This is a genomic window from Alkalihalobacillus sp. R86527, assembly GCF_042466185.1.
GTDB lineage: Bacteria > Bacillota > Bacilli > Bacillales > Guptibacillaceae > Guptibacillus.
Genome location: NZ_JAXHBW010000001.1, coordinates 2989959 through 3220644 on the forward strand (window position 1 = coordinate 2989959; position 230686 = coordinate 3220644).

At 41.4% G+C, this 230686-nt stretch carries 249 protein-coding genes, 5 pseudogenes, 2 riboswitches and 1 other annotated feature (2 of these 257 only partly in view); of the genes and pseudogenes, 63 read left to right on the forward strand and 191 right to left on the reverse strand.

The window, feature by feature from the left end:
• A protein-coding gene (locus tag SJY16_RS15535; RefSeq protein ID WP_377890570.1) for an ABC transporter permease subunit crosses the window boundary here: on the reverse strand, positions 1-461 show its 5' portion. The gene continues 397 nt to the left of window position 1, outside the view; 461 of the gene's 858 nt are visible here — the first part of the coding sequence; its start codon is at positions 459-461; its stop codon lies off the left edge, out of view.
• Positions 462-683: 222 nt separating this feature from the next.
• Between SJY16_RS15535 and SJY16_RS15540 the strand changes: the two genes are divergently transcribed.
• The 4 genes from SJY16_RS15540 to SJY16_RS15555 all read left to right on the forward strand — a co-directional run bounded on the left by SJY16_RS15540 (position 684) and on the right by SJY16_RS15555 (position 3974).
• Positions 684-866 carry a hypothetical protein gene (locus SJY16_RS15540; protein ID WP_377890571.1) on the forward strand — a complete coding sequence of 61 codons (183 nt, stop codon included), beginning with the start codon at positions 684-686 and terminating at the stop codon, positions 864-866.
• Positions 867-895: 29 nt separating this feature from the next.
• Positions 896-1345, forward strand: a complete 450-nt coding sequence (locus SJY16_RS15545) for a hypothetical protein (RefSeq protein ID WP_377890573.1) — start codon at positions 896-898, stop codon at positions 1343-1345.
• 96 nt (positions 1346-1441) lie between these two features.
• Entirely contained in the window at positions 1442-1867 is a 426-nt protein-coding gene (locus SJY16_RS15550; RefSeq protein WP_377890575.1) for a hypothetical protein, read from the forward strand.
• Positions 1868-2450: 583 nt separating this feature from the next.
• Complete coding sequence (locus SJY16_RS15555; RefSeq protein ID WP_377890576.1) at positions 2451-3974, forward strand: BCCT family transporter; 1524 nt, start codon at positions 2451-2453, stop codon at positions 3972-3974.
• A gap of 88 nt (positions 3975-4062) precedes the next feature.
• Here the strand turns inward: SJY16_RS15555 and SJY16_RS15560 are convergent, their stop codons facing one another.
• Together SJY16_RS15560 and SJY16_RS15565 are read right to left on the reverse strand one after the other, a co-directional pair.
• On the reverse strand, positions 4063-4557 hold the full coding sequence (locus tag SJY16_RS15560) for a hypothetical protein (protein ID WP_377890578.1): 495 nt from the start codon (positions 4555-4557) through the stop codon (positions 4063-4065).
• 91 nt (positions 4558-4648) lie between these two features.
• Complete coding sequence (locus SJY16_RS15565; protein WP_377892285.1) at positions 4649-6385, reverse strand: sulfatase-like hydrolase/transferase; 1737 nt, start codon at positions 6383-6385, stop codon at positions 4649-4651.
• A gap of 224 nt (positions 6386-6609) precedes the next feature.
• Between SJY16_RS15565 and SJY16_RS15570 the strand changes: the two genes are divergently transcribed.
• Both SJY16_RS15570 and SJY16_RS15575 read left to right on the forward strand, forming a co-directional pair.
• Complete coding sequence (locus tag SJY16_RS15570) at positions 6610-7392, forward strand: 3-hydroxybutyrate dehydrogenase (protein ID WP_377890579.1); 783 nt, start codon at positions 6610-6612, stop codon at positions 7390-7392.
• 273 nt (positions 7393-7665) lie between these two features.
• Positions 7666-7866: a hypothetical protein gene (locus SJY16_RS15575; protein WP_377890581.1), complete on the forward strand. Its 201-nt coding sequence runs from the start codon at positions 7666-7668 to the stop codon at positions 7864-7866.
• A 344-nt stretch (positions 7867-8210) separates the two neighbouring features.
• Here SJY16_RS15575 and SJY16_RS15580 read toward each other — a convergent pair whose 3' ends face one another.
• The 7 genes from SJY16_RS15580 to SJY16_RS15610 form a co-directional block, all read right to left on the reverse strand.
• On the reverse strand, positions 8211-8726 hold the full coding sequence (locus SJY16_RS15580; RefSeq protein ID WP_377890583.1) for a GNAT family N-acetyltransferase: 516 nt from the start codon (positions 8724-8726) through the stop codon (positions 8211-8213).
• Complete coding sequence (locus SJY16_RS15585; protein WP_377890585.1) at positions 8726-9079, reverse strand: glyoxalase superfamily protein; 354 nt, start codon at positions 9077-9079, stop codon at positions 8726-8728. The genes SJY16_RS15580 and SJY16_RS15585 overlap by 1 nt, the downstream gene beginning before the upstream one ends.
• Before the next feature lie 243 nt (positions 9080-9322).
• Positions 9323-11242 carry an endonuclease MutS2 gene (locus SJY16_RS15590; protein ID WP_377890587.1) on the reverse strand — a complete coding sequence of 640 codons (1920 nt, stop codon included), beginning with the start codon at positions 11240-11242 and terminating at the stop codon, positions 9323-9325.
• Between the two features lie 368 nt (positions 11243-11610).
• Entirely contained in the window at positions 11611-11823 is a 213-nt protein-coding gene (locus SJY16_RS15595; protein WP_377890588.1) for a hypothetical protein, read from the reverse strand.
• A gap of 129 nt (positions 11824-11952) precedes the next feature.
• On the reverse strand, positions 11953-13125 hold the full coding sequence (locus SJY16_RS15600; RefSeq protein WP_377890589.1) for a hypothetical protein: 1173 nt from the start codon (positions 13123-13125) through the stop codon (positions 11953-11955).
• Between the two features lie 29 nt (positions 13126-13154).
• A complete protein-coding gene (locus SJY16_RS15605) occupies positions 13155-13373 on the reverse strand; it encodes a hypothetical protein (protein WP_377890591.1) in 219 nt (72 codons plus the stop codon).
• A 28-nt stretch (positions 13374-13401) separates the two neighbouring features.
• Entirely contained in the window at positions 13402-13911 is a 510-nt protein-coding gene (locus tag SJY16_RS15610) for a GrpB family protein (protein ID WP_377890593.1), read from the reverse strand.
• Positions 13912-14048: 137 nt separating this feature from the next.
• Here SJY16_RS15610 and SJY16_RS15615 point away from each other — a divergent pair, with 137 nt between their 5' ends.
• From SJY16_RS15615 to SJY16_RS15630, 4 genes are all read left to right on the forward strand, one after another.
• A complete protein-coding gene (locus SJY16_RS15615; protein ID WP_377890595.1) occupies positions 14049-14453 on the forward strand; it encodes an ion channel in 405 nt (134 codons plus the stop codon).
• Positions 14454-14599: 146 nt separating this feature from the next.
• Positions 14600-15844, forward strand: coding sequence for a YeeE/YedE family protein (locus SJY16_RS15620; RefSeq protein WP_377890597.1), 1245 nt, complete (start codon positions 14600-14602; stop codon positions 15842-15844).
• 107 nt (positions 15845-15951) lie between these two features.
• Positions 15952-16095 (forward strand): hypothetical protein, encoded by a 144-nt coding sequence (locus SJY16_RS15625; RefSeq protein ID WP_377890598.1) that lies wholly within the window; start codon positions 15952-15954, stop codon positions 16093-16095.
• A gap of 156 nt (positions 16096-16251) precedes the next feature.
• Positions 16252-17166, forward strand: coding sequence for a DMT family transporter (locus tag SJY16_RS15630; protein WP_377890600.1), 915 nt, complete (start codon positions 16252-16254; stop codon positions 17164-17166).
• Positions 17167-17293: 127 nt separating this feature from the next.
• Here SJY16_RS15630 and SJY16_RS15635 read toward each other — a convergent pair whose 3' ends face one another.
• A complete protein-coding gene (locus tag SJY16_RS15635; RefSeq protein WP_377890601.1) occupies positions 17294-18166 on the reverse strand; it encodes a TetR/AcrR family transcriptional regulator in 873 nt (290 codons plus the stop codon).
• 250 nt (positions 18167-18416) lie between these two features.
• Here SJY16_RS15635 and SJY16_RS15640 point away from each other — a divergent pair, with 250 nt between their 5' ends.
• Positions 18417-21470, forward strand: a complete 3054-nt coding sequence (locus tag SJY16_RS15640) for an efflux RND transporter permease subunit (protein ID WP_377890602.1) — start codon at positions 18417-18419, stop codon at positions 21468-21470.
• A 130-nt stretch (positions 21471-21600) separates the two neighbouring features.
• On the opposite strand, the gene SJY16_RS15645 is transcribed toward SJY16_RS15640, so the two are convergent.
• Entirely contained in the window at positions 21601-21816 is a 216-nt protein-coding gene (locus SJY16_RS15645) for a hypothetical protein (protein WP_377890604.1), read from the reverse strand.
• Positions 21817-22294: 478 nt separating this feature from the next.
• Between SJY16_RS15645 and SJY16_RS15650 the strand changes: the two genes are divergently transcribed.
• Positions 22295-22927, forward strand: coding sequence for a class I SAM-dependent methyltransferase (locus tag SJY16_RS15650; protein WP_377890606.1), 633 nt, complete (start codon positions 22295-22297; stop codon positions 22925-22927).
• Positions 22928-22971: 44 nt separating this feature from the next.
• Here the strand turns inward: SJY16_RS15650 and SJY16_RS15655 are convergent, their stop codons facing one another.
• The 7 genes from SJY16_RS15655 to SJY16_RS15685 all read right to left on the reverse strand — a co-directional run bounded on the left by SJY16_RS15655 (position 22972) and on the right by SJY16_RS15685 (position 26699).
• Positions 22972-23553: a cell wall hydrolase gene (locus SJY16_RS15655; RefSeq protein ID WP_377890608.1), complete on the reverse strand. Its 582-nt coding sequence runs from the start codon at positions 23551-23553 to the stop codon at positions 22972-22974.
• 141 nt (positions 23554-23694) lie between these two features.
• Positions 23695-24189 carry a GNAT family N-acetyltransferase gene (locus SJY16_RS15660; protein WP_377890610.1) on the reverse strand — a complete coding sequence of 165 codons (495 nt, stop codon included), beginning with the start codon at positions 24187-24189 and terminating at the stop codon, positions 23695-23697.
• Positions 24190-24231: 42 nt separating this feature from the next.
• The gene (locus SJY16_RS15665) at positions 24232-24528 is read right to left on the reverse strand and encodes a DUF4306 domain-containing protein (RefSeq protein ID WP_377890612.1); all 297 of its coding nucleotides are present in this window, start codon (positions 24526-24528) and stop codon (positions 24232-24234) included.
• 33 nt (positions 24529-24561) lie between these two features.
• Positions 24562-24870 carry a hypothetical protein gene (locus SJY16_RS15670; RefSeq protein ID WP_377890614.1) on the reverse strand — a complete coding sequence of 103 codons (309 nt, stop codon included), beginning with the start codon at positions 24868-24870 and terminating at the stop codon, positions 24562-24564.
• A gap of 35 nt (positions 24871-24905) precedes the next feature.
• Positions 24906-25358: a helix-turn-helix domain-containing protein gene (locus tag SJY16_RS15675; RefSeq protein ID WP_377890616.1), complete on the reverse strand. Its 453-nt coding sequence runs from the start codon at positions 25356-25358 to the stop codon at positions 24906-24908.
• Between the two features lie 143 nt (positions 25359-25501).
• The gene (locus tag SJY16_RS15680; RefSeq protein WP_377890617.1) at positions 25502-26341 is read right to left on the reverse strand and encodes a nucleotidyltransferase; all 840 of its coding nucleotides are present in this window, start codon (positions 26339-26341) and stop codon (positions 25502-25504) included.
• 94 nt (positions 26342-26435) lie between these two features.
• The gene (locus tag SJY16_RS15685) at positions 26436-26699 is read right to left on the reverse strand and encodes a hypothetical protein (protein WP_377890619.1); all 264 of its coding nucleotides are present in this window, start codon (positions 26697-26699) and stop codon (positions 26436-26438) included.
• Positions 26700-26848: 149 nt separating this feature from the next.
• Here SJY16_RS15685 and SJY16_RS15690 point away from each other — a divergent pair, with 149 nt between their 5' ends.
• Entirely contained in the window at positions 26849-27448 is a 600-nt protein-coding gene (locus SJY16_RS15690; RefSeq protein ID WP_377890621.1) for a DUF6624 domain-containing protein, read from the forward strand.
• A 44-nt stretch (positions 27449-27492) separates the two neighbouring features.
• Here SJY16_RS15690 and SJY16_RS15695 read toward each other — a convergent pair whose 3' ends face one another.
• Positions 27493-27762 (reverse strand): hypothetical protein, encoded by a 270-nt coding sequence (locus SJY16_RS15695; RefSeq protein ID WP_377890623.1) that lies wholly within the window; start codon positions 27760-27762, stop codon positions 27493-27495.
• Between the two features lie 111 nt (positions 27763-27873).
• On the opposite strand from SJY16_RS15695, the gene SJY16_RS15700 reads away from it, so the two are divergent.
• Both SJY16_RS15700 and SJY16_RS15705 read left to right on the forward strand, forming a co-directional pair.
• Positions 27874-28245, forward strand: a complete 372-nt coding sequence (locus SJY16_RS15700) for a hypothetical protein (RefSeq protein ID WP_377890624.1) — start codon at positions 27874-27876, stop codon at positions 28243-28245.
• A gap of 182 nt (positions 28246-28427) precedes the next feature.
• Positions 28428-28553 (forward strand): hypothetical protein, encoded by a 126-nt coding sequence (locus SJY16_RS15705; protein ID WP_377890625.1) that lies wholly within the window; start codon positions 28428-28430, stop codon positions 28551-28553.
• 385 nt (positions 28554-28938) lie between these two features.
• Here the strand turns inward: SJY16_RS15705 and SJY16_RS15710 are convergent, their stop codons facing one another.
• Positions 28939-30687 (reverse strand): ABC transporter ATP-binding protein, encoded by a 1749-nt coding sequence (locus SJY16_RS15710; protein ID WP_377890627.1) that lies wholly within the window; start codon positions 30685-30687, stop codon positions 28939-28941.
• A gap of 86 nt (positions 30688-30773) precedes the next feature.
• Positions 30774-31640, reverse strand: a complete 867-nt coding sequence (locus SJY16_RS15715; protein ID WP_483860834.1) for a polysaccharide deacetylase family protein — start codon at positions 31638-31640, stop codon at positions 30774-30776.
• Positions 31641-31858: 218 nt separating this feature from the next.
• Between SJY16_RS15715 and SJY16_RS15720 the strand changes: the two genes are divergently transcribed.
• Positions 31859-32029: a hypothetical protein gene (locus tag SJY16_RS15720; RefSeq protein WP_377890628.1), complete on the forward strand. Its 171-nt coding sequence runs from the start codon at positions 31859-31861 to the stop codon at positions 32027-32029.
• Between the two features lie 77 nt (positions 32030-32106).
• Here the strand turns inward: SJY16_RS15720 and SJY16_RS15725 are convergent, their stop codons facing one another.
• The 3 genes from SJY16_RS15725 to SJY16_RS15735 all read right to left on the reverse strand — a co-directional run bounded on the left by SJY16_RS15725 (position 32107) and on the right by SJY16_RS15735 (position 34430).
• The gene (locus SJY16_RS15725) at positions 32107-33396 is read right to left on the reverse strand and encodes a GntP family permease (protein WP_377890630.1); all 1290 of its coding nucleotides are present in this window, start codon (positions 33394-33396) and stop codon (positions 32107-32109) included.
• A 140-nt stretch (positions 33397-33536) separates the two neighbouring features.
• On the reverse strand, positions 33537-34058 hold the full coding sequence (locus SJY16_RS15730) for a hypothetical protein (protein ID WP_377890631.1): 522 nt from the start codon (positions 34056-34058) through the stop codon (positions 33537-33539).
• 66 nt (positions 34059-34124) lie between these two features.
• Entirely contained in the window at positions 34125-34430 is a 306-nt protein-coding gene (locus SJY16_RS15735; protein WP_377890633.1) for a hypothetical protein, read from the reverse strand.
• Between the two features lie 134 nt (positions 34431-34564).
• Here SJY16_RS15735 and SJY16_RS15740 point away from each other — a divergent pair, with 134 nt between their 5' ends.
• Positions 34565-34966, forward strand: a complete 402-nt coding sequence (locus tag SJY16_RS15740) for a VOC family protein (protein ID WP_377890635.1) — start codon at positions 34565-34567, stop codon at positions 34964-34966.
• 52 nt (positions 34967-35018) lie between these two features.
• On the opposite strand, the gene SJY16_RS15745 is transcribed toward SJY16_RS15740, so the two are convergent.
• On the reverse strand, positions 35019-35654 hold the full coding sequence (locus SJY16_RS15745) for an FMN-dependent NADH-azoreductase (RefSeq protein WP_377890637.1): 636 nt from the start codon (positions 35652-35654) through the stop codon (positions 35019-35021).
• Between the two features lie 216 nt (positions 35655-35870).
• The gene (locus SJY16_RS15750; RefSeq protein WP_377890639.1) at positions 35871-36032 is read right to left on the reverse strand and encodes a hypothetical protein; all 162 of its coding nucleotides are present in this window, start codon (positions 36030-36032) and stop codon (positions 35871-35873) included.
• A 489-nt stretch (positions 36033-36521) separates the two neighbouring features.
• Between SJY16_RS15750 and asnB the strand changes: the two genes are divergently transcribed.
• Positions 36522-38342, forward strand: a complete 1821-nt coding sequence (gene asnB, locus SJY16_RS15755) for an asparagine synthase (glutamine-hydrolyzing) (RefSeq protein WP_377890640.1) — start codon at positions 36522-36524, stop codon at positions 38340-38342.
• 46 nt (positions 38343-38388) lie between these two features.
• Here asnB and SJY16_RS15760 read toward each other — a convergent pair whose 3' ends face one another.
• Entirely contained in the window at positions 38389-38940 is a 552-nt protein-coding gene (locus SJY16_RS15760; RefSeq protein ID WP_377890641.1) for an RNA polymerase subunit sigma, read from the reverse strand.
• 145 nt (positions 38941-39085) lie between these two features.
• Entirely contained in the window at positions 39086-42238 is a 3153-nt protein-coding gene (locus SJY16_RS15765; protein WP_377890643.1) for an efflux RND transporter permease subunit, read from the reverse strand.
• 114 nt (positions 42239-42352) lie between these two features.
• Between SJY16_RS15765 and SJY16_RS15770 the strand changes: the two genes are divergently transcribed.
• Genes SJY16_RS15770 through SJY16_RS15780 form a run of 3 tightly spaced genes read left to right on the forward strand, consistent with a single transcriptional unit; the run spans position 42353 to position 44913 of the window.
• Positions 42353-43198: a TetR/AcrR family transcriptional regulator gene (locus tag SJY16_RS15770; protein ID WP_377890645.1), complete on the forward strand. Its 846-nt coding sequence runs from the start codon at positions 42353-42355 to the stop codon at positions 43196-43198.
• A 21-nt stretch (positions 43199-43219) separates the two neighbouring features.
• Positions 43220-44107 (forward strand): ABC transporter ATP-binding protein, encoded by an 888-nt coding sequence (locus SJY16_RS15775; protein ID WP_377890646.1) that lies wholly within the window; start codon positions 43220-43222, stop codon positions 44105-44107.
• Positions 44104-44913, forward strand: coding sequence for an ABC transporter permease subunit (locus tag SJY16_RS15780; RefSeq protein ID WP_377890648.1), 810 nt, complete (start codon positions 44104-44106; stop codon positions 44911-44913). Before SJY16_RS15775 ends, SJY16_RS15780 begins: the two co-directional genes overlap by 4 nt.
• A 61-nt stretch (positions 44914-44974) precedes the next feature.
• On the opposite strand, the gene SJY16_RS15785 is transcribed toward SJY16_RS15780, so the two are convergent.
• A complete protein-coding gene (locus SJY16_RS15785) occupies positions 44975-45571 on the reverse strand; it encodes a class I SAM-dependent methyltransferase (protein WP_377890650.1) in 597 nt (198 codons plus the stop codon).
• Positions 45572-45999: 428 nt separating this feature from the next.
• Between SJY16_RS15785 and SJY16_RS15790 the strand changes: the two genes are divergently transcribed.
• Together SJY16_RS15790 and SJY16_RS15795 are read left to right on the forward strand one after the other, a co-directional pair.
• Positions 46000-46812: a glycerophosphodiester phosphodiesterase gene (locus SJY16_RS15790; protein WP_377890652.1), complete on the forward strand. Its 813-nt coding sequence runs from the start codon at positions 46000-46002 to the stop codon at positions 46810-46812.
• 108 nt (positions 46813-46920) lie between these two features.
• Positions 46921-47433 carry a hypothetical protein gene (locus SJY16_RS15795; protein WP_377890654.1) on the forward strand — a complete coding sequence of 171 codons (513 nt, stop codon included), beginning with the start codon at positions 46921-46923 and terminating at the stop codon, positions 47431-47433.
• A 220-nt stretch (positions 47434-47653) separates the two neighbouring features.
• On the opposite strand, the gene SJY16_RS15800 is transcribed toward SJY16_RS15795, so the two are convergent.
• The 3 genes from SJY16_RS15800 to SJY16_RS15810 form a co-directional block, all read right to left on the reverse strand.
• On the reverse strand, positions 47654-48004 hold the full coding sequence (locus SJY16_RS15800) for a VOC family protein (RefSeq protein ID WP_377890656.1): 351 nt from the start codon (positions 48002-48004) through the stop codon (positions 47654-47656).
• 137 nt (positions 48005-48141) lie between these two features.
• A complete protein-coding gene (locus SJY16_RS15805) occupies positions 48142-49521 on the reverse strand; it encodes a Glu/Leu/Phe/Val family dehydrogenase (RefSeq protein ID WP_377890658.1) in 1380 nt (459 codons plus the stop codon).
• 193 nt (positions 49522-49714) lie between these two features.
• Positions 49715-50614: an acetamidase/formamidase family protein gene (locus tag SJY16_RS15810; protein WP_377890660.1), complete on the reverse strand. Its 900-nt coding sequence runs from the start codon at positions 50612-50614 to the stop codon at positions 49715-49717.
• A gap of 230 nt (positions 50615-50844) precedes the next feature.
• Between SJY16_RS15810 and SJY16_RS15815 the strand changes: the two genes are divergently transcribed.
• Together SJY16_RS15815 and SJY16_RS15820 are read left to right on the forward strand one after the other, a co-directional pair.
• A complete protein-coding gene (locus tag SJY16_RS15815) occupies positions 50845-52311 on the forward strand; it encodes an alkaline phosphatase (RefSeq protein ID WP_377890661.1) in 1467 nt (488 codons plus the stop codon).
• A 78-nt stretch (positions 52312-52389) separates the two neighbouring features.
• Complete coding sequence (locus SJY16_RS15820; RefSeq protein WP_377890662.1) at positions 52390-53094, forward strand: DUF4352 domain-containing protein; 705 nt, start codon at positions 52390-52392, stop codon at positions 53092-53094.
• 222 nt (positions 53095-53316) lie between these two features.
• Here the strand turns inward: SJY16_RS15820 and SJY16_RS15825 are convergent, their stop codons facing one another.
• From SJY16_RS15825 to SJY16_RS15880, 12 genes and pseudogenes are all read right to left on the reverse strand, one after another.
• The gene (locus SJY16_RS15825) at positions 53317-53472 is read right to left on the reverse strand and encodes a hypothetical protein (RefSeq protein WP_224883166.1); all 156 of its coding nucleotides are present in this window, start codon (positions 53470-53472) and stop codon (positions 53317-53319) included.
• A 63-nt stretch (positions 53473-53535) separates the two neighbouring features.
• Positions 53536-53736, reverse strand: a complete 201-nt coding sequence (locus SJY16_RS15830; protein ID WP_377890664.1) for an IDEAL domain-containing protein — start codon at positions 53734-53736, stop codon at positions 53536-53538.
• A 159-nt stretch (positions 53737-53895) separates the two neighbouring features.
• Positions 53896-55074 (reverse strand): cystathionine gamma-synthase family protein, encoded by a 1179-nt coding sequence (locus tag SJY16_RS15835; RefSeq protein ID WP_377892289.1) that lies wholly within the window; start codon positions 55072-55074, stop codon positions 53896-53898.
• A gap of 34 nt (positions 55075-55108) precedes the next feature.
• Positions 55109-56308: a M24 family metallopeptidase gene (locus SJY16_RS15840; RefSeq protein WP_377892291.1), complete on the reverse strand. Its 1200-nt coding sequence runs from the start codon at positions 56306-56308 to the stop codon at positions 55109-55111.
• Positions 56309-56534: 226 nt separating this feature from the next.
• Positions 56535-57032 carry a GNAT family N-acetyltransferase gene (locus SJY16_RS15845; RefSeq protein WP_377890666.1) on the reverse strand — a complete coding sequence of 166 codons (498 nt, stop codon included), beginning with the start codon at positions 57030-57032 and terminating at the stop codon, positions 56535-56537.
• Positions 57033-57045: 13 nt separating this feature from the next.
• On the reverse strand, positions 57046-57774 hold the full coding sequence (locus SJY16_RS15850) for a DUF5694 domain-containing protein (protein ID WP_377890667.1): 729 nt from the start codon (positions 57772-57774) through the stop codon (positions 57046-57048).
• Between the two features lie 22 nt (positions 57775-57796).
• On the reverse strand, positions 57797-58333 hold the full coding sequence (locus SJY16_RS15855) for an AAA family ATPase (RefSeq protein WP_377890669.1): 537 nt from the start codon (positions 58331-58333) through the stop codon (positions 57797-57799).
• A gap of 2 nt (positions 58334-58335) precedes the next feature.
• Positions 58336-58671 carry an HIT domain-containing protein gene (locus tag SJY16_RS15860; protein WP_377890670.1) on the reverse strand — a complete coding sequence of 112 codons (336 nt, stop codon included), beginning with the start codon at positions 58669-58671 and terminating at the stop codon, positions 58336-58338.
• A complete protein-coding gene (locus tag SJY16_RS15865; RefSeq protein ID WP_377890672.1) occupies positions 58655-59155 on the reverse strand; it encodes a DUF4825 domain-containing protein in 501 nt (166 codons plus the stop codon). The genes SJY16_RS15860 and SJY16_RS15865 overlap by 17 nt, the downstream gene beginning before the upstream one ends.
• Positions 59139-59522 (reverse strand): cupin, encoded by a 384-nt coding sequence (locus SJY16_RS15870; protein WP_377890674.1) that lies wholly within the window; start codon positions 59520-59522, stop codon positions 59139-59141. Before SJY16_RS15870 ends, SJY16_RS15865 begins: the two co-directional genes overlap by 17 nt.
• A 171-nt stretch (positions 59523-59693) precedes the next feature.
• Positions 59694-60077: pseudogene (locus SJY16_RS15875) on the reverse strand (acyl-CoA thioesterase); the annotation flags it as partial.
• 375 nt (positions 60078-60452) lie between these two features.
• Positions 60453-61215, reverse strand: a pseudogene (locus SJY16_RS15880) (AAA family ATPase).
• 186 nt (positions 61216-61401) lie between these two features.
• Here SJY16_RS15880 and SJY16_RS15885 point away from each other — a divergent pair.
• The 4 genes from SJY16_RS15885 to SJY16_RS15900 all read left to right on the forward strand — a co-directional run bounded on the left by SJY16_RS15885 (position 61402) and on the right by SJY16_RS15900 (position 64797).
• Entirely contained in the window at positions 61402-61644 is a 243-nt protein-coding gene (locus tag SJY16_RS15885; protein WP_377890676.1) for a hypothetical protein, read from the forward strand.
• A gap of 592 nt (positions 61645-62236) precedes the next feature.
• Positions 62237-62926 carry an ABC transporter permease gene (locus tag SJY16_RS15890; RefSeq protein WP_377890678.1) on the forward strand — a complete coding sequence of 230 codons (690 nt, stop codon included), beginning with the start codon at positions 62237-62239 and terminating at the stop codon, positions 62924-62926.
• A complete protein-coding gene (locus tag SJY16_RS15895; protein ID WP_377890680.1) occupies positions 62926-63843 on the forward strand; it encodes an ABC transporter ATP-binding protein in 918 nt (305 codons plus the stop codon). Before SJY16_RS15890 ends, SJY16_RS15895 begins: the two co-directional genes overlap by 1 nt.
• Positions 63844-64050: 207 nt before the next feature.
• Positions 64051-64797: a Cof-type HAD-IIB family hydrolase gene (locus SJY16_RS15900; protein WP_377890682.1), complete on the forward strand. Its 747-nt coding sequence runs from the start codon at positions 64051-64053 to the stop codon at positions 64795-64797.
• A gap of 82 nt (positions 64798-64879) precedes the next feature.
• On the opposite strand, the gene SJY16_RS15905 is transcribed toward SJY16_RS15900, so the two are convergent.
• From SJY16_RS15905 to SJY16_RS15925, 5 genes are all read right to left on the reverse strand, one after another.
• Entirely contained in the window at positions 64880-65422 is a 543-nt protein-coding gene (locus SJY16_RS15905) for a FixH family protein (protein ID WP_377890684.1), read from the reverse strand.
• A 108-nt stretch (positions 65423-65530) separates the two neighbouring features.
• Positions 65531-66484 carry a ribose-phosphate diphosphokinase gene (locus SJY16_RS15910; protein ID WP_377890685.1) on the reverse strand — a complete coding sequence of 318 codons (954 nt, stop codon included), beginning with the start codon at positions 66482-66484 and terminating at the stop codon, positions 65531-65533.
• A gap of 141 nt (positions 66485-66625) precedes the next feature.
• On the reverse strand, positions 66626-67129 hold the full coding sequence (locus SJY16_RS15915) for a DUF1648 domain-containing protein (protein ID WP_377890686.1): 504 nt from the start codon (positions 67127-67129) through the stop codon (positions 66626-66628).
• Between the two features lie 58 nt (positions 67130-67187).
• Positions 67188-67610, reverse strand: coding sequence for a GNAT family N-acetyltransferase (locus tag SJY16_RS15920; protein WP_377890687.1), 423 nt, complete (start codon positions 67608-67610; stop codon positions 67188-67190).
• Complete coding sequence (locus SJY16_RS15925; RefSeq protein WP_377890688.1) at positions 67603-68382, reverse strand: GNAT family N-acetyltransferase; 780 nt, start codon at positions 68380-68382, stop codon at positions 67603-67605. The genes SJY16_RS15920 and SJY16_RS15925 overlap by 8 nt, the downstream gene beginning before the upstream one ends.
• A gap of 274 nt (positions 68383-68656) precedes the next feature.
• Between SJY16_RS15925 and glnA the strand changes: the two genes are divergently transcribed.
• On the forward strand, positions 68657-69979 hold the full coding sequence (gene glnA, locus SJY16_RS15930) for a type I glutamate--ammonia ligase (RefSeq protein WP_377890690.1): 1323 nt from the start codon (positions 68657-68659) through the stop codon (positions 69977-69979).
• Between the two features lie 39 nt (positions 69980-70018).
• On the opposite strand, the gene SJY16_RS15935 is transcribed toward glnA, so the two are convergent.
• The 3 genes from SJY16_RS15935 to SJY16_RS15945 all read right to left on the reverse strand — a co-directional run bounded on the left by SJY16_RS15935 (position 70019) and on the right by SJY16_RS15945 (position 71295).
• The gene (locus SJY16_RS15935; RefSeq protein ID WP_377890692.1) at positions 70019-70306 is read right to left on the reverse strand and encodes a hypothetical protein; all 288 of its coding nucleotides are present in this window, start codon (positions 70304-70306) and stop codon (positions 70019-70021) included.
• A gap of 24 nt (positions 70307-70330) precedes the next feature.
• Positions 70331-70489: an aspartyl-phosphate phosphatase Spo0E family protein gene (locus tag SJY16_RS15940; protein WP_377890694.1), complete on the reverse strand. Its 159-nt coding sequence runs from the start codon at positions 70487-70489 to the stop codon at positions 70331-70333.
• Between the two features lie 173 nt (positions 70490-70662).
• Positions 70663-71295 (reverse strand): LPXTG cell wall anchor domain-containing protein, encoded by a 633-nt coding sequence (locus SJY16_RS15945; RefSeq protein ID WP_377890695.1) that lies wholly within the window; start codon positions 71293-71295, stop codon positions 70663-70665.
• Positions 71296-71609: 314 nt separating this feature from the next.
• Positions 71610-71710, forward strand: a riboswitch (purine riboswitch).
• A 71-nt stretch (positions 71711-71781) separates the two neighbouring features.
• Here SJY16_RS15945 and SJY16_RS15950 point away from each other — a divergent pair.
• Positions 71782-73074 carry an NCS2 family permease gene (locus SJY16_RS15950; RefSeq protein ID WP_377892293.1) on the forward strand — a complete coding sequence of 431 codons (1293 nt, stop codon included), beginning with the start codon at positions 71782-71784 and terminating at the stop codon, positions 73072-73074.
• 213 nt (positions 73075-73287) lie between these two features.
• Complete coding sequence (locus SJY16_RS15955; protein WP_377890697.1) at positions 73288-73923, forward strand: LPXTG cell wall anchor domain-containing protein; 636 nt, start codon at positions 73288-73290, stop codon at positions 73921-73923.
• Positions 73924-73985: 62 nt separating this feature from the next.
• Here SJY16_RS15955 and SJY16_RS15960 read toward each other — a convergent pair whose 3' ends face one another.
• The gene (locus tag SJY16_RS15960) at positions 73986-75503 is read right to left on the reverse strand and encodes a BCCT family transporter (RefSeq protein ID WP_377890699.1); all 1518 of its coding nucleotides are present in this window, start codon (positions 75501-75503) and stop codon (positions 73986-73988) included.
• A 263-nt stretch (positions 75504-75766) separates the two neighbouring features.
• Between SJY16_RS15960 and SJY16_RS15965 the strand changes: the two genes are divergently transcribed.
• Together SJY16_RS15965 and SJY16_RS15970 are read left to right on the forward strand one after the other, a co-directional pair.
• Entirely contained in the window at positions 75767-76354 is a 588-nt protein-coding gene (locus tag SJY16_RS15965; protein ID WP_377890700.1) for an LPXTG cell wall anchor domain-containing protein, read from the forward strand.
• 71 nt (positions 76355-76425) lie between these two features.
• A complete protein-coding gene (locus tag SJY16_RS15970) occupies positions 76426-77016 on the forward strand; it encodes a hypothetical protein (protein WP_377890702.1) in 591 nt (196 codons plus the stop codon).
• Positions 77017-77057: 41 nt separating this feature from the next.
• On the opposite strand, the gene SJY16_RS15975 is transcribed toward SJY16_RS15970, so the two are convergent.
• From SJY16_RS15975 to SJY16_RS16030, 12 genes are all read right to left on the reverse strand, one after another.
• Positions 77058-77828, reverse strand: a complete 771-nt coding sequence (locus tag SJY16_RS15975) for an SDR family oxidoreductase (RefSeq protein WP_377890704.1) — start codon at positions 77826-77828, stop codon at positions 77058-77060.
• Between the two features lie 230 nt (positions 77829-78058).
• Positions 78059-78739 (reverse strand): HAD family hydrolase, encoded by a 681-nt coding sequence (locus SJY16_RS15980; protein WP_377890706.1) that lies wholly within the window; start codon positions 78737-78739, stop codon positions 78059-78061.
• 409 nt (positions 78740-79148) lie between these two features.
• Entirely contained in the window at positions 79149-79352 is a 204-nt protein-coding gene (locus SJY16_RS15985; protein ID WP_377890708.1) for a PspC domain-containing protein, read from the reverse strand.
• Positions 79353-79423: 71 nt separating this feature from the next.
• Positions 79424-80740, reverse strand: a complete 1317-nt coding sequence (locus SJY16_RS15990; protein WP_377890710.1) for an ATP-binding protein — start codon at positions 80738-80740, stop codon at positions 79424-79426.
• 168 nt (positions 80741-80908) lie between these two features.
• Complete coding sequence (locus SJY16_RS15995; protein ID WP_377890712.1) at positions 80909-81424, reverse strand: GNAT family N-acetyltransferase; 516 nt, start codon at positions 81422-81424, stop codon at positions 80909-80911.
• 151 nt (positions 81425-81575) lie between these two features.
• Positions 81576-81959: a VOC family protein gene (locus SJY16_RS16000; protein ID WP_377890714.1), complete on the reverse strand. Its 384-nt coding sequence runs from the start codon at positions 81957-81959 to the stop codon at positions 81576-81578.
• 57 nt (positions 81960-82016) lie between these two features.
• Positions 82017-82490 (reverse strand): divergent PAP2 family protein, encoded by a 474-nt coding sequence (locus SJY16_RS16005; protein ID WP_224883230.1) that lies wholly within the window; start codon positions 82488-82490, stop codon positions 82017-82019.
• 144 nt (positions 82491-82634) lie between these two features.
• A complete protein-coding gene (locus tag SJY16_RS16010) occupies positions 82635-83051 on the reverse strand; it encodes a DUF2306 domain-containing protein (RefSeq protein WP_377892296.1) in 417 nt (138 codons plus the stop codon).
• A gap of 65 nt (positions 83052-83116) precedes the next feature.
• Complete coding sequence (locus SJY16_RS16015) at positions 83117-83761, reverse strand: DUF3267 domain-containing protein (protein ID WP_377890715.1); 645 nt, start codon at positions 83759-83761, stop codon at positions 83117-83119.
• A 16-nt stretch (positions 83762-83777) separates the two neighbouring features.
• Positions 83778-84029, reverse strand: coding sequence for a hypothetical protein (locus SJY16_RS16020; protein WP_377890716.1), 252 nt, complete (start codon positions 84027-84029; stop codon positions 83778-83780).
• Between the two features lie 52 nt (positions 84030-84081).
• Entirely contained in the window at positions 84082-85662 is a 1581-nt protein-coding gene (locus tag SJY16_RS16025) for a long-chain-fatty-acid--CoA ligase (protein ID WP_377890717.1), read from the reverse strand.
• Positions 85663-85799: 137 nt separating this feature from the next.
• Positions 85800-86276, reverse strand: coding sequence for a hypothetical protein (locus tag SJY16_RS16030; protein ID WP_377890719.1), 477 nt, complete (start codon positions 86274-86276; stop codon positions 85800-85802).
• Between the two features lie 155 nt (positions 86277-86431).
• Between SJY16_RS16030 and SJY16_RS16035 the strand changes: the two genes are divergently transcribed.
• Together SJY16_RS16035 and SJY16_RS16040 are read left to right on the forward strand one after the other, a co-directional pair.
• Positions 86432-86875, forward strand: coding sequence for a GNAT family N-acetyltransferase (locus SJY16_RS16035; protein WP_377890721.1), 444 nt, complete (start codon positions 86432-86434; stop codon positions 86873-86875).
• Between the two features lie 51 nt (positions 86876-86926).
• Positions 86927-87652: a Bax inhibitor-1/YccA family protein gene (locus SJY16_RS16040; RefSeq protein ID WP_377890723.1), complete on the forward strand. Its 726-nt coding sequence runs from the start codon at positions 86927-86929 to the stop codon at positions 87650-87652.
• A 41-nt stretch (positions 87653-87693) separates the two neighbouring features.
• Here SJY16_RS16040 and SJY16_RS16045 read toward each other — a convergent pair whose 3' ends face one another.
• From SJY16_RS16045 to SJY16_RS16065, 5 genes are all read right to left on the reverse strand, one after another.
• On the reverse strand, positions 87694-88449 hold the full coding sequence (locus SJY16_RS16045; RefSeq protein ID WP_377890724.1) for a DUF1129 family protein: 756 nt from the start codon (positions 88447-88449) through the stop codon (positions 87694-87696).
• Positions 88449-88775, reverse strand: a complete 327-nt coding sequence (locus SJY16_RS16050) for a PadR family transcriptional regulator (protein WP_377890726.1) — start codon at positions 88773-88775, stop codon at positions 88449-88451. Before SJY16_RS16050 ends, SJY16_RS16045 begins: the two co-directional genes overlap by 1 nt.
• Positions 88776-88982: 207 nt before the next feature.
• Positions 88983-89588, reverse strand: coding sequence for an ABC-2 transporter permease (locus SJY16_RS16055; RefSeq protein ID WP_377890728.1), 606 nt, complete (start codon positions 89586-89588; stop codon positions 88983-88985).
• Positions 89589-90446 carry an ABC transporter ATP-binding protein gene (locus SJY16_RS16060; protein WP_377890730.1) on the reverse strand — a complete coding sequence of 286 codons (858 nt, stop codon included), beginning with the start codon at positions 90444-90446 and terminating at the stop codon, positions 89589-89591.
• Between the two features lie 4 nt (positions 90447-90450).
• A complete protein-coding gene (locus SJY16_RS16065; protein ID WP_377890732.1) occupies positions 90451-90822 on the reverse strand; it encodes a GntR family transcriptional regulator in 372 nt (123 codons plus the stop codon).
• Between the two features lie 323 nt (positions 90823-91145).
• Here SJY16_RS16065 and SJY16_RS16070 point away from each other — a divergent pair, with 323 nt between their 5' ends.
• Positions 91146-91619, forward strand: a complete 474-nt coding sequence (locus SJY16_RS16070) for a GyrI-like domain-containing protein (protein WP_377890733.1) — start codon at positions 91146-91148, stop codon at positions 91617-91619.
• 4 nt (positions 91620-91623) lie between these two features.
• Here the strand turns inward: SJY16_RS16070 and SJY16_RS16075 are convergent, their stop codons facing one another.
• The 14 genes from SJY16_RS16075 to SJY16_RS16140 form a co-directional block, all read right to left on the reverse strand.
• On the reverse strand, positions 91624-92448 hold the full coding sequence (locus SJY16_RS16075) for a DUF817 domain-containing protein (RefSeq protein WP_377892298.1): 825 nt from the start codon (positions 92446-92448) through the stop codon (positions 91624-91626).
• A gap of 6 nt (positions 92449-92454) precedes the next feature.
• Entirely contained in the window at positions 92455-92670 is a 216-nt protein-coding gene (locus SJY16_RS16080) for a helix-turn-helix domain-containing protein (protein WP_377890735.1), read from the reverse strand.
• 10 nt (positions 92671-92680) lie between these two features.
• Complete coding sequence (locus tag SJY16_RS16085) at positions 92681-93163, reverse strand: DUF2975 domain-containing protein (RefSeq protein ID WP_377890737.1); 483 nt, start codon at positions 93161-93163, stop codon at positions 92681-92683.
• A gap of 175 nt (positions 93164-93338) precedes the next feature.
• On the reverse strand, positions 93339-94466 hold the full coding sequence (locus tag SJY16_RS16090) for an alpha/beta hydrolase-fold protein (RefSeq protein WP_377890739.1): 1128 nt from the start codon (positions 94464-94466) through the stop codon (positions 93339-93341).
• A gap of 51 nt (positions 94467-94517) precedes the next feature.
• Complete coding sequence (locus tag SJY16_RS16095) at positions 94518-94919, reverse strand: HIT family protein (RefSeq protein WP_377890741.1); 402 nt, start codon at positions 94917-94919, stop codon at positions 94518-94520.
• Positions 94920-95087: 168 nt separating this feature from the next.
• Positions 95088-96317: a dicarboxylate/amino acid:cation symporter gene (locus SJY16_RS16100; RefSeq protein WP_377890743.1), complete on the reverse strand. Its 1230-nt coding sequence runs from the start codon at positions 96315-96317 to the stop codon at positions 95088-95090.
• 160 nt (positions 96318-96477) lie between these two features.
• Positions 96478-97590 (reverse strand): beta-propeller fold lactonase family protein, encoded by a 1113-nt coding sequence (locus SJY16_RS16105; RefSeq protein ID WP_377890745.1) that lies wholly within the window; start codon positions 97588-97590, stop codon positions 96478-96480.
• A gap of 242 nt (positions 97591-97832) precedes the next feature.
• Positions 97833-98159 (reverse strand): YnfA family protein, encoded by a 327-nt coding sequence (locus SJY16_RS16110; RefSeq protein ID WP_377892300.1) that lies wholly within the window; start codon positions 98157-98159, stop codon positions 97833-97835.
• A 505-nt stretch (positions 98160-98664) separates the two neighbouring features.
• Entirely contained in the window at positions 98665-100089 is a 1425-nt protein-coding gene (locus SJY16_RS16115; RefSeq protein WP_377890746.1) for a sodium/glutamate symporter, read from the reverse strand.
• A gap of 150 nt (positions 100090-100239) precedes the next feature.
• Positions 100240-100983 carry a phosphorylase family protein gene (locus tag SJY16_RS16120; protein ID WP_377890748.1) on the reverse strand — a complete coding sequence of 248 codons (744 nt, stop codon included), beginning with the start codon at positions 100981-100983 and terminating at the stop codon, positions 100240-100242.
• Positions 100984-101002: 19 nt separating this feature from the next.
• Entirely contained in the window at positions 101003-101905 is a 903-nt protein-coding gene (locus tag SJY16_RS16125) for a phosphotransferase (protein ID WP_377890750.1), read from the reverse strand.
• Positions 101906-101973: 68 nt separating this feature from the next.
• Entirely contained in the window at positions 101974-102438 is a 465-nt protein-coding gene (locus SJY16_RS16130; protein WP_377890752.1) for a GNAT family N-acetyltransferase, read from the reverse strand.
• A 155-nt stretch (positions 102439-102593) separates the two neighbouring features.
• Entirely contained in the window at positions 102594-103520 is a 927-nt protein-coding gene (locus tag SJY16_RS16135) for an alpha/beta hydrolase (RefSeq protein WP_377890754.1), read from the reverse strand.
• A gap of 22 nt (positions 103521-103542) precedes the next feature.
• Positions 103543-103989 carry a pyridoxamine 5'-phosphate oxidase family protein gene (locus SJY16_RS16140; protein WP_377890756.1) on the reverse strand — a complete coding sequence of 149 codons (447 nt, stop codon included), beginning with the start codon at positions 103987-103989 and terminating at the stop codon, positions 103543-103545.
• Between the two features lie 189 nt (positions 103990-104178).
• On the opposite strand from SJY16_RS16140, the gene SJY16_RS16145 reads away from it, so the two are divergent.
• From SJY16_RS16145 to SJY16_RS16165, 5 genes and pseudogenes are all read left to right on the forward strand, one after another.
• Complete coding sequence (locus SJY16_RS16145) at positions 104179-104559, forward strand: carbonic anhydrase (RefSeq protein ID WP_377890758.1); 381 nt, start codon at positions 104179-104181, stop codon at positions 104557-104559.
• A gap of 145 nt (positions 104560-104704) precedes the next feature.
• Positions 104705-104833, forward strand: a pseudogene (locus SJY16_RS16150) (IS1595 family transposase); the annotation flags it as partial.
• 497 nt (positions 104834-105330) lie between these two features.
• Complete coding sequence (locus tag SJY16_RS16155) at positions 105331-105846, forward strand: CBO0543 family protein (protein ID WP_377890760.1); 516 nt, start codon at positions 105331-105333, stop codon at positions 105844-105846.
• 15 nt (positions 105847-105861) lie between these two features.
• On the forward strand, positions 105862-106344 hold the full coding sequence (locus SJY16_RS16160) for a hypothetical protein (RefSeq protein ID WP_377890761.1): 483 nt from the start codon (positions 105862-105864) through the stop codon (positions 106342-106344).
• Positions 106331-106834, forward strand: coding sequence for a hypothetical protein (locus SJY16_RS16165; protein ID WP_377890763.1), 504 nt, complete (start codon positions 106331-106333; stop codon positions 106832-106834). Before SJY16_RS16160 ends, SJY16_RS16165 begins: the two co-directional genes overlap by 14 nt.
• Here the strand turns inward: SJY16_RS16165 and SJY16_RS16170 are convergent.
• A complete protein-coding gene (locus SJY16_RS16170; protein WP_377890765.1) occupies positions 106818-107675 on the reverse strand; it encodes a phosphotransferase family protein in 858 nt (285 codons plus the stop codon). The two genes, SJY16_RS16165 and SJY16_RS16170, sit on opposite strands and share 17 nt — an antisense overlap.
• A gap of 223 nt (positions 107676-107898) precedes the next feature.
• Here SJY16_RS16170 and SJY16_RS16175 point away from each other — a divergent pair, with 223 nt between their 5' ends.
• Positions 107899-108204 carry a DUF3243 domain-containing protein gene (locus tag SJY16_RS16175; protein WP_377890767.1) on the forward strand — a complete coding sequence of 102 codons (306 nt, stop codon included), beginning with the start codon at positions 107899-107901 and terminating at the stop codon, positions 108202-108204.
• Between the two features lie 107 nt (positions 108205-108311).
• On the opposite strand, the gene SJY16_RS16180 is transcribed toward SJY16_RS16175, so the two are convergent.
• The 10 genes from SJY16_RS16180 to SJY16_RS16225 all read right to left on the reverse strand — a co-directional run bounded on the left by SJY16_RS16180 (position 108312) and on the right by SJY16_RS16225 (position 116956).
• A complete protein-coding gene (locus tag SJY16_RS16180; protein WP_377890768.1) occupies positions 108312-109085 on the reverse strand; it encodes a hypothetical protein in 774 nt (257 codons plus the stop codon).
• Positions 109086-109217: 132 nt separating this feature from the next.
• A complete protein-coding gene (locus SJY16_RS16185) occupies positions 109218-109997 on the reverse strand; it encodes a PAS domain S-box protein (RefSeq protein ID WP_377890770.1) in 780 nt (259 codons plus the stop codon).
• 200 nt (positions 109998-110197) lie between these two features.
• On the reverse strand, positions 110198-111211 hold the full coding sequence (locus SJY16_RS16190; protein WP_377890772.1) for a S66 family peptidase: 1014 nt from the start codon (positions 111209-111211) through the stop codon (positions 110198-110200).
• Between the two features lie 152 nt (positions 111212-111363).
• Positions 111364-112245 (reverse strand): 5'-methylthioadenosine/S-adenosylhomocysteine nucleosidase, encoded by an 882-nt coding sequence (locus SJY16_RS16195; RefSeq protein WP_377890773.1) that lies wholly within the window; start codon positions 112243-112245, stop codon positions 111364-111366.
• Between the two features lie 205 nt (positions 112246-112450).
• Positions 112451-112554: riboswitch (purine riboswitch) on the reverse strand.
• Positions 112555-112658: 104 nt separating this feature from the next.
• Positions 112659-113435, reverse strand: coding sequence for a DUF2628 domain-containing protein (locus tag SJY16_RS16200; protein WP_377890775.1), 777 nt, complete (start codon positions 113433-113435; stop codon positions 112659-112661).
• Between the two features lie 88 nt (positions 113436-113523).
• A complete protein-coding gene (locus SJY16_RS16205; RefSeq protein WP_377890777.1) occupies positions 113524-114054 on the reverse strand; it encodes a GNAT family N-acetyltransferase in 531 nt (176 codons plus the stop codon).
• A gap of 102 nt (positions 114055-114156) precedes the next feature.
• Positions 114157-115137: an LCP family protein gene (locus tag SJY16_RS16210; protein ID WP_377890779.1), complete on the reverse strand. Its 981-nt coding sequence runs from the start codon at positions 115135-115137 to the stop codon at positions 114157-114159.
• The gene (locus tag SJY16_RS16215; protein WP_377890781.1) at positions 115130-115654 is read right to left on the reverse strand and encodes a sigma-70 family RNA polymerase sigma factor; all 525 of its coding nucleotides are present in this window, start codon (positions 115652-115654) and stop codon (positions 115130-115132) included. Before SJY16_RS16215 ends, SJY16_RS16210 begins: the two co-directional genes overlap by 8 nt.
• Before the next feature lie 216 nt (positions 115655-115870).
• On the reverse strand, positions 115871-116644 hold the full coding sequence (locus SJY16_RS16220; RefSeq protein ID WP_377890783.1) for a hypothetical protein: 774 nt from the start codon (positions 116642-116644) through the stop codon (positions 115871-115873).
• A gap of 51 nt (positions 116645-116695) precedes the next feature.
• The gene (locus SJY16_RS16225; protein WP_377890785.1) at positions 116696-116956 is read right to left on the reverse strand and encodes a hypothetical protein; all 261 of its coding nucleotides are present in this window, start codon (positions 116954-116956) and stop codon (positions 116696-116698) included.
• A gap of 132 nt (positions 116957-117088) precedes the next feature.
• Here SJY16_RS16225 and SJY16_RS16230 point away from each other — a divergent pair, with 132 nt between their 5' ends.
• A complete protein-coding gene (locus tag SJY16_RS16230) occupies positions 117089-117616 on the forward strand; it encodes a GNAT family N-acetyltransferase (protein WP_377890786.1) in 528 nt (175 codons plus the stop codon).
• A gap of 43 nt (positions 117617-117659) precedes the next feature.
• On the opposite strand, the gene SJY16_RS16235 is transcribed toward SJY16_RS16230, so the two are convergent.
• The 17 genes and pseudogenes from SJY16_RS16235 to SJY16_RS16315 all read right to left on the reverse strand — a co-directional run bounded on the left by SJY16_RS16235 (position 117660) and on the right by SJY16_RS16315 (position 132056).
• Positions 117660-118445 (reverse strand): sulfite exporter TauE/SafE family protein, encoded by a 786-nt coding sequence (locus SJY16_RS16235; protein WP_377892302.1) that lies wholly within the window; start codon positions 118443-118445, stop codon positions 117660-117662.
• Between the two features lie 58 nt (positions 118446-118503).
• Positions 118504-118731, reverse strand: a complete 228-nt coding sequence (locus SJY16_RS16240) for a sulfurtransferase TusA family protein (protein ID WP_224883312.1) — start codon at positions 118729-118731, stop codon at positions 118504-118506.
• Between the two features lie 42 nt (positions 118732-118773).
• A pseudogene (locus SJY16_RS16245) lies at positions 118774-119088 on the reverse strand (DsrE/DsrF/DrsH-like family protein); the annotation flags it as partial.
• Between the two features lie 101 nt (positions 119089-119189).
• On the reverse strand, positions 119190-119489 hold the full coding sequence (locus SJY16_RS16250) for a rhodanese-like domain-containing protein (RefSeq protein ID WP_377890789.1): 300 nt from the start codon (positions 119487-119489) through the stop codon (positions 119190-119192).
• A gap of 435 nt (positions 119490-119924) precedes the next feature.
• Positions 119925-120680 (reverse strand): putative hydro-lyase, encoded by a 756-nt coding sequence (locus SJY16_RS16255; RefSeq protein ID WP_377890791.1) that lies wholly within the window; start codon positions 120678-120680, stop codon positions 119925-119927.
• Between the two features lie 15 nt (positions 120681-120695).
• Complete coding sequence (gene accC, locus SJY16_RS16260) at positions 120696-122039, reverse strand: acetyl-CoA carboxylase biotin carboxylase subunit (RefSeq protein WP_377890793.1); 1344 nt, start codon at positions 122037-122039, stop codon at positions 120696-120698.
• Between the two features lie 11 nt (positions 122040-122050).
• Complete coding sequence (gene accB / locus SJY16_RS16265; RefSeq protein ID WP_377890795.1) at positions 122051-122536, reverse strand: acetyl-CoA carboxylase biotin carboxyl carrier protein; 486 nt, start codon at positions 122534-122536, stop codon at positions 122051-122053.
• 27 nt (positions 122537-122563) lie between these two features.
• Positions 122564-122818: a 5-oxoprolinase subunit C family protein gene (locus SJY16_RS16270; RefSeq protein ID WP_377892305.1), complete on the reverse strand. Its 255-nt coding sequence runs from the start codon at positions 122816-122818 to the stop codon at positions 122564-122566.
• On the reverse strand, positions 122766-123512 hold the full coding sequence (locus SJY16_RS16275) for a 5-oxoprolinase subunit C family protein (RefSeq protein WP_377890797.1): 747 nt from the start codon (positions 123510-123512) through the stop codon (positions 122766-122768). The genes SJY16_RS16270 and SJY16_RS16275 overlap by 53 nt, the downstream gene beginning before the upstream one ends.
• Entirely contained in the window at positions 123502-124278 is a 777-nt protein-coding gene (locus tag SJY16_RS16280; RefSeq protein WP_377890799.1) for a LamB/YcsF family protein, read from the reverse strand. Before SJY16_RS16280 ends, SJY16_RS16275 begins: the two co-directional genes overlap by 11 nt.
• Complete coding sequence (pxpB, locus tag SJY16_RS16285) at positions 124265-125014, reverse strand: 5-oxoprolinase subunit PxpB (protein WP_377890800.1); 750 nt, start codon at positions 125012-125014, stop codon at positions 124265-124267. Before pxpB ends, SJY16_RS16280 begins: the two co-directional genes overlap by 14 nt.
• An 18-nt stretch (positions 125015-125032) precedes the next feature.
• Positions 125033-126274, reverse strand: coding sequence for an NRAMP family divalent metal transporter (locus SJY16_RS16290; protein WP_377890802.1), 1242 nt, complete (start codon positions 126272-126274; stop codon positions 125033-125035).
• Between the two features lie 141 nt (positions 126275-126415).
• Positions 126416-127792, reverse strand: coding sequence for a sigma-54-dependent transcriptional regulator (locus tag SJY16_RS16295; RefSeq protein ID WP_377890804.1), 1377 nt, complete (start codon positions 127790-127792; stop codon positions 126416-126418).
• Positions 127793-129484, reverse strand: a complete 1692-nt coding sequence (locus tag SJY16_RS16300; protein ID WP_377890806.1) for a sensor histidine kinase — start codon at positions 129482-129484, stop codon at positions 127793-127795. It abuts the gene before it with no gap.
• Positions 129420-130883, reverse strand: coding sequence for a sodium:solute symporter family protein (locus SJY16_RS16305; protein ID WP_377890807.1), 1464 nt, complete (start codon positions 130881-130883; stop codon positions 129420-129422). The genes SJY16_RS16300 and SJY16_RS16305 overlap by 65 nt, the downstream gene beginning before the upstream one ends.
• 467 nt (positions 130884-131350) lie before the next feature.
• On the reverse strand, positions 131351-131542 hold the full coding sequence (locus SJY16_RS16310; protein ID WP_377890809.1) for an NUDIX hydrolase: 192 nt from the start codon (positions 131540-131542) through the stop codon (positions 131351-131353).
• The gene (locus SJY16_RS16315; RefSeq protein ID WP_377890810.1) at positions 131532-132056 is read right to left on the reverse strand and encodes a DNA topology modulation protein; all 525 of its coding nucleotides are present in this window, start codon (positions 132054-132056) and stop codon (positions 131532-131534) included. Before SJY16_RS16315 ends, SJY16_RS16310 begins: the two co-directional genes overlap by 11 nt.
• A gap of 137 nt (positions 132057-132193) precedes the next feature.
• On the opposite strand from SJY16_RS16315, the gene SJY16_RS16320 reads away from it, so the two are divergent.
• Positions 132194-132925: a phosphatase PAP2 family protein gene (locus SJY16_RS16320; RefSeq protein ID WP_377890812.1), complete on the forward strand. Its 732-nt coding sequence runs from the start codon at positions 132194-132196 to the stop codon at positions 132923-132925.
• Positions 132926-133331: 406 nt separating this feature from the next.
• On the opposite strand, the gene SJY16_RS16325 is transcribed toward SJY16_RS16320, so the two are convergent.
• The 4 genes from SJY16_RS16325 to SJY16_RS16340 are packed head-to-tail and all read right to left on the reverse strand — an operon-like array spanning position 133332 to position 139712.
• Positions 133332-134546, reverse strand: coding sequence for a type III PLP-dependent enzyme (locus tag SJY16_RS16325; RefSeq protein ID WP_377890813.1), 1215 nt, complete (start codon positions 134544-134546; stop codon positions 133332-133334).
• Between the two features lie 15 nt (positions 134547-134561).
• Positions 134562-135788, reverse strand: a complete 1227-nt coding sequence (locus tag SJY16_RS16330; protein WP_377890815.1) for an MFS transporter — start codon at positions 135786-135788, stop codon at positions 134562-134564.
• On the reverse strand, positions 135781-137778 hold the full coding sequence (locus SJY16_RS16335; RefSeq protein WP_377890817.1) for an IucA/IucC family protein: 1998 nt from the start codon (positions 137776-137778) through the stop codon (positions 135781-135783). Before SJY16_RS16335 ends, SJY16_RS16330 begins: the two co-directional genes overlap by 8 nt.
• Positions 137775-139712 carry an IucA/IucC family protein gene (locus tag SJY16_RS16340; RefSeq protein ID WP_377890818.1) on the reverse strand — a complete coding sequence of 646 codons (1938 nt, stop codon included), beginning with the start codon at positions 139710-139712 and terminating at the stop codon, positions 137775-137777. Before SJY16_RS16340 ends, SJY16_RS16335 begins: the two co-directional genes overlap by 4 nt.
• Before the next feature lie 351 nt (positions 139713-140063).
• Between SJY16_RS16340 and SJY16_RS16345 the strand changes: the two genes are divergently transcribed.
• Positions 140064-140381, forward strand: a complete 318-nt coding sequence (locus SJY16_RS16345) for a YciI family protein (protein ID WP_377890820.1) — start codon at positions 140064-140066, stop codon at positions 140379-140381.
• Between the two features lie 16 nt (positions 140382-140397).
• Here the strand turns inward: SJY16_RS16345 and SJY16_RS16350 are convergent, their stop codons facing one another.
• The 3 genes from SJY16_RS16350 to SJY16_RS16360 form a co-directional block, all read right to left on the reverse strand.
• Entirely contained in the window at positions 140398-140901 is a 504-nt protein-coding gene (locus SJY16_RS16350; protein ID WP_377890822.1) for a GNAT family N-acetyltransferase, read from the reverse strand.
• On the reverse strand, positions 140898-141452 hold the full coding sequence (locus tag SJY16_RS16355) for a GNAT family N-acetyltransferase (RefSeq protein WP_377890824.1): 555 nt from the start codon (positions 141450-141452) through the stop codon (positions 140898-140900). Before SJY16_RS16355 ends, SJY16_RS16350 begins: the two co-directional genes overlap by 4 nt.
• Positions 141453-141534: 82 nt before the next feature.
• A complete protein-coding gene (locus SJY16_RS16360) occupies positions 141535-142062 on the reverse strand; it encodes a DinB family protein (protein ID WP_377890825.1) in 528 nt (175 codons plus the stop codon).
• A 124-nt stretch (positions 142063-142186) separates the two neighbouring features.
• Here SJY16_RS16360 and SJY16_RS16365 point away from each other — a divergent pair, with 124 nt between their 5' ends.
• Positions 142187-142390, forward strand: a complete 204-nt coding sequence (locus SJY16_RS16365; RefSeq protein ID WP_377890827.1) for a PspC domain-containing protein — start codon at positions 142187-142189, stop codon at positions 142388-142390.
• Between the two features lie 53 nt (positions 142391-142443).
• Here the strand turns inward: SJY16_RS16365 and SJY16_RS16370 are convergent, their stop codons facing one another.
• Positions 142444-143898: a sodium:solute symporter family protein gene (locus SJY16_RS16370; RefSeq protein WP_377890829.1), complete on the reverse strand. Its 1455-nt coding sequence runs from the start codon at positions 143896-143898 to the stop codon at positions 142444-142446.
• Positions 143882-145530 (reverse strand): annotated as a pseudogene (locus SJY16_RS16375) (amidohydrolase). Before SJY16_RS16375 ends, SJY16_RS16370 begins: the two are co-directional and overlap by 17 nt.
• Positions 145531-145965: 435 nt before the next feature.
• On the opposite strand from SJY16_RS16375, the gene SJY16_RS16380 reads away from it, so the two are divergent.
• The 3 genes from SJY16_RS16380 to SJY16_RS16390 are packed head-to-tail and all read left to right on the forward strand — an operon-like array spanning position 145966 to position 149744.
• Positions 145966-148071, forward strand: a complete 2106-nt coding sequence (locus SJY16_RS16380; RefSeq protein ID WP_377890831.1) for a BglG family transcription antiterminator — start codon at positions 145966-145968, stop codon at positions 148069-148071.
• 15 nt (positions 148072-148086) lie between these two features.
• A complete protein-coding gene (locus SJY16_RS16385) occupies positions 148087-148362 on the forward strand; it encodes a PTS sugar transporter subunit IIB (RefSeq protein WP_377890833.1) in 276 nt (91 codons plus the stop codon).
• A 2-nt stretch (positions 148363-148364) separates the two neighbouring features.
• The gene (locus SJY16_RS16390) at positions 148365-149744 is read left to right on the forward strand and encodes a PTS ascorbate transporter subunit IIC (RefSeq protein WP_377890834.1); all 1380 of its coding nucleotides are present in this window, start codon (positions 148365-148367) and stop codon (positions 149742-149744) included.
• A gap of 90 nt (positions 149745-149834) precedes the next feature.
• Here the strand turns inward: SJY16_RS16390 and SJY16_RS16395 are convergent, their stop codons facing one another.
• The 23 genes from SJY16_RS16395 to SJY16_RS16505 all read right to left on the reverse strand — a co-directional run bounded on the left by SJY16_RS16395 (position 149835) and on the right by SJY16_RS16505 (position 166212).
• A complete protein-coding gene (locus tag SJY16_RS16395; protein WP_377890836.1) occupies positions 149835-150020 on the reverse strand; it encodes a DUF4177 domain-containing protein in 186 nt (61 codons plus the stop codon).
• A gap of 197 nt (positions 150021-150217) precedes the next feature.
• Entirely contained in the window at positions 150218-150673 is a 456-nt protein-coding gene (locus SJY16_RS16400; protein ID WP_377890837.1) for a GNAT family N-acetyltransferase, read from the reverse strand.
• A 1023-nt stretch (positions 150674-151696) separates the two neighbouring features.
• Positions 151697-151831 carry a hypothetical protein gene (locus SJY16_RS16405; protein ID WP_255435940.1) on the reverse strand — a complete coding sequence of 45 codons (135 nt, stop codon included), beginning with the start codon at positions 151829-151831 and terminating at the stop codon, positions 151697-151699.
• A gap of 1187 nt (positions 151832-153018) precedes the next feature.
• Positions 153019-153210 carry a hypothetical protein gene (locus tag SJY16_RS16410; protein ID WP_377890839.1) on the reverse strand — a complete coding sequence of 64 codons (192 nt, stop codon included), beginning with the start codon at positions 153208-153210 and terminating at the stop codon, positions 153019-153021.
• A 108-nt stretch (positions 153211-153318) separates the two neighbouring features.
• Positions 153319-153777 carry a hypothetical protein gene (locus tag SJY16_RS16415; protein ID WP_377890841.1) on the reverse strand — a complete coding sequence of 153 codons (459 nt, stop codon included), beginning with the start codon at positions 153775-153777 and terminating at the stop codon, positions 153319-153321.
• Between the two features lie 165 nt (positions 153778-153942).
• Positions 153943-154116, reverse strand: a complete 174-nt coding sequence (locus tag SJY16_RS16420) for a hypothetical protein (protein WP_270182337.1) — start codon at positions 154114-154116, stop codon at positions 153943-153945.
• A 198-nt stretch (positions 154117-154314) separates the two neighbouring features.
• A complete protein-coding gene (locus SJY16_RS16425; RefSeq protein ID WP_160920889.1) occupies positions 154315-154521 on the reverse strand; it encodes a hypothetical protein in 207 nt (68 codons plus the stop codon).
• Positions 154522-154674: 153 nt separating this feature from the next.
• Positions 154675-155490 carry a lipid II flippase Amj family protein gene (locus tag SJY16_RS16430; RefSeq protein WP_377890842.1) on the reverse strand — a complete coding sequence of 272 codons (816 nt, stop codon included), beginning with the start codon at positions 155488-155490 and terminating at the stop codon, positions 154675-154677.
• 242 nt (positions 155491-155732) lie between these two features.
• Complete coding sequence (locus SJY16_RS16435) at positions 155733-156473, reverse strand: class I SAM-dependent methyltransferase (protein ID WP_377892307.1); 741 nt, start codon at positions 156471-156473, stop codon at positions 155733-155735.
• A gap of 617 nt (positions 156474-157090) precedes the next feature.
• A complete protein-coding gene (locus tag SJY16_RS16440; RefSeq protein WP_377890843.1) occupies positions 157091-157270 on the reverse strand; it encodes a hypothetical protein in 180 nt (59 codons plus the stop codon).
• 72 nt (positions 157271-157342) lie between these two features.
• Positions 157343-157924, reverse strand: coding sequence for a histidine phosphatase family protein (locus SJY16_RS16445; protein ID WP_377890845.1), 582 nt, complete (start codon positions 157922-157924; stop codon positions 157343-157345).
• A gap of 92 nt (positions 157925-158016) precedes the next feature.
• Positions 158017-158412: a hypothetical protein gene (locus SJY16_RS16450; protein WP_377890847.1), complete on the reverse strand. Its 396-nt coding sequence runs from the start codon at positions 158410-158412 to the stop codon at positions 158017-158019.
• 123 nt (positions 158413-158535) lie between these two features.
• The gene (locus tag SJY16_RS16455; protein WP_377890849.1) at positions 158536-159345 is read right to left on the reverse strand and encodes a protein phosphatase 2C domain-containing protein; all 810 of its coding nucleotides are present in this window, start codon (positions 159343-159345) and stop codon (positions 158536-158538) included.
• A gap of 1 nt (position 159346) precedes the next feature.
• Entirely contained in the window at positions 159347-159793 is a 447-nt protein-coding gene (locus SJY16_RS16460; RefSeq protein WP_377890851.1) for an HIT family protein, read from the reverse strand.
• A 53-nt stretch (positions 159794-159846) separates the two neighbouring features.
• Positions 159847-160060: a binding site (T-box leader), on the reverse strand.
• A gap of 145 nt (positions 160061-160205) precedes the next feature.
• The gene (locus tag SJY16_RS16465; protein ID WP_377890853.1) at positions 160206-160322 is read right to left on the reverse strand and encodes a DUF4181 domain-containing protein; all 117 of its coding nucleotides are present in this window, start codon (positions 160320-160322) and stop codon (positions 160206-160208) included.
• Between the two features lie 16 nt (positions 160323-160338).
• Positions 160339-160548, reverse strand: a complete 210-nt coding sequence (locus SJY16_RS16470) for a DUF4181 domain-containing protein (RefSeq protein ID WP_377892309.1) — start codon at positions 160546-160548, stop codon at positions 160339-160341.
• 166 nt (positions 160549-160714) lie between these two features.
• On the reverse strand, positions 160715-161173 hold the full coding sequence (locus tag SJY16_RS16475) for a GNAT family N-acetyltransferase (RefSeq protein ID WP_377890855.1): 459 nt from the start codon (positions 161171-161173) through the stop codon (positions 160715-160717).
• A 102-nt stretch (positions 161174-161275) separates the two neighbouring features.
• Entirely contained in the window at positions 161276-161641 is a 366-nt protein-coding gene (locus tag SJY16_RS16480) for a hypothetical protein (RefSeq protein ID WP_377890857.1), read from the reverse strand.
• 250 nt (positions 161642-161891) lie between these two features.
• Positions 161892-162092, reverse strand: coding sequence for a hypothetical protein (locus SJY16_RS16485; protein WP_377890858.1), 201 nt, complete (start codon positions 162090-162092; stop codon positions 161892-161894).
• A gap of 628 nt (positions 162093-162720) precedes the next feature.
• Positions 162721-163455 carry a DUF5694 domain-containing protein gene (locus SJY16_RS16490; protein ID WP_377890860.1) on the reverse strand — a complete coding sequence of 245 codons (735 nt, stop codon included), beginning with the start codon at positions 163453-163455 and terminating at the stop codon, positions 162721-162723.
• Positions 163456-163703: 248 nt separating this feature from the next.
• On the reverse strand, positions 163704-164492 hold the full coding sequence (locus tag SJY16_RS16495) for a GNAT family N-acetyltransferase (RefSeq protein ID WP_377890862.1): 789 nt from the start codon (positions 164490-164492) through the stop codon (positions 163704-163706).
• A gap of 180 nt (positions 164493-164672) precedes the next feature.
• Positions 164673-164972 (reverse strand): hypothetical protein, encoded by a 300-nt coding sequence (locus SJY16_RS16500; RefSeq protein WP_377890864.1) that lies wholly within the window; start codon positions 164970-164972, stop codon positions 164673-164675.
• 64 nt (positions 164973-165036) lie between these two features.
• Positions 165037-166212, reverse strand: coding sequence for a serine hydrolase domain-containing protein (locus SJY16_RS16505; protein ID WP_377890865.1), 1176 nt, complete (start codon positions 166210-166212; stop codon positions 165037-165039).
• A 127-nt stretch (positions 166213-166339) separates the two neighbouring features.
• Here SJY16_RS16505 and SJY16_RS16510 point away from each other — a divergent pair, with 127 nt between their 5' ends.
• Positions 166340-167236 carry a LysR family transcriptional regulator gene (locus SJY16_RS16510; RefSeq protein WP_377890866.1) on the forward strand — a complete coding sequence of 299 codons (897 nt, stop codon included), beginning with the start codon at positions 166340-166342 and terminating at the stop codon, positions 167234-167236.
• A 212-nt stretch (positions 167237-167448) separates the two neighbouring features.
• Here SJY16_RS16510 and SJY16_RS16515 read toward each other — a convergent pair whose 3' ends face one another.
• Complete coding sequence (locus tag SJY16_RS16515) at positions 167449-168144, reverse strand: CPBP family intramembrane glutamic endopeptidase (RefSeq protein WP_377890868.1); 696 nt, start codon at positions 168142-168144, stop codon at positions 167449-167451.
• 94 nt (positions 168145-168238) lie between these two features.
• Here SJY16_RS16515 and SJY16_RS16520 point away from each other — a divergent pair, with 94 nt between their 5' ends.
• A complete protein-coding gene (locus tag SJY16_RS16520) occupies positions 168239-169003 on the forward strand; it encodes a MerR family transcriptional regulator (RefSeq protein ID WP_377890870.1) in 765 nt (254 codons plus the stop codon).
• A gap of 159 nt (positions 169004-169162) precedes the next feature.
• Here the strand turns inward: SJY16_RS16520 and SJY16_RS16525 are convergent, their stop codons facing one another.
• The 11 genes from SJY16_RS16525 to SJY16_RS16575 form a co-directional block, all read right to left on the reverse strand.
• Complete coding sequence (locus SJY16_RS16525; RefSeq protein ID WP_377890872.1) at positions 169163-169990, reverse strand: sugar nucleotide-binding protein; 828 nt, start codon at positions 169988-169990, stop codon at positions 169163-169165.
• A gap of 195 nt (positions 169991-170185) precedes the next feature.
• The gene (locus SJY16_RS16530) at positions 170186-170344 is read right to left on the reverse strand and encodes a hypothetical protein (RefSeq protein ID WP_377890874.1); all 159 of its coding nucleotides are present in this window, start codon (positions 170342-170344) and stop codon (positions 170186-170188) included.
• A 145-nt stretch (positions 170345-170489) separates the two neighbouring features.
• On the reverse strand, positions 170490-170942 hold the full coding sequence (locus SJY16_RS16535; RefSeq protein ID WP_377890876.1) for a YoqH family protein: 453 nt from the start codon (positions 170940-170942) through the stop codon (positions 170490-170492).
• A gap of 796 nt (positions 170943-171738) precedes the next feature.
• Positions 171739-172800 (reverse strand): CaiB/BaiF CoA transferase family protein, encoded by a 1062-nt coding sequence (locus SJY16_RS16540; RefSeq protein ID WP_377890878.1) that lies wholly within the window; start codon positions 172798-172800, stop codon positions 171739-171741.
• Positions 172800-173606 (reverse strand): SDR family NAD(P)-dependent oxidoreductase, encoded by an 807-nt coding sequence (locus SJY16_RS16545; RefSeq protein WP_377890880.1) that lies wholly within the window; start codon positions 173604-173606, stop codon positions 172800-172802. Before SJY16_RS16545 ends, SJY16_RS16540 begins: the two co-directional genes overlap by 1 nt.
• A 12-nt stretch (positions 173607-173618) precedes the next feature.
• A complete protein-coding gene (locus tag SJY16_RS16550; protein WP_377890882.1) occupies positions 173619-173993 on the reverse strand; it encodes a MaoC/PaaZ C-terminal domain-containing protein in 375 nt (124 codons plus the stop codon).
• 10 nt (positions 173994-174003) lie between these two features.
• On the reverse strand, positions 174004-174441 hold the full coding sequence (locus SJY16_RS16555) for a MaoC family dehydratase N-terminal domain-containing protein (protein ID WP_377890884.1): 438 nt from the start codon (positions 174439-174441) through the stop codon (positions 174004-174006).
• A gap of 14 nt (positions 174442-174455) precedes the next feature.
• Positions 174456-175601 (reverse strand): acyl-CoA dehydrogenase family protein, encoded by a 1146-nt coding sequence (locus SJY16_RS16560; protein ID WP_377890886.1) that lies wholly within the window; start codon positions 175599-175601, stop codon positions 174456-174458.
• Between the two features lie 15 nt (positions 175602-175616).
• Positions 175617-176801, reverse strand: coding sequence for an acetyl-CoA acetyltransferase (locus SJY16_RS16565; RefSeq protein ID WP_377890888.1), 1185 nt, complete (start codon positions 176799-176801; stop codon positions 175617-175619).
• Positions 176791-178221, reverse strand: a complete 1431-nt coding sequence (locus tag SJY16_RS16570; protein ID WP_377890890.1) for an OB-fold domain-containing protein — start codon at positions 178219-178221, stop codon at positions 176791-176793. The genes SJY16_RS16565 and SJY16_RS16570 overlap by 11 nt, the downstream gene beginning before the upstream one ends.
• A 222-nt stretch (positions 178222-178443) precedes the next feature.
• Positions 178444-180429 carry a hypothetical protein gene (locus SJY16_RS16575; protein WP_377890892.1) on the reverse strand — a complete coding sequence of 662 codons (1986 nt, stop codon included), beginning with the start codon at positions 180427-180429 and terminating at the stop codon, positions 178444-178446.
• 276 nt (positions 180430-180705) lie between these two features.
• Between SJY16_RS16575 and SJY16_RS16580 the strand changes: the two genes are divergently transcribed.
• Complete coding sequence (locus SJY16_RS16580) at positions 180706-182055, forward strand: dipeptidase (protein ID WP_377890893.1); 1350 nt, start codon at positions 180706-180708, stop codon at positions 182053-182055.
• Between the two features lie 336 nt (positions 182056-182391).
• On the opposite strand, the gene SJY16_RS16585 is transcribed toward SJY16_RS16580, so the two are convergent.
• Positions 182392-182748 (reverse strand): hypothetical protein, encoded by a 357-nt coding sequence (locus tag SJY16_RS16585; RefSeq protein WP_377890894.1) that lies wholly within the window; start codon positions 182746-182748, stop codon positions 182392-182394.
• Positions 182749-182804: 56 nt separating this feature from the next.
• A complete protein-coding gene (locus SJY16_RS16590) occupies positions 182805-183290 on the reverse strand; it encodes a tetratricopeptide repeat protein (protein ID WP_377890895.1) in 486 nt (161 codons plus the stop codon).
• Positions 183291-183463: 173 nt separating this feature from the next.
• Here SJY16_RS16590 and SJY16_RS16595 point away from each other — a divergent pair, with 173 nt between their 5' ends.
• Both SJY16_RS16595 and SJY16_RS16600 read left to right on the forward strand, forming a co-directional pair.
• On the forward strand, positions 183464-184039 hold the full coding sequence (locus SJY16_RS16595; RefSeq protein WP_377890896.1) for a DUF2087 domain-containing protein: 576 nt from the start codon (positions 183464-183466) through the stop codon (positions 184037-184039).
• 209 nt (positions 184040-184248) lie between these two features.
• Positions 184249-184440 (forward strand): hypothetical protein, encoded by a 192-nt coding sequence (locus SJY16_RS16600; RefSeq protein ID WP_377890898.1) that lies wholly within the window; start codon positions 184249-184251, stop codon positions 184438-184440.
• 141 nt (positions 184441-184581) lie between these two features.
• Here SJY16_RS16600 and SJY16_RS16605 read toward each other — a convergent pair whose 3' ends face one another.
• Entirely contained in the window at positions 184582-185223 is a 642-nt protein-coding gene (locus tag SJY16_RS16605; RefSeq protein WP_377890900.1) for a superoxide dismutase family protein, read from the reverse strand.
• A gap of 281 nt (positions 185224-185504) precedes the next feature.
• Here SJY16_RS16605 and SJY16_RS16610 point away from each other — a divergent pair, with 281 nt between their 5' ends.
• Together SJY16_RS16610 and SJY16_RS16615 are read left to right on the forward strand one after the other, a co-directional pair.
• Positions 185505-185828: an ArsR/SmtB family transcription factor gene (locus SJY16_RS16610; protein WP_377890902.1), complete on the forward strand. Its 324-nt coding sequence runs from the start codon at positions 185505-185507 to the stop codon at positions 185826-185828.
• A 47-nt stretch (positions 185829-185875) separates the two neighbouring features.
• Positions 185876-186277, forward strand: coding sequence for an ArsI/CadI family heavy metal resistance metalloenzyme (locus SJY16_RS16615; RefSeq protein WP_377890904.1), 402 nt, complete (start codon positions 185876-185878; stop codon positions 186275-186277).
• A 379-nt stretch (positions 186278-186656) separates the two neighbouring features.
• Here SJY16_RS16615 and SJY16_RS16620 read toward each other — a convergent pair whose 3' ends face one another.
• The 3 genes from SJY16_RS16620 to hutP all read right to left on the reverse strand — a co-directional run bounded on the left by SJY16_RS16620 (position 186657) and on the right by hutP (position 189502).
• Positions 186657-187349: an alpha/beta fold hydrolase gene (locus SJY16_RS16620; RefSeq protein ID WP_377890906.1), complete on the reverse strand. Its 693-nt coding sequence runs from the start codon at positions 187347-187349 to the stop codon at positions 186657-186659.
• 90 nt (positions 187350-187439) lie between these two features.
• Positions 187440-188957 carry a histidine ammonia-lyase gene (gene hutH, locus SJY16_RS16625; RefSeq protein WP_377890908.1) on the reverse strand — a complete coding sequence of 506 codons (1518 nt, stop codon included), beginning with the start codon at positions 188955-188957 and terminating at the stop codon, positions 187440-187442.
• A 104-nt stretch (positions 188958-189061) separates the two neighbouring features.
• Positions 189062-189502 (reverse strand): histidine utilization transcription antiterminator HutP, encoded by a 441-nt coding sequence (gene hutP / locus SJY16_RS16630; protein WP_377890910.1) that lies wholly within the window; start codon positions 189500-189502, stop codon positions 189062-189064.
• A gap of 307 nt (positions 189503-189809) precedes the next feature.
• On the opposite strand from hutP, the gene SJY16_RS16635 reads away from it, so the two are divergent.
• Positions 189810-191240 (forward strand): alanine/glycine:cation symporter family protein, encoded by a 1431-nt coding sequence (locus tag SJY16_RS16635; RefSeq protein ID WP_377890912.1) that lies wholly within the window; start codon positions 189810-189812, stop codon positions 191238-191240.
• A 145-nt stretch (positions 191241-191385) separates the two neighbouring features.
• Positions 191386-192276 carry a fructose bisphosphate aldolase gene (locus tag SJY16_RS16640; RefSeq protein WP_377890913.1) on the forward strand — a complete coding sequence of 297 codons (891 nt, stop codon included), beginning with the start codon at positions 191386-191388 and terminating at the stop codon, positions 192274-192276.
• A gap of 67 nt (positions 192277-192343) precedes the next feature.
• Here the strand turns inward: SJY16_RS16640 and SJY16_RS16645 are convergent, their stop codons facing one another.
• The 9 genes from SJY16_RS16645 to SJY16_RS16685 all read right to left on the reverse strand — a co-directional run bounded on the left by SJY16_RS16645 (position 192344) and on the right by SJY16_RS16685 (position 203078).
• Positions 192344-192652: a hypothetical protein gene (locus SJY16_RS16645; RefSeq protein WP_377890915.1), complete on the reverse strand. Its 309-nt coding sequence runs from the start codon at positions 192650-192652 to the stop codon at positions 192344-192346.
• 29 nt (positions 192653-192681) lie between these two features.
• The gene (locus tag SJY16_RS16650) at positions 192682-192870 is read right to left on the reverse strand and encodes a hypothetical protein (protein ID WP_377890917.1); all 189 of its coding nucleotides are present in this window, start codon (positions 192868-192870) and stop codon (positions 192682-192684) included.
• Positions 192871-193014: 144 nt separating this feature from the next.
• Complete coding sequence (locus SJY16_RS16655) at positions 193015-194556, reverse strand: BCCT family transporter (protein ID WP_377890918.1); 1542 nt, start codon at positions 194554-194556, stop codon at positions 193015-193017.
• 220 nt (positions 194557-194776) lie between these two features.
• A complete protein-coding gene (locus SJY16_RS16660; RefSeq protein WP_377890919.1) occupies positions 194777-196105 on the reverse strand; it encodes a YjiH family protein in 1329 nt (442 codons plus the stop codon).
• 64 nt (positions 196106-196169) lie between these two features.
• Positions 196170-197153, reverse strand: a complete 984-nt coding sequence (locus SJY16_RS16665; protein WP_377890921.1) for an agmatinase family protein — start codon at positions 197151-197153, stop codon at positions 196170-196172.
• On the reverse strand, positions 197150-198424 hold the full coding sequence (hutI, locus tag SJY16_RS16670; protein ID WP_377890923.1) for an imidazolonepropionase: 1275 nt from the start codon (positions 198422-198424) through the stop codon (positions 197150-197152). Before hutI ends, SJY16_RS16665 begins: the two co-directional genes overlap by 4 nt.
• A 13-nt stretch (positions 198425-198437) precedes the next feature.
• Positions 198438-200105, reverse strand: a complete 1668-nt coding sequence (hutU, locus tag SJY16_RS16675) for a urocanate hydratase (RefSeq protein ID WP_377890925.1) — start codon at positions 200103-200105, stop codon at positions 198438-198440.
• 201 nt (positions 200106-200306) lie between these two features.
• Entirely contained in the window at positions 200307-201752 is a 1446-nt protein-coding gene (locus SJY16_RS16680) for a helix-turn-helix domain-containing protein (RefSeq protein ID WP_377890927.1), read from the reverse strand.
• 84 nt (positions 201753-201836) lie between these two features.
• Complete coding sequence (locus tag SJY16_RS16685) at positions 201837-203078, reverse strand: MFS transporter (protein WP_377890929.1); 1242 nt, start codon at positions 203076-203078, stop codon at positions 201837-201839.
• A 187-nt stretch (positions 203079-203265) separates the two neighbouring features.
• On the opposite strand from SJY16_RS16685, the gene SJY16_RS16690 reads away from it, so the two are divergent.
• Positions 203266-203802 (forward strand): ArsR family transcriptional regulator, encoded by a 537-nt coding sequence (locus tag SJY16_RS16690; protein WP_377890931.1) that lies wholly within the window; start codon positions 203266-203268, stop codon positions 203800-203802.
• A 234-nt stretch (positions 203803-204036) separates the two neighbouring features.
• Here the strand turns inward: SJY16_RS16690 and SJY16_RS16695 are convergent, their stop codons facing one another.
• The 7 genes from SJY16_RS16695 to SJY16_RS16725 all read right to left on the reverse strand — a co-directional run bounded on the left by SJY16_RS16695 (position 204037) and on the right by SJY16_RS16725 (position 210592).
• Positions 204037-204477, reverse strand: coding sequence for an NUDIX hydrolase (locus tag SJY16_RS16695; protein WP_377890933.1), 441 nt, complete (start codon positions 204475-204477; stop codon positions 204037-204039).
• A 78-nt stretch (positions 204478-204555) separates the two neighbouring features.
• Positions 204556-205839: an MDR family MFS transporter gene (locus SJY16_RS16700; RefSeq protein WP_377890935.1), complete on the reverse strand. Its 1284-nt coding sequence runs from the start codon at positions 205837-205839 to the stop codon at positions 204556-204558.
• Between the two features lie 14 nt (positions 205840-205853).
• Complete coding sequence (locus SJY16_RS16705; protein WP_377890937.1) at positions 205854-206441, reverse strand: TetR/AcrR family transcriptional regulator; 588 nt, start codon at positions 206439-206441, stop codon at positions 205854-205856.
• 129 nt (positions 206442-206570) lie between these two features.
• On the reverse strand, positions 206571-207512 hold the full coding sequence (locus SJY16_RS16710) for a PDR/VanB family oxidoreductase (protein WP_377890939.1): 942 nt from the start codon (positions 207510-207512) through the stop codon (positions 206571-206573).
• The gene (locus SJY16_RS16715) at positions 207505-207957 is read right to left on the reverse strand and encodes a hypothetical protein (RefSeq protein ID WP_377890941.1); all 453 of its coding nucleotides are present in this window, start codon (positions 207955-207957) and stop codon (positions 207505-207507) included. The genes SJY16_RS16710 and SJY16_RS16715 overlap by 8 nt, the downstream gene beginning before the upstream one ends.
• On the reverse strand, positions 207954-208907 hold the full coding sequence (locus SJY16_RS16720; RefSeq protein ID WP_377890943.1) for a heme-dependent oxidative N-demethylase family protein: 954 nt from the start codon (positions 208905-208907) through the stop codon (positions 207954-207956). The genes SJY16_RS16715 and SJY16_RS16720 overlap by 4 nt, the downstream gene beginning before the upstream one ends.
• Before the next feature lie 260 nt (positions 208908-209167).
• The gene (locus SJY16_RS16725) at positions 209168-210592 is read right to left on the reverse strand and encodes an aldehyde dehydrogenase family protein (protein WP_377890945.1); all 1425 of its coding nucleotides are present in this window, start codon (positions 210590-210592) and stop codon (positions 209168-209170) included.
• A gap of 195 nt (positions 210593-210787) precedes the next feature.
• Between SJY16_RS16725 and SJY16_RS16730 the strand changes: the two genes are divergently transcribed.
• Together SJY16_RS16730 and SJY16_RS16735 are read left to right on the forward strand one after the other, a co-directional pair.
• Positions 210788-211510: a 3-ketoacyl-ACP reductase gene (locus tag SJY16_RS16730; RefSeq protein ID WP_377890947.1), complete on the forward strand. Its 723-nt coding sequence runs from the start codon at positions 210788-210790 to the stop codon at positions 211508-211510.
• A 167-nt stretch (positions 211511-211677) separates the two neighbouring features.
• Positions 211678-212712 (forward strand): phosphatidylglycerol lysyltransferase domain-containing protein, encoded by a 1035-nt coding sequence (locus SJY16_RS16735; protein WP_377890948.1) that lies wholly within the window; start codon positions 211678-211680, stop codon positions 212710-212712.
• A 103-nt stretch (positions 212713-212815) separates the two neighbouring features.
• Here SJY16_RS16735 and SJY16_RS16740 read toward each other — a convergent pair whose 3' ends face one another.
• From SJY16_RS16740 to SJY16_RS16785, 10 genes are all read right to left on the reverse strand, one after another.
• Positions 212816-213241: a DUF1801 domain-containing protein gene (locus tag SJY16_RS16740; RefSeq protein ID WP_377890950.1), complete on the reverse strand. Its 426-nt coding sequence runs from the start codon at positions 213239-213241 to the stop codon at positions 212816-212818.
• A 20-nt stretch (positions 213242-213261) separates the two neighbouring features.
• Positions 213262-214263: an NAD-dependent epimerase/dehydratase family protein gene (locus SJY16_RS16745; protein WP_377890952.1), complete on the reverse strand. Its 1002-nt coding sequence runs from the start codon at positions 214261-214263 to the stop codon at positions 213262-213264.
• A 163-nt stretch (positions 214264-214426) separates the two neighbouring features.
• Positions 214427-217303: an ATP-binding protein gene (locus SJY16_RS16750; protein WP_377890953.1), complete on the reverse strand. Its 2877-nt coding sequence runs from the start codon at positions 217301-217303 to the stop codon at positions 214427-214429.
• Positions 217296-217661 carry a response regulator gene (locus tag SJY16_RS16755; protein ID WP_377890955.1) on the reverse strand — a complete coding sequence of 122 codons (366 nt, stop codon included), beginning with the start codon at positions 217659-217661 and terminating at the stop codon, positions 217296-217298. Before SJY16_RS16755 ends, SJY16_RS16750 begins: the two co-directional genes overlap by 8 nt.
• 68 nt (positions 217662-217729) lie before the next feature.
• The gene (locus SJY16_RS16760) at positions 217730-221014 is read right to left on the reverse strand and encodes a hypothetical protein (protein ID WP_377890957.1); all 3285 of its coding nucleotides are present in this window, start codon (positions 221012-221014) and stop codon (positions 217730-217732) included.
• Positions 221015-222430 (reverse strand): glycosyltransferase family 2 protein, encoded by a 1416-nt coding sequence (locus SJY16_RS16765; protein WP_377890958.1) that lies wholly within the window; start codon positions 222428-222430, stop codon positions 221015-221017.
• The gene (locus tag SJY16_RS16770) at positions 222417-223463 is read right to left on the reverse strand and encodes a HEAT repeat domain-containing protein (RefSeq protein ID WP_377890960.1); all 1047 of its coding nucleotides are present in this window, start codon (positions 223461-223463) and stop codon (positions 222417-222419) included. The genes SJY16_RS16765 and SJY16_RS16770 overlap by 14 nt, the downstream gene beginning before the upstream one ends.
• Before the next feature lie 16 nt (positions 223464-223479).
• Entirely contained in the window at positions 223480-225069 is a 1590-nt protein-coding gene (locus tag SJY16_RS16775; RefSeq protein WP_377890962.1) for a diguanylate cyclase, read from the reverse strand.
• A gap of 187 nt (positions 225070-225256) precedes the next feature.
• Positions 225257-226090: an aldo/keto reductase gene (locus SJY16_RS16780; RefSeq protein ID WP_377890964.1), complete on the reverse strand. Its 834-nt coding sequence runs from the start codon at positions 226088-226090 to the stop codon at positions 225257-225259.
• Positions 226091-226290: 200 nt separating this feature from the next.
• Entirely contained in the window at positions 226291-226716 is a 426-nt protein-coding gene (locus SJY16_RS16785) for a flavoprotein (protein WP_377890966.1), read from the reverse strand.
• A gap of 128 nt (positions 226717-226844) precedes the next feature.
• Between SJY16_RS16785 and SJY16_RS16790 the strand changes: the two genes are divergently transcribed.
• Positions 226845-228419 carry a peptide chain release factor 3 gene (locus SJY16_RS16790; RefSeq protein WP_377890968.1) on the forward strand — a complete coding sequence of 525 codons (1575 nt, stop codon included), beginning with the start codon at positions 226845-226847 and terminating at the stop codon, positions 228417-228419.
• Positions 228420-228487: 68 nt separating this feature from the next.
• Here the strand turns inward: SJY16_RS16790 and SJY16_RS16795 are convergent, their stop codons facing one another.
• Both SJY16_RS16795 and bioD read right to left on the reverse strand, forming a co-directional pair.
• On the reverse strand, positions 228488-230473 hold the full coding sequence (locus SJY16_RS16795) for a penicillin-binding transpeptidase domain-containing protein (protein ID WP_377890970.1): 1986 nt from the start codon (positions 230471-230473) through the stop codon (positions 228488-228490).
• An 86-nt stretch (positions 230474-230559) separates the two neighbouring features.
• A protein-coding gene (gene bioD / locus SJY16_RS16800) for a dethiobiotin synthase (protein ID WP_377890972.1) crosses the window boundary here: on the reverse strand, positions 230560-230686 show its final stretch. 566 nt of this gene lie beyond the right edge of the window; the window shows 127 of its 693 coding nt (coding positions 567-693); its start codon lies beyond the right edge, outside the window — the gene reads right to left on this strand; it ends in the stop codon at positions 230560-230562.

Genomic DNA, 230686 nt, shown 5'->3' on the forward strand with positions numbered 1-230686 from the left:
GGTCGTTCCATTCCACCAACGACTTCAAAGATTAGAAGTCCCGTCTCTTTGTACAACGTAACGATTGCAAGCTGAATCACTACGATGATAAAAAGGTCAGGTATTGCTTCAAGGATTCCTGTTACTTTTATAAACAGCTTCCGCAATCGATAAGGAAGAAGAAACGTGATGTAGGTTAATCCTAAGCTTCCGATTAACGCGCATATAAATCCTGCAACCAGGATAAAAAGGGAATACCCATAGTATTCAAAAATAGTTGGGAAAACTGGGTAGCCAGTCCCGCCGCCAAACAACGGTTCATATGTTAGTTTCCCAGGGTTAGCGATCGCTCCTATTAATTGGATAAATTGATTCCAAAATTCCTTGAGACTCATTCCAATCCCATTTTGGAACATGCCAGCAAAGCTGCCGATCAGTAGAATACTCATTATGATCGAGACAAACTTCATTACCGTTTTCATTAGAACCCCTCCACAAAACTTCTATTAACCTAAAGACGAAGGAATTAGAAAAAGGTTCACATATTTTGTTAATAAATTCCGAAAACACCTTACATTTTCTGGTTTATCTTTCATAAATAAAAGGTAAGAAGATAGTATTAACAGATAGAATCGATTCGTTCTGTTTGGTGACCTGTTTCTCGGCTGTCTTATCTATTCAAAGGCTAGAGAGGAGTTACGATCATGAAAGAAATTATGCTGAATGTTGTTTTGTTTCTCTTCTTATTCCCTGCAGCCATCATCGTCTATGTGGATTCCCTTCAACATCCGGACGTACCGATGTCACCATTCGTTTCTGTTTCAATCGCGATCGCAGTTGGATACATGTTCGTAAATATGAGAAGACGTACTCCCAAAAAACGATAACCTTGACATGATTATCGGAGGCTTTGTACATGGCAAAGAAAAACAACTTATCTTTTCGTCAGCAGCTTCATCTTTTGATTGTACTTTTTATCTTATTAATTGGCAGTATCTCCGCTGCCTTTTATTTTTTTGGATTTTCAATCGGTCTTCCAACAACAATCCTGACGCTTGTTCTTTTCATGCTGATTACCAAGCGGTATATCGATACAAGCGATGAACACTATTTAGCACCGATCGATCGGAAGATGAATTTCAAGAAACTCCCTTGGCTACTCTATTTCCCTCTATTTATCTTCATTGTGATAACAGATATTCAATTGTTTAAAGAAAATATCCTTCTTGGTGTTATTCTTGGGCTCTTTCGGGCAACGCTTGTTGCCGTGATTCCATTGGTGATTTATTATCGAAAGATGAAAAAGTTAGGGTACCACCTTGAAGACGGGAAATGGGACAAAGAAGGCGTGGAAACAGAAGCATAAGGCTCCTCGTGAGCCTTATTTCTTTGCGTTTTCACATTTACATAATAGGGTGCTTTTATTAAAGTAGATAAGAGAACGTACTTACGGAGGTGTCTCATGCCACAGAAACGGGAGCTAAATGTATATCAGCATACTTTTCTAATAGCAATCATGATAGTTATCATGTTGGGACTCTATTGGATTGCCTTAACTTATTTTCAAGACTATGCTCGTTTATTAGGATTGTTTATCATTTTACTACCGCTCATCGCAAAAAAAATGTTCGTAAAAAGTACGGATAAGCATTACCTTGCACCTCTTGATCGTTCCTTCAATTTGAAAAAACGACCTTTTACAATCTGGCTACCCGCTTATATGCTCTTAAGCGGCGCGATTCTTTTTACTTCAGAAGGAATATCACCATTTCTCATCTTTACGTTGATTTATTTCTTTATGCTCGGTATCCATTTCTTAGCATACTACATTAAGATGACCGATTTCGGTTATGAGCTGAACCGTGGAAAATGGAGAAAGCGTGCATAATAAGAAAGAGGGGGTCGTCTGCTCCCTCTTTTCATGTTTGATCTCTCTTTCTTTTCTTAGATGACTCGTCCGGCAATACACAGTGTCTTTCACACGGATATCAGCGATATTTTAATTTTATCGGCTATTATCTGAATATATCGGCGAAATCCACCTATTTATCAGCGATTTTCCGTATATATCAGCGAAACCTTACTTTTATCAGCGCTTCCCCAATAGATCAGCGAAACCTCACTTGCATCAGCGCTTCCCCCAATAGATCAGCGAAACCTCACTTGCATCAGCGCTTCCCCCAATAGATCAGCGAAACGTCACTTGCATCAGCGATTCCTACTATAAATCAGCCTCCCCCAACTGGTATCAACAGCCACCCCCCCACAATAATCAGCCAACTCCAAAATAACTCACCTCAACCACGTTTCTCTCCCATTTCCTTTCATGATTTGGAAGGAGTTAGGGCAACATACATACTAAAAGCATTTTAAAACATTAAGAACGATGAATTCCTTGCATCATGTTTATTCAGGTGGTAGAGTATAGCTTTGTGCTTAAGGCACACATAGAAAAATTAAAGGAGTACGATATGGAAAATAAAGAATCAGGCCGAATTGACTGGCCGGTATTTGGTATAAGCGGAGGAATTTTGGTTCTCTTCGTGTTTCTTGCACTATTTGATATAAGTCTTGTTGAAATGATCGTTAGCAATAGTTTCGCATGGTCAGCTAAATACTTTGGTGCATTCTGGCAAGTATTGATGTTGGCGACATTCTTCGTTGGAATTGGGCTAGCTTTCTCTCGATACGGTAAAATAAAAATGGGTAATTTAGACAAACCGGAATTAAGCTTGTACAAGTGGCTCTCCATCATCATGGCGACGCTTCTTGCAGGTGGCGGGGTTTTCTGGGCAGCGGCTGAGCCGATGTACCACTTCCTAACTGTTCCACCTTCTCAATCAGGAATCGAAGCAGGCACACAAGCTGCGATCGACCCTGCACTCGCACAGAGCTTCATGCACTGGGGCTTTCTAGCGTGGGCAATCCTTGGAACAATCAGTGCTGTCGTGATGATGTACGGTCACTATCATAAAGGCATGCCGATGAAGCCTCGTACGCTTCTTTATCCGATCTTCGGTGAACGTCTTCGCCACAGCTGGATCGGAACGGTTATCGATGCGTTCTCTGTTATTGCAGTTGCAGCAGGAACGATTGGACCGATCGGATTCTTAGGCCTTCAAGCAAGCTATGGCTTGCAGGAGATTTTCGGAATCCCGAATCAGTTCAGCACACAGTTCTCCATCATCTTAGCTGTTGTCGTAATCGCTACGATTTCAGCGGTAACTGGACTATACAAAGGAATTCAGTTCCTAAGTAGCTTCAATGTTCAACTTGCGATCATCCTGATGGTCTTCATCGTTATTTTCGGACCAGGTGGCTTTATCTTTGATCACTTCATCTCTGGCTTCGGCTATTATGTTGATCAATTCGTTACAATGTCCACCTTCCGTGCCGACACAGGTTGGCTTTCATTCTGGACAGTGTTCTTCTGGGGCTGGTTCATTGGATACGGTCCAATGATGGCGATTCTCGTTTCTCGTATTTCTCGAGGACGTACCATTCGAGACATCATCATTGCAGTATCGATTTTCGCACCAGTTATTTCAACGTTCTGGTTTACGGTTCTCGGTGGATCAGGCATTCACTTTGAACTTACAAACCCAGGGTCCATTTCTGAAGCGTTGAACGCTGCAGGTAATCCTGCTGCAATGTTTGCGATCACGGAGCAATTCCCGCTCGCAACCATCATTTCACCATTGTTCTTGCTCTTAACGATTCTATTCGTTGTCACTACAACGGATTCGATGTCGTACACGATCGCGATGGCGGTAACAGGTGAAGGTAATCCGAAGAGCTGGTTACGCGTATTCTGGGCTATTCTTCTAGGCGCTGTTGCAGTTATCCTATTGATTACTGGCGACAGTGGTATCACACAGCTGCAAAACTTTATCGTTGTAACAGCTGTTCCCGTTTCACTCCTCCTTCTACCGATGGTCTGGCTCGCTCCAAGAGTAGCGCGTCAGCTTGCAAAGGAACAAGGAATCAATAAGTAAACGTACAATGCCCCGCAAATCATGGGATTTGCGGGGCATTTTTTATTAGCCCATCATAATAGGAGCCCTCTCTGAGAGCTCCCTCTTATTACTCAACCTCGCAAGCGCTATCCCTACCACTGATTCCCCGCATTCTTTCATATAAATACTGCACACCATACAACAAGTACGCCTTATAGTGGATATAGAAAAAGAATTGAACATACGTTAATCGGTGCAACCGCACAATTTTTATCTTTTTTAGAAAAGGGAGGAACAGAAATGCGAATAGTCCATTCGCAAAAACATTCAGCGCGACAAACTTTTTGAAATTCCCGTACGAATAGGTCAGAATCCACATCGACATCGGCATATACGGTCCAATATCAAAGGGAAATTCATCCCTCACAAACGATTTTGGTTTATCGTAGAACTTCCACCATTTTCGTTTCCGTCCATACCAATGATTGATTACTTCAAAAACAAAGATGATAAAGCTCGCAAAGAAAAACCGTTTCATATGACGCTTACTGATAAATCGTAAAGATAACCATGGTATGAGGATCATAGCCAGATTAAACAACGTGTGCCGTTTTGATGTCATAAGGAAATCTACCTCAACTTAAATTATTTCATTCACTCTTACTATCTCCCGATGAATGAAAATGATTCACTTATTGACTGAGCACCTAACTCTAATCCTCTTCGCACGAAGGCATGCCAGGAACGGTCCCACTTGATGGGACGAGCCTCTTCTGTTTACACTGTTCATCCAAAGCGACCATTAAGATGTCCATAACCTCCATTGACTCAGGTGTTTGGAACGCTGGATCAGCTAAGTTTGTTTCTTCAAGTGGGTCCGTTGTTATATTATATAGCTCATATTCATCTGGTAAAGGATTCACTTTCGTTGTCGTAATACAAAGAGAGACTTCCACATCATCTGAAGTTGGTACAGATTTTTGTTCATGGACAACAACATCGGAAACACCTGGATTACTCCAGAATTGAGGGTTGTCATAGTACCGCGAAAACTTCCACAGCTCGCTCGCTCTGTTTTCTCCTGTCGGAAGCGTCGTGATAATCGATTCGATATGACTCGGTTGGATGACCGCTTCATAAGGTTCACCAGTAACAGTCACCTGATTTAAGCCTTGCGTCACATTATCGTCGGTCATGAAATAGAGTGGTTCGTCCGCTCTGAAAAAGGTCTCTTTCCCTTCTAATAAAGGAGTGAGATCACGTCCAACAAGTCGATGCACCTCGTTATGGCTCTTCTTGAGTTTCTCTTCGCTCTCCTTCACGTTAATGCCAGCGAGTCCTAACATTGTTGGCAGCACATCCACATGACTCGTCAGCATTTCCGTGCCTTCTCGTCCGGAAAAGAGCTTCGGACTATGAATGATAAACGGAACGTGAATCGATTCCTCATAGGCGTTGAACCATTTTTGAAACAAGCCCCCATGCGCGCCTAACATATCCCCATGATCCGAGAAGAATAAGACGATCGTATCTTCATAGAAAGAGGAATGACGGAGAGCATCGAAAACCTTAAACATCTCATTATCTGCTTGCTTTTGTAGAGAATAATACAATTGGCGATAAAAAAGCGTATCATGCAACGGTTGGATCGCTTTTGGATAAGTGAGTCGGTAGCTTTCTTGCACTCTTGGTTTCGTTGATAAAGATTCATTTGCAGTTGGCGCGGGCGGAATATACGGCAAGGATGGATCGATTTCAAAGTTAAACATCGGATTATTTCTCGTGAGCGCACCATATAGAGCGATGTCGTGTGGATTAATAAATGAAGTCATGAGCATCCACGGCGATGTGTCGCACGAATCGTTATCGAGTGATTGAATCAGGGACACAGCTTCTTCAGCATAAATCACATCTCGACCGCTAATGCCGATTCCAGCTGAAGATCCTGAATTTCGTGGAGCTGTTCCATGTGGCTCAGGTCCAACCCACCCACTAAAGCCAAACTCATTCAACCGATTCGCGTTAAGGTATTCTTTCACATTTTCTTCATCCGGCAGACCCGTATTCGTATAGCTTGTGAGGGCATTCTTCGTACCAGGAATAAGAATATCCTCATCCGACGCATGCCACTTCCCTTTCCAGAATGTTCGATATCCTGCCGTTCTAAGATAATCGCCCATCGTTGGGACCGTGCTCCGATCGAGCCAAAACATATCTGGGTCGAATGCTCCCTTCGCTGCGCCACTCGTCTGTGACACACCATGAAGAGAAGGATACTGTCCGGTGTATAAGGTTGTTCGACTTGGACTACACGCGGTACTACCAACATAGTGTTTGTTAAATTCAAAGCCATTTTCTTTCAAGAGCTCTTGCGTGATTAAGTTCTTCCTCCGCCACTCTCTCAGCTCAGCGTTCTCATAAACCGAAGGATAGCGCTCCTCATCCACCATCAATATGAGGAAGTTAGGCTTCTTACCGTTATTAATCAGTGAGGAATAGCGTTTCTCTTCACTTCCCACGATACTTAACCCCTTTCCTGGTGCCTTCGCCTTCTTAGTGCCTGTCACTCCCCGAATATGCTCGAATCGTGTAGAAAATAAAAAAACCAATATGTTCTAGTGAAATAGATGTGTTTGGGTAATATAAGAAAGTATATAAGAAACCAAGGAGGTTCATGACAATGTTAGACGGTAAAGTAGCATTGATTACGGGGTCAGGTCAGGGAATTGGACTCGAAATCGCAACAGAATTCGCAAAAGCTGGCGCGAAAGTCATGTTGAACGATATTAACGAAGATACATTAAACGAATCGATCAAAGTGCTAACGGATGAAGGTCACACAGTCGATGGTGTGGTTGCAAACGTTGCGAAGGAAGAAGATGTGAAGAATGCGATCGACAAGACTGTAGAGAAGTTCGGTCGAATCGACATCCTCGTTAACAACGCTGGAATTCAGCACGTAGCACCTATCGAAGAGTTCCCGAGTGAGAAGTTCGAGCTCATTCTCGACATTATGCTAAAAGGACCATTCTACGGAATCAAGTATGTTTTCCCAATAATGAAGAAACAGGGATACGGTCGCATCTTGAACATGGCATCGATCAATGGACTGATCGGTTTCGCTGGTAAAGCAGGCTATAATAGCGCGAAGCATGGCGTGATTGGTTTAACGAAGGTTGCTGCACTAGAAGGAGCAGACTCAGGAATCAACGTGAACGCAATTTGTCCCGGGTATGTCGACACACCACTTGTACAAAATCAGCTTGAAGACATTGCGAAAACACGAAATATCGAAAAAGAAAAGGCGTTAGACGAAGCGATTTTATCTAATGTACCACAAAAGCGTCTTATCCAAGTACAAGAAGTGGCAGACTACTCGATCTTCCTATGTAGCGAAAAAGCAAAGAGCATCACAGGGCAAGCAGCTGTAATCGACGGCGGATATACGGCTCAATAAAGAGGACGAGCGAAGTGTTTTTATTCTCTAACACACGATCAATAAAATCGCACAAAAAAAGTCAGTGGCTGATGCCTCTGACCTTTTTTATGTAGAAACGTTTTTTTAATCCCCTTAACAGATAAACATGGTACTCTAACATCAAATGTATTTATTCTAAAATAGAAAGAATGGTGTTACTTTGGAAAGGTAAGTTCGGATTTTGAAACACTATTCTATTTCAATCGTATGAAGTGTAGAGAGATTTTCAAGACTACCTAAGGAGGTTCTTACATGAAGCAGCATATCAGTAAGAAATTCAAAGTAATAAGTATCATCTCAGACCTCATCTTCTTCTCAAGCATACTAGCACTACTTTATTACAGTACAGTAGCTGCGGAATCAATCAGATGGGAAATGAGTTTGCCGATCGTGCTATTGATTTTTAGTTATTTTCTTATACTTAAAGCGCCTAGAATCAAAAATAATGTATGAAAAGCGATCCTCCAATCATGAAAACGAGTTAGCAGATTGATCTCTTTTCTGTTGATAAGCCCCACTTACGCCTTGTTTCCATAGCACTTTTTGAAAAAGAATACCTAACAAACCAATCACACTCAATCCCGTGCCAATAAGCTTAAAGGCTACTAAAACACCAACCTGTTCAATCAGCACACCGCCAAGTAATGGCCCTGCAATAAACAGGATACTTAACGTCGAATCGACAATTCCTGAAACTCCTTAGGTAATAAAGCAATCTCTTCAGACCGATACCTCACCTTACGATCGCCTTTCAGCAACTGTATGTTTTCCATCATCTCACCTACATGTACTAGATTTCATCCATTCGTCCAGGAATAATACACAAAGTTCACCTTTTCACCATTCATGCTGAAACGATTCTCATCGTGACCAACACAAGTGAATCCATTCTTTTCCAACACTTTCTGTGAAGCGATGTTGTTTGACGTGGTTTTGGCACTCACTTGTTCGATCTCTGTTAGCCTCACCTTATCCATCAGAAGCTTCAATGCTTGTTTCGCGATCCCCATGCCAGTAAAATCACGCCCAATGCGATAACCAAGATCGCCTCGCTCTGTATCATCACACATTAAGTTAATCCGCCCTACAATCTGACGCTCTCGATTCCGTATTAAATAGAAAGACGTACGTCCTCTCTGCTCCTCTACTAAAGCTTTATGCCTAGCTTGAAACACATCACGGTTATAATACTCTTCCCCTCGAGTTGGTACCATCTCTTCAAAAAACGTTCGATTCACACTCTCAAATACATACAAGTCATCCTCATCCGCAGCGTTGAGGCGTTCTATCGTGATCTCCCGTTCATCCACCATCACTCAACCTCTTCATAGAAAATAATCCGATTCGAAAATGGATCAGTAACCGTCACTTCGATCGTCCCCCACGGTTTCTTTTCAATGCCAGGGTTAGCGAAAGGATAGTCCTTGTCTTGAATGCTTGCATGATACCCTCTGAGGTCGCTCATCTTAATTCGAACCGCACCTCCTGGAGAAGCATCACCATGATGTTCAGATAAATGAAGCACCGCTTCTTTCATAGAGACTTGAACATACAAAGGCATGTTTTCCGCAAACCGATGCTCCCAATCAACTTGAAAACCTAGAAAATCCACATAAAAGCCATGCGCTTTTTCAGTATCAAAGATTCGAAAGATTGGTGTTACCATGTTCGATCATCCTTTCTCAAAATTTTTTCACTACATTAAATAATACTATTTGAATACTACTATTGTAACAAAATTCCTTTTAAATTTGATATCAAAAACGAGCCTGACAATTGCCAGGCTCGAGTTGCAGTCGATTGTTCAAATCCATGTGAAAAAGCTCGATTACTATACCTCTTTCACATATCATCCATTACATTTCCAGGTTGAGCATGAGCCCTTTTTCTCTGATTCCATTCGTTCGTTCTACTCCTCTCCCTCCAGCGATAAGCCTTCAACAAACTTCCGATCCATCACTTTCTTCGTTTTTCGATAGTCCTTCGATTTGAAGATAATATCGAAATCGTAATCCGCTGGATAGAGATCACTTGCAGAGATGTGTAGCCTTAGGCGTTTATGGTTATATGACTTTTTCTCACCCTGAACCTGTACGATGTAGTTACCAAGATCATCAGGCCCTTTATACACGATCCCCATCTCTTCTGTTGCCTGGATGATTACATTATCACCTTGATGGAAGATCGTCACTTCTGCTTTCTCTTCCTTCTTCGCAGCTTTCCTTCCATAGCGATTCACCGTTACCTGCTGCTGATAATCAGTAGAAGAAAGATCATCTTCTTTATCAACTTCAAATTCCTGCTCTTCGTTATACGTGATCTTGCTCGCATGCTTAAGGATATCAGGATGTAGTCCGAGCTTATGCGCAATGGCAAAAGCCTGACTTTTCCCAGTGGTATCTAACAGCAATTGATACGTCGGCTTCAGTGTTTCGAGATTGAATTCCATCGCTCCATTGATAAAGCCCTTCTTCTCTTTCGCATACTGCTTCATTTCACTATAATGCGTCGTCGCAAAGATCGTTGCCCCTTTGGCTGCAAGCTGATCGAGAATAGCCGTTGCGAGTCCCATCCCTTCACCAGGATCCGTACCAGAACCGATTTCATCTAAAAGGAGTAACGAATGATCGTTTGCTTTTCGTAAAATATCGATGAGGTTAACCATTCGAGAACTGAACGTGCTCAAATTCTCTTCAAGACTCTGACCATCACCAATATCAACGAAAATTTGTTTATAGATCGGCAGTGTCGACGTTTCTTTTGTCGGAATCGGTATGCCACACTGCGCCATCATACAGAGAAGTCCGACCGTTTTTAACGTTACCGTCTTTCCTCCTGTATTTGGTCCCGTGATAAGAAGCGCTTGCTCGCCTTCCGTCATTTTTAACGATAGCGGAACGGCTTTTTCACCTAATAGCGGGTGTTTTGCCGCTTTGATATCGATTCTAAAATCGCTTGAGAACGCTGGCGTCTTGCCATCGATTCTTCTGCTATATTTTGCTTTCGCGAAGATGATATCGTACTGATGCATCGTTTCTAACGCAATGTTAATCTCGCGTTCACAAGCGAGCACTTCTCCAGTCAACCCATACAAGATTTGCTCCACTTCTTGCTCTTCCTGTAAAGCGAGAAGCTGAAGGTCATCATGAATAGCCGATAGCTCACTTGGTTCAATGAAAAGCGTTGCGCCTGATGACGATTGATCGACAACGCTCCCTGTAACCTTCTTACGATACTCACGTTTAATCGGAAGCGTCTGCCGTCCATTCTTCTCGACCGGGCGAGCTTCCTGCATCCATTTCGAGTATTTCTTTGCGAGCGTTTCGAGACGTTCTTTTAACTTCTCTTTTTTCACGCTGTATTGTTTTCTGACCTTTAACAAATTCTTCGATGCATAATCATCAACTTGACCATGCTTGATCACAGCATGAATCTGTTCTTCAAGGGAGCTTAAGTCCTCGATCGAATCAGCATACAAACTGATCGTTGGCGCGACCGTTCCTTTATCTTTCATAAACCTCTTAAGCTTCGTACAATGCTCTAGAAACGAAACAACTTCAGTAAATTGAATCGCTCGAATAAAGAGTCCCTTTTTCCCCTGATCGATTAAGAGACCAATGTCGTTTAAACTGTGGAGCGGAACGCTTCCACTTACGTTCAAGATCGCGACCCCCTCTTCGACTTCTTCTAACCACCTCTCGATTAAGGTTTGGTTTGTGGAAGGCTTCAGGTGACGGATCGATTCTTTCCCTCTATTCGTTAAGGCGAATGCGCTGATCGCTTCAATGATTTCGTTAAACTCCAATGTTTCAATTGTTTGCGTATTCATTCATGTTCTCCTCCTATAAAAAAAGCCACGACAAGCTTGTTAGCTCATCGTGGCTCATGATAAACAGATGGATTCTAGACGAATCCCCTTTTTACCGCCCGATACACCAAAAAAGCTATGACTGAATAAGCTCAGTCATAGCGTTCTATGATGAAAAATCAGCTATGCTTATGCTTGTTCTTAACTGCCCTGTTGATCCATAACAAAGTAAACGTCCCACTGGCACGTTTTTTCTTCATTACAACAGGTGCTATCCAATTAGTGGATTAGTTAAGAACAACCACACTCATACATCATTCTCCTCTTTTTGTTTAGGCGGTAAAAAGTTCTGTTATTGCTTATTATCTTATTCCACCTTTCCTCTCTTGTCAATTGAATGAGAGAAAAGAAACTTCAATCCAATACCACATGAATTCAATCCCTAGCATCAAAAAAAGAATGACGCCCCCAAACAAGAAGATGTTGAAAGGTTTCTTTCCCTTCTCTCGTTTCAATGCATGTTCTATTCCAAACAGGATAAACAAGGTCGCTAATAACAAGATTTTAATGTTCATAGTGATAGCGATTCTTTCAATAAACAAATCATACATCCCAACACTAAATGCAAGAATCGCGATGATGAAATTCACTATTTTTAATACGGTGTTCGCTATCCCTCCTTCCTACACGAGTTTCGTCGAGGCTTCTCCTCACTCGGAATTCAGATTGTTCTAACGTGTATGTACACTTGCCACTTCTCTCGTCTCGACATTCATCATAAATTCCAACGTATGAGGCGCTTCTCCATAAGGATGCTCGACCGTTACTTGCCACATGTGTTCATCCTTCTTGATAGTGACGAACGGCGTCTCATTCAACGCTTTCGCATATTCTTTCTCCGTCACCTCCGTTGATCCCCCGTCTTTCTTCAAGACATGCTTCCCGTCCGTTTCGTGAGCGATCGCGTACCCAGCGTGCGCATTCAACCATTCATTGACATCAGAAGAGTTTTCTCTCGCCACACCAAGAATTGTTTCCTCTGTCATGTTACGATACCTTTCTAACACGTCGAAAAGGTAATGTTTATATACGCCACAGCCAGGCTCGCACACATCAACGACGATCGCTTCGTATGGCAGATTATCGTTCTCTGCCTTATGTTTTCCAGCCGTATCGATGATGTACTTCTCTGTATTCGTCGCGGCATATCCTTGTCGCATACCGGTTGATCGTAACGTCTGAAAATCAGAGCCGTCACCTAACATCGACTTCTCAAGAAGATCAATCTGTGCAAGAAAGAACTTCGCTTCCGTATATGAATGCGTGCCACTATTGTGTTCTCGTTCAAACCTTTTCCGTTTCACAATAAACTCTTGATTATCCTCCGAGAGCGTAATGCGGTATTGTGCCTCTCGTGGTCCATGATGTTCCGTAATTCTCATTCGGAAATCCTCGATCTTCCCTTCGTTGCTTATGACCATCATAAAATTGTCGATTGCTCCATCACTGTATTCATCACTAACTTCTTTATGGATATTCTCCAATTCATCAACCAAGCTGCCACTGTAGAAGTTCGTATTCTGCACTTCTACTTTTCGAGGCCATTCATAGATCGTGTTTTCGATAAATGGTAAAAGGAGCGATAAACAAAAAACAAGGAGCCCCAAATACGCTGCTCCTTTTTTCACTCTACCGTTGGTCGTTAACGTTCTAGCAAACAATAAGAAAATCAGAAAGCCGATTGGCAATATTACGATGCCTATTTCCAACCTGAATACACCTAGTATTACGAGACCGATAATTTTAAGCATGAGATATGGCTCGGGCTCCTCTGATTTCCCATATAACAAGATGATTCCAACTACAGCAATGAAAACTAAAAACATATCAATCATACTACTCAAAACTTCCCCCTTGAACAATTGCTAGTAAGCTATACTCTAGTTGTTTCTTGAGACTTCTTACGAAAGTGGATATAAAGCTGGTTTCCCAACATCATTGTAAAGCCGTAGACGATGGCGAGAATCGTAAACGGTAGAAGAAAATCGTTCGCAATAAGAATACTCCCTACGATTACAAAAAGAAAAAGTGCTGATAGATTGATAACCCAATACGACTTAGAGAACGTTCGTTTATTACTTTTACTAGTCATCAGATTCAACTCCTCTATTTTTACAGCTTCATCTTTTTACATTGGCAAGCTCTAGCACCCTCTTGATGAATGGTTCCTTTTCACGTGTGTATGTAGGGCGATCGTCTTTGTAACGAGATGCGAGAGTTTGCTTCAACGCTTCATATTCCTTTGCAACAGCTGGATGGGCACGCAAGTAATCTCGAAATGCTAGCTTTTCCTTCCATTGAGCTCCTTCATAGTCACATATGTGAACGTGCGTCGTTCCCTCCCCCCATGCTCCTTTTCTGAAGAAACGTCTGTCTTCTAGCTCGGGTTTATGGACATACTTGTAACCAGCTTGCGCTAAAGGATCTTTCATCGACTCGACCTCCGCTAGATCGCGAATGCCAACGGCAATGTCGATAATCGGTTTTGCAGAAAGACCTTCAATTGAAGTGCTTCCGACATGTTCAATTCCGACAACGTCTGTCGCCTTTTGGATACATTCCTTTTCCTTTTCAAATTGCTCTGGCCAATTTGCATCATAATCAACAAGATGAACAGTAGGTTTTTTCATAGCGAACCTCCTAACTTGTCATGACTTCTATACAAGATGTTCAATGAATTGAAAACACAATTAATTTCCACTTATTTACCATACCACAAATGGAAGTTTACGTTGCCACGAAAAAGTTAATAAAAAGGGGGATGGAGGTGAAACTAGTGTCGACATTTTTAATTGGAGCTACAATTGTATTTATCGCAATCAATCTATACTTATTCTTCACGAACAAAACCTATCGCAAGAGCACATTCAGTTCCGCTCTTTTTCTAAAGCTCGTCCTCGTCATGTTCAGCATGTTAGTAGGATTTGCTGTGATTTATTATCTTCTTTCATTACAAGACCTCATCTTAGTGCAAAGCTTATCTTCAATGAAGCCAATTGAGATCACGTTCCTTACCTTACTGTACTTCAGTGGTGAAACGCTCGTGTCTGTCGGTTACGGAGACATGCTTCCCGTCGGACCCGCAAGATTCTTTGCAATTCTCGAATCACTGCTAGGAATCCTGCTACCAACCGCATACTTCATGAAATCACTGGATTTATCAAAGAAGTAAATGGTACCTGTCACCACCCGAATACGCTCGAATATTGTCGAACACTTCACGTTATAAGCGAATGGATTTACAAATCTTATAAATCGTATTATGATACGTAAAGATTAATTCATACTAAACTTATAAGGATTGAGGTGTTTTACTCAATGGAAGCAGCTACAAACGTAAAGAAACGTTTATCAACAACGGTAGTAAAACCGTTGAACCCTATACAGAAGCCGCTTGTTTCTCTAGGAATACTTGTTTCGCTCATCCTATTCGCAGTGATCGTCATGACCGTTTCCTGGACGCAAGGAGCGCTCTTTATCATCGGGTTAGCACTTGGGTTAACGTTATTACACGCAAGGTTTGGTTTCACATCAGCCTTCAGAAGGTTAACATCAGTTGGAAATGTTCAAGGTCTTCAGGCTCATTTATCGATGCTAGCTGTTGCAACGATTTTATTCGGTATCATCCTTGCAACAGGCTTTAGCTTCTCAGGCATTGCACCAACAGGCTATGTTTTCCCTGTCGGCGTCAGTGTCGTATTCGGCTCGTTCTTATTCGGAATTGGCATGCAGCTCGGAAATGGCTGTGCATCAGGAACACTTTATAATGTTGGCGGAGGGAACGCACCACTCTTTCTAACATTACTTGGTTTCATTGTCGGTTCTACAATCGGCGCCCTTCACTTCCCATGGTGGACGAGTGAAGCCATGCCTAGCCTTGGGGCGATCTCACTAGCTGAAACGACTGGATTCGGCTACGTTGGTGGTGTGCTACTACAACTTGCTGTCTTCGCAGGAATCTACGGTATCACCGTTCAGATTGCACGGAAAAAGAATCCTCCAAGTATGAAACCACTCCCAACGACAACGGGATTGAAGAAACTCTTCCGTGGCTCATGGCCACTCCTTGTTGCCGCGATCGTGTTAGCCGTCTTAAACGCACTAACGCTCGCAGTTCGAGGAAATCCATGGGGCATCACCTCTGCTTTCGCACTATGGGGATCAAAGGTACTTATGTTCTTTGGTGTTGACGTAAGTAGCTGGGGATATTGGGCTGGACGTACGCAGCAGCTAACAGACTCTGTTCTGCTTGATTCCACTAGCGTGATGAACTTCGGAATTATCCTAGGCGCATTTATCGCTGCGACGTCACAAGGAACGTTCAAATTAAAAGCGTTCACTCCAGGTGTTACGATGGCAGCATTGATCGGCGGCGTCATGATGGGCTACGGTGCTCGTCTTGCATTTGGTTGTAACATCGGAGCTTACTTCGGAGGCATTGCTTCATTAAGCTTACACGGATGGGTATGGATGATCATGGCACTCGCAGGAACGTACCTCGCCCTCTTCATCAGACCATTGTTCGGACTATCCAACCCAAGTCCAAAGGATTCGATTTGTTAGCGGCTTTAGCGGTGCCTGTCACCACCCGCTTTTTGTCACAATTTGTCTCTACCGATTGCGTATGAACCCTTCACCTTCGGTCATCCTAATCGGTAGAGGTGATTCAGTTGAAACTGAATAAGAAGAAATACGAGCATCAGCCAGGTTCTATGAAAAAGTCTTACACGAACGAAGTGGACTTAGTAGACAACTTGAATGAACAACAAGCTCAACAAAAGGATCGACTTACGAAGTCAAAAAAGAATCTTTAAAAGAAAAGCATAGCCATCGAGGGCTATGCTTTTCTTGTGCATTTGACCGCTTGGTTGAGACACTTGAACTTTCGTTTATACTTGAAATCAGAATTGTTTAAGCTTAGGGACTGACCCTATGTTAGAATGAATGAACCAAAGATTGGAGGGATGAAGATGGCTAACAAAACAGCACCACTACTTATCGCGATCGGAGCTTCACTATGGGGCATTATTGGCGTATTTGTCACGTATCTTTATGAAATGGGCTTCACCCCGATTCAGGTCGTCGCGATCCGGGTGTTGACTGCAGCCATCTTTATGTCTACATATTTACTCTTCAAAAATCGTCATCTCTTCAAAATAAAACCGAGAGACAGTCGGTACTTCATCGGTACCGGGATCATCAGTATCGTCCTCTTCAACTGGTGCTTGTTCAGTTCTATGGAAGAATCATCGATCTCGATCGCATTCATCTTACTTTATACGGCACCAGCGTTTGTGACGATTCTATCGCGTATTCTATTCAAAGAATCACTCACTTTTCGAAAGGTCACGGCACTGCTGATCACGTTAGTAGGCTGCTCTCTTGTCATTGGAATTTTCTCTAATTCCGCTGAATCTCTATCGCTCTATGGATTAATCATTGGACTAGGTTCAGGATTTTTCTATGCTCTTTACAGCATATTCGGTAAAGCAGCCCTTTCAAAATATGACTCCTTAACCGTAACGGTGTACACATTTCTTTTCGCTTCAGTAGCGATCGTCCCTTTCAGTGGATTAGGTTCCATGGTTGCTACCTTCACCAATCTCAAAGTGTGGGGACTCGTCATTGGGCTAGGCTTTCTTTCAACGATGCTTCCTTTCATTTTCTATACGAAAGGTCTACATCATGTGGAATCAAGCCGCGCCTCCATCATCGCAACAATTGAGCCCGTCGTCGCTTCTTTCATCGGCTTCTTTATTTTCAACGAAACATTGTCTCTCTGGCAATATATCGGCATGATCTTGGTGATTAGCTCTGTGATCATCGTCCAGGAATCTAAGAAACGTAAGGGTGCCCAGCCGCTCTATCATAAAGCTGAAGCATAAAACGGGTGGTGCCTGTCACCACCCGTTTTATGTCACTAATTGTCATCTTCTGTCCATGTTACTAGCGTACAAAAAAAGCCACCGGGGTGGCTTCTTTTATTCCCGTGGCAATGTGAACCACCTCACCCTACTGAAGTAGTTGTTCCTCTAATGCCTCGGCCGCTGCTTTTAATTGTTTTTCTTCTTTCAATAGTTGAAACAACCCTCTCATCACAAGCTCATCCGGATTTGATTTTCTCGACTCTTCTGAGATGCGATTTGTCACTTCAAGGTAGTGTTGCTTTTCCCCATCAAGGCTATTAACCCGACCGTATACCGCTTTCCAAGCTTCCTCTCTCTTCTCAAACGACGTGAACGCTCCTTCACGATCCATCCCTACAGAGAAGGGACGCATCATGTCGTCATCAAGTAAAGGATGGCTGTTTCCAGAAAGAAAATCGTTCGCAAGAATTTCGATTTGTCGAACGATATGATTCCCAAGTTCCTTTGGACTAAGGTTGCTTTCTGAAGAAATCATCAACCCTGTATACGATGTATAGATCGATTGCGTCATCCACATTAAATCCCACTTATAAGGGGAAATCTTCTCCCCATATAGATCGATCAAATTCCGCTCTAGCCAGCTGAACAGCCTTCCCCTCATGCGGTGCCCCATACTTTCTAACTTTTCGCTACTTTGGGCGGTTTCTCCTCGCATGTGCATTTTCATATATGATTTATATTCAAGGATCCCTTCGAACTGGACTTGAAACTGCTTAGCGAATCGTTCATAAGGAGGTAGATTCCCGTCGAGACCGATTACAAATGCACGTTCAAAAACGAGCTGCTGATAATGCTCATAGATCGATATGATCAAATCTTCCTTTGATGGAAAAAATGAATAAAGTGAGCCCTTTGAAATCCCAACGCTATCCGCAATTTGTTGCATCGATGTATGTGTGTAGCCTTTGGCCCCAATGAGCTCAACGGCAGCTTCTAGAATTGTTTTCCTTTTATCCATCTTGTTCACCTCGGAGTTCTCTTTCGTGAAACGCTATAACACTGAACTAAATTATAACGCCTCTCTCACGAAAGCGCGAATACAAAACGGTTTTCGTTATTTTCAGTAGCACACTCATATCTTGACATCTTCTATTATCAAGGTAAAATGACTATTGAGTCAGAAGTTGAAAAGTTTATTTTTAGGTGTCTAACGGGTATAAAAAAATTACATTGACCAATCAGTCGGAACTAATTAGAGGAGGTCCATAATGCTCAAGTGGATTCTACAACGATCAAAGCTATTTATCATATTCATCCTATTATTCGTTATCGTTGGCGTGTTTACATTTATCCAACTCCCACAGCGCGAAATTCCAGAAACGACCATTAACATAGGCACGGTGAATACAGTCTATCCAGGTGCCACAGTGGATACCGTGGAACGCTCGATTACAAATCCTATTGAATCATCGCTCGGTTCGATCGATGGGATTGCTGAAATCACCTCTTCATCTGCAGCCGGTTTTTCAACCATTGTTGTGGAAGTAGCAGATGGTGAAAGCAAGAAAGATGTATTTAGCGACGTCCGTCAGGCTGTTTCGGATGCTTCAACATCTTTTCCAGAGGATGCTTTTGAACCAGAAGTAAACGAATCAACAGCCAAAATGCCAATTGTTTCGTATCATCTAACCAGTGATAACAGAGAGAACCTCCTTTCCATGCAAGAGGAATTGAATCGCTGGAAAGAGGAAGTAAACGAACTATCAGGTGTTTCAGGTGTGACGATCAAAGGTCTACCTGAAGAACAAATCGAAATCGAATTGAAACAAGACGAATTGAAAGAATCGGGACTGACTGTCATCGATGTTCAAAACGCCATCAATAATGAGTATTACCCAACCCCTCTTGGCAAACAGAAGATGGATGATGAGCTTGTCCAGCTTTCTGTGGAAAACTACGATTCTCTTGACCAGATGGAAGAACTTTTCATCGGCAAGAATCCAGCTGGTGATTCTATTTTTCTAAAAGACATCGCAAGCGTCGAGGTAAACTCGAAAGAACAAAAGGACATCATCACATTTGAAGGAAAGCCTTCTATCTCATTTACAGCGTATGTCGAGCCTGGTGAAGACATCCCAACCGTCGATGAACGAGTGAGCAACAAAGTTGATGAGCTTGCTGAAGGGTTACCTTCTGATGTTGAACTAGAATCCTATTACTCTCAAGCATCGATCGTGACGGATATTTTCGATGGGCTCTTCCTATCACTCGCAATCTCAGTTCTTGCTGTTATCGTTGCGACGTCATTAGGCCTATCGGGATCAGGTGCACTTGTCGTCGCACTTGCTGTTCCGATTTCTGTCTTGATGGGCTTCATTCCGTTGCCATTCGCAGACGTTGACCTTAACCAGATCTCAGTTATCGGCCTGATCATTGCACTCGGAATTATTGTAGATGACTCGATCGTAATCAATGACAACATCCAGCGTAGATACAAGCTTGGTGATAAAGGGTTGATGGGTGCAGTAAACGGCGTGAAAGAGATTTGGGTATCGATCGTGACGTCCTCTCTTGCCATCGTCTTTACGTTTCTACCACTCATTTTCTTATCAGGTGGGAACGGTGCGTTTATTCGCGCATTGCCGACTGTGCTCATTACCACGATCATTGCATCAACACTCGTCGCGCTCGTTTTCGTACCGATCTTACGATACTTCTTGAGCCAGAGATCTAAGAAGCCAATGTCAGATGCACCTGGCCTTCTCGGAAAGCCGTTGAACAAGCTTGCTGACGTGTATGCAGATAAATTGCTTAAGAAATTTTCCAAAAAACCTATCCTCGTCTCCATCCTTGGCTTAGTTTTCACAACTGCGATCTTCGGGTTAGTTGTCCTAACACCGTTCGAATTCTTCCCTGCAGCTGATAAGGAAGAAGTGACGGTCGACATCACACTGCCAATCGGAACACCGATTGAAGAAACGCACGAAACGCTTCAGGAGATGGAAGAAAGACTTCAAACAGACGATGGTGTTTATGAAACGAGCGTCTTCACAGGCACAGGGACACCTGGTCTATTTAATAGCTCACTAAAGAATACCGGAGAAAACACTGGTCAGATCGTCGCCAGGGTCGATCGTGAAAACCAAACCACCCAGGGACTAATCAATGACTGGACAGATAAACTACGTCAGGAATATCCTGAAGCGGAAATTTTCATGGAAACGATCCAACAAGGGCCACCAGTTGGTGCACCAGTGACGGTAACCGTTTCAGGGCCTGAAATCGATAAACTTATCGAGCTTAGAGATAACTTATCGATGAAAATCGAAGACCTCGAAACCGATCTCGTTGTGGATAATGTTGGTGATTTTGAGCCTTCACTCGAGTATGTTCCAGATCGGGAAGCTCTTGAAGAAAATGGCATAACCGTTAACCAAATTAGCCAACAAATCCGACTTGCAACAGCAGGTATTCCGTTAAAAGCATTCGACAACGGAATTGTAAAACGAGATATGACGATTGTGCTTGAAGGTAACGAGGAGAAAGTAGATCTAACTAATTTAGAGCTTCCAGCTGCTTCCGCAGGTGGACCTCCTACACTCATCGCACTCGATGAGCTTGTTACAACAGAACGAAACGAAAAGCTTCAAACCATTCCTCACATTGATGGAGAACGAGCAATCACACTTCGCGCTTTTCCAAAAAATGAGGAGAATTACAAAGAAAATGTAAAAGAAATCGTTGAGAAAGAGCGTGATCAGCTAGGAGCTGATTATAGCATCACACTCGGTGGGGAAAATGAAGCACAAAGTGATTTCTTCGCAGAAATTACCGTTCTCTTCATTATCGTTCTTTTCCTTGTGTATCTGTTAATCGCTCTTCAATTCAACTCACTATCCCTACCGTTCCTTGTGCTTGTTGCTGTGTATCTTGCAATAGCAGGTGCGATACTCGGACTGTTTGTCACTCAAACTCCGATCAGTTTCCTTGGTGTAATGGGCATGGTATCCCTCACCGGAATCGTAGTACGGAACTCTGTGGTATTAATTGAATTCATCGAGCAAGCACTGAAAAAAGGAATGGATGTAAAAGACGCTGTCATCGAATCTGGTCGTGTACGCTTACGCCCAATTCTATTAACTGCGATCACATCGATCGTTGCCTTAATTCCAGTTGCCGTTTCAGGTGACGCACTGTTTACACCGCTCGCTGTTACGATCATTTCCGGTATCCTATTCTCAGCAATCCTGACGCTTATTATGGTGCCGATGCTCTATCTTGTTTTCTATCGTTTGAGAAGAAGAAAAACAGTCCAAGACTAACCTACTTTTACAATAAGGAAAGAGCCTGAAGGATTTAGTCCTCAGGCTCTTCTTCTTTGTCTGTTTTCTTAAAAGCAGTGGTAATTTCCGCTCCAGTCAGCAAAAGAGAGATTATCCACTCTTTTCTTAACTAGCTTGAACGTTGTTCAACCCGAGATTCTAGATTGCTCTTATGGTTGGATTGGATCACAAGATCTCCAACACCCATGGCAATCAGCCCGTTTAATATCCCAAAAGAGGAGGTGACTGACGCGCCGCTTCCGCTAAAAAAGCCAAGAAGGAAAACCCCTCCACTTCCAACGACAACCCCAATCCCTATTATGTATAAAAGACGTCCAACGAACATATTGCATCCTCCCTAAATCAGTTCCTACTATTTCCATAAATTTATTGTTGCAAATTATCAATACGAACTCAATAGCAGTAATTTATGATAACCTAGGAGATAAAGAATGTCAGACGAGGAGGTATTTTTCTGTCCCGACATGATCAAGAAGACCATCAAAACAAAGAGCCATTCAACGATGCAATCGATCACTTAACCAATGTGGAAGGCTATCCAATTAGTCAAACGACGTTTCGTCAATTACCGAAAGGCATCCGCTATTTAGGCTACTTCTTCATAGGGTGTATGGTCCTATTATTCATGGTTGTGTTCGTTAGTAACCTTATAGACTAAGGTGGGAGATATCAGTTCTTTCCCTATCATTTCCCTTTTACCACTTATTTTTCATAGTGATAATCAATCCCCGTTCATTTTGTAAAATCAATTGATCAAATAGAGGACGTTAGCCATAGTTATCACAAGGAAAAGGAGACTTCCAATGAAATTAATAAAACCGGTACAAGCGTTTATTGATAGGCAGTACAGTCGGCCAACTGGCATTATTGGAATGGTTATCGGGGAGAAAATGGTTCGTCAACATAAACTAGAAACAACGTGGACGATAGAAAAACTGAACGTTCGGGAAGATGAACTGATCCTCGAACTTGGATGCGGAGCAGGCTTAGCAATCAACATGCTCCAATCCGATCCTGCTGTTCAGCATGTCACAGGATATGATTTTTCTCCAACAGTACTAAAGCGAGCAAAATTACGAAATCAACAAGCCATTAATAAAGGGAAAGTAACTTTAAATCTCGGAAACGTTAACGCACTACCTCATAGAAATCATACGTTTACAAAAGTGTTTAGTATTCACTCCATCTATTTCTGGGAAGACCTTACTCAAACGATCGATGAAATATACCGAGTCTTAAAGCCTGCGGGAACCGTCGTACTTACGTTATGTAATGGTAAGAACGATATTTTGTGGGATGGAATTAAGAAAAAAATCGAGGAGGAAGTGATTCCTTCTATGGAAACGGCCGGCTTTGATGATATCGAACTTTTAGAGGGGCCACGATCTAGGGGCTATCATACGATTGCAGTAAGAGGAATAAAACATTCTTCATAACCCAAAAAAAGCAAGCCCTCTTCTTGAGGACTTGCTTTTCATATTTATCTCAAGAACACATGATTACCAATAACTGTTGTAACCTCTTTGCCTTCTAAATAGCTGCTCTGTGCTTTATCTGGGTTGTAGAAAAAGACTGATTCGTTATCGTACCCTTGATAAGCGAGCGCCTCTTTCACTGCACGCTTCGATTCATCACCTGCTGGTTTCTTGATTGTACCATTCAATACAGGTGAGAATTGGATACCATCATGGATGACACCGTGAAGCGAATCTGGGAAATCATCGCTTTGCACGCGATTCAACACAACAGTCGCAACCGCTACTTTCCCTGCATAGCTCTCCCCTTCAGCCTCGGCTTCAACAAGACGAGCAAGCAGATCTTCTTCATAGTCACTAGGTACTACTGGAAGCTCAAGCTCTTCTCCTGGCTGAATTTCGTGATGTGATTTATTGTTCATTGCCTGCAGTTGCTTAGCAGGGACACCATAATTTGTTGCAATTTCATATATTGAGTCGCCCTTTTGGACGGTGTGCGTATCTGTTTTGGCAGAACTTTGCGTTGGTAATGAGAAAGCTAGAACACAAGTTACTGCAATTCCTGAAATCCACATTTTCTTAAACACTTGTAATCTACCTCCTAAAATCTGTCTAGTAACAAAGTAACATAGGAGGTCACCGCGTTTCATTATTAATTCTTTCCAGTGTTTCCAACGAATCGAACAACAACTTGAAAGGTGCAGAGTATCCACATTCTTCCATCTGAGTTAAAATTCCAATCGATAAACCTGCGCTCGTTGCCCTCCATGCTTCTCATCTGAATCGATCACAAAGTCACGTATGTAGCGAAAACCGTTCTTTTCCAACACCTTCCCAGATCCTGGATTCTCCTTAAGACAACATGTTTCAATCGCATGGAGTCCTACTTGTTTTTCTCCGTAAGCTATAACGGACTCTACAGCTTTCGTTCCGATTCCTTTATTCCAAAATGGTGGAGCGATCCAATAATCAATAGCCCCCTGCCCATCTTTTTCTAATCTGAGCGATATACTTCCAGCAAATTCATCCTTGTATAGAATAGCAAATGGAAAGTGCGTCTCTCGCTCTTTTTCCTCCATTACGATCTGAAACCACTCCTTTGCCCCATCTTCTGGATAAGGCTCCGGCACATTCGTTGTCCGAGCAACCTCTTTCTTTGAAACATAGCGTTGAACATAAGGAATATCTTTTTCTTCTATAAATCGAATCGCAACCGCTTCCATACAATCCCTCCAATTTTAAAACGATCAGCTACCCTTACTCCTTTACGCCTTCCCCATCATAAGGACGCCTTTGACTAAGAAAAACAGAACAATCAGTATCGCAAGAAAGGATAGGGTACAAACAATCGTTAAGAACGGTGAATACTGTAGCGCATAGAGATAATAATCAATCACATAAATATCTGCGGGCTCCACGACAGTTTGTGGCGTAAACACGACTGATTCCCGCCAGTTCTCCAGATGAGGCAAGTAACTCGCCGTCCATGAGGATAGCCAGAGGGTATATCCGAAAATCGGCAACAACAGAAGTAAGAGTACTCCTTTAAGAATGACATTCATATTGGATACTTCCTCCTTCATACGTTTTGCTTATTAAACGAACCGCCACGCCCTCACATATAAAATCCACCAGAAAACGAGATAACTGTAGATCGCAACTAGAGCATAAGCCCAAAGAGCACCACCATGTAATGAGGAAACCACATAATCGAGTTCTGTCCCTTCCATACGTCCAATCAAGTTGATCGAAAGGAGTTGAGAAAGAACTATCAATACAACCCCTATCACTGAAAGGGCCACTATCTTCCCTTGAAAAATAGCTCTCACTGACATAGCCATCGTCCCGATCAACACGAGATAGTAAATCACCCAAAACCATGCAGGTAACGTTTCGCTACTCATCGTTAACCTCCTGTTCTGTATTACGTTGCACTCAGCTATTCGCCATTAAGCTCATCTAACCTTTTCAATCCTTCATCACGATCAAACGAGCTAAACCATCGAAATTGATCGTCATCAAGAATACGATAATGCTTGCTGATTAGATTTTGCTGCAACACATACCTTCCTTTCTGTTCAACATCCTTCCACCAGACCTTACCACCCATCGTTTTATCAACTGAATGCTCCATTTTTTTATGCGCGATCAGTTTGATAACTTCAAGAGGCTCATTTCCTAGAACGTGCTGCAGTACTTCACTTTCACTAAAGAGAGAACATGTGGCGACAGTAACTGTCCAGCTTGCGAGCACCCTATTCTTCTCGATTTGAACGAGCGTTTTCTTTGAAGTGCCTAGAACCTCCGCCATGACATCTTGTGAGTATCCTTGCTCTTGCCTGATCAAACGAAGCCTGTCTGAAACCAACTTCATTACTTCTTCTTTAGTCATCCTTACCACCTGTTCCTTTTTTCACCTTTGGTGTAATTTTACACTATTCGAGCGGTAACTGTCACCACCCAGGTTTGCTCGATTATTGTCGAAAGCAACAAAAAGGCTGTTCCACAAAGGAAACAGCCTTTCACAAGATTTTGTTATAGGTTAAGGTTCTTTTGATTCGTTGCGTTATGTTCCGCTAACCATTTCTCTGACTCATGAATCATCCAGTCCCCAAAGGTATTAAGAAAAGTAAGTAGTTCTTCAATATCTTCGGAAGGGTTCACTGCGTAATGTAAGGCCTTCCTCATCTCTCCTTCTTTTCCTTGGTAATGCTTCGCGAACAGTTCATACGCTGGGTACAAGTCTCTCGTATAAGTATGCTCACGTTCAATCACATAAGCTAACCCGCACCGAATGATGATTTTCATTATCCACACGCAACAATCTTTCACATCTTCGGGGTCATCGTTTCCGACCAGTTCATCCTTCGCTTGAAGAAGCTGCGCTTTCAGAGGGTAGATATGAGCATTTGCGAGCGCTTTATCCGCTCTGTATTGCGGTAACTTCTTTTGTACGTTATCTCCGTAAATACAGATGCTATGTGTTTTGATCATGAAGGGTATGATCGCAAACCGACTCGTTTCTAGCACTTCCTCTAAGGAAAAGATACTCATCTCAACACCGTTCACAAACGGAAAACGCTCAACAACTTGCTTTTCAATGTTATCAAGATCGCTTGCGCTTAGCTTCTCTTGTGACGAACCGGTAATGATGATCGTATCAAGATCAGACACGCCTTCGATCCCGAATCCTCTTGGGACAGAACCTCTTACATATACGCTATGTATCTCATTGGGAAAGCACGACAGTATTGCCTGTTTATAAAAGGAAATGGCTTCCTTAAATTCAACGCTTACGTTGTTCATTGATGAACAGTTCACGATCACGCCATCTTCTACTTTGCACACATCCCCTATTCGTCTAACTTCTTTCATTTCATCACTTCTTCCTTTTATTCGAATTCACTTACAGCGTCATAAAAAAGAACCTTATTGAACGAAATCCTAGTGCACACAGGAGGTTTGCAATTCAAAATACACCTGCCCAGTTGTTTTTCATTACTGATACAACCCATGCGATGAGCATCACAACGAATGCTATCGTAAAGGTGCCTTCCATGATGAGGCGTCTTTTATTCTTCTCTCGATAGCTAATGATTGCACGCTCAGCACACATGAACAAGAAAAACACAATCACCGTTCCGTTAAATGCAACATCTTTTCCGTTTGAGACGAAGATGATCATCAAGATGATGAATACTGCTCCGATAACTTTTCTTATTTTGTTAAACACAAAAAAACTCCAATCAATTCGAATCTATACTATAGTGATAGTTAAGACTAGTTTATATAGTATAATGAATACTCTTTTATTACTAGTACGAATCAGTAACTGGTATCGTTTCATCGCACGTATTTTTTTCTACTCACAGGAGGCACCGTATGCGCCAGAATAAAGAGCTAGCAAATGAACTTATACAGATGAAAAAACGTGATCTCGAACTTAGAGAACAGCTTTTGAAGGAAGGAACTCTATTCGAGGGCTATCCTATCGAAATGGAGAAAGTACATATAGAAAACGGTCTTCGATTGACGAATATCATGGAAGAATTCGGTTGGCCGAACGAGAATAAGGTAGGAAAAGAAGGCGCTGATGCTGCATGGCTCATCCTACAGCACGCAATCAGCCTACCTCAGCTACAGCGGAACGCACTCTCAATTCTTGAAGTGGAGATGAAAGAGGGAAAGATCGAACCGTATCAGTGGGCTCACCTTTTCGATCGCATCTCATTTTTCGAAAGAAAGCCGCAGCGTTATGGCACACAGTTCGACTGGGACGATGAGGAAAAGATGAACCCTTGGAAGATTGAAGATGAGGAAAACGTCGATCAACGGCGTGCTGAGATCGGACTTCCACCGCTGCAAGAGGAGATGAAGCGTATACAAAAAGAGATCGAAGAGAACGACGTATCGCCACCTTCATCTATGAAAAAGCGGATGGCAGAAGTCCACGAATGGCGTGAACGAGTCGGCTGGCTATAGGGAAAAAGTGTCCAGGCGAGATCGAGCGAAATGCACCCATGAACTTATCCCATCATATTGGCAAGATATTGAAAGAATGTGAAACAGCCAAAAGAAGCAAGACTAAAAGACAGGACAGCTATCGAGAGAAAAGGATGCTGATCGTGTCTTTTTGATTGTAGTAAGTAGGTTATGGAAAGTACGATGCCAATGAGGAACGATAGGACAAAGAGAGCTTCGGTCACGACCGAAAACTGAAGAACTGATCCAACCATGAAATTCACTAAATAAATCACATTCACAAGGAATAACAAGATCAACACCGTTATTTTCATGCGTACCTCCTTAAGCATGCCTTTCTAGTAATGACGAATAGCTGACGAGAAAGTTTCATCTTTTGCGAGTTATGGTACCATTATGGAAGATTGAAATTAAGGTGGGGCACTATGAAGCATCCAAAAGTAAAAACGTTACTACGAAAATTAATGGTTGGGTTCGTCACGGCTATAATCGTACCTATGGTCTTGGTTGGGCTATCCATAGACTCATCCGGAGAGTTTATCGCTGAATTCATGTATATGTTCCCATATTTCTTTTATGGCGTTTTCCTATATGGTATATGGGCTTCACTCCTTAGCGATTCGCTTGCAAGATCGATGGCTTACACGATGAAAAAACCGGAACCGATCATTTCATTGATTCTTCACGTTCTCGCTGGGGCTATATTTGGAATGGTTAGCTTTATTCCAGCTATAACGTTTTTCGTGCTTGATCGCCTTTTCCAGAAGAGGTCCAAAGTTCATAATCAGGTGGCGTAAAACAAACAGAAGGAACCTCCCTAGAGTGGAGGTTCCTTCTGTTTGTTTTATCTTCCATCAATCCCTAAGCGCGTTAAGCCCCCATTACTTTCCACAACAAACTTTCTTACTACAACCATTTATCATAAAACCGTAACGAAAGATTGTGATGGACCACGAAAACACTTCTAGAGGAGTTCATCATGACAATCCTAATCCTAACTCTATTCCTACTACTGGCTGTACCAGTAATGGTAGTATCCAAGAAAATAAACGAACACGATATGATTTTGAAACACAGACAACACGATCGTACTGGTATCAAATAGGCATAAAACAAAGACGAAAGTTTCCATCACTGTGTAGAAAAATCATGGTTATCGTGCTTCTGATACCGTAGGCGTTGCAATCAGCCTCAGCAAACTTTCCGAACTATCATGATTTAAGTAGGCATCTGCATTCATTCTCTATCCATTTTTAGTAGATTTTTATGTAATCATACACGAAAATGTAGATTGGAGCGGAAGGATGCTCCTGCGGGATGTGCGGGACAGGTGAGACCCCGGAGGCGCAACGGTTTTATGCGCTGAGAAGGCTCACCGCCCGCCCCGCGGAAAGCGAGCATCCTGAAGCGGAAATCACCACTATACCATGGCAGATGGTCTATAAGACTTTCACCACACTCTTACGGACGCTTCCGTCTTTTTATGCATACTATGACGTTTCTAACTGAAACTGCTGTTGCGCAAGCTTGAAGTATAACGAATCATTCTTCATTAGCTCGTCATGCGTCCCCGTCTCAATAACTTTCCCATCTTCCATCACGAGGATTTGATCCGCATGCACAACGGTGGAAAGCCTGTGAGCAATAACGATCGTCGTTCGGTCTTTCATCAAATTATTGAGCGCCTTCTGAACTTGAACTTCAGATGTACTATCGAGACTGGATGTAGCTTCATCCAGTAAAAGAATCGAAGGATCTCTGACAATGGCTCGAGCGATTGCGATGCGCTGTCGCTGACCACCTGATAACTTGATCCCCCGCTCCCCGATTTCTGTATCGAATCCATTAGGAAGCTCCATGATAAACGGTAGCGCATAGGCCTGCTCAGCTGCTTGCTTCAACACCTCGTCTGAAATCGAACTCTCCAATCCATAAAGAATATTTTCACGAATCGTTCCCGCTATAAGTGGACTTTCTTGTGAAACATACCCGATTTGATTTCGCCATGATTGAAGAGAGAATTCTGTAATCGTAGTTTCTCCGAGCGAAATGGCTCCTTTTTGGGGAACGTAGAAACGTTCAATCAGTGAAAACGTCGTCGTTTTCCCGCTTCCACTCGGTCCTACGATCGCGGTTATTTTACCCGGTGGGACACTGAACGTCGCCCCTTTCAAGATAACCTCTTTTCCGTAAGAAAACTCGACATCGTTGAAAGCTAGTGTCTGTGAAGGGTTCATGACTTCCTTTCCTTCCAGACGTTCCTCCCCTTCATGATCGATGAGAAATTGCAGACGTTCCGTCGCTCCCATCGCCTTCTGAATCGCTGTTAAAAACCTTGCCATCGAGCTGAATGGAATGATGATTTGAAACAGGTACAGCAAAAAGGCAACAAGTTCTCCCGCACTAAGTTCACCAGTCGACACGCGAACGCCGCCATACCCGACGATGATCACCAAGACACCCATCAGCAATAGGGTCATAATCGGCATGAGGAGTGCGTAGATTTTCGCTTCCTTCATACTGTAAGAAAAAACATTCTTGATGCCATCTTCCCCATTTTTCTCTTCAACATTTTCAGCAAGAGAAAATTTCACGAGACGGATTTCAGAAAGAACTTGCGTGATCGTCGCCGTGAATTTAGCCGTTTCTTCTTGAAGTCCTTTCGATACTTTATACATCCTTTTACCGATATAACGAATCCCAAGCATCATGATCGGCACGACCGTAAGCAGAATTGCCGTCAAGCGCCAATCAAGATATAAGAGTATCGCAATCGATCCTACAATCGAAAGCGTGCTCGTTAATAGGCTGATCAGATGATTCGAAACGAGATCTTTAATCACACCAGTATCATTGACGATTCGGCTCGTCGTATCGCCAACACGGTTACTATCAAAGAACGTTACTTTCATGGAAAGGACTTTCTTCATAAGCCTTTCTCGCAAGCGCGCAACTACCGTTTCCCCTATGTATAGTAGCAAGTACATCGATAATCCTGAGAATATCGCCTGAAGCACGAACGCTGCGATCAACAAGCCAATGAGGCCGTTCGATAAAGAACCTGAAGATAGTTGATCAACTAAATTCTTCGTGAAGAATGGAACAATCAATCCCGCGACCGTTCCAACCAGACTCATCACGATCGCAATCGTAACAAGGAGCTTCGAAGGCTTCGTTTCTTTTATTAAAGTGGCGAGACCACTCCAGTTCATTCGCTTGTTTTCTATATGTTCACTCATTCCTTCATCCCCCTTGCATCTAGTATATCTTGAAAATGAGAAATGTCATAAAAAAAGACTCTGCCTGTCACAGAGTCTTTCATTACCTATTGAAGTAGCTCCAAAATGTTTTGATTCCTCCAGAACTCAGAAGGTACATCATCATAGTTTATTTCAAACGCTGCATGCCCACCTGCAGCATGGCTCACTGGTATGCTGATTCCTAAACGATCTTCCGTGAAGTACGTGAACGTTTCAGAGTGTTGCTCCGTTCCGATACTATCGAGGTTATCTGCATTCTGTAAGCTAGCTACCGTGATTTCGCCTTTCATATCCGTTGCGAATTCTGCTACATCAGGATTCACCGCTTCAAAAGCATCTGATTTAACAAGTTCCACAAACGCATCATTCACATTTACCACATCGACTAAACGAATATGTGTTCCATTTTCAACATTGATGTTGGTCGTATAAAACATGTGATTTGGATGGGCGGCTCCTTCTACATAGCCATCTCCCGCATATTGCACACTCAAGAAAGAAGGACTTTTAAACGCAATCGTATAACCAATTTCAAGCTCTAATCCTTCTGTATCTGAATAGAAATTCATCACTTTATACGCTTCGTTACTTAACATGTTATTGATCTCATCTTGCTTCGTTTCATCTGCAAGATTTTTGATCTGTGGATATTCGATCGTAACGCCTTCTTCCGAGTACAAGTCTTCTGTAAGCTCAAAACTTCCGTCATCTGCTACAGCTTCATCATTAGCAGAACCTTCTCCCCCTGCACTTGCCTCTTCATTAGAATCTTCTTCAACATTCGTAGATTCTTCTTCAGGCTGAACCGTATCGTCTTTTTCCTCTGCTACGACAGCTTTTTCTTCGCCTTCATCGCTCGTTTTATCCGTTTGCCCGCAAGCAGATAAAACAAGACCGAACATAATCGTACCCATAAGCATCACTTTCTTCAAACCATTCATTCCCCTTTTTTTTACATATACACCCATCATACTCTACTTATGGATCAAACAGAATCCCTATTTTTAGAAGATTCTCATTTCATGATGTTCTGTAATCGTTAATGTTGGATTACCGAAGACTTATCGGATACAAGCATTCATGATACGGTTAGGATATCTAACAACACAGAATAATGACAGAATGAAATAACGATCAGGGAGGGATGTTCGTGGAAATAATTTTTATGTTTATAGTAGGATTGCTTGTTTCTATTATAGCTGTAATCGCGATTGTTAAAGGAATAACGTATCGAATACAAAAACCTACTGAGGATGTAAAAGAAGAGAATTCAAACCTGAATAAGAGGATCGATGACCTTGAAAATGAAAGGGAAAAGTAACATTCTATCACCATTGAAAACAAACAGCGCCTTCCATAAATGTAAGCTCAGTCCGTGGACTGAGCTTATTCGTTCGATTAGATGATACCCATCATGGCAAGGAGGATAATTCCGATCGTTGCGATCATCGGTATGATGAGTCCGACGACGAAGACGTCTTTGTACGAATCTTTATGCGTAAGACCTGTAACCGTGAAGAGCGTTAGAAGTGCACCGTTATGTGGGAGAATCGAGGCCCCCGAAGCAACGGATGTGATTCTGTGAAACGCTTCAAGACTCAGGCCGTTTTCTACGGCGATGTTGTAGTACTCTTCTCCAAGCGCTTCAAGCGCAATTCCCATACCACCTGATGCTGATCCTGTGATCATCGCTAGTAGCTGAACGGCGAACGCCTCTGAGAAGTATGGACTCAGTGGAATGGAAAAGATCATGTCTTTTACCGCTTCGAATCCAGGTGATGCGGTTACAACTGAACCAAATCCAACAGCGGCACTCGTATTGATCGTAGCCATAACAGATCCAGATGCACCTTTGTTGATTGAACCGATGAAATTCTTGAATTCCTTCCAGTTGAACGCCATGATCAGAAGAATACCGATCAATAGCGCTACGAGGATACTTAAATCTTTGAAAGCATTCAGCGTTACAACTACCGCGATCAACGGAATAATCGAAAGGATCCAATTCGGTAGGTTTTCCTCTTCAATCGTATTCACTTCGTTCGCGCCCTCAGGCTCTGTAAAGGTTTCATCCTTTTTCAACAACTGCTTCTCACGGAATTTTAGATAAAAGTAGCCACCAACTGCCATGATTAATCCCGCAACGATCCCCATTATTGGCGCAGCCAGTGTAGACGTTTTGAACGTGTTGATGGGAATGATATTCTGAATCTGCGGTGTTCCTGGAATCGCCGTCATCGTGAACGTAAATGCACCTAGTACAAATGTTGAAGGGATGAGCTTACGAGACACATTCGCGCGCCGGAACATCGCAACGGCTAGTGGATAAACCGCAAACACTACAACGAATAAGCTCACTCCGCCATAAGTTAGAACAGCTGCTGATAACAGCATTCCTAGAATGGCGCGCTTTTCACCGATAAGGTTTGAGATTTTATAAGCAACAGACTGAGCGGCACCTGTATCTTCCATTAACTTACCGAAAATCGCTCCAAATAAGAAAATCGGAAAATAGGATTTCGCAAATCCAACGAACCCTTCCATATACGTGGATGTGTATGTATCTAATATGTCCATCCCACTTAACAAGGCAACAATTCCGGACACAAGTGGCGCGATCCAGATGATGGACCAGCCCAGATAAGCCAGAAGCATCAACAGTGCAAGACCAATAATAATACTTATCATGATGTCAAATCCTCCTAAAGATCTACTGTTTGCTCTTACTATGTCCAGCGGTGCCTGTCACTACCCGTTTTTTATCAATAATTGTCAACTGCACAAAAAAAGCGCAAAACTGGGAACCAGTTTTGCGCGTTATCTGTTTACTAACGCTGTTCAATGATCGAATTTGCAACGTTGACCAACTCATCCTTCGTCATCGGTTCATCGTTACCATCTGTCGGAACGACGGAACGAAGACCAAACATGACGTTACCATTCTCACTCATCCAGGTTAATTCACTCATACTTTCCGATTCGTTAAAGGAAGCACCGATGTCGTTCTCAAGATCCACATTCGTTTCTCCGAAGCTAACATCTTTTCCATTTTCGTCTCGTTGCATCAAAGAAAGCTGCTCACCTTCTTTGGAATAATACACTGTTACATCGTTCGGTTCTAACTTTGTTTGTGCATTGGCAGTAACTTCTTCAGCCTCGAACGGAATGCTTTCCATGTCCGGTGCTGTTAATTCATTTCGAAACTCTTCTGATAGCTTTTCAACTTCACTCTTCACTTCTGGGTTTGATTCCATAAGTGAATTCATATGATCTTCTGAGCTCGAGCCTCCTGAATTACACGCAGCAAGTAGGAGTAGTGCGGATAGTAGCACGACTAATTTCATTTTCATTCTTAAAACCTCCCTCCCATATAGACGAAGGAAAGAAAATTAATGTTTCACTATGTAACGAATCCCTTAAAAGAAGTTCTCTCGTGACGTTTCTTCGAACACCTTCCAATGACCGTTCATCATTGAAATGTACTCTTTCATCACGATGAAGTTGATCTGTTTCCCTTCATCATTCTCCGTCTTAACGAAATAGGTGTCAGAACCTCGGTAATCGATCGTAATCACATCGTTTCCTTTAAACGAACCATCTTTCGAGATCAATTCTGTTAGCGCGTTCTTTTCGTTTAGCTCAAGAAATACGTTACACGGTCCTAGTAAATGAATAACCAACAATACAATAACAACACTCGAAGTGATGAGCAATTTCTTCATTAGAATCCTCCAGTTACTTGTTATGACCCCACATAACTTTAACATAATATTCCATCGTGAATTAAATCTCATGTTAAAGAAGGACTTTACTTGAAAAAATTGAATAACTTGTACAATAAGAAAGGAGTATTACTATGTCTACCTTCATCTCCCATGTTGCAACGGTTGAAATCCCAGTCAAAAACCTTCAAACGTCCATCGCATTCTACCAGGAGGTTCTAGGCGTCGAGCTTCATTTTCAAGGTGATCGAAACGCGATGCTTACGTTCAATAAAAAGGGCGTTCCGACGATCTTTTTAGTCGAAACCGCATCAACGGAAAGCATCTCTTTTCACAACTCTCATACAGAAGTCATACATAGCATCATCGATTTTTATACACACGATTTAGAAGGATTCTACCATTGGTTAAAGGAGAAACAGATTGAGGTTGGCTCTTACAACGCAAACCCAGATAACGGGTTTGGTGGCTTTGGTTTTAAGGATCCAGACGGCAACTTACTTAGCGCTACGAACATTCTCCATCCCGGTCAATAGCAACGAAAAAAAAGACACCCCTTCGCCAGGGGGTGTCTTTGTCTACCATTGATTAAAATGTTTGTGCAGCATCCTTCGCACGCGCAATACCGTTTTCTTTAATTTCTTCAGCTTTCTCAGGCATTAAAGCATGTCCCTCAACGTAAACGTGTTCGAGTGTAGGCACACCGTAGAATTGCATCATGACACCTAGATAGCGATGTCCCATTTCCATCTCTGCAGCCGGACCTTCTGAATAAACACCACCACGAGCCTGGATATGCATAGCCTTCTTATCAGTTAATAAGCCAACAGGACCTTCAGCCGTGTATTTAAATGACTTCCCTGCAACGGATACCGCATCGATATATGCTTTTAGTACAGGTGGGAAGAAGAAGTTCCAGAACGGCGTTACGAATACGTATTTATCTGCATCGATAAACTGTTCGCAAAGCTCAGACAGACGGTTGACCTTCGTCTTTTCCTCTTCTGAAAGCTCTTCAAATCCACTACCTTTTTGAAGCTTACCCCATCCGCTGAAAACGTCAGCGTCGATTTGAGGAATATGCTCTTTATATAAATCCATATGGATAACTTCATGATCAGGATTAACCTCTTTGTATTGATCGATGAATGCCTTCCCAGCAGCCATGCTGTAAGAATACGTCTCATCATGCGGATGCGCAGTAATATACATTACTTTTGTCATGTTTATCTCCCTTTCTGTTTTTCTTTGAAGCTCGATATAGTATGTGTTAAATAAAATGGGTTCTTACACCCTTTCGAGCCAAAGAGTTCTGAATTAAAATATCTTGAAACAAAGATAATAATAATAGAAGTGAAAGCACTAATCAACTTATCTGCTTATGACAAAAAAAAGAAAGAACTTCCCATCTAAATAAGAAGTTCCCTCTTTATCAAAAACTTATGCTTTTCGGTATGCTCGCCGCTCTGCATAGGACACACATTTATAACAAACGGGCTTTCGAACATTCTCTTCATCTAAATAATACTGAGGACGAATAGGCTTTTGTTTACAGATAAGACATTTATTTTTACCAAAAAACCGACTGATTAGTGTTTTCATTGTAGTCTCTCTCCTGATCATTCGTTATAGACTTACTTTAGTATACTTTAAACTTCTAAACCAAGTGATTAATTTATGAGAGAGAGTGATCTTCTTAAAATACAGAACAAACCTTTCCAGACGGAAAAAGCCTGCTTGTTCATTCTTTGTTTATTATCATTCTACCTTATGTAGTTCATTGAAAATAATGACGGTAAGTCCGTACATGACCGAAAAGGTTTTTTCGCTCGAGAAGAGATACATGAACCTCTCGATTAAACCCAGTAACGCTGGTGATTTTCAACAACTTTTTTACTACGCTCCTTATTTTTATCATCGCTTTACCAGCTCCATTTCCAAGCATAAAACATACTACTTTTTAAGTTATTGTTTTCCCAATATAGTAATAACCTTCCATTTTTCTGGTGATTTCCACATGTTGACTGTTTGAGTTGCGAGGAATACGATTGAAAATGTGCTTTTCAAATTACTCAGAAAGAAGGAATTGTTATGTGTGGCATTACAGGTTGGATTAATTGGTCTGGTGATCTCTCAAATGAAAGAGAAACGTTGAAAACTATGGCAGATTCTATTGCACACCGCGGTCCTGATGCTGAAGGGTTTTGGCTTTCAGAACACGCAGCTCTTGCTCATCGACGTTTGATCGTCATTGATCCTAGAGGTGGTAAACAGCCGATGGCTTCACCTGATCAACAACTTGTTCTTACGTATAACGGGGAACTCTATAACTATCGTGAAATAAAATCAGAACTTCAACAGAAAGGACATGTATTCACGTCCAATTCTGATACAGAGGTTGTCCTCCATGCTTACATGGAATGGAAAGAAGAGTGTGTAACTAGATTCAATGGGATATTCGCCTTTGCAATCTGGGATGAAAAGGAGCAGCAGCTCTTTCTAGGGCGTGACCACCTAGGGGTAAAACCACTTTTCTATTCAAAACAGGACGCCTCTTTTTTATATGGATCGGAAATGAAAGCAATTCTCGCTCATCCATCCGTCCAGCCCAAAGTAGATCGCACTGGTCTTGCTGAAATCTTTGGAATGGGGCCGATGAGAACGCCTGGACAGGCAGTTTTTCAAGGAATAGAAGAAGTTCGTCCTGGTCATTATCTTATCGCAACTGCAGATTCCGTCGAGGAACATCGCTATTGGCAATTAGAATCAGAGCATCATACGGATAATGTCGACGAAACAGCAGAAAAGATTCGTGAGCTACTGACTGACACCGTAAATAGACAGTTGATCTCAGACATGCCTGTTGTGTCTATGCTTTCAGGAGGACTTGATTCTAGTGGCCTTACGAGTCTTGCTGCTCAAGAATTCCAACAATCTGATCAAACACTTGAAACGTACTCCATCGATTTTGATCAAAACGAAGAGCATTTCCAAAAAGATTTCTTGCGACATGACATGGATGAGCCGTGGGTACGGCGAGTATCTGAAGAGGTCGGAACGAAACATCAGTCGATCACGTTTGGAGCCGAGCAGCTTCTCACCAATCTGCTTGAACCGATGAGAGGAAGAGATTTACCTGGAGTTGGAGAAATTGAAACGTCGCTCTACCTTCTTTTCACTGAAATGAAAAAAGATGCGACGGTTGCACTATCTGGTGAATCGGCAGACGAAGTGTTCTCAGGGTACCCGTGGTTCCATCAAGAAGAATTTCTGGATGCACAAGTCTATCCGTGGCTTGTTAACTTGCAGGGTATTTCTTCCATTCTGTCAGATCGAGCAAAAAAAATGATTAAACCAAAGGAATACCAGAAACAGCGTTTTAAAGAAGCATACGAAGAAATTCCGTTCCTCCAGGGAGAGAGCGAGTATGAAGCGAAGCAACGCCAGATGAGTTACTTCTTTATCACAAGGTTCCTTCCATTCATGCTTGACCGCAAAGATCGCGCGAGTATGAAAACTGGCTTTGAAGTTCGTGTACCGTTCTGCGACTACAGAATCGTAGAATACCTTTGGAACGTTCCGATCGATTTCAAGAACGTTGACGACATTGAAAAAGGCATTCTCCGTCGCGCTTTACAAGGAACGCTTTCTGAAGACGTGCTTTACAGAAAGAAAAGTGCTTATCCAAGTGACAAAGACCCTGCTTATCTAGAAGGGGTTCGCAAGTGGATGCTTGAGATTCTCGATAACCCGAATTCACCAATTCTTTCTCTTATCGACACGAAAAAAGTTCGTGCCATCGCATTGAACGAAGCAGATGAACTAAGTACAGATCAAGCAAAAGGTCTACTCGACTATTTGATACAAGTCAACGCATGGCTCGATGAATACGATATTGAACTCGTAAGCTAACCCTTTCAAAAAGGAGAACGGACGACCGTTCTCCTTTTATTTTCTACTACTGTATCGGCATAAATGCTACTTTCCAACTCCCCTTATTATCTCTCACCATCTGATAGCCACTTGTCCCTCCGTCATTTTCAAACGAAATATACCCCGACTCGTCATCAGATTGAATAAATTCACCATCCTGTATGCCTGCAACATTTTCAAGAATACTTTCTTTCGTACCTCGGTGTGATTTAGGAATCGCGTTATCTTCTTCCTTCGACCATGCTATGTATGCTTCTTTATCCGTGTAGAGTGCATAATGAACGTCATAATTTTTTTCTAATGAAGCGTAAATATGTAGCTTGGCGATACTTAGTGGCTCTAGCCCTTTCAAATGCTCGTCATTCAAATCCTCTGCAAAATTTTCGTACGCTTCTTTTTCCGCTGTGTTTAGAGTAAGTTTCCTTACTTCAGATTCGACTGGCTCGTTGTTCCCTTGCACTTCACTTGTTGTTTGATCATGATCTTCCACGTTCTTTTGGCTCGTAACCTCATCTTCTGCACAACCAACCAATACAATCGCTCCAAGAAAAGTCAGTAGCAGAACATTTATCCTCATCCAAATCCCCCCATATTTTGTAGTCACTTAGTTAACTTCTAACAACGACAGTACTTCCCTACCAATTTCTTAAAACAAATAAAAAAACCATGATGTGCGAACTTCCACACATCATGGTTACCTTTACTCTTATACTACCTTGTCTTTATGCCTTCTTAGGCTTTTGAAACTTACTCAACATTTCGTACACAAGAGGTACAATCAGTAGCGTGAGGAGCGTCGAGCTCGCTAGACCACCGATTACTGTAAGACCAAGACCTTTACTGATGATCGAGCCACCTTCGAAACCGAGTGCGAGTGGTAATAGCGCACCGATTGTAGCGAGGGCTGTCATCAAGATCGGACGTAAGCGTGTCATACCAGCATCGAGCAATGCTTCACGCGTTGAGTATCCTTCTTTTTCTTTCTGAATAACGCGGTCAATCAATACGATACCGTTCGTAACCACGATTCCGATCAGCATTAGTGCACCGATCATTGCGGAAATACTTAATGTTTCTCCACCGACCAATAGACCGAGTACCGCTCCGATAATCGTGAATGGAAGGGAGAACAAGATTGCGAATGGTGCAAGTGCTCCTCCAAAGAAGATAACGAGCACAACATATACGATTGCAATCGCTGCAAGCATCGCAAGACCTAGCTGGCTAAAGGATTCATTGATGTCTTCGGTTACCCCGCCGATTGAGATCTCAATCGAATCAGGATGGTCGATTTTGTTCAATTCTTCCTTCACATCAGCAGAGACAGATCCGATATCATCTGTTTTCGCTTTTGCTGTTACGCTTCCGTAAACTTTACCATTTCGACGCGTAATCGTGTCTTCAGTCGTTCCTTCTTCAACCGTAAACAATTCGTTGATTGGAACGGATACACCGGTTGGAGACTGAATTTCTTTGTCTGTTAAATCTTCAAACGTTTCGTAGTCATCTTTCTCAACTTCGATGAACACCTGAAGCTCTTCTCCATCTTCTTTTACAGTCGTAATTTCTGAACGTTGGCCATTCTGACCAAGTTCCATGCCGACTTGACCTGCGGTTAGCCCTAACTTACTGAGCTTCTCTTGATCAGCGACGAGCGTATATTCTTCATATGACTCTGAAAGGCTTGATTCGGCTTCGTTCAAATCTTTCTCGTCATTAAGGACACCTTCGACTTCTTCGACATAAGGTTTGATTTCATCCATCGTATCACCAAATACTTGAACCTGGATGTCACTGCTTGAACCTGTTGAAGAGAAGTCCTGGTTGTTCCATTCACCTTTATCAGTCATGTTTTTCAAATCTTTGATGACTTGTTCTTTTTCTTCGGTGAAGTTCTCAGTGTCATCTTCGTACATCACGAAGAATGCTGCCTGGTTCGATGCACCAGGATTCATCGGATTTTCTCCACCTACAGAGTATTGAATGATGTCGACATTGTCGCGTCCTTCAAAGTACTTTTCTGCTTCAAGAGCGATCGACTCAACATCTTCAAGCGTTTGACCTGGTGCCGGACTGAATGTCGGCATCACCATCTTCTCTTCTTCCCCTGGTAAGAAACTAACGCCTACGAGTGGAATCATTGCGATACTACCTACAAGTACACCGATCGCAACAAGAGATGAAATGATTTTATGGCTTAGTACACTGTTTAGAGCTGAACGATACCAAGTAGCAAGTTTCCCTGGACCATTCTTATGGCTCTTGATCGCCTGTTCTTTATTTAATAGTGAATGTGACATCATCGGTACGATCGTAACCGCCACAATTAATGATGCAAGTAATGCAAAGACAACTGTTAATGCGAATGGTAGGAACACCTGCCCTACAACACCTTCAACGAGTCCTAGCGGTAGGAAAACTGCGATTGTAACGATCGTTGACGAAAGAATTGGCATGAACATTTCCTTCGTTGCGGATCGAATCAAATCTTTCCCTGCTAACTTCTCATCTTTTAGCGACATTCGCCTGTATATGTTCTCAACAACAACAATCGAGTCATCAACAACCCGTCCGATCGCAACGGTCATTGCACCGAGGGTCATAATATTAAGCGTGATACCCATCTGATTTAATACGAGTAACGCGATAAAGAGTGATAGCGGAATCGATACGACCGAAATCAACGTTGTTCGAATATTACGTAGGAACAACAGGATGACGATGACAGCAAACAATCCGCCGAACAACGCTTTGTTCAACATCGTACTCACTGACTCTTCGATCGGCTCACCTTGGTCGAACGTGAAGATGAAATCAATGCCGTCGAGTTCTTTTTCAAACTCGGCTGCTTGTTCTTTCACCTGATCAACAACATCGACCGTATTTGCTTCTTGTGATTTGATCACCTGTACCGTAATTGATTCTTCACCGTTCGTACGTGAGATTGACTCAGCATCTGCAACGATTTCGAATTCTGCGATTTCACCTAAAGCAACTGTTGGAATTCCTTGTTGTGCTTCAGCAGCTGCACCCTGATTTGGCGCTGTTCCAGGCTGCCCCTGGGGAGCAGTTCCGGCTGCATCTTGCCCTGGTGGCGCACTTCCTTCTGGCCCTTGTGCGCTACCTTGAGAAGGAATCATCGGAATCTTTAATTCCTTCAAATCGTCGATCGACGTAATGTTTCCATCGATCACAACAGATTTTTGTGTATCATCAAACGTATATAACCCTAATGGGAACGTTACTTTTGAACCTTTTATTAAGTTCGTTACCGTTTCTTGGTTCATGCCACGTTCGGCAAGCGCTTCGTCATCAAACTGAAGCTGAACCTCTCTTACTTGTTGACCAGCGACTTGAACATCGCCTACACCATCAAGACCTTCTAATGCTGGTGCAATCTTTTCTTCAACAGTAGACGTTAACTCTGCAAGATTGCCATCCTCATTCGTTACACTCATACTGATAACAGGAAACGCATTGAAGTTAACTCTCGACACATCTGGCGTCTGTGCACCATCTGGTAACGTCACTTCGTTTACCGCTTCTTGTAATTCATCCTCTGCTTCATCTAAATCTTTACTGAAATTATATTCAAGCTGTAAGTTCGAAGCATTCTGGAAAGAGCTTGAACTTACCGTCTTCATTCCACTTAAGTTCTGCACTTTCTGTTCGATCGGTTCTGATATTTCATCAGCCACCTCTGCAGGTGTCGCACCTGGATACACCGTCGTAACTGTGATAATCGGTGGATCAATGTTCGGAATCGTTTCTAACTTCATATTCAACCCTGAATAAAGACCTGCAGCTGTAATGATGATTGTCATCAGCCAGACAGCAAATTTATTATTCATCGAAAAATTTATTATCTTATTCATGCCTTCTCCCCTTCCCTTTTGACCAAGCAGTCATTCTGTTATACAATATACATGACCACTTGGTCAGAGGTCAAGGAATAAATGTTCATTAACATGATAAAAGGTGGTCACAATATGGATCAAAAAAAAGTAATGATAATAGAGAATGCCATTAAACTTTTTGCAAAGAAAGGCTTTAATGCAACTTCCGTGCAAGAAATCGCGAAGGAATGTGATATCTCCAAAGGAGCATTCTATCTTCACTTCAAATCCAAAGACGAACTGCTATTTTCAGTACTCATGTACTATTGGAAAAGAATGCAGCGTAAAGTGAATGAAGTAGCTACTGAGCCGATGACACCAAAGGAAAAATTCACTTATCAAGTAAAAGTCTTTATAGAAGAACTCGCGAATCATCGGGAATTTATCATCATGCAATTTCGTGAACAAGCAATTCCATTCAATGAGCACATCGAAAAACTAATGAGAAATATGCGCTTTAACTCGTATCTTTTCTACAAAAACCACCTGCTTGCGATTTATGGTGAAGAAAGCAAGCCATACGTTTGGGAAGCGAGCCTCGCTGTGCAGAGTTTAATAAAAAACTACGTCGATCTCATCATTTTAGACGATATCGAATTTGATTATTACAAAGTTGCTTCTGCTGTTACGAAGAAAACCGACTACTTGATGACCGGTTTTCTAGAGAATAATGACCCACCGGTCATAACAGAAGAAATCATCGAACAAATCATGCCTGAAGGATTTAATTCGCATGACCTCGAAGAAATTAAGAATGTACTCTCTCTCATTATAGAAAAAGAAAGTGATGAAAACCTGCTTGATACAGCAACGATCCTTTTAGATGAACTATCAAGAACAAATCCAAGACAAGCAGTCATCAAAGGCATGGCTTCCAATCTCGATAAATACGATCGCTACTTGGATTTTGCTTCTCGTTTGAGAAATTACTTTCTATAACATTACTAGGGGGATTTGGTCATGATAACGATCGACATGCTTACACGGCAGTTTTCAAACGGGAAAGGAATCTTCGAGGTGTCGTTCGATGTCAAAGAAGGTGAAGTATTTGGCTTCCTAGGACCAAACGGTTCCGGGAAATCGACAACGATTCGACACTTGATGGGTTATATGAAGCCGCAGAAAGGAAGCGCGTCCGTGTATGGCTACGATGCGTGGAGTGAACAATCAAAAGCACGGGAACATGTCGGCTATTTGCCAGGAGAAATCGCCTTCTTAGATGGAATGAATGGAACAGCATTCCTAGATATGATCGCAGGAATGCAAGGGAAAAAAGGAAAAGAAAAGCGCGAGGAACTGATTCACCGCCTCCAATTCGACCCACACACACCGATTCGAAAGATGTCAAAAGGAATGAAGCAAAAGGTTGGAATCGTAGCGACTTTCATGCATTCCCCAGATATCTACATTCTCGATGAACCAACATCAGGACTTGATCCGTTGATGCAAAGAGTGTTCATCGACCTTGTACTTGAGGAAAAAGAAAAAGGGAAAACGTTTCTCATGTCATCGCACAGCTTTTCAGAAATCGAAAGAACATGCGACAGAGCCGCCATCATCAAAGATGGACGAATCGTGACCGTGAAGGATATCCATGAACTACAGTCGATGCAGCGTAAGATTTTCGATATTACCCTTCATAACCCTGAAGATGTAGAAGCATTGAAAGCTTCTAGTCTATCCATTGAGAAAGCAGATGGGAACATGGTGCGTATTGAGGTTCAAGGAAACTATGACGAGTTCTTTCAAGAGCTAGCAAACTATCACATCAAGAACGTGAGCGCCACTAACCAGAGTTTAGAGCAAATCTTCATGGACTATTACAACGCTCAGGAGGTGTCCGAATGAGCACTTCCTTGTACAAACAAATGATGAAATCCAACTTGAAAGGGATCATGAGCTTCGGTATGGCTTCAGCAGTCTATGTCATCTTGATGACGTCCCTCTTCCCGATGATTTCTGATAACATCGATAAGCTTCAGGAACTGACAGACATCTATCCTGAAAGTTTAAAGAATGCATTCGGACTTGAATCGTTCGGCACGTACGGCGAGTTCATCTCTGCCGAATACTACGGTCTGTTCTTCCTCTTCATTCTCGGTATCTTCAGCGTCATGACCGCGATTCAACTGATCGCAAAGCTCGTTGACCGAGGTTCAATGGCATACTTACTTTCAACTAAAGTTTCACGAGAACAGGTCGCCATCACACAAATAGCAGTCCTTATTACGGGGCTTGTCATCATCATTTTCCTTAACTTCGCTGGCGGTTATATGGCCGGAGAAATCCTGATCGATGAGCAATACACGATCGGTATGTGGGATTTCTTTCAGATTAACTTTGTTGGGTTCCTCCTTTTCTTCGCAGTCGGAGGCTACTCCATCCTCATCTCTTCCCTTTTTAACGATGAGAAAAAGGCCTTTGCGGCCGCAGGTGCCGTCACCTTTCTGTTCTACGCATTAGATATGGCTGGAAAAATCGTCTCAGACCTAGACTGGCTACGCAATCTATCGCTGTTCTCACTCTTTGAACCAGCAAAGATTGCAAATGGAGATGTGAACGTTGCGCTTGTTTCACTCATTCTCTTCGGTATTGGATTGGTTATGTATGTTGGAACTGTATTAGTGTTTAGACGAAGAAATCTACCGTTGTAGATGACTTGCACATAAAGAAATGAGCTTGGGGGGCTGATCGCCTTTCCCAAGCTCTGTTCATTTATTTTATACTAGTGGAAATAAACATAGCCGCATCTTGCTTCATGAAAATACCTTTTCCATGATGAAACGTCTTAATCTCATTCGATTGAAACCCAACTTCCTCTAACTTCTCCTGCAACTCTTCATGGGAAAAGCCATTATGAACCTTCGGATGACTGATTTTCTCGTTTTTATCAAAATCGATGATCATGAGCTTACCACCATCATTTAAGATGGTGAACAACTCTTGTAAGATTTTTGTTGTATCCGGAATGTGAAGGAGGACGAGTGACATGATGATAATATCTGACTTCAGTTCAGGAGTTTCTTGTGTGAAATCCGAATACAGTACGCTAGAGTTAAGGATTCCTTTACGAGAGATTTTTGCTTCCGCGACCTCTAGCATTTGTTTTGATGAATCAACCAACAAGATAGAATCCACTAATTCCGCTAACTCCAAACTAATTAAACCAGTACCACTCCCATAATCTAGTAACGATTTTGTTGTACTATGTTGTAATTCTGCCTTTACTTCCTTGACGATTATGTTAGCTAATTCAATTCTTTCTTCAGTATCATATCGATTGGCCATCTGTTCAAAAACGTTATGCTCCATAGTTCACTCCCCCTATTGTAAAGCTATTCGTGATTGTCATTATATCAAACCCCAAACGACTAGAGCTTCCCAAACGTTCTCAGGACTTCTATCCTGCATCAACATTGTTGCTATATGAGAGGGGTGATCTCCGCTCCAATCAACTAAGTGTAGTTCTTTATACAAAAATCCTTTCAAAACAAGAATCTTTGAGAATAGAGCTTTAAATAATAAGCAACATGCTGTATGAGCACGTTTTTGTTCACATCGTTCGCCTCAGACGATTCTTCTAGGTCAAATGCCCTCCCATATAAAAGTTGTAAACATCCCTGGGTCCTTTCTCATCAAATTCTTCATACCCCGTCATCAGATGCTAATCTCTCCTTTATTCTCACTTAATAATCTTTCGGTAGATTGATAGTGAACTACATTAAAAGGAGCTGATTCATTTGAAGAAAATCATTACAGGGGCATTAACTACAATGCTTGCTTTCAGCCTCATCGTTCAACCTTCTGGAAACGCATTTGCAAAGAATTACAATGATACTCTTACGATCGCACACCGCGGAGCATCGGGGTACGCTCCTGAAAATACGATGGCTGCTTTCGAAAAAGCAGTAGACATGAAATCTGATGTATTTGAGCTTGATGTTCAGCTTAGTCAAGATGGTGAACTTGTAGTAATCCATGATACCTCAGTCGATCGCACAACAAATGGCTCTGGGAAGGTGAAGGACCATACACTAGCAGAGCTTCGCGACCTTGATGCCGGCAGTTGGTTTGGCGAAGCGTTCACAGGCGAACGAATCCCTACTTTAGGAGAAGTGCTCGATGAGTATCGTGGGAAGTCAGGAATTCTAATCGAAATTAAATCACCATCTCTTTACCCAGAGATCGAACAAAAAGTCGCCGACGAGCTTAAAGAAAGAAACATGCATAAACCAAACAACAACAAGATTATCGTACAGTCCTTTGATCATGACTCTGTCCAAACGTTCCATAACATCCTACCTTCTGTTCCAGTTGGGGTACTTGTCTACAATCCTGCTGATCTGACTGATCAGAGTTTAGAAGATTTCTCTCGCTATGCAGAATACGTTAATCCAAGTAAAGGATTAGTTGATAAGGATCTTGTTAAGAGCATTCATGACTATGACATGGACATCCACCCATGGACAGCACGTGATCACGAATCTGTAGAAGCGCTAGAAGAAGCTGGAGTAGATGGCATCATAACCGATTATCCTGATTATGTAGAATAACTGAAGTACCTGGTACCACCCGGTATTTGTCGAATGATATGTTTCCCGCTCTGTTTAGTTTCTTATGGAAATGGGAACCAATAGAGGAAAAGGAAGGAGTTGTTGAATGTGGGTAAGAATACTTCTTTACTACTTGCAATTGGCCTTGCTGCCAGTACACTATTGGCGGGCTGTGGAGATAATTCTACAGGAGAAGAAGACGCTCAAAATAATTCATCAGAAGAATCTACTATGAATGATGATGCTGTAACAGAAGATAGTTCTGGTGGAAGTGGCGCTGGAGACAGCAACACTGCAGGAGAAGGCAGCGAAGTTAATCTCGATACAGGTGTTGCTAAAGTTCTGACAGACCTTGATTCTCTTAGCAAAGTCCTAGAAGAATCACCTGATGATGTTACGAAAATCAACGAACTCGGAAATCAAATCGACTCACACTGGGAGCTTTTTGAACAAAAGCTTGAGAAGGAATATCCTGATGAGTACGCTGATATCGAAAAAGACCTTTATCCATTGATCGACGAAGCAAAGAAGGACGAACCTGATGTTGAAAAACTTACCGAGCTACTAGATGCAACAAAAACGAAAGTCACTTCATTTAAAGATAGTATGTCGATGGAATAATTCCCCTCATATAAAAAGCTGTTCTCCGAAACAAGGAGAACAGCTTTTTTATATGTTTTGCCTCGTTTTCATTTACGACTACGCACCTTCTCTGCACAATCAAAACAATATAATTCCTTTCTTTCACCTACCACACCATCCAAAAAACCATCTCTACAAAAAAGTTCTTTCCCACATACGTTGCATGATCCTACGCTTTCAGTCATTGAATCCTCCTCACCTACTTCTCCCAAAGCTCAATACGTCTACCTTCAGGATCTTCAATCCAAATGAAAGAACCATATTCACTCTTTTCAAGCTCCTTCACTAAAGGAACACCGATTTTATCAAGGTGGTCCATACACCCTTCGATGCTTTCAACCTGAAAGTTCAGCATCACTTGTTGATTCTCCGGAAAATAACGATCGTCTTCTGTAAAGAAGGAAAAGATCGTCTCATTCCCTTCTTGGGGTGTGATAACGGTCCCATTCCAGGACTCCATTTCAATTCCTAATACTTCTTTGTACCACTTCGAAAGTGTAGCCACATCTTGCGATCGCCAAAACACACCACCAAATCCTTTGATCTTCATCTCATCACCTCAACTGTTGAATGAATTCATCTCACTAATGATTTCGCTTTTTTCACCATGTTTTCCTTTTATAAAAAGTCCTCCTCTACACAAAACAAACTCCCCAGTCAGTAGACTGAGGAGTTTGAATGCGATTCTTAATACAATTTCCCATGACGATAAAGCGTATTCGAAAGTCTCGTCACCGCATGCATGTAGCAGTTTTGGCGAAGTGGGAACGGATCATTGAAGAATTGAGGTAATACTTGATCCATCGTTTCCTTCATTTTCTTAAGAAGCATTGTGTTCACTTCTTCTTCACTATAGAACTGCGTTTCTCTTCCTTGTAACCATTCGAAATACGAAACGATCACACCACCTGCGTTCGCAAGAATATCAGGAACAATCAATACGCCATTCTGACTCAAATAATCGTCTGCTTTCATCGTGATCGGACCGTTTGCACCTTCAACGATTAAGCGCGCTTTCACCTGCTCCATGTTATCTTCATGAATTTGATCTTCAAGCGCCGCAAGAATCAACACGTCTGTATCAAGATAAAGCACATCTTCTCGGTCTTGAATATCTGCCTTGATACCATGATGCTCAAGTGCTTCATTCGTCGTCGGCAAGTCCCCTTCATGTTCAGCTGTATAAGCAACGAGTGCATTGATGTCCAGACCTTCTGAATTATGAAGCGTTACGTTTCGATCACTTACTGCTACGACCTTGGTTTTGATGTAATTACAGTTATACGCTTCGAGAGCAGCAACGGAACCAACATTACCAAACCCTTGTATCCCAACGGTTAAATCACGATCCACATGCTCCATCGCTGTTTTGGCAAATAAGTTCTCATTTTTCTCGAACCAGTCTTTGTTGTCGTTGATAAAATCATGCATCAAATAACGGAAGGTGTAATAGACACCTTTACCAGTTGCCTCTCTTCGACCGAGAGAACCACCGTTCAAATGACTTTTCCCTGTAAAGCTTCCTCGATACGCTTGTCCTGGATGGATACTTTTAAACTCACCCATCATCCAGTCCATTTCGCGCTCTCCTGTACCTACGTCAGGCGCAGGGATATCTTTATCAGGGCCAAGGATATCACTGAAATAGTGAACGTATTTCTTTGAAATCGTATGTAGTTCCTTTTCAGAGTACTCTCTTGGATTGATTACAACGCCGCCTTTTCCTCCACCAAACGGCACTTCATGAAGCGCATTCTTAAGCGTCATCAGTGTAGCAAGGTTCACAACCTCACTCTCATCGACCGATTCATGGAATCGCACACCGCCTTTATACGGTCCAAGCGCATTGTTGTGTTGTACTCTAAATGCCGGAATCCTTAAAATCTTCCCATTCTCCATCGGTACTCGTAGAAATGATTTCTGAATTTGGTTTGGTGTGGAAAGAATTGCTTCAAGAGAATCAAATGCCGTTTCTCTCTCTTCCCCTTTAAAGTTCGGCATAAAAGTATCATCTTCCAATAGTGCATCTAACGATTCTTGTACAACTGCTCCATATTTACTAGCCAATTTTCATCACCCCTCCAATTTACCTATTCACTATTTAGTTACCCGACTGAATATAGTTCAAACGGGGGATAGTGCCTGTCACTCCACGAATTTTGTCGTATTTTGGCGAAAGAAGCCTCCACCCTGGTATTCCAGCTGTGGAGGCTAATTGTAGTTTCACCTTAAATGACTGAAAGTAATCACTCGCCTTCACTCATCCAATCAACCTTACCCCAAACTTCTCCTCTAACCATTTCGGCACGACAAACCTCACCGTCATCAGTGGATCCACAACCTGACAAACTTCCACTTGCCCTACTGCGCTCATGAGCATCGTGACCTCACTCACCGACATTCCTGTTTTTCCGCAAATTCGATCGACCATTAGCTCTGTCGCAACCTTAACCGCTTCATCTAGCGTCTCGGCAGAAGCAATCTGTGTGACGACTTCATCGTTTTCTAACATGGGCTGAGTTACGGACTCCCCTTTAACAACCTCGAAAGTTACCGTTGCTTTTCCTTCAACTTCAATTCCAGATACGCTCACTTCACCGTCACCCATCGCTGCGTGGAAATCTCCAAGACCAAATAATGCGCCTTCGACTGCAACGTGGAAATAGAGCGTTGCTCCTTCAGTAACCATCTTATTATCCATGTTCCCTCCATGCGCGCCAGGGGTTCCACATGATACGCCTTCTCCTCCAGGTGCCACACCGATCACGCCAATCATCGGGTTTAGCGCAAGTTCGATGTTGTTAAAAAGCGCTTTTCCTTTCGTTATCGGAATGATCTTTGCTTCCATCTCTTCTATTCGATGGCCCATAACACCGAGCTTTGGTCCTACGACCATCACACCTTGCTCGCCTATTTCAAGTTTCTCGATTGTCACCTTCAGCACGTCCCACGGCATCGCACCTTCTACAAAGACCGGTCCCGTAGCAGGGTTGACTCGATTCCAATCGATTCCTCCTACTTCCTCGTCCTCTGACTGAATCTGATTTTGAAAGCAATCGTATGTATGAATCTCAAGGGTCTCGCCTGATTCAATTTTGTGTACCGGTTCATGACATTTATTAAAATCATAAATAATAGAGTCTCGCGCTAGTTTTTGCATGATAAATCAACCTCCTTGAAAGTGACTATGTTAACTAGTTCCTTTTACGCATGAGAAAATCCTGTTTTAGCAAAACAAAATGAGCATATTCGATCTTCACTTCTTATTTTCGACTGTAACCTTTGCACCAAAAACCTTAACATTTTACTAACAATCTATTAATAGATCCTTAATTCTGATCTAGTAGAGTACATAGTGTGAGAAAAAATGATACACAGGAGGCACTCAACATGAACTTAAATAACGTTAGAAAAAAAGTGATTCCATTCGCAGTTGTTTCCACACTAGCATTCAGCAGCTTTGCAGGTGGCGCAACTGATACTGAAGCTAAATGGAACAAACATAAAGATAAGAATGAAATTAACAACGTCATCTTCCTCATCGGTGACGGAATGGGTCCTGTGTATAACACTGCTTATCGTTCTTTCATGGATGATAAATCCACTCCATATATGGAAGAAACAGCTTTTGATGAGTATCTCGTTGGGCAACAACAAACATACTCCTGGGATAAAGAAGAGAGCGTAACGGATTCAGCTGCAGCAGGTACATCTATGGCAGCTGGAATCAAGACTTACAACGGCGCGATCTCTGTTGATACGGAAAAAGAAGAAGTAGAAACGGTACTTGAGAAAGCTAAGAAAGACAGCAAAGCAACTGGGCTTGTCTCAACATCTCAAGTAAACCACGCGACACCAGCTGCTTTCGGTGCTCACGATGAGTCTCGTCATAACTACAACGACATTGCAGATGACTACTACGATGAAATGATCAACGGCGAGCATAAGGTTGACGTGATTCTAGGCGGTGGAACGCAATATTTCGAACGCGAAGACCGTGACCTAGCAGGTGACTTCCAGAAAGATGGCTATAGCTATGTAACAAATAAAGAAGATCTTATGAATGATAAAAACGATCAGATCGTTGGGCTTTTCGCACCAAAAGGAATGGACAAGATGATCGACCGAGACGAGAACACGCCTTCTCTATCTGACATGACAACGACAGCTCTTGATCGTCTGAGCCAAGACGAAGACGGTTTCTTCCTCATGGTTGAAGGAAGCCAAATCGACTGGGCTGGTCATGACAATGATGCTGTTGCAGCGATGAGCGAAATGCAAGACTTTGAACAAGCATACAAAGAAGCAATCGAATTCGCAAAAAAAGACAAGCACACGCTCGTCGTTACGACTGCTGACCACTCTACTGGTGGAATCACAATGGGCCGTGACGGTGAGTACAAGTGGAATCCAGCACCACTAAAAGCGGCGAAACGCACTCCTGACTTCATGGCAGCACAAATTGCTGAAGGTGCTGACGTTGAAGAAACACTAAACAACTATATCGATCTTGATCTAACGGAAGAAGAAATCAATTCAGTTAAAGAAGCAACTAAAGCTGAGAAAGACAAAACAACTGAAATCGACAACGCGATTGAAAAAATCTTCGACCTACGCTCTGGTACTGGCTGGACAACTGGTGGACACACTGGTGTTGATGTAAACGTATATGCATATGGTCCTAAATCTGAAAACTTCATCGGGCTCCACGACAACACGGAAACGGGTCAAATGGTCATTGACCTTCTTTCAGAACAGAAACATGATAAGCATGACGAGAACGATCGTCATGAGCACAAGCACAATGACCGTGATGACCACAAACGTAAACATAACGATGAGCGCGACGAAGACTAAGTACAGTTCTACAAAAAAAGCTTCCCGCTGCTAAACAGGCAGCGGGAATTTTCATCATGAGGAAGGAGGTCTTTATCAATGAAATCTCTCTACATGATCATCCTGGCGACCTCTCTCTTGCTCACTGGCTGTGCAAACAACGCTGAGCAAGCGTCCAGTAGTGAAAACAGCACCTCACAATCGGAAAACCAGCCAAAAGACACGAATGGAAACAAGACGGTAAAAAACGATGAAGAACGAAAAGAAAAACCTTCGAACAACCCTCAAGCACCAGACGACAGCACTTTAATGGAAGTCGGGGACTACCATGAAGATGGTGATGGTTCGCTTACGTTAAAAGCGATTTCCGATTATTACGACACAACAAAAATCGGTAATGTTAAGGTTACCTTTTCTGGCGTTAAAGTGATGAATTATTCACCTTCGATGGACTTGATCGATTTCTTTCATCCGTATTCAGAAGATGAAACGAACTTCAATTATGTAAACCTAAACGTGACGGTTAAGAACACATCTGATCAACCAGTGAACTTTGCACCCGTCTCGGTGCTCGAAACAAATGATGGCGAGAAAAAAGGATATGAAGAAGACTTCTATCTCGAGGAATTGTACGGTAACCTTGAAGCAAATGAAGAACGATCGGGTGAGATGGGGTTTGTGCTTAATGAAGCAAACATCGAAAACCTCTCGAGGATAACAGTGAAAACGAGCGATGTGTTTGATGAGAATAAAGAATCTCAAGCTAAAGCAAAGACGATCGAAATACCGATCGAAGGCTCCTGATACCAGGGAGTCTTTTCTTCTAACTATTGCTAGCCATTCGGTTACTAGCGCTTTCCACGTTTCGCGGATAACTTTCTTTTTTCGCGGTTATCTACTCATTTATAGCGGATATAAGAAAATTTCCGCGGAAATAATGAGAATTTCGCAGATAAACGCCACTAATTCGCGGATAAACAGCAAGCACGGTCACGCTACTCTCCAAAAAACCACTCAAACCAGTGTTCAAACCGCGCGATATCCCTTCGTCACATACCAGATCATATAGCTAAAGAACGATACTCCAAGTGTTCCAAACAGAATCACGGATTGTAGCTTATATCCTTTGTTTGCGACCATCCAATCTGTAGCCATATGAAAAACCGCTGCCAAATCTAGCATCTCTATCTCCTCCTGAGTTAGGTGATACTAGATTATAAGCAAGCGGTTTAACAAATATGCCTATCAATTATATAACGTTTTCAACCGATCTGTTAATTCCATGAATGCTTCGCGGTTTCGCTCGTCTAATGCTTTATCTATTTCTTTCATTAGTAGTTCTTGTCTTTGTTTGAGTGCGTTAGTATGGACGTGGTCTAGTAGCTCTGCGATTACTTCCTGACTTTGCTCCGACACTTGGTTTGAATAGATTTTTCGATGATCCATTGTTTCATCCTCCATTCTATTATTAGAAACGCAGCTACAATTGTTATCGCTGTTACTATAACTCTAACCGATTTTATAGAAATTTAAACAACATAAATGCAGATTCTTTTTATTTTTCTGACATTAAGTAAATATTACTAGAGTATTTCCTAACTCTCCCTACACCTTCACTTCTTTGACAACGGCTTGAAACGCCTGTTCCAAATCTGCAATCAAATCCTCTACATCCTCTATACCCGCTGAGTAACGAATTAATCCTTCTGGTATGCCCATAGCGGCTCGCTCTTCTGGGGTGCACTCTACGTGACTCGTTGTACGAGATGGTCCTACCGTTGTTTCCACTGCTCCAAGATTTGCGGCTCGGTTCGCATACTTTAGTTTCGGCAGAAGGTGTTTCACTGTTTCCACCCCGCCTTTTACCGAAAAGCTAAACATACCGCCAAAACCTTTCATCTGCTGCTTCGCGATGGTATGACCTGGGTGATTTTCGAGTCCCGGATAGAAGACGTCATCGACAAGCGCCTGTGACTGTAAGAACGTCGCTACCTTCATCGCGTTATCGCACTGCTTCTCTACACGAAGTTTGAGTGTTTTCATCCCTCTCAAAAGCAAATATGCACTCATCGGATCCATCGTTGCTCCATTAATTTCCCGGTAGTGGTAAATCTTTTCAACCAGATTTGAATTGCCACAAACCACACCGCCCAAGGCATCTGCATGTCCGCCAAGAAATTTCGTTGCACTATGGATAACAAGGTCTACTCCGAGGGCAAGAGGGTTCTGATTGATTGGAGTAGCAAACGTGTTGTCGACCACCACAAGAGCCCCTACTCGATGCGCCGTCTTTACCATTCGCTCGATATCCGTTATTTTCACCGTAGGATTCGTTGGCGTCTCGAGGTAAAGAATACGACATCCCTTTTCGACTTCTTCTTCTATAAAATCATGATTTCCTGTTTCACAAAGCATCACGTCGATGTTTAACCTAGGAAGAAATTCTGTGAAAATTTTATTCGTTCCTCCGTACGTATCTTTGATCGAAACGATCCGATCACCTGGAAAGAGAAACGTTGCGAGCGTATTGCTGATCGCTGCCATACCTGTCGAGAAACTCGTAGCCGCCTCTGCTCCTTCGAGCGCCTTCACCTTATCTTCAAACGCCTGAACAGTAGGATTCGTATTTCTTCCATAGATGTGGCCCTTCTTATTTCCGACCGCAACCTCATACCACTCATCCATATCATCGTACCCATATGCGACGCTGTGAACGACCGGAACTTGCGTTGCTCCGTGTGCAAGATACTCTTTTTCCCCGGCCCAGACGGACGCTGTACCCATTCCTGGTTTACTCAAAATCAATCTCCTCCTCTTATCAAACTGCATCGTTCCCCATCATCGAAACGCCTTTTGCATTGATTAACTTTCTAGGAAAATCCGCCAGAACTTCGCTACCGCTCTCCGTGACTTTAATCGACTCACTAATTTCAATGCCGAAATCGTGATACCAGATACCAGGAATCAAATGAAATGCCATATTCGGTTGTAGAATCGTCGCATCACCTTGTCGAATACTCGCCGTATGCTCGCCCCAATCTGGTGGATAGTTCAATCCGACCGAATAGCCAAGCCTCGAATCTTTTATGATGCCATGACGCGCGATCGACTTCCGCCAAACCTCTCCGACCTCTTCACATGTGACGCCAGGCTTTACAAAAGCAAGCGTTTCGTTAAGTCCTTCCACCACCACTTTACCGACGTCTCGCACTCTCTCACTTTGCGTTCCTACCGAGACCGTACGCGCCATCGGACAGTGGTAGCGTTTGTAACAACCTGCAATTTCGATGATGACGAGATCATTGTGACGATACCGCTTGTCTGACCACGTTAAATGCGGTGTACACGTATGCTCACCGGAAGGTAACATCGGCACGATCGCAGGATAGTCTCCACCAAATTCAGGTGTCCCACCTATGAGACTGCTATAAATATCAGCCACCACATCACATTCCCGCACGCCTTCAGAAATCGTTTCGACAGCTTTTCCCATGCCAAGTTCAACAAGACGCGCTGCCCTTTTCATATAGGTGATTTCTTGATTGGATTTAATCATCCGAACGCGATTAACAAGGAGGGTCGCATCTTTCCACTTCGCATTAGGAAGTGATTTCTTTAACCTCTCAAATGCTAGAGCTGTGAAGTAGTACGCCCCCATCTCTACGCCGATGTGGCGATCAGCCTGATCGATTTCCTCAAGCGATTTCGCAACAAAATCCATCGGATGTTTGACGTTCGAGTGCACATAGTCATCGGTATACGTTACAAGATTCTCGTGGCGAAGCCATGTTGTCGCCTTCGCGCCATTGCCGTCCATTTTTCTCCCGATCCAGAGGGGCTGATCTTCATCGATGATGACAACGACCATCTGATCGACATAAAATGACCAGCCGTCATAACCAGTTAAATAATTCATGTTGGCAGGGTCAGTAATGAGCAGAACCTCTAGGCCTTCATCGAGCATCCTTCGCTTTGTCTTCTGAATTCGTTCCTGGTACTCTCGCAACTCGAATGGCATCATCGGGACGTCGCCACCTTCCGAAAAACTATTATTTAAATTTTCAGTTAACTCATACTACCATCATCTGACGCTACCAGACAACTACCAATTTATATAAATTTTAGCGATTATGAGAAGGAGTTGGAAATCAAGCGATTATCTAGAAAAAGCAGACCCATTCGTAATGGATCTGCTTCTAAAAAACCGATTGTTTTCGGATCATGTCTCTCCACATTCAATGGATTCATGAGCAAGTATCTAGCATATAAAATCTTTTATCCACTGCTAATACAGGGAAATTGTTCGGCAGATCTCTCGACTCGACACGAACAAAATTGTTTTTCTCATAAAATCGATGCGCCGCTACAAATTGCGGGGTCGTTCCGAGATAGATCGCATGAACACCGTTCTCCATTGCCCACCTTATTGCTTCATGCAGTAAGCAGCTTGCTATATGAAGTGGTGCCCCTCGATAATCTTTATCTACAAACATCTTACGGAGTGCAAGCTCACTACTTCCGATGTCGAGAAGACAGATCGTCCCAACTACTCTCTCACCATAAATTGCCAACCAAAAGTTCCCATTACCTGTTTGATAGAATTCCTCGATCGAAAACAAATCAGGCTGCTCATCTACCGTTATTGGTATTTGAAATTCTTTTTGTTGAATCGTTGAAATTAACTCTACAACTTGTTCTTGATACTCTTTGGAATATGGTTGAATGACTAGACTTTGTTTCATAAGGTCACCTTTTTCACTTTAAATACTCTTCCACACGTTCTATTTCAAACAAGCCGCTTTCTTCTAAAAACTGTGACACTAAGTGAACATGTGCTGCCCCTATGATAAGTAACGTGCGATCACCTAGTTCGTTCGTAAGTCTTGCAATATTGTTATAGATAATCAAGTTCCTCTGATACCACCAATGAACCCAATCGATCCCAACGTATTGCTCGTTTTTTCCAATACGAGCGATATTCATATACATTTCATGATTTTTTAACACGAACTCTGTAGCGTTCAATTCTCGTAAAAGCTCGATAATCGTTTTGTTCTCCAGGGTCTTATGGATATCTGACAAGTATGTTTTGTTTATGTAGTCATAGAGCTCCGGCTGTTCTTCTTGTGCCCATTCGAACACCTCACCAATCCCTCTATTCGCGCTTTCCATCCAATCGATCGCATACACGTTCTTGTGCTCTACTCTTTTCGCAAGTCGAAAACCGATTTGATGGACTTCATCCATCTCAAGCTCTCCGTCACCATTCAGATACCTTTCATACTCACGATTCAGACACTGCTCTTTCTCTGTTATAACTTCGAATGCTAGTTTCGTTGGCTTGAAACGCTCTAGCTTTTCTACCACGGTATGAATTTCTTTTTGTCTCTCATCCGTTTCGAGTTCATCGACATCCATTTTAAATAAATCTGCCGTATGCTTCATATGAAACATTCCAAGCACCATTACCTTTGACTTACCCAACTGACAAACTCCTTCCTAATCATTAAAGAATCGGCATCACTAATCTCCTCATAATGATTTCAACCACGTCTTCTACATAACGATTCTCAGTCGAAATGTACTCACCAAACCCTCCTGATGAGAAAGCATCCAAACACGCCTCAGTTTGTTGAAAAGCCCAACTTCCGTAAATTTCTCCTCTATATAATAATCTTTGCGTGATCGTTGCTTTACTTGCTGTTAAGCAAAAGTGATACGTCTCATGATCGAGTTGTTTAAAACCGTCAAAGATCGCGTGAAAATAGTCTGGTTTTCGAATTGTCATCGGAACAATAAGGTTTTTTTGATACTTTTCAATGGTGCGTTTTGCTATGGAGACAGTGAGCTCTCTCCACAACTCCAAGTCCTGGAAATCACCTGTAGGTGCTTCATCTTCCTTTATGTATGACGGAAGCAACTCTCTCAGCATACCTCCGATCTCCTCAGGATCAAAAAGCATACTGTTATCGATTTGCTTAAGGAGTTCATTTGATACTGTCGTTTTCCCTACGCCAAATGCTCCGTTGATCATAATAATCATAATTAGCCCAGAGCCTTTCCTGACACAACATGCCAATGAAGATGCTTTGACTCCTGATTGTTTCCTAGATTCGTAATAACCTTGCACGAGTCATGGTCTTCCGTAACCTTCTGAGCTACCTCCTTGATGACAAGCATCAACTCAAGTAGAAGGTCATGATCTGTATCATCTAGCGTGATTAAGGAGGAGATGTGTTTCTTCGGAATCGCAACAATATGTATCGGATAAAAAGGTTTTGTATGATAATAAGCTAAAACATTCTCTGTTTCTTTTACAATTTGAACTTCTGTCTTCCCGCTTAACACTTCTTGGCAATAAAAATCATTTATCACGTTCATTCACTCCTGTTTGATTTTCGAAAAACTCGTTCACTTGCTCACGATCCTCAAGTTTCGGAAGAATAAGGTCAAGAAGCTCTTCCTCTGAAGAGGCTCTGAATATGTCCTCCCCATACCATGCGGCTAGCTCATCTCTCGTAACAGAAATCACCTTACCACTATAATCAGCAGAGACGGTCTCAGCATTATGAATGAGCGTGAAGAGAAATGTAGCATTATAGAGTAACGCTTCCCTTTGCTCTTCTTTAGAATGACGACCAGAATATTGAGCGGTTAAGCCATATGGTTCACTTTTTGTCTGTAAAGAAAAGCCATCTAACTCTTCACTTCCAGGCAACAATCGCAACATTCCTCCTACTGCACTGTTGTCTCCTATGTATGAATCGTTGTATTGAAAGATGTCACCAGAACTTTCAACTGAACCACATCCACTGATCAAAAAAATGAGCATGGCGATGAGAACTAGTTTAATTCTCTTCATCATCAACCTCCTGTAAGTCCTTAAATGGCTTCAGCTCATCCGATTCGACTACAATCGCAGTCAGTCCATCTTGCGAAGATGTCTCGTGCCATTCCCCTGCTTCCCACATCGCAAGCTGCCCGCGCTGAATTCGGTGTGGTATTCGGTCTTCCCCTTTCACGACGCCTTCTCCCTCTAGCACGATGAACATTTGTGGCACAACCGCTTCATGGCCGCCGAGTAATCCATCTTGCTCCACATGCATACACGCAATTTGAATCACATCAACGCTTTCTTCGATCAACCTCATTATTGGTGAAATAACAACGTTCTTACTATCAAATTTCGTAATGTCTTTTCCAACACGTTTATCAAACCGGTAACGTCTCATCGGATCCCTCCTGAATCATGCACCATACATACTTCTATTCTAATAGCGATCTCCCTTTTATTTTTGTCAAAATGACCCAAATAGAAAGCCCCCCACTGTTCAAAAACACGTGGGGGACTACTATCATTCAATGGCACTTGACTATTTAATCGAATCACTGTAAATCCACATTCATCGTAAAGCGGAGCGATTCTGCCGGTGCTCCTTCCTCGAAGCTGCCGTTTCGTACAACCTCTTCTCTTCGATCGTTTCAGGAATAATACCTGGAACCGCTTTTGGATTCCCTTCTGCATCGACCGCTACCATCGTTAAGAACGACTCCGTCGTCATCACTTTCCTCCCATGAAGCAAATCATCCGCATATACTTTTACGTACACTTCCATCGATGTTCGTCCCGATCTTGTCACACATGCTTCTAACGTTAACGCATCACCAACCTTGGCTGACGATAAAAAGTCGACAGAATCGATCGAAGCTGTCACAACGACACAGTTCGAGTGTTTCATAGCTGTAAGTGCTGCAATTTCATCGATATAAGCAAGAACCTTGCCTCCCTAACGAAACGTCAGCTTCCATAATTGAATGATGAACAATGGTAAAAACATGCTTGCTACATATATTGTAATTGGTCCAAAAGCGAACCAGCGATGAACACCTTCTAATCCTTCAAACCAAAAAGGTAAAATGAATCATGCAACAATCAAATAGATAGAATGGCTTTTGCTTACGAACTCCTTTCCCCTTCGCAGCATAAAAACCCCTAGGCTCGTTCCCAACACCCAAATAAAACTATTTTGAACAAAGATTGTTGGAGATACACCATGCCTGGCCATTGCCGCTGTCCCTATCAAAAGAGCTGGCAACATATACAAATAGGTAGCCAAATCCTTTATCTTTACTCATTCATGTCGTTCTCCTCAAGCCTGATTTTATTGAAACAAATGATGCAACAACCGCTCTTTCTCATCAAAGAATTCTTTCATCACCTTATAATGCTCCGTATTCTCTAATTCTCTAATTCTGTCTCAGCCATTCCTTCGTCACTAAGCTGAATCATTTTCGAGTGTGGATATGCCATGATGATTGGGGAATGAGTGGAGATAATGAATTGAGAGCCTTGTTCAACAAGTTCATGGATACGAGCTAGCATAGACAATTGCCTTATTGGAGATAGTGCCGCCTCAGGTTCATCTAGAATATACAAGCCTTGTCCACGAAACCTATTCGTAAATGTCGCGAAAAAGGATTCACCGTGAGACTGTTGATGGAGCGATTCCCCCCAAAACCATCTACAACCTTTGCACCAGCCAGTGGATCGGCGTCCAATTCTTCTATGTTTGTCGCTAAATTATAATACGTTTCGGCTCGAAAGAAGAAATGATCTTTCGCTCGAAAAACGCCTTTCGCCAAACGTAAATAGCGATCTACATTCGAGTGAGAATCATAACTAGTAAAATTAAAGTTAAGCGTCCCTCCCTCTGGATTAAATCCTTACTTGATCGCAATGCCTTCAAGCAATGTCGACTTCCCCATCCCGTTCTCCCCGACGATATACGTAACATTTGGATGAAAGAATATCTCCTCGAACTTCCTTATGACTGGAAGATCAAATGGAAACGAATCATATGAAGGGATCGTATCTGACTGTAAATTGAGACGTTTTATATACTGCGTATCTGAAGTTAGTTTCATAGCTTCCCCTCGATTCTACAGAAGATTTTAAAGACCAACCGTACACCCATTCTACACCTAAATCCGGTCACCACACCTTAATCTCACTCATACATCTTCATTCCAGTTTACGCATAGGTATAGGAATGACTTTCATAAGAAGGAGGAGATCCTATCTCTGAGCATAAAAATCAAGATGAAAACCTGGTGAAGAAAACCTCCAAGCAGGCAAACGATCTTGTGAATAAATCTGCAGATACTGTTAACAACATGGTAAAGTCCGTTAGTGGAAAAGGCGGCCTTATTGGTAAAGTATCTGATACGTCCACTGATTTTGTTAAAAATGTGAGTAAGGCTGGGACGGACGCTGTGGGAAAAACAGCTGAAAAGGCGGAGAAAATGATCAAAGGAGTTTCCAAGAAAGTGTTCGGAAAGCAGAAAGATGATTAATACTATTGGATAAATGAGAGAACCTAATCGGGTTCTCTTCAGTTTAGAGGGAAACCCCGGTTATTAAGTCCCTTATACCGTAGGAGAACACTGCTTGCTTTCCTGAGGAGGTCCGCCCGAGCCTTCTCGGGAGTCAATCAGTATTCACTCCTACTGGATTGCAATCAAACCTTCCGACCTCTAATGATTAAGCAGGCATCTGCTTTCATTATTTATCCGTTGTTTTAGTAACTTTGTTTTTTCTCGTAATCATACACGAAAATGTAGATTGGAGCGGAAGGATGCTCGACTCCAGCGGGATGTGCGGGACAGGTGAGACCCCGGAGGCGCAACGGTTTTGTGCGCTGAGAAGGCTCACCGCCCGCCCCGCGGAAAGCGAGCATCAGGGAGCGGAAATCACCACCTTAACGTAGCAGATGGTCCTTAAGACTTTCTCGACAATCTGGAGAGAACCTAATCGGGTTCTCTTTTTTGATTAAAAATAGGCTCATTTTCACCCTACTAATCTTTGTGAATTCCAACCTACCATCTGTAAAAATATGTTAAGGTTTTAGAGTATGGAAAAATTAAGAGACAAGGAGATACAGTTAACATGGCAGCTATTTGTATGAGAGAATTCATAAGTTTGTTTAAGAGTATCAGATCCATCATCATCATCGCGGTACTGCTTGGTGTAACGTTAGGTACGGCGAAACTCATGAGCAATTTCAGTGGTGAGCTAAGCGAGATGGGATTAGACAGCCCCTATATCGCTGGTCTTACAGGGCTGTTAATGCTCGCAGGTCCTTTGTTTGTGATGAGCTTGTCTCATGACACCGTCAACAGAGAAGCGCACTCAAGAACAATGAGGTTTTTGGTGACAAAGATTTCGATCAACAGAATTGTGTTAGGAAAGTTTCTTGGTATTATGCTGTTTTGGAGCGTTTGTCTCTTCATTTCTATCATTCTTTTAATTCCATTCGCAAAAGCATTTTATGCAAAGGAATTGATTGAGACTATGTGCTACATGTCTTACTTTGTAACGCTCGCTCTCTTCTTATCCAGTGTGATTCGCAAGCCTGGATTGAGTCTGTTTATCGGTATGGTCGTTTCCATAGCCTTACCCTTGCTAGGATTCTGGGGGGCTTTTACAGAAACAAAGGTTGTCCTTATTGCGTTTAGTTACATAACGCCTTATTTCTATATCTCACAAGAAAGTACAAATTTTGTTTATTTTATACCACTTCTATCATCCGTCCTTTTAGGATTAAGTCTATTGCTAAGTAAAAAGAGGGATTACTAATGACGATCATCGAAACGAGTAAACTAACTAAAACATATGGTAACTATACCGCTGTCGATCATGTGGATCTATCCGTTAATAGCGGTGAGATCTTCGGGTTTCTTGGAAAAAACGGCGCAGGGAAATCGACGTTCATCAATATGATGACAGGCATTATCCGCCCAACATCCGGAACGATTAAGCTCTTCGGAAATGAGGCACATGCTGCACATCAAAGAAAGCTTGGAGTATTGCCTGATTACTCAACACTTTACGATGATATGACAGCACTACAGCACCTGCAGTTCTTTGGCAAGATTCTTGGCGTGAAGAAAAGCAAGGAAGAATACGCTTCGATTCTTGAACGCGTTGCGCTTCAAGATGCAATCGATACAAAAGCGAAGAAATTTTCGTTTGGTATGAAGAAGAAACTAGGAATTGCTCAGGCACTTGTGAATGACCCAAAGCTTTTGATCCTAGATGAACCAACATCCGGTATCGATGCGAACGCCGTTCTAACGATTCACGATCTCATTCGTGAAGAAGCAGCACGAGGAACAACCGTCTTCTTAACATCTCACAACCTTGATGAAGTAGAAAAGCTATGTGACCAAATCGCCATCATGAACAAAGGCACGATTCAGGCAAAAGGAAATATGGCGTCACTCCGACACAATTATCAACAAGACACTTCGATTACAATCAAGCATAGTGAAATCAACGAACAAGATCGTAAAGCGATTGAGCATATTCTACAACCTATTGCGAACAAAATCGAATGGTCTGAGAAATCCACCTCGATCTTATTGGATACGGAGGCACATATCCCTGAAGTGCACCGTACATTCGCTACGAAAAACGTCGACATTTATCGGTTTGATGTGTTCGAAGCATCACTAGAGGATATTTTTAAAGATTTCGGTAGAGAAGCTTCGTAAATATAATGAGCAGACATCTAGCTTAAATCGTGTTCCCACCCTTTGTGTTCAAAGTAGAACCAACTATATTGGTCTACTTTCACAGAGGGTTTATTTATGAAGTCATCATTAGTAGATATAAACTTCTTAGGACTTCAAAACCATTCGACTACAGATTTTGAACCATTTGTATTAGAATAGAGTGAGCGAAAGATAGGAGTGAATGATATGAAGAAAGATATAAAACTTATCGCGCTAGATATGGATGGCACACTAGTCAATCATGATGGCGAAGTATCAAAAGAAAATGAGGACGCTGTTCGTCGCGCGAAGGAAGCTGGGTATCACGTTGTGATCAGTACTGGTCGCTCTCTTCCTTTCTGCCGTGAGATCGCAGAACAGTTAGGTGAATCAGCATACTTGATCACAGTGAACGGTGGTCAAATTTTCGACCAACATTTCAACCTTGTGGATAGTACGCACCTCGATAGCGAAATCGTTGAAAACCTTTGGAACCTTAAGAAAAAGCATGATGTTTGGTTCTGGTCTTCTACAACAGAAGGTGTATTTAATTCAAACACACCATTCGAACGTGACCTACACGAATATGACTGGTTGAAATTCGGCTTCGATGTGAAGGACGATAATGTACGTCAGGTCATTTTAGATGAAGTGATGAGTAATGAGGCACTTGAAGTGACGAACTCTAGCCTGACAAACATGGAAATCAACCCCGCAGGTGTGAACAAGGCAGCAGCTCTTCGCAAAGTATGTAAGTGGCTTGATCTTTCTATGGATGAAGTGATGGCTGTTGGCGACAGCATGAACGATATCGCGATGATTCACGAAGCAGGCTTCGGTGTAGCGATGGACAATGCCCAGGAACGCGTCAAAGAAGAAGCTGACTGGATTACGAAATCATACACAGAACATGGTGTCGCTCACGCAATCGACTACATCATGAACGACGAGTGACAGGTACCACCCGGTTTAACTCGAAACATGTCGAAAGGCAGGGCGAATGGATTCCATTCGCCCTGCCTTTTTTAATGCTATTTTATGATGATTGCTCCGTCTTCACTTCAAGTGTATACGGCTTATGCGTATGAAGATCTTCCCCTTTTTCAACGTGAACCTTCATAGTATAAGTACCCTCGTCCATGATTTCTGTTTTCGCCTGGTATTCTCCAGCTTTCATCTCTACAGCATCCGTGTAAATATGCTTCTCTTCTCCCTCTTTCCAGTATTCAAATCGAACACTCGCACCTTCGACTGTGCTGTCTTCCATTTGTACCATCGCTGTGAGTTCAGTTGGATGATCAGATGCCTTTTCGAGCATGATCATTAGTTCTGAATCATGATGACCTTCCTCGTCTTGTTCTTTCTCCATGATCTCAACACTAAGTGAGTCTGCAGCTTCGCTGTCTGCGTCTCCCACTGAGCTATTCTTCTCTTCAGAACCTTTCATCTCACTCTCTTCCTTCATCGTTCCACTATCCTTCTCATTCATTTCTGATGAATTGGTTTCTTTAGCACCGTCTTCACTTGTGCCACATGATACTAAAAATAACGAAAGGCCAACAACGGCTAGTATCTTCATCTCGATCTCCCCTTGATTTCATTTAACTAGCTAACGTCTTCCTTCACCATTTAGATCATTGAAAGCAAAAAAAAGAAGCTGATCGCTCAGCTTCTTTGTTAACCAATCCTATTTTCTAATCTTACTAATCGACAGCTTCTCCTGCACGATTCGAATCGCTTCAGCAAGCAAAGGCGCAATGGAAAGCACGGTAATCTTATCGATGTTTTCATCCTTAGGTAGAGGAAGCGTGTTTGTTACCACGATCTCTTTAAGGTTCGATTGGGCGATTTCTTGTGTTGCTGTTCCTGAAAGAACAGGGTGTGTAAACGTTGCGTACACTTCTTTCGCACCGTTTTCTTCAAGGATTTGAGAAGTGAACGTCACGTTTTTCGCTGTATCGATCATATCATCGATAATGATCGCTGTTTTTCCAGCAACATCGCCGATCACATTGATCGTGGAAGGTTCGCCTGTATCATATGAACGTCGATCGATCAGTGCGATTGGAGCATCGAGCAGTGACCCAAGCTTACGCGCACGTAGCGCGCTGCTGTTATCAGGAGCTACGATTACGATATCTTCAAGCTCTTTTTTCTCAAAGTACTCCGCCAAAACTGGAATTCCAGAAACTTGATCAACAGGAATGTTAAAGAATCCTTCGATCTGATTCGCATGAAGATCTACCGTTAACACTCTTGTAGCACCTGATCGTTCTAGCATGTTAGCGATCAATTTTGCCGTGATTGGCTGTCTGGGACCTGTTTTGCGATCCTGACGAGCATAGCCGTAATAAGGAAGCACCACATTAATCGTTTTCGCTGAAGCTCGCTTCAATGCATCGATCATAATGAGAAGCTCCATTAAATAGTCGTTTCCTGATCCAGATCCACCGATGGACTGAACAAGATATGTATCACATCCGCGAATACTTTCTTCCACATTCATATTGATCTCTCCGTCGGCAAAGCGCTTAACGGAAGACTTCCCTGACTCAATTCCGAGCAGTTTGACTACTTCTTCAGTAAGTTCAGGATTTGAATTCAAACCAAATACTTTTACGTCTTTTTCTTGGCGTAGCATAGCGTAGCTCCTTTATGGTTCGTTTTCGATAGGAAGTTTCCAATCAATAAACGTAATTTAAGGGAAACATTTTCTCTTCAACTATAACACAGCGCCCTTCTAACTTTCTTCAAAAAATTAAAGGAAATCATGCTCGTTTTCTTATCTCCATTGAATGGATTTCACGATATAAATAATGAGTGTCCCAAATAGGATGACCAGAAATACGGGAATCACCCAAAACTGAAGTCCATCTTGCTGTCCATTCCACATCTGAACAATCATTTGGGTCAATAGTGCAAAGAAGATACTGATTTCATTTTTGATGAGGCGAATCAATGTAACGGCAAAGTAATACTGCCTTTCTGCATTTCCTTCTTTAATCTTGACCACATAGTTAAATGATTGCGGTATTCGCTCTAGGAAAGACAGTCCAATCCATAAGATCACTCCAATGGATGGAAGAAGAAAAATCGTCCACTTGTCCCCCCACCGATCAGGCTCTCCTGTTGCATTGAAATGCTGTGGCACTGTTTCAGGTATGCTAGACCAATTGATCACAATAGAAGCGAGGACAAGCAGCAATGCTGTAATCCCAATGATATCTAGAACCTTATGAAGAAATGGCTTTTCTATATCGATATCGGGTCTTGAGCTATTTCCCATCCTAACCCCTCCTTTTCTTTTCTATCATACTATACGATTTGAGGGCTTCGAAGTTTCCTTATAGCTCCTTCTTAAACACATAGCTCACTTTATTGTACGACATCTTCTCTTCATAAAAGCGATGCGCATCATAGCGCTGCATGCCTGAAGAAAGCGCGATGGTCGTATAGTTATCGTCCACCGCCCACTGCTCTACAAAGGAAAGGAGCGCCTTTCCATACCCTTTCGAGCGATCTTCCTTTCGTGTGACGAGATCGTACACCCAGATACTTCTTCCATAATAGAGAGTAATCATCGGGGAGAATCCGATCACTGCTACGATCTCTCCTTCTTCATAAAGCGCATAAAGATGATACGAACCTTTCTCACGAGCTTCATTTACATACTCTAAATACGTCTCTTCATCTAAATTCGGTCGCAATTCTCTCATCACAACGAAAGCTTCTTTTAATTCTTCTGTTGACTTCATTTCCTTAATCATTTGTAACTCCTCCAGGAAACAGCATGCCATACGAATACCCTAATCGTTCAAAGCCGGATTTTTGCAGAATTGGTTCACTCATCGTACTGGCATCTACAGTTAAGATCGGGTGCCCCAATTCCATTGCTTTCTTTGCACGCGCTGCTAAAAGCGCTGTGTAATGTCCTTTTTTCCGATGCGCAGGTAGCGTTGAGCCACCCCACATACTAGAGAAGTTCTCGCCCTCAAGGTACATCCATGCAGCACTAACCAGCTCGTCGTCTTCATAAATACCATAAAGACGGAGAGCATTTGTTTCGGTAAAATCTCTCCACAATCGTTCACCTAAATCTGCAAAGGATTCATTCCAAATCGTTTCCTCAAGCTTCATGATCGCGTTGATTCCTTCTACATCGCTTATTTCTTTCACGATTGACGTGTCGTGTGATAATAGAAAATGATCTTCAGTTAGCGCGATGACCATCAGCGCTTCCTTCTCACCTTTTTCGAACCCTTCCTCTTGAAGAAGATCTACCAAGTTCGATGGCTCATCGTAGCTATATACTTTCCATTCGAAACCCTGATTTAATTCTCCAAAACGGCTTTGTTCTCCCTTTATAACCTTTATTGCATTTTCACTCGTCACTTCCGCATAAATGATGAATCCACTTTCACTACTATGTAACGAAACATGACGAATAACATGATCGGTCTCTTCCCTTCGAAAACCAGGAGGCGTAACGTTTTGTCTCATTTCGTTATCAAACAACGTTCTCAATTCATTTTTGTCCATATGACACCTCAATTATTTTGTATTTCAATACAAATTTAGAGTCCTTTTACACATACTATCATTGTCCGAAAGAAGTTGGGAAAGCATTTGGAAACCATTTCTATAAAAAAATGAAAATTGAGCGGTTTACGACTCCCAAATAAGGGTAATTATTTCTATAGCTGATAGACAAGGTGAAATTTTATGTCAGGATACCTTACATAAATCCACACTTGTTCGTGGTTATCGGTAAAATAAAGAATAGTTAAAAAACTTTTTAAAGGTGAGGTAATGTATGACGATTACAAAAGAAAGCATTAAACAAGTGATTTTGGATGAAGTTCAAGAAAAAAACGTAGAATTCATTCGACTAGAGTTTACTGACATGCTTGGCGAAACGAAGAATGTTGAGTTACCTGTTGAAGAAATTGAAAGTGTTATGAACAATGAAGCAATGTTCGATAGCTCTTCCATCGCCGGCTTTTCTGATATTCAAGAAAGTGACATGTACTTATTCCCTGATCTTGAAACATTCAAGGTACTTCCTGAAGCGGTTGATACTGACTGCATCGCTCGCTTTATTTGTGACATTCACACTCCCGATGGTGAGCCATTCGAAGGTGACCCTCGCTATATTTTAAAAAGAGCTATGAAAGAAGCAGATGATCTAGGATATACAGTAAATGTTGGACCTGAACCAGAATTCTTCTTGTTCCAATTGGATAAAGATGGCTATCCTATCCGTAAAATGAATGACCGTGGTGGATATTTCGATGCATCACCAAAAGACAAAGGTGACCAAGTACGACGCGATATCGTTCGCACGCTGAAGAAATATGGCTTTGAGATGGAAGCATCTCACCATGAAGTTGCAAAAGGACAGCATGAAATCAACTTCCGTTTTGACAGCGTGCTAAAAGCAGCTGACAACATTCAAACGTTCAAGAGCGTTGTAAAAGACGTTGCGACTGGACATGATTATCACGCGACATTTATGCCAAAGCCATTTGCTGGCGAAAACGGTTCTGGTATGCACTGCCACCTTTCCCTCTTCACAGAAGGAGAAAGTGCATTCTTTGATGAAAACAAAGAAGACGGTATTTCTGACACAATGAAACACTTCATGGCTGGTATTCTTCAACATGCGAACGGTCTTGCGGCAATCACGAACCCTAACGTGAACTCTTACAAGCGTCTCGTTCCAGGATATGAAGCTCCTGTAAGTGTAGCGTGGTCTCACTCTAACCGTAGCTGTATGATCCGCGTTCCTACAACTCGTGGCATGGGTACACGTTTCGAAATTCGTAACCCAGATCCAACTGCGAACCCATACCTAACGCTAGCTGCAGTTCTACATGCAGGTCTTGAAGGTATTCGTGATGAGCTTGATCCAGGTGAACCAGAGTCTCGTAACCTTTACGAAGTGTCTACAGATGACGTTCCTACGCTTCCTACAAACCTTAAAGAAGCAATCAAAGCTCTTAGAGAAGACAAAGTTGTCATTGAAGCACTAGGTGAGCACACATCTAAATCTTATATTGAAGACAAAGAAAAGGAATGGCTCGACTACTCCCTTAACGTAAGTTCATGGGAAGTTGAACGGTATATGAATAAGTAAAAGCAAAAAAATCCGCTCAAAGCTTTGAGCGGATTTTTTTTATCCTCCGAAAGACCATATAAACATGAAAAAGAACGTCGCAAATAATGAGAAAAAACTTATGATCGATGAAAGTACAGGAATAAGCTTGTTATAAGACGTTTCTTTTCTAACTGCAAAGATAGAAATAATAAAAATCGGTAAGCCCGCAAACAACCCAACCTTCATCACTAAAGTGATTGCTTCAAGTGGAGCTACTTGATAGAGGCCTACGATAAAAGCAATAAACACACCCAAATAAAACAAAAGAGACACTGCACAAATCCTACCTAGCACTGAAGTCGGCAATCAATCGCTCCTTTCATCGAACTTTTATGTTTCATTATTTATCTCGATTTGGAGCTTCACAAGCTTCTCATCGAGCTTCTGACTTAGTTCAATAACTTCACCACTTGAAAATGCTTCTGCTTCATATGCAACTTCATAAAGCGCCATCCGTAGTTCATAGATTTCTTCCTCTAACTTCTTCACCTACCGAACTCCTTACCTAGTATCATTAGTATTACTTTAACATAAAATATCCATTATTTGTTAATGTGTAGTGATAAAGGGGGCCAGGATGGGGCCAGGTACGTACCTGACCCCATCAAAAAAAGAGAAGCTGATAAATCAGCTTCTCTCACACTATGAATCTTTTAACTTTATTAAGCGTTTGAGCGTTTTCTAGCAAGTAGTAAAAGTGCGCCAACAAGCATTACACCAACACCAACCATGATATAAGTCGGGAAAAAGGTTGCTGTGTCAGGTAATTGATCGCCTTCTGTCTCGTCAGTAGTGCCTTCATCAGTATCTCCATCTACGTGCACTTCTGGAAGGATGTCATTACGGTTACCAAAGATCCATTCACCAGATTCATAGATATAATCGATTTTTAACGTACGACCCTCATACAGGTCGCCTGTGGCAGCCTGAGAGAGTTTGTAATGATTTTCATTCACTTTTGTAAAATCATACTCCCGATTAAAATCGATTTTGAGGCGACCATCTTGTGGTAGGACCATGACCTTTCCATCTACTTCTTTGAATTTGCTATCTACATAAATTTCTGCAAGTTCAGGGACCATGATTTGGCCAAAAACCTGCTCCAACTCCTCCATCGTATCATGGCCTTTTGAAATAAGTACGCTTTCTTCATTCTCTACTTTTAAGAACTCATTAAATTGCGCTTCTAGCTCCTTTACTGGGGGCTCTCCGTGATCCTGAGCTAAAGCTGTGTTTTGGAAACCCATAAATAATACACCAGTGATAATGACGAGCGCGGAAAGAAGTCTTCCCATTGTAAAACCTCCTGAATAGATTTTTCGGCGCGTTTATGTATTAAATTTAATATTTGTAATATTACTGTAATCTTACGCCTGTCTTGTATACTATCATAGTCTTTTATGAATGCAAGTAATTACCATTAAAATGTAAAATATAGTATTCTCTCTGATCCCTTCATCTAAAATAAAAAGAGAATCTGGCAATTCAGCTTTTCTCCCAATCCCCATACAAGGGACGTCCTTTTCCGATGTTCGAAAATATCGAATTCCGCAACATCTCTATATGTCATTGACCCATATTTTTTTAGTTGGTATGATTCTCCCTATAAATTTATAAGCAACAGATACTCTGTATAAGTTCAGGAATACGGCCTGAGCGTTTCTACTAGCTACCATAAATAGCTTGTCTACAGGGAATAGTGAACTTTATCATATTCCTTGTGCTCAGGCTTCGGTAGCGTACCGAAGTCTTTTTTTTATTTAATTTCAGGAGGGTGCATGATGAGAAACTTCTTCCAGTTGACGGAACGAGATACAACTTTTAAGAAAGAAACACTAGCAGGTGTTACGACGTTTCTTTCAATGGCATATATTTTAGTCGTTAATCCGATTATTTTGAGTGAAGCAGGGATGGATAAAGGCGCGTTATTTACAGCAACGGCTCTTTCTGCAATCTTTGGTTCACTGCTTATCGGACTGCTTGCAAACTTTCCAGTCGGCATTGCGCCTAGTATGGGACTCAATTCGTTCTTTACCTTTTCAGTCGTAATCGGCATGGGTATAGAATGGCAGGTTGCACTCACAGGTGTTTTCATCGCTAGTGTTATCTTTGTCATTCTAAGTTTATTGAAGATACGCGAAAAAATTATTAATGTTATTCCAAAAGATTTGAAATATGCGATTGCAGCTGGTATCGGGTTCTTCATCGCATTTATAGGACTTAAAAATGCAGGTATCGTTGTCAGCAACGATGATACGTTCGTTACGATCGGTAACCTCACATCACCGACCACTGCTCTTGCTGGATTTGGATTTATTATTACGTTGATGATGCTTGTCCGTGGTATTCGTGGTGGGATATTCTATGGTATTGTGATTTCCACGATTATAGGAATGATCTTTGGTCTTGTTGATGTTCCTACGAAAGTTGTTGGAAACGTCCCAAGTCTTGAACCTACATTCGGTGTCGTTTTTCAGCACCTTGGCGATATCTTTTCATTAGAGGTCCTAGCTGTTATCTTCACCTTCCTATTCGTTGCCTTCTTTGATACGGCCGGTGCTTTGATCGCAGTAGCAAGTCAAGCTGGCATGATGAAAAACAATCAGATTCCTAACGCGGGACGTGCTTTGTTAGCGGATTCTTCTTCAGGTGTAATCGGTGCAATCTTTGGTACCTCAACGACAGCTTCATTCGTTGAATCATCGGCAGGTGTCGCCGTTGGAGGAAGAACGGGTTTCACTTCTGTCATCATTTCGATCTGTTTCTTTATTGCCCTCTTCTTCTCACCAATTCTAGGCGTCATCACCCCAGAAGTAACGGCACCAGCTCTCATCATCGTAGGTGGGTTGATGGCAACAGAAGTGAGACACATCGACTGGAGTCGATTAGAAGTCGTCATTCCAGCTTTCGTTACCATCATCATGATGCCTCTCACATTCAGTGTCGCAACAGGAATCGCACTCGGTTTTATCCTCTACCCCTTCGCTATGATCGCGCAAAAGGAATGGAAGCAAGTCCATCCGATTATGTATACCCTCGGTTCATTATTCGTACTCTACTTTATATTTCTTTAATGGGGTCAGGCACACGCCTGACCCTTTTCTATTTATAGTACTATTATACCGCTACCAAACTCCCGATTATCTAATTACTGGAAAAATTGATGGAAGATACTTGCTATAAAATTAGAGTATGCTAGTATATTGGGCAGGTGCTAGATTACAGAAATGTTACAAAGATTAATATTATTACATAACCGGCACCAAAAAAATTTGGGAGGTTTTATTATGGTAAGAATGCTAGCCGCACTACTCGTAACTGCACTATTTTTCACTGGTTTCCAGAACCCTGCACTCGCTGAGGATCATGGAAAGCCACCTGTAGAGGAGCTTGAAGAGCAGTTTTCCAATCTTTTTAACGTCGAGACTGAAGAAAATAACTATGTAAAAGACTACGATACACTAGCAGAAATGAGGAAGGTCTTCGAAAATATCATGACTCCAGACCTTGCAAAAAAGACAGTTGAGACGTTCTTTAAAGAAGTTGATGGCAGACTAATGTTTTTACCCCAAGATTCCGAGGCGAAACTTCTTAGTGATGTAGACTATGAACTAAGAAAAATTGACGATAACCACTACAAACTTTTACAAACAGCTGAATTAGAGATATATGGCGGGACTTACAGACTAGAAATTGACTATATCTACGAATCGGGAAAGTGGATTTTTGCAGACAGATCTCGTTTCGATAATGTAGAAGAGGAAACTACGGGCGATGACTCAACAAACACTACTAACGAAGACACAACTGGCGACAAACTACCAAACACAGCAACTTCCCTTCCAACATCTATGATGATCGGCGGCGGAATCATGCTTGCAGGTGCATTTCTACTCTTAGCTAGAAGACGCTCAAAAGCATAATATACTATAAGACTACTATTAAAAAAGCAGCTGGAAAATTCCAGCTGCTTTTCTTTATGTGCTCATCCCGCCTTTGATTGGTAGGATACTTCTTGTTTATTACCTTTCACTTCAGCCTTAGCTGCCTTAAAGAACGAATACCCCATCATCAAGATAACGAGCGAGAACGGAAACGCTGCAATGATGAGCATGTTCTGTAACCCCTGCGTGCCTCCAAAGTAAATAATGATGGCTGCCATCGCAGATAGACTGAGCCCCCATAATATTTTCACTGGCGCAGCTGGATTCAATGACCCTGTTGTGCTGAGCATGCCTAGCACGAACGTTGCAGAATCCGCTGATGTAATGAAGAAAATCGCAATGACAAAAAGCGTTATATACGTCATAAGCGTACCGAGTGAATACTGCTCCAAGACCGCAAACGTGGCGGTTTCAAGAGAATAATCCGAGATCATCGCGATTCCCTGTTGCTGAAGGTCAAGTGCTGACACACCGAACACAGCGAAAAAGATGAAACAAACGATGGAAGGTACAAACAGAACGCCTAGCATGAATTCTTTTATTGTACGACCTCGTGATATTCTCGCGATGAAGATCCCTACAAACGGTGACCATGAAATCCACCATGCCCAGTAAAATACTGTCCAACTCTTTACCCAAGACTGGCTGTCTTCATCATTTGGATTCATGTTAAAACTCATATCGAAGAAGTTTGTAAAGTATCCTCCGATTGTATTCGTGAACATGTTCATGATGTAGAGCGTTGGTCCAACGATAAGCAACATGATCAGTAATACAAATCCTAGACCCATGTTGATATTACTTAAATATTTAATCCCCTTACTGATCCCTGACCATGCCGATGCAATAAATAGAATCGTCGAAACGACCAGGATAAGGAGCTGCATACCAAAGTTACTTGGTGTTCCGAAAAGAAAAGCTAATCCTTCATTAATCTGAGCTGTTCCAAATCCCAATGTTGCAGCTACCCCAACGACTGTAGCGACAACCGCAAGCGTATCGATCAGTGTTCCTGCCATTCCTTCCATTCTTTTCTTACCAAAGAGGGGGATAAGTGTCGCACTGATTAACCCTGGATATCCTTTGTGGAATTTGAAATAAGCTAGAACGAGCGCAACTAGCGCGTAAACGGCCCAGGCGTGAACGCCCCAATGGAAGAAAGCATACTCAAGAGACTTCTGAATTGCTTCAGGTGTCCCCTCTTTCCCAGTCGGACTGCTTTTAAATGCGTGCGAGATCGGCTCAGCAGTCGTCCAGAATACCATCCCCATTCCCATACCAGCACTAAAGAGCATCGCGAACCATGTCGCAAGCCTAAACTCCGGCTTCTCATTCTTCCCACCAAGCTTAATGTTTTTGAATGGAGAAAAAATTAAATAGATACAGAACCCTAAAATAACCATAACAATCAATAAATAATACCAGCCAAACTGAGTTGATAAGTAGCCTGTCACGGTTGATGTGACACTTTCTAGATTAGTTGGAGCCACCGCTCCCCATAGGACGACGAGTCCACAAATCAATAATCCATACCAAAAAACCGACGTAACGTTCTTCAATAAATTCACCTCATAATTAGTATCTTTTAAACCTTTGTAAGACAAAAAGCATCATTTCGAATTAGCTCCCTCACCTTTATTACCCCAAAAACCTACTATGTAAGACAAAAATTTCAAAAAACCTTACGTAAGAAAAATTTACCACATGCATCCCCTTCTATTACAAAAACATCACAAAAATTAATTTTTTTACAAAATTTACGTTTAACTCCCCAGTAATCCCGGAACATAAATTATGGAACAAATTTTAAGGAGGTTTTACATTGTTTCGATTCATTTCTGCACTTGTAGTAGTTGGTCTACTCTTCTTAGGCATCAACAATCCTGTTCATGCTGAGGACCACGGAAAACCGCCGGTGGAAGAACTGGAGAAACAATTCGATCAGTTGATCGAGCTTGAAACAAACAAGGAGAACGAAGTAAAGAAGTACGACTCGATTGATCGACTTGAGCAAGAATTCAAAAGCATAATGGTTTGGCCGCTAGCTGATCATTATGTTGATACGTTCTTCGAAGAGCGAAATGGTAAACTCATCAAAATCGCACGTGACGGCCCCGTAAGACTCCTTGACAACAAAGATTACACCCTCGAGAAAATCAATGAAAATCACTATAAACTCACTCAACCAAACGAAAACAATATGCGCGGTGAATATACGTTAACGATTCACTATAAATATGAAGCTGGGAAATGGGTATTTGCTGATCGAATGAATCATGTTGCAAATGACTCATCTGGTGGCGAAATGCCAGACACTGCAACGAACTTGCCACTTACGATGGCTTTAGGTAGTACAGTCATGTTAGCAGGCGGACTGTTGCTCATTGCAAGAAAACGTGTAAACGCTTAATTATACATCCAATGTGATAAGCGGTTTGATACAACCGTGAAAGAATATAAAATGATTAAGGAGGTTCTAAATTGTATCGCTTTCTTTCTGCACTCGTAGTTGCTGGTCTTGTCTTTATGGGAATGAACACGCCTGTGTTTGCTGACAATCACGGTGAGCCGCCTATAAAGGAAATGGAGCAGAAGTTTCATGAGCTCATTCATCAAGAAACCAATGAAGACGGCATTGTGAAAAACTATGACTCGAAAGATCGTCTTGAACAGGAATTTAATCAACTTATGCTTCCGGAAGCTGCACGCTATTACGTAGACACGTATTTTAAAGAAGAAGATGGAAAGCTTTATCTTAAGTCGATGGATGCACCAGTTGAAGTAATGTGGGACAAAGACTATACCTTAGAGCAGATCGATGATCAAAACTATAAGCTAACACAAACTGGTGAAAATGAACTGCGCGGAGAATACACGCTAACGATCCATTACACGTATGAAGTAGAAAAGTGGGAATTCGCTGATCGCACTGTAGAAAAAGGTGCGACGGAGGACACTGGCGGAGAAATGCCAGACACTGCTACAAATCTTCCGACAATGATGGTGATCGGTAGTGGTGCAGTGCTAGCTGGTGCAGTTGTGCTAGTAGCAAGAAGACGCGTAGGGGCATAATAACAAAAGGGGTCAGGCACGTGCCTGACCCCTTTTCTTTATTAATCACGAAACCCACCATCCGAATGAATAATCTGCCCAGTGACCCACTTAGCTTCTAAGCTTGTTAGAAACCCGATCAAACGCGCTGCATCCTCTGGCGTACCGATTCGGCCTGTCGGGAACTTCCTCTTGAGGAAATCTTGCGTTTCTTGATCCATGCTACCTGAGTTCGTTGGACCAGGATCGATTGCATTTACAGTGATCTCTTCAGGCGCAAGCTCAGTCGCAAGGGATCTAGTAAATGCAGAGATCGCGCCCTTTGACGTGATGTAAGCAAGGTTCCCGCCAACTGGACTTTTATCCTGACCAGATACTAGATTCACAATTCGCCCGCCAATACGTGTCCCTTCTAACCTCTTCGCAAATTCCACTGTTAGCATACAAGTTCCCTGCACGTTAACAGCACAGTGTTTACCGAGAATATCTGCTGTGAGTTCTTTATAGCTCACCTCTTCACAGTGCGTAGCATTGTTAACGAGAATCGTAGGTTTCCCAAGCTCACTTTCAACTTTGTCTAGTAGAGTCTGAGGGGCGTAGTGGTCGGTTAAATCAAGATTCATATGACCAACGTTTACACCTTTTTCACGTAACTCACTCGCAAAACGCTCTGCCCACTTATGATCAGCATCTTCATATCCTGTCGCATGATCATAAGGAGTGAGATGAGTGAAAAATACATGATTTCCTTTCAGTGCAAGCTCACGACAAATCGCCGCACCAATTCCTTTCGGTCGGCTCGCTCCTGTTACGATTGCAATTCCTTTATTCACAAAAACCGCTCCTTTTTATGCTTAAATCAAGCTAGTTAAGAGATGTTTGATGTTCTCTCGTCCACCCTATCCCCCAGTATTTATTCAACTCTTGCTATATGACCTAACTCTCCGTAATGCTGAATTCTTAGGTATTCTCCCCAAACTCGTTTTCTTCCTTCTTCTGAATCCATCCAATTATCTCGTCCACTTTTGTATGACAGGTTTCATTTTCGTCGCTCCCTAGTTATTCATGTAATAGATTGGTCGTTATTCAAGTGATCAAGTAGAGTTGGCAAATCCATCAAGTCATCGACAACCCCATCTGCATCTACCGTTTCAGAGTGGTCATCTCTTTTCCAAACTGCCTTCATTCCTAGATTGCTAGCTGCACGAACATCGTTGTCAGGATGATCACCGATAAACATGCTTTCTTGTTTAGACGCATTAAGCTTTGTTAACGCTCGATGAAACAATTTCGGATCAGGCTTCCTCAACCCTTCCCATTCTGAAATGAAAATAGCATCGAAGTACGCTTTAATTCCTAATGCATCTATATTGTTCATCTGAAACTGCCCGTATCCATTCGTAATCATGCCAAGCGAGATATGACGTTTTTTCAATTCCTCTAACATAGGGATGAGATTAGGGAAAGCTACACAGTGATGTTGAAACTCAGTTATGTAATCGTGAAGCAAGTCATCCCATGTCACACTCTTCAACTCTAATTCTGAAACCATTTGTTGAGAAACTTTATCCTTCCAGACGTAGCCTCGTTGCTCAAGGTCAATAAATCGATCAACATACTCCTGCTTCGGAATGTGACTCACTACGTCTGATAACCTGTCATACTGATCGTCAATAAATGCCTTCACTGACGCATCACGATTCAGCAATGTTCCATCTAGATCAAATAGAACTGTCTTAATCATGTCTTTCCTCCTTTCCAAAGAAAAAGGTGAAGACCACTGACTTCACCTCAGATTGTTGAGAAAGTCTTAAAGACCAGCTGCACGGATAGTGAGGCGATTTCCGCTCCAGGATGCTCGCTTTCCGCGGGGCGGGCGGTGAGTCTCCTCGTCGCTTTCAAAACGCTCCTGTGGGGTCTCACCTGTCCCGCACGTCCCGCTGGAGTCGAGCATCCTTCCGCTCCAATCAGCATTAATATGTGGTTTTGAAAACAAGAAAAGCCATTAAAACACAAATTACTTTTAGGAAAATAAAACAGAGGGCTACTTAATCAGAATGAGTAGGAAAGTTTGCTTTGATTGATTGCTACGGCATAGGGAACATATTAATCAAGTTTCTCTACAAAAAAAAGTGAAGACCACTGTCTTCACCTTACTCCCAAACATCCTTATCATCTGGCAAGATGAGTGCTGCTGCCACATAAACGATAATCATCGGGACACCAACCATGAGAAGGGTCAGTACGATAAAAATGATTCGTAACAAACTTGCATCGATGTTCCAAACCTCGCTTAGTCCACCTAGCACACCAGATAGCTTCCGGTCTTGTGTCGACTTATATAACTTCTTTTTCATACGAACATCCACCTTTCTTTTAGGTACTTGTCTCTCTTTACGTTTCCCATTAGGAAAAGGTTTCATAATGGCTACGAGATATCTGCCTTCGTCTCCTCTTCACGAACCAAATGATTTGAAGAAGCTTCTTTAACATGAAGGGAGATCGTAACGGTAGTGCCTTTTCCTACTTTACTTTCGAACCTAAGATGACCTTCCATCGCACTAATGATACTATGGGTGACCATCATGCCGAGGCCTGTCCCTTTTTCTTTCGTTGTAAAAAATGGTTCGCCGATACGTGAGAGCTGTTCTTTAGTCATCCCGATACCTGTATCAGAAATCGAAATGATCACTTCACGTCCTTTTTTACTCGCGATGACCGTTAACGTCCCACCACCTGGCATTGCCTCGATCGAGTTTTTCAAGATATTCATAATGCATTGCTGGAATTTCTTTTTCTCATATTCAATAATCGTTGAAGGGAGATCAACATGCGTATTGATAGTGACATCATTCATCGTTGCTAAGGGATGGATAACGTTAAGACTTGATTCTAACTCTCTTTCGATCTCGATCACATCGAACTTTTCTGGGTAAGGTTTGGCAAAGGTCAGGTAGTCGTTTATTATATCTGTCGCCCTGTCGATTTCTTTAATAGCGAGATCCATGTACCCTTTTGTTTTCTTATCGTCCACATCACTATCGATCAGTTGGAGGAACCCTCTGCTTACGGTCAATGGATTTCTCACCTCATGAGAAATACTCGCAGCAAGATGGCTCGCGACCTTTAACTTCTGTCCTTCCATAACTGAATTCAATAAGTTGAACTGCTTGATGAACACTTCATAGACGAGAATGGCTATAACGATTCCAAGAACAGACGCAATGTTGAACATGAACCATACCTCTGTAGATATTCCAGTATCAAAGAATGCAAGGGAAAACCCAGTTGAAGCCCACCCTACAACACTATCGATCAAAGCAGCTAATAGAAGTTTATGTTTTAAGCTAAGTTTCTTGAATTTAGGAGATAAGAAAGAAATGATGATTGCGATGCCGCCAAAAAAGATAAGTGTCGGAATAAAACCAGATCCACCCAGCGAATAGCGAAACCCGAGTGTAACGATCAAATATCCGAACGCAACCCAATGCCCACCATATAACCCTCCCAAGATAAACGGAATCCTCCGTAAATCCAAAATAAATTCATCATTGAATATAATAGGATACATCATACAAAAGATGATCGATATGCCTGGAAATATCGTGAGGATCCATTTCGAAGATCGTTTCAAAAAGTTTGTATGTTGCAGGAGATAGAATATCTGTATAATGCTCAACGGGGCAAAAACCACCAAAAGATTTAATAGCACGCTCTTAGCCGTCAATAGCAATGGTTTCACCACACAATTAGATTTATTAGGTTTCCACTACTATAGATTCTGCCCCTAAAGTCCCATTCCTCTTTTACTAATACATCGTTTATAAAAGTTTTCAAAAGAGTATAATAGTCCCCTTTTCATCTTTAGTGCAAAAGAATCTCCTTTCAGACAGCACTTACCATTTCACCCAATTTAAGCATATTTCCGATAACACGCGTAAACATCCAATTCCTTCTCCCATTTCGTTACTCTTTTTTCATAATTCATCCCGAGACCCTTTGCAACTTTCACTGAACGGTCGTTGAGTGGATCAATAAGGGAGATTAGCCGATCGCCTTTCATCTTCTGAAACCAGTATGTTTTACAAGCTTGTGCAGCTTCTACAGCAAAGCCTTTTCCCCAATACCTTTTCATAAATAAATAGCCAATTTCAACTTCCATATTACCTTCGACTTTTTGTAGAACAAGACCACATTGTCCTAGGCAAACACCCGTACTCTTTTCTTCAACGATCCAAAGCCCAACACCATACTTACCATAATTCTCTCTTGTCCATTCAATCCACTTTATGGTTTCTTCACGATTTTTCAAGCCTGAATAATACCTCATCACGTCAGGATCCTGAAACATTTCCAAGAGAGATTCGACATCATCACGGTACATTTCTCTCAGCACGAGTCGATCTGTTGTAAGAATGATATTCTTCATACCATCACTCTCCTTTTGAGAGGAAAAGTCTTTCTTTATACTATGCCTCGTTTGACTAAATTCATGTTTGCATGGAGAGAAATGCAATAGCGCACTAAAAAAGGAACTCCATGAGCTGAAGTTCCCTTGTCTTATTCAATTATCTAATCCTTCACCCCGTACAAACCATCACAACGTTTCCATCTGGATCTTCAACTGTGAAAAAGGAAAGATCATCGAAATGGATAGGCTCGGATACAATTTTATATCCGAGTTTTTTTACGTACGTATACGCCTGATGAATATCATCAGTATGGAAATTAAAGATAGGATGCTTAGAAGGATCGACCTGTTTCCGTTCTCCTTCAGGTCCAGCATCGAGTACAACCCCAGTATGATGGTCGATCTTTAGGTTATAAACGGGCTCACAAACATCTTCTAAGTCGACCTCTTGCCCCAATAGCTTCGTATACCACAACACAGAGCGCTCTAAATCAGTGACATGAACAAAAATCGTATGTACTTTGTTTGCGATTGGACTGATCATATCATTCATCCTCCTTGTGTCGATGTGAAAGCGGGGACGCCTACCCTCGGTAAGCGTCTTTCTCACCTATTTATTCTCTAACTTTGCAGAAAAGAAACCTAGGGCTGCACCAAGGATGGCACCGCCAAGAACCTCAACAGGCTGATGGCCTAGAAGTTCTTTCAATTCCTTTTCTCTTTCAACAAATTCAAAGCTAGCAAATTGACCTGAACTTGATATTTCTGCAATATTATCTTCGAGATCATTCACAAGTTGAGCGATCTCACCGGTATGCCTGCGGATTCCTTGAGCATCATACATGACGATTACGCCAAAAATGGCTGCTAGAGCGGTTTCTGTATGACGTGACCCTTTGTTCGAAGCGATATACGTCGCGAGCGCCGACACCCCTGCTGAGTGAGAGCTTGGCATTCCACCAGTAGTTGCAACTTGTTTCACATCCCATTCTCCCGTTAACCGTTTGTACGTAAGGATCTTCAATCCTTGTGCAATCGCAATTGAGGATACCGCTGTTAATATTCCTCGATTCATTTTCTGCATCTTTTCAACCTCCACTTAAGCTATCATTCTTTTATTCCCAATACCCTAAGTAGAATGGTTTTATTCGGTAGATTCTAGATTCCCTAACATTAACTCGTGATGTTTACAGGTATTTTCATACAAAATGAATCATCACACATACCACTACCCTGCTTTCACAACTTTCTTTGAAGGTTTCTTCCTTCTATATTTCTGTCCAACTACTCGGATGATAGGCGTACCGATGATGGTTGGTAGAAACCAGTAGTAGATGGTCGGAAGCTCGTTCAGAACTGGAATCTTGGACACATTGACGACTAGAGTCGCCGTTACGATACCAATATAGGAACCTAGCATTCCGCCGATGTGGAGCGTTAACCATTTCTTTGACTTTTTCTTTTTCACAGATAGGAACCCTAGTAAAGCAAGTCCATATGAAAACAATGCGATATAGAAAAGATACTGACTTTCTTGCCAGTGAATGATCGCCATGAGAACGGCTGTAAGAAACACCGCCACGTATGACGCATGATAGAGTTGACCAACATTCGTGTGCTTCCCCTTTCGTTTCTTGAACGCCATCGCAAACACACCGCTGATCAAACAAATTGATCCCGCTAAAATATGTATACCTAACAAAACGCCCACTAAAAACCCTCTCCACTCTTTTCGATTTCACTCCTCACGTTTTTCAGCCAATAGGTTCTCATTCCGTTATTTACGATCGTCGATTGGTTTGGGACTTGTTTCACAAGGAGTATGAAACTTAATAGATCCACTGAAGATGCGGCAGCATTCAGTAGAATCAAGACTTTCATCGTTGTCGTCAACAAGCCAAACCCACTGAGGACAAGTGGCAGGAGAATGGATAGAAGGATAAAAGGTGCCACTGTGATCAGGATGTACCGGCCTTTTGATATACGTTCTTCACTTACAACAAAACCTCCAAAAGCTGTTACCCCAACAACGGTTTTATCTGATTTCATAACGTTTGGGATGAACACTAAATGAAAGAGCTCATGAATGATCAGAAGCAGCACGATACCGATTAGAAAACCTGTGTGAAGCGTAAAAGTGATGGAGCTTGCAGTGATCCCGAACTCTCGTAACGAGAGCGAAGAAACCGTCATGATGACTAGCGCACTCAACAATGCCGTCATGATCATCATGGGTATCGAGAACAGAATCGCTTGCGTAGGATTCCGCGGTTCTTTTAACGGAGTCCATCCGGACGTTACTAATTCGTTATGAACATGATCATCGCCCTTAGGAACCTTACTTTGAAATTTCATCGTATCCTCCCATTGCCTACTCCTTTTCTAAAAACGCCGATGATAGAATTAGAGCGATTCCAAGTGCGATAAAGGCAATCATAATCGACGATGTTGCGCGATCCAAGAAGACTAACGTAAGACCAGCAAGAAGAAACACTAGTCCAAGAAATACGTTTATTTTTCCTAGTAAAGACACTCTTTTCATATTGCTTACGCTTCCTTTCTCTTTAAAGTCTGTCACCTCTTCAAAAGACGCCACTACACCCATTCGCTTTTTACTACTCATTTCCTTTTTTTGGTGAAAAAAAGACATTTCCCAATAGGAAATGCCTCGATCTCTAGTTTACTAATCTATTCTTATCCTTCCAAAACGATTTTCGAATCACGACCTTCTGGATTTTTCCCGATGCCGTTTTCGGAAGTTCGTCGATGAACGACACACTTTTCGGTGCTTTAAAATGAGCAAGCTTTTCACGGCAAAATGCGATCAGTTCATCTTCCGTTAAAAGCTCACCTTCACGAAGTACAACAACCGCATGCGGACTCTCTCCCCATTTCTCATCCGGTTTTGATACGACTGCAGCTTCTAGAATAGAAGGATGTTCATACAGCGTCGCTTCAACCTCGATAGAAGAAATGTTTTCTCCACCGCTAATGATCACGTCCTTCTTTCGATCAACAATTTCGATATTTCCACCTTCATCAACCACCGCCATATCTCCTGTATAGAGCCACCCCTCACGGATTGCCGCATTGGTTGCTTCTGGATTCTTATAGTATCCTTCCATTACTCCGTTCGTACGGGTCACAATCTCACCGATTGCTTTTCCGTCATGTGGAACTTCATCGCCTAGTTCATCAAAGACTTTCACTTTGCTTCCGATCATCGCATACCCTGCTTTTGCTTTTAGGCGATACCGTTCTTCTGACGGTAGATCTAAGTCCATCGAACGCAGTTCAGATGTCGTGATCAGCGGTGAGATTTCAGTCATGCCATAAACCTGAATGAACTTCCATCCAATGCCTTCTTCTACTTTTCTCACAAAAGCAGGAGGTGGCGCTGACCCTGCGATTACCACGCGGACGTCTTGTTCGATTTCAGGCTTTTCTTCTTCGAAAGCCTCGATCACCATATTCAATACCGTCGGCGCCATATGTAGAATCGAAACACCATGCTTTTTGATTTTATCTAAAATAAGGGAAGGATCTGTTTTCCTGAGCATCACCTGCGTAGCTCCGTTTGCTGTGTAGTAAAATGGCGACCCCCAGCCGTTCACATGAAACATCGGAAGAACATGGAGAAGTGTATCTTGATCACTTACTCGAAGGTGGTGCATGGAGGACATGGCATGCAGATAGTTTGAACGGTGACTTAAGAGGACTCCCTTTGGATCTCCCGTTGTTCCACTCGTGTATAACAACGATGCGATATCATCTTCCTCTAGTTCTGTCCGTTCGAAAGCTTCATCTGAAAACGTCTTAAGCCAGGGCTCATAGGCACGCCCACCATCCTGCTCATTTCCGTGAACAAACACATGCTTAAGATTCGGAAGAAGCGGCAACACATTTTCAACAAGTGGAAACAACTCTTCATCTACAAAGAGTGCTTTACTTTCACTATGTTCCAAAATAAATTGATAATCAGTCGGTTTGAGACGTGTGTTCAATGGCGTCATGATCGCCCCTACTTGGAACACACCATAAAACCCTTCTAACATTTCGGTCGTATTTGGAGCGAGATAGGCTACTTTATCGCCTTTTTCAATCCCAAGTGCTTGGAGTCCACGTGACAGCTGGTTCACACGGCTGTTCAACTCGTTATACGTTAAAACACGCTCATCATCAATAATGGCAGGCTTTTCTCCATATAGGTCGACAGCTCGATCAAGAAAGTCAGTTAACACTAACGGTACGTTCATCACATCTACTCTCCCTTATGAGAATTTAAAGCGTTTACATACTATTCTAATAATTCAACTGTTATATATCAACCATAAATAGTAAAACAGAAACTATAACAACAAAAAAAGCGACTCATAGTGAGCCGCTCTCCCTACTATTCATCAATCTCATAAACAAGCGTATCGAACAATTTCTCATCCAAGTATAACAACATTGCCCATTCACCCTTTTTCGGGACTTTAACAGAAGACGGTGCATGCGAATCCGCTCCGTTGTTTTCTCCCATCACTGGAATCGTCCAAGCTTCATCTAAAATCTGATGAACAGTTCCGCTCTCACGGTGGTAACCGACAACAGTTAACTCAGCCTCCTCCACTCCCCATAGGTGCCACATCCATTTCTGACCTTCTAAACTCGGTTGGTCCATCCCGATGACACCAGATTTATTTTCATTCCCTATTATATTCCTACTTCCAAACGGCTCGGCTTTCTTTTCCCAGTCGATCTCCTCAAAATCTTCTTCCTGTACATATTCCGGAGCCTCGTCTGGTATCGTCACGGCTTGTTTATTCGACGTACACCCTGCTAAGACAACGAAGAGTAACCCAAGAACTAAACTCCAACTTCTCATCTCTTTTCACACCTTTCGAAACCATTCGTCTTTACCCCCATCTTTCATCTTCTACTGCATATCATCCAAAACCTTCCATGCCCATCCATTTTGTTTTCATCTTCAGCTGATTTTCATTATACTTTTGATAGGAAGGTTGGAAAGGGGACAAATGAATGAAAGCTATTCGTATTGAATCAGAAGAGCAGTTAAAGCAAGCTTTTGAGATAAGAAAAACCGTATTTATCGACGAACAGGGGACTCCGGAAGAAGAAGAATACGATGCCTTCGACAGTCTACAAGCTGACGCGGAGCATATTCTTATCTTAGACGGAGAACGCGCAGTCGGAACGGGTAGGTGGCGCCTTCACGATGGCTACGGGAAACTTGAACGCATTTGCATACTTCCTTCCTATCGCAAACGAGGAATCGGGAATAAGATCGTTCACACGCTTGAAGAGTTTGCCACAAAACAAGGAATCACAAAAGTTAAGCTACATGGTCAAGTACAAGCCGAAACGTTTTATCACAAGCTTGGGTATAAGACGGTTTCTGACATGTTCATGGAAGACGGCATCCCTCATATCCTTATGAAAAAAGCACTTTCTGAAACATTTTGATTCACATTTACGTAATAAAAGAAAACTTCGTCAATAGAAAGGAAGGCTAGAATGAGAAGCGGAAATCCTGTTTTAAAGAACGACATCTTTCGGAACACCGGTGAACAAGGAGACACCATGACACTCGGTGGTACTGTTGGAAAGACCTTCGTACTCTTTCTCTTCTTACTTGGTACTGCTCTTTATACCTGGTATCGCTACTCACAAGGAGAAGACATTTATACGATGATGGTGATCGGAGGAATCGGGGCACTCGTAATGGCTCTCATTACGGTGTTTGTTAAGAAAGCCGCACCGATCACCGGTCCAATATACGCAGCTCTAGAAGGATTCGCGGTAGGTGGGCTATCAGCCATCCTTGAAAACAAGTTTCCTGGTATCGTCATCCAGGCAGCAGCATTAACGTTTTCAGTCATGGGCGTGCTGTTATTCCTCTATGCAGCAAGAATTATTAAAGTAACGAAGAACTTCAGGTTGATGGTCGTCTCTGCGACACTTGCCATCTTTGTTGTTTATATCATCGATCTTGTACTGAACATGTTTACAAGCGCGACAGTGCCGTACTTGCATTCAAGCGGTGTGATCGGAATCGGCATCAGCGTTTTCATCGTTGCTGTCGCAGCTCTTAATCTCGTATTAGACTTTGACTTTATCGAAAGAGGCGTCGACGCCCGCGCACCTAAATACCTCGAATGGTACGGAGCGTTTGGTCTTATGGTCACACTAGTATGGCTTTACATCGAGATTCTTAGACTTTTACAGAAAATAAGAAGATAGAAAAAGAACGCCCTGCATGTCACTGCAGGGCGTTTTCTCTATCACATAGCCTCATGTTTTTTCTCTTTCTTCCATATAAAAAGAAAATAAATACCCATCCCGATGAAAATGAGAAGGCTTGACGCGATTATTTCTGTACTTTCCTTAAAATCCGCTACCTTTAAAAACAAATCAGGAAGAAAAACGATGCTCGCAATGATGATCATCACCCATGTTTTCGTCCAAATGGATAATCCAATGATAAGAAGCACTGCAACTACTGCTGAAATTATGTTCCATGTCGGATTAAACGTGACCGTAGGTGTCATAACAACATCATCTAACAAAAGCATGCCTAGTATGAGAACAGTCGGAACTGCGCCGACCAAGCCTAATAGTGTCCACATCAGCGTCTTATTTCCGCTAGACGTAGCAAGGCGCCGAAACGTTAGTGAAATCAATCCTATATAACTGATTATAATGACCGGATAACTAATGAGTTGAAGCAGCGAAGCTTCGATGCCTCCTCGAATAACATCGCCTAACATGAGAAATGCAATTGCTCCCATCATAACCATCAAACTATACTTCAGCATGTCTTTTCGATCAAACGGCATTTCCTTTGAAAGCTGTTTCATGTATTCCTTTGGTGATTTTCCTATGATGTCACTTACATCTTTCCCAGCTTTTTCTGCTTGAAGCAAATGATCGTTTAGTTCACTTATAATGCTTTCGATCTCCTCTTCGTTCTTACCACTCGACATTAAATAGAGTCTTAGATTAGCTAGGAATTCTTGACTATGACTAGATAACCCCATTACCCTTCCTCCTCTAACAAGCGATCAACGCTTTTTGATAGTGACTCCCACTTTTCTTTGAAGGCCGCTAGCTCCTCTTCCCCCTCGCTCGTCAACGCATAATACTTTCGCTTTGGACCTCCAGATGGTAATTGCTTTTGTGACGTAACGACTAATCCCTCTTTCTTCATGCGTAGCAAAAGAGGATAAATACTTCCTTCTCTCACCATGTTAAATCCATACTCATTCAGCTTTTCAATCATTTCATACCCGTACGTTTCACCTTTTCCAATAATGGATAACAGGCATCCTTCTAATATTCCTTTTAGAATTTGACTCGAAGACATCTTCCATCTCTCCGTTTCTTGTTCCATCTATATTGTTATACAAGGTAGATGGATAAAAAATAACTACATTGCATTGCAATGTAGTTATAGTATACCTAAGTTTTCCAGTTATGCAAATGGTTTTTCAATATATTTCCTTAATACTATGGTTATCAATAGATTAAAAAAAACGATTCTTGTACTTCCTTTTACAGTATGCAACCCCCGTTAGAAAGCTTTTTTCTGATAAATAACCTGGGAGACAATCCAAGATATCACATAACCGGTCAACACACTTAGTGCTGCTCCAGTATATAAAGCCTGTAACGGCAGATTCAAAGAAAAATCTATTAAAGGCGTTAAATTATCCTTCAAATATAAAACGATTGAAGGTCCAATACCTGCCAAAACAAGAAATGATATCAGTACAATTGTAAATATATAACCTTGCTTAAAAATATAGAACATCGGAAAGGTCAACGCAGAAAATGATAAGAACAAGCCGATCCCAAATGCGATATCCTTAATCGTAAACGGTTTATCTAATAACCATAACGCAAGACTCGATAATGCAATCGCTAGAATCATATAAACAATTGCACCGAGATAACGTGAAGCAATGATTTCCTTTCGCGTATATGGCAAGGAATTCAATAAAACGTTTGCCTCAGCTTTTTCATCATAAGCATAAGCATTGAAAGGGATAAAGATACTTGCTACGAGAAAAGTTAAAACTGGGTGTGAATTCATAACGATAAAAAATAATATAAAAGGAATAAAGAACAGTAACTGTCGTTTCTGTAAAATAACATCACGTCTAATAAGATTGAACATTCACCTAGCTCCTTTCATATGATACATGATCTCTTCCAGAGATGCTCGCTCAATGATAACACCTTCACCAAAAGTATTTTTAACAGCATTAACGTTATCTGTTAGGGCTTCAAACCCTGTTGATGTACGATAAATATTTACAAAGTCCTGTTCTGTGTCTCTATCTAAAAGCTGTAATCCGCCTTTTACTATCGCATATTGTTCAGAAATATCTTCAGAAGTTTCATGAAATACTAGTTTTCCGTTCTGGATAAATGCTATGTAATCTGCAATGCGATCAAGATCTGAAGTAATATGCGTGGAGAAGAAAATAGTTCTTTTAGCATCCATCATAATCTCTTGCAAAAGTTGCAATAGCTCTCGTCTAAAGTTGGGATCTAACCCAGCTGTTGGTTCATCCATAATAATTAACTCTGCATCATGAGATAATGCAATAGCCAAGGAAGCTTTCATCTGCATTCCTTTTGAGAAGGTTTTTATCGCTTTATTAAGAGGTAGGTCAAACTGTTCAACATAGTTATAAAATAAAGAATCATCCCATTTTTTGTAAGCTGGTCCTACAATTCGTTTTATATCTTTTAAGTTCAATCCTTCAAAGAAAACATTTCCATCGTACACAAATCCAATCCGTTCCTTTATCTCCTTTTCATGCGTTTTGAAGTCCATTCCAAACACTTTAACTTCTCCATTATCAGGCTTTAATAGATTCATCATCATTTTTATCGTCGTCGACTTACCTGCTCCATTTTCTCCAATAAAGCCCGTAATGAAGCCTTGCTTCACTTGTAAATCAATGTTTTCAACAGAGAAACTCTTAAATTTCTTTGTTGCATTTTTTAATTCAACCACATTCTTCATCCGTTCACTCCTCATATAACGTAATCAATAATTCTTGTAGTTCATCCAGCGAAAGCCCCATTTCACGACCATTTATTATTACGGTAGATAACTGGTCTTCAATGGCTTTAAGCTTTTTCTCTCTAATGACCTCCAAGTTCTGTTCCGCAACGAATGATCCTTTTCCTACAATGGAGTAGATAAATCCCGCTTTCTCAAGCTCATCATAGGCACGTTTCGTAGTTATTACACTAATATGTAAGTCTTTTGCTAACTGACGTATTGAAGGTAACGCAGTTCCCTCATTCAGTTCACCTGCTAATATAGAAGTTTTAATTTGATTCGTAATTTGTTCATATATCGGCTCCTTAGATTTATTGGAGATAATTATTTGCATGCAAATCCCTCTTTTTTATATTCTCGCTCTCGCGACATAATGTATATATACTCTATATACATTATATACACAGCTTTTACCCTCTTGCAATATTTAATTGGATATTTTTACATATAAAAAGAACATGTTTTGAATACTCTCAAAGCATGTTCTTTTATAATAAGGTTATTGTTGATTACGATTTCATATCAGTTTCATCTGTTTAGATTGCTTTACTGAAGTTTCTATACGGTACTTTTGTTAGTACATATACATCTCACAAACCCCACATCAAAAAATGATATGATTGAGAAGAAACATACTTTTGATAAGGAGGCGTTCCAATGGATTACAAAAAGATCGATTTTAAAGCAGATCGTTATTATGTGGGGCTAACCTATCCTGGTTCCTTATCCCCTCAACGTTTAGAGGAAGTCGATCTCCCGTCCTTCTGGATGACATTCTCAGAACAATTCATGAATCGTCATGTTAGTCACCTTGTTCAGAAGGAAGAAGCAATTGGATATATGGAGCGTACGCAACATTCTAATTATGCGTACACGGCAGCATGTGAAGTAACAGAATTCGGTGAAACGAGCGATTTTGATAAAATCGTCATTCCAAAAGGAACATACTTGTCGTTCGAAATCAGCTTTCAGGACAAAGATCGAGAAATTCAGTTTGTCTATGATTTTGTACGAAACAATTCAGATAGTATTGCTGACCTTTCGTATTGCTTCGAATATTATCCGGAATCTTTTAATCACGAGGACGAACATACGTCACTCTATTTCATGGTCCCTCTTAAAGAAAAGTAAATCATCAACGAGTTTTTGCCACTGAGGAATTCACCCGGACCTTAGCGGGAGCGACTGTTGGCTTAGTGGAACTTCTCCCTTTAACAAGCTTCAACGTTGCCACGATCAGAAAACTCACGATTACTAATAACAACCATGAACTGACTTTCCCAAGATGAACGAGACTCCAGGCCTCTCTCTGATTCGGATATTCCCATGCACTAAAAAAAGTAGCGATGTTTTCGGCGATCCAAATAAAGAAACCGATAAGTACAAAAGAAAGCGCAATCGGCATTCGATATTTCTTCCCTCCAACTTCGTATCTGACCCATGATTGAAAAAAGACAATGATGACAAGCGCTGACAACCACCAGCGTATATCGATCCAAAAGTGATGAGTGAAGAAATTCAAATAGATTGCTGCGGCTAGCGGAACGACTACCCAAAATGATGGCCACTCTACTAGTTCTACGCTAAGCCTTCTCCACGCCTGACAAAGATAACTCGCGACACTTGCATACATAAACCCGCTATACAAAGGCACTCCAAAGATTTTAGAATACCCTTCCGCTGGATACGACCATGACCCCATGTGAACCTTGAAGAGCTCTAAAGCAAGACCGATAAGGTGAAACAACGTAATAACTTTCAATTCATCGCGTGTTTCAAGACCTGAGCGAATCATCCACCACTGCATCAGGAGACAGATGAGAAGAAGCCAGTCATATATTGGTAAAAGTGGAAGAGGTACGAATTTCGTTATCGCTAAGGAAGCGAAGATGACAACAGGAAACAGGCAAGATAGAGCTTGCGCCCACCCGAAACGAACGAGTTGTTTAAGTGGTTCCATCATCTCCTATTTGTCCTTTTCATTTTTATATTCCAAAATATCACCAGGCTGGCATTCTAACGCTTCACAAATCGCCTCAAGTGTAGAAAACCGAACTGCCTTCGCTTTTCCATTCTTCAAAATCGATAGATTCGCCATCGTGATCCCTACCCTCTCCGAAAGTTCAGTTACACTCATTTTCCTTTTCGCTAACATCACATCGATGTTGATAATAATCGCCATGTTATTCACCTCAAACCGTTAATTCATTTTCAGATTTGATTTCGATCGCACTCTTTAATAATTTTTGGAGAACTGCTGCAAACACTGCGATTACAAGAGAAGCAAAGATAATGATCATCCCGATTACGATAACACCAGGTGCATCCTCCATTTGTCCGACAAAATAAAAGAATGGCATAACGAATACATACACCACGCTAATCGTAGCTGCGCAAAACTTAATCGTTCGCAATGCCTTTACAGATAAGTCTGAGAAAGCATGATCTTTATCGATATAGCTTAGAAGTTTTAGAGCCTGATAAAGTGCGATAAAGAACGGAATCGCGGCCACGTACATCCCTATGAATAATGGATAGAGAAAAGAAACCATATCTGTTTGACTTCGTTTTGCTTCAGTAATGATCGATGGAATAGCAAAAATACAAAGTGCCAGTACACCTACTCCAATAAAGTAAACAACCACCCTCAAGAAATTCGTTGAACCCAGTTTCATTCGATACACCTCGCTTGTTTGTTATGTTGAATATAACCTATCATTTATCGTTTTTCAATAAATACTTATCATTTTATAATATGATTTTATTGTTAAGGTATTCAAACCCACCTCATTTCTCGACCATTTCATAAAAAAAAGCTCATTCCATATTGGAATGAGCCTCCATTATCTCTCACTTATCGCTGAATATGGATTCGAGTCCCCTTAGAAACGTTTCACGCCACCAAAGCACATCATGTCCACCATTAAACACTTCGTACGTAACGTCATAGTCTTTTCTCATAAGCGCCTGATGAGTTTGTTTATTCGCATCTTGCAATGCGTCCATTTCTAATCTTCCTGCATTCATATAAATCCGCACAGGGTGCTTTGCCTCGGTCTCTATGTAATGTACTGCCCAATATTCATCCTCTATTTTCTTGTGATTGAATGAACCTGATTGAGAGATCACATTACCAAAAAGGTCTGAACGCGTTAATACACTATAAAATGCCGCCAATCCACCTAAGCTCGCTCCACATAACGCGATATCTTTTGGATTTCGACTCACTTTAAACCGACGATGTACCCAGGGTAATAATTCATCTGAGATAAACTGTGTGAACCGCTCATTCCCATTAAATTCAGCAAAACGATCAGGACTATCCACTCCGATCATGACGGTTGGAGGCAATTTTCCTTCTTCATATAAATGGTCGATCATCGTAGGTACTGGGATAGCCTCTGTATATTGAAAACCATCGAATACAATCACTACATTCTTTGGAATCTCATTGGTTTCAATCGGATCATAGATCCATATGTCCCGTTCGTTATGCAACAACTCACTTTTGAACACTTCTTTATATAGTTTATGATTCTCAGTGGGTAACGACATTGAAGAAAGGTACTCATTCGCCTCTACATAAGATAACTCTGTAGATATACCATCAGGCGATTCAGAAAACACCATCTTCTTACGGTTTAACGGGTCCGTCATCAAGTGTTTAAACCTTTCTCCCCAGTTGTCTCCATATTCATCATTCACCGAAAAATAGTATGTGCTTGCGAAGGAAGTGCGTGTGAGAAAAGATTTCACCCAGATCTCACTACCTTCGATTCTCGTCATTTCACCTTTCTGTAACTCCCAACCTGGGAAACTACCTAATACGTGCACTGATGAAGTCTTATCGTTACCAATGTATATAAAATGAACTTCAATTCCGTCATCAACGCTATTCACAATTGGGGTATCCAGTGACTTTAGGTAATCGATATTGATTTCCTTGATATAAGGACTTTGTATTTCTTTTATATTCATAACATCCCCCCACACTCGTCACCCGCATCCTTGAGGGTGCGGGTGAATTTGTTACTTTCTCTTCCGTTTATTATCATCCTGCTTCAACCAATAACGGATTCCTTTCCCCGCAAGTGGTTCATCCATATGTCTCGGAATCACATGAAGGTGACTATGTGGGATGAACTGACCAGAAACCTCTCCCACATTCCAGCCAACAGAATAGCCATCAGGTGAAAAACGTTCATCGAGGTAGGCCTTCGCTCGGTTTAAGAGCGCATATGTATCAAGCCATTCCTCTTCTGTTAAATCAAAAGGATCGCTTCTATGCTTTTTGGGGACAATTACACCAGAACCCTTCAACACTCTTTGTTCATTGTCGTGCTGAAGAAAATAACAGGTTTCCGTTTCGAACACGATCGTTTGGCTCACATCACGATATGGATTGCAAAATGGACAATCTTTTTTGTACATCAGCATCCCCCTCCACTTAAAAAAATTCGATAGCTCATAACTAAAACCCTCTAAATAAAACAGATATCTAGCTTGATTGTAGGTATCGTACTAGTATCTGTCCACTCTAATTTCTGAGCACGAAAAAAGACCAGGATTATCCTACGATACTCCTGGTCTTTCTATTAATCAAGCAGTGTTTGCTTCATTCTTTTTTTCAGTACGATCGATTACCTTTGAACCAACAAGATCTCCTGTCACGTTAAGGGCAGTTGCACCCATTCCGACAAGCGCATCAACAGCCGTTAGTAACGCCACGGTTTCCATCGGCAAACCAACTTGTGAGAAGACCGTTGCGATCATGATGATCCCTGCTCCAGGAACACCAGCTGTTCCGATTGAAGCGAGCGTTCCAACAAGGACGATCGCGACCATGTCAGGAAAGCTGAGCGGTGTACCAACAACATTAGCAGCAAACACAGCGGAAACCGCAATTCGAATTGCTGCGCCATCCATATTAATCGTTGCGCCTAGCGGTAAACTGAAGCTATAGAGACTCTTTGAAATGCCAAGCCCTCTTGCCGCGTTTAACGTAATTGGAAGCGTCCCTGAGCTACTTTGTGTTACAAAAGCTGTAATCATTGGTGTACGAGCCTTCGAGAAAAACTCGCCCGGCTTCACTTTGAAAAACAGCATCGCGATCAGGTAGATTCCTACCTGAACACCAAGTGCAATGTATAAGACCACAATCATGTTTCCTAGTGAAAGAATCGTATCGAGGCCCTGGTTACCAATCGTCTTTGCAATAATCGCGAAGATTCCGATCGGTACGTATTGAAGAACAACATTCATGATTTTGAAGGTCGCTTCATTTAATCCATCAACAACTTTATAAAGGTGTTCACCTAGCTCAGCCGTTTCCTTCGCACTTCTTAGCGCAGAGATCGCAATCCCGAATGCGAGAGCTGTAAAGATGATACCAAGAAGGTTCATCTCACTGAACGCATTGACGATATTCGTTGGAACGATGTTCAATAGCACGCTCACAACACCAGGATTTTCTGGCACCTCAACGCTTTCGTTCGGATTGATGCTTAACCCTTCGCCAGGATTAAACAGGCTCGCGACAGTGATTCCGACGATCATTGCAACCGCACTAGAAATCACATAATAACTAAATACCTTTCCACCCTTACGACCTAGATCACCGAGTTTCGTTTGGTTAACACCAACGATCAATGTGAAGAGGACGAGTGGTATGATGAGGAACTTCAGAAGATTAAGTAACAAATCGCCAAACGGCGCAAGAACAGCAGCATCTTCACCAAATACAAAACCTACGATTATTCCTAATATAAGTGCAAGTGTTATCTTCACTATTAATGAGGCATCAAGATAGCCTCGAAATAAATTCGTCATTCCCTTTCTCCCCTTGTAAACAAACTAATATTAGTCCTATGAATTTACTAGGAAATAAAGATACCTTACATTCTATTGAAAGTCAATGGGTTGGGCTTGAACAAAAAAAGAGCGTGGATGAGTACTTCTGCATCCAGCTCTTCAACATATCATTTTTTCACTATCGCAAACAGGTTGCTACTCCACCATTAGCTAGCACACCCGGAATAGTTCCGAGAGATGTACCATCCGTTCCGAAAGCTGCAAGAACCTGACTAGCAGATGCAGAAACAAGGAGTTTCTTTTGCGTCACATCCAAAGCCATTTGATCTACTCCAAAATAGGCGCTGGTCCCTAGACCAGTCGAAAAAGATTGAACAGGAGTTAGGAACGGAGCGCTAGGTGTAAAAGCATACTCAGTTACCACAGCTCCACCGGAAGCCGTCAAAACAAATACGTTCTTTCCGTTTTTAGAAACAACGATCGTTTGAGGATTAGTACTCGTCGGAATATTAGTGAGCAATACTGGTAGAGTCGGATTAGTTGTATCAAATACTGCAATATCGTTACTACGTAAGTTAGCAACAAATGCAAATTTTCCACTTGGGTGGAAAGTAATGTTGATTGGTCCATTTCCTCCTGTATTTACGGTTGTGCCCGTATCTACTATGATTCCGGCACTATCAATCGATAATACTCTGATTTGATTACCAAAAAAATCCGCTCCTAGAACAAGCCCGTTCCCCGTCTGCGATACGGCTACAGCTTGAAGACTAAGACCCGGTATCGCATTTACGATCGCTTGATCGGCCAAACCATAAGATACGATTCCTTGTACACCTCCACCATCAACGATTGCAGCAAACCGATTATCCGGTGTCATATCTACGTCTTCTGCATTTAAAGGAGTTGCCACAACATCAACGACCTGTGGAGGATCTTGAGTTAAATCTAGTTGTACGACGCTTTGGCTATTAAATGCGGTTAGAGCAGCACTCTTGCAGTCCCTCGTAATAGCAACGTCAATATAGTCTAGAGCAGGATTATCGATTTGTTCAAGTATAGTTAAGGTGTCGGTATCAAAAATTGTGAATCTGTTACTATTAAATTCAGTCACAATCCCAATAGGTAATCGTGGAGGTGGGACCGGGAAATTAAAGCCTACTGCATCTCTACAGCAAAACAAAAATGTGTTGCCGTCTCTTAAAGACGTAACCATTCCCGTCCTAGGATCAAACGAAAGAAATGTAATTTCAATAGCAGTAGTTGTCCCATCGAAAACTACTGTAACCACTTCTCCTGACTGGAGTCGACTAAATATGTGACAAAGACAGGAAGAAGAACCGTTAGAAGAACACGTCATTTTATTTCACCTTCTTTCTTATTTAAAATTTCTTCTTATCTATAATTTATGCTCGAAATCTCTTAACGGTTTGGGTCTCTATTCGTTCGATATCCGAAATAGATTCATAACTAAAAAAATAGAGCCATGAATCTATAACCGATTCGTGACTCATTTTCGTTCATATCAACTTATTACCCTCTCGGACCGAACAGCATGACGGACACTCCGATCATACAAATCCCAGCCCCTATCCAATCATACAAATCTGGCGTCTTTTGATCTACACCCCACCCCCAAAGGACGGAGAGAATAATAAACACTCCCCCATACGCTGCATAGACACGTCCAAATGACGGAAAGGCTTGAAATGTTGCAATCACGCCATAAAGGGCAAGGGTTATCCCACCGATCACGCCGTAATAGGAAGGGTACCCTTCTCGTAACCACAGCCAGATGAGATACCCTCCACCAATTTCAGCAATGCCTGCAAGGATGAATAATAGTAGTGCACTGAACACATCAATCACTTCCTTATACAATCCTATTCCTTACGTTGAATGCCTAACATGCAATCTAATTTCCTTTTACTATACTCTACCATTCTTCTAATAATCATTCTCGCTATCCAAAAGGAAGCTACCTAAAGGCAGCTTCCTTTTGGATAGTCAACTGGTATTCACTCCTACTAAGTTGGGGTTAATGCCAGCAAACTTTCCGACCGATAATGATTACGTAGACATCTGCTCTCATTCTCGAGCAGTTGTTTTAATAGCTTTGTTTTTTCTCGTAATCATACACGAAAATGGAAATTGGAGCGGAAGGATGCTCGACTCCAGCGGGATGTGCGGGACAGGTGAGACCCCGGAGGCGCAACGGTTTTGTGCGCTGAGAAGGCTCACCGCCCTCCCCGCGGAAAGCGAGCATCCTGAAGCGGAAATCACCACCTTACCATGGCAGATGGTCCTTAAGACTTTCTCGACACAATAAGGAAGCTACCTAAAGGCAGCTTCCTTATTGTTTGTTCTATTCCTTCTTATGCTTCCCTCTTCCGAAATAAAAGATTCCAGAAAAGATACCGAGCGCCGTCATACATAGCGCGAGGATGAGTCCTGCCCACGGCCCTACTCCTGCGATGAATGGAACCGAGAGTGCGGTAACGAGACCACCACCAAGGAACGGCTCATACACGAGTTGCTTATAACCAAACGCTTCAAACGCAGGTGATTCATTATCAGGGTCCACGATACGCATCAAAAGAAGACCCGTTGCCGTTACACCCATCGATTGACCAAAGTCACCGATTCCTCGTTCAAACCAATAGTTCGGAATGATTTTCGGTGCAAGGAATAGGAATCCGAATAAGTTCCAGGAGATTCCTGCTACAGCTAGAATCAAGAATGGCACGAGATAATCACCGATTACTTCCAGAGATACTGTTGCAATCGCTGAAATAATCAAGAGGTCTAACGCAAGCCCCTGAATACGATTGATCATACGACGATCAACCAGGTTGTACTTATCGTTTTTATTAAAGAAGATCTGTAGAATAATCCCGCCGAACATTGCGATCGGGAATAGTGGGATATACTTCATGAAGCTTGAACCTGTCCACTGTGTAATCGTGATAGTTTCAAGTCCAATTAATCCTTGTAGAATCAACCAACCTATCAAAATCGAAACCATGATGATCGCTAAATGGAAAGATAGTGGCTCGATCGATTCAGGTCGAAGCGTCATTCTCCCAGCTGGTTCTCTGTTTTGATATTCCATGATTCCACTTTTACGTAGTTCAGAGAAACCATCTACATCTTTGATCACTTCTGTTTTCTTATTTCTTACTGCCCAGTTGATCAGGATAATTCCGAAAATGACACCTGACAATACCCCGACTGTCGCGAGTCCAATCGCAAGGTCGAATGCCTCAGAGAAGCCAAGCTCTTCGAACGTACTCGCCATTCCGGCTGCTGTACCATGTCCACCCTCGAAGGCTACTTCAATGAGCGCACCTGCCATCGCTGGAATATCGAAGAATGGTGTGAGGATTAATAAGACGACTAATAAGCCGATTACATATTGTCCCCAGCCGATCGCCCAACCGAAGGCTAACTGAGGTCCACCGTATGTCCACACATCTTTAAGCTTTGGCATCGCTGCTCCAAGGAATAAAGAAGCGAACACGACGTTGATCATCAGACCTGGGAGTGCTGCCCACACTTCAATAATTGTTTGAGTCATGATTCCATTGTTTAAGAAGTGTCCTTCAGAAACGAATGGACCGACTAATTTACCAAGAACCTGTGGCCCTAGTAGTAGAGCGATAAAGCCACCGATAATGGATGCTGGTAAAAAGAGATCTTGCAAAATTTTCACTTTAACACGTATGAGTTTTCCGATAAGAAGAAAGACACCTATATATAATAGCGCAAACCCTATTTGCTCCGGACTCAAAATAAACCACCTCGTTACATCAAGATTCTAGCTGCATCGAAAATACTTCTCGTAATAACAACCTGTATTTTTACTTCCTCGTAAAAAAAGCCGTTAAACGTATTTCCAAAAAAAAAGACTTTTCAATTTTCTCCAACTGAAAAGTCTACTCTAGAATTTTGAAAGGTGAAGGGCTAATTCTTTTATTCTTTCATCCGTTTGCTCTTCTAACGTATCTCTCTCTTCGTTATTCGTATAAAGAGTATCTCCCTTAATAATATGGTCAGATAGATTAAGAAGACTAATTGCTTTCCTATTAAATTTCTTCGCGACCGCATACGTTGTCGCGGTCTCCATATCCACACCGATGTGACCCTCTTCTGCCCAAGCCTGAACGAGTGCGCTCGTTTCAGCGTGGATGGCTCCCGTTGTGAAGATCCTTCCGGTTACATAAGAGTAGTTCTTTTCTTCACAGTACCGAATCGCTTCTTGTACGAGTTCTTCATCAGCTTCAACCGTTTGCTGATTTGGCAAGTACCAGTGTGACACCCCATCTTCCATCACGGCTGACGTCGCAATAAAGATATCTCCGTAGCTGACACTGTGAGACAATCCACCAAAGTAACCCGTTTGAATGAAGACTTGTGTTCCTAGAACAGCAAAGCGATGTGCGACAGAAGCCGCAATCGGTCCACCAAACACATTCGCGAATCCAATCCGTCGATCACGATAAGTACCCACAATTGAATTCCAATCTGGTAGCCACTGCTCGTGTTGAAGAAGCGCTTTCCAACTTGATAGATTCCATTCATGTTCCCATTCACCGTGAAGGATAAAGGCACAGGGCACGTCTTTCGCTTTTATATCCATCGCTTCCAACCAATCCGCTTTTTCAAAGTCTCCGTATAACTTCATAAATACCTCCAAGCCATGACTATAATGAATGCAGTAATCGATCAAGTTCCGTTACCATATCTGGTATCCATTCCTTCGCTTCCGGAATGGCTTCGGCACCATGATCGATCAACCACCGAACCATGTAGATCGTCCAGCAAATTCCGCCCATCGTAATTTGCCATTCTAAATCAACCGAGAGCTCTTCTTCGACTTCGTTGCGATACGCATCTGTCAGCTCTTTCGCGCTCACACCATAGTCCTCTGCGGAAGATAGGAGACAATATAAATCTCCAAGATGTGGACTCAGATTCGCATTCGCCCAGTCGATGATCGTTACCTGCTTATTGACTCTCACCATGTTTTTTGGATAAAAGTCATTGTGAGTAATCGTAACGGGGAAGCGTTTGTACAGCTCTTCCAACTGCTTCGGAAGAACGTCTAGGGCATGTTGAAGAATGACGTCCTGATTAATTTCTAATACGTGATGTTGCTTCTTGATATAGAATAAATCGTTGATCAGCTTATCCTTTTTCAAATAAAAGACGTCTTTGATTGTAGAATTATTCGAAAGTTTTGATCGAACCTCGGTTCTCATCCTAGCTAACTTTCTGGCAGCTTCAATAAAATAAAGCTCTTCAGGATGCTCCTCAACACTTTTTCCTTTTACATCTTCCATCAATAAGATCCCTACGGAACCTTCTGATATCGCGTTGTAGATGATAGGTGACTCGATTTTTAATGGACGAAGGAGATGTTGATAAACGGCTGCCTCACGCGAATTTTCACCCATTCCTTTCTTCGCGATCATCGTGTTTCCACCTGGCATTGTTACTCTCCAAACTTCTGAAAGTGACCACTGTCGTATCGACTTCCAAACAACGGCATTCTTCAGAGCTGGAACAAGATGAATATATTCCGTCCAAGCATTTGGCGTGTTCATCGCTTCACCCCTTTTGATGTTCAAGATTAAAGGAAAATGAAGCTGCTCAAGCAGCTTCATCCTAATCCTTATAACTTCTTCTTCATTGAAATCGAAGAAGGTTGATAGTCATTCTTCTGATAAAGCTGAATCGCTCGATCATTATTTCCAAAAACACTTAAAGCGAGAAAAGACATTCCCATCTCTCTCACAACTTCTTCACATTTCATAAGTGTCTTCGATCCATACCCCTTACCTCTAAATTGTTCATCAATGTAAATATGATAAAGGTACGCAAGCTTTGTTTCCTCATTCACATTGAACCACAACAATCCTAGCTTCGATTCAGTATTCGCATCATGAACAAGGTACAAGTAGTGATCTTTTGTCGCAACACCATCTGGAAATGTTTCTTCAAAGAACGTTTGAGACTCTTCTAACGCTTTCTCATGTGGAACATTAAAGTTCGTTGAAATGTCTTTTGAATAGTCAGGTACCATGAACCTAAGGTAATCCTCAAAGTCTTTTTCAGTCATTTTTTTCAACGTGATCATATGCTAATCTCCTCATTTGCCGTGTTTTACTTATAACCGTCTATTCTCAAAAAGTAAACCTGTACGCAAATGAAGAAAATCGTCTCACTGCAGAGGTTTACTTAAGCAAACCACGGGACGCACATGAAGGTAGTAGAAATCATTTTGTTTCCTCCTTAGCCGATGTAATCCAGCGCTTCCTTCAACATTTCTTGAAAGTTCACTGGATACTCGTGATCTAAATCTGATACGATCTTAATCTTATGCTGTATGTTTCGTTTCACTAAAAGCTCTCCAAACCTGTTTGCACTTTCAAAGCAATCCGCGTCTTGGTCTCCGCAGATGATATAGCCTTTTACGTCCTTATCAAGGTTATCGAGCAACTCATCCCACTCATCTACTTCTGGTAACCACGGAGCGACAAAGATAAACCCATTAACTGGTAATTCTTTTTCCACCATAGCATGAAGTGCTACGCGACATCCAGCAGAAAAGCCTCCAACCGTAATGTCATCATACTGCTCGCGCAATTGTTTACTATGAGTTACAAGCTCATCAGAGCCTTTTTCAAGATCGTCCCATTCATATGCATCAGAAAATTGAATTTGAGACGACTGTGGAAGTGCGAGTGTGAGTCCATCTGACACAGCGGACTTCCAATACTCTTCCGTTAGCGCGATGTTCTCCTGATCGCCGTGCAATGCGATTAGCAATCGTTTTTCAATACCTTCTCGAGAACCCTCTAGAACCTTTAATTCAGGCTTTGCCGAGGCTTTTGCTTCTTCTTCTCTCTTCTTACAAATCTGAGCTAATTCTTGAAACTCACTTGTATCTTTAATCGAATCAAGGTCCTCATCTGCCATCAAATAGTCATACGAATACCAGTATCCATGAACGATAATAGCTTCCCTCATCAATCGTAATGCTTCTTCTTTTAAATCAGAAGCTGCTGCGAGCGCGTATTGAAAATTGTAGATCTGCGTTCGATTTCCATCGACCTCGTCAGCATGCTGATCAATATAGCGAAAGGCTTCTAAACTTCCATCGTTCTCATATCTTTCGATCGTTTTATTCAGTAGTTGTGTATATGTCATCTCTTTCATGCGTTCCTCCAATTGTTCATCATCACTCTCCACTCGGAGCATATGATTGGTCTCGTACGACTACGGTTTCTGGTACAAATTTAATCAGAACATTGCTGTCTCCTAATCCCTGAAAGTTTGGTGACCATTCTTCTTGATTCGGTCCCAAATACCTTGTGAGAAGTCGTGTCGCAATTCCTTTATCAAATTTCTCCACAGTTGCTGTTCCTCTAAATCCCGCATGGTTTACTTTACCAGAACGAGGATCAAAATCCACAATACCGATCGCACATTTTGGATTTTTTTCAATCCTTGTCGGGAAGGTATCAGAAGATGGCGTACCAATGATCCAAATACACTCATCTTCCCAATAAAACCAAACAGGAGATTCTCTCGGGCCTTCTTGCGCCATCGTGGAAAGGTGTGCAAACAGGGGCTTTTTCATAAATTCATCTAGATCAAAACTTCGATTACCTCTGATTACTTTCATTATGTATCATCCTTCTATTAGAAAAATAGTATATTCTTATCCTCAGCATTCACTTCTAGTTATGTAGGAGTAATACCTTTACGGAGATTAATTTCTGTATATTCAGTCATTTTACCAATAAACGTTAGGACATCTCACGCATACACGAAACCTCTCATAAAGTAGCAAAAACGATTCGAAGGTGGAAAAATGAACAACAGGTATGCAACAGCACTAAACTGTATCGATGGCCGAACACAAATCCCCGTCACCGCTTGGATCATTGATCATTTCGGCGTGGACTTTGTAGACTTAATTACAGAACCTGGTATGGACCGAGTCCTCTCTCATGGATCTTGGCATGAGATTGACCGAATTAGAAGAAATGCAATTGTCTCAATCGATGCCCATAATTCCCACGTCATTGCAGTCGTTGGTCACTATGATTGTGCAGCAAATCCAGTGAGTGACTCCCAGCATTTCAATGATATTCTGAAATCCGTCCAAACTGTTAAGTCATGGTGTCTACCTGTAGAAGTCATTGGTCTTTTTGTTGACTCTCACTGGCGCGTGCATGTTATTAGCTGTTGAAGTCGTATTCACTGAAACGAAAACAAAAGTAGGTCAGCTCCCATGGTTTTGTTAATAACCTGAAGCCGACTTTTTTTATTGTCTATGTTATAGTTTGTTGTTAATTTGATTGAAGGGAACTAAAGTTCTGCAATTAGGTTATCTATTCAAGGCTTGGTTTCAAGTTTTAGAAAGCATTCAACACCAAAGAAATGTGGTTTCTATGAATGAATTGACTATAATACAGTATGTGGAAACTTATGATACACTTAAATTAGCTAAGTTCAATATCTAACATTTCTTTTTTTTCCACGAACGGAAGGATTAGGGGAGTTTGACTGGGAAATTCTTAAATAAGGGAGAAATTTTATGCTTTGGCTTATGTTAATAGTAATATTTCTGCCTTTTATAGCAAGACGAATAGAAAGGCATTTTCAACGATTAAAAAAAGAAAAAAATGAAATGAAGGATATCTTCAATGATTGATAGAAAATGATATCCCCACTTAATTAACCTATTTGTTTTAATTAACAAGAAAAATATACCACATAGGAACTTCCACAAAACTGGAAGTTCCTATTTTTTTGTGGAGTATCCATTCTCCTCAGTCATTCCTCGTCCTTGTGGAAACTCCTGTAGAAAAACTACATACTGAATCGTTTACTTAAGGAAACCGACGCTCTTGTACCTCACACCCATCATTTCTCCACATAATAAACAACAAAACGAACGAATAATCCTTGTGCCTTTGAAAATGCTAACAGATGTCCAGGTGAAAAGGGGAATCGAACGATGTACATAATTGGAACTATTTGTTGGCTGATTGCAGCCAGACTATTCGGAGACTATCGTCACTGGGAAAAATACCATCATACCATTCTTTATTTTATCGTTTGTGATCTTCTTTATAACTTTCTAACCTCCCATTATCCGCTTTGGGAGTATTCTCCAAGTAATCTTTTGCCGAACCATACCACAATAAACTTAATCATTATGTTCATCATCTATCCTTGTACAGTATTGATTTATCTCCCTTATATGAATAAATTCAATAGGACCTTCTCAAAGTTCCTCTTTCTAACCTCATGGGTAGTGCTCTATGGTTTCTTTGAGTGGCTGTTCACAGCGATCGATCTGTTTCACTATCACAACGGCTGGACGCTATTTAGCTCGATTGTTTTTGACTACATCATGTTCATGATGCTCTATTTGCATTTCAAAAAACCTTTGCTCGCTTATGTAATATCTGTTCCAATCATCATCATTCTTCTCTTAATTTACAACGTTCCAGTAAGCGATTGGAGATAGCCAAGGAGGATGACAGTGGCCTTACCGATAACGATCACCATTTCAATAACCCTTATCCACTTAGTCATTTACCATAAAAACAAACGGTCACTTCTTGAAAATTCGATCGTGTTCTTTGTCGTCTCGATCTTCATTATGAATTATTTAACCATCATCACCTGGAACATGGATTTCATATCCACTTCTAACGATGACACTCAGTTCATTTCCTTTCTCCTTCACAGAAACCTGATCACACCACTCATTGTGATCCTTTTCACCAATACGTATCACAACCTTACGAGTCGAAAAGCAATGGCTGGACTTTTGGCTGCAACCTTGCTTAGTATGGGTATCTTAAACGTGGGATCCGTCTATTTCCAAGTTGAGAAATACATTGAATGGAATTTACGCCTTGCATTGATGATGGATGTCATTATTCTTGCGATTGGCTTAGTGACGCTAAAATTCGTTATGTTTCTGAAAACGAAGGAGACAAAGAACTATGAAGGTCTATGATCATTCATTCAACCTAAACGAATGGTTCATTATTCTGAGCGTGCTGGTGTTATTTTCTTTGCTTTTTATAGTACCCAAAATCTTTTCTACGTTAGAAACGATCGGATATAGTCTGTTCGGGTTGTTCATCGGGATGTTTAGCGATCAAACCCTTAGTATAAGTCCGTGGGATTTCTATGATGTGAATGATTCGGCCGCATACCAGGGGATCGATTTCTTAAGCTATGTGATGTACTGTCCTTATAGCTTCTTCTTTCTATACATCTATGTGAAATGGAAGATCAAAGGCTTTCACACTATCCTTTATATTGTGATCTGGACAGTCGTTTCTCTTCTGATGGAATGGTTCGGAACAAAAATAGGCTTGTATCATTTCGGTAAAGGCTACTCCATGTACTGGTCTGTGCCCATCTACTTATTGTTTCAATCTATGCTACTAGTTTACTATCAGTTAACAAAGCCGAAGCCGATGGTTATCGATAATCCTTGATTCCGTTCTCAAAAGCTTCTTCATCGTTATGCTCAATTCCATGAAGAGCTTCCTGCAATGCGAACGTTTCTCTATAAAACATGACACGCTCTAGAATGTCTTCTCCGTCAGGATATAAGGTGAGACACTGCCGAAAGAAATCCTCTCCATAACTAGCGAGCAGTCCTGCAAAATCATAGGCCGGATCCCCAATCTCGGTTTCCCCGAAATCAATAACCCCTGTAATCTCACATCTCTCATGATTCCACAAAATATTAGACGCTCCGAAATCCCCGTGAATACGCTTCTTACTTATGCATGCGTGTTTTTCATTCTCTAAAAACGTTTCGAACAGATTAGTAACTTTCTTCCTAGCATCCTTCCTCATATAAGAAAAGAGCTTCTTCTGTATTCTTACAAACAGTTCCTCAACTTCACGATGGCTATCTTCGCTAGTTTGATCACTTGGTGAAGTAGTGTGTAATTCAGTTAAAAATGTGACGAGCTGTCGCGCGATCTGTTCAACATCCTCACCCCTTGTCATCCTTTTAAACGTATCCCTCCATAAAGGCTCACCTTCGATTAATTCGTATCCAGCGAAAACTTTCCCAGTCTCACACGGCTCAAACGATTTATATGTAGGAAAAGGAATGGGCAACGATACGTGCTTTCTAACGTCACTTAGTAATGCCGTTTCTTTTTTTAACGCGTCGATTCCTTTTTCATACTTCGGAAACCTGAATACGAGCGAATCATTAACAATGACAACATCATTGTTTTGTCCGATTGTATTTTGCACAATGCTGGCTATTGTCAATTCTGGATACACAGCATTGATTCGGTCTTTATAGTACAATTCCATAAGCTTCTTACCCTCTTTTCTTTTTTCGTTGCCAATGGGACAAACCATAGTACAATCATACTCTTTCCTTTGCGTTAGGTTTACAGATGAACCCATTTGGTTATAGTTTCTGTGTGGTTAACATTACTTTTTCTTCATTAGCACATCAAAACACATTCTCATGTTTCTATCACTTCCAGAAGTGGAAGAGTGAACATGAAGACACGTTGAAGGAGAGGATATTATGAGTAAAGATCCAAAAAGCGCAGCAGCAGAAATGAATCAAGATAAGAAAGATGATATTCTAGAAAACTTTCAGCAATTCAAGGATTATCTAGGAGATCAAGTTCATAAAGGTGAGAAGCTTGGACTTGGTGAAGAAGGATTAACAAAAGGCGCTAAGCGTGTAGGCGACTACTTAGCGAAACATGAAGATCCACGCAACCGTGAGCAAAAGGTATTAAACGAGCTCTGGAACGTAGCGAATGAAGAAGAACGTAAGAGCATCGCTCATGTACTCGTGAAACTTACTGACGAAACAAACAAGTAAGTTGAAACCTTAACGGATCGCACGTTACAGTAAGAAATAGAGTGTTACCATCTAAGGATGGTTCAACTAGCCTGGGCTCTCACTGGAGATGTGAGCCCGGGCTTTTTCTATAGGAGCCATAGCTTCTTTGCTTCACCTGTAGACAACTTCAGGACATTGGTGAAATAGACATGAAGTGGAATAGACTGATCCCACTCTTTATAGCACGTTATCAGGCTTAAGAGATTGTTTTCGAAATAGTCCTCGATCAATACGTTCACAACCTTTTTGCTTCGCCAGTAGTCATAGAAAGCACCTGAGAAACCACTCTCTTCCCCATATCGATAGCCCGCTCGACCAAACTCGCTCAAACAATAGTCTCCGAACTGTTCTTTATAATGCTCGATTAACGCATCTTCAACTTCAACCGTTTCCTTAAATTTCTGTTCAGAATACAGTAGCTTTCTTGGAATGTATTCGCATAGCCCCTCTTCAAACCACATATTCACTTCATCGCCCTCAAAATCATCATGAAAGAAATCAGCATGATGGGTTAATTCGTGCGCAGCAATTGATGCTACATCAAGTAAGTCTGTTGATGAATAATACGTTTCAACCTGATCCATTTGCCCTTGTACTGTAGACAGAAGGATGTCCCTCCACACTGAAGGCTCCGGATTCATATGGATTAAATCCCTAGATGTATAGGCGGGAATGGGGATATCAGAATACAGTTCAGTCGCTGACTGCAAATCGTGAAACACGATCCCTCTAGGCGCTTCAAAAGATGTGATGTCTTCAAGTAATTTCGAATAATCCTTTAATGCTTCAATGATTTTTACACCATGTTTCTCAATATCACTTACTTTCGACGTATCTGTCACGGATATGGCATACTGCAAAACACTTCTCCCCTAACAAGAATATTTTTCTATTTTTATTAATTTATGGTTTAAACGTAACATATTCGGGTATAAGATAAGAACAAAAAAATGCACACATCTCCATTAGCGATGTGTACAAAGGGGGTTTTGTTAAGTAGAATTCAAACGCCTAAGCGCTTGTTGAACACTTGCCCCTGTCTTAAGATTACTAATATCTAATCCGGTACGTGCTGCTTCCATCACTAGCTCTGGGCGAAAACCGGTATATATGATTGAAACGCCAAGCAGCTCAATTACAGTCTTCATCTTGAATAAAAAATGCGCCACACTTTCATTAATCGTATAAATTCCAGATACATCGATGATCAGATGTTGTAATTTTTTCTGATGAACCTTTGCTGGAATGTTTTCTAATATGTGTGCAATGCGCTCTTCATCGATCATGCCGATAAGGGGGAGTACGGCGATTCCATCGAATACAGGAACAATTGGCAAGCCTATTTCGTCAAATACATCTCTCAGTTTTCGTTCAACTTCTTTTCGAGATGTGATGTCTTTTATAATCGATTGAATTGCAGGAGCATCACCATAAACAACGGGATGGCAGTATAACTCTACTTCAATCACCGAACCATCTAACTTAAAGATTTCTGTCTCGAGGACGTCACCGATCTGCTTATCGATCGTTACTTTCCGAGCCCGTTCCCTGATATGATTCCTTTGCGTGCTCTTAAACAGATCCAGTACATTGAAACCAATAATCGTTTCCTTCGTGCCATTAAGAAAGTGTGCACCAGATTGATTGATATACAGAACTTTATGATTTGAATGAATGACTGTCGCCTCGTTCGAATACTCTAAGATTTGATTATAAACGAGCTCTTTCTGATTACTAGGCATGTTTTGTATAGCTGGTTGTTGCTCCATCATTCCCCCTCCTTCTCAAAGATGTCACGAACGACAAGGCTTCGCCTTCATCCACTAACCCCTATCGCTCAAATTAGATCCCGAGCTCACGATACTTATATCAAAACTTTCTTCTTCGGTCGTTAAAATCCTTTATTTCTACAAAAAACTCGGTATCTTTCTGAAAAGTATCTCATTTTTACCAGAATAATGAAGATTCGCGATCACTTGAACGTTTGAAGCACCTTTCCTTTTCCATGCTCAACCACAACTTTCGCATGTGCGCCGTTGATGAATGTGAGTTGTGGTGGCACATGCCCACAATCGATATCAAATACGACGGGTACGCCAAGCTCCTGCGCCAGCTGCTGATACACGTCTTCGATCAGATAACCATCGACTGGTTGATTTGCTTGACTTCTTCCAAACAGAACACCAGAACAATGATCGAACCAACCTGCTAGCTTCATTTGTACGAGAGATCGCCTGACACTTGTTGTGGTAAGATCGCAGTTTTCGAAGTACCAGATTATTGGTTCATTTGAAATAAAATTCTTCCTAAACAGAGACACGTCCCCAAAAGGTGTACCTACTAAATGGGTGATAATATCGATGCAACCACCAAGTAAGCGTCCTTCCATAGAGATGTCTCCTTCTGTCGTCGTTTTCCATTCTGTTTGTTCCGTCAAATGAAAAACACAAGGCGAAGGATTTTCATGGTCCCATTCCTTTTGGTAGAATTCCGAGGAATATTGCAAAACAGATTCACCTTTTTTCGTTTTTAATACTGACTCCCACATGGCAGTTGTAGCGTCTTGATAGTCACCTCTCAAATCGACTAAGTTCGTCCCATGAGCTGTTGCCACCCCAGTCTTCAATGTTACCGAAAGCAATAATGCACTCACATCGGAATAACCAAGAAGCCACTTTGGTTTGATGTTATCAAAATCAATATGTTCTAGGATTTCGATCAACAACTCACCTCCCCACGGTGGAATGATGAGAGCGATCTCCTCGTCTTGCATGAACGTATTCAACTCTTCTGCTCGCGTTTTAGCAGTAGCTGACTTTGCCTTTTCTTGCGTCCAGACTGTTTCCCCACAAGTAAGTTCATATCCATTTGCTTTTACATGGTTACACGAATCTCGAAACATGCTATGTAAACTCTCTGGAATTCCAGAAGATGGGGCAGTTACACCGATCTTTGCGCCATCCCCTACGATTGGATAGTGAATCATGATCCATCTCCCTCACCAACGAAAATTTGTTACTCAACTCTTTCTATAAATAGCTCATTTTTCCTTCCACCCCTTTCTTTTTCTACAACTTGGTAACAAATAATTAAAAACACACAAAAATAAAGAGCGTGGACCTCGTCCACGCTCAGTTATTATTTTTCTGTTTTCATCGAGATATATTCTTGCACCACTTCATATACATACTCCTGGTTTGCTTCAGCAGTATCAGGATTGTACGTTCCATTGTTCACTTTGTTGTTGGAAAGAACACGAATGCCAAGGAATGGAACATCATAAGATTTAGCGATTTGTGCGCCTGCCGCACCTTCCATCTCCTCTACAGAAGACCCGAAGTTCTCATGGAACCAATTGATGCGATCGACTTCATTGTTCCAAACATCGGCAGAACCGATTGTCCCATCGACAACTTTCCCTTTAGTGTAGGTGTCTTTAACAGCGTGAGCTGCTTCAAGTAACGTCTCATCGCCTTCGAAATAACGGATTTTCTCAGCATCTGGATCTTCTCCGGCACTGCCTTCTGAAGCCATCAAGTCCATTGGAATCCATTCCTTCGGATGAATGCCTTCACCCTCATTCATATTCTGGGTTTTTAATGAGCCAAGATTTACTGTTCTCTCACCTAATACAACATCGAAAACGTGAAGCTCTGGATCATGCCCGCCAGAAGTACCCTGATTGATAATTGCGATTGGATCATATTTTTCAATCGCTACAGCTGTTGCAGCAGCGGTATTCTCCATCCCTTTCCCAGTCTTAGTAACGATGACTGGATAACCGTCTACTGTCCCTTTATAAAAAACAAACGCCCCTGACTTTTCTTCTTCTACATCAGTTAGCTTGCTTGCAAATTTCTCTGCTTCAATCGGCATAGGCCCTTGAACAATAATAGGCTGCAAATCATTTTCTTTAGCAGCTTCAGCTTCGCTTTTCTCTGAAGAACTACATCCTGCAATGGCGGATATTACTAATAATGCTATCAATGCGATCGTGAATTTTTTAAATGTGGTTTTCATTCGGAACTCCCCTTTATTCTTGTGATGGTATCTTTCTTTTGCCCCTCTAACACTCCGACTATGCTCCCCTCTAAGATGTGTGCCCGATGCATAATCCATAGAAAAAGGTCTAGAACTGTAGAGTGAATCTACCTTCTAGACCATGGAAGTCAAAGTATTACTAAATAAGCAAAATACGCCTTATCACAAAAAAGGCAGAGCCTGACTAAGAAATACTTCAACCCGTAGTCTAGTTCTTTCAATGGGAACCAGGTAGAGACACTCAGACCATATTTCTGAGGATATACGAGCGATGCTTTTCAGTTGTTTACTGTGTAAATATATCAAAGAGCTGAGATGTAATCAACCTAAAAACGAACATTAAATAAAATTAATCATTCAATGTTCGTTAATATGGAAATGATAGACAAATGTTATTCTTTTTCTTCCAGCTTATTGAGAATTAATTCTTTTATCTCAATCATCTCTTTATCCTCTGGTCTGATTTCTAAGTAATCATTAACTTCTTCTAACGCTTTTTCATCTTCGCCTTTTTCGGCATAAATGTTCATTTTGTTTAAATGAATACCAGCTACAGGGATATTATCATTTTCAATCGACTGATAAATCTCCAATGCCTCATCAAGCTGACCCGCTTCTTGCAACTCATATGCTTCAGCGAACTTTGGCTCTATGTAGGAATAGTACACTTCTTCTTCGACAAATAAGATTGAGAAAGAATAGATGAAGACAATTAGTACAAAAAGAATAGCTCGTAACCAACTGACGCCTCCCTGCTTCCTTATGACCAAAAGTCGTTCTTCACGATCCGGATATTTTGCTTTTAATTTCTTAACTTTTCTAAGGACAAAGTCAAAATACAATTTGTTTGAGATGAGAGCGAATCCAATGAAGACAGGCCCCATACTAGTACTTGAAATTGTCTTCTTTAAGTAAATAATCGATAAAATATCGACCAGAACGATAACACCTAGTAACGAATAGGCGTATATGTTCATCTTACGGAATGCAAACCAAAACAGATTAAACAGGAACGACGCCCAATTCCATGAGATCTGTGATTTCCTGTGTGATAATGTGCTCCACTTCTTTTCGTAAACGGAAGCATTCTTCCCAGTATACTCAAGCACTTCTTCCCGAAGTTCTTCATCAAGATTGTCAAACTTTACATTTTTATCATCTTTCTTCAATACACTATTCCTCCCGTTCCAACTAGTTAACTTATTAAGAATACGTTATCAATTGGTATGGGACAACCATTTTTAGAAAGAGAATACATTAATAGTAGAATTCACTCTTTAACATACTCATTCGAATCCGATCAACAAACTGACCATCTCTTAATCGATCTTCTCTTAAGATTCCTTCTTCTCTATAACCAAACCGTTTATAAGAGGCGATTGCTCTCTCATTATCGATTTCTACTCGAAGCCAGATTTTATTTAAATCTAACTCATTAAAAGCAAATGTTATCATTTCCTTCATTGCACTTACCCCGTAGCCTTTGCCCCAGTATTGCTTATCACCAATCGCGATGCCTAACTCAGCATGTTTGTTCAAGTAATCGATATTCTTTACATCGATCCAACCGATGTGAGTATCATCGTCTGTTGTAATTGCTTTTTGCACGTAGCCATTCGTTCTTTCAATACACATCTCGATCCATCTCTTCGTTTCTTCACGACTAAAAGGGGGAACCTTCTGTGGCATGTTTAGATGTTTCGTAACCTCTTTATCCAAACACCATCGATAACGATCTTCAACATCATCTAGCGTTAATTCTCGTAACGTAACTTTTGGTAGTCTCATCACTAAACTCATCCTTTAACTCGTTTTACCTAGTTATCGGTTCGTGTCCTTATTTTCTTCATCATTTAACACAAGAAAAAAAGTGACGCCTAAGCGCCACCTTTACCATTGAAACTCGTTCATCTTCTTCTTTAACTCTTCTAGATCCTTCTGTTCAAACTCAATATAAAATTTTCCGTTAACCTTAGTCTGTTTCATATCGTCTGCAACTGGTATGGTTCGAACATCATAGTGATAGGATGCATCCTTTACTTCCGAAAAATCTACTGAACGAAGATTTGATTGCGTTTCTTTCGCAAGGTATTCTAGTTTTTCTTGCGTTAACCCATTTACAAAACGTTCTACGATATGATCGATTAAGGTCTCCACCTGTTCATTACGTACATCAGAAGCAAGAAGCGTTACGATTTCTTCTGGTCCAAAGCGGTTCATTCCCTTTATCAGGTTAAGTTCTTCTCCGTCTAATGAGGGAACCGTAGTGGCTTTCTCTACGTCTGCGAGAATAACATCCCGTGACCCGAGGAGTTCCTTAATATCATTTCGATCAAGAGCAACATGATAATCAATTTCTGTTCCAATATAGTTACCAAGCGTTTTGCTCGTTGCTTCTGGACCGTATCCATACGCATAAGCATGAGTGAGTTTGTCTTCACCAACTAGTTCTCCCCCTTGCTTTAGGATAGGAACTTTTAAGCTACGTGGAATGGCGATGACATTGATATTATTAGAAGCTTTGTCAAACGAAACTAGCAGATTTGCATCCGTTCGATCATTCGCGTTTTTTACCATAACAACGATCGTGGTGATATCACTTTTTTCATTACTGCTCGTGACAACATCATCTGTTGAGAGAAGGGGTGTCCCTTGATTACTGAGTAGAGAAGGTAAGAGCAAAATAAAACATAACATCGCAACAAGTGCCGTCGCCGTAATAGGAAATAATCGACCTTTAAAAAATGTTCCTCGATTTTTCTCTCCACCACTGGCTTCAATTTTCCTAAACACGTCTTGCCGATCACGTTTTGTAAATTGAAGGTCATCATCATTTTCACGGAGGGCATCTTTTATTTGGTTATCATCCATACATCTCTGCCTCCTCCATCATTGATTTCAATTTCTGCTTCCCTCTTCTTAACCTAGTTTTAACCGTATTAGAGGTAAGCGACGTAACTTCTGCGATTTCCTCTATCTTCAATGACTGATAGAAATATAGAAATATGATTTCTTTATACTTTATAGGTAGATTTAACACGACCTCCCTAATTTCTTCGTTTGATGATTGCTGGATTACCTTGCTTTCAGCAGAACCTTCACTGCCAATGGAAATATCTTGTACAAAACTGAACACCTGCATCTTTCGGTGTCCCCAGCTTTTCAAATAATCTTTGCATTCGTTGATGGTGATTCGATAAAGCCATGTTTTTAAAGTGGCTTCTTCTCGAAAGCTATCAATTTTTTCATAGCATTTGATAAACGCATTCTGTACAAGATCTTTCGCCGTATACGAATCCTTCACATATGTATAAGCTAACCGCACCAGCTCATCTCCGTAATCGATCATAGCTTTCTCTAATTGTGCACATTTTTCAGCGGCTTCCATTTTAGCTCCTTTCTATCAACTTGTTGGTTCCTGGGTGTTTGACGAATCTCACGAAGAGATTGTTTCATTTTCCTTATAAAAGAAAATGACTCCCTTACATCAGGAAGTCACCTCTGTTTCTTAACGTATCTTATTAATAGAATACCTAGCACAGCGAGTCCTAATAAAGGAAGTAAGCCGATCAGTACGATACTTGTAGCACCCATTCCCACATCATCATCCCCTTTCAGCTAACCTTCGTTTCTTGTAGATCTCAAGCGCTTCTATTAAAAATTCTCTATCATACCCTGAAACTTCATGAATTTTAGTAGCCCATTCCTCTACTCCATCGACTTTGGATTGAAGGTGTAATCCTTCAGTCGTGCTCACAACGCTCTCCCAATTGTAAAACTCCCAATGAGCGATTTCCTTTTTATAAGGGATTCTGCACTCTAGTAACGGTGCTTTATTCATCATGTTCTGCGAATGTTCAGCAGCAGTAAGGAACTCCTCCATCCCAACCGCTCGGGTGTCGTATACCTGCTCTGACCATTTCCCATTTGGCAGATGGTAAATGACTTTCAAAAAATGATGCTTGGGAAGTACCTGGACACGAGCAGCAGGGAAAAAGCCTTCAAGCAACTCATTTGAATAACCCTCACATTCTGAATCGATTAAAACCGGATTCAACCACTGATCCCCAAGATCACAAAGGTACCGTTTGCCTCGATCATCAAGAGCCACCACCGCAACATGAGCATCTTCCGTATGTAAATCGTGTGCGATCGGATAGGATTCGATTCCAGCTCTTTTAAGCTCATCAAGCAACCAAAGAGCAAGATCAAAACAATTGCCTGTGATTCCAAATTGCTCACGATGTTCGTTCATCAGCGAAACATCCCTTTGTTTGTTACCCTCTGTTTTATTGTAATACCAAGCTTTCGTAAGCGTCTCCATCGGAAAATCATCAAACCTTCTCCAAACGTCGATAATCGGTTTTGAAGCTATCATTCGTTTCCCCCCTTATTAGGTACACCCTACATTTACTTCAAATCACCTTAGTCATCTACCTCTTTTTTCATCTCGTTCATATGTTTCAGCTTCATCTAATAGGTCATCCGAACTCCCGTATCCATACTCATCACTATAACGGTCAGGATGACCTAAACGATAAGAATATCTATGTAATCGGATTTGACGTAAAACAAGTGCGACAAAGCAACCACTCAATCCGAAAATGATTCCTGGTTCGTAGCTTATGAGCATCGATATCAACAGCAGGAGACCTGAGGGTATGCCAATAATTACTTGAGATTTCTTCATAGAATCATCCCTTATCCATTTTGTTTCCTACGACTCTTACCTGTATTCTACGAAACTGATTCATGATAGTTTCAATTAAGGCAAACAATAGTAAAATGAAAGAATACTAGGTATCGATTGGAGGGAATAGCAATGAACCTTACATATGAAGTTATACATGATGATCAGATAGAATGCTGCAGAGTGATATGCAATGAACTTATGACCTACCAAAAGTCGAAAGCAACCATCACGCCAGAGCTATTCGACGACATGAACTTTGAAACACGTTTACTTCCTTCAGTAAAAAACGCAACACACAACTACACCATCATCGTAAAAGATGGAGATGAGGTCATCGCTTACGTGTATTCCAATATTTCGCCTAAAGAAGCCTATTCTAATGATTTTGCCACGTTCTTCGACCTATCTACTGTTCGAGGAGATCATGTTGGATGCTTATCTCAATTTTATATAAGGGATGGGTATAGACAATATGGGATTGGCTCTAAGCTTTTCAACATGTCTATGGAGTGGTTGAAAACATTTCCGGATGTTGAGGATGATTTTATCTTCGTTTCCAATGGCAATGACAACGCGCTAGAATTTTATCAACGAAAAGGCTTTATCATCAGCCATGACATATTGGATGGTTTTATTACGGTTTTACGGAATAAATAAAAAAGATGACCCCGCTTTTTACTGCTGAGTCATCTTGTACGAATTACCCTAGTAGCTCCACCCAAATCTTAATAGCTGTACCTAGTATCAATAGCGCTAAAATGATTTGAAGAATTTTCGTATTTACTTTCTTCCCGAAGTTCGCTCCTAGTGGCGATGCGATTAGACTTGCTACGATCATCACAACTGCAGGGATAAACAATACTTGCCCTGTAAATACCTTCCCTGCTGTCGAACCTATGGAAGAAATAAATGTAATCGCAAGGGAAGATGCGATGGTCATACGAGTTGGGATCTTCAATACCAACAACATGATTGGCACAAGAATAAATGCGCCGGCTGCACCCACGATCCCAGCTCCGATACCGACTAGAAACGCAAAGAATGCGGCTAACCATTTGTTAAAGGTTACCTGATCCATCGGCATATCATCAATATCTTTCTTAGGAATGAACATCATGATAGCAGCAATCGTTGCCAGTATCCCATATACAAGATTAACGCCACCATCAGTCATGAATTTCGAGCCAAATCCACCGATGAAGCTACCGATTAAGATGCTAATACCCATGTAGATGATTAAGGTTTTATTTAAATAACCGCCTTTTCGATATGCCCATACACCACCAATTGTAGCGAATAGAACTTGAACCGCACTAATACCTGCCACTTCATGGGCAGTAAACGCTGATAGTCCTAACAACGCTGGAATGTAGAGTAGCATCGGGTATTTGATGATCGAGCCACCAATCCCCACCATTCCTGAAACGAAGGAACCAACGAAACCGATTAGAAAGATGACGGTTAAGAAATATATACTATAGTCCATTTCCATGTTTTCACCTTCTTATCATTTAAATAAGGACCCCGTGGGCCCTTATTTTTAATTATGCTTTTTTAATCCAGAATTTTAGTACGCCATCTTCTTCCGTATCTTGAAGAAGTTCATGACCACCAGATTTAACCCAAGCTGCGATATCACTTTTTGCACCTTTATCTGTTGCATGTACTTCAAGTACTTCGCCTGAGTTCAAATCCTGAATTGATTTCTTTGTTTTCACGATTGGCATCGGACATGCAAGACCTTTTGCATCTAATACTTTAGTTGATTCCATGATAGAATCCTCCTTAATGCTTTTGATTAACTCCAATTTATTTTAGAATGATAGCGTAATGTTAGCATCCTTCGCATAATCGATATATGTGGCTGCACCGCCCACTTCGATTCCATCCACGAAGTCTTCCTTCTCAAGATTCATAACGTCCATTGTCATCTGACAAGCGATTAACTTAATACCTAAGTCTTGCGCTACCTCAATCAGTTCTTCAACCGATGGTACGTTTGTTTTTTCAAAACCTTCCTGGAAGTGCTCTTTCCCTTCAGGAATCGGTAGGTTCTTGTGACCTTCTTTATGAATTAGGTTGAGACCTTGAAATGTAAAGAAGATACCTACTTCTGCTTCAGAAGCAGCTTATAATTCCTCCGCTTACTAAAGAGTTTGGATGTGTTTGTCATTCTTTAGGTCTTCTTTTAAAGGAAGTCAGAGTCCCAAAGACTCCCAACAACCAACCTTTATTTCTCTACATCATCTTTCCATTCAAGCATACCGCCTGTCATGTTACGTACGTTGTAGCCCTTCTCATCTAACAATTGATATGCTTTTCCACTTCGGCCACCTGAGCGGCATACCATGATGTGTTCTCTTGATTGATCGATTTCATCTAACCTCTCTGGCAATTCTCCTAAAGGAATATGCGTTGCACCTGAAATTTTACCCTGTGCTACCTCTTCGTCTTCACGCACATCAATAATACTTACATCTTCATTATTCTTTACTTTCTTTGCTACTTCTTCTGGTTTAATTTCCTTCATCTTCATTACCTCCTTGAGTATTACTTATTCCCCTATTTTCTTCAGTCAATAAGTACCCATGTGGGTATAAGGGAGAATAAAAAAATATGATTTGTTTTGTTATCTACAGTGTTATGGTATACCCCGTTAGGTATTTTGTCAAACGGATTGATAAAGAAAAAATGTACTCTCCTCAAACAATCCTTTTTTAATCATTTTCATAAATACTATTACCAGTTAACGTGAAAAGTTAAACATTTTACATAAATAAATTTATAACTTTGAGTTCCTTCAGCTCTTGTCAACTGCCTCTACATGCGTAAGAGAAATTCTTTATTACAGTTGAAATGTTCCCTCCTATCAGCTCATCGAGTTAATTAAAGACACAAAAAAACGGGACTACTTGAGATAGAGTCCCGTTTTTGGAAAATATTCTTGTGTGAAACGCCAAACTGCTCATCCCTTTTCATCTGTAATCAGCATATGCCCCGGGGCATGCGTGATCATGATCTCAGGTTTGACGTTCAATCCTACAAACTGTGGCGTAACCCCACATGCCCAGAAAACCGGGATTCTGTCTTCTGACTCAAAAGGCGTGTACTCTCCGTAATCAGGTTTCTCTAAGTCATGAATGCCGATTTCTGAAGGATTTCCGATATGGACCGGAGCACCGTGCGCATTAGGAAATTCAGCTGTAATACGAACCGCTTCGTCGAGCTCTTCTTTCTTTATCGCCCTCATACTGACGACCATTCCTCCTGAAAAACGCCCTGCCTCTTTACAATCGATCGAGGTTTGATACATCGGAACAACTTTGTTCATTTCCTGATGCAAAAGACTGATCCCCGCATCTGCAAGAGCTTTCTCAAAGGTAAAACTACAACCTAGTAAAAAGGTTACGAAATCATCACGCCAGTACGCTTTTAAATCGAGCGTTTCTTCTTTCAATGTACCATTTTGATAAATACGATATTTAGGGATGTCTGTCCTGATATCGGCATCTGCCACATTCGGCTTAACCTCACCTGCTTCTAGGACATCCACTAATGGACATGGCTTTGGATTTCGTTCACAAAACAATAGGAAATCCGATGCGTACTCTTTTGGAAGTGTAATCATATTTGCTTGCAGATACCCATCACACATGCCTGAAGTCGTTCCCGTGTCGGTTTGATCTCTGAATCGTAGACGCTGCTCGCTAGGTTGCAACATCACACTCGCCTCCTTTTAAAGCTCGTAAATCTCAAGAAACTTTGTATTAAAGTCACCTTCCGCAAACTTTTCATGCTTTAAAAGCTTTTGATGAAATGGAATCGTTGTCTTGATTCCTTTGATCTTAAACTCACTTAGTGCGCGCTTCATCCTTTGCATCGCTTCTTCACGCGTTGCGCCATATGTGATGAGTTTTGCTACCATGGAATCATAAAAAGGTGGAATCACATAGCCTTGATAAACCGCTGAATCGACACGGATTCCAAAGCCGCCTGGCGGTAGATACGTTTCCACTTTTCCTGCAGATGGCATGAAGTTCTGATCAGGATCTTCTGCATTAATGCGACATTCCATGGACCAGCCAGTAAGGGCAATGTCTTCCTGCGTGACAGACAAAACATCATTGTCCGCAACCTTAATCTGCTCTTTGATAAGATCAACGCCCGTTACCATTTCCGTAACTGGATGCTCCACTTGAATACGCGTGTTCATCTCCATAAAGTAAAAATGGTCGTTCTCATCGTAGATGAATTCTACCGTTCCAGCGCCAGAATAGTTCACGGCCTTTGCAGCTCGCACTGCCGCTTCTCCCATTTCATTACGGATGGACTGATCGAGCGCAGGTGACGGCGTTTCCTCAACAAGTTTCTGCATTCGTCTTTGGATCGAGCAATCCCGTTCCCCGAGATGAACGACGTTCCCATGGTTATCAGCTAGAATTTGAATTTCAATATGTCGAAAGTTCTCAATGAACTTCTCTATGTAAACACCTGGGTTTCCAAACGCTTTTGACGCTTCTTGCTGTGTAACGTTGATAGCTTTTACTAATTCTTGTTCTTCCTTTACAACACGAATTCCTTTTCCGCCACCGCCAGCTGTTGCTTTGATGATAACCGGATAGCCGATTTCTGAAGCAAGTTCTACTGCCTGCTCCTTCGTTTCGATAATGCCGTTCGACCCAGGAACAACAGGAACTCCAGCTTCTCTCATCGTTTCTCTAGCCACATCTTTAATACCCATCTGATCGATCGATGCTTTACTTGGTCCGATGAATGTAATGTTGTTATCTTCACAGATTTCGGCGAAGCTTGCATTTTCTGCTAGAAAACCGTAGCCTGGGTGAATCGCATCAACCCCTCCATTAATCGCCACCGTCATGATGTTCGCAACGTTCAAATAGCTATCCGTAGAAGAAGTTGGTCCAATACAATAGCTTTCATCGGCTAGTTCCACATGAAGAGCTTCACGATCAGCTTCCGAATAGACCGCAACCGCTTCAAGGTCGAGTTCGTGACACGCTCGAATGATGCGAACGGCAATTTCTCCACGATTTGCGACTAAAACTTTTTTAATCTCCATATGACCCTCTCCTATTCTGGTTTCACTTTGAATAGTGGTTGTCCGAATTCCACAAGATCGCCATTGTTTGCAAGAATCTCAACGATTTCTCCATTAACATCAGCATGAACATCGTTGAACATCTTCATTGCTTCTAAGACGCATACAACCGTATCTTCCTCTACTGCATCTCCTTCATGAACGAACACATCCTCATCAGGCGAAGGGGACGTATAGAACATGCCGACCATCGGAGCCTTCACCGTATGCACGTCACTCTCTACCTTACTTCCTGTAGCAAGATCTTCTTGCTTTCCACCAGCTTCTGAAGTATTTACTGCTTTACTCGTCTGTACTTCTGACTCTTCGTTCTTCTCGCTCAAACCGCTTTCCTGCGTACCATATGGATTTTGGTTTTTCACTTTTATAACGAGACCATCCTGCTCATAGTGCACTTCATCCACCGTTGTTCCGTCCATGTTCTTGATGATATCGATTATTTCTTTTGACTGTAACATCTAGCATTCTCCTTTTCGATCGATGCGCTATCCTGACACCTTTTCTAATGTTCGAATAAACCTGTCGTTACGTTCATAGATTTCATGTGCTTCTTCTACTGAGACTTTTTGAAAACGAATCTTACACCCTGGCATCGCCTGAGCGAGGGATGAAATATCGTTAGAAATAACAGTTGCGATTCTCGCATAGCCTCCCGTTGTCTGACGATCGGACATAAGGATAATGGGTTCACCGTTTGCTGGTACTTGAATACCTCCTAGCGGAATTGCCTCTGAGATAATGTCCGCAGACGTTGCATGCTCGAAGCTGCGGCCCCGTTACACGGAAGCCCATTCGATCTGACTTCGGTGTGACCTCATACGTCGATGATAAGAAAGTTTCGACTGCTTCGTCAGTAAAAGCATGCAGATGCGGCCCCATCACGACTCGAATCTCCATTTCTTTTTCATAGGAAGGAATCTCATCATAATGCAAGGCGCGACCGCTTTTTCCATCGACCTTACCAGCACCTTTCAGAACATCACCTTTCTCAAGTGCTCGCCCTTCAAAGCCACCGAGACCCGCTTTCAGGTAAGTAGATTTACTTCCCATCACGACAGGAATATCAAATCCACCCGCGACACTTATATACGCTCGCGCTCCTTCTACAGGCTGTCCAAATTCAAGCTTATCTCCTGCATTCACTTCAAAGCTCTTCCACATCGATACCTTCTCTCCGTTAACCATTGGAGAAAGGTTTCCTCCACAGATTGCGATCACAGCGTCTCCAAGCACTTCAAGTTTCGGTCCCATAACGGTCACTTCTAGAACAGCTTCATCGCCCTTGTTCCCAACAAGAAAATTAGAAATGTTCATCGAAAAAGTGTCCATCGCACCAGCCACAACGATGCCGTACTGCTGGTAACCGACGCGGCCGCGATCTTGAATCGTCGTTAAAAGACCCGACTTTTTCACTTTAAAAATGTCATTTGACATTCGCACTCACTCCAACAGGTTGTATCGTAATCCCTTCGCTTTCTAATCGTTCTCTCAATGTCTGCACAAACCGAAGGGCTTCAGGCTCATCACCGTGGACACAGATCGTATCTGCCTCGATCGAAATGTCTTCCCCGTTAACCGCCTCTACTTTTTGTTCCTTCACCATACGAATCACACGTTGAACAGCTAGATCTGCGTCGTGAATCATGGCGTTCGGTTCTGATCGTGGTGTTAAAGAACCATCAGGCTGATACGTGCGATCAGCAAATACTTCTTCGGCAACTGCCAAACCAGCTTCTTTTCCTGCTCGTGCTAACTCGCTGCCTGCTAAACCAAACAGTATGAGTTCTGGGTTTACAGATTTGACAGCGCTTGCAATCGCTTTAGCAATGGAAGCGTCTTTGCCTGCTTTATTGTAGAGCGCACCGTGGGGTTTTACGTGCTGAACGCGTGCACCATGTACATTCGCGATCCCCTGAATCGCACCCACCTGATAAGCAACAAGATTGAACACCTCATCCGGAGACATGTTCATGTCGCGGCGACCAAAGCCTCCGAGATCTGGGAAACCTGGATGTGCCCCAATTCCGACTTCAAGGATATGAGCTAATTCAACAGTTCTCATCATAACGTTATGATCTCCAGCGTGATACCCACATGCGATGTTCGCTGAAGAAATAAACTTCAATACGTTTTCATCGTTTCCGATCGTATAAGCTCCAAAGCTTTCTCCTAAATCACTATTTAAATCAACCGACTTCATGATATGATCCCACCTTTTTTTCCTCTGTTTCTACCACATATTCTCCACGCTTGATCGCTTCTTCTATTTCCTCGTATTCCTCTTTACTAATCGAAACAAAGCGCAAGTAATGACCTGATTCTAGCAAAATCGGCGACTCGCTCTCAGGATCATAGAGTTTCACAGGCGTTCGTCCGATAATTTGCCACCCTCCTGGAGATTCGAGCGGATAGACACCTGTCTGTGCTCCTGCAATCCCAACGGATCCTGGTGCAATTTCAGCACGAGGGTTTTCTCGTCTCGGCGTTGCGATTTTCTCAGGCATTCCCCCTAAATAAGGAAAGCCTGGAACAAATCCCATCATGTAGATAAGATAGTCTTTTCCAGAATGAATATCGATTACATCTTCCTCATTCAATCCATTGTGCTCAGCAACAAATGAGAGATCTGATCCAGCATCATCTCCGTAATAGGTTGGGATGATATAAACAAGAGAAGCAGACGCTGCTTCTCTTCCTTGCTGTTTTTCGTTAACCTCTTCTAGCTTTTTCCGTAATGAAACAAATGAGAGTTTACGAGGAAGATAATAAATCGTTAATGTCGTGTAGGCTGGTACCCATTCCACAACACCGTCGATCGGATGATTGGTTAGATAATCCGCAAACATTCTTATCTTCTGATTCGTTTCTTCTGTAATCTCAGTTCCGAATACAAGCTGAATTCCTGTATCCCCGAGAGGATGATAGTCAAGTTTCACACATGTTCCTCCTAACGTTTAAGCAAATAGCATTGGGATTTTGTCGATCAGTGTCACAATTGCTAAATACGCTGTGATCATAAAGACAAATCCGCCAAAGATCGTTAACCATAGTGGATGCTTATAGTCACCAACGATTGATTTCTTGTATGCTGCAATGAGTAGTGTTCCTAGTGCTACTGGTAAAATCAAACCATTGAATGCACCTGCAAGAATAAGCAGTAGAACTGGCTTTCCGATAAATGAAAAGATGATGGTGGATACGGCGATAAATCCAATCGTTACGCCAGAATGATGCTTATCAACTTTTTTCGAAAGCGTTCTTAAGAATGAAACAGACGTGTATGCTGCACCGACGACTGAAGTGATTCCCGCAGCCCAAAGGACGATCCCAAACATCTTATATCCGATTGCGCCTGCTGCTTGTTGGAAGACAGAAGCAGGTGGGTTCGCAGGATCAAGTGCAAATCCTGTTGTGACAACGCCAAGCACCGCTAGGAATAGAAAGACACGCATGATCGATGCAATCAAAATACCAGATACAGAACTTTTCGTTACTTGATGAAGGTTTTCTTTACCTGAAATCCCTGCATCTAGAAGTCTGTGACCACCAGCAAACGTGATATAACCACCGACAGTTCCACCTACCAATGTAATGATGGCAAACACGTCGATCGTTGACGGAGCAAACGTATGAACGACTGCATCTGCGACCGGTGGATTACTTTGAAATGCAACATAGAGCGTAAGCAAAATCATAACCCCACCGAGAAGACGTGCAATCTTATCCATCGCCACGCCCGCTTCTTTCGATAAGAAGATTCCGATCGTGATGACACCTGTAATGGCAGCACCGATACGAGGGTCGATTCCGAACAAGACGTTCATCCCGAGTCCTGCTCCACCAACGTTACCGATATTAAAAGCTAGTCCACCTAGCGCGACTGCGAATGCTAGAAAGTACCCTAGTCCTGGGAATACCATGTTCGCAATATCCTGCCCTTTCTTCTTCGAAACGGCAATGATTCTCCAGATGTTTGCCTGTACACCGATATCAAGTACGATCGACATCAAGATAACGAACCCAAAGCTTGCGAGTAGCTGTTCAGTAAAGACTGCTGTCTGGGTTAAGAATCCAGGCCCGATCGCTGATGAACCCATCAGGAATGCCGCGCCTAGGATGACACCCCACTTGCTTTTCGTTGGACGATTTTGTTCTAAATCAACTGTTTCAACCGGCTTTTCCTTTCTACTTCCCATCGAATAACCTCCTAAAAAAATGACGAATCATCTATCGAGTGAATCGCAACTTTTTATCTCTTACCTCTACTTTATCACGTAATTTTCAGATAATTTTATTAGATTCCGCACAAAAAAACCGCCCGATGTGGGCGGTTTCGCTCATTTAATATCATACTTTTCAATACGACGTTGCAACGCGTAACGGCTGATCCCAAGCAGTTTCGCTGATTGCGTGATGTTCCATTTTGAATCCTGAATGGCTTTTTCGATATATTTCTTTTCGATGCTCTCGATATGATCCTCAAGTGAAAAGGAGTCTTCGAACACAACATCATCGATCGCTTTCGATCCTTCTACCTGACCTTCAACAGGATTTAAGAAATCGAAGTGTGTTGCAGCAAGCTCTTTCTCCTGATGTAGGATCGCAATTCGTTCGATCGTATTCTTTAGCTCCCTCACATTGCCCGGCCAATCGTAGTTGAGCAGGCGTTTCTTTGCATCCGCTCGTAACGTTGGGGTATCTTTCCTCATTTGCTGACAAAACTCATTCAAGAAATGCTCTGTTAACATGATAATGTCTTCATCGCGGTCACGGAGCGGAGATAATTTGATTGGGACTACGTTCAACCGATAATAAAGATCAGATCGAAATTCTTTTTCTTGAATCATATCTTCAAGTGAACGGTTCGTAGCTGCAATAATCCGCACGTCTACCTCAAGATCATGCACGCTACCTACGCGCTTAATTCGTTTATCTTCAAGAAACCGTAGAAGCTTCACTTGGATATCGAGCGATAAGTCGCCGATTTCATCAAGAAATAGTGTGCCGCCGTCAGCCCATTCTACTAATCCGACCTTCCCATTCGATTGGTCTTTTACAGAGTTTTCTTCACGGCCGAAAAGCTCGATTTCAATAAGGTCTGCAGGAATACTCGCGCAGTTCACTGCTACGAAAGGACCCGCATGGCGTTTACTTTGCTGATGGATACTTCGGGCAACGAGTTCTTTTCCCGTTCCCGTCTCACCTCGAATTAAAACAGTCGTATCGTTGCTCTCTGAAATCAACGAGATCTTCCCTTTCAGCTCTTTCATCTGATCGCTCTCACCGATCATTTGAACGAGCTTTGTACGCCGTTCTTCTTCACGATATCGCTCGACTTCTTTCTCGAGATGCTGCTGTTTATTCCACTTCTCTAGCGTGATTTTTAATTCTTCTAATTCAAACGGCTTCGTTAAGTAATCGAACGCGCCTTCTTTTATCGCTCTTACAGCCGTTTTCGCATCACCATATGCAGTGAGCATCATGACCGCCATAAGAGGATACCGTTCTTTGAATTCATTCAGGGCATCTAGTCCGTTTCCATCTGGCAAGCGAATATCTAACAGCAGCACCTGTGGGTTGAACGCTTCAATCAAATTCCAGCCCTCTTCAAGTGAGGAAGCTGATCGAACTTCATATCCTTCATCCTCAAGAAACATTTGTAGAGTCAGCCTCAGCGTTGTTTCGTCATCAACGATTCCAATCTTAACTGCCATTTACTCTTCCTCCTTCCTTGTAGGGAATGTAATAGAAAATGTTGTCCCTTTACCAGGTGTACTTCTTACATCTATTTCGCCATTGTTTTGCACAACAAGCTGGTGTACGATCGATAACCCAAGTCCAGTTCCTTCAGCGCGAGTTGTATAAAATGGATCGAAAATCTTATCCAACAAGCTATCCTCCATGCCAACTCCTGTATCTGACACATAAATCGTTCGCTTCTCTCCAGTTTTCCCACTAGAAAGTGATAATTCTCCTCCCTGTGGCATCGCGTTTATTCCGTTGATAATTAAGTTAAGAAGGATTTGACGAAGATGATCGCGATCAACAAGAATCTCATATTCATTTTCGATATGATGCAATGTAACGTTTTTCTCACTTGCGATTCCCTCCATCAACAACACGAGTGAGCGCATGGTCTCATCGACCTTGATGACGGATGGTTTGGAATCGAGTGGTCTTGAAAACTGAAGAATATTCGTTATGATCTTGTTCACGCGGTCAATGTCGATCAGCATGTTTTCTGTTAAAGCGAGCTCGTCTTCGCCAAGATCCAATCTTCGGATGAGAAGCTGCGTCGTTGTTCTGATCCCTGCGAGTGGATTACGAATCTCGTGTGCGATTCCTGATGCCATCTCACCCAAAGAAGCTAAACGAGACATGCGCTCTACACGTTGCTCGAGCTTTCTACGGTGCGTTATATCTTCAAACGTAATGATCGATCGATTTCGCTCAGTTCCTTTTATCACTCTATAGTTTACCGCATAAAACACCTTTTCTTCATTATGTTTATGATTCCATATTTCTTCTTTTCTCTTCGTCGTCTCATGAACAGTTAATCGTCTCACTCGTTCTTTGAGCGAAGGATCCTCGTCCATCATGCGCTCTGCAGCCTCGTTATAAACTGAATCTGAACCTTCAACGAGAAGAACCATCCCCACATGGACACTGTTCAATATTGTTTCATTCAGCTTTTTGATCTTCTCAATCTGTCCATTTCGTTTATCCAGAGTTTGGACCATATCTTTTAATGAATGAGAAAGGACACCAATTTCATCTTTCCGATTTGTTTTAATATCCGGCTCTTTCCCTCTCTCTCCCATTGCGATGCGCTTGCAATAAGCAGCAAGGTTTTTAATGGGCTTTGAAAGATGATAAGAAAAGATGATTGTGAACTGCACTGCAATCACACCCATGAAAATGATGATGAGCAGCGTATATTTTTGGATATCAGGTAGGGATCCAGAATAAAATGAGAACTCGATTGGATAATAGAGCTTCCATCCCCATTGTTCAAGCTCTTCAGTTATCACCATTTTTTCAAGAACAAAGCTTGATGGTTCACTGTTTCCATCTAACCACTCTAATTGTTCTGCTTGATATTCCTTTCCACCTGAGTAGAAACTCCCTTCATCACCCTCGACATACAAACCAACTTTTTCATTAATCATAATTTTGATCAATGATTTTGCATCACGTTCACTCATTTCACCATTTTGTACACGATCATCAAAGATGCCCACGTAGCGATCGATGCTCGTTAAGGTTTCACTAACCGTTGCCTGTTTCAGCTGTTTCTCTGACTGATAACTCGCCCACATCGATACAGCACCGATAATAAAACTAGGTAGTAGTACGATGATCAGAAAAGGAACTAAAATTTTGCGTTCGATCGAATTTCTCATCATGCCTACCTCCCTTCCAGAAATAAAGAATACCCGCGATCAAAATAGAGGGTAAGACAGGATGATAAACCGTATGTGCATGATCTGGAATAAGGAAAAATGCAATTAAATACGTAAGGATTCCACCAAACGTTGAGAGAACAGCATTCTTTTTTGACCGATTCGTATAAAGACCTCCGTACAATGGAAAGAACATAGAGACCGCTATGATTCCCCAGACGTGTCCACTAAAGGGTACAATACCTTCAGGCGGTTGAAACGCAATCAATAATGAAAACGTGGCAAACATGAAGATCACCCAACGCGTCCATGAAATCACTTGTTGATCCACACTCTTCTTTTTGCGTAACGGGAGCGTGATATCATATACAAAGCTACTCGCCATAATTAGTAGCTGAGAGTTAGCTGTTGAGATCGCAGCAGCCACGACGCTGATCAACAATATTCCCTTCCATGGTGTTTGAAGCAAGTATGTAATCACGTATGGATAGATTTCATCTGTACTATCAAAGATCACCTCAGGATCGATCATGCGTGACCCGACACCGATGACAAAGATTGCAAAATAGATCATGACAAGAAAGATCGTACTCGTTGCAATCATCTTCCAAGCTATTGCTTTCGAACGAGCAGATAATATTCGAACGGCATACTGTGGATTCGCCGCAACACCAATACCTAATGCAAAAAATGCGCTAAGCAGCGTCCAAAACGGTAATCCTTCTTCAGGAAACAATGCTAAATAAGATTCCCCTCTATTTACCCTCACTACTAGATCATTCGCAAAAACCTCAAACCCACCGATCTCATTCACCACAAAAAGCGAGCCTAGTATCGTTCCGATGATGATTAAAGAAAAGTGAAAGATATCCGTCCGAGCAACTGAATGTAGTCCACCAAACGTGGTGTAGAGTACAAATAGATAGATAAGAAACACGCTTACAATGTAGGGGATTTCAAGCATTTCACTAACGACGATCCCGAACCCTCGAATCTGAATGACAACGTACAATAAATAGCTCACGCTCAAGATGAGGCCGACCCAAACTTGAAGAAGCTTAGAATGATACCGAACGAGGAAAAACTCCGGCACTGTCACAACGTTATATGTATAAAGTTTTGATGAAATAAATAAGAGCCCAATGATTCCGAGTAGCCACGCAACTGCTGTCGTCCAAATAACGGATACGCCGCCTTCATAGATCAATCCTGGTAAACCAAGGAGTGACGCTGCACTGAACCAAGTCGCACAAAAGGAGGCGACACTTGGAAATAACGAAAGGTTCCTCCCTGCAAGAAAGTACCCTCGTAGCTCATCCGTTTTATCAAATCCGTGTTTTCCTAGAATTAAGATTGCAATTGTATAAATTAAAAATACACCTAAATAAAGGAGCTCATCCATCAGAACCCTCCTTTCCTTTCTCTTTAGAACCGACAATCATGTCCAGGCTTCATTATATACAAAATAACGAGCATGAACCATGACCTCCTTATTTTCCCATGAATATCCAACAGTATGTGCTTCATGAGGGCTGGGAGTTCATCTTTTCAAAAATAGGCTTTTTTCATAAACATTGTTGCTATAAGAGTGGGGGTGATTTCCGCTCCAGGATGCTCGCTTTCCGCGGGGCGGTGAGCCTCCTTCCGCTCCAATCAGCTAAGTGTGGTTCTTTATACAAAAATTCTTTCTAAAGCAAGAATCTTTGAGAAAAAAGCCCCAAAAAAGAACTACCAATTCGGCAGCTCCTTACGACGTTAAGTTGTTCATCCTCTTTAATTCTACTAGCACAGCATTCTCTCTATGTATCCAGCTGTTCCGACTGTTTCTCTCCAACGCAACGTTGTTCTGACCGATTGCTTCATCTAAGGTCACCCATTTTGCAATATGGCATCAGCATGCGTCTCACTCTCTTCAACCCCGCCCCCTGGAAACTTATAATCTCCTAAATTAGAATGAACGAGAAGGATACGATCACCCCTTATCATAACCGCTCGAACCGCTTCTCGATCGTTCAATGTAACCCCCTCAGGCTTCTCTATCCCAAATACTTTATTGAACACGTTCGTCTCCTCCTATGTTAGACAAGAAAGTGTCGATCTCTTTCTTAGAAGATAAGTGGTAAACCTTTTTATCCTCAGAAAGACGATCTAGCTTTCGAAAAATGCCAGGTCGCTTCTTTCTCGGATACTCCCACACCCACTTTAAGAACCCAAAGGAAACCCTTTCCTCACACCCTTCGCCCATATCAGGTCTGGTGCGATTATGGTATTGAACCGCTCGTTTTAAGACACGATACGTACAAAGGGTTCTTGGTAGGTTCAAAAAGATGATCGTATCAGCAGACTGCAGACGAATATCCATCGTGCCACCGTAGTTCCCATCGCAAATCCATTCGTCTTCTATAACCAGTCGCTTCTGAATCTCTATTTGTTCTTCTGTTGGCACAGCCTCCCAGTTCGGCTTCCAAAACAACGCATCAAGGTGATAGACTCCAATGTTTAATCGTTTTCCTAACTGTCTTGCGAGCGTCGATTTACCCGATCCACCTGATCCGATAATAACAATTCGTTTCATACGCATTCCTCCAAGCCTCACCGTTCCTTTTTTCTTTCCAATTATTTCAAACGAACCTTAGAAGCACAATCTATTTTTGAGATCAATGAAGCGTTTATCCACACTTTAACTGTTTGAATGGTTCTAAGAGTAGGGTAATGATACTTACCAACATATTAATTAAAGGAGCAATCATCGTGATTTTTAAGAACATTCATCCATCAAACTACTCAAAAGTATCGATCGCACTCATATTAGGTGGTTTTATCACGATCGGCGCAGCGTTCTTCTTTTTCTTCTCTTTAGCAGAAGATGTTGTTGAGAACGAACAGTTTATGATCGACAAAATCGCAACGCGAATCATCAGTGCGATCGATAACCCGACTCTTAGCACGATCATGGGCAACATAACCGAGGCAGGATCCGTTCCGTGGATTGCGACCGGAACAGGATTAATCCTCGTCTATTTACTCTTTATCTCAGATAAAAGCAAATGGTTTTCCTTTTTCCTTCTGGTCAATATGCTCGGAATCAGCGGACTCACAAAAGGATTAAAGGTATTATTCGAACGAGAAAGACCAGACGTACTTGAACAGTTTGACGGAACCGGCTTCAGCTTCCCGAGCGGTCACTCAACAGGTGCGATTACCTTTTATGGTTTCATCTTTTACTTGATCGTGATTAGTAATCTCAATAGAAGATGGAAGATTGCAATCAATACTATTCTTGGCGTTTTGACCTTTACAATCGCCCTCAGCCGAATCTTCATCGGTGTTCATTACCTCACTGACATATTGGCAGGTCTCACGCTCGGCTTAGCCTGGCTACTGATTTGTATCATGGCACTTGAACTCATGCTGTGGCGTCAACGAAAAAACAAAAAAGAATAACAGTCGGAAATGAACGTCATCATCAACTACATGCACACATAAAGGTAGCCACACTAAACTTCTTAGTGTGGCTTACCTTTATTCTAGAGATGGTAAAGGCTTCTTCATCATCTAACAATCATCCGATTTATATTAATCATCCAAAGCATTTTAGAATGAGTCCACTCTGACGATCATAATGATCACTACCGTGCTTAGTAAAATGTACACTACAATTCCTGAAAATGCAGAAAATAGAGCTGACAGTAGCTTCGTCTTAACCCCCATTTTCTCTCCCTCCTCAAACACACATCTTTGTGAATAATTTACATTAATTGCATCAATAATGTGTGCATGTATCCACCATAAAAAAAAAGCCTGGTTCGTAACCAGACTTTTCTTATGGTGTTAAACACCACACCTTTCATTACACTTTATGCACAACGTTATTAGCCACAAACACTTGCTCAGGATGTGGATGACTGAGGAAATCATGATGTGAAATCGTCCATCCATATGCGCCAGCATATTCGAAAACCATGATGTCACCCGCTCGAAGCTGATCAACAAATTCCTTCCGTACAAGAACATCGTTTGGCGTACAGAGTTCACCTGCGACCGTCACTTCTGAGTTAAGAATCCCTGGACGCTCAAACGGGTAGTGCCAGTCTTCAACTGAATGAATTCTGAACGGATGGCTCATCTTCCAGGCGGCAGGTAAGCGCAAGTGATGCGATCCCCCTCGGAGGACGGCAAAGTGTTCACCGTGATTGGTTTTCACATCAAGGACTTCTGACACGTAAGAGCCACATCCAGCCGTCATGTATCGTCCGATTTCCAAAAACAACGTGATGGTTTCATCGATATACTTGGCTTCAAAAGCTGAAAGTCCTTCAGCAAGCGCATCCCAATCGAATGGATCACTCGTATCCCAGTAGTTGATTCCAATCCCGCCACCGATATCGATGATCGGTGCTTCGAGATCATAATGCTTTCGCCAAGTTAATGCCTTTTCGATCGCCATCTCAACAAATCGAAGATGAGCGTCCACATCTAAGTTATTGGACATCGCATGAAAATGAAATCCTTTGATCTCAATTTGCTCGTACTTGAGTGCTTTATCGATTACGTCTCGGATATCCCGTTCATCAATTCCAAACTGAGTTGGGACACCAGACATACGAATATGACTATCTGATACATTCGTACTCAAATTCACGCGAAGCAAGATGGGAATCTTCACCTGTGCCTGGTCTGCTAAATAAGCCATCCGATTCAATTCATGAACACTTTCAACGTTTATATAGTCAACGTTTCGCTGCATCGCTTCGATCATTTCATGATCTTTTTTACCAGGACCGCCAAACAACATTGGCTTTTCCGATAACTCGTCCACCTTATTGATTTCACCGATCGAAGCCACTTCAAAGCCGTCCACAATCGGTTCCAAAGTTTCTAGTAGTTGTACCGCTGGATTTGCTTTTACTGCATAATAAAGTTCACAAAAATTCGGAAGGCTTTCTTTAAGATGTTGAGCATGGTCCTTTAAGTGATCCAAGTCATACACATATGCACAAACTGGATCACTTTCATTATTCTGCTCAAGATATGATTCTACTGCGCTTTTATTAATTGTAATCATGGTGTTCCCTCCAACTTATGTATGCCATAGATCCGGGCGCTTCCATACAATGAGAAGCGTTGTAAAGAAACAGCCGAAACCCATGAACAACCCTGCTGCAAGGGCGCCATAGTGGGCAGCTATTGCGCCGATCAGCAATGCTCCTAGCGGAATGTACGCTCGATCCATCAATGCAATGCCGAGCACTCTTCCACGTAACGCGTGCGCTACCTGCATCTGCAAGGTGATTCTGCTTGTTGTTCGATACAATTGACTTGTGAAACCAACGCTCAACATAAGTAAGAGCGACACGAGATAATTTCCGTTAAACAGAATAAAGAATCCGAGAAACAATCCAAAACCCAGCGCTGATAGTACCAGCACTTTTCCTTGATGTCGTGGTTGCTTCATCGATAATACGAGCGTTGCCAGAATCGCACCTATGGAAGAGACCGATAGCAACAATCCGAATCCATCTGGCCCCATTCCCATCAAATCTTCTGCGAATAAAGGTAACATCGTCGTATACGGAAATCCAAAAATCATCGGTGCGATCGCGATCAGCAAGATCGATACGATCATATGGTTTTCTTTTATATACTGAAACGTTTCTTTCAAATCTTCTTTATTATTACTCCCCTTCGTCTGCGCGCTAACGTTCAATTGAGGCATAAGCTGAATGCTCGGCAGAGTGAATAGGATGACGGCAGTACCGCCTGCAATGATAAGAAATAGCATCGCGGGACTCACTTTGAGAAGCAGGACACCTGCGAGTGCCGGACCAACCATTCTTGCAAGGTTGATAACCATCGTTTGAATCGAAATCGCGCTTGGTAAGCGTATATGATCCACAAGCGAAGATAGAAACGCATTTCTTACCGGCACTTCAATCGTCATAAAGAGCGATCGTATAAATACAGCTACATAAATCCAATACACGGCATACTGTTGAAACACAATGTAGGCGAGCACGACTGTTCCGACTAACATCCCCGTATAGCTCCATGCTAGAACTTTCTTACGATCATAACGATCGGCAAGCACCCCTGCATGAAGGCTAAAAAAGAGGATTGGTAGTAGTCTGCATGCGTTCAATATTCCAAGCGCCATCGGTGATCCAGTCAATTCATACACGAGCCAGTTCAATAACGTCAAATCCATCCAATCCGACGTTCGAACGACAAAGCTGCTAAATAGAAAGGTTCTAAATGAACGCGACGTTAGTGCAGATTGCTCGTTTACCACCCTTTTTAGCTTACCCATTATCCTCATCCAGATGAGCTAGTGGGTTTGAAACCTCACAGTACGAATCGCCTTTTTTGCTCGATAATCTCATTTTCGTGAGGGATTTGTGCATAACCGTTGATTGGTACACAAAGCTTCTGTCTAACGATACGTTCTCTCCGTTGTCTGCTGACAATACGTCAAACGTATGGTCACATACCCTTTTCACACGCTTCCAGAATGCCTCTTCACTTATTCCGGAATACTGAACAAGCTGCTTGATCACTTCACCGAGATGGTTTTGAAATACCGTGTAATACAATTTGTTATGCATGTCAGAGACGTTATCTGTTACAGAAACGGATCCAGGTGTGAATGAAACCGGAATCCCTTGTTGCTCAAGACGCGTTTGATAAATACGTGATCCTCCCCAGTCTCTGAAGAAGAAACGTGACAGTCTGCCATCTTTAAAAACAGGAACGCTGTTTTGCAAGTGACCCTCAAGGGCGATGCCGTATTTCACCATGAGCGTCAGATATCCTGGAATAACCTTCCCAATATACTCATCGAAAAACGGGAAAGCGGCATGACTTTTCGTTAAATTATTTGCCTTCGCGAATTGATTGACAAGTTCAGCGAGAATCGTTTGATCACTTAGCGGCGAACGAGCATAAAGAGCTGGCCCCGCAATCGCCACTTCACCTTCCGTAAGCTTCTCGTCGATGCTCTCACGTAACAGCATCGTTAAATTACGGCTTTTTAATTCTTCTTCTGATTTGAACGCCATCCCCGCTATTTCATTCAACGGAACAAAGTCTTTCAAATGCTTTTCTTGAGCCATAATCTGAGTCATCATGTTTGTGAAAAGCGTTGAATTCAGCGCCGTTTGCGTTGAAATCGAACGGACGGTAGACGTCATCTGACTGTTGACCGCAAGCTTTAACGAAGGTGCCGTTTTGTTCTTCGCATAGACGGTTCGGAATGAGGAAGTCGCCTGTGCCTCAAGCGTCACATTCTTGATCAAGATGACCGTCCCTTCGCTACATTCTTTCTCATACACAACAGGAATCGCGTGTTCATATTGCCATTCATGAACCGGAATAATATCGTACTGCTCAGGGTTTATACCTCTTTCCTTAAGCTCAGCACAACACTGCTCCCATTCCTCATAATAATGTTCTTCTAGCATTCTTTTCACTTTTGCTGTTGTTACAACAAGCGCACGATCAACCGCTACAAAGCGAACAGCAAACGATTGGTGAAACTCTGGAGAGAAGCGAAACACTTCACTCTGCGACAAACCGATTTTTGTTTTCGCGCCTGGGTGAAGATGATGACCTTCAAGGATGAGTTGTTCGAAGAATAAGGAAGGCGAAACTTCCCTCTTCTTTTTATCGAGGTATTCAAGCGTCGAAGTTGCTTGTAGTGCCTTCGCATCTTCTTGAATGTCTTTCCTCCAAAGATCGTCGTACATATAGGCTAACGTGAGATTTGCTGTACCGTTATCAAGTTCTGTGATGAACAATTCAACTTGCTCACCGGGTTCGAACAGGAGTTGAATGAGCTCTGAGGCCACCTTAATTTCAGAAACTCCGCTATCATCGATGAAAAGAATGGTATCCGTTGTTTCAATTCGCTGAAACGCGTATTGATGCTTAATCGGAAAGATCAGCACACCTTTTTTTACTTGAACGACTTTATACGTTCGATCCTCACGGATCAACGTCTTTTGAAGGTGAGAATAAAATGCTTTTGATAACTCGTTTTTCTTTTCACTTTTCACGACAAAGACCGAACCGACTTTCTTTAAGTCAATCGCATCCTTATAAAGATCATTGATATTCTCCCTTAAGATCGACGAAGCTAATTTATGAAGAATTCCTTTACGACCTTTTTCTAGATTCGCGATAAAATAGTTCAGATAGGACGGCATCTGTTTCATAATAAATCGCATGCAGTCCACTTCAGCTTCAAGCATGAATCCTTTACTAACATCATGATTTGGTCTCTTGATCATTTGTATTGTCATTTCTCAAACACCTCATTGTGTAAAGGATTAACGATATCTACATACATATTCTCTGTGTACTTGTCTGTCAGTCGCATTTTCACGAGTGCTTTCATACTCGATTGCTTTGTTTTCAAAAGTACTTGATCGTCTACTGAAACCTCAGGATCCTTTTGTAGGTGATCATAGACGTTCTCAACGACTTCCCGCACAGGGTTCCAAAGCCGTCCTTCATCAAGTTCAAGCCTCCGCGAAAGTGCGACGTTCATTTCACCGAGGTGATTATGGATGAGTGCATGGAAAAAGATATCGTGCAGCTCTTCAGGCTTCGTCGTCAGTAAGTTCGTACTGTTATCAAGCTCTTCTAATTCCACAAACTTCGTGAGACGTTCTGTGATGATACGGATTCCTCCATTATCACGAAGGATCACGCGCTCAGGTAAACCATTCTTAAACACACAAACACTGTTCTGCAAGTGTGCCTCAAGGCTGATGCCGTATTTTGTGATCAAACTCATGATGCCTGGGAGCAACACTTCAGAATATCGCTTCATGAATTCTTCAGCAGCAACTTGAATGGATTCAATCTCCATCTTCTCTTTGTAATTTTGCACGAGTTCTTCAAGAATCAACTTTTGCGATACTGGCGAATCGGCGATCAGAGCAGCTGCCGGTATCGCAATTTCATCCTTACCGAGAGCTGCTTCAGGATTTTCTCGCAAAATCGCAGCAAAGTTCTTCTGAAGGAAATGGCGTTCTTCCGCGTTCACATCCCCAGGTTCAAAATGAATCCCAGCATCTTCTCCCATAAACCGTAACGTTTTTGAGATAAACGAATCACGCGCTTCTATGTTCTTAAGAACCGATGAAATCAATGGACCGTTATGTGTTGATGCTGCAGAGACAGTTCGAACCGCACTTGTCATCTGAACATTAATCGCTGTTTTGATGTGATGCTTCATCTGATCCATCGGAGCAAGGGAACGAAACGAAACAAGTGCAGCTGTCTTTATCGTGCTTGTTAAGGGAATGATGAAATCAGCTTCGATCAGATCCTGGTAATGTTCTGAAATCGTATGTTTGAATTGCCATGGGTGAACTGGGATAAGCTCATAATCCTTTCGTTCGATTCCTTTTTCTGACGCGATTGTGTTCCACTCGGATACAAGCTCTGGATACTCTTCCATCAATATCTGTGTTGCGCTTCGCTTCCTAATCGTGGATCGACAGTACTTCTTATGAACCGCAACTGGAATTACGTTCGGTAGTCCTCCCCACTCAGGTGCATAACGCGTTACATCCATCGGCGAAAGACCTAGTCGCGTTCGTGAGCATGGATGAATCGTATGACCTTGAATGACCCATTGCTCAAAGAACGTGAGAGGACTGAAAGTTGAATCCAACCTTTTTCTCCCTACATATGAGAACGCATCCTCTGTTTTCAATCGAGCCGCATCTTCTTGAACACTTAGCATGCGCTGTTCAGCAGCAGTTAAAGCTAAACCATAGTTTAATGTGCTATTTGTGATTTCCTCGCTAAACTGATTCAAGTTATCTGAAACAATTTGCGCACCGCTATTAATAAGAATGTTAAACAACTCATCGCCGTTCGCTATCACTTGGTCATTCCCGTTCCTATTACGATATAAAATGTCCCCTTCGATATCGATTTGACCTAGTGTGTAATACTTTCTCACGTTTATATAAATCTGTTCCTCTTTTGATAAGTGAATACAAGCCGTTTTAACACTTGATTCAGAATCCTCACTCCACTCGTACGGGAGGATGTTTTCACGTAAGATCCCTTGAATCAATTGATGAAGAATTGTTTTCCTTGCAACCACGAGGTTCTCACTGTATGTCCCTATCAAAGATTCGTAATTGTTTTTAATATGTTGGAACACTTGGATTTCATAGTTATTCTCTCTATCGTTCTCTTTCAGTGCGGGCTCCAAATGTCATTCCTCCTGTTACCTATTACATGGTTTGTTGAAAATCATTATCAGTTATCACTTCCTTAGATTAATTGATATTGATTCTCAATGTCAACTTCCTTTTTGACAATGTTACTATCGTTTTAGTGCACGAGCTGATTCATTGGGTTTTATTGTATGAAAACAAGGACTATCGACCTTTCTATTATAAACATCGAGAAGCACGTACAATTCTTAAATCGCCATAAAAAAAGAGCCGCAGCTCAGCGACTTCTTCAAAAAAAGAAATGTTTTGTTCTCTCTCCTACTAACAAGGAATGTCCCTAAAAAGAAGCGAATTGATAGGGTACACCACAAATATGGAGGTTTCCAATGAATCATTATTTGTATAAGCTCAAACTCATTCCTGAATTAGTAGATGCAAACAACTGGACTGAAAAGGAAAACAAGATCGTTTCAGAGCATTTTAATGCTCTTCAAGCACTTTTGAAAGAAAACACGCTAATCATGGCAGGAAGAACGATGAACGACGATGAATCAGCGTTCGGGGTCGTGGTGATTCAAACAAACTCTGAAGAGGAAGCAGCAGCAATCATGAAAAAAGACCCTGCTGTCCGTGAAGGGATCATGACAGCAGAGTTATTTCCATATCGCGTTGCATTATACAATGAGGAATTTACTGTTAACTAGACGTCCTAGTCCCGTTTTATAAGAACAAAACCATGTGATCTTCATCTAGAAACTCGCCGTTCACATAAAGCGCTTTTTCTTCGTGAGCATATGTTTTGAATCCGAAGCTGTGATACAGTTGCTTTGCTGTTTTGTTAACTGAGGCAACGGAGATGTTGATCTTAACGAGTTCCGACAGACCTTTCACATGGTCGATCGCTTCTTTCAAAAGAGCTTTTCCAACACCTTTTCCTCTATAATCTGGTGTCACATATACTGCAAATAAGTCACCCTTGTGCTTCGTTTTCAAACCACTTCCACGCACAAACGTGATGACGCCGATCAACCTATCACCTTCGTAAGCTCCAAACGTCACCGCTCTCTCTAGATTTGTCGCAACGCCTTCGAGTGGATTCTGTCTTTCCACTGCTTCTTCATAACTCGACGCAAACGCTTCCGGGTTGTTCTGAAGCGCTTCAAGCCTTAACTCCCAATAATCCTTTGCTTCATCTGCTCTCATTCTTCTTATGTCCATCTTCATTTCCTACTCTCCCATTCATTCTTCAGCATGCCATACACCACGTGGTCAACGTACTCACCGTTAACCTTTTCAACCTGCCGGACTAAGCCTTCCTTTGTGAAGCCGAGTCGCTCCGGAACACCTCGACTTTTCTTGTTCTCAGTAGCCGCTCGGATCTCGATGCGATTAAGACCGATTGTTTGAAATCCATACTCTAGAATCGCCTTACACGCCTCTGTAACGATGCCCTTCTTCTGATGCTTTTCACCAAGCCAGTAACCGATTGTCGCATAATCATGTGTACGGTTGATTTCATTAAATCCGATCGTTCCAGCTAATTCACCTTTATAGATCATCGCTAGCGTCTTAGGGAATCCCCCCGTATGTACGAGGCTCTTGATCGTTCCTTCTATAAACGCTTTGGACCCTTCAACATCCGTATTGTAATCTACCCACGCGAGCCATTCTCTTAAATAATCCTTCGACTCTTCGGTCAGGTTATAAAGCTCTTCAGCATCATCTACTGTGTACATTCTTAAATAAAGGTCTTCATTCACTTGATAGGTAAACATGATCGCTGTTCCTCTCTCTATTAGCTTGTATATGTTTCAGTAAAACGCACATGTTCTTCGAGCGCATGGCTCCGCTTCCCTCTTAGACAAGTATTCTCTTTCGAATCAACAGGATTTGGCCACGATGACTCAGCTCATCTTCCATCACATGAAACCACTTGAAGTAATGGTTCGCTTTCTCATTCCACCCATATGGTGTGATCACATCGAGCCAATCGTCATCTCTCTTCTGTAATTCCTGAAGGGTGTATTCACGAGAAAGACTCATTTCACTCCAGTAATAATCCAAGTCACGCCCACATATCTTATCTTTCGCTCGGTCCCCTAACTCAATAGCGATTCCAAGCTCATCCCATTCAGCATCGGTCAGCTCTCGCTGCTCGAACGTCATGATTTGAAATGCTCTTTCAACAGACACCATATGCTGCAACAACATACCGATGGAATTGCTTTGGTCATCAAGATGGAAATCAAGTTCCTCTACCGTAAGACCCCTGATCGCACCCTCAGTTGTATGCCTTGTATAATTCATCATCGACACGAGTCTCGAAATTTGCGGTGCAAAGCCATCAACTTCTTCAATCATGCTAAGGTTATGTACTTTTTTCATAAAGCATCTCCCTTCCCCGTCCCTCCCCTTACCTTCTACTAGCTGGATGTAAATTCCTTTTTATTGAAACTTCTTCATGGAAGATCCGTATATGAAGATAACAAATGAGTTGAGGAGGAGTACGATGAGGAAATTGTATAAATCGACAAAAGACAAAGTCTATACGGGCGTTATTGGTGGCGTAAGCGAGACGTTAAACATCGATTCAGGAGGTTTGCGCTTCATATTTTTCATCATTACCCTTTCCACTTCTGGTTTTGCTTTACTCGTTTATCTTGCAGCGGCTTTGTTATTGCCAACAGATGAAGAAGTCCACTTGAATGAATAGTCATAGAAAAACTCCTTAGCTAGATGCCAAGGAGCGCGCGTTTTCCTTACGAATTAACCGATCTTTTCTAAATCAGAAAAAACAGTATCTTCTTTTTCCACTTTTGAACGTAACGTTATTGTCACCAATGTGATCACGGAAATCGGCAACCCAATAAAAACAGGATGCAACCCAAAAGGATGTCCAGCGATCTGCCAAAGTACTGCAACGATCAGGCCAGCCCACATAGCAGAGAGTCCTGCGACCTTTGTCGTCCGACTCCAGAACAATCCGAATAATACCGGCGCCAACAATCCAGACACAAGCATAGCCGTCCCTGTGATCCAGAGCGTGACTAATTGAGGGATATAAAGTGCCAGCAAAAGAGAGATGACAGAAACGAGAACAACAGACATCCGGCTATAAGTCAGCATCTTTTTATCCCCAACATCCCCGACCCTTGGTTTGACAACATCATTCACGATTGAGGATGCCGCTGCTAGGAAAAAAGAATCGGCACAAGAAATAACTGTTGCTAGTAATGCGATCAACATCACGACCACTAGCGAAAATGGTAGAACTTGTCCAATGATTTCATAATAGATCAAAGAAGGATCAATATTGTTCATATTAAGTCCGAACTTACCGAGAAAGCCTATAAATATTGTGACAGCAGCTGTCAGAAAACCAAGCACGATGGCAGACCAGAATCCGGTGCTTGCCGTCTTGTCATCTTTCGCTGCCCAGAACCGTTGCCATAAGTCTTGTCTGACAAACTGGTACGCTCCGATCGTAAGCATATAAACGAAGAATTCAGATGCACTAATATTAAAGATACTTAACGCATTACCGCCCTCCGCATTTCTTGCTTGATCAGCAAGTGCTCCCCAGTCACCAACGAGGAACATGATAATAATCAGTAAGAAGAATATACCCGCTGTTTGGATTGTTCCATGAATAGCATCCTGAATCATAACCGACTTAAGGCCGCCAAAGTACGTTTTCAATGTCAAAAGCACCCAACTGATGATGATTCCGGTCGTCATGCTAAGTCCAATGGTCAACTTCAGAATAGTAGCGATCGCCACGAACTGCATGCCTGTGATCGCAGCATAAGCACAAAGAACGCTAAGCACGGTTGGGATCCTAGCTCCTTCTCCAAAACGTAACGCCGTGAAATCTCCCATCGTCACCATATTATATTTTTTCCCTAGAAAACGAATCCGTTTCAACAAAAACGCTGCAATCACGATGGATGTCAACGTAAAGCCGATTGCGAGCCATTGTTGCCCCATTCCAAACAGATAGCCTTTTGTCATATAACCAAGTAAGATGGAGCCTCCAATCGCTGTCCCAACAAACGTAAGTACAAGTGGCATCAGTTTCGTTGAACGACCTGCAACATTGTAATCCTCATACGTTTTGACATTTCGATTCACAAATAGTGAAAGGCCAAATAATAAAACAAAGTAGACGGCAATAATCGTAATTAAAATCGTCTCTTGCTGGCTGCTAAACAATAGGTTCACCTTCCTTGTTTGTCTTATTGTTATAGATCATCTTACCTTCTAAATAAGTACGTTCCACTTCAATATCAAGAAGTTGTTCGAATTCAATTTCCAATGGATGATGAGAAAGCACCATCAGGTCAGCCTTTGCTCCCGGCTTAATGACCCCTAGCGTCTGTTCTTCGAATGAACTATAAGCCGCGTCTACTGTATACATTTTCAGTGCATCCCACACACCAACTCGTTCTTCTAAGCCAATGACTTGTCCACTAGACGTCTTTCTCGTGACAGCACCGTAAATTCCCATCCACGGATTACCATCGGTTATCGGCAAATCAGAGTTCCCTGGCGCCAGTATACCTGCTTGTTTAAAGGATCTATGAGGGAAAGCACGTCCCATCCGCTCGTCTCCTAACTTTGCCATATAATTATCTCCGATGTGATAAAGAAACCCGATCGATGAGCCTGCTAGTAAGCCGAGTTCTTTCATTTGAAAGAGCTGTTTTGATGTAGGGAAAATACAGTGTTCGATTCGATTACGCATATGTTCAATTAGTACTGTTTTGTTGATTTCTTCAAAGGATTCTATCGCTACATCAATGGCTCGATCTCCGATAGCGTGGATCGCAACCCTTAACCCCGCCTCTATTCCACTCTTCATAAGAGGAGCGATTTCATCGACCCGGTTGTAGAGAATCCCAGTTTCCCTAGTACCAACGTAAGGCTTTGAAAAGCAGCAGTCTTGCCTCCCACACTGCCATCCAACATGAATTTCAATCCCTGAATCTTGACCATGTCGTTACCAAAACCGCTTCGAAGTCCTGTGGCTAATACTTCTTCTAACGATCCATCAAAACCATTTTGATCGACCGCCCACATCCAAGGTCTAATCCTGACCTTCAGTTCTTCCTGCTCTAGTAAGGTTTGATAGAGTTGCATATCATCCGTCTGTGTGGACATACAATGGACCGTAGTAATCCCCCACGATGCAAACTTCTCCTGCGCTAATTTCATGCCCTTCACTTGGTCATCGCATCCATACTTTGGTGTTTTGAGTAACCCTTGCGCTTTTTCCTGAAGCAATCCTGTCAGTCTTCCTTGTTCGTCCTTCTGGATATTCCCTCCCGCAACATTCGACGTTTCTTCAGAAATGTCGCTTACTTCGAGCGCTTTACTATTTGCCACCGCCATATGTGCGCAGGCTCGTTCCAATACAACTGGATGATTGGGAGCGACTCGATCTAGTTCCCAACGAGTCGGATTTCGCTTGTCTATCATTTTGCTATCATCCCACCCAAAACCGATAATCCATTCTCCCTCAGGGGTATGAGCCACTTGCTTCTCTATTTTATGTAAGATTGCTTCAATTGACGGGGTGGTTTCCGGCTTGCAATCTAATTTCAATAAACTTAACCCATAGATCGATGGGTGAATGTGGCTCTCTATGAAACTAGGCATGAGCGTTTTGCCTTCTAGATCCGTAATTATGGTTTCTCCCCCATTCCAAGTGAGGGCATCATCCTTCTCCCCTATGTAAACAATTACTCCGTCCTTTATGACCACACTGCTCGCGAACGGCTTATCATCATCCATCGTCAGCACATCACCATTTATCAAAATCAAATCTGCTTCTGTCATGTTCACTCTCCCCATGTAAAAATAATGTTCTAAAAGACTACCTCCCTTCACTTCATAAAAAAACCAGCCCTATGCACACGACTAGTATTTTGAACATACCTGTCACTTAGCATAAAACTGGTTTCTTTCTAACGGAACGCTCCACTTTGAGCCAGTAGAGTCGATTAGAATAGACAGTTTTTCGATGAACTTCTATGTATTGTTTAAAATTTTAGCAATATTCCAACAAAATATCAACATGCCTTTTAGCATAGGAAATCCTATTTCCTATTTTCAAGAAAAACAAAGAACATTATTCACTTCCGTACACTTTTGCAAATTGCAGAAATACAAAGACTACACATTGCAAACCCTTCCATAACTATTTTCCTTACTTTATACTTAGCACTATCAAATCATGATTTGTTTCATCCGTAACATTTTGCAATCACAAGGGAGTTGGAGATCTCCATGTCACTTGATGAAAGAAGTACATTTCTATTAACCAAACTCGTAAATGCATCTGAACTCGTTACTGTGGATCACGTAACTGAGCAGCTCGGCATATCCAAACGAACCGTTCATTATGACTTAAAGAAGATCAATGATTGGTTAGAAGATAACAAGTTACCGATCATACAAACGAGACAAGGAATGGGCTATTACTTATCTGAGCAAACGAAACAAACCGTTCCTACATTGATGAAGGAATTGAAAGAATGGCAATACCACTATTCTCAGATGGAACGTGTCACCTTGATCGGAATCGAACTGCTCACCACTAATCAGCCTGTGTTCATGAAGCACTTTATGAAACGCACACAGGTGAGTCGAGGAACCGTTTCAAAAGACTTAAAGCTCGTTATTCGTTTGCTAGAAGACGAAGCATTAACGTTACAATTCGACCGTTCAACTGGCTACGTTATCGAGGGGAAAGAGGAGAACAAACGCAGGGTACTAAGCCGTTTTCTTACAGAAGTGTTAACGAACGAACAATTAACGGAGATGCTGAAGATCATCAATCCTCTATTAAAGAACGGTGAAGAACAGATCTATTCGAACCTTATCCCAATGAAGCAGATCATCATGAATGTTGAGCCTATTTTGAAGGTCGAATTAACAGACGATACGATTCATATTCTGGCGATTCAACTCGTTGTGCTCCTACAACGTTTGAAAGGTGAAAACCGCATTCAACTTGATCCTGATGAAAAGCAAGCCGTCTCATCAACAAGAGAATTTGAGGCTGCTACGAGTATTGCTGAGGAACTTGAAGAGCAATTTAACCTCTCACTTTCGATCGATGAAATCTGTTTTATCACGATGCATCTACTCGGATCGAGAGTGCATTACTCTGAAGTCAGTGCTGTAGGCAACCTTGAGATTGAAAAGCTCAGAAAAGTTGTTAGTGACATTGTTCATGAATTTCAGATCTATGCCTGTATTCTTTTTGAACAGCGCACCCAACTTGAGGAGGCACTCTTTCTTCACCTTAAGCCAACCTACTACCGCTTAAAGTACAACGTTCCGATTACGAACGAGTTAACCGCATCCGTTCAACAGGAATATCCGGACGTTTTCTCTATTACAAAACGAGCTGTCTGGCCGATTGAGCTGATGGCCTCTCACAAACTACCAGATGATGAACTAGCCTATCTCGCTATGCACTTTGGTGCCTGGATGCAGAAAGAAGAGCTACCGGAAATAACGGTTGGAAAAGCGATCATCGTTTGTGAGAAAGGAATAGGCACGTCGAACATTTTAAGAGGCCAGCTAGAAAAGCTTCTCACGAACGTTGAGGTAGTCGGAACGGTATCAAGAAGACAATTCATCAATCATCATTACGACATCGATTATGTCTTCTCCACTTCGCCACTGCATCATGAAACGTTACCTGTTCTAATGGTTAGTCCAATTTTGACGCAGCAGGACAAGGAGAAAATCCTTCACTGGATTGAGGAAGTCCAGTCAATACCGAACGACCACATTCCACTTACTTCTGACGTGGTTATTGAATTAGTAAAAAAACACGGAACGATCCGTGACGAGGATGCACTAAGGAATGAATTAAATCAACTATTCGTCCCATCATCCACCACCTTATCAATAGAAAGGTTTGAACGACCTATGTTAAATGACTTACTTCATGAAGATACAATTCAATTTGCATCACAATCAAAAGACTGGCGCGAAGCAATCAAAACAGCATCTCTACCTCTTCTGAACAAGGAGCAAATCTCTTCTACTTATATCGAAGCAATGATCAAAAACGTAGAAGAACTCGGCCCATACGTCGTGATCGCGCCAGGAATCGCAATTCCTCACGCTCGTCCTGAAGAAGGCGTCAATACAGTTGGCATGAGCTTACTTCGCTTGGATGAAACGGTTCCGTTCTCTGAAAAAGACAAGCACCAGGTGAAACTATTGATCGTTCTCGCAGCAGTGGATAACGAAACGCACCTCAAAGCACTTGCACAGCTTTCAGATCTCTTATCTGAAGAAGAGAATCTAGAGGTAATCTATAACTCAACTGAAAAAGAAGACATTATTAAACTCGTATCAAAATACTCAAATTAAGGGAGAGACAATCAAATGAAAAAAATTCTAGTCGTATGTGGAAATGGCCTTGGAAGTAGCTTTATCGTGGAAATGAACGTGAAGAAGATTCTTAATGAACTTGGTATTGAAGCTGAGGTGGATCACACAGACCTTACCACTAGTAAATCTGAGAATGCAGATTTCTTCCTAGGCTCAACAGAAATCGTGGAAAACCTTGAAGATGGAAACCGCAATGTCATCAAGCTTAATAACCTTATGGATAAGAATGAGTTAAGAACGGCGATTGAAGCAAATCTGAAAGGGGCTTAACTATGGTCGATCTAATAATGAAAGACATCTTAGGAACACCGGCGATCCTGGTAGGGTTATTCGCCCTGATCGGTCTTCTTCTTCAAAAGAAGGACTTTGCGAACGTAATATCCGGTACGCTCAAAACAATTATGGGCTTTGTTATTCTGGGGGCAGGCGCTACTGTGCTAGTGGCCTCCCTCAATAACTTCAGCAGCATGTTTGATCACGCATTTGAAATTCAAGGGATCATTCCGAATAACGAAGCGATCGTGGCATTAGCACAGGAGTCTTTCGGTGCAGAAACGGCGATGATCATGCTGTTCGGAATGGTTGTGAACATTCTCTTAGCACGCGTGACTCCTTTTAAGTATATCTTCTTAACAGGGCACCACACCATGTTCATGGCATGTCTGATCGCTGTTATTCTTACGACTGGTGGATTCAGTGGACTTACAATGATCATCACAGGATCTGTTATTCTAGGATCTCTCATGGTTCTTCTTCCAGCTCTTCTACAGCCATACACGAGAAAAATTACTGGAAGTGATGATTTTGCGATCGGTCACTTCGGCTCTTTCGGCTACTTCTTAGCAGCAGCTGTCGGAAAAGCAGTAGGAAAGAACTCCAGATCTACGGAAGAAATTAAAGTTCCGAAAACACTTAATTTCCTTCGCGACACATCCGTATCTGTTTCACTTACAATGGCCATTCTCTTCATTGTTGTGGCTCTCTTTACCGGACCTTCTTTTATTGAAGCAGAGCTAAGCGGTGGAACAAACTTCCTTGTCTTTTCATTTATGCAAGCACTAACGTTTGCAGCTGGCGTCTATATCATCCTAGCCGGTGTGAGAATGCTTCTATCTGAAATCGTACCAGCCTTTAAAGGGATTGCAGATAAAGTCGTACCGAACGCAATTCCAGCACTCGATTGCCCATCTGTTTTTCCATTCGCAAACAATGCGGTAATCATCGGATTCTTCTTCAGCTTTGTAGCAGGACTTCTCAGCATGTTCCTTCTGCCACTCCTCGGATTAAAAGTCATTGTACCTGGGCTCGTCCCACACTTCTTTACAGGTGCAGCTGCAGGTGTGTTCGGAAATGCAACAGGCGGTCGAAGAGGTGCCATCTTTGGCTCAATGGCAAATGGTGTTCTCATTAGCTTCTTGCCAGCGCTTCTTCTCCCAGTCCTTGGCTCATTAGGATTCGAAGGAACGACGTTCGGCGACTCTGACTTCGCCGTAGTAGGAATCCTTCTCGGTAACCTAATCGAGCTACTTTCTTCTAAAGTCATGTTCCTAGCCATACTTGGTGTCATTCTAACAGCTATTTTTGTTGGAGCGACACAGTTGAAACGCTCGAAAGAACAGAACAACTCAGAAGATAAACAAGAAGCAGTATAAATGGGTAAGAAGGCAACCTTATCAAATGGGTTGCCTTTTTTCTATTAATCTAACAATCCATTAGAGTGAATCAAGTGAACCCTCATCACCTTAGTCTTTTTTTCGCTTGAAAATGATCTCAAAAAAAGCAGACATCCCATAACTCTTCGTTCCTGGTGCAAAGATTTGAACCAATTCCCAGCCATCTTTTTCGTGCTCAAAGATGACTTCACGATAATCTTCCTTCGGTTTATTAAAAGAAGACAAGTCGATTTTCACAAACTTATGTTCATACAAGATCAATGACCTCCTTTCATCCCTTCTATTCGTTTACGTTGGTTAACTACGAAATGTTTCAACTACTTGTATTCCTTTGGATCGGCGGCAACTCCCCCTAGAGTTCAGCACATGCTCCTCGTAGAGTCGTATAAATTGCAGAAGATTTCTTATTAATTGCTGCCTTAATTGTTCCTATTGAATTTTTATAAAACCACTTATAACTCCTTAGTCATAAAGACACTATTTGGGTCTTCACTGTAACCTGAAAACGGCTTACAATATTGAAACCCGAAGCTTTCATATAATCTCCTAGCCGGTTTAAAAACATCCATTGAACCCGTCTCCAAGCTCAATCTTCGGTAACCACGTTCTCTAGTTTCCTTAATTATGAATTGAAGAAGCCGTTTTGCTACACCCTTTCTTAGATGAGAGGAAGCAGTTTTCATTGACTTAATCTCTCGATGCTGACTGTCTAGTTCCTGAAGCGCCACGCAACCAACTAATTCATTTCCTTCCCAAGCACTCCAGAATGTAATTTCAGGTTTTCGCAACGCCTCAAGATCAAGAGCATGTTTACTTTCAGGTGGAGAATGGAGTCTCATACTCTGAATGTGCTCACTCAGTAAGTCAGCCACCTCAGATCCCGTTAAATCATCTAGTTTAATATCCATAACATCCACTCCTTTTGTAAAAACAGTGCCTGTCTCCATTTCCTACCTATCACTTCGATTACCTACAAATAATCCCCTTTTTCATTCAAGAAAACAAAGAAAGAGAGAAATTTTTATTTCAGATTTGCTCCGACATTGTCGAATAGGGAATTACAATTTAATACCCTGATTTTAGAATGTATAATAATTTCCATAAATAGATCTTCTTACATTAACATCTAACAGAATCGGTATGTTTAAATGACGCTCTTATCCTCCATTCAAACTTCCTTCCATTAAGATAAGGAGCAAAATAAGAAGAATGCCCACTGCAACCAAACCATATACTGAAAAGGTTATCAGACCCTCTAAGGGTACTTTCTGGTTCGACTATAATGGAAAATATTAACTTTTAAAATGTGATACGAAAAGCTGGCACAAGAATAAATACTAACCCAATCACCACTTTTTTTCATAGATAACGTTTCCACATCTTTTCAAAGTTACCATTATAGTAACTACCTCTATCTATCCTGTTTAATTAATCGTTTAACTATTATTCTTATGTTTGTTATACATTTGTATATATGCGAAAAATGCAAGTGAGATAGATATAGAAAACTTAAAAGTAGAACTAAGGCTGTTATCGGTGAAATGCTCATAAATCCAAGATAGAATGTAAACATAAACCGCAACAAGCAAAGCTTTCAGCAATAGTTTCTTTTTCATCGCAATCCCTCCCTATAAATTCCCCCTATCTGGAGGCGTATGAATCATCATTACATCGCTGTATTAAAGGATATTGTTAATTTGGAGTTCAAAAAATTAATCTATCCAAGCTGCTCTTAATCCACCAAAAGGGATTAATAGTCCTACTACAACAATTTTAGTCGGTACCAGAAACATACCAGAACCCATAAATGCTTAATACCAATTATTTCAAAACAGAGCTAATAAATCCATATTCCCCCAAAAAAAGAGCCTATCTAATTAAAGATAAGCTCCGAGATTGCAAAAGATATCGAAATAAAACGTTTCATCATATTATTTATCTGTCTGTTTTTGCTTCTTTTTTAAATACTCCGCACGTATTTTTTCAAGATGATTCTTTTTATCAAATTTGGCAGTCGTCTGTTTCTCATGAAACTTTGTCACAGCTACCTTACCTTTGTGATCCAATTGATATCTTCCCACTTTGTTCACCACTTTTCTTCTCTTACAAGAGAATCTATTCAACAATATACTATACCTTACTTTACTGCAGTAATCTTTATTTTGAACATTTATTTCACAAAAAAGTGTTCTTCTACTTCTTAAAGAAATGCTCCGACATTATGGAATACCGTTATGCTTCTTGGTGCTGATTAACCTTTAAAATCGATTATAGAAAATACACTAAGGCACAAGCGAACCCAGTGACGAAGTAAGTTATTAATCCTCTGACCCTATGTTTCTTTTCCGCACCTGTTCTCTTCTCTAACCCTCGTATGTAGTCATAAATAACCATAAGACAAACTAGAATGAAAATACCAAAAAAAATCATCGCCTTCAACTATTAACATCATAAAAAAAACAGTAGATATAGAAAGGGCACTATTGGTAACTATTGTTTTATTGGTAACCCTCTTCCCAATTCCACATAGTCCACTTTCTTTGATCTAAGAGCACTTACACTTCATTAAGTAAACGCTCCGAGATACTTGAAAATCAATTATTATTCTTCCTTGTATTTTTCTTTAAAGTAGTTGGTATGAACCAAGTGCCTATAATAAACCCTGCTATAGCAGAACCTATTAAATGGTTTACTTTAATTTCATTCTTATTAAAGTGACTTAGTAGTATTGAGAACACAGCCATAAGTACAGCTAGGACTATGCCTAGTAACACTCTTTTCTTAAAACTCATATATTCCCTCCGATCATTGGTTCACCACTGACTTAAGGATTGTACCTTAGAAACAAATGACCAGCACAGCTTATTGCGCAAAAGCTCCGAGATATTGGAAGACGCATTATCAAATTGCTTTTATTCTATACGTCATTCTTGCTCAATCTAAATTCTTTCTTATTTTTCTTTTATCATTAAGATTTAAGACAATCTCATAACCAAAGGCAACTATTAAACCCGACCAAAAGATTATAGCCGATGAAAAGAAATCCCCGGTAAAAATTAGATTGTGAGTGTAGTTGATAAATAACAATATCATATAGGTATAGAAGCCAATGTTTGCACCCTTTTTCCAATTTATCACTTGTCGATTAGTCATAGATTTCAAAAAAATCAAAGTAGTTCCTCCAGGAAAAGGTTATTCTTGAATTGCTCCGAGATACTAGAAGATGGTAAATAAAGATCCTTCTGTCTTAAGGTTAAGACTTTTCTTCTTTTGATAACAGTCCAACAATGAACATGACAATAGCATATATAATAATCGTAGTTATTAATAAAGTTAACGGATTAAAATGATCATGCAAAAATGGGGACAAAACTATTACTATCACCAATAGTATTACACCAGCTATTTTTTGGTTTTTCTTCTTTTTTGCAACTTCCATTTTCAATGATAACCTCCCTTTATTCCTGGGTTGCTCTTAAATAATGAAATAGCTGCAAAGACACCTTACTCAACTTTCGCTCCGAGATAATTGAACATAGACTATTAATTATTACTAGAATGAAATCATTAGTAGCTCTTTAACCTCTTCATATAACTTAGGATGGTTTTCAGTCGAAACATATTTCAGCTTGTTACCAGAAGGATCTTGGTAAATGAAAGAACCATCTTCAAACATATTAATAAAATAGGTTTTCCCCTGCAATTTTTCATTTTCTGATAAAGCAATTATGTAGTTACCTGTTTCATTTAATAACTTATTCTTCTCTTTAATTTTTTCTGGTTTTTGTTTAGTCACTTCAACACTTTCTAACTTTTGTATCAAGGTACTAATCTTCTCAATATCCTCTACCTCTTTTTTAGTCTCATTACTGGCAATCTCCTTACTATTTACACCTTGTATGAGGAGAAATCTATAATCCCCCTCAATTTTAATGGTCTCTGCTCCGTTCCCGCATCCACCTAAAATAATTAAACTTATCATTAACACCATTACTAATTTCGTAATATTCATTTCATTACACCTAGCTTCCTACAACTCTGTTCAACACCAATCATTTCAAAATGAAGGAAATTTTGAAATCATACTTTAAAAAACAAGAGCGTATCTGATAACAGATATGCTCCCGTTTGTTTAAGACTCAAAGTCAAGATACTACTAAACGAAAACGAGAGGTTTTTACGATTTGTCTTTACGCTCTAACTTGCCTGTTACAGGAAGAACAAAACCACCTATCGTTAATCCTAATACAATAGGCCATTTTATTTCCCCGTATATAAAGTATCCGAAGAGAATAGCAGTGACAGCATAAGCAAGTGCAGAGATAATACGATCCTTAGTTCTTTTGCTCATTTTGCAACTCTCCTCCTCTTACTTATATTCAATCGCATACCCTAATTCTTTTATTTGTTTGAACACATAAAAGTAGTAAAGCATACCTCCCGATTGCTGAAATATATGATTTGAAATAATTATAGTAAGTAAATAGATTTAAAAACTCAATTCCATCAGAATTTTCGACTTCACTTTTCTTGTCTCCTGGTTCTAGTTCTACGTCCCTCTATTTTTACTTCTCTTATAGAGCACGTAAATCGCATTAATAACCACCACTAATACCCAAACAGCTAGGTACCCTATCGCAAATGTTGGGTTAAGTTCATGTCGTCCAAAAGAGATTCCAATAAAAGTTCCAAGAAGTGCCCCTAGAACCATCACACTAAATCTCCATTCAGAATGTGCGAGTTCTTTCAATTTCAATTTAATCTCAGCTCCCTCCCTTCTCCTTTATCAAACCTTCTATTACCAATTATTTCAAACCAACTCACATAACTCAACCTTTAAATTCAAATGAAAAGAAGCCTATCTTATTACAGATAAGCTCCGAGATACTTGAGTAAGCAAAGAAACGGTTTAAACAATGAATTTAGTAAACCAAGCAATATATTTTGCTCCTGGAATAAACAAAATTTGTGCAAGTAAAGTGCCCAATAATCTTGATGTGACCATCATAAGTGACACATTCTTTAATTTTGAATAGTCGCCACGTTTGTTAATGACGTCATCAGCCATTACTGATATTTTTGGGTCTACGAAAACAACCAAAAGGATAGTAGCTATCCCATTAATTAATCCTGAAGCCATTATAGCTGTTGACGATCTTTCCGGGGCTAGCAGCGCCGCATAAAGGGCTGATAAAACACCAATCGTGTATATCGCTGTTACTACCATATTGATCAGAAACAGCCTTTTAGGTATGTCATTTAATGAGATTCCCTGTAAATATGTACGGTTTGGGAAGTGCATCTGATTTAACCCTCGTTTTATATACTCCAATGAAAAAAGAGTTTTGAGCAAAGAAGGAATAGATCCTCCCTTTTTGGATAAGTGAATAATAGCTCTAGAAAATAAGGCAATAAAAGTAGGTAACAAAACGATGCCAACAAGAGTACCGATCGTTGAAGCACCAATAATTACCCTATACTGACTCTCCACAAAAGCCAAGGTGTTAGAGGAAGGAGCAGAGTCTACTAAACTTCCTGTAAAGGGTTGCTGCATCATATTGGCCATTCTTGAAACTATGACCATTAAATTAAAGAGAGATAAAGCAGAGGCAATTAAACCAACTCGTGCCCCAGATAGGCGAACAGCATAAGCCAATGTTTCAATTGTATGAATGATTAATATAAATAACGAAATGTATATCACTTTATCAGTAAGAAAATCCAAACCTACACCTCTATTTCATTTTCCACTTAATAGTAACAATATTAACATAATAAGGAATTTAATATTTAAAAAAGATGCATTCCTATATTGGAAATGCACCTAGTTTTGTAGAATATTTAGGGCGTTTAGCTTTTATAGTATTGCAGATATGCTCCGAAATAACGGAACAAAGGACGGAATTTAATCTTGTTGAATCGCACCCATATTATGAAAGGTAGATTTCCCTTAATGTGAAACCCCAATCACTTGATGGCTTTTTCTGCTGAGATCAATAAAAACATGGGTCTTCGGGTCTCATCTTTCATTTCAGGAACGCTTTTCAACATTTCATTAGAAGGAACGGATTCATTAACTGCTCTTATTATAAATCCAGTGTCAATTAAGTCATTTATATATGATGAAATCGTACGATGGTATTTTGTAACATTTTCAGTTAAAAATGTTGTTTCACGTACACCTTCTACTTGATAGTTGTCGATTGGCCAATGCAGACGATTTCCCTGTTCATTGTAATACCAATCTTGTTCTTCACGAGAAGTGAATATAGGATGTTCAACTGAAAAAACGAAAGAGCCTTCAGGCTTTAAACAGTCATAAACCTTTTTACTGATTGCTTTAAATGACTTGATATAATGAAACGCCAATGAACTGATAACCAAATTAAATTGAGAGTCTTGGAAATTGATATCTTCTATCGGCATTTTAATATAAGTAATTAAAGGATCATCCGTCATCTCACGGGCTTTTTGAAGCATTTTTTCAGATATTTCCACTCCAGTAACCGAATTTGCTCCTTGTTCACGAGCGTAAAGGCAATGCCATCCAAAACCACATCCCAAATCCAGTACATTGCTATTTCTCATTTCCGGTAAGAGCCTTTCTAATATATGCCATTCTCCAGCACCTTCAAGCCCTTTAACTGAACGAGGCATTTTTTCATATGCATTAAAGAAATTTTTATCATCATATTTATTTTGCTTCATCATTATTACACTCCTATTTTAAAGATAGCCTTCCTAAAATCATCAAAACAAATATCTATTTCAGGAAGGCTATACGTCTTCTTACCCCCCACTATTATAATATCCCAGTGTATTACTTAAATCTTTCGTACTTACTTAAACAGATTCCATTAAATAGACCTGATTTAGTGAAGTCATTCTTCAACGTAAACGCTGATTTGTAATATCGGAATTGCTCCCATTAATGAGTAACAACCCCTTCTATGTAAACTAATTAGTGAAATTATTCATGAAATGATCCTCTTATATCGAACGCTTAAAATTAAGAAAAATACTCTTATTTACCTTTTGAAATTTTTATATAATATTTTATAGCTAATATACATCATGAAAAAGCACACTCCCAAAATGGCCAATATGATAAGAACGCCCACTACGTATTCAAGAAAAACAATCATTCCCCCCCAATAGTCATAAGACTTCAATATCTATTCGTCTTTGTTTACGATTTAAATGCTTTGAAGTTCCCTTATACCTATTGAGCATGACTAAAAGTGCCTCATGTGCTAAGGCACCTTACTAAGAGTTGGTCCATATTACAAATAAGCTTTCTTTAACTAATGATATACTCATACATACTATTTATCTTCTATCATCATTTGGTTCAGTGCATCGTCAATATCTTCTAATTGAACTTCAACCGCTTTTAACTCAATAATCATTTCTTCAGCTTGGTAAGTAAGATTAATAACAGTTATCATTAGGACAACATTAACTAATACCATTACCCCCAATAAAACACCCACTAATTTCTGCAACAATACCACTCCATATTATATCTGTTTATCATTCATTCCCTGACATTAATTATGAATTATCCTCCCGTTTTTCTATTCATGCTCCCTTTGATGGAACATTAAGAATGTATTACAAACCCAATGGTTAGTGCTGATTTTTCTATTTGTCCAACCATTTCTTTTCAACTCTTTCGCAATCATTTTATTAAAAAATCCGTGACCAACTAAAACAATATTATTATGTTCTTTAGCAGCTTCAATTAATTTGTCAGCTGCTCGTGTAGCACGTTTTTTTGCACTTTTATAAGACTCGCAACCATTGGAATATCCCAAAAACCACATAATCCTCAAAATAACTGCCCAACCATTAGGCTTCAACTTCATCTTTTCATTAATGGTTACTAGAATTGGAAGTTCTACTTCTCGAAATGTTACGTCTGATATTGGATCTAAGGTGGGGTTTAGGATATAAGCAGAATGGAGGGCCCTTTTTAAATGACTAGTGAACACTAGCTCGCTAGATAAGACTTTTTCGATGGAGTCTGAAGGATAAGCATCTTCTTCGCACACTCCTACGTTGTCGTATTCTATTACCCATTTTCTAAAAAAAGTGTAAGAAATAGGCTTATTTGATATACATAATGATTTTCCGTGTCTGATTAATGAAATTTCCATAATGAATCTCCTAGAATCCCAATTGGTAAAAGTTTTTTATTTGCAGAAATGCTCCCTTTTCTGGAAGAAGTAAAACAAAACTTCATTTTCCACTACTCAGTTAGACCGAACCCCATAATATGATCAGTATATAGAGCATAACTTTCATACTCTATGACATTGTCAGGGTTAGCAAATGGGACAATCTTTACATTACTCAAAACAAGCATCCCGTTAAAGTTTGTCACGCTGCCTTCATTTATTAGAGGGAAAATAGTATCCTCAGAATTCAACAGCGCCTTATCAAGTAACGTCATCTTGCTTTCATTTGGCTCTGCGGTATTGAGTTTGTCTGCAATAATCAAGGAATTTGATGTAGTGATTTGGATCTTTCTCTGTTCCTCGACTCCATCTTGCATTTCCTCTACTAGGTATTGTGCCGTCAATATCGATAATTTCTTCATGTCGTGTCCTGGGTTTAATTCATGCCCTGTAAATTCAACTTTCAATATATATCCCTCCATTTATTTTTTCCAATACCAATTATTTCAAAATAGTTCTGAAAAATCCATCATTTATACAAAAAAGAACATATCTATTTAGAGATATGCCCCCTTTAACTGAATAATGGTTTAGACATCGCTTGGTATTGTAACACCTTCAGTTATATTTATGTCCCAAGAAATTATTGTCGTACTATCTCTAACGTTATTAAACTTTATGGATTGTAATAATTCTTCTATTCCTTCATTTATGTTTTGATTACACATAACCTTATAGATTTCCTTCCCAGAGGAAAAAGGTTCATTAGGACATTCAATAAGGCCATCAGTTGTGAGAAATATTCGGTTTATCCCATTTCTTAATTCTCTTACACCGCTACTATAACAAGGAACTACCTGATCAAAGGTGTTAACTTGTCCTATCCACTCGAAGAACTGTCGTTGATTTATTTGGTACTGACCAAGATTGGCAAGTTCTGAATGAAACACAAAGGAAAGACAATCCCCTATTGAAAACCACCAGACGTACTTTCCTTTTCGTAGAACGATTAAACAAGCTGTTTCACCTTGCACTTTTTTACAATTAGAAAGAAACGTTTCTTCTTCAAATAAATTTAACAATGCACCAAGTAGTCTCTTCAAAGTTTGATCGTTGGATAAAGATAAAACCTGCTGTATATCTTCTTTCCACTTTGAGAATTGCTCTAGCACTAATTCTGCACTTTGTGCTGAATTATGTGCATCTAAAATGACAGCAAACTCCCAACTTTCTTTTTCATTCAACCAGACCAAACAACCATCTTCATTTTTAAATTGCCCTGCTGTAGAATTTCCCCCAAAACGTCCTATGGATATGTGGTTAATCTTACTTACATTAATTGTGTCTACGAAGTTCGTTTTACTTCCAACCCAGCTAAATTCACTAATAGAGTTCTGCATATCAATTATTCTCTATATAGGATTTTACGTGATTGCATATTCCTACTACTTCAGTGTCCCCACCCATAGGGGCATCTTTCCATTCATAAACTTCCATTGGACCCCAATATTCTTCTGGGGTATTTGGATAACGGGCTACTATATGCATATGAAGATGAGGAACTGAGTTACCTGATACAAGGGAATAGACGTGTTCAGCTCCTACAGACTCTATTAGAGCTTTGCTAACCTTAGACATAATTACTCCAAATGCTTTTGCTTCTTCTACCGTCATATCTCCAAGCGTAGGGACATGTCTCTTCAAATCAATCATAATATGACCAAGATAGTTTGGCTTGCCTTTTCTATCAATATGACCCACGTATACATAATCGTCTTCATAAATTGTTATTCCAGAGGTGTTTACTTTCCCAATATGTTTATCACAAATAAAACAACTCTCACTCATTAATAGTTCCCCCTTTAGATTTTCTCGATTAATAAAAAAATCCTACAGTCTCATAAAGAGACGATAGGATTTTATCGTGGTACCACTCTTCTTGTTTCATCTTTCTAATGAAACTTCTTAGGACTTGGTTACGGAAGTTAACCGTATAGATCTACGTATCAATCTATCCACTCCCAGGCGAGTTGGGAAGGTTACTGACTGTCTTGCACCTTCCGACAGCTCTCTAAGCAATAACCGGTCCTTAATACTCCTAGTCAACGTGTTTATCATTTTTTAAAATTCTATATATTTCCAATATGTTTGTCAATACTCAATCTTTCATAAACATTTAAAACGATCAATTAACCTACTTAAGGGGGCTAACTTGTATTTAGCAATTGCTCCGAGATTGGTGAATAAGTATATCAGTAATTTACATCAATCCAAAAAAATCGCTAAAGTACATTGAGACCATCAATATTATGAAAAAGCTTAATTGACTAATAGTAAAAATATAGCCATTTCTATTTTGATCGTATTTCCATTCCATAAAAGCCCTAACTGATTCAGTAGAAACCACTAAGAGGCACAAAAAAAAACCAAGGTTCCAAATACCAGACTGATTTCATTGGAAACCTAGTGATACTTATAATAAAACCCAACAAAATTGAGACTAAAATAATAATTCTTAGGCTCCTGTCCACTTTCTTATGTGTTTCATTTATATAGGTATTGGAGAAGAGCTTCTTCTTCTCAACTTTGAGCAATCTTCTCATAACAGTATTAAATGAAACTATTAATAGCGAAGTAATTATAAGTAGGATAATTAAATTCAGCCAAAACCCTTGTTCAACACCATACAAAAAAAACAGTCCTTTCCACTACACTCTTGTCCTGTACTCCCGTAAAGCTCTTACTTTGGTATCCAAAAAGCGCTTCCTTTTATGGAGTAGACAATGTTAATTTCATCCCCTCATGACTCGCTAGAAATCCTAGCCGGTTATAAAATCGATGAGCATTCTCACGTTGTTTGTCCGTGGTCAATTGCACAAGACCGCAACCTTCAGATTTGGCGATTGCAATTGCTTCTTTAAACAACGCTTCACCTACTCCTTCCCCTCGGTAGCACCGGTCAACACGTACACCTTCGACTTGCGCTCTTTTCATTCCTAGCCTTGCTAAACCAGGAATGATTGTTAATTGGAGGCAGCCAACCAATTTTTGACCTTCAAAAGCTAGTATAATCTCATTTCCTACTTGTGCTTTAATGGCTGCAAAAGCTTTATAGTATTCAACAGGGAGTGGTTCATCATAACACTCACGATGGGAGCCTAATTCATCATCGGCAAGTAAACGAACAACTTCTCCTAAATCTTCTTCATTTGCTTTTCGAAACTTCAATATGAACTCATTCCTTCCGAACCTTTGATTAAGAAGCGCTCCCTATTCTAGAAGATTAATGAGCCTTAGCTTGTTGGGTAACTTCATTGTTATTCCATAAAATTAACCTTCTTTTGATTTCAAGAATTCAATTAGCTCAGTTTCACTATACGTTTTAAGTACAATTCCTTTATTATCAAATACTACAAAAGCTGGCGACTTCTTTAGGTCTAAGAATTCATACTCTTGATTAATTTGTTCTAATGATTTTTCCCAACGAATGGACATTGCATTATTAATTTCATTCTTATCTTGCCATTCCATCCAATTTTGTTCAGTTTTTTCATTCCCTCCTACCACTAATAAGGAATACTGATCAGCATCTGTAGATAGTAAAGTGCGAAGTTGAGCTTGTTCAGAGTCTGTTGAATCTGAGCACCCTGATAATATTAATGCTAAAGTGCATAACATAATTGAAAACTTTTTCACTAAAGTGACAACCTCCTATCTGAACTTCTATCAAAGTAGCTTCTTGTTATACTTACGAAGTGGTGTTAAATTAGTTTCAAATCGTCTATTATCTGGAAGTCAAGTCTTCTCAATCCTGCACTGTTAACACAACTAGCGATAGCCAAAATGCAGCTATCGCTCCCCTTTTGCAGAAGACTTGAATTCAAGATAATGTTATAACCCCTTAACTTCTAGCCAGAATCAGTATGTTTAAATGACTCTCTTATCCTCAATTCAAACTCCCTCCCCTAACAATAAGGCGCAAAATAAAAAGAATGACTCCTGCAACTAACCCATATATGAAAAAGGTTATCAGACCCTCTAAGGACACTTTTTGGTTCGACCATAATGGATCAATGATTAACTTCGCCAATGCCATACCAAAGGCTGGCGCAAGAATAAATGCTATCCCCATTAGCACTATTTTCATAGTTATCCCTCCCTATGAATCCCCCTATCAGGAGACGTATGATGAATCGGCTCAATCGCTGTGTTAAAGCCTTTTATTCATTGAATAATCGCTCCGAGATTATGGAACAGCCTATTAAACTTTATTCAATCTAAGTTCGCCTTTTTTATATTTGGCTCTAATCAAAATTAGCGTTAACAGATAGGTGTAAACAGGAACAAACACTAACCATGAAACTATAGGACTTGGTGAATCATAACCTAACAATATTAACAATATTCCTGCTCCTGTATAAGTTGTGAAAGATAACAATATGAATTTTCTCTCTACCGATGGAAACAATCTTAAGATTAAGTCCGTAGCTAGAGTGGTTGGTAAACCGCATATTAAGTAAAAAAAGTAGAAGTATGCCATGTATATAATTGCCATCACCATATTGAAACTATAGTAATCATCCTTAAAAAAGCTACTATGAATTATCAAATAGTCACTAATATAGAGAATGCAAAGAGCGATAGGACCAGATACAAGTATTGCTAATAAGATCTTCAATAAATATTTCATTTTTACCTCTTAACATAAATTTATATTGAATCGAACTTTCTATGTTTCTTTATCTTCTTCTAGTGTTGCTCCCGTTTGTTGAATATCAAAGGTATGCAATTGCTGGTTCTACATCAAACATTCCACTTTCTTTTAGAAATTGGGAAACTAAATGGATGTGAGCAGCTCCTATAATTAATACGGTTCTGTCTGAAGGAGAACTGGTTATTCTTGCCAAGTTGGAGTATATTATTAAATTTCTTTGATACCACCACCTGAGCCAATCAATGCCTACATAATCATCTTCACTTCCGATACGTGCTAATGTCATATACATCTCGTGTTCTCTTTTCACACTGCTTTCTTCATTCATTTCTTTCATTAGAGTCCCAATGCTTTTGTCGGCTAAGTTAAAATCTCTTCCTGAACGATACTTTTCATCAATATATTTATAAAGGTCAGGCTGTTCAGTTTTTGCCCGTTCAAAGACCTCTCCAATCCCCCTATTTCCAACGCTTTTCATCCAATCAACTGCATAAACTTTTTGGTGACCCAATTCTGAAGCTATTCTAAAACCATATTGATGCATTTCATCAATTTTCAGTTCCAAATCACCATTCAAATACTGCCTGTATTCTTCATTTATTTCTTCTTCATTTTCTTTTACAACTTCAAAAGCCAGTTTCGTGGGATTAAATATTTTTACCTTTTCTACAACTTCCCTTATTTCATTTTGCCTTCTTTCGTTTAGTAAATCATCAAATTCTACTTTATAAATATCTGGTGTATATCTCATATGAAATGTACCTAACACCATAACTTTAGGTTTATGTTGGTCCATAATTATTCTCCTCCAGAATTCAGCTATTTATATGCCTTCTTTATGTAGCCGTGAAAACCCTTGTTCTTCCGTTAAAATGCCTGATATTAACATAAACAAAAAGAGCGTAATCCTTTCTAGATTAGCTCCCGATTGTTGAAGAGGGTTTGGATTTATTAATCTTGAATTGTATAAGGAGTAGAGGCTTTTAGTAAGCTATCAACTCCATTACCTAACCTCTTCCATCAATTCACCTTTCCTCGACTATTTCATCGTCCTTGTATCTCTCTAATCCCTTTTCCACCTAAATAAGCATGACCGGTTTGTAATGTAAGTATGGTAGTAAAACCATAGCGACTATAAACTTTCTCAACTTGTTCACTAATCGGGTGAACCCATAGTTTTTCTAGCCGTAAATTTTGAGATTCACTTTGCACGTGTTGTAACAAAAAGCCGATTAATCCTTTTCCTCTATATTCTTCGATTGTCGCGACACTCTCTACTCTCCCTTGATTACCATGAACAAACAAGCATGTTGTAGAACAAGGTGTCCCTTTATATTTTAAAAGGTAATGACTATAACGATTATCGTTAAACTCAGATTCTAACGCCTTTTCACGAACTACTCTTCCTCCAAATTCATTAATCTGACACTCTACCCATAAGGCATCATTATAATTCTTAAAGTCTACTTTCTCTATTGTTACATTTTTATTGAATGGTAACTGTATTACTTCTTTATTCCATAGCTGAATCGGCTGCGGAAACTCTTCATACTGAAAACCTTTCTCTTTTAATAGCGCAATAAAGCTTGACTTTGACTCAAGTCCATATAAATAAAACCTAGGAATAATATTCATCGCTTTATAAAATGAAGTAACCTCATAGATAACTTTTTCGGGGTCATCAGGTTGTTCACTCAAATGAGCATGGTTTGCATCATAATATTCTGGTTGGTCCTCGTTCCAAAACAGAACTCCCCACGGTTGATCTAGTTTATTTGAAAAGGACTGTAAAAGTGCAAAATCAAGCTCTTCTATCTGTTTCATTAAATCCATTTATATTCCGCCTATTCTTGGTTATTTATCCAATATTTCATTTCAATACTATTGTTCCTATCTCCTTTATTGGACCTAAAAAAGGGAAGCTCATTAAAATAAGTTCCCTTAGTTATTCATTAAAGCTCCCTATTATGGAATACTTCAAACTGAGGTAAATCAGTTGATATTCTTCATCTATTAAATATTTATAGGTGGATATCGGAAAAGATCCCTTTTTTTCATATACTCGATAGCTTTAGTTTTATTACTTTGATTTGAAACATATAATGCTTCATTCTTATCATTATAATATGAAAAGAATTCTTCCCTCGAAAGAATTCCCTCATCAATCGCATTTTTCACAGCACAATTCGTTTCTTTTGTATGAGAGCAATTAGGAAACCTACATCTCTTCGATAATTCATTAATATCCCTATATCCATCCTCTAAAGTAGCTTGAAAATCAACTATTTCATTTAACTTCTTTTTAAATGTCATGTATTTACCTCTTATTCTTAAGCTATGCTAACCAAATAAGGCCAGCCTTGCCAACTGAAAACATCTATTTGATAGCAGGTATAACATACTCTTCTAGTAAAGGATCAACATCCATCCCGTTCGAAGTTTGAACTACGATTAGATCAAGTTCTGGTACTACAACCAGATACTGACCATATAACCCCATCCCTCGATAAGTGTCATAGCCGTTAATAGACTTTAACCAAAAGAAATACCCATAGTGATCTCCGTCAAAGTTACCGTTCGTATCTCCATATGGCTGGATACTTTCTTGAACCCACCCTTCTGGCAACACTTGTTTTTCCTCCCACTTTCCTTCTTTTAAATAGAGGTAGCCGATTTTTGCAATATCCCTCGGCTTCATCTCTATTCCGGTTCCTCCAAATGACGAACCTGAACGATCAGTCGGCCATTCTACTTCGCTAATTCCTAAAGGAGAAAATAAGTATTCTTCAGCATAATCTGATAGCTTCATACCCGTTGCTTCATGGAGTATTTTGGATACGACTCTAGCGTCGCCTGTACTATAATTCCATTTGTCTGGATTATCGCTTAACGGCCTGTTCATTATGAAAGATGCTGGATCTGAGGCCTCCATAAATTCTTTCCATGTGTCTGATTGATAGAAGCCCTTTTCTGTTTGCTCTGGAAATTCAAGCCCGCTCTTCATTGTTAAAAAGTCCTGTATAGTGAGATTACGCTTCCATTTATCTAAATTAGTGATGTTTTCTGCGTTAAGATAGTTTAACGCTTTACTCTCAACACTTTCGATCGCTCCCTGTTGAACAGCGCCCCCAACTAATGCTGAGGTTATGCTTTTCGTAACTGAATAGATAGGATGAGGCGTTTCTTCATCAAAATTACCACCATATTTTTCAGAGACAATATAACCATCCTTTATTATAAGCATTCCTTCCATTGGAATGTTCTCGTCTTCTATATGTTGAAACATATTTCCTAGAAGAGAAGAATTCATACCAACGCTTTCTGGAGTAGATGTTTGCCAAACCTCTGTGGGCCAGTAAGATAGGATTTCGGGAGCCTCTTCTCTAACTACTCCTGCTTCATCTTCAATCTCACCAATTACTTTCTCACTATTCGAATCACCACTAGAAGTGGGGGTTCCGCTCCCCTCATTAGTCATTTCTTGTGGACTGCATGCCACAAGTAAACTGCTCAACATCGCCGTAAATAAAATTATTCCTTTCCAATTTTCCATGCGTTCCCCTTTCGTTTTCAATAAATTCAGATAAATCATTCAAAATTATTGTATTCAACTGAATTTCATATGTAAAATATATATTATTGATGATAAATATAAAAATGTCATATAAGGAGGAATAATTTTGCTAGGTTTAATGGAAACCTTTGTATCCGTTGTGGAATGCGGTTCACTTTCCGCGGCCGCTAAAAAAATGCATGCCAATCAACCAAACTTATCTGTTCGCATTCAAAAGCTTGAAGAGATTCTAGACGTAAAACTATTTGATAGGGAAGGTAGAAAGTTAATACTCAATCCCATTGGGAAGAAATTGTATGAACAAACAAAACCTGTGTTGAAGATGGTTGAAAATATTAAGGAAGAAATGAGTTTATATAAACACCCAGAAACCGGTCATATTCGAATCGGCGGAGGGTATCAGATATTGCTCACCACATTGCTTCCCTTTATCGATTCTTTCACTCAAAAGTATCCTCAAGTTACTTACGAAATGAATGAAGTTGGACCCGCTCCCCTCATTCACCACCTGATCGATCAATATGAACTAGACATCGGATTAGTTGATACATCATATACAAACGAACAAATTGAATCTATCCCGTTAGGAATTAATTCAACAATCAAATTGATAGTACCTAATTCAAACAACTACCACCAACAGAATTCAATCACCTTAGAAGAGCTAAAAGACCTACAATTCATCGTCTTCAAAAAAGGGATCAAACTCAGAAACGAAATCGACAATTCGTTAAAGGAAAAAGATATTTCCCTTTCCATCCTAATGGAAACCAACCATATTGACCTTATGATTAACATGGTCGAAAAAGGGCTTGGGGTTGCTTTCCTTCCCATTTCAGAAAACTCTCAAGTCGCCATCAACCCAAATATAAAGGTATTGCATATTAAAGGATTAGAATTTCAACCCAAGCCATTATACTTAATTTATCGGAAAAATCGATATTATTCTTCATCTATGCTTCAGTTTATAACTGAATTGAATAAATTCTATAACAGAAGGTAAGGTATGATGGACACTAAATGTCATAAAACCCCCATCCTTTTTGGAAGATAGGGATTTTATGACTAAAGGAGATTAGTGATTTAATTCATAAAAAAGGAGAGCCTACCTTCCCTTTCTACATTAGATTTTTCATTGTTTTACTGAAGTTCCTAGAACAAAATGGACAGATTATCTTGAGTTTTAATTTAGTTAACGTAGCAAAAAACAACACATTAGGTCAATGCCGTAAGAATAACCGCAATGCCATTAAACGTCCCGTGAATAATAATCCCAGGCCAAATGGAACCGGATTTTTCATATGTCCATGCAAATATGACCCCTGAAATAAAGTTTACAGGTAAAGTATTATAAGTTGGGATGTGAACGATCGTAAAAATGAGAGAGCTTAATACTATTCCGGCACCCACTCCCCATTTCATCCTGAACCATTTATAAAGAAAACCACGATAAAAGATTTCCTCGTATATTGGAGAAATAATAGCTGCTGAGATAAATCCGATGATAAAAGTGACCCACGTCATATTTACTTTCATTGACTCTGTTTTCCTGTTTTCCAACCCTATCTTAAGGAAGTCCATCAAAATTAATAGCAGTAAGCTAGTTGCTATTAAGACAACGATCCAAACTATTATCCATTTCCAATAAGTTCTGGAAAAAGAACACAACCCTACTACATTCCACCCCAGCGAATGAGGTTTTAAGGCAATAAAATAGACTGCGAGAATAAACACAATTGACATCACAAAGCCTGTTATTGTTCCAGAATAAAGCCTATCTAAAAATACTTGGTAAAGAAAATCATACAATAAATACTCAATTCCTACAGGAACAATTACGAGAGTGAGTAAGAGTAATAGAGTAAGCTCACTATACGTCCACTCTATCGCTTTAAAAGTATCGTTCTTCAAGCTAAGATCCCCCCTATATCTTCCAATATGCTACATTTAGGATAAAGGGTGACGTAACGTAACCTGCAAGCACTTTTTAGGAGGAATTGTTGCCATGACTTATTTTTCTACAGGAGAGGTTTCAAAAAAACTAAATCTTTCCTTAAGAACCCTTCGCTATTATGACCAAATCGGACTACTTGAGCCTGCATTAAAAGAGGATAATGGAAAACGATATTATACCCCAGAGAATATGTTGATGCTGGAAAAGGTTATATTACTCAAAGCCACTTCCATGTCGTTAGAGGATATCAAAAAAATAATTAGCCAGATTACCATTCAAAAAACTCTTACTGTACATAAAGCACAACTTGAACTTGAGATTAAACAGCTACAACAATCATTGGATTATACTAATACCCTTTTCAATATTTTAAAACTGGAAGGTGATATTCATTGGGATCAGTTATTGCCACTCCTTTCGGAAGAAAATAAATCCTTAAAGCAACAAAGAAAGAAGGAAGTGATGGAAAAATTATTCACTAAAGAGGAACGAGCAGCGTTAGCCGAGCAGCTACCAAAAATGGATAAAGACATAGAGCAAATAGAGAAGTGGATTAATTTAATCAAGCGAATCGAACTTTGCTTAGAGGAAAGCAAAACACCTGATTCTCGAGAAGGACAATTAATTGCAGAAGATACTTTGATTTTATCCAATGAAACCTTTAAGGGGAATGCAGAAGTAGCAGATAAGTTCTGGGAAGCACGTAAATCTGAGGAGACTTCTGTTAATATGAATTTGTATCCTGTTAACCAGGAAGTCATAACCTTCCTGGAAGAATCCATCCTTTATTATGAAAGGACAAATGTAAATAGATAACCCTTTCAGCACACTTGCATCCTAGAGTTCACTTAGAAAGAGTGAGTCTTATTGAAAGGGGTTAACTCTACACAACCTGGGGTTTTTTATAGAGAAAGTTCGCAATTCTTGTTACGGATTTGCTCCCGATTGTTGAAGATGAATCTTTAAAGCCATATATTAAACGATACGAAAATTGGTCTTCAGTATCAGTTTAGCCTTTTGAGTATCTAGTGAAGTATCTAGAGAAAGTAATGGGAACGCTTCCTTTGATAGTTCAACAGGGCTTAGAAGACTACTATTCCAACCAAGCTGTTCAAGACGCTTTTTGAAAAAGGTATAATAACTTTCTTTATGTATTGGTCCCACATGTAGAATTCCATTATAATCAATTTCGCACAGTTCCAGGATTGCATTACATAAATCTTGAACATTTACAAAAGTTCTATACACATTTCCCCATGCATCGATTGGGTGATTATTTTTCACTCTTTCAATCAACTGTAATATTCGCTTTTCCAGGTATTCTTCGTTATCTCCATATAACGGACCTGTTCTAAGAATAACGTGATTGGAGTGGCTGGATAGAATTAAGTTTTCGGCAGCATATTTTCCATTTACATAATTAGCTAACGTTGCTTCCTTCGGTAAGGTTCCAATGGGATCGCATTCAGTGTAGCTACCCGCCCCTTCAACGAAAACGGCATCTGTCGACAAAAACACTAACTTTGTACTGATATCTATTTCTGATAACAAATTTCGAAGCCCTTTTTTAATTAATTGAGACTCTTCTTTGAAATTCATTAAAGACCAAATAACTACTTCAGGATCAATGTTTTTAAGAGCACTACCAATCGACTTTTTGTTTGTGACATCCACTTTCAAAATAGGTGATTGATCATTTTGAAATCTAGATGTACCAAAAACTGTGAAATTCTTGTTTTCTGAAGCTATTTGGTACAATTTCGATCCCAGAAATCCAGTAGCACCTAATATAAGTATTTTCATCTCTACTTCCTTTAATTGTTATTTGTTTTATTGCCGGACTAGTTCATATGTGATATACACATTTCCTTACATCCTATTATTTTGATAAAAAAGCGCTATTCTCCTTGCTGAATGAGTGCTCCCTTTAATTGAATAATCATTAATCTTTCATTTCTAATTAGATAAGAAAATAAATTCGGCTACTTTACCATATGTTTATTTTTGATAATCTGGATTGATATATTTCTTTAACATACTTGGGTTTACGAACCTCATTGAAACGACTTCCCCGCAATCTGTACAGACAGTTAGTTCCTTTTCAAACTCTGGTACGTTTACAAGTGAATCTCCACCACAGATTTTGCATGTTTGCATCTTTTATCTCTCCATCCTTAAAGGTAATTAAATATATTCCGCTTAAATGGGCATAAAATCTTTTTAAAGTATAATGCCCTAGTATTACATTAAACAAAAAGGAGCGTAATCCTTTTTAGATCAACGCTCCCTTTTCTTGAATTTGCTATTTGCAACTTAGAATATCATTTTCCAGAACCACTGGTCCCAATTTTTCAGTTTTAGAATTAGACGCTCTTACTTGAACTTTTGCATTTTTTAATTTTGCAGTGATAATGTCAATTCTTCCAGCCCAGGTAGGGCTATCTTCTTCTGGAGTAGGATAAAGTTTGAACCTCCAGCTTATTTCATCAGGTATAAAAGCAAACCCTTCATAAATATCATATTCACCTTGTGTAGAAGGCTCAGGTAGATGAACACTTAAGATGCTAATATTAGTTCGTGCAAAGCTTGGTGGAATCAACTGAACTTTATATACTAATGCACTTCCTCTTGCATTAGTAAGAACTTCATCGATTGGATTTAAAACCATACTGCAAGGCATTGAGACTGCATTTGATTCTTTAGGAAATAGAACCACTGAAGCCAGAAGGGATGTAATCAATAGAGTTTTTTTCATATGTATACCTCACACTTTTTGATTAGCTTCCCCTAATCTCTAGTCAATATAAGAATTTGCTACTTCCTATTCGTCTATAATTGCTCGCTGTTGTGAAACTAGAATAAAAATGATGTATTAGGTGCCGTTATTCAATCCTTTGGGTCTTTTATACAAAAACACAAAACTCAATATAGTAAATAATGAAAATGAAGATATCCCTATGCTCACGAAAGTGTCATTAAATAAAAATGCACACAGAGTTGTCCAAATTACTACAACTATTACAAAAGAAAGCCTTGGATAAAATACTTTGATTACAACTAAATAAAATATGGTCAAAAAAAGAACCAATGTGAAACCAGTGTAATACCAAAACTCAATATCCTTTGTATCATAAATAAAAAAAGAGAAAAAAAACGGAAATACTATAATAACTAACAATTTACTTTTATTATCTTTGGTCATAGCAACCCCTCCTAACTTCCTCAGGTTTTTCACAAAAGATAGTTCACTTTGTTCACTCTGACGACAAGCGTATACTAATGGTATGTTCCGTCCCCCTTTACTTCAGCAGGAACACATACCCTTCAGACTTTTTAGCTCCCTTTCAAGGTTTTGGAGTGAATATAGCTAATTTCATATACGTAAGAGTTTGGTTTTAGTTCCACGAACCTCAATTATCTCGAATTCAAGTCTTCTATTAACCTGCCCTTAAACAGAATAACCCTCCACCTACTCAACACCATTTTTCTTCCAATAACTTTAAGAAAAGACCACACAAAAAAACAAGTTCCCACTACAGGAACTTGCATGATCAAGCCCTGAAATCTCTAGTCATTCTATCATTGTGCTCCCCTAACTGAGGGGATGTTTTCACTTTAGTCCCTGGAGTCGTCAAAATATGTACGCGTTCATCTTCTTTTTTTACAAGTCCTCGTGCAGATCCATACGCGTGACCGATTACCTCTCGTACCTCTAACACAGGGAACAAACAGCAGTCATGCTGTTCTCCGAAGGAGGTCCATTCCGCCATGGTCCTGTCCTTGAATAAGGCTATGATTTCTTTATGAATGTCACCATCAGATTTTGAAAAGGCGTGTGGCAACCATTCTCGTCTTCCAACTCCCTGACAAAAGTTATTCCAGAAATGAGGCTCTAGAGCAGCTAGCGATACGAACCGATGATCCTTTGTTTCATAGAGGCCGTAGCAAACAACATGTCCATCAATAAAATTTGGACCATCCCGCTTTCCCTTCTCCACCTCATAGGCGGCATGAGTTCCGAGCATACTGACCACTGCATCGTTCAAGGCGAGATCTAAGAAACACCCTTTCCCCGTTCGTTCTCTTTGAAAAAGCGCAGCAGCAATTTTTTCTGAAGCAACGATGCCACCCGCATAGTCCACAGTTGTAAATGTAGGCTGAACTGGCTTACCGTTCCCATCGCAATACTGAGAAAGCAAACCTCCTAGACCTTGATAATTCAAATCATGACTTCCGAGGTGAGCAAGTGGTCCTTCTTGCCCAAAGCCTGTCAGAGAGCAGTAGATGATATCTTCTTTTACCTGCTTGATCCTTTCGTAGTGAAGCCCGATTCGCTTCATCACTCCAGGGCGAAAGCTTTCAATCACCACATCGGCTGTTTGAATGAGCTCAATCAATTCGTTGACTTTCATCTCATCTTTTAGGTCAATCGCGATGCTTTCTTTCGAACGGTTGTTAGCTTCATACACAAGACCACCTGCCATATGTCTCGCTGGGTCACCGTGAGGAGGCTCTACCTTGATCACCTCTGCTCCGAGATCAGCTAACCGCTGTGTCGCATAAGGTCCAGGTAAGTACTGAGTGAAATCCAGTACACGTACACCATCTAGCATCACGTATACCAGCCGCCGTTAATATGTAGAACTTGTCCGTTCGTATAGTTTGATAGAGGGGACGCTAAATAGAAGATTCCTTCAGCTGCCTCTTCAGCCGTTCCTGCTCGTTGCTGCGGAATGGACTGTTCAAACATTTTCTTCACCTTATCTGGAATCCCGACAGGTACTCCGTTTACCGTTTCACCTTTTTCTTTTGATTGCGTTAAGCGTGTATCGATCAGCCCAAACGCCACAGCATTACAGTTGATGTTAAATGCTCCCCATTCACGGGCGACTGTTTTCGTTAACCCGATCATGCCAGCTTTTGCTGATGCATAATTCGCCTGCCCGACATTCCCCATCACACCTGCCACAGATGATACGTTCACGATTTTTCGATACTTCGCTTCACCTGTTTCCATTTCCTTCTTCGCAGCTTCTCTCATATATGGCGCCGCCGCACGCGTAAGCTTGAAAGGCGCGATGAGGTGAATGTCGAGCATTGCCTGAAACTGCTCATCGGTCATTTTATGAAGAAACCCATCCCAGGTGTATCCGGCGTTATTGACGAGAATATCGACGCCACCAAACTCCGTTGCAGCTTTCTCCAAAATTGAAGATGCAAATGCTCCCTCCGTTACATCTCCGGCGAATCCGATCGCTGTCCCACCGAGCTCTTTAATTTCATTTACAACATCTTCCGTTGGTGCTTCGTCCTTATCCGATACAACCACTTTCGCTCCTGCTTCTGCCATTTTTAACGCGACTGCTCGACCGACACCTCGCCCAGAGCCTGTGATGATTGCAACTTGATTCTTAAGCATAAACAATTCCTCCTACATCTGTACGTGAAAAGTACCTGATAGTTTTTTTTCATCTTTTTCGTTCACAACAATGATCTCTCCGATCAAAACGTTCTCATCGGTTTCCTCAGTAATAAATCCTTTTACTGTAAGTGACTCACCTGGGAGGGTCATCTTCTTGAACCTCACATGAAATGACTTCAGCTGTTCGGGTCTAAACCATGTCGTTAACGCTTGTCCTGCCATCCCCATCACAAGCATGCCATGTGTGATCACATCAGGTAATCCTGCTTGCTTTGCGACAGGGACGACGGTATGAATCGGATTAAAATCACCAGAAGCACCGGCATATTTCACGAGCTGAGAATGGGTGATGGCCTTCTTCGTTAACGGTTGTAGTGCTGACACGTTATCCCTCCTATCGTTCGATTACAACGGACCTCGCTAGCAGTACGTTCTCGTTCTTTTCATTTCGATAGAGCGTTTCTAGCGTAAAGAGCGTAAGACTACCCTTTTCTTTTTGATCAACAACCTTCAGGAAGGCAGTGATCGTATCCCCTGCATAGATCGGTTTCATATACTCATAGCTTTGTTCCCCATGTAATACTTTTAGTGGATCAACTTCTAACATCTCGATAAGATCTTCAAAGCTTGCTCCACCCCACATATCGATCACGGTCGCGAAGGTCGGAGGTACAGGAAGATCACGGTAACCATTTTTCTTAGCGAACGCGACATCGTGGTAGATCGGGTTATCGTCCCCGATCGCTTTCGCAAACTCCCTCACCTTCCCTCTTTCAACCGTAAACGTGAAGGGCTTTGTTTCGATGCCGACTTTATTCTGAATCGCACTCATCTCATCCCTCTTTTCTACAAACCTATATTTTTGGCGATGATGGTTTTCATAATTTCATTTGTGCCCGCGTAGATTGCCGAAACCGGGATGTCACGGAACCTTCTCGCAATCTTGTACTCTTCCATGTAGCCATAGCCACCGTGAAGCTGAAGACAACGCTGTGAAACACTTTTCGCCATATCCGTGTGCCAGTATTTCGACATCGACACCTTCGTGACGATATCTTCTCCCTCTATATGTTCAGCGATCAACGAATCCAAAAACGTCCGGCCGATCTCGATTTCCGTTTTCATCTCGACCATCTCAAACTGGATATGTTGAAACTTCGAAATGCTTTGACCGAACGCCTTTCGCTCCTGAATATAGTCCATCGTCATCTCGAACATATCTTCCGCTGCAACCTGAGCGGCGATTGCGACAAGCAAGCGTTCCTGCTGAAGTTTTTCCATCAAATAGAGAAACCCTTTTCCTTCGTCACCGATCAGGTTTTCTTTTGGCACACGACAGTCCTCAAAAAACAACTCTGCCGTATCCTGACAGTGAAGTCCGACTTTGTTAAGCTTCCGCCCCCTCGAAAATCCAGGGTGATCGCGCTCAACCGCAATCAAGCTCACTCCTTTATGTGCGGGCTTTGCGTGTGGATCGGTTTTCACCGCAACGATCACCAGATCACTGTGAATGCCGTTCGTGATAAACGTCTTCGAGCCGTTCACAATGTAGTGATCTCCTTCCAAAACGGCCGTCGTCTTGATATTAGCGAGATCGGATCCTGCACCTGGCTCCGTCATCGCGATCGCGGTGATAATTTCACTCGACACGCACTTTGGTAGCCACCTTTTCTTCTGCTCTTCCGTTCCATAAGACTCAATGTACGGAATGACAATGTCATTATGAAGCCCCACGCCGACGAGTCCGGAACCGATGCGCTCTAGCTCCTCATTGATGATCACCGCATAGCCCCAATCTGCCTCAAATCCGCCATATTCTTCAGGAAGCGTTGGACAAAGATATCCTTGGGCCGCTAACTTTTCCCAGAAACTTCTCGGAATAAGACGATCTTCTTCCCACTTCTCATAAAATGGCGCTGCCTCCTTTACGAGAAACTTCCGCAGTGACTTTCGAAATGCCTCGTGATCCTTCGTTAAATATGGATGTTTCATGCTTCCATCTCCTTCTTAAGAAAGGTTCTTCCCAACGATTGAAATAAACGATACACATTGCCACGGATAGCCGCCAAGGTTATGAGTTAACCCGATCTTCGGATCATCGAGTTGCCTTTTTTCCGCCTTGCCCTGAAACTGTAGATACATTTCATATAACATTCTTAGCCCACTTGCGCCGATCGGATGGCCGAATGATTTCAGACCACCGTCTGGGTTCACTGGAAGATCACCTTTTAAATCGAAGCGACCGCTTTGGACATCTTTCCACCCTTCCCCTCGCTCACTAAAGCCAAGATCTTCATAGATGACAAGTTCAGTCGGCGTAAAGCAATCGTGCACTTCAGCCATATCGATTTCTTTCCTTGGATTCTTTATCCCCGCCTGCTTATACGCATCTTCTGCAGCACGTACATTTTCTTGAATACTCGTAAAATCAAAATCCTGAGTCAGCATGCCTTCACCAGGTCCTGACGCGATGCTTAACGCTTTGACGAGCATCGGATCGTTTCGATATTTCTTGCTATCTTCTGTTCGAACGATAACAGCGGCCGCCGCCCCGTCAGCGACTCCAGAACAATCCAACACACCTAGTGGAGCAGCGATCATCGGAGAATTGATGATCCGTTCCATCGATATTTCTTTTTGATACTGCGCCTTCTTGTTCAATGCTCCGTTCGCGTGATTTTTCCATGCGATACGTGCGAGCACTTCTTTACCTTGTGCTGCCTCAAGACCATATCGATTGAAGTAAGCTGGCGCTAACAACGAAAATGATGCAGGTGCTGTAATATTCGGCGACGTTCCATCTCCTGGAGACGAATTCATCACAAGCCCACTGTAGCCGGAGTCTTTAAGCTTCTCTACGCCTACGACGAGCGCCACATCATACGCACCAGCCGCTACTGCATAACACGCATTCCGAAAAGCTTCAGAACCCGTTGCACACATATTTTCAACCCTCGTGACAGGGATATAATTACTTTTCAACGGTCCAGAAAGCGTCATGCCAGCATAACCAGAATCCATCGTCCCGATCCAAGCTGCTTCAACATCCTTAAGCTCGATGCCAGCGTCATCCAGCGCTTCATGCGCTGCTTCTATAATCAAATCGTCCGTACTTTTATCCCAGTGTTCCGAGAAGGTTGTGCACCCCATTCCAACAACCGACACCTTATCGTGTATCCCTTTACGCCTCATGCTGAACACCTCTCTTTGGAACGACTTTCCAAAAGTAATTGTGGATGCCACCCGCTTCGTAAAGCTTCCGGAAGCTGAACTCCACCTCGGTTCCGATCGAAATCTCTTCAGGTGTGCAATCCGTTGCTTGTGCTAGCAATCTACTTCCACCTTCGATATCAACCACTGCAAAAATGGTCGGAGGAGAAACGGATGTCGCAAGGTAATCCACTGTGTATGTCGCGACCTTCGCCTTTTTTCCTTGAAGTGAGAATAGCTTCATCTCATCCTTCGCATGACACTTCACACACACACGCTGCTGTGGATAATAGTTCTGTCCACAGCTCAGACACAATGAACCAAATAGGCCAAGAATTTGATCAGAATTTCGTCTTAAAGCTGGTGCAGAAGGTGTTGAAGCTCCAGGTCGCCTTCCTTCATCTACCTCTAACAATTCATACCATCGTAAATAATCGCTGTAGCTGACATTTTCATTCGAATTCTCCTCATAAAATGAAAGCGGTTTCTTTTGTTTGTAAGAAGAAATGGACTCTGTCACTTTGAACAATAAGCCTTCACATCCATCCCCTGCCTGAAGCCATAAAATCGTTTGACCTGCCTTACTATCAGAAAGAGCTTTTGCAAACAGATAGGGTCCGTTGGCAGTTCCAAGATGTCCGATACTTTCATCCCTCATCATTGTGACCTGGTTCTCGTTAGCGCCTATCAGTTTTGCAAGACTCAGTGATAGCTTCTGGGTTGGACCCGAAACCACAACAGTATCAATACTTTCTATTGAAGCATTCGAATGGGTAAGTAGATCCTGCGCGCATTGAAAAAGGGCATCCGACACCGAATGGGCAATAAACCGATCCTCCCATTGCCGTAGAAAACGGTCATCTGTTGTCCGCCACTGACTGATGTGTTCACCAGCCACCTGTGACGATCCGAGCAACTCCGCGATCACATCGTCTCCTTCCCCAAGGAGAAATGAGACCGCACCAGCTCCCATTTCTGCTTCGAGAGAACTCTTAGGCCGAGCAAGTCTTCGATCAGAGAGACTTACTAGGACAGCACCCTTGCCTGCATCGACCGCATTCATCCCAGCTCGAATCGCGTTCGTTGCAGCCCGAAGACTATTTCCATAATCGATCGTTCCTGTATTAGGAGGAAGGTGAAGCGCTTTTGCAAGTGTGACGCTACATAACTTTTCTTGATAGGGTGACGTAGTAGATGCAAAATATACAGCTCCTGGCTGATGCTTTTCTAGCACATCGGTTAGCGCATTCGATGCATTCACCGCCATCGTGAGACTATCTTCGTCGTAATGTGCGACCGATTTCGTTCCTTTTCCTGCATAGCCGCCGTGAAAACCAGCGACTTCTTTTTTCGAAATCCTGTGATGAGGTAGGTACACTTCATATGCGATAATCCCTTGCATGGTTAGCCTCCTGTTCTATGATTTTTTCGTATGAATTAGGTCTCTATAAAGGTTCCTTCTATTAAACGTGAAAGAGTAATTATAATAATTTTCAGAAAATAAACAGTACGTAACAACATTTCGGTATGAACGAACGAAATCCTTTCGACGAATCATTATTGCAGTATATTTCTTCAAAATAAAACTGGGTACACTCCAATATTGGAATGCACCCAGTTTTTCTTATAGTAAAAACGGATTCTTCAAATCGACCCATTGATACGTATGCCCCCAGCTGTTCTTAGCAAGATCCGTGACTCGTTCAACAAGACTAAGATCAACTTCTTCCAGATTACCCATCTCATTCGGATTGTAGTGAAATGCGTAAACACGTGAAAGAAATTGATCGAATGGAAGAGAAGCTTCTCCCTCTTCCTCTCCATGATTTCTTACTGTCGATCTGATCCCTTGCCCCCAGTTTTGACCGCTATCGTTGTTCGGATTATAAAAGTACACCCTCATCTCACCAGATAGATCAGCTGCAATGCGCTGAATCGAAATTGCATGTAACCCAAGTAAATCCGCATTCGCTGTCGTGACAAAGATTCCGACTGGATTCGGATAGATGAGCTGATGCCCACCGTTAAATTCAGGGTGATGAGTCGCATAGAATAGCTTCGCGAACGCTTCATAATCCGCTACCGCTCCAGTGACTGGCTGGATACAAGAAGAAAACTCTTTCGAAATCCACTGTCCATAAAAAGACGGATTCACCCACTTGTGTCCATCCTCACCTCGAAGAGCACAGCGCTTCATCATATCATCATAAATACGATCCAAATGCGGTACCAACACTAATGAGACAGGATCGAGCTCGGTATGAAGATCCGGCGCAAGTCCTCCAGAAAGGAGCGAAGAGTTGATTTCAAATCCCTCAAACATCATATCCACTTCACCATCACGACACGCTCTAGCAAGAAGTTCTAACAAATAACCTGGATCGTGCTGCGACCACAGACTAATTCCCCGCGCCGACTGACACGTTGGATTCAGTCCCTGTCCGATTCCAAGTGGCTGACCTAGGACGCTGATGATACCTGACAGCAAAAGCCCAACAGCTGTCACATCACTCGTATCCTTACGCGCCGCTAGCAAGACTGCTTCCACTTCAGGAAGAAGCTCCAGCTCTGTGATTCGTTCAAGCCCTGGAATAACAGGTGGTGAAGACAAAACCCCGCGCTCAAGCATACGCGCAAGTCCGTACAACGACTGACACGTTGAACGATGGATTGCAAGTGTGATCATCTCTTTAACAATTGGAAAATGCTCATTTAAATTCGCTTCACCTTTTTCCGTTAAATCAAGCGCAATCGTTAGGAGCTCAGCCTCTTCTTTCTGAGCTAAATCCCTAACGAGCTCCGCATGCATCGGAGAGACGATGCCAGTGTCGCGCATGATGTTTGCAAACTCATCTGCTTCTGATACTTTCTCAGCCTGTGACAATGCATGAAACTGAGTTAAGTAGTCTTCAGTTTCGATAGACCTTTTGCTTAACGAAGTCGGTCCACTCATGCTATCGATATAGCGCTCAATACTCGCTCTTCCCTCTGGAGAAAGATCGCTATCTTTCATCAAGTTCTTGGCGTAGCCGATCATCTCAACGATACGATTCACCATGATTGGACGTTGCGACGTTAATCGATCGATTTCATTCACGAACGTGGGGGCAAGTGATGCTAATGACAATTTGTTTGCGAGAAATTGAAACAATAGAATGCCTCGCTTTTGTTCCTTGGTTTGACTGATGCGAGCTTCTTCCGTTTCAGGCGGAAAGATCATCTCTAAGTTTAAGGCCATGATTGTAGTCAACAAATCCTTCGCTTCTTCAGGTTTCATCGTTTCATGCTGACATTCACCTTTCGCAATCGCGAGCAACCTAAGTTCACTCAACACTTCGAAAACAGAATAGTTACCATCTATTTTAAATGAACCAGCTACGAGCTTTGGCTGAAGCTTTCGTGGATTCTCCCATGGACCATCTTGAAAAATGCCCGCTCGGTCGTAATCCTCCACTAGTTCATACAGCTCCTCAAACATCTCCTTGTCGATCAAAACCGCCGCATTTCTAAGAGTCTCCTCTACTAGCGCCTGATTTGAACCGCCTTCTGACAACGTTTGCAAACTTCGCGCAAACTGTTCTTGATCATGATTTGAATATGAAGTCTTCATACTCGCACATCCCCCAATTAGTTAAGATAGCAACTTGTTCCCCCTTCCTCAACATTAGAAACCTTTTTTTGTAAAATACTTTTCGTCTCTATCATTTATTTTTCACGAAATAGTCGTACTATCATGGATCTATGGGAACCCTCTATGCTCATCGTGCGATTCTTGCAGATATACGCCAGCATTCTTCACCTATCAAACTAGCGCACACCATTTTTGTATAACCGATGTGAGGTCTATTATAATAGAAGCACGTAACGAACTAAGGAGGATCTCGAAATGAAAGAAACCATCGCACGACATAAAGAAGCATTTCTTGAGGAACTACAGGAATTCCTAAGAATTCCTAGCATCTCAGCCGATCCCGATCGAAAAGAAGATGTACAGAAAGGCGCTAGCTTTGTAGCAGATTCTCTTACCAATGCGGGTATGGAAAACGTCGAAGTCATCGAAACAGAAGGACACCCAATCGTTTATGCCGACTGGATTCATGCGGAAGGAAAACCGACCGTTCTTGTTTATGGTCACTATGACGTCCAACCGGCTGATCCAATTGAACTGTGGGAAACCCCTCCGTTCGAACCTGTCATTCGTGATGAAAAGATTTTCGCCCGCGGTGCAACTGACGATAAAGGTCAGCTCTTCATTCACATCAAAGCAATGGAACTTCTTATGAAGGAACACGGCAAACTACCTGTTAATGTGAAATTCTGCATCGAAGGGGAAGAGGAAATCGCTAGCCCGAACCTCGACCCTTTTATCAACGAACAAGCAGAAAAACTTAACTGTGATGCGGTACTTATTTCAGATACTTCATTCATCGAAAAAGGTGTACCAGCGATCTGCACTTCCCTTCGTGGCGCACTTGCCATGGAAGTGAACGTCAAAACAGCAAACACAGATTTACACTCAGGCGTCTACGGTGGCGGCGTTCCGAATGCTGTTCACTCGCTCGTTCGCCTTCTCGACTCGCTTCATGATAAAGAGGGTAACATTTCAGTCGAAGGCTTTTATGAAGGCGTACCGGAACTAACTGATGCACTTCGAAAAGAAGTCTCAGAAATTCCTTCTGATGAAGAGACAATGAAAAAAGAGCTTGGATTATCTGCACTATTTGGGGAAGAAGGGTTCTCGTTTAAAGAACGGACCGGCATCCGTCCTACCCTTGAAATCAACGGCATCACAGGTGGCTATCAAGGTGAGGGAATCAAAACGATCGTCCCTTCTGAAGCGAGTGGAAAGATCAGCTGCCGCCTAGTCGGCGACCAAAATCCACAGCACATTTATGAACTGATCGATAAACACCTGGAAGCTAACTGTCCAGCGGGCACAACCTTATCAGTGAAACAGTTTATCCAAGCAAAGCCTGTCGCACTAGATTCTAGAAATCCAATGATTCAAAAAGCAGCAGACGCGTACGAAAAAGTCTACGGCACACGCGCACTCTTCCCGAAAGAAGGCGGATCGATTCCAATCGTTGAAGTCTTCGCACGAGTACTCGACGCACCAGTCGTTCTCATGGGCTTCGGACTTCCATCAGAAAACCTGCACGCACCGAATGAGCACTTTCATTTAGAGAACTTCACGCAGGGGATCGAGACTGTTGTAGAGTATTTGGAGTCGCTGTAGGAGCTTGGAAGGAGGCTCGCTTGGAGGAGGGGCGGAGCGTTTCGCTGATATATTTGTGGATTCGCTGATATATTTGGATTATCGCCGATATATATCTGTTTTCGCTGATATATTCAAAATATCGCCGATAAAACCTATATTTCGCCGATATCCACTTCCCGCCCCACTATCCCAACTATGCAAAACGCCAGCAATGCCCTGCACCGCTGGCGTTTTTCTCTTTTTACTAGATTAGTATTACTCTAGTTAGACAATAATAGCATCCTGAGCTCCACTATCCCCCCCAAAAACCACTCATTCAGACAGTATCACTTCTCTTTTTCCGAGATTCTTCTACTAATCAACCAGCCCATGCCCAATTAACTCAAACGATAGCTTATCCATATAAACAACCATGTTATTAGTCACGCCTTTATCATCTGTCGGAAAATCAATTGCGTACACAACTTTTTCTCTAAATGGTTTTGAAACTTCTTCTACTAAGATATCTTCTGTAAGTGACACGTTTGAAACGGTTCCCGACTGCCAAGTACCATCAATTCTCCCTTTATCTTGGTCTGATAACTGTTTCCAAACGATTTCCCTCACATCACCTTCATTATTGCCCCTAGACTCGACTTCTCCTTTACTAGGTAACGCTAAGATCCCCAGTATGAGAAAGCCGAAAACAATTAGAAGGACAGTTCTTTTCATATGTAACACCTCCACACCCGTCTAAACGAGATTCTCCCCCTCCAGGTTACATAACCCTACTTCCAAACTTCATCCAACTTATCAGCATAGAACGTGATCGCTTTCCTATAACTCAAAATCGTATCATCCTTCGTCGTTTCTACTAAATTAGTAAGTAGATATTCCATCGCTTCCTGGTGCTCTCCAAGGTTATACAACGTCATCGCATAGAACACCTGAATCGCACGGTTATTGGGAAAGTGATCCATCCCATTTAAAAAGACAGCTTTCGATTTCTCATACTTTCCTAGAGTTCTGTATGTACTTCCTAATCCGATCAACGCTCCCTCAAGCTCATTAGAAGGGAGTCCAAGCTCGATCGCCTTTTCATAATGTGGAACTGCTTCAGACTCTTTTCCTAATACATCGAAGCTCCAAGCGCACTGGTATTGGAGCGAAGCATCATCCGGATTTTCTTTTACAAGCTTAACGAACATCTCGCTCGCCTCTTGATGCATTCCTGCCTGACGATATTCTATCGCCCTCTCACGTTCTTTATCCACGCGTTTCCACCTCTTACCATATAGTCGTTTATTAGTAGCTTATCATACAGCCTCGAAGAATAAATCAGTCAACCATCCCATCCTTTTTCTTCCTATTCGATTGACCAACCAAACCAATTAGACTATAATCTAATTAGATACTAATCTAACAACAAAGAAAGGAGACTACGAGATTGCAGTTAAATAAACTAGTCAATTTCCATAAAACAATCGGTGATCCTACCCGGATACGGATTCTCACCTTACTCGCGAAGGGTCCACTCCATGGGCAGGCAATTGCTGGGAAACTTGGACTAAAAGCACCTACCATCACGCATCATATGACGAAATTACGAGACACCGGCATCGTCTTTCAACGAAGAGATAAGAACACGATCTACTATTACATAGACGAAAAGAAATTCCGCTCTTATTCTGAAGCTCTAACTAAAATGCTTTACCACTCTGAGCACGATCAGGAGGACGATTCAATGAAAACGCAAGCTGTGGTCAATAACTTTATCGCAAAAGACGGGACGTTAACGCACCTCCCTTCTCAGCGTAAGAAGAAAATCATTATTCTCAAGCACTTGATCAAAGGATTAGAACGCGGCAAAAAGTACCCTGAGAAAGAGATCAATGAGTATATCAAAAAGTTCCACCCTGACTTTGCGACAATTCGTAGAGAATTTATCATCAATCACTTTATGTACCGCGAAAACAATATTTATGAATTAAACCCGGAAGAAATGTGGGCGACGATCGAATAAGACCTTGATTCACCACCATTAACGACTACTACATTGCTTTCCAATTTGTAGTCGTTTTTTTTTGTGCTCTGTACTTTTTTTTGTGGTTCGTGAATTTATTCTTCATGGCGAAATTATACATATAATAAAATAAAGAGATACAATAGGTGTAAAGCCTAACGTAGTTACACGTTTGATTCTGTGGATCTTGTTAACTAGGGGGGATTAGGTTGGACCTGTTTATCTTTATTACAGTAATCGTTGGGATGTCGTTTATTTTTCTATATTTCGTAATTAAGTATGACTTAAAAAGAAAGGAATTAGAGCTAGAAGAGAAAAGAATAGATCTCGAAAAGAGAAAGCTAGAACTCAACAAAGAGATTCAGGAGAAAAACAAAACCATTAAATCACCACCGTCATAAAGGGAAGTGGTTTACCTACTGAAGCGAAAGCGTCACTACTGAGGGATTCAACTGGAATTGAATGCTTTATTGTATACAAAAAGCACTGCAACAAGCAGTGCTTTTTGTAACGCGTAGTTGCCCAACGCGACGTCTTTTCTCTTATTTTTCAATCACACCACACGCAATTCGATCACCAGCATCACCTGATGGTTGAGATTCCATGTCGTCTGCTCCAGCATGAATCACGAATGCTGTCCCGCCTTCTTTAAGAAGAGAGTTATCCTCACCTTCTACAAGGGTCACTTTTTCGTTCATGATTTCTTTATCAACTGTGCCATCAGCACTCACTTCAAGGTTCTCCATATCTCCAGCATGTGGGCCATCGTCTGTTTCGGTTCCGTGGCTTACATCCGCTGGGTTAAAGTGTCCACCTGCTGACTTGAAATCCGGGGCTTCACACTTTCCTGTTTCATGAATATGAAATCCGTGCGTACCTTCTGGGAGATCAGTAGCTTGAAGATTGATTGTTACACCTTTGTTCTCCTCAGTAATTTCAGCTGTTCCAACGTCATTGCCTTCTGCATCCTTCAACGTAACCATTGCTGTCTCAGCAGTTTCCTCTTCTTTTGTTCCTTCCTCTGTTGTTCCTTCCTCTGTCGTTCCTTCCTCAGTCGAACCTTCATTTTCCATCGTCGAATCATTATCCGAGCTAGAACCCTCTTCATTTGAGGAATTTCCTCCACAAGCAGTTAGAACAAGTGCTAAAACCAGCATCATAATCAGATAATACCATTTCTTCATTCGAATCTCTCCCTTCTAAGAACATGTTATAACCATCTTTACACATAGAAGAATCCGTTAAACCTTACAAATGGGAATTGCATCCATCTTCCTACATCCCTTTTTCACCGTGACGTTCTTTAGTCGCTATTCTGTATAGCGTCCAACATCTTTCAAGAGACTTGAGTCACAGTCCTCACAATCTTTTTAATCAAAAAAAATTGATGAATTAGTTGCACTCTAAGATGTCATCGCTTACACTTAACTTAATCAAGAAAATTTGATGAATCGAGGTGACCCGAATGACGCTTCCACTCTTTAACGATCAACTTAATGATACATTTACGCTATACGAAAAGAAGTTCAAAGCACTCTCTGATCAGAAAAGACTTCACATCATGTATGAGCTAACACAGGCTGGTGAGCTGTGCGTATGTGATCTTACCGACAAATTAAACCTTCCACAATCCAAGCTTTCATACCATCTTAAGATTCTTCTGGATGTAGAGCTGATCACGAAAGAACTTCGTGGTACATGGAGCTACTATAAATTGAACAAAAAAGAAGTGAATCATCTACTATCAGAAGAACTTTGTTGTCTATTCCGAACCAATGACGGATGTTAATGTTTAACCCATACATCAAAAAAAATTGATTAAGGAGAGGACTCAATATGAGAACACATATCGGATTAAACGTATCAGACCTAAAGGCTTCTATCGACTTTTACACGAAGGTTTTCAACAGTGAACCAGTAAAAGTGAAGGACGATTATGCGAAGTTTCTACCTGAAGAGCCTTCCATTAACTTTACTCTCAACCTGAAAGATGAAGTAAAAGGCAACCAAGTGGGTCACTTTGGATTACAGGTCGAAAGCCATGAAGACGTCATGCGTCATAAAGAAAGACTTGAGAAACTAGGATTTTTCGCTCGAGAAGAAATGGATACGAACTGCTGCTATGCGCTTCAGGATAAATTCTGGGTAACAGACCCTGATGGCAACGAGTGGGAGTATTTCTTTACAAAGCAAGATAGTGAGGATACTGAGGAAGCTGTTTCGAGTAGCTGTTGTTAAGCGCCTACCGCTAGCACTCTTCAAAGAAGAAAGCGACCACAACGGTCGCTTCAGCTTGTTGGGAAACCCTGGTTATATTGTTATCTATGCCGTAGGAGTTTGAACACTGCTTCACTCCTACTAGGTTGCAATCAATCAGAGAAGACGTTCCGACCGATTATGATTAGGTATCTCCTTTATTACTCTAGCCGTTTTGTCATGAGATTTGTTATTTCTCGTTTTCAAATCATACATTAAAACGTTGATTGGAGCGGAAGGAGGCTCACCGCCCGCCCCGCGGAAAGCGAGCATCCTGGAGCGGAAATCACCACTATATCCGTCGAAGTAGTCCTTAAGACTTTTTTCGACAACCTGAAGCGACCACAAGGGTCGCTTTCTCTTATTTATCTACCATCAAACTTCTAAGGAAATCCAACACCATCTCATTATAGAGATGAGGGTTCTCGATGTTCGCAATGTGACCTGCTCCAGGAAGAAGACCGATGTGTATGCTGTCATTCTTACTTTTCACATAAGCCGCTGCTTCCACTTCATAAAGCTCGTTCCCACCGTTTAATAACAATGTAGGAGTTTTCAACGTTGCAAGTGTTTCTTCATCAATCGAAGGATAGTCAAACGTCATCAGATTGTTCACCTTCGTTAACGTATCGTACCATTTCGTTCCGTGAATTTCTTTAAAGTAGTCAGCCGTGTCAGGATCAGTATCCTCTAAGTTAGAGAAATGCTTATGCTGCTCGTCTAGCTTCCCTTTTAAATGATCAGGTACGAAAGGTGTATAGCCCGTTAACACCATTCCTTTTACTAAATCAGGGCGTTTGAGCGCAGTATGTATCGATAAGGTTGCTCCTAAGGATAACCCTACTAAATACGCTGGGCCATTTGCTTCTAGATCTTCCACTAACCATTCAACAGCCGTCTCAACATAATCGTTGTTCGCTTCGATCGATGAAACACCGTGTCCTGGTAGATCCGGACTAATGACTTCGTAATGCTTTGAGAAAAATTCCTTTTGCGTTTGAAAATGAAGGTCTCCAGTTCCCATAAAACCATGTAACATATAAATTCGTTCCATTATCATTCACCGCCACTTCTCATATTCGTTACGATTCCCTCTATTACTTTACCACAAATAAAAGCAGCGACACGAAGCCGCTGCTCATGTTTACACCGCTGTTGTTTCCTCTTGCACCGACCAATCGAATTCATCGCTCTTCAACCACTGCCAAAGCGCTTCGATATCTTTTGAGAAAACACGGTCTTCTTTAATCGGTGGAACGATTTCTCTTCCTTCTGAATGAAGCGTCTGAATCGATGAGGAAGCATTCTCAAGCTCTCGGTATTCAAGCGCCTGCATGGCACAAATAAGCTCAATCGCCACTACCTTCTGTGCGTTGAGTACGATTTGATACGCATGACGCGCACCGATCGTACCCATGCTGACATGATCTTCCTGATTCGCAGACGATGGAATGCTATCGACACTTGCAGGATGAGCGAGCGTTTTGTTTTCGGATACGAGAGAGGCAGCTGCATATTGCATGATCATCGCACCAGACTGAAGACCAGGGTTTGGACTTAAGAAACCTGGCAGATCATTTAGCTGCGGATTCACTAGCCTCTCGATGCGTCGTTCAGAGATGTTCGCCATTTCAGCAACTGCAATTTTCAAAAAGTCCATCGCTAGAGCAATCGGTTGACCGTGGAAGTTCCCTCCCGAGACGATCGTTTCCCCATCATCGAAAATCAACGGATTATCTGTCGCAGCATTCATTTCGATCTCAAGCTTTTCTTTCACATAAGAAAGACTTTGTCTTGAAGCGCCATGAACCTGCGGGATGCAACGAAGTGAATACGCATCCTGGACTCGCTTCTCCCCCTGGTGGGTGATGAGTTTGCTGTCATTCGTTAACGTACGAATTCGTTTCGCCACGTCCATTTGCTCGCGGTATCCTCGCGCTTCATGAATAGCTGGGTGGAATGCGTCGATGATTCCTTCAAGGGCTTCAAGCGTCATCGTAGCGATCCAGTCACTTTGGTCGAAAAGTCGCTCAGATTCTATATAATTAATCACACCCATCGCTGTCATCGCCTGTGTTCCGTTAATAAGGGCAAGCCCCTCTTTCGCTTTCAGAGTCAGAGATTTATAACCGAGTTCATCATATACCTCACTCGTTGGTCGGATTTTCCCTTTGTAGTGAACGTCACCTTCTCCGACTAATACGAGAGCAAGGTGTGATAGAGGTGCGAGGTCGCCAGATGCACCTAGGGAACCTTGACTAGGCACAACAGGAATCATTCCTTCATTCACAAGGTCACGAAGTCGCTCGACTACGCATGGCCGCACGCCAGAAAACCCTTTAATCAACGCATTTAGCCTAAGTACGACCATCGCTTTGCTAACCTCTACCGGAAAGTTCTCTCCTACCCCACACGCATGCGAACGAATGAGATGAAGCTGGAGCTCATCGACATTTTTATCAGGAATAAGCACGTCGCTGAATTTTCCAAACCCTGTATTGATGCCGTATACGGTCTTCCCCGTCGCTACGATCTTCTCAACCGCTTTACGACTTTTCTTCACCTTCTCCATACTCGATGGATGAATCGAAACATCTTCATCACCATATATAATGTTCTTCATATCTTTTAGTGTTAAGTCAGATCCAGTAAGTAGTATCATGTTCCATTACCCCTTTCTTTTTTAAGAACATACAAAAAAGGAGACGACAATGGTACATGACGTACCATCACCGTCTCCTGATATCTCATCACTATAGACAGTTTTTATCCTATATGATTAATGCCTAGACCAAACGTTTCATGCTCTAGGCCTTTTACCGGTGCACCGATCGTTCCATAAAATGCCACCGCGATCCATTCCCCTTCATCAAAGTGTTCATAAGGGGTGCCTCGTACGATTGCGAACCGTAAACCGACTGTGCGCATCATGTTTCCTGCACCAATTTGACCGCGCATCACACCTTCTAATGCTTCTAAAATAGCGTGATAGAGTGCGTGCGTCTCTCGATACAGCTCTTCTGAAATGATGCTATTTCGTTTCGCAGCTGTTTCTACAGCTGAGATTACTTTTTCCATATTCATTGAACCCGCTTTACCTTGACAGTACTCTACGTCCTTCAACTGTCCTGTAAAAGGCTCTAACTCCTCTGGTGTCAACGTTGCCACTAGCATCGCTAGCTTCCCAATCTTAATCTTCTGTGCCATCTGCGTCACCTATCCAGTCTTCCGCCTACTAATCACTATTATCTTATTAAATTGTATGCGTTTTCAGAATCATATGTCAATAGAAGCTCCCAAAGTTTTACTCTACTATCATGCTAGATTACTAGCGCGATAAAGGAGTTTATCTTCCTTTTAACCACTCGAATTTCGTCGTGTAAATCATTTCCAATACCTTCATAATTTTTGTAATTTGTCGAATAGTGTTGAAATTTATTCATTTACTTGTATAATAAAAATTGTGAATAAATTGTCAGAAATATTTAAATTAACTAAAAGAGGAGCGGCTTACATGGAAAGTTTTTTATCAAGCATTATTGATTCTTCAAACAATATCCTCTGGGGATATGTTCTGATTGCAGGATTACTCGGGTTAGGTATTTACTTCACGATTACCTCCCGTTTTGTACAATTTCGTTTTTTTGGAGAAATGATTCGTGTACTTGGAGAAAAACCTGATTTCAAAGATGGAAAGAAAAACATTTCACCCTTCAAATCGTTCTGTGTAGGTGCGGCAACACGAATTGGTACAGGGAACTTAGCTGGTGTTGCAGTAGCGATTACACTAGGTGGTCCAGGAGCTGTATTCTGGATGTGGATCGTGGCACTTCTCGGTGGTGCAACTGCATTTATTGAAAGTACGTTAGCACAGGTCTATAAGGTTAAAGATTCAAAAGCCTATCGCGGAGGACCTGCTTACTATATTGAAAAAGGACTTAAGAAAAGATGGTTAGGCGTTCTATTCGCTGTCATCATTACGATTACATTCGGACTTATATTCAATTCTGTTCAAAGTAACACGATTGCATTAGCTTTTGAAAACGCTTTCGGAATGAATCGATTGGCAATGGGATTAATCATTACTGCACTTACAGGTTTAGTAATCTTTGGTGGTGTCCACCGAATCGCAAACCTTTCTAGTGTCATCGTCCCAGTTATGGCAACTCTTTATATTGCGATTGCCTTAATCGTATTAATCATCAACATTGCAGAACTACCAGCTGTACTTTCTCTTATCGTAGGACATGCTTTCGGACTCGAGCAGGCCTTCGGTGGTGCGATCGGTGCAGCCATTATGAACGGGGTAAAACGTGGACTGTTCTCAAACGAAGCAGGTATGGGTAGTGCGCCGAACGCAGCAGCTACGTCAACAACGTCTCACCCTGCCAAACAAGGTCTTATTCAGTCACTAGGTGTTTTCGTTGATACGATTCTAGTATGTTCAGCTACAGCATTCATCATCTTGCTTGCACCCGTCTTTAAGGCTGGCGATGTATCAGGAATCGAATTACTTCAGAATTCCCTTAACGCTCATATTGGTGGTTGGGCTGGTATCTTCATTTCACTTTCGATCTTACTCTTTGCTTTCAGCTCGATTATCGGATCTTATTACTATGGTGAAACGAACATTGAATTTATTAAAGAAAGTAAGACTGCACTATTCATATTCCGAATCGCAACGATGGCATTCGTACTGATCGGCTCTGTCTTAAGCTTAAGCCTTGTATGGAAAATGGCCGATCTATTTATGGCTCTCATGACGATCATCAACTTAATTGCGATCGCTATGCTTGGTAAAGTTGCAGCAAAAGTATTAAAGGACTACGAAACACAACGTAAAGCAGGCAAAAACCCAACATTCAACCCTACTGAACTAGGGATCGAAGGCACTGAAGCTTGGGAAGATGATGAAGATAAAGAAAAGAAAAAAGCAGTTATCTAATTTCTATTAAGAGCCTGGAGATTCCAGGCTCTTTTCACAATCTATCGCGCATTATTTTTGAAAAACAGTTTTATGTTAAGTATGATGAAATTAGGGAAATAGTAATGTGGACATAATGAAACTAGAACCTGAAGGAGTGGATAACATGAACAACAGTCAATTCGAAAAAATCAAGAACGGAAAAGGATTTATCGCAGCGCTCGACCAAAGTGGTGGTAGTACACCGAAGGCACTAGCAGAGTATGGCGTACCTGAAGATGCTTATTCCAACGAAGATGAAATGTTCGATCGTGTACACCAAATGCGTACTAGAATCATCACGTCCCCTGCATTTAACGGCGACAAAATTCTAGGTGCAATCCTATTCGAACAAACGATGGATCGCGAAATTGAGGGCAAATTCACAGCTGACTACCTTGCAGACAAAGGCGTCGTTCCTTTTCTAAAAGTCGATAAAGGCCTTGCTGAACAAGAAAACGGCGTACAGCTTATGAAGCCGATCCATGATTTAGATGAGACGCTAAGACGCGCAAACGAAAGAAAAATTTTCGGTACGAAAATGCGTTCCGTTATTCATGAAGCAAATACAAGCGGAATCAAAGCTGTCGTTGACCAGCAGTTCGAAGTCGGTAAACGAATCATCAACTCTAACCTCGTTCCGATCATCGAGCCTGAAGTGAACATTCACAGTGAAGACAAAGCAAAATCCGAAGAGATTTTACGCGATGAAATCATGAAACACTTGAACGATCTACCTGAAAATGAAAACGTGATGCTGAAGCTTTCCATTCCTACAAATGCGAATGCTTATAAAGAGTTGATCGAGCATCCACGCGTTGTACGCGTTGTTGCACTATCTGGCGGTTATTCTAGAGATGAAGCCAACAAGATCTTGAAAGAGAACGACGGTCTTATCGCAAGCTTCTCTAGAGCCTTAGCAGCTGACTTAAATGCAAATCAAACAGATGAAGAATTTAACGCAGCATTGCAAGACGCTGTTGATACAATTTATGATGCATCTGTTAATAAGAAGTAACAGCTAACACAGAAAGGTGCGTACCCTACTTTGGGCACGCACCTTTTTTTATTCTCGAAAAAATGTGTTACAACGCATTCCCCATAACTACGATAAATCCTACGACCACTACTCCTACCCCGTTAATAGCTACACAGAGGACCTTTAGCTGAAAGTGAGTTTTGCGAACGAGGCTTGAGATACTCGCCACAAAAAAGAGAATAAAAGCAATCAGTGAATAAGTAAAGGGATTGTATATCATAGTATAGTAATCAATATTCTGATCCGATAGAAACATAAAGATCCACTCTCTAAATGGATCGACTAATAATGCTACAAAGAATAGTAGCGACACGAACGTTCCGACGTAAGTAGCACCTTCACGAGACCGGTTCATAGGAATCCCTCCTTAAAAAAAGTTGATGCCTATTTTGATTTTGATTTCGATTTATTCGCCTGCAAAAATAATACTCCCGTGGTCAATCCGATAGACAGCCCAATGACAAGACCTATTACCATATCCTCTACAATGGGAACAAAAATAAAATACCCAATGGATAATCCAATGATGTTCCAAAACATAAGCAGCAGCGTCTGATTCATATCCTTGGTCATGATCATTACTCCTTCCCCTCCATGACATGCCGACGTTCTTACTATGTAGTACGTTCCAAATTTCAATAAGTTTCCACTTTTTTCAAAATATAAAGGAGAGCACCTACATTAGAATAGGTGCTCTCCTTTTGCTCTACAGAACGCTTATTGAGACTTTCGTATATTCGTATTCCATGCTAAATCGTTATCCATCATTTTCTTGGCCGCATAAATCAAAATAAACTGAATTACGATAATCGGCAGACCCATTAGACCTGAAACGACTGAAAGGGGAGGTAATCCTCCAATGCGCATCAGGATGAGCGCGAAGGCAGTGATGATCATTGCAATGATGATTCGCAGTGTTCTCGGCGGTTCATTCTTACTCATATCTCTCGTACTCGTATATGCAGCGACGGTATATGTCGTTGAATCGAGCGTAGTCGTTAAGAAGATGAGCGCCACAATTATAAAGATCACGATCGCTATTTCTCCGAACGGGAGCGTTTGGAGAATTTCTGGTATGGCAGCCATTCTTTCGTCTTCCTGAACGAGTTCTAGTACCGAAAGATCTCCAGCAAGATACCTATGGACGCCAAGTCCCCCTAATACTCCTGTCGCAATCCAAGAAATCATCGTTGGCGCTAACAGGTACGTGAGGATCATTTCTTTGATTGTTCTTCCTTTTGAAATCTTTGCAGCAAACACACTATGTAGCATCGCCCATGTGGCACTGTAAGCAAACCAGAACACCGTGTTGCTTTGAATATGAGAAGCCTTTCCTTCATAGACAGACTCTGTGTTTAATGAGAAATCGAGATAGTTTGATAGTAAGAACGCAACGCTATCAGAGAAGTAGTTCAATATGAACACGCCTGGCCCAGCGATAACAATAAACACACCAAAGAGGCCTGCTAAATACATGTTCATCGTACTTAAGCGTTTGATTCCTTTTTCAATTCCTAAGTAGGCGCTTAGCGAAAATAAAAACACCCATACGATTGTAACGATGATCGTCATACCAAACGTTACCTTCATGTCTAGTAAGTTCGATAAATTGTGTGTGATGATTGGCGCACCAAGACCTAGCGTGACAGAAGCACCTGCCAGTATACTAATAAGGAATAGGATATCGAGCGCTCTTCCTCCCCAACCATCTGTGAATCTATCTCCAAAGAGGACGCGGCAAGCTTCAGAAATTCTCATCAATGGCCGCTTTTTCACATGAAGAATGTATCCCATAGCTGGAGCACTCATGACGAAAATAGCGAAAACTTGAAATCCCCATAAGAACATACTGTATGCATTGCCCCATAGGAGAGCTTCCGCTGATCCAACACTTACACCTGCTGGAGGATCGTTCGCAACAGAGGTCCACTGTAACATCCCCGTTCGCATGATCGTAGAGCCTACACCCATCGCGATCAAAATTGAAGCGTATTCAAATAATGTAAAACGAGGTTTCTCCGTTGGATCTCCTAACACAACCTGACCATACTTTGAAAAAGCGAAGTACAAACCTGCTATGACGAGGATGACCCCGTACCATAAATAGCCCCAACTAAAGACGTCCACTATGTAATCAAAAATTGAATTCAGTAAGGTTAATGACTCTGATTCATACATTGCAAAAGGTATGCTGATCGCAACCATAACCAGAACAGATGGTACAAAAATATTGTAATCGATTAACTTATCCGAACGCATTGTATCCCCTCTATCTTTCTATTTCCTATTTTCTCTCAAATCTTCATTACCCGGAAATGGAAAAAACATAACGGGTTAGAAATGGATTTCCCATCCATTACTTACTAAAAAAGGATTGTTGAAGCTGATTTGCGGAGATTTTGATAAAACCAAAAAAAGAGCCTGGAATTCCAGGCTCTCGACTGCTATCTATTAAAAAAGTTTTGTCATAACTCGATATTCACAACAACAAATACGCCAATGGCGTAACGATCACAATCGTTAAAATTGTACGTTCTACCCAGATGACGAGAAGCTTCGGAATACTAACAGGAATGTCTGTAGATAAGATACACGGGATAAGAGCTGAGAAGAATAAAATCGCTGAAATGGACACTGTTCCGATCACAAACTTCGTAATGAGTGGCGCATCTGCTACGAGTAGCGCTGGCAAGAACATTTCAGCAATTTCCATCGCTGAAGCTTTTGCTGCGAGAAGTGGCTCAGGAACTTGCATAATCCATGTGAACGGATAGAAAATATAGCCTAGAATATCGAAAACAGGTGTAAATTCTGCGAGCACCAGTCCAAGCAATCCAACCGATAAAATAGAAGGTAAAATCGCAGCTGTCATGATGAAGCCATCCTTCAAATTCATCCAAATATTTTTCCCGAGTGATGGAGATTTCTCTGCCGCCTCCATCGCCTGGTTCCACGCAGCTTTCACTCTCTTTTCCTTAATAACTTCTTCTGGACTTCCTTCACCATCATAATAGTCTTCGCTTACTTTGTTCAAAGGCCAGATGCGAACCGTAATAGCGGTTACAAGAAATGTGGTGAATAACGTGACCCAGAAGTAACTATTCCACACTTCCATAAGCCCTAGTGTTCGCGCTACGACGATCATGAAAGTAGCAGAGACCGTAGAAAAGCCTGTAGCGATGATGGTTGCTTCTTTAATCGAATACTTGCCTTCTTTGAACACTCGGTTTGTGATCAACAAACCGATCGAATAGCTTCCAACGAATGACGCTACTGCATCAATTGCAGAACGTCCAGGCGTTTTCCAAATTGGTCTCATTACTGGCTGAAGGATGACGCCAATAAACTCTAGTAACCCATAACCAACGAGTAAAGCAAGAAACACCGAACCGATCGGTACGAGCAGGCCAACAGGAATGACAAGTTTCTCGAACAGAAATGGTCCCATTCCAGGACTAAATAGCCAGGCTGGTCCAAAATCAAACATCAGCATGAGTGTAACGAGTACACCTAGAATTTTAAAAAGCGATAACCCAACATTCACACCGTTTTTATTCCATGTATGATTGATGAACGGATAAACCGCTCCAATCACAATCACTAAGAGAGCGTAATACGGAACAACCGTTGGAAACGTTGTTAGGAAGTATGTAACGATATGATCAAGAGGAATAGAAGATTTTCCATCAACAGTGATGGGGATAAAAAAGGTGAAGATTCCAATCAAACTAAAACCAAAGAATTTAACGAGTTTGGATAAAGAAGGTCTTGAAGGTTGAACGTTAATCTCGTGTTTCGCTGTTTCCATCTCGCGCCTCCAATTAATTGATTATTCTGATATCTTAAGGTAGATAAGAGGGAACGTTATCCCTCTACCTTTTACAATAGCCAGTTAAGAACGACAGCATCACGTGAACAGCACTTTTCACCGCCATACCGCCTACATCTTTTCTCGGGTCTAAACACACAATATCCATTGCTTTCACTTTCGGGTGTTCGCCCGCGAGTCGTACCGCGTCGAACAGTTCTTCCGTATACATCCCACCTGGTGTCGCCGCTGGTGCGGCTGGATTATGAGTGATATCAAGAACGTCCATATCGACGGTTAAGTAAATCGTATCGACTTCTTGGTTCAACTCCTCTAACGCTCCTGAAATCACACGTGCGATGCCTTTCTTTCTTGCTTGTTTCATCGTTGTGTAATGGACACCTTGCTCATCCGCATAGTCCTTTAGCTCCTTCGCATTGAAGAAACCATGAAGCCCAATGTTATGAACGTGATTACCCTCGATTGATCCACTTTGGAGTAAGTTCCGAATCGGTGTACCGTTCGCAGGTCCGATGTCTGAAAGGTCCCGTAAATCAAAATGCGTATCGAGCTGTAAAATTCCGATTGTCTCATCAGGATTTGCTCGCTTTAACCCGTTCACAAGCATAGCAGTGATCGAATGATCGCCACCCATCGTTACCTGCATCGTGTGAGGATGATGACGTTTCATAGCCACCATCGCCTCCTCGATGTTTCGATGCGTTTGTGCGATATCCGTTACATGTTGTTTCACATTTCCTAAGTCAATCGCCTTTAACGATGCAAGATCAACATCCTCATCAAGATTATACGTGCCGAACGACTTCCACACTTGTCGCATCGCGTCAGGATTTTCACTCGCTGCAGACGTTGAGATCGACGACTTGGAAAGCGGAACTCCAAGAATCGTCACATCCACATCATTCCAGTCCGGTACAGTCTCGCCAATCGTTTCGATCCATTCATGAACTTTAATGTCACGTGTTTTATCTGTTTGCTTCGTCCAGGTCAAACTCGGACGATCTAACAATGGATATGGATAGGTCATACCAACTGTCCTCCAACAACACGTGGAACGCCCGCTTTTATAACTGTCTCAACATGATTCATCCCGTATTGATACGATAGGAAAAGATAGTTCGGAATATCGAAAATTGTTACATCCGCTTTTTTACCTTTTTCAAGGCTTCCCGCTTCCTCAGCACAGCCAATCGCATGAGCGGCATTGATCGTCGTAGCTGTTATTACCTCTTCAGGCGTCATTCCCATGTTCAAACAGCCGAGGTTCATAATGAACGGGAGCGAGATCGTTGGAGAAGACCCAGGGTTCGCATCCGTCGAGAGCGCAACCGCTACCCCGGAATCGATCATTTTTCTAGCTTGAGCGAATTCCGCCATCAGGAAGAATGCTGTACCAGGAAGCAGCACTCCTACGACACCAGCTTCTGCCATATCCTTGATTCCCTGCTCAGATGCACGGAGCAAGTGATCTGCTGAAATCGCGCCAACAGATGCGGCTAACTCTGCGCCTGCATAAGGTTCAATTTCATCCGCATGGATTTTTGGAATCAATCCATGTTCTTTCCCAGCTTCTAGAATTCGTCTCGATTGTTCAGGTGTAAATACCCCACGCTCACAGAATACATCGTTAAATGTAGCGAGGTTACGCTTTGCCACTTCAGGGATCATCTCGTTAATCACACGATCAACAAACACATCTGGTGTTTCTTTTTCATCCATTGGAATCGCATGAGCACCCATAAATGTTGAAACAAGATCGATCGGATGATCATTTCCTAATTGCTTAGCGACCTCAAGCTGCTTCATTTCATGCTCAAGCGTTAGACCATAGCCACTCTTGGCTTCGATCGTTGTCACACCATGTATCAAGAATTGATCAAGACGCTTTTTAGACTGATAATAAAGCTCCTCATGACTTGCTTCCTGTGTGGAACGGGTTGTCGAATGAATCCCACCGCCCGCTTCCATGATTTCCATGTAGGTCTTTCCTTTTAATCGCATCGCATATTCGTTCTCGCGAGTTCCAGCATGAACGAGATGTGTATGAGGATCGATCAGACCTGGAGCCACCACTTTCCCAGTAGCATCTATATGTTCTTCAGGACTTACGGAATCTCCGTACTTTCCACTTATTTCTTCATCTGAACCCACTTCAACAATTATTCCGTCTTCCATATAAAGAGCACCGTTTTCAATAATTGAGAGCTCAGACATGGCTTCTCTCACTGCTGGTTTAGTTGAATGACCTGCCATCGTAATGAGCTGTGCGGCACCTGTGATCAGTAATTTTTGTGTCATACGCCTCTACCTCCTACTGCTTTTTCATCATTGGAATGTTGATATTTTTTTCTGCGGCTGTCTTTTCAGCTAGTTCATAGCCTGCATCCACGTGACGAGCAACACCCATACCTGGATCTGATGTTAGTACACGCTCAAGACGCGCTTCTGCATCTTTCGTTCCATCTGCTACGATAACCATTCCAGCATGCAGGGAATAGCCCATTCCTACACCACCACCATGGTGAACACTAACCCAGCTTGCTCCGCCAACACTGTTGATCATCGCATTCAGGATCGGCCAGTCCGCAACAGCGTCACTGCCGTCTTTCATCGATTCTGTTTCTCTGTTCGGTGACGCCACTGATCCAGAATCTAGGTGGTCACGACCGATGACGATTGGTGCACTTAACTCGCCGCTCGCTACCATGTCGTTGATAATCTTCCCAAAACGAGCTCGTTCTCCATAACCAAGCCAACAAATCCGGGAAGGAAGTCCCTGAAAGCTGATTTTCTTACGCGCCATCTTAATCCAGTTACAAAGGTGCTCATTGTCACTGAATTCTTTTAGAATTACTTCATCGGTTTTGTAAATATCTTCTGGATCTCCTGAAAGAGCTACCCAGCGGAAAGGTCCTTTTCCTTCACAAAATTGTGGTCGAATATAAGCTGGTACGAATCCAGGAAAATCAAAAGCATTTTCAATTCCTTCATCTTTCGCTACCTGGCGAATATTATTTCCGTAATCAAACGTCACCGCACCTTTCTTCTGCATATCGAGCATTGCCTGAACGTGTGTCGCAATGCTTTTCTTAGAAAGTGCAGTATAGTTCTCAGCATTACTCTTCCGAAGGTCATTTGCTTCATTCAGACTCATCCCTACCGGAACATAGCCATTCAAAGGATCGTGAGCTGACGTCTGATCTGTGAGCACATCGGGAGTAAATCCTTTATCAAGCATCTCAGGTAAAAGTTCTGCTGCGTTTCCTAGCAATCCGATCGAGAGCGCTTCACCTTTACCTTTTGCTTCCTCTGCAAGCTTGATCGCTTCTTCAAGACTTTCAGTCGATGTGTCGAGATAGTTTGTATCAAGTCTACGTTGAATACGATGTTGATCGACCTCGATCGCGATACAAACCCCGCCGTTCAACGTTACTGCTAATGGCTGAGCACCGCCCATACCACCCAGTCCAGCTGTTAAGGTGATCGTTCCTGATAAACTACCGTTAAAGTGCTGCTTTCCAAGCTCGCCAAACGTTTCATACGTCCCCTGGACAATTCCCTGGCTTCCAATATAAATCCAGCTACCAGCTGTCATCTGTCCATACATCATGAGACCCTTTCGATCAAGCTCCTGAAAATGCTCCCAATTTGCCCATGCTGGAACAAGGTTTGAGTTTGCAATCAGCACTTTTGGCGCATCCTTATGAGACTTGAATACCGCGACAGGCTTTCCGGACTGAATCAAAAGCGTTTCATCTTCTTCAAGCTTCTTCAATGAATCAACGATCGCTTCATAACACTCCCAATTACGAGCAGCCTTCCCGATTCCACCATATACAACAAGCTCATCAGGATTCTCCGCTACATCTGGATGTAAGTTATTATTCAACATTCTTAGAGCCGCTTCCTGAATCCAACCCTTTGTATTTAACGTCGATCCCCTATATTGCTCTACCTTATTTGTTTTTGTATCTGACATCGTGTCCACTCCCCTAAGCTCTTTGATACATTTATGCTATCATTCAAAAAGTTCAGAAAACAGATAACTCACTTTCGAAAAAAAGGACTTATTTCAGATACTGATAGGCTATTTATATAAAACGCTTTCTTTTTATAGCATTTATTTTAGTTTATATAATTATATTCGCATACAAAAAAGGCTACGCCATAGAACGCACCCTTAATGTAGCTTCCGATATTCACCAGGCGTTTCGCCTGATCCTTCTTTAAAAACCCGACTAAAGTAATTCGGATTTGTAAATCCAGTGGCATATGCAATGGATTGAATCGTTTCCTTTGTTCCTGTCAGCATCTCCTTCGCCTTTTGGATGCGAACCGAATTCACAACCTCACGAAACGACTGACCATACTTCGTTGATAACGTGTGGCTCAAATAAGATGAATTGCGACTAACATGCGAGGCGACCTCCTTCAATGAGAGCTTTGAATCATGGTAATGCTCTTCAATATAAGCGATCGCTTCTTCAACAACGTTCCCTTTCGCACCGTGTTTCGCTGCACGAATCGCGTGCAGAAGATCATTTATAAAGAGGACGAAATCTTGAACGATCCGATAAAGAACCGGACTGTAAAGAATCGCATCGAAAATCCTCTTATACTTTTCTTCATAATCTGTAATACCCTTTCTTATCATGAATCGACGCACTTGCGCCAGAATACTCGTTAACCTCGTTCGTAGTAAGCCAGGATCTGGATATGGAGGTTCGATAGTATAAAACTGTTCGTACAACCATGTTTTGATATCGTTCGAGCGACCTTCATCTAGCATGTACACCCAATCACGCTGCTCCGTCAACGTTAGAAAAGGATCCATATCTCGCCATTCGCTGTAAGCTTCTGACTTTAGCACTTGTTGATATCCGGTGAAGAAAGTTGTCTCCATCACTTTCCTTAGCTTTTTGTACATGCCGTGTAAGGACTCTTCTCCTTTCCCGCTATCGACAGCAATGACAACCGGCTTCCCCGTCGCTCGTTCCCATTCCTCTAGAAAACGCTGTGCCTGTGCGGTCGGATCAGGCATTTGTTCCTCGAAGATAAGAGCGATCCGATCACTTGTAGAGAAAACAAGAGGCTTATGATAAAAATCAAACTGCTCGATGAACGTACGCAACTCACTCAAGTCGCCGCTCGCCTCCGTTTTGAGTAAATAGACAGGATAATGATAGGAAATGTGCTCATCAATAAAAAGTGATTCATACCATACCGAGTGTTTGGATTCCTCGTCAGTACCACTTCTCCCTTTGTATGATAGCTTTCTGAACGATAGCTGAAGCGAATTTTTCACTCTAGAAGGGGACAACGGCTTTACCCAAAGATCGACCGCACCAACCTCGATCGCCTGCGTCGCCTTTTCAAACGTCGGTTCAGCCGTAACAGCAATCACTTCCCCCACATACCGATCGATGAACTTTTTCACCATTGGCCATTTTTCATCAGGGATTATATCTAGTTCAAGACAGAGCAAATCTGGTAACTCATTCTCGAGGATTCCAAACATTTCTGATAGTTGATCTGCAAGCCCAACACTTAAAATGGGAAATGAATATTTGGAGATCAACCACTCTAAACCAGCAAGCTCCTGTTTATCACGATCGACAATCAACACTTTGTACAGACCCCTTCACCTCCGTTCGGCACTTATTCTCTCCATATTTTACTATAAACCGCTTTCATAATGTAGAAGATGTATTTATGCACTAGCACGTTCTTCTTTGTTATCAGTAACCTCTAACCCTTTATAATGCTTTGTGAATGGAAATACGACACTTACCACAATGAGCAAGAAACCTGCAATGACGACTGTAGGAATTCCGCCAACTAACGTGCCGATCCAGCCTCCAATAAGCAAGCCTCCTAGAAAACTAGCGTGCAGAATCGCACTGATAATACCGGCTACTCTTCCAAGAATTGTTTCCGAAACAGATTGCATGTACAAGCTATTCAAAGGGACATTGATAAACGGATTCGATAGTCCTACTAGACTCATCCAGACATAGATAGGGGTAAATGAAAAAGCATCGTACAACAAGTTAACAGGCAAAATTGCGATACAAATCAATCCAGAAAATCCAATCGCAACTAAAATAAGACGGTTAGATTTCACTCGTTTCATGATGAATGGAATGAGCAACGCGCCTAGTACACCACACACACCTTCCGTGGATTCTAATAGTCCAAAATGGAGCTCCTTTATTTCAAACACATTCAAGATAATGTGATAGATATTGGCACCGACAACACTCATGACAAAGGCCGATACGACTAACAACCAAGTAAATCCTTTCAAAAATCCATTGTTCTTCATCTCAGACACACCTTCTTTTAATGAATCGATGTATCTTTTATCCGATGCCTCTCTCTCTCGCTTTTCTCGTTTTATACCAATCATCCCGATGAGCAAAGCTGAAATAAGAAAAGTAGAGGCATCAAGAACAAAAATTAACGAGATGTGGTTCAACAAAAGGAACGCACCACCGATTGACGGAGCGATGATCTGCATAGTCATAAAAGTGGACTGTGATAACCCAACAGCTTGAGGAATGTTTTCCTTCTCGATAAGCTGCGGAATCGTCGCAGTTTTTGCTGGCTCAAAGAATACGGTTCCGATACCTTGTAGAAAAATCAACATCAACAGCCCTATCAAAGAATCATGCGCAGGAATCATGAGGAGTAAAATGATGAGCCGATAAAGATCAGCGATGACCATAATGTTTTTTCTAGCATAATTATCAATGATCGGACCTACAAAAACGCCAAATAACAAACTTGGTATGTACCTCGCCATCAGCACAAAGCTGAAAACAAGCGCGTTGTCAGAAAGCTGTGAAACGAGGAAAATAACGACGATATGTGTAATGCCGTCTCCAAGTTCTGAGACCACTTGTGCTACCCACAGTTTCAAGTACGCGGGGTTTTTCAATAAACCGATCATATGAACAATCCCTTCCATTAAAAATAATTTTAACGTTAGAAATAATTAAACAATAAATGGATTTTCTTGTAAAGACCAAGAAAATGACGTTAAGAAGATAAACGGTGGTATATCAAGTGTTCACACCGTTAAAATTTTTTTGATCGAAAAAGATTTTTTTGGTAGAATACTGATAGAGGTGATCAACATGGTCAATAGTATAGAAGTAGCAAAAGCTCTCTTCGATCCAAAGCTGAATAGCATGATCAAAAGCGTTGAGAACAAGTCCAAAACCGTGAAAGAAATGGCTGCCGAAATAAACGAAAAACCATCTCGACTCTATTATCCAATACAGAAATTAGTGAAATTAGACTTGTTAAAAGTAGAACGTGAAGAGAAGATTGGAAACTTAATCGAAAAGTATTATTCGTCCAAACACCTTTCTCAAGAAAACATGAGCATGGAAGGAACCTTCGCAAGAGAAAACAAAGAGTTCCTGCTCACGCAAGTGATGAATTCCATTCAACGAGGAATTGAAGTATTACGCGAAGATCTAGAAGCTGATCCTTCTCTCGATCATTCGAGCGCGACGTTTCGAGAAGTGACTGCTTCCTTGACTCTTGAGGAGTGGAATGAACTAAATCAAGAGATCATTGAACTGATTAAAAAACGTCAGAGCGCCTCCCCACATGCGAAACGATATAACTTTAGTCTTCTTTCTTATAATACTGAGAAGGAAGAATGAAGTGGTTATTCCGAAGTGCTGTATGAGGGCTTCTTTATCTAATTAGCAGTTGCTAACTTTGGGTTTCGCCGATATATCACGGTTTTCGCTGATATAATTTCATTTTCGCCGATAAAAACGAAAAATCGCTGATATAGTTATATTTTTCGCCGATATCCGGAGGAATTCCGCTGATATCCACCTAAATCGTTAATACAAAAGGTGCTGCCCAGGTAGGACAGCACCTTTTTCAATTCAATTCCATGTTTTCTCTAGCAACTTCTCCGTCATTTCAATACTTTTCTTCGTCCAAGGTGGGATTTCAGTAGATTCTTGAATCTCCTCAAAGCTCATCCACTTAATCTCTGCTATTTCATCCTCGCTTTTTATGTACGGTCTTCCAGCAAAATTCGTGCTTAGAAACACAAGATCGAGCACTTGAACATCCTCTACGCTAAACGTTGTACTATGAACATACTTTAGTTCACCATTAAGATCGATTCCGATTTCCTCTGAAACTTCTCTTTTGATATTCTCCTCCAACACACTTAGCGAGCTGTCATCGAAATCAACCTTACCGCCGACTAAGGAGTATAATCCTCCAGCATGTTCTTCTTTTTCACTTCTTCTAATAATAAGATAGTTGCCTTCATGATAGATGGCTGCTTCAACGTTCACGATAAAAAAGTTAGACATAGCCTGCTCCTTTCTGCTATAAAATTAGCATTCTCTTTTTCACAATCATTTCCTATCAATAATATCAAACTACTACATTCACCCACTCACTCGGCGCTCATCTTCTACCTTCATCGATTCTTTCTTCTCCTGAATCCTCTTATCTACCTTAAGAAACAGCAGTAACCCAACACCACCAAAAAGACAGTATTTGACGCCCATCATCCAAGCTGGCACAAACCCACCGATAATAATATCGACCGCAGCGACCAGCATCGCGATGTAGAACACCATCTGATGAATAGCAAGATAAGAGCTTCTCGCGTGGTCTGGTGCTAAGTCCCCTAGCATCGCCTGTCGAACTGGGATGTACATGAGCTCTCCAATTGTGACGATCACCATGACTGCAATCAACACCCACGGAAGTTGAAACATCGTAAAGAGTGCATATCCGGCTGTATAGAGCGAGAGCCCGACAAAGAGCACCGCTTTGTTGCTCCACCGCTTCACGAGCCATGTGATCAAACCAGCTGCGAATACCACTAAGAAAGTATTCTCAGAGCGTAATATCCCTAACATGAGTACGCCATCGACATCGATGTCCCACTCCCTGAAGGAAATAAGAGACTGAGAGGTTATTTCTTCAGCAAAATGAATCGCCAAGAAATTTGTAAGCTGTTCTTCTAGCGAAAGAACGAGAATGCCAGCGAATAGAAACATCATGAAAACACGATCACGAAAAACGACTTTATAGCTTTTCCAAATCGAATCTTTTTCTTTGTTAGTTGTGTCTGATTTAGGTGTGTTGATGATGTAGGATTCTGTGATGAAGAGTTGTGTGATTACGGCTGAGAGGAATGAAACGATCGCAATCACAAGGAATAGCTGAAACAAGTATTCGTAGAAGAAGATCGCACCGATAATACCTGCGATACCTGAAGACATATTTCCGATCCAATAAAGGAGTGTAAATACATACCGGCGGTTTTCTGAATTTGTAACATCGAGTACCATCGCTTGTGAAACCGGCCCGAGCACACCTCCGAAAAACATTGAGAAAATGAACACAGCATACGTGAGATAAGGTGCGTCTAGCCACGGAGAATTTAAGAACGCAATAATGAAAAACGCAATGCCCGTACCAAGTTCAGAGCCGACCATCAATTGTTTTCTTCCGATACGATCGGAGAAAAAACCCCCGATCATTCCACCCGCTACGCCGATGAAGACAAGGCTAACGAGCATAAATCCTGTAACGGTCTGACCTACTTTCTGTGCAAAGTAGACTGTCAAAAACGGCATGACCATCATCGTAGCAAACGTCGTAAAAAACTGGGTGACGATTCGAATTTTAATATTGTAATGAAGCTCTTTAAACGCCAAGCCTCTTCACCTCCTCACTGTTTTGGACCAAAGAGCAATAGCGCATGTTGGATATACATATCCCAACGACTTCTCTCTTCATAACTATCGATTCGTGTTAAGCGAACCCCGTTAATAAATGCAAGATACGTATCCGCAACATCATCTGGGTTCAATTCAATGAGTTGCCCCATTTCTTGACCTTTCACAATAAGAGGTCGTAACGCGTCTCTTAGCTCCAACGAAAACTGATCTAGTTCGAGGAACAGATCATGAAAGCGATCTGGCTGTCCGATTACGTACTGAATCATTCGCGAATAGGTCGCCTGCTGAGCAAAGAATCGAAAATGAGTGGAGATAAGCTCTTTTAGTTGTGCCACCGGTTCTTCTGTCGGCTCTGGTGATACCAACATCACTCGTTTAACCCCTTCTAAAGGCTCAATCACCGCAGCTTTAAACAGTTCATCTTTGTTTTCGAAATATGTAAAAACCGTTCCAAAGCTAACCCCTGCTTCTTTCGCAATATCTTTGATCGTTGCCTTCGAATAACCGTTCTGAGAAAACATTTGAATCGCTGCTTCAAGAATTCGTGCTCGCTTCTCTTCCGATTTTGGTAAAGCCATAAAATCCCCCTCAACACTTAAATTTCTCTGCCACTTTTAATTGATTGATTAATCAATCATTATTATAGCGAAGCTTCTTCATAATGTAAACAATTTACATGGATTGATTTTACTTTTTTATTTACGGTTCTATTCATCTACACTAATCTCGATGTTACCCAGCCCCCTAGATACACACGAAAGCATCTTACTTTTCTTCTCTTCTTTCGTTAAAAATGAATCGCTGTGAAGAACCTCACCTTCACAAAGAGTAACTTCGCATGATCCACATATCCCCATTCTGCAGGCATAAGAAATAGAATAACCTTCGTTTCGTAGCCTCTGTAATAAGCTTTCATTTTCTTTTACAATGAATTGATCGCTCCCATTAACCATCACACGAAAAGGCTTAGGATCTTCAATCTTACCTGCAGGTCTAAACCGCTCTTCATGTACCACACGGTGTGGATAATGAAGCTCCTTCGTTGTATCTACTAACATCTCCATAAACGGTTGGGGACCACACATATACACATGTGTACCAACGGTCCTATTCCGTAACGCATCTTTTAGCTTCCTCCTCTTCTCGTTACGAGACTCAAAGTAAAAAGTCGTTATATCTGAGTACTTATTCATAACTTCCTCATAAAACGGACAGGTTTCCACGTTTGACGCTGCATAGTGAAGCTCAAACGTTTTTCCCAATGTGGATAAATAAGACATCATCGACAAAAACGGTGTAATACCGATACCTCCAGCAAAGAAAACATGGTGCTGCGCCTCTAACCGAATCGGAAAATAGTTATCAGGACCAGAAGCCACAACGGCATCCCCAATTTGAAGCCCATGCAAATAGGTTGAGCCGCCATGGTGGTTCTTTAGATTTTTAACAGCGATGGTATATTCTCTACCAAGGTCTAATGGGTTCGTAATAAGTGAATATTGCCTGTCTCCCATCGGTAAATGAAGCGTGAGATGAGCTCCAGCTCCGAATGGAGGGAGATTGCCATTCAGAGAAGTCAGCGTGAACTTCTTACTATCAGCAGTCACTTGTTCGATATGGGTTATCGTTAGTCGATAGCGATCAGTCATCTCTTTCTTCACCCTTTTCAATTGTGAAAATTGGATACGCTAAATAAGCGCGATGATAGGCTGAATAATGATCCGAAACCTCTAGCTTTTGACAGCAGTTTTCACAGACAAACCTTTCTTCAAGCACTCCATTAATTGCATGGCACTGTGAACAGAAGACGCTACAATTTTCTACTAAACTTGTACACATGTGTATAAGTTCTCGTGAAAAACCTTCCGAAATTGCTTTTCGTTCTACCATCAACGACCAGTCCACAGCGCCGTAAATCAGCAATTCACTACCTAATGGACGATGCGTTATCGCGTCATCGATTCTCGCTTCTCCATCCTTACGTTCGATTACCTTTAACTCACAAAGCGCGCCTTCTCTACGTAACTCGTAAAGCTTTTCTTCAGCCAGCTCAGTATAGGCTCGTTCAACAATGATTAAGACGTATCTCTTCATAGCTGGACCTTTCTCTTACTAGATTCCTTTTCAAGATAGTGAAGAAGTTGATCTTTATAAAGGTAAATTCCTTTATATTCCGCTATTTCATCAGCGAGCGTCTTGATATTCGTATAAAAAGTCTTAAACCAACTCTCATCTTTCACTAATTCTTCCACTGGTAAAAGGTGCGTATGAATAGAAAACAGAATATCGTTTGTTTGAGGTAATCGGTATAATCGCTGGATTTCCACACGCACATTCACCAATTCTCCTACATTCTCTTCCGTCACTGCATAACGAAGCTTGCCCCACTCCGAATACGTCTCAAGGGGAGTATCCAATTTGTCGGAGATCGTGATTGACCAGTTCTTTCTCTCCCATGATGAATGGGGCCGAATCTTTCTAATGAACCTTTCTACCTTTTCAATAAAGCCACTATCCGTAATCCCTGGTACTGGTGTGTGAATCGCTTTAAATTCCATTCCGAGCACGAACGTTAACGACCAGTTTGAAGGAAAACAGAGCTGTCCAGCTTCTAAGAATAGTCCATCATGGCGATCGCCCATGATAATCAGATCTTCCTGAACATGTCGCCCTACTAAATCGAGAGGCTCTAATTCAATTGAAGATGAATCTCTATAGGAGAATACTTCAACTTCCCGAAGCAAATGGTTCGTAAATTCATACGCATTCCCTCGCTGTTCAAGAGTGAAATGCTTTGGTTCGTATGTTGATAGCTCTTTAAAGACACGCATGAGAACTTCCCATTGCGCTTCAAGAGAAAGAGGCAACGACCGATAACAACGGTCATGATTGTTCTGTAGCAATTTTCTTTTTAATGTTACCTCTTCTGTGTAACGACTCGAAACAGTAACTGTTCTTGGGGGATCTAGTCGTGCAGAATGATTAGAATAAGCATAGCTGTCATTCCTAAAAGGAAATGGGAATTCTTTTGAACGCTTGCTCATGAAAACCACCTACCATAAATGATGTTAGTCATACTCTTCCATATCACTGGCGTGTATTCCTTTTGAAATCAATCAACCTTCTTTTTGGTGTTCGCTGATAAAAGTACCGTTTTCGCTGATATAATCAAAATAGCGCTGATAAATCGTAGTTTCCGCCGATAAACCAAAAATAGCGCTGATATCACCCCTAATACGCACTCTCCCTCCATAAAAAAAGATCAGCTACTAGAAGTAGCTGACCTTTCATTCACTAGATGAACTTACGCAGGGAATCCTAGAATCGCTTTCTTCTCTAGGTATTCCTCAATACCATAGTCTCCCCACTCTCTGCCGATACCGGATTGTTTATAACCTCCGAATGGCGCAGAAGGATCTAGTCCTGCTTTATTCACAGTAATACGTCCGGCACGAATACTAGACGCAACTTTTCTTAGCGTTTCTTTATCTTCACCAACGACATAGCCAGCTAGGCCATAGACCGTTTCGTTTGCGATTTCAATCGCTTCATCAAGCGTTTCATACGTGATGATCGACATCACTGGACCGAAGATTTCTTCCTGAGCGATCACCATATCATTCTTCACATCCGTAAAGACAGTTGGTTTCGCATAGAATCCTTTGTCGAGACCTTCTGGCTTACCAGTACCACCAGCAATCAAGTTTGCACCTTCGTCAATTCCTTTTTGAATGTACGATTGTACTGTATCCCATTGCTTATTTGATACGAGTGGTCCGATGTAGTTCTCTCCTTGAGGATCACCTACAGGGAACTTCGGCAACGCGTTAATCACTTCTTTTTCAAACGTTTCCTTCATGGAAGATGGGACAAGAATTCTTGTTGCTGCGGAGCAAACCTGTCCGGTATTCGTTGCGATGTGACTAACTGCGATTTTCGCTGCCTTCTTAACGTCCGCATCGTCAAGCACGATAAGTGGCGATTTACCACCAAGCTCAAGTGCAACATTCTTAATCGTTTCTGAAGCATTCTTCATTACTTTCTCTCCGACTGCTGCAGAACCAGTGAAGGAAACAAAGTCAATATCCGGGTGAGAACTGATACCATTACCAATCGTTTCACCATCACCGTTAACTAGGTTAAATGCGCCTTTTGGAACACCAACCTTATCAAAGATTTCAGTTAGTATAATTGCTGCAAATGGCGTAATTTCAGCAGGCTTTAAGATCACTGGGCTTCCTGCAGCGAACGCACTTGCTATTTTCGTAGATGTTTGGTTCGTCGGGAAGTTCCATGGTGTGATCAGCCCACTAACACCTACCGATTCTTTCAGAACGGTATGATCGCCACGGTCTTCTCTAAAGGAAAAGTCTTTTAGAACTTTCGCTGCTTCAGAAAAGTGGTTGTAGCCCATATTATAGTGAACGTTTTCTGAAATCTTACGCGGGGAGCCGAGTTCCTCCGTGATCACATCGATAATTTCATCTTTGCGATTCGCATATTCCTCTGCAATCTTCTCAAGCATTTCGATTCGTTCTTCTCTACTTGTTTGTGAGAAAGAAGGAAATGCTGCACGTGCAGCAGCTACTGCTTTATCTAAGTCTTCCTTTGTTCCTAAACTAATTTTCCCGATAACTTCTTCTGTTGCAGGGTTAATCACCTCATGTGTTTCTGAACCAGTTGATTCAACCCATTCTCCGTTAATGTAATGTTTTAATTGGTTACGCATAATGAAAAAAACTCCTTTTGTTAATCAGATTTGATAATCGGTCATTTTCCATTTATTTGTTTTTCGAGTACATCATGACTGTTACCGTTCTAATCAACTTTAAAACATACTGATGTTCTGGAGCTCTTTTCTTTGCTTCTCTCCTTGCCTAACTTTACAATGATGAATAGGAAAACTTTGAGAGGATGGTGTGCAATGGGACAAACGATCGAAGGAAAAACAGCAATCATCACAGGTGCCGGTAGCGGCATCGGGCGCGCAACTGCTCTTCAACTTGCTAAAGAAGGCGTTAATGTTGGGTTGATCGCTCGAACAGAAAGCAAGCTCGAGAAAGTAGCGAGTGAAGCTGCAGAATACGGGGTTAAGGCTGTCATTGCGCCAGCAGATATTTCAAATGCTGAAGAAGTAGAGTATGCGGTCAAAAAGTTGCATGACGAACTTGGCTTTACGGATATCTTGATCAATAACGCTGGTATCGGAGTCTACGGTTCATTCTTAGAACTTGATCCAGAGGAATGGAAGCGCACGATCGAAGTGAATCTATACGGAACGTATCACGTCACCCGCGCCGTTTTACCACAGATGATTGAAAAAGATTCAGGAGATATCATCAACATCTCTTCAAGTAGCGGGTTGAAAGGAACAGCTGGATCTACTGCTTATAGTGCATCGAAGTTTGCAATTCAAGGAATGACAGAAGCACTCATGCAGGAAGTCAGACGAAACAACATTCGAGTAAATACATTAAACCCAAGTCTAGTAGCAACTGAGCTAGTGTTTGGTGACGACCTCGAAGAACAAGACAAAGAAAAGTACATGCAGCCAGAAGACCTTGCTGAGTACATGGTCAGCCAACTGAAACTGCACCCTCGTATCTTTATTAAACAATCTCTCCAATGGGCTACAAATCCATTTTAAAACGATTAGGAACCTTCTTATACAAGGAGGTTCCTCTTTCATTTGACCTTTCGTCAGCCCTCAAACGAACAAAATGTTCCCCAACCGTTCAAAAAATAACTGCAACGCTTAATAGCAACATATGTTATCTTTATATAGATGCAAAACACGCAGGAGGAAGAGCGTACATGTTTGATAATGAACTCGATGTTGATATGGATCAGGTTGTCACATTTCTAAAAAAATATGGCGGCCATCACTTATCACACCTGATTTTATTACAGGATAAGCAGATTTTCTGGGCTCAGGAAAACAAAGTCCTAATCGCTTATAGACGAACAGGAAGCAAATTGATCGTGTTAGGGGATCCAATTGGTGAGGAAACAAGGCTAAAGGATGCAATCGATGAATTTTGTGAATACGGCGGTGAACTCGGATTGACGCCGATCTTTTACCAGATGTCGCCACGATACATGCAACATTACCTTGAGCATGGATACCGATTTACAAAGATCGGTGAAGAAGCGATCGTGAACTTGCAGGACCTCACGTTTGCTGGTAAGCAGTGGGCGAAACTTCGTACGAGATGCAATAAATTTAATCGAAACGAATTTACATTTACCGTGATGCAGCCTCCTTATTCGACTATGCTTCTTCAAGAGGTAGCAAAGGTCTCACAGTCATGGCTTGGTTCTCAAAAGGAAAAAGGCTTTTCTGTCGTTTCGTTCAGCGAAGACTATGTTTCATCCTTCCCCATCGCTTTATTGAAGGATCCTGAAGGTCGAATTATCGCTTTTGCCACCATCGCCACTTCCAGTACCAAAAGCACCTGCATCGATTTGATGAGAAAGTGTGCAACTAGTCCACATGGAACGATGGATGTATTGTTTATCCACATCTTCAAGTGGCTACAAGAACAGCAGTATGAGAAGTGTAGCCTCGGCATGGCACCACTCTCAAACGTTGGAAGCCATAAAGATTCGCCGATGTGTGAACGCCTCATGCACCAGGCTTACCATCATGGAAACAATCTCTATAACTTCAAAGGACTCAGGGAATTTAAAGGCAAATTCACAGATTCATGGGAACCCAAATACATTGGTCACAAAAAGTCGTTTGTCCCGCTATTACTAGTGCAACTTATCACTCTTATAAATAGCCCACCCGTTAAAAGAACAAGAGCCTTTGCCCGTATTAAAGATCTACTTCAAAATACAGGCTAATAGAATCATACTGAAATAAGTTAAGGAGACGGGATTCCCTGTCTCCTTTTCTTTTACACTTTTATCGCTTCGATCAATCGTTTGTCCTTACTACTTTTTTTAGTTAGTGTTCAGGGTACGTTTCACGTAAGAAATGAATCGATTCGTGGATGAGTTCTTTTAATACTTCGCTATCGATGTCGTCCACTTTGTTGATGTAAACACAAGATTTCCCAGAGGTATGCTTCCCAAGTCGCTCAAGAAGTTCAACTCTTTTTGGTTCGCCTGTTGCAAAATAAAGACTGATCTTTGCTTTTCGTGGAGAGAAGCCAACAAGCATCATGTCTCCTTCATGACCCGTTTTGTATTTATAATGATAGGAGCCAAATCCAATGATGCTCTCTCCCCACATCTTTGCATCATAACCCGTTGCTTCAGCAAAAATATCCAGCAGTCGATAGGCATCTTCACGCTTCTTCTTGCTCTCAACATTTTCGATAAATTCGATGACACTTTTATCATTCTCTGTTGTTTTGAGCTCGTAACCCACTGCAATCTCTCCCTTATCATTTATGAATACATACGATCTGTTTTATTCAGGAGCATCTTTTCTTTCTCTCGATCGAGCCCTGCTTTCCAGTCGAGCGAAGGATCTCTTGTTTTCAACCAAGCTTGCGTATCTATGACGGTTTCTTCTATCGGACGAAACGATAGTCCTTGAGAGATGGCTCGATCCACATTGACCTCAGCTGCTGCGTTATTAGATTCAGGAAGCCATAATGGCAAATCACTCCAAGGCGTCACACCCTGGCTGATCAAAAATTCCTCATCTAACCAGTGAAGGAGAGCTTTACTACCACTCACACGCATACAAGTATCAAGCAATTCCCCCATCGTGATATGACGTTCAGGACCTGTTACATTATAAACACCAGTAACCTTCTTTTCTGTCATTTCTACGATACATTTTGCGAGATCGCGTACATCGATAAATTGAACCGGGCGCTGTGGTTTCCCTGGGGCAAGTACATCACCCCCGTCGTTTAATCGTTGTACCCAATAGCTGAAGCGATCAGAATAATCATGAGGGCCCACGACTAAACCAGGCCGTATACGCAACACTCTACCAGGCATATGCTTTTCAGCTTCTTTTTCAGCAAGTGCCTTTAATGCTCCGTAATGTTCGTTAGGTCCGTTACCTTCGGAAGTTACTCGCTCAGCTTCTTCTTCAGAAATCATATGAACAGGTGAATCCTCTGTACAAGGCTGTTCCCCAAACTCTTTATAAACAGAAATTGTCGATATAAATGTATAGTGATCGACGACTTTTGCTAATTTTGATGTTGACTTGGAGACGGTTCTTGGAAAATAACCGCTCGTATCGATCACCGCATCGAACGTTCGCCCTTCCAATGCTGAAAGATCGCCATCTCGATCGCCAATTAATGTTTCGACTTCAGGAAAAGCGTGATTTCCTCGATTAAAATGAGTAACTTCATGTCCAGTATTTAAAGCTTGTTCAGTTACATACCTACCAATGAACCGCGTACCACCCAGGATTAGAAGTTTCATTTGTACGCCTCCCTTTTTTATTTAAAGTCAGACATCCTATCATTTCTTCTTAAAACTTGAAATCCCTTTATTTTTGTCGGAATTAGAATAAGTTTGCCATCTTATGTAACGTAGAAAAAGGGATGTGCTATGTGCACATCCCTGCTTATTGAAAAACTGTCACTCAGCGACTGTCACTCTGATTCTTACTCATTTCTAGCACATACTCGGGAACGAGTATTTCACCCGCTTCTTCTGAGGATAGTGCTTTGATTACCGCTCTTGATAAATCTTGAGGAGGATAGGGCTTGATAAGGTAGTCCTTTACTCCAAGATCGAGTCCTTTTTGTTTGTCTTCCGTTACCGTGGACACAACGATCGGAATATCGTTTGTTCGTTCCGTTTCCTTTACTATCTTAAGAACATCCCAACCATTGAGTTCCCCATCTAGCAAGATATCGAGAACAATTCCACGTGGTGTCATTTTTTCGATCATATGAATGGCAGACTCACCGCTTCTACAATGATAAACGTCGAATCCACTCGCTCTTAGTTCTTCCATTAACAACAGTGCAAGACTGTCATCGTCTTCAACGATAAGCACACCGCCATCTTCAGGGGTGTTCATCTCTTTGCCAAGAATAGGGAAAGAGGTTGTAAATGTACTCCCCTCTCCTAAGCTTGAAGTAACTGAAAGGTCTCCACCATGAGCCATAGCAATTTCTTTTGAAATGGCTAATCCGAGACCTGTTCCTCCGATTTGGCGGCGGTCACTGTTATCAACCCGATAAAACTTATCAAACAAGTGAGGAATCGCTTCAGCAGGTATTCCTAACCCCTCATCTTCTAAATGTAGGAGAAGCATGCCATCATGCTTTTCTTCAAAACGGAGGGTAATCTGACCTCCCTCTGGAGAATACTTCACTGCGTTACTAATCAGATTGTTCAGCAACTGTGTGACTTTATCATCATCTCCAAGAATTTCATGATGGTCACTATCATCTTTAATGATAAACGTGTGAGTTTTGTAGTTCTCCATGTAACTTTCCAACACTTCAGAAACGATCGGCTTAAGATTGATCGCCGCCTTCTCATACGTTTGTTTGCCTGATTCCATTCGTTGAATATCTAGGAAATCATTAATCAAGACAGTTAAGCGACTCGCTTCTTTGTGGATAGTCTTTAAATATCTCTTCTGCTTCTCTGGCTTAAGGTCTTTTGAAATCATAAGCTCTGTGAAACCAAGAACACTTGAGAGTGGTGTTCTTAGCTCATGACTAACCGTACTGACGAACTCATTTTTCATTTCATCGACTTCGTACTCTCTTGTAATGTCTCTATGAACAAAGATCGATCCGATAAATTTCTCTGCATTATGCAGGTGCTCATAATACATCCGAATGAAACGAGGGTTTTTATGATTTGTTTTATAAACAAGCTCACTTTCTTTCGGTTTAACCCCTTTTATCACACGATTAATATACGTGAGAACAAGGTCCCGATAGTCCTCGTCAACTTTTCCTATAAACTTATTCTTCCACACCTCAAACTCTTTTTCATTTTCAGCGTCAGATATACAAGCATCCAACATCGAACACATTTGTTCATTTACTGAGACCGTATTTCCAATAGGATCGACCAACTGGATGCCTTCACGTATCGTATTTAAAACTTCCATCGTAACCTTGCGCTCATTTTCTGTTGTTTCATACAAACGCAATTTATCTAGAGACAGCGAAATTTGTCGGCAAAGGTCACTAACTTCGTTCACTTCTTTTTCTGTAAAGACCATTCCGATTCGGGTGATGCAAAGAATTGCCACTACGGACTCTCCTGAAAGGATCGGTAAGTACACATCATAAGAGAACGATTGATCAAGATCATGATAACCCGCTTCATCTGGTGTAGATTCTCTTCTCACAATATGATACTTCTTCTGAGTAATCGCTTTTAATGCAGGTCCATCATCAACATGTTCGATCCAGCGTTGAACCACATCAGTCCCCAGTCCTACTGAAGCATTGTCTTTCCTTGGGTTAAGTAGAACGATTATCCCTCTGTCTCCATAAAGAATTTCGATAAGGTTCGTTATGATATTCTGAAGCAAATTTGGTTTGCTTAACGTAGAGGCTAGTGAGCGGTTTAATTGATTCCGGTGCTCAAGAACTTTTGTTTGATAGTTCATCGTCTTGACACTCTGTTCTAGTTCCTCTTTATTATCTTCTAATTCCTCACGTTGCTTCATAAGTGTTTCGTTCGTACTGATCAGCTTGCTTTCATTACTTTGAATACTCATCACCATAGAGTTGAACGCTCGCGCTAATTCACCTAGTTCATCTTGCCTTTTTTCATGCGGAACTTCAACACGCTCACCAGCCGAAACCTGGCTGGAGGCGATTGCGAGTTCATGCAACGGGCGCCCTATTTTTCGTGCCATTATCCCGACTAGGATTGTCGCAACCACCAGGAGAAATACGACGAAAGCAATAAACAAATCTTGTATGTTTGAGAGTCTAGTAATAAGCTCTTCATCTGTTTCTCTAATATCATTTCTGATAGAATTGACAAGTTCTCGAATCGAATCTTTTGCTGTATATACGAGATCACTCCCACCCATATTCTGTGAAAGGTTCTGTAATCCATCTGTATTATCAGCTGCTACATGCAATGCGGCTTGTTCAAACAATCGATCATAACGACGAAGATAACTTCTAAGATCCTCGATTTTCTCACGTTCTTCTTGTGTGCTTAACTTAGGATTTAAGGTCGCTATTCTTTCCTCGATCATTGCTTTTTCATCTTCATAAGAAGAAAGGAACGGCGATTCAAGTCTGAATCCCAAATACCCTCGTGCTTCAAAAAACATCTGGTTCAAACTATCTTCAAGTTCAATCGCAGATTCATACTTACTACGAAGGTCCTCCGTCTTATTTTCGTACGTTGCTTCAATTTGATGCGTATACACGCCAAGGGCGACCGTAACAAGGACGATAACGACTAGAAATCCACCCATGATCTTTACGAACTCATTTGAAAGGCTATTCTTCCAATGTTTATTCATCTAGAATAACCTCAACTGTTTCTAGTAGGTTCATAGGGCTAAAGGGCTTTGAAATAAAATAATCGGCACCTGCTTGTTTCGCAATATCTTCATCCTTTTTCTGTGCCTTGGCAGTTAACATCATAATCTTCACATCATGATTGCCAGAGGTCCTGACGTTTTCAATGACTTCTAGACCTGTCATCTCCGGCATCATATAATCCAGTAAGACAAGATCATAGGAATGAGAGTTGATGAGTTGGAGAGCTTCAGCCCCATCTTCCGCTTCATCGATCTCATAACCATTATCTTCGAGTGTATCTACGATTAACATACGCAAAATCTCTTCATCATCCGCTACTAGTATTCTCGTATTCATGCTCTGCACACATCCTTTTTCATTGATCCTCACTTGTCTATTAAAGAGGAAGAAGTAGAGAATGATCTCTACTTCTTATATCGGCCAAATGCTTCTTGAATAATATAGTAGGATTGTTTCAATCGTTCATGATACGTTGGCTCATCCCATTGCTTCCAATCAAACCGTCCAAATCGGTCACCGTTCAGGGTTCCATCTTTGAGATTCGGCTCTGTATCGAGTATCGATTTCACATCGATTCCATCTTCTCCCGATTGCCCTTTGTATGTGATAACGCCAATATCAAAGCCTTTTGAAACCTCTGATGCCTTCAATCCATCCTCGAATAGATCTCCTAGAATTTCTTTCTTACTAGGATCTTTCACGTTGAACAAGGCCCACGGAATACGCATTTCGATGCTATTATCCCCAACGATAAAATCAGAAACCGAGTTATAATTCTCGTCTTCGGGATTCGCATTCCCATAGGTCAACAGTCCCGCTTCGTAATCCTCAAAAGGGTATACTGTATTATCTGTTGGGATTAACAGCTCCTTGTTTAAGGCTAATCGGATCGGATGAAATACATTGTTTGTCGGATCAGAAGCATATATTTTCTTATCGATTAAACCGAGTGATTCACCATATTGGTAATAAAATGAATCATAGTAGCTATGAACAAATAGACGCGATTCTTTCTTTCCGTTTAAATTCAATACGAAATCAATACCCGCACTTGTTGAAAGAGAAGGGTCACCCGAAAGCTCAGTACTTCCTTGTTGACCGATCGTATCGAACAACAGCGCCGTATTTTCCTTTTCCAAGCGATCAACCGTCATATCTTGGTAATCTAATCGGAAATACACATACTTCTCATCACTCGTCATAAATAATTTCTCGAAATTACCGCTATTGGAGCTTACGATAGGCTCGACCTTAGCTTTTTCCCAGTCGCTCACATCGCCATCGATTTTCACTTTCAGGGTTTCACCAGGATCAAAGCTCAGCAAACCAAACTGCTGCTCATTCGTTTGGTCATTTGACCAAAATGGACGTCGGTCTGGATTATCGTAATCCATTGTGTTCCACGTCCGTTTGAACCACTCATCCTGCCACGAAAAGATGAGACCACCTGCATAGTCTTCTGAAACGATCGAATCAAACAGTTTTGCATCGATTTGACCTTGTTCTGTTTCAGAATGTCCGCCTTGATCCATCCCGTAGACATTCCGGTGCGTAATCCCTCTTGAAGCTGGTACACCAAACTCCGCCACAAGAACAGGCATCTCATGTTCATCGTGTAGATCATTTAGGTAGCCGGCATAATTATTCTTCTCACCATTATGATCCTTATAGTTCACATACTTCTCTTCGAAGTTGAGAAAGTCTGGGTAGTAAGGATAGATATGATAGGAAGCAAATTGACCAGCTTGATACTCATCCTTGAGTTTGATGACGTTTGGATTCACCGAGACAAGATCTTCCTTTTCAAGTGGTTCAGCAGGATGTTCTAAAAGGTCCGTCGTCACCCAATTAGTGAAACTAACGGGACGCTGCCATTGATATTTCTCCATTTCATAATGCATGGTCTTATCCATCATATTCGCGAGCCAGACCTCAAATGGACTCGCATCCGAAGTGGACACATAGTCACCATCGTATTGTTCAACCGACTTATTTTTCTGGTTCGTTGATACAACGACTTCTGGATCCCACTCTACTCCGAGGATCCAGCCGATCACATAAGGCGAAATATCAGCTGAATAAATTCCACCGGCATGCCCTTTTCGTTCTTCGATTCGAGCATTTCCATGAATAATGTCCACGGTATCTTCAATCGCTCGATCGAGAAGCGCAATATTCTTATCAGCGAAAGCATTCTGTGACTCAAGCATCGGTTCTTCTTCGACCCATACTCCGTGGAAAATATAGAGCGGCTCCTCTGCTTCTTGATTATAGTCAAGTAACGCTTCATAGAATCCTGGCGGGTGGATCGTATAGACCCTGATCGCATTCGCGTTCATTTCAGCGATTTGACGGAACCACCTTTTGTACTCTCGCTTTGTGATCGCAGTTTCTCCAGGAAAATAGCCAGGTTTTGCGATCCCCATGTTTACGCCTTTGATCAACATGTCTTCCCATTTACCATTTCGATAGATTTGAATCTTATTATCGCTTACTTGACCAGCTACGCTTATGCCATCAGATTTGTAAATCTCACTTGAACGCTTATCATCGCCTACATCACTTTGATTCACCTTCTCAAGTATAGATTGCATCATCGGAAAATACATCTTCCAGTAAAATGCGTCGATTGAAGTATCATCCCCAAAGGAAAGGTAGCGATTGATCAAAGGGATTCCTTTATACTGATAGAAATCGAATGTTGAAGAACGATCTGCGTAATCTCCAGCGAAATAATAAGTATCTTGATGATGAACGACAGCAGGAAACGTAAGTGGAATGCCATTGTTCGATAGCGTCTCCTCTACTTCTTCATTCACATCTAGTGAATATGTAGCTAATACCTCCTGGTCATTTTCGGGAATGACGATATCAAACCAATAATGATACGCACTCGATTCCTTCACAATGTGATCATCGAAATAATCCTCACCGTTTTCGGTGAAAGAGAATTGTACTGTTTCATCTCCCAGATCTTCTTCCTCGATCACGATCAATTGGTCACTTTCATCCACCAGCAGTAACCCTTCTCCTTCAAACTTCCATTTCTCCCCTGTTTGTTCCTCATAATTTTTCACTGCCCAGGCTGGTACTTCTCCTCCAACCTCAAGCTCATCAAAATAACGTCCAATCCATCCTGACCATTCCAAATTTAAAACAGAGTATAATCGCTCTCTCGCTGTTTCCTCCGTGGGACTTGCAAACGCGTTGAACTCAGCAATAAATGTTGAACCCTTTTGTACAGCTTCAGCAATTTTATTAACTTCTTCGACTTTCATACCACCATAGAGCGAAGAAGAACGATCTCCGTTTGAGCTATCGCCATCGTATTCATCTTCATAAACACCGTATGAATCGGCAAGATAAATCAATTCGTAATCCGTTAAGGTATTGGGAAAAGAAGAGGTCTCATATTCACGCTCACTACCCGGATGAAATCCAGTGTAGTCTTGTGATGCATCGTAAGCAGCACCATCTTCCTTCACCCACTTCTGGTAATTTAGCAACCACGTAAGTCCTCGATGTTCACGATACGTTTCATCTGGGACAGTCTTATCGATAATAAAAACGTCTTGTTGGTGCTCTTCTTGAAAAAACCATATGATGATTGGAATGCAGATAATCACTAGCAGCAATAGGGTTCCTAGAACGATTCCATTGATAGACGTTAATTTCTTGTGAGTAAACACTTATTTCGATACTCCTTTTCTGCTCATTTCTCCCCAGCCTCGGTTTCCTTTTAGAAGCTGAATGATACCCTCCACACGCCACAAAACCGTCATAGGTCTAAACCAAAACGCTTCTGATAGAGAATAAAAGTAGAGTCTCACTAAATCCATCACTTTTGGGTAACGACGAAGACTCCATTCCTCTAGCAACACAGCACTCATTGAGAGAAGTGAACCATAAATAACGGCTAACAAAAACAACATGAATGCAAACGAGGTGTAAAAACCGCTAATAAATGGCGCAAGAATCATCAGGATATATCCGATAAGTTCGATGACGGGTCCTAAGAATTCAACGATGAAGAAGTATGGCATCGAGATCATACCGACCAATCCGTACCGAGGGTTAAGCAACATCTTCTTGTTGTACCAAAGACTTTCGAATAATCCTCGATGCCACCTGCTTCGTTGTCTTCTTAAAATTCTTAAACTTTCAGGGGCTTCTGTCCAACAAACTGGATCTGGAACATAAACGATTCGTTTCCCTGAATTTTCTTCTTTCGCAAATCGATGAAGCCTTACCACTAGATCCATATCTTCTCCAACCGTGTTCGTTCGATAACCGTTTACCTGCACAACACTTTCTCGGTGAAAAACACCGAAGGCACCTGAGATGATCAATAGTAAGTTATGGCGTGACAATCCGATTCGCCCCATGAGAAATGCACGTAAATATTCGATTACCTGCATGACCACAAGCGGACTTTTAGAGAGAGCAACTTTCATCACCTCACCACGTTCAATATCACAGCCATTGGCGATCCGAACACTGCCTCCAACCGCAATGACCTCTTGCTTCGAATCGATAATCGGTTTCATTACCTTTGCAAATGCATCTCTCTCAATGATTGAATCTCCATCGAGGGAACAGAAATAAGGATAGTGCGCCACGTTAATGCCAGCGTTTAACGCATCCGCTTTACCACCGTTCACTTTGTCTACTAAATACAAATTCTCATATAAAGTAGATTGATAGACATGTTTGATGTCTTTTGAACTGACCATCTTACGAATCGTCTTCTCAACTTTCACCATACTGAAGGAATCGATCACAGTCTGAAGTGTGCCGTCTTTTGAACCATCGTTTATCACGACGACTTCAAATCCAGGATAATTAATACTAAGCAACGAGCGTACGCTAGGCACGATTCCTGTTTCCTCATTAAAAGCTGGCACTAGGATGGACACAGGTGGCGAGAAGGAAGAATCAACAATTTCTTCGTATTGTTCAAACTGATCGATATTATGTTCTTTTCTTAGCTGTACGGCAGAGATGATAAACAGAATGAGATAGAACAAGATAATGCCTATTAGGTATACTGCAACAAAACTTGTGAAGATAATTAATAACGTTGTGAAGATGTTAGCGAGGGTCACGTGTGTACTCCTTCCTCAAAAGCCATTCGAGGGCAATATCTCTAGCAAACCGGTCTTCGTGCGTTTCGGACACCTCTCGTAATAACGCCTTACCTTTGGATTGATAGGAAAGAGATTCAGCGGCAGCCGTCCTTACCCACCAATAGCGATCCGAAAGCAGAGACAATAGCAAATGACTTAACCGATCATCTCTTTGCATTTTGGCAGCCTTTGCAGCCATCATCCGCTCTTGCCAGCTATCAGACGTTAACGAAGGGATAATCAAATCGACCTTCGACATATACCCCATTTTTGATATGGCTTTTAATGCACGTATTCTAAATTCTGCTTCAGAGGACCCCAAGAATGTTTCGATATAGGGTAAGTAATCAGATTCTTTTCTTTCTCCCATAGCTTCGATCAACGTCTGCTGAATCCACAGCGGAAACTGATCGATCGAATCAACAAATTTCTCGAACAAGGGTCTCTCTAGGCGCGAATAGATGTCTAAGTAATAGAAGGCTGAATACTCATCTGTTTCTTTCAAAAGAATCGTATAGATCCGATCGTCCTGAATATTTGCTAGAATTCGAAGAATTTGGATTGCTTCCATTTCTGTAACGTGTTTCTTCTCAAGAATGGCTAGACAATCGTCGATTAACACAGCCATTCGAAATTTTTCTATACGGTAAAGAGTGTTCATACGCGTACTCCAACTACTACTTTTGAGTTGGTTTTTATAATGTGAGTAAAAATAGCTTTCAGCGATTGTTTCGATTTCTGACATCATAATGGTATTTCCTTTCATCAAGGAGTAATACCTCGTCAAAACGTCCTCAAGCGCTTCCGTCATCGCTTTGGATTCGGGTTGCGGAAGCTTTCGATTTCCCTTCAGCGCATCCATCATTCTGTCTAAATATTGCTTCTTCCAGTACTCTTTCTTCTCATCAAACCCATTGATTCGATATTTTCTAATGATAAGAAAACAAAACAGCAATGTGAGTACGACCAACATAACAACAAAAAGTTGAAATACAACAAATACAGCATTCATATCATCGACCGTCCTACTAAACTACCTTTTCAATAAGTCTACGGATTCGAGCTTCAAGCTCGAGCATATTGAAAGGCTTTGTAATGTAATCATCAGCACCAAGCTCTAGCGCTTTCACGATGTCTCGTTCTGTTTTCCTACCTGTTAACATCATCACTGTATAGCGACTTTGCTCACGCTCATGACGCAGACGATGCAAAACCTCGATTCCATCCATACGGGGCATGATGCCATCGAGTAAAACAAGACAAGGCGAGCTCGTTCTATGCCATGAATCTTCAAAGAACGCCTCACCTTCACGATACGCTTTTACTTCGATATGATAGTTGCCATCCATATGAAGATCCATCAGGTTTGATGTAAGCATCGTCCGAAGGATTTCGTCATCATCCACAATGGCGATTTGAATGGTTTTAATATTCTTTTCACTAGATTGAACATTGTCGTAGAAAATCACCTGGTTTCGACCATTTGATTTTGCTCGATAAAGTGCTTCGTCAGCTAGATTTAATAACTCACGATTGGTTGAATTTGTATCGAGCTCTACAATCCCAGCTGAAAAGGTGACTGAAAATCGTTCTGTTTGTGGACCAAACACTTCTTTTTGAAAATCATGTAGAAGTTCATTCACGAAGGCAATCGCATTAGAAGAGCTACGTCCTGGAAGGACTAGGACAAACTCTTCTCCCCCATACCGAATCAGCGTATCTCTTCTTTTCTTCTGACTCATGATGAAATGAGAGAGCTTTCTTAACACTTGATCTCCGATTAAATGACCGTATTGGTCGTTAACAGATTTAAAATGGTCGATATCAAGGATGGTGATGCAAACCTTCTCATTCGTTCTCACAATCTCAGAACGCAGATGATTCAAATGTTTTTCTAGAAACTTACGATTATAAGCCCCCGTCAATTCATCCGTTAACACAGAAGTCATAACGAGCCTACGTTTCTTGACCTTATCAAGCACTCTGATGATGTACTCTTCCTTAGAAATATCTCGTTCAAAGTAGTCACTCGCGCCTAGTTTATAGCTATTAAATCGATTCGTCGCAGAACTCTCCCCATCTGTTATGACTAACGGGATAAACTGCACTTCGGCTTTTTCTCTGATTTCATCAGCAATATCTTTATCCTGTTCCATTAACGAATGCTCCAGAATAATACAATCAGGATTCATATCATAAATGACTGTTCTTGCTTTCGACAGTTTTAATGAAGCAAATACGATAAAGCCTTGTTTTTCTATGTAACTTTTCATTTCGATTAATGTCATAGGAGTAGGGTGAATAAGAATGACCACTTCTTTTTCATCAGTCAATTCCTTTCGCTCTGTCGAGTCGACCTCATCCATACCTTCTACAATTCCTTCAAGCACTTTCACGGTATAGTCATTGGAAAACGTTTTCTCACTTTCTTCATCAAACTGTGTTAAAACCGCTTCTGCTTGTTCTCCTACATCATGATACCCGACTGTACCAGCTGTCCCTTTAATCGTGTGCAAAAGCTGATAAATTTCCTTCTCAGGGACGCTTTTGTTCATCGTTTTAATCGTATCGATCTGATCTCTTATTTTACTAGCAAACTTCTTTTTATACTTTTCCAATATAATGCCTCCTATTGAAAACAAGGGCGATTTTTATAAACTCCTTAAATAGTTTAATAATAAAGGACTTAACCAAACTCTACAACGTTGAATATATTAATTTTTCCTTCACAGGTAAAAAAATCCACCCATCGACCCTTATGAAACAAAAAGAGTCGATAGGAGAATTCTCCTATCGACTGTTCAATTAAAAGTCAAAGTGATCTGGGTCTGGTCCTACCCGTTTATCTTCATTCAAACCGTTGATGCGGTCCATCTCTTCACTAGTAAGCTCGAAATTAAATAGATCAGCATTTTCCTTAATACGATGCTCTTTTGTCGATTTTGGAATGATGATCACATCGTTTTGAAGGTGCCACCTTAGGATAATTTGAGCGGTAGATTTGTTGTGTTTTTCTGCTATCTCTTTCAACTCTTCGTTATCTAATAATTCACCTCGCATAAGAGGTGACCACGCTTCAATCTTAATATCATGCTTTTCACCGAATTCGCGCAGTTCTTTTTGATTAAGCTTCGGATGAAGTTCAATCTGGTTAACAACAGGCTTAACAGTTGTTTCTTTAAATAACGTTTCGAGGTGGTGGATATGGAAGTTACTTACACCGATCGCTTTGATCTTCCCTTCATGATAAAGGTGTTCCATCGCTTTCCAAGTGTCTACGAACTTGTCTTCCACCGGCCAGTGGATAAGATATAGATCTAGGTATTCAAGGTCCATCTTTTCAAGAGATGTTTCAAAAGCTTGGATCGTTTCATTATAGCCTTGATCCGTATTCCACACCTTCGAAGTAATGAAGAGTTCTTCTCTAGGAACGCCAGATTCTTTAATCGCTTTACCAACCCACTCTTCGTTTCCGTAGATTGCGGCAGTATCGATGCTTTTATAACCATTTTTAATCGCAGCAGTAACAGCACCAATAAGCTGATCTTCTTCTTTCACCTGGTACACACCTAGACCAACCTGTGGCATCTCGACGCCATTATTTAGCTTTACCGTTTTTGAAAGGGTCATCTTACTCATAACTCTTCACTCCTCTTTTGCAAAAATTGGATCACTTCATTACTATTTTTTCTAAATCTTGGATTAAAGTCAATCAATCGAGCTCGTCGTACATCAATTCAGGAGAAAGGTTTGATTTTCTTATGCGCCGGTCAGAAAAACCAGTCCTAAAGGCCCTTTCTCACAAAAAGAAAACTGCCCGATGAACGAGCAGCAGCTTTCTACCAATTGAATATTTCTCTATCTGTAGATATGTTCTCTTGAGGAACCCCTGCTTCTATATAACTCCTGACAAGTTTCCAGTCTCCTTGCACTCCTTTTCGGAACGTACTAAAAAACAAGTTACCCGTTTCGCTACGCTTTCCTTCAACAGATATAGAAGCCCAGATTACTGCAAGCATCTCATTTCGTCTTAATGGTGTTATCGAAACTTTCTTCAAGTTCCACTGTGTACCATCTTTTTTAAAAGAAGTAAAAGCCTGTTCCCAACCTTTGACTGACTCTATATATCCAAAGTCATAAATCTCAGATTGGCTTGTCACTTCTCTAGCCTGGTAGCTATCACTGATTTTGTATTTCACACCATCGATCGATGACTGACTCCAGCTCTCTAGAAACTCGTCCAGAAATTCGTCAAAACTTTTCATATGAATCCCTCCCCCTTCACTCTATTTCAACAAGCATTCGACAGAATCCTTTCATCTCTACAATAGGAAGAGAGATGGTATTATGTTATATTACATAAGAAGTGATATTTGAAAGGATAAATAGCCTTATGAGCAACCAAAACCAATTAAAAGAAGAAATAAATAAAAGAAGAACATTCGCGATTATTTCTCACCCCGATGCGGGTAAGACGACATTGACTGAGAAGCTCCTTTTTCTTGGCGGACAAATTCGTTCGACTGGTACAGTTAAATCCCGTAAATCCTCCAAGTTTGCGACATCTGACTGGATGGAAATTGAGAAACAGCGTGGAATTTCTGTAACATCCAGTGTCATGAACTTCACCTACATGGGTCATACGATCAACATCCTCGATACTCCTGGACACGAAGATTTCAGTGAAGATACGTACCGTACCCTTCTCGCAGTTGATAGTGTCGTGATGATCATCGATGCCGCAAAAGGTGTTGAGTCCCAAACGAAAAAGCTTTTCAAAGTTGTTAGTGAACATGGTATTCCGATTTTCACGTTCGTGAACAAGATGGATCGCCAAGGACGAGAACCTCTTGAACTGCTTGAAGAAATCGAAGAAGTCCTAGGAATTGAATCCTACCCGATGAACTGGCCGATCGGTATGGGGCAAGACTTCCAGGGCGTTTATGACAGACACAAAAAAGCTGTAGAGTTCTATGATACAAACGGCGATAACAAGGAAGCTGTGAACATCTCAGATCTTGATGATCCTCTATTAAAAGAAAAAGCTGGCGAAGACCTCGTCAATCAACTTCAAGAAGACGTCATGTTGCTTGATGAAGCTGGATCGGAATATAGCGATGAAGCATTGCAGTCCGGTAAGCAGACGCCGGTCTTCTTCGGGAGTGCGATCTCAAGCTTTGGCGTGCCAACATTCTTAAATCATTTCCTAGAGCTTGCTCCACCACCAGCACCAAGGCAAAGCTCTGAAGGTGAAGTGAAACCAGAAGACGAAACGTTCTCAGGATTTATTTTCAAAATCCAAGCGAATATGAACCCTGCTCACCGTGACCGTGTTGCATTCCTTCGTATCGTGTCAGGCACGTTTGAAAAAGGCATGGAAGCATGGCTCGAAAGAACGAGTAAGAGCATGAAGCTATCTCAAGGACAGCTATTCTTTGCTTCTTCTAGAGGGAATGTGGACAAAGCTTACCCAGGAGACATTGTCGGTCTTTACGATTCTGGCACTTACCAGATTGGTGATACGCTTGTCGGTTCTAAAAACGTCTATTCATTCGGCGCGCTTCCAACCTTCCCGCCTGAGCACTTCGCAAAGGTTCGTGCTCAAAAAGCATTGAAGCAAAAGCACTTCTACAAAGGTGTGCAACAGCTTTCAGAGGAAGGTGCGATTCAGGTTTACAAAACCGCGCACTGGGATGAAATTGTCGTCGGTGTTGTCGGAAGACTTCAGTTTGAAATCTTCGAACACCGTATGAAAGGTGAGTACAACACGGATATTCAGTTCGATACGATGCCGCACCAGCATGCACGTTGGATCGAAGCTGACAAGCCGGAAAACCTCGTCGACAATTCAAGAAACCTTCTCGTATACGATCAACAAAAACGCCCAGTCCTCTTATTCACAAATGACTTTGCGCTTCGCTGGTTCCAGGAGAAAAACCCTGACGTTCCATTGAAGGAATCTAAATAAAAGAGCAGCATAAAACAAGCCACATCTCGATCCGTTATGGATGAAGATGTGGCTTTTTCGTTTCTATCCTATGGCTGCATTCGTTTAAAAACATTTTTAACTTTGCCTGTAATATCATGACTCGACGCATCCTCGACCATCATTGCGATGAGTAGATCTTTTCGATCCGTATTGTACGCTACGAACAAACCGTTTTCCTGACCTGTTTCTTCTCCTGCACCTTTCAATTCAGCGGTGCCTGTTTTCCCCGCAATCGAGATTCCTTCTACAACAGGATCATGAGCGGTCCCTTCAGGACTCGATACGACTTTCGAAATCCCCTCTTCTACAGTTGTAGCGATTTCTCTCGACACAACCTCCACTTTTTCAGGCTCCTGATCCATTAGTAACGAAGGCTTCACCATTTTTCCTTCATTTGCAAACGTTGTATACGTCATTGCAAGGTGATAAGGAGAGATCTGTAATTCTCCCTGCCCATATCCAGAATCCGCTAACAGGATACCATTTCCTAACCCGTCGTTCGAAACAGAAGACTTCACAGTCGGAAATGGAAAATCAGTTTCCTTCCCAATGAGAAAGGACTCAAGCCCTTTCTGGAACTTCTCGTCTCCTAAATTAAGAGCTTTTCTAGCAAAGTAAATGTTATCGGAGTGAATGAGCGCGTCTTCAAGCGTCACTTCAGGATCCGCTGGTTTTACTCGCGTCACTTGATAATCGCCCCAGCTAGAGTCAGCACCCCATTTCAATCCGTCTATTTCCTCAACCGCATTCGGATCGAGACCATCCTTTAAAGCAATCGCAGCAGTAAGAGGTTTAATCGTAGATCCTGGTGAATATGTTTTGTTAAACTTTGCAGAAAAAGGCTGATCTTTATTAGCAGTCAACGCATCATATTCTCCCTCATCAAATCCGAGCGTGAAATCGTTAGGATTATACGAAGGCGAGCTCGTTAAAGCAAGCGTTTCTCCCGTAGTTGGATGAATGGCTACCGCCGTACCAGCTTTCCCGGCAAGTTCTTCGTACAGCATCGCCTGAACAGTTGAATCAATTGTTACCTGAATGTTCTCGCCATCCACTTTCGGAGTACTTGCGATCACTTTCTCTGTCCCTTTCACTTGAATGGTCCAGCCCGTTTCACCGTGAAGCTTGTCTTCATGAATTTCTTCTAGTCCTGCAACACCAATCTTCTCGTAACGTGAGTAACCTTTTTCCGCATAGTCTTCTAAATCCTCTTTCTGTAAGTTGCGGATGTAGCCAGTAAGGTGCGCGGCGCTTTCACCGAGAGGATATATTCGTTCTGTCTTATCACTAACGAGCACACCGGTAATCTGAGAGGCATCAGTAATCAACTCTTCTTCTGTTTTCATCACACTCTTAATGGGTACGAATTGAGCAGGATTCGACTGAACCCACCCCTGGCTTAATTCTTTCTCAATATCTTCTACGCTTATTTTAAGAGTGTTACTAAGCTGAGAAAGAATAGCGTCTTTATCGGCTTCGATTTTTTCAGGGACTACTCCGATCTGCTTAACAGTGCCATTAACAGCAAGCTCCAAACCGTTCCGATCCGTTATTTCCCCACGTGTCGGAACCGCGGAAGTAATAGCGACTTCCTCACCATCTTCTAACTCTTTAAAAATAAAGGAAGGATTCCAGTTCACCTTATATGTTTCTGAATCTTCTTCCTCTGTTAACACTAGCGTTGCCTTGTTTTCAAAAGCGACTTCTCCCGCTAATGTCTTCATCGACACAGCAAAAGGAAGCGTGACTTCTCCTTCATCATTAGGCTCTGGTTCTTCCTCTGGCTTCTTAAATGTAACCTTTAACTCTTGAACTTCTACATCACCATAAATCGATTTGTATCGCTCTACAAATTCTTCTTTCGTTATCGACTTTTGGGTTTCTGATGACAGTCTAGTATACATACTACTAAACTCTTGTTTGTTCCAATCCTTTACATATGTATCAAACGAATCGACTGCTGATGGAGGGGTGGAACAACTTGCAAGAAGCAACACAAAAAACCCCATCACTATGAATGATTTTAGTTTCAAAACCAGCTCCCCTTCATTCCTTTATTTTCCTTTAGTATAAAAGAACAGATCGCGAGTTGAAAGGAATAAGACTCACTGTTTTGAAGTTAATACCCTATCATTTTTTCTAAATCAATTCGTTCTTCGAATACTGTAGCAAGACTTCGCCCATCGATATGAGGTAACCTTGGTATCACACCGAGTACAGGAACATCACAAAATTTCTCGATCAAG

Coding starts and splice junctions, on each gene's coding strand:
- SJY16_RS16235 (WP_377892302.1), bottom strand. CDS start 118,445: ATGGACTATAGTATATATTTCTTAACCGTCATCTTTCTAATCGGTTTC.
- SJY16_RS15725 (WP_377890630.1), bottom strand. CDS start 33,396: ATGATAAGTATTATTATTGGTCTTGCACTGTTGATGCTTCTGGCTTAT.
- SJY16_RS16030 (WP_377890719.1), bottom strand. CDS start 86,276: ATGAGAAGTTGGAGTTTAGTTCTTGGGTTACTCTTCGTTGTCTTAGCA.
- SJY16_RS15630 (WP_377890600.1), top strand. CDS start 16,252: ATGGCTAACAAAACAGCACCACTACTTATCGCGATCGGAGCTTCACTA.
- SJY16_RS16170 (WP_377890765.1), bottom strand. CDS start 107,675: ATGGAATTGTACTATAAAGACCGAATCAATGCTGTGTATCCAGAATTG.
- SJY16_RS15995 (WP_377890712.1), bottom strand. CDS start 81,424: ATGAAGAATATCATTCTTACAACAGATCGACTCGTGCTGAGAGAAATG.
- SJY16_RS15900 (WP_377890682.1), top strand. CDS start 64,051: ATGAAGAAAGATATAAAACTTATCGCGCTAGATATGGATGGCACACTA.
- SJY16_RS16000 (WP_377890714.1), bottom strand. CDS start 81,959: ATGAATGATATGATCAGTCCAATCGCAAACAAAGTACATACGATTTTT.
- SJY16_RS15700 (WP_377890624.1), top strand. CDS start 27,874: ATGAAGCATCCAAAAGTAAAAACGTTACTACGAAAATTAATGGTTGGG.
- SJY16_RS16730 (WP_377890947.1), top strand. CDS start 210,788: ATGGGACAAACGATCGAAGGAAAAACAGCAATCATCACAGGTGCCGGT.
- SJY16_RS15890 (WP_377890678.1), top strand. CDS start 62,237: ATGGCAGCTATTTGTATGAGAGAATTCATAAGTTTGTTTAAGAGTATC.
- SJY16_RS15560 (WP_377890578.1), bottom strand. CDS start 4,557: ATGACATCAAAACGGCACACGTTGTTTAATCTGGCTATGATCCTCATA.
- SJY16_RS15540 (WP_377890571.1), top strand. CDS start 684: ATGAAAGAAATTATGCTGAATGTTGTTTTGTTTCTCTTCTTATTCCCT.
- SJY16_RS15800 (WP_377890656.1), bottom strand. CDS start 48,004: ATGAAGATCAAAGGATTTGGTGGTGTGTTTTGGCGATCGCAAGATGTG.
- SJY16_RS16090 (WP_377890739.1), bottom strand. CDS start 94,466: ATGAATATAAAAGAAATACAAAGTCCTTATATCAAGGAAATCAATATC.
- SJY16_RS16015 (WP_377890715.1), bottom strand. CDS start 83,761: ATGAAATTTCAAAGTAAGGTTCCTAAGGGCGATGATCATGTTCATAAC.
- SJY16_RS16655 (WP_377890918.1), bottom strand. CDS start 194,556: ATGCGTTCGGATAAGTTAATCGATTACAATATTTTTGTACCATCTGTT.
- SJY16_RS15985 (WP_377890708.1), bottom strand. CDS start 79,352: ATGAAAAAGAAGTTATATAAGTCGACACAAGACCGGAAGCTATCTGGT.
- SJY16_RS15740 (WP_377890635.1), top strand. CDS start 34,565: ATGTCTACCTTCATCTCCCATGTTGCAACGGTTGAAATCCCAGTCAAA.
- SJY16_RS16325 (WP_377890813.1), bottom strand. CDS start 134,546: ATGATTACAATTAATAAAAGCGCAGTAGAATCATATCTTGAGCAGAAT.
- SJY16_RS16315 (WP_377890810.1), bottom strand. CDS start 132,056: ATGAAACGAATTGTTATTATCGGATCAGGTGGATCGGGTAAATCGACG.
- SJY16_RS16755 (WP_377890955.1), bottom strand. CDS start 217,661: ATGAATACGAGAATACTAGTAGCGGATGATGAAGAGATTTTGCGTATG.
- SJY16_RS16175 (WP_377890767.1), top strand. CDS start 107,899: ATGAGTAAAGATCCAAAAAGCGCAGCAGCAGAAATGAATCAAGATAAG.
- SJY16_RS16750 (WP_377890953.1), bottom strand. CDS start 217,303: ATGAATAAACATTGGAAGAATAGCCTTTCAAATGAGTTCGTAAAGATC.
- SJY16_RS16050 (WP_377890726.1), bottom strand. CDS start 88,775: ATGTCTTCGAGTCAAATTCTAAAAGGAATATTAGAAGGATGCCTGTTA.
- SJY16_RS16205 (WP_377890777.1), bottom strand. CDS start 114,054: ATGAGACTACCAAAAGTTACGTTACGAGAATTAACGCTAGATGATGTT.
- SJY16_RS16650 (WP_377890917.1), bottom strand. CDS start 192,870: ATGACCAAGGATATGAATCAGACGCTGCTGCTTATGTTTTGGAACATC.
- SJY16_RS16360 (WP_377890825.1), bottom strand. CDS start 142,062: ATGAAAAAAGTACATAACCTTAGCATGATTGAAGAAGTTGATGGCTTT.
- SJY16_RS15910 (WP_377890685.1), bottom strand. CDS start 66,484: ATGCTACGCCAAGAAAAAGACGTAAAAGTATTTGGTTTGAATTCAAAT.
- SJY16_RS15765 (WP_377890643.1), bottom strand. CDS start 42,238: ATGAATAAGATAATAAATTTTTCGATGAATAATAAATTTGCTGTCTGG.
- SJY16_RS15785 (WP_377890650.1), bottom strand. CDS start 45,571: ATGGAGCATAACGTTTTTGAACAGATGGCCAATCGATATGATACTGAA.
- SJY16_RS15660 (WP_377890610.1), bottom strand. CDS start 24,189: ATGGAAGCGGTTGCGATTCGATTTATAGAAGAAAAAGATATTCCTTAT.
- SJY16_RS16065 (WP_377890732.1), bottom strand. CDS start 90,822: ATGCAAATAATTATCTCCAATAAATCTAAGGAGCCGATATATGAACAA.
- SJY16_RS15730 (WP_377890631.1), bottom strand. CDS start 34,058: ATGAAAATGAAATTAGTCGTGCTACTATCCGCACTACTCCTACTTGCT.
- SJY16_RS15640 (WP_377890602.1), top strand. CDS start 18,417: ATGCTCAAGTGGATTCTACAACGATCAAAGCTATTTATCATATTCATC.
- SJY16_RS16380 (WP_377890831.1), top strand. CDS start 145,966: ATGTCACTTGATGAAAGAAGTACATTTCTATTAACCAAACTCGTAAAT.
- SJY16_RS16210 (WP_377890779.1), bottom strand. CDS start 115,137: ATGGATGATAACCAAATAAAAGATGCCCTCCGTGAAAATGATGATGAC.
- SJY16_RS16780 (WP_377890964.1), bottom strand. CDS start 226,090: ATGAGTAAGATGACCCTTTCAAAAACGGTAAAGCTAAATAATGGCGTC.
- SJY16_RS16790 (WP_377890968.1), top strand. CDS start 226,845: ATGAGCAACCAAAACCAATTAAAAGAAGAAATAAATAAAAGAAGAACA.
- SJY16_RS16685 (WP_377890929.1), bottom strand. CDS start 203,078: ATGATCGGTTTATTGAAAAACCCCGCGTACTTGAAACTGTGGGTAGCA.
- SJY16_RS16660 (WP_377890919.1), bottom strand. CDS start 196,105: ATGGAAACAGCGAAACACGAGATTAACGTTCAACCTTCAAGACCTTCT.
- SJY16_RS16445 (WP_377890845.1), bottom strand. CDS start 157,924: ATGGAAATTTCATTAATCAGACACGGAAAATCATTATGTATATCAAAT.
- hutI (WP_377890923.1), bottom strand. CDS start 198,424: ATGACACAAAAATTACTGATCACAGGTGCCGCACAGCTCATTACGATG.
- SJY16_RS16250 (WP_377890789.1), bottom strand. CDS start 119,489: ATGAAGGAAATTAAACCAGAAGAAGTAGCAAAGAAAGTAAAGAATAAT.
- SJY16_RS15775 (WP_377890646.1), top strand. CDS start 43,220: ATGATAACGATCGACATGCTTACACGGCAGTTTTCAAACGGGAAAGGA.
- SJY16_RS16120 (WP_377890748.1), bottom strand. CDS start 100,983: ATGAAGTTATACGGAGACTTTGAAAAAGCGGATTGGTTGGAAGCGATG.
- SJY16_RS15710 (WP_377890627.1), bottom strand. CDS start 30,687: ATGAGTGAACATATAGAAAACAAGCGAATGAACTGGAGTGGTCTCGCC.
- SJY16_RS16565 (WP_377890888.1), bottom strand. CDS start 176,801: ATGAGGCGTAAAGGGATACACGATAAGGTGTCGGTTGTTGGAATGGGG.
- SJY16_RS16295 (WP_377890804.1), bottom strand. CDS start 127,792: ATGGCAGTTAAGATTGGAATCGTTGATGACGAAACAACGCTGAGGCTG.
- SJY16_RS15670 (WP_377890614.1), bottom strand. CDS start 24,870: ATGAGTAGCGAAACGTTACCTGCATGGTTTTGGGTGATTTACTATCTC.
- SJY16_RS16495 (WP_377890862.1), bottom strand. CDS start 164,492: ATGGATTTAATGAAACAGATAGAAGAGCTTGATTTTGCACTTTTACAG.
- SJY16_RS16605 (WP_377890900.1), bottom strand. CDS start 185,223: ATGAAGAAATGGTATTATCTGATTATGATGCTGGTTTTAGCACTTGTT.
- SJY16_RS15835 (WP_377892289.1), bottom strand. CDS start 55,074: ATGGGTACAGCGTCCGTCTGGGCCGGGGAAAAAGAGTATCTTGCACAC.
- SJY16_RS15690 (WP_377890621.1), top strand. CDS start 26,849: ATGCGCCAGAATAAAGAGCTAGCAAATGAACTTATACAGATGAAAAAA.
- glnA (WP_377890690.1), top strand. CDS start 68,657: ATGACGATTACAAAAGAAAGCATTAAACAAGTGATTTTGGATGAAGTT.
- SJY16_RS15735 (WP_377890633.1), bottom strand. CDS start 34,430: ATGAAGAAATTGCTCATCACTTCGAGTGTTGTTATTGTATTGTTGGTT.
- hutH (WP_377890908.1), bottom strand. CDS start 188,957: ATGATACTACTTACTGGATCTGACTTAACACTAAAAGATATGAAGAAC.
- SJY16_RS16045 (WP_377890724.1), bottom strand. CDS start 88,449: ATGGGGTTATCTAGTCATAGTCAAGAATTCCTAGCTAATCTAAGACTC.
- SJY16_RS16365 (WP_377890827.1), top strand. CDS start 142,187: ATGAGGAAATTGTATAAATCGACAAAAGACAAAGTCTATACGGGCGTT.
- SJY16_RS16620 (WP_377890906.1), bottom strand. CDS start 187,349: ATGGAACGAATTTATATGTTACATGGTTTTATGGGAACTGGAGACCTT.
- SJY16_RS15945 (WP_377890695.1), bottom strand. CDS start 71,295: ATGGGAAGACTTCTTTCCGCGCTCGTCATTATCACTGGTGTATTATTT.
- SJY16_RS15590 (WP_377890587.1), bottom strand. CDS start 11,242: ATGAATACGCAAACAATTGAAACATTGGAGTTTAACGAAATCATTGAA.
- SJY16_RS15840 (WP_377892291.1), bottom strand. CDS start 56,308: ATGCCATTCGAGTTGCGAGAGTACCAGGAACGAATTCAGAAGACAAAG.
- SJY16_RS16585 (WP_377890894.1), bottom strand. CDS start 182,748: ATGAAAAGAACTGTCCTTCTAATTGTTTTCGGCTTTCTCATACTGGGG.
- SJY16_RS15895 (WP_377890680.1), top strand. CDS start 62,926: ATGACGATCATCGAAACGAGTAAACTAACTAAAACATATGGTAACTAT.
- SJY16_RS16070 (WP_377890733.1), top strand. CDS start 91,146: ATGGATTACAAAAAGATCGATTTTAAAGCAGATCGTTATTATGTGGGG.
- SJY16_RS16330 (WP_377890815.1), bottom strand. CDS start 135,788: ATGGGTAAGCTAAAAAGGGTGGTAAACGAGCAATCTGCACTAACGTCG.
- SJY16_RS15675 (WP_377890616.1), bottom strand. CDS start 25,358: ATGACTAAAGAAGAAGTAATGAAGTTGGTTTCAGACAGGCTTCGTTTG.
- SJY16_RS15555 (WP_377890576.1), top strand. CDS start 2,451: ATGGAAAATAAAGAATCAGGCCGAATTGACTGGCCGGTATTTGGTATA.
- SJY16_RS16060 (WP_377890730.1), bottom strand. CDS start 90,446: ATGAAGAATGTGGTTGAATTAAAAAATGCAACAAAGAAATTTAAGAGT.
- SJY16_RS16320 (WP_377890812.1), top strand. CDS start 132,194: ATGATACTTACCAACATATTAATTAAAGGAGCAATCATCGTGATTTTT.
- SJY16_RS16135 (WP_377890754.1), bottom strand. CDS start 103,520: ATGAAAGAGATGACATATACACAACTACTGAATAAAACGATCGAAAGA.
- SJY16_RS16570 (WP_377890890.1), bottom strand. CDS start 178,221: ATGCAAGGGATTATCGCATATGAAGTGTACCTACCTCATCACAGGATT.
- SJY16_RS15825 (WP_224883166.1), bottom strand. CDS start 53,472: ATGCTAGATTTGGCAGCGGTTTTTCATATGGCTACAGATTGGATGGTC.
- SJY16_RS16555 (WP_377890884.1), bottom strand. CDS start 174,441: ATGAGTGCGATTCAGAATAAAGTCGGCATCGAAACAAAGCCCTTCACG.
- accC (WP_377890793.1), bottom strand. CDS start 122,039: ATGGAGATTAAAAAAGTTTTAGTCGCAAATCGTGGAGAAATTGCCGTT.
- SJY16_RS15920 (WP_377890687.1), bottom strand. CDS start 67,610: ATGATTAAGGAAATGAAGTCAACAGAAGAATTAAAAGAAGCTTTCGTT.
- SJY16_RS15745 (WP_377890637.1), bottom strand. CDS start 35,654: ATGACAAAAGTAATGTATATTACTGCGCATCCGCATGATGAGACGTAT.
- accB (WP_377890795.1), bottom strand. CDS start 122,536: ATGTTACAGTCAAAAGAAATAATCGATATCATCAAGAACATGGACGGA.
- SJY16_RS15705 (WP_377890625.1), top strand. CDS start 28,428: ATGACAATCCTAATCCTAACTCTATTCCTACTACTGGCTGTACCAGTA.
- SJY16_RS16580 (WP_377890893.1), top strand. CDS start 180,706: ATGAAAGAAACCATCGCACGACATAAAGAAGCATTTCTTGAGGAACTA.
- SJY16_RS16035 (WP_377890721.1), top strand. CDS start 86,432: ATGAAAGCTATTCGTATTGAATCAGAAGAGCAGTTAAAGCAAGCTTTT.
- SJY16_RS16735 (WP_377890948.1), top strand. CDS start 211,678: ATGTTTGATAATGAACTCGATGTTGATATGGATCAGGTTGTCACATTT.
- SJY16_RS15545 (WP_377890573.1), top strand. CDS start 896: ATGGCAAAGAAAAACAACTTATCTTTTCGTCAGCAGCTTCATCTTTTG.
- SJY16_RS15760 (WP_377890641.1), bottom strand. CDS start 38,940: ATGAGGATAAATGTTCTGCTACTGACTTTTCTTGGAGCGATTGTATTG.
- SJY16_RS16725 (WP_377890945.1), bottom strand. CDS start 210,592: ATGCGTAACCAATTAAAACATTACATTAACGGAGAATGGGTTGAATCA.
- SJY16_RS16280 (WP_377890799.1), bottom strand. CDS start 124,278: ATGAAGTCGGTTGATTTAAATAGTGATTTAGGAGAAAGCTTTGGAGCT.
- SJY16_RS15915 (WP_377890686.1), bottom strand. CDS start 67,129: ATGGGAAATAGCTCAAGACCCGATATCGATATAGAAAAGCCATTTCTT.
- SJY16_RS16195 (WP_377890773.1), bottom strand. CDS start 112,245: ATGAAAACCACATTTAAAAAATTCACGATCGCATTGATAGCATTATTA.
- SJY16_RS16335 (WP_377890817.1), bottom strand. CDS start 137,778: ATGACAATACAAATGATCAAGAGACCAAATCATGATGTTAGTAAAGGA.
- SJY16_RS15870 (WP_377890674.1), bottom strand. CDS start 59,522: ATGAGACGTTACCGGTTTGATAAACGTGTTGGAAAAGACATTACGAAA.
- SJY16_RS16485 (WP_377890858.1), bottom strand. CDS start 162,092: ATGAAAATAGTGCTAATGGGGATAGCATTTATTCTTGCGCCAGCCTTT.
- SJY16_RS15820 (WP_377890662.1), top strand. CDS start 52,390: ATGAAATCTCTCTACATGATCATCCTGGCGACCTCTCTCTTGCTCACT.
- SJY16_RS16415 (WP_377890841.1), bottom strand. CDS start 153,777: ATGAATATTACGAAATTAGTAATGGTGTTAATGATAAGTTTAATTATT.
- SJY16_RS16275 (WP_377890797.1), bottom strand. CDS start 123,512: ATGTCAAATGACATTTTTAAAGTGAAAAAGTCGGGTCTTTTAACGACG.
- SJY16_RS16710 (WP_377890939.1), bottom strand. CDS start 207,512: ATGACTGATCGCTATCGACTAACGATAACCCATATCGAACAAGTGACT.
- SJY16_RS16745 (WP_377890952.1), bottom strand. CDS start 214,263: ATGAAACTTCTAATCCTGGGTGGTACGCGGTTCATTGGTAGGTATGTA.
- SJY16_RS16715 (WP_377890941.1), bottom strand. CDS start 207,957: ATGAAGAGATACGTCTTAATCATTGTTGAACGAGCCTATACTGAGCTG.
- SJY16_RS16290 (WP_377890802.1), bottom strand. CDS start 126,274: ATGGGAAGTAGAAAGGAAAAGCCGGTTGAAACAGTTGATTTAGAACAA.
- SJY16_RS16530 (WP_377890874.1), bottom strand. CDS start 170,344: ATGCAAACATGCAAAATCTGTGGTGGAGATTCACTTGTAAACGTACCA.
- SJY16_RS16615 (WP_377890904.1), top strand. CDS start 185,876: ATGAGAACACATATCGGATTAAACGTATCAGACCTAAAGGCTTCTATC.
- SJY16_RS16355 (WP_377890824.1), bottom strand. CDS start 141,452: ATGTTTACCTATCAAGTGAATGAAGACCTTTATTTAAGAATGTACACA.
- SJY16_RS16505 (WP_377890865.1), bottom strand. CDS start 166,212: ATGGAAAATTGGAAAGGAATAATTTTATTTACGGCGATGTTGAGCAGT.
- SJY16_RS16420 (WP_270182337.1), bottom strand. CDS start 154,116: ATGAGCAAAAGAACTAAGGATCGTATTATCTCTGCACTTGCTTATGCT.
- SJY16_RS15865 (WP_377890672.1), bottom strand. CDS start 59,155: ATGATGAAGAGAATTAAACTAGTTCTCATCGCCATGCTCATTTTTTTG.
- SJY16_RS15620 (WP_377890597.1), top strand. CDS start 14,600: ATGGAAGCAGCTACAAACGTAAAGAAACGTTTATCAACAACGGTAGTA.
- SJY16_RS15750 (WP_377890639.1), bottom strand. CDS start 36,032: ATGAAAACACTAATCAGTCGGTTTTTTGGTAAAAATAAATGTCTTATC.
- SJY16_RS16305 (WP_377890807.1), bottom strand. CDS start 130,883: ATGGATGAGCTCCTTTATTTAGGTGTATTTTTAATTTATACAATTGCA.
- SJY16_RS16635 (WP_377890912.1), top strand. CDS start 189,810: ATGGAAAGTTTTTTATCAAGCATTATTGATTCTTCAAACAATATCCTC.
- SJY16_RS16465 (WP_377890853.1), bottom strand. CDS start 160,322: ATGGAATGGAAATACGATCAAAATAGAAATGGCTATATTTTTACTATT.
- SJY16_RS16435 (WP_377892307.1), bottom strand. CDS start 156,473: ATGAAGCAAAATAAATATGATGATAAAAATTTCTTTAATGCATATGAA.
- SJY16_RS16080 (WP_377890735.1), bottom strand. CDS start 92,670: ATGGCGATTATTATCAACATCGATGTGATGTTAGCGAAAAGGAAAATG.
- SJY16_RS16690 (WP_377890931.1), top strand. CDS start 203,266: ATGGTCAATAGTATAGAAGTAGCAAAAGCTCTCTTCGATCCAAAGCTG.
- hutU (WP_377890925.1), bottom strand. CDS start 200,105: ATGTCAGATACAAAAACAAATAAGGTAGAGCAATATAGGGGATCGACG.
- asnB (WP_377890640.1), top strand. CDS start 36,522: ATGTGTGGCATTACAGGTTGGATTAATTGGTCTGGTGATCTCTCAAAT.
- SJY16_RS15575 (WP_377890581.1), top strand. CDS start 7,666: ATGAAGCAGCATATCAGTAAGAAATTCAAAGTAATAAGTATCATCTCA.
- SJY16_RS16540 (WP_377890878.1), bottom strand. CDS start 172,800: ATGCTAGATGGTGTACGTGTACTGGATTTCACTCAGTACTTACCTGGA.
- SJY16_RS15580 (WP_377890583.1), bottom strand. CDS start 8,726: ATGGTGGATGAACGGGAGATCACGATAGAACGCCTCAACGCTGCGGAT.
- SJY16_RS15610 (WP_377890593.1), bottom strand. CDS start 13,911: ATGAAAAAACCTACTGTTCATCTTGTTGATTATGATGCAAATTGGCCA.
- SJY16_RS16345 (WP_377890820.1), top strand. CDS start 140,064: ATGAATCATTATTTGTATAAGCTCAAACTCATTCCTGAATTAGTAGAT.
- SJY16_RS16560 (WP_377890886.1), bottom strand. CDS start 175,601: ATGAAACATCCATATTTAACGAAGGATCACGAGGCATTTCGAAAGTCA.
- SJY16_RS16525 (WP_377890872.1), bottom strand. CDS start 169,990: ATGAAAATACTTATATTAGGTGCTACTGGATTTCTGGGATCGAAATTG.
- SJY16_RS16520 (WP_377890870.1), top strand. CDS start 168,239: ATGACTTATTTTTCTACAGGAGAGGTTTCAAAAAAACTAAATCTTTCC.
- SJY16_RS16010 (WP_377892296.1), bottom strand. CDS start 83,051: ATGGCGTTCAAGAAACGAAAGGGGAAGCACACGAATGTTGGTCAACTC.
- SJY16_RS15845 (WP_377890666.1), bottom strand. CDS start 57,032: ATGAAACAAAGTCTAGTCATTCAACCATATTCCAAAGAGTATCAAGAA.
- SJY16_RS16720 (WP_377890943.1), bottom strand. CDS start 208,907: ATGAGCAAGCGTTCAAAAGAATTCCCATTTCCTTTTAGGAATGACAGC.
- SJY16_RS16640 (WP_377890913.1), top strand. CDS start 191,386: ATGAACAACAGTCAATTCGAAAAAATCAAGAACGGAAAAGGATTTATC.
- SJY16_RS15585 (WP_377890585.1), bottom strand. CDS start 9,079: ATGGTAACACCAATCTTTCGAATCTTTGATACTGAAAAAGCGCATGGC.
- SJY16_RS15830 (WP_377890664.1), bottom strand. CDS start 53,736: ATGGATCATCGAAAAATCTATTCAAACCAAGTGTCGGAGCAAAGTCAG.
- SJY16_RS15955 (WP_377890697.1), top strand. CDS start 73,288: ATGGTAAGAATGCTAGCCGCACTACTCGTAACTGCACTATTTTTCACT.
- SJY16_RS16455 (WP_377890849.1), bottom strand. CDS start 159,345: ATGCAGAACTCTATTAGTGAATTTAGCTGGGTTGGAAGTAAAACGAAC.
- SJY16_RS15665 (WP_377890612.1), bottom strand. CDS start 24,528: ATGAATGTCATTCTTAAAGGAGTACTCTTACTTCTGTTGTTGCCGATT.
- SJY16_RS16390 (WP_377890834.1), top strand. CDS start 148,365: ATGGTCGATCTAATAATGAAAGACATCTTAGGAACACCGGCGATCCTG.
- SJY16_RS16185 (WP_377890770.1), bottom strand. CDS start 109,997: ATGATGGAGCAACAACCAGCTATACAAAACATGCCTAGTAATCAGAAA.
- SJY16_RS16025 (WP_377890717.1), bottom strand. CDS start 85,662: ATGAACGTACCGTTAGTGTTAACTGACTTTCTTGATCGAGCTGTCGAC.
- SJY16_RS16075 (WP_377892298.1), bottom strand. CDS start 92,448: ATGGAACCACTTAAACAACTCGTTCGTTTCGGGTGGGCGCAAGCTCTA.
- SJY16_RS16255 (WP_377890791.1), bottom strand. CDS start 120,680: ATGTTGCAACCTAGCGAGCAGCGTCTACGATTCAGAGATCAAACCGAC.
- SJY16_RS16400 (WP_377890837.1), bottom strand. CDS start 150,673: ATGGATATTAAACTAGATGATTTAACGGGATCTGAGGTGGCTGACTTA.
- SJY16_RS15550 (WP_377890575.1), top strand. CDS start 1,442: ATGCCACAGAAACGGGAGCTAAATGTATATCAGCATACTTTTCTAATA.
- SJY16_RS16190 (WP_377890772.1), bottom strand. CDS start 111,211: ATGATTCACTATCCAATCGTAGGGGATGGCGCAAAGATCGGTGTAACT.
- SJY16_RS16350 (WP_377890822.1), bottom strand. CDS start 140,901: ATGAAGATGGACATAAGAAGAATGAGAGCAGATGAAGCAAAGGATTAT.
- SJY16_RS16240 (WP_224883312.1), bottom strand. CDS start 118,731: ATGGAATCAACTAAAGTATTAGATGCAAAAGGTCTTGCATGTCCGATG.
- SJY16_RS16545 (WP_377890880.1), bottom strand. CDS start 173,606: ATGCTTAAGAATCAAGTTGCAATCATCACAGGCTCTGGGCGAGGTGTC.
- SJY16_RS15980 (WP_377890706.1), bottom strand. CDS start 78,739: ATGATTAAGACAGTTCTATTTGATCTAGATGGAACATTGCTGAATCGT.
- SJY16_RS15565 (WP_377892285.1), bottom strand. CDS start 6,385: ATGGTGGATGAGGAGCGCTATCCTTCGGTTTATGAGAACGCTGAGCTG.
- SJY16_RS16230 (WP_377890786.1), top strand. CDS start 117,089: ATGAACCTTACATATGAAGTTATACATGATGATCAGATAGAATGCTGC.
- SJY16_RS15770 (WP_377890645.1), top strand. CDS start 42,353: ATGGATCAAAAAAAAGTAATGATAATAGAGAATGCCATTAAACTTTTT.
- SJY16_RS15570 (WP_377890579.1), top strand. CDS start 6,610: ATGACAATGTTAGACGGTAAAGTAGCATTGATTACGGGGTCAGGTCAG.
- SJY16_RS16100 (WP_377890743.1), bottom strand. CDS start 96,317: ATGACGAATTTATTTCGAGGCTATCTTGATGCCTCATTAATAGTGAAG.
- SJY16_RS15645 (WP_377890604.1), bottom strand. CDS start 21,816: ATGTTCGTTGGACGTCTTTTATACATAATAGGGATTGGGGTTGTCGTT.
- SJY16_RS16610 (WP_377890902.1), top strand. CDS start 185,505: ATGACGCTTCCACTCTTTAACGATCAACTTAATGATACATTTACGCTA.
- SJY16_RS16770 (WP_377890960.1), bottom strand. CDS start 223,463: ATGAATGCTGTATTTGTTGTATTTCAACTTTTTGTTGTTATGTTGGTC.
- SJY16_RS16575 (WP_377890892.1), bottom strand. CDS start 180,429: ATGAAGACTTCATATTCAAATCATGATCAAGAACAGTTTGCGCGAAGT.
- SJY16_RS16055 (WP_377890728.1), bottom strand. CDS start 89,588: ATGTTCAATCTTATTAGACGTGATGTTATTTTACAGAAACGACAGTTA.
- SJY16_RS16500 (WP_377890864.1), bottom strand. CDS start 164,972: ATGACATTTAAAAAGAAGTTAAATGAAATAGTTGATTTTCAAGCTACT.
- SJY16_RS16140 (WP_377890756.1), bottom strand. CDS start 103,989: ATGAAAGTAATCAGAGGTAATCGAAGTTTTGATCTAGATGAATTTATG.
- SJY16_RS15950 (WP_377892293.1), top strand. CDS start 71,782: ATGAGAAACTTCTTCCAGTTGACGGAACGAGATACAACTTTTAAGAAA.
- SJY16_RS15680 (WP_377890617.1), bottom strand. CDS start 26,341: ATGAAAGAAGTTAGACGAATAGGGGATGTGTGCAAAGTAGAAGATGGC.
- SJY16_RS16130 (WP_377890752.1), bottom strand. CDS start 102,438: ATGATCACGTTGAAAAAAATGACTGAAAAAGACTTTGAGGATTACCTT.
- SJY16_RS16040 (WP_377890723.1), top strand. CDS start 86,927: ATGAGAAGCGGAAATCCTGTTTTAAAGAACGACATCTTTCGGAACACC.
- SJY16_RS16300 (WP_377890806.1), bottom strand. CDS start 129,484: ATGATGAGAAATTCGATCGAACGCAAAATTTTAGTTCCTTTTCTGATC.
- SJY16_RS16470 (WP_377892309.1), bottom strand. CDS start 160,548: ATGAGAAGATTGCTCAAAGTTGAGAAGAAGAAGCTCTTCTCCAATACC.
- SJY16_RS16490 (WP_377890860.1), bottom strand. CDS start 163,455: ATGGACCAACATAAACCTAAAGTTATGGTGTTAGGTACATTTCATATG.
- SJY16_RS15780 (WP_377890648.1), top strand. CDS start 44,104: ATGAGCACTTCCTTGTACAAACAAATGATGAAATCCAACTTGAAAGGG.
- SJY16_RS15650 (WP_377890606.1), top strand. CDS start 22,295: ATGAAATTAATAAAACCGGTACAAGCGTTTATTGATAGGCAGTACAGT.
- SJY16_RS16215 (WP_377890781.1), bottom strand. CDS start 115,654: ATGGAAGCCGCTGAAAAATGTGCACAATTAGAGAAAGCTATGATCGAT.
- SJY16_RS16695 (WP_377890933.1), bottom strand. CDS start 204,477: ATGTCTAACTTTTTTATCGTGAACGTTGAAGCAGCCATCTATCATGAA.
- SJY16_RS16165 (WP_377890763.1), top strand. CDS start 106,331: ATGAAGGTCTATGATCATTCATTCAACCTAAACGAATGGTTCATTATT.
- SJY16_RS15855 (WP_377890669.1), bottom strand. CDS start 58,333: ATGATTATTATGATCAACGGAGCATTTGGCGTAGGGAAAACGACAGTA.
- SJY16_RS16645 (WP_377890915.1), bottom strand. CDS start 192,652: ATGAACCGGTCTCGTGAAGGTGCTACTTACGTCGGAACGTTCGTGTCG.
- SJY16_RS15925 (WP_377890688.1), bottom strand. CDS start 68,382: ATGGACAAAAATGAATTGAGAACGTTGTTTGATAACGAAATGAGACAA.
- SJY16_RS16095 (WP_377890741.1), bottom strand. CDS start 94,919: ATGTACAAAAAAGATTGTCCATTTTGCAATCCATATCGTGATGTGAGC.
- SJY16_RS16705 (WP_377890937.1), bottom strand. CDS start 206,441: ATGGCTTTACCAAAATCGGAAGAGAAGCGAGCACGAATTCTTGAAGCA.
- SJY16_RS16665 (WP_377890921.1), bottom strand. CDS start 197,153: ATGACCTATCCATATCCATTGTTAGATCGTCCGAGTTTGACCTGGACG.
- SJY16_RS16220 (WP_377890783.1), bottom strand. CDS start 116,644: ATGATAGCTTCAAAACCGATTATCGACGTTTGGAGAAGGTTTGATGAT.
- SJY16_RS15815 (WP_377890661.1), top strand. CDS start 50,845: ATGAACTTAAATAACGTTAGAAAAAAAGTGATTCCATTCGCAGTTGTT.
- SJY16_RS15605 (WP_377890591.1), bottom strand. CDS start 13,373: ATGACTAGTAAAAGTAATAAACGAACGTTCTCTAAGTCGTATTGGGTT.
- SJY16_RS16125 (WP_377890750.1), bottom strand. CDS start 101,905: ATGAACACGCCAAATGCTTGGACGGAATATATTCATCTTGTTCCAGCT.
- SJY16_RS16005 (WP_224883230.1), bottom strand. CDS start 82,490: ATGCAGAAAATGAATCGAGGAATATTAACAGCGGTATCCTCAATTGCG.
- SJY16_RS16020 (WP_377890716.1), bottom strand. CDS start 84,029: ATGAGTAGTAAAAAGCGAATGGGTGTAGTGGCGTCTTTTGAAGAGGTG.
- SJY16_RS16785 (WP_377890966.1), bottom strand. CDS start 226,716: ATGAAAAGTTTTGACGAATTTCTGGACGAGTTTCTAGAGAGCTGGAGT.
- SJY16_RS16460 (WP_377890851.1), bottom strand. CDS start 159,793: ATGAGTGAGAGTTGTTTTATTTGTGATAAACATATTGGGAAAGTAAAC.
- SJY16_RS15860 (WP_377890670.1), bottom strand. CDS start 58,671: ATGAACGTGATAAATGATTTTTATTGCCAAGAAGTGTTAAGCGGGAAG.
- SJY16_RS16535 (WP_377890876.1), bottom strand. CDS start 170,942: ATGAAAAAAACTCTATTGATTACATCCCTTCTGGCTTCAGTGGTTCTA.
- SJY16_RS15635 (WP_377890601.1), bottom strand. CDS start 18,166: ATGGATAAAAGGAAAACAATTCTAGAAGCTGCCGTTGAGCTCATTGGG.
- SJY16_RS15695 (WP_377890623.1), bottom strand. CDS start 27,762: ATGAAAATAACGGTGTTGATCTTGTTATTCCTTGTGAATGTGATTTAT.
- SJY16_RS15810 (WP_377890660.1), bottom strand. CDS start 50,614: ATGCAAAAACTAGCGCGAGACTCTATTATTTATGATTTTAATAAATGT.
- SJY16_RS16085 (WP_377890737.1), bottom strand. CDS start 93,163: ATGAAACTGGGTTCAACGAATTTCTTGAGGGTGGTTGTTTACTTTATT.
- hutP (WP_377890910.1), bottom strand. CDS start 189,502: ATGGCACAGAAGATTAAGATTGGGAAGCTAGCGATGCTAGTGGCAACG.
- SJY16_RS16155 (WP_377890760.1), top strand. CDS start 105,331: ATGTACATAATTGGAACTATTTGTTGGCTGATTGCAGCCAGACTATTC.
- SJY16_RS16225 (WP_377890785.1), bottom strand. CDS start 116,956: ATGAAGAAATCTCAAGTAATTATTGGCATACCCTCAGGTCTCCTGCTG.
- SJY16_RS15905 (WP_377890684.1), bottom strand. CDS start 65,422: ATGAAGATACTAGCCGTTGTTGGCCTTTCGTTATTTTTAGTATCATGT.
- SJY16_RS16385 (WP_377890833.1), top strand. CDS start 148,087: ATGAAAAAAATTCTAGTCGTATGTGGAAATGGCCTTGGAAGTAGCTTT.
- SJY16_RS16145 (WP_377890758.1), top strand. CDS start 104,179: ATGAACAACAGGTATGCAACAGCACTAAACTGTATCGATGGCCGAACA.